Consider the following 230686-nt stretch of genomic DNA (forward strand, 5'->3'; position numbering starts at 1 on the left):
AAGCTTTGGCTGATATCACGGAGTGCGTGAAGACGAAGAAGGGCAATTTATTAGAGTTGGCTGTTAAGGCTGCCGGCTTGCGTGCGTCATTGGGAGAGATCTCCGATGCTTGCGAGGTGGTTGTAGGTCGTTATAAAGCAATCATTAGAACTATTTCAGGCGTGTATTCATCAGAAACTAAGAAAGACGCAGACTTCCAGAAAGCTTGCGAGCTTTGCGAGCAATTCGCTAAGAAAGAGGGCCGTCAGCCTCGTATCATGATCGCTAAGATGGGTCAGGACGGACATGACCGTGGCGCTAAGGTTGTTGCTACCGGTTATGCTGACTGTGGGTTCGACGTAGATATGGGACCGTTGTTCCAGACTCCGGCCGAGGCTGCCCGTCAAGCTGTAGAGAACGATGTTCACGTAATGGGCGTTTCTTCTTTGGCCGCTGGTCATAAGACGTTGGTTCCGCAGGTTATCGAGGAGTTGAAGAAATTAGGTCGTGAGGATATCATCGTTATCGCTGGTGGTGTAATCCCGGCTCAAGACTATGACTTCTTGTATAAGGCTGGCGTTGCCGCTATCTTTGGCCCGGGTACTTCCGTATCGAAGGCAGCTTGCCAGATCCTAGAGATCTTGTTAGGCGAATAAATAGCATTTAAACCTTACGGTTTTTTAATAAAGAGAGGCTGGACAATTGATTTTGTCCGGCCTTTTTTAGTATTGTATACGGGTTTATGTACTTTTGTAGCGATTATTCAATTAAAAAGGGAAAGAATCATGGGAATCGTTATAGGTATAGACGTGGGAGGTAGCACGACCAAGATCGTCGGTGTGGAGGATAAGAAGATCAAGAACCCGATGTTCGTGAAAGCTACCGATCCGGTAACCTCTTTATTCGGGGCCTTCGGTAAATATATTTATGATAATAACATCTCACTCTCGAATATAGAGAAAGTGATCTTGACGGGTGTAGGTAGCGCCTATATCGATCAACCTTTATATGGCTTACCAACCGCGAAGACGGATGAGTTCCTCGCAAATGGGCTAGGGGCGCAGTATAATACGGGACTGGATAGCCTGTTGGTGGTCAGCATGGGAACGGGTACCTCTTTTGTCAAGGTACAAGGCTCCACGGTCGAGCATATCGGGGGATTGGGTATCGGTGGCGGAACCATCCTCGGCTTGTCTAAGCTATTATTGAAAACGCATGACTTTCACCAAATAGCGTCTTTGGCTGAGCATGGTTCCCTGAATGATATCGACTTGCATATCCGGGATATTACGCCGCATCCGCTACCCGGCCTGCCGCTAGACGTGACAGCCTCTATTTTTGGAAAAGCGGATGCGAACGCTAAGGTTGAGGATATCGCTCTCGGTATCGTTCATATGGTCTTGCAGACTATCGGGCAAGGAGCTGTTTTCGCCTCGTTAAATGGCGATATCAAGAATATCGTGTTGATCGGTAACCTGACTCGCTTGCCGCAATGCCCGGATATTTTCCCCCGTCTGGAGGAGATGTGCGATGTCCATTTCAAGATACCGGAGTATGCCGAGTATCGCACGGCTATCGGGGCGGCTTTATGTTATATCAGGAACCGGGAATATAGGGATATTTTTTGTGGAAAGTGTTAGGCTACATCAAAACTTTATGTATCTTTGCTACATGCTTTGTTCCCTTTCGGCAATCGCCGGATAGGGATTAAAAGGGAATCGGGTGAGAATCCCGGACAGTCCCGCTGCTGTAAGCTTCATAAACGGGTTGAGCAATACTGTTGCCACTGTTCATTCAAGTGAATGGGAAGGCGCTTAAGACCGGAAGTAAGTCAGAAGACCTGCAAGGCGTGTATATTTTCGACGGCTTCGAGGAAAGGCCGGAAGAGAACGCAAGAACCGTATCCGGTTTTTACTATTCTTTATCCAAGGTTTTCTTATCAAGTCGTCTCATGGTTTCGGATAATTATTTTGCCATAATAATTAGGGAAAGAAGCATGAATCTGACCGACGGGATGAGCTCCGTATGTAAGATGCATGCTTTCTTTGAGTTTAAAGGACTGGGGTATTCCGTGAACACTCTATAGAGAATATTTGTTTATTATTAGAAAAGTGCGTTTATTTGCAACGAGTAATTAACAAAAGAAGTATGAATATGAAGAAAATCGTGGGATTTCTTATGGTTGCCTTGTTAGCGTTGATGGCGCTTCCGGCGAACGCTCAGCTTAAATTCGGTATCAAGGGAGGTGTGAATATATCGTCTGTCCATTTCAACTCGGACGTGTTGAAAGCGGATAACGTAACCGGCTTCCAAGTGGGGCCGATGATCGAGACGACTTTGCCGTTGGTGGGTGTCGGGATCGATGCGGCCGTGTTGTATTCGCAAAAAGGTTTGGAGACGACTTCGGTTGGCGGGGTTAAGACTTCGATGAAGACGGATTATATCGATGTTCCGGTCAACTTGAAATGGAAATTCGGCTTACCGATCGTCAAAGCGTATCTGGCAGCCGGTCCGTATATCGGTTTCCGTGTAGGCGGTGATAAATTTTGGGATATCCCGGGTTCCGTAGCGGATCAGGTGAAGGCGAAGAATTTCAGCGCAGGCCTTAACTTCGGTGCCGGCGTGGAGTTGATCAGCCACTTGCAGGTGGGTTTCAATTATGGTCTGGGACTGACTGATAACTATAGCATTGAGAAGGTGAACCTCTCCGACGGTGCCGGAAAGAATCGTGGATGGTCTATCACGGCAGCGATCTTGTTCTAAATAGGTGAAAATAAAATGAGAGAGGCTGGGCTTTAGAAGTCCGGCCTTTTTTGTTATTTTTGGGCTCGTAATGAAACACCTGTTTGAATGAAATATGCGGACGTCATACTTCCCCTTCCTTTGGAGAATAGCTATACCTATCGGATACCCGAAGATCTGGAAAGAGCCGTGACTCCCGGTTGCCGGGTGATCGTGCATTTCGGGAAGAAACGATATTATACGGCCATCGTCATGGAGGTACACGACCGGGAACCGGTATCCGATTTTGAGACGAAGGAGATCTACGCTTTGCTGGATGCCACTCCGGTGCTCCGCCGTCCGCAACTCCGTTTCTGGAAATGGATATCTTCTTATTATATATGTAAGCTGGGCGACGTGTATAAGGCGGCCTTGCCTTCCGGCTTAAAGTTGGAAAGCGAGACGGCGGTTACTTATAATGAGGATTTCGAGGCTACCGCCCCCTTGCGCCCGAACGAGCAAGCGGTACTGGATGCCTTTAGCGGGGTTTTGAAATTGACGATCTCGGAGTTGGAGAAGAAGACCGGTCTCCGAAATGTTGTCCCGATCGTCTCTTCCTTGATGGTGAAAGGGGCGGTCGAGGTGAGCGAGGAGCTAAAGCGAGGATTCGTTCCCAAGACACAGGCGTTTATCCGTTTGGCCGAAGCTTACTGGGATGAGACGAAATTGCAGGCGGTGTTCGAAGAATTGAAAAGGGCGAAGAAGCAAGAGCTTCTGTTGGTCAGCTTCTTGGATTTAAGCCATACCTTGAATCCCGCTTTATCGAAGGAGCTTTCCAAGAAAGAGCTATTGGAACGCAGTGGTTATACCTCTGCGGTATTGGAGGGTCTGCTGAAACGGGGTATCTTGGAGAGTTACGAGAAAGAGGTGGGTCGTTTACAAGTATCCGTCTGCCGCTTGCAAGAGCCGAATCCGCTCAGTCCGGCGCAAGAGAAAGCCTACGGAGAGATCCATGAGGCTTTCAAGACGAAGGAGGTTTGCTTGCTTCATGGCGTGACTTCCAGTGGTAAGACCGAGATATACGTCCGTTTGATCCATGAGGTCTTGCGGCTGGGGCGGCAGGTTTTATATATGTTGCCGGAGATCGCTATCACGACCCAGATCACGGAACGGCTGGCGAAATTATTCGGGGATAAGCTATTGGTCTACCACTCTAAGTTCTCGGACAACGAGCGGGTGGAGGTCTGGAACAAGCTGCTGCATAGCGACGAGCCTATGCTGGTATTGGGGGTCCGTTCTTCCCTCTTCCTTCCGTTTAAGGACTTGGGCTTGATTATCGTGGACGAGGAGCATGAGAATACGTATAAGCAGCAAGACCCGGCACCCCGTTACCATGCCCGTAACGCTGCCATCGTCTTGGCGGGTATGCACGGCGGTAAGACCTTATTGGGTTCCGCCACCCCTTCCATCGACTCTTATTTCAACGCTACGGCGGGGAAATACGGTCTGGTCGAGCTATCCACCCGCTACGGTGATTGCTTGATGCCGGAGATTATTACGGTGGACGTGAAGGAGCTAAAGCGCAAGAAGATTATGAAAGATACCCTTTTCTCCCCCCTGTTGGTGGAGAAGGTGCGGGAGGCTTTATCCCGGGGTGAGCAAGCGATCTTGTTCCAGAACCGCCGGGGATTCGCCCCGATGATCGAGTGTCGGGGGTGCGGGTGGGTGCCTCATTGCGTGAATTGCGACGTTAGCCTTACTTACCACAAGGCGCATAATCAGCTGGTTTGCCATTATTGCGGTTATACTTACCGCTTGCCGCAGGTATGTCCCGAGTGTAAGGGGACGGAGTTCAAGATGCAAGGTTTCGGTACAGAGAAGGTAGAGGAGGAGATCGCTGGGCAATTCCCTGCGGCGAAGGTGGAGCGGCTGGATTTCGATACGGCCCGTACCCGCACGGCTTACGAGCGGATCATCTCGGATTTCGAGAAGGGGAAGACACAAATCTTGATTGGTACCCAGATGTTGTCGAAGGGATTGGATTTCGGGAATGTCAGCGTGGTCGGAATCTTGAGCGCCGATAGCCTGATGAATTTCCCAGACTTCCGGGCGCACGAGCGGGCTTATCAATTGATGGTACAGGTTAGCGGACGTGCCGGACGACGGGATAAGCGGGGTACGGTGATCTTGCAGACTACCCAGCCGGAGCATCCCTTGATCCGTATGGTGCAGCATTTTGCTTATAAGGAAATGGTGAGCTTGCAATTGAGCGAGCGTAGTATGTTCCGTTACCCGCCTTACTACCGTTTGATCGTCTTGATCCTTCGGAGTCGGAATGAGAAGGCTTTGCAGGAAATGTCTGCTTTATACGCCGAGAAACTTCGTGCTCGTTTAGGTGAGCGGGTGTTGGGGCCGGTTACGCCGCCTATCACCCGGGTACAGACGCTTCATATCAAGAAGATCGTCTTGAAGATCGAGATATCCGCCGGGATCGCTCCGCTTCGTGAGATATTGGAGGGGATTCATACGGAGATGCAGGGATATGTGCCGTTTAAGCAGTTGCTGGTTCATTATGATGTAGACCCGGCTTGAGAATTGAAAATGGAGAATTGAAAATTGAAAATTAATGGAAAGGAGCTTAGGGATGAGGGAGGAAAAGATACGGTTGTTGTTTGTGTGTTTGGGGAATATATGTCGCTCTCCGTCAGCGGAGGCGGTAATGAAGAAGTTGGTGAAGGATGCGGGATTGGGAGATCGGATCGAGATCGATTCCGCCGGGATCACCGGGTATCATGAGGGAGACCGGGCGGATTCACGGATGCGGGCGCATGCGGCCCGTAGGGGATATTCGTTGGATTCGATCTCCCGTCCGGTACGTCAGTGGGACTTTCATGACTTCGATTTGATTATCGGCATGGACGACCAAAATATAACGGACTTGAAACGGATGGCTCCCGATCTGGAATCCGTCGCTAAGATACATCAGATGACTGAGTTCTCCCGGAATAAGTTGTACGATCACGTCCCGGATCCTTATTATAGCGGTGCCGAAGGTTTCGAGTTGGTCTTGGATCTATTGGAAGATGCTTGCGCCGGGTTGTTGGAATATTGTAAAGACCATTTGTCTTAAGTTCGGGGCGAAGCCGGATCAGTAAAGAGGTTGTTACGGCTATCGTTCAACTTCTTTTACTAACCATTTGATTTCGTTATCGGTAATACTTTCACTCTCTTCCTTATCATAAATATAAATGAGGTTGATAATCCCTTCGGTATCATTAACGGTATAGGTATAGGTGATGACTCGTGCGCCATGACTTTTTCCTTTGTTTTTACTGCCTATAGCCATACGGATCTTACGGATGCCACAGCCTAAATCAATTCCTGCGGAAGGGTTGCTGCTTAGCTCATTTTGTAACGCTTGAAGGTCTTGTTTTAGCGAATGATATTTCTTTGCCAATCGCTTCAGCTCTTTCAGAAAGTGCTTTTGCGGTATGATTCTATAATTCATCTATGACCTCCTGCAATGTTTTTTGATATGTGCCGTTTTTACGAGACTCTTTTACGTCGATTAAGCCTTGCCGGATTCCGGCAAGCACCTCTTCCTTACTAATATATTCAGTCTCTTCAGTCTGTGCTTCCTTTTGCTGCGCAAGACGGCGGATGGCTTCTACGGCTTTACGCATCAAGGTCTCATCTTCGGCGATGATACTGAGTTGGCGGAATAATTCTGCGTTGAGTTCTAATGCTGTCATATTTTTATCCTTCTTTTGTCTCTGGTTTTCAATGGCAAATATACGAAATAGAATCAGTTAGACAATGCTTCGGTAGTTTATTCTTGTGACTGTCTTTATTCTATTCCCGTCCCGGATCCTTATTATAGCGGCGCCGAAGGCTTCGAGCTGGTCTTGGACTTATCTATCGTAAGGTTGCTAGAATGCCCATTGTAAGATGCTTATAACTGCGATTATAAGAACCTAACAATGGGCATTCTAATAACCTCTTTTTGTGAGAGCGGCGATGACAGCCGCTCTCACTCGTGAAACCTTGCCTATCGGATTATCACTTTCTTCGTTATCTCATTGGATAGGCGGACGATATAGATACCGCTAGCCAAGCCATCTACACGACTGTCTCCGGCGGGAAGCCGTACCGTGCGGACTACGTTTCCGGTGAGGGCGATCACCTGCGCTGTCACGGAGACTGGCGTACGGATCAGCAAGGCTCCGCTCTCGGCACGGATCAAGGTAGCGTTTTCCACTTGCTCGATACCGGTCGTGGTATTTCTCACGATACCGGTGATCGCTACGGTCAGGTTGGCGGAAATATCGGCGATCGTGTACTTGCCGCTTGCGTCGGGGGTGAGGGCGTTTCCGTTCACGGTCACTACGGGGACGGACTGGTCATAGTCTGCGTCCAAGGTGAGGGTGAAGGAGAAGCCGTCGCCTTCGGTTACCGTATGCGCTCCGGCTGCCGGGGTGGTGGAGGCTCCTACCAAGGCAGGGAGGGTTACGGTATAGGTAGCGGGCTGTGGCGTAGGAGGCGTTACGGGAGGAACATAAGGCGTTACGGCAACCGGGGGCGTGGTGAGCGTCGTGGTCGTGGTCGTGCCGCCGTCTCCGGTTACGGTGGCGGTAACTAGGCAACGATACTGGCCTACGGTTCTCGTCCTGTAGGTATTCGAGGCGTTACGCAGCTGCGAGTCGTCCGGGGCGGTAGACCATGTGCCGGCCTGTGCGTTGAAAGTCTCCCATTGATACGTCAAATTCATTTGGGTGCCTTCGGGGGCGGTTATGCCGGCCTTAAGCTCCGCGTAGCCGTCAGTGGATGGTATCGGGGTGCTTGCCGCCGGGTCTACCCGTTCGAGGGTGATGTTGCCGGGGAGTGTCACGGTGGGCACTCGTGCGGTAAGATCCGTGAAATGGCCGTTGTTGGTGACCGCGGTGTTGACAAGGTCGCCGGCATTCTCGCCGGGGGTGAGCGTCAATTCGTTGCCGGGCTCGATCGTGACCGCACCCAGACTGTTCGTGCCGCTCAAGGTGAGGTTGGTCTTCCCGGTACCGTTGATGAGGGTGGCCGCGGAGGTTACCTCGTTGAGCTTTATTGTCATATCGGTATCGGCGGGAGGGGTGAGGGTGAGTTTGTTTATGGTCTTGCCCTTCTCTCCGTTGATCTCTCCGTTGAAGTAGTTGTCGGTACCATCATCTTGTTGGAACTTGTTCTCGTCCGTTATCGTGATCTCGCCGTTGTCTGCCGGGGTGATAGGGGAGGCTTCGAGGTAGACCTGCGTGGTGCCGTTCATCACGTACCCATTGCCTTTCACGCCATCAGGCAGCGGTGTGGCTGTCCAGATGAAGGGGTTCTTCTTGCCGGGCGTGAGGTCGAGGGTAGCGCCGTCTTTCAGTTTCCACGAGATCGGACTATCTATCACGTCGCCTCTGTCGGTGGTGAAGGTGAGCTTGGGCCATGTGGCGGCAAGATCGGCCAGTATCTCATCGGCGGTCATGATGGTGGTGACGATCCGGGTCTCGGTCGGCTGTCCTACCGCCTCTGCCAGCTCGCTCTCTTTCCATTGGGCGGTGAGGGAGAGATCGCCGGTGGAGCCTTTCGCCACGGTCGCTACCGTATTCCCGTCGGTGTCTTTCCAGCCCTCGAAGGAGAGGTAGGTATTGGCGTGTGTCGGCGTGGGGAGGGTGAACTCGTCCGATACTACGGTATATTGGGTGGGGCTGCCTTGCGGGAGGGTGCCGCCATTCGGGTCGTAGGTGATCGTGTAGCGGATAAGCTCGGCCTCGGCGGTAACCGTCGTCGGCTGGGCGGGCATCGTGAAGCTACGCTGTGCGGTGTAGCCCTTGTCGTTCGGTGCCAGGGTCTCTGCGGTCGTAGCGTTGCCGTTGTAGGTGATGGAGCCTACCGTCAGTTGGTAGCCTTCCTGCGGGACGAAGAAGAGGTCTACCTTGGTCCCGTTGTAGACGGTCTGGCCGGAGGATACGGCGGTGTACGTGCCGGCGGCGTTCATGATCATTACGTCCAGCGTCGCTCCCTCGGCGGGTTGCTGGATGGTGAGGAGGTATGGGAAGACCGGGTCGGAAGGTTGCGCCTTCGTGCTCGTCTCCGGGGCTTGCGCCATCGCCGGCTGCGCTAGCAGGGCGAGCGTAGCGGCTAGCAAGGATAGGATATATCTGAATGTTCTCATATTTGTATCTGTTTTAGTGTATATAATATAATGTATGCTCTACAGGACGACCTTGATCGTTGTACCGCCTTGGTGGACGAGATAGATGCCGGAAGGAAGGGCGATCGTCGTCTCGCTGCGCAAGAGCGGCAGGTAGCACTTCAAGGTCCCGCTGACGTGGTATACGGCGACTTTCTCGGCATGGTCGGCGCTAAGGTGCAAACGTCCGTCGGCGGCCCAAGCGCGGAAGCTGTTGTCCGCCGGAGTCTCGGCCAGCTCCGTACCCGTGACGATACCGTCCAAGCGGAGGCTCTTCAGCAGGGCTTGGGTGGCGGCATTGGCCACGACATAGCTCTCGAAGGGCCGCAGGGTAACCCGGTCCTTCAGCTCGAAGCGGCTGCCGTCGTCGCTGAGGACGTATATGTTTCGCATCTCCACATTGTACGAGGCCCGATTGCCCTTGAAGAGGAACACGCCCGTGTTGAGCGGCTCGGCGGGGCTGGTAGGCTCGATGGGGGAGTCGGGGCTGTCCTTGAAAAGGTAGATATTGCCGTAATTGAGGCGCAGCGTGTTTGTCTCCGGGCCTTCGCCGGCGATCAGCACGGGGTTACCTGCGGCGAGTATATGCAGGTTGTCGGGATCCGCCGGCTGCCAAGTCTGGTCGGTGGCATCGGGATATCCGGTACGCACGTAGCAGGGGGTTCCCGCGTCGCTAGCCAATTTGTCGGCGGTATTGGATGCTAGCGTGGTAGCCCGCCATTGGTTGCGGTTGGGGAAGAGGTGGGTGAAGCGGGCCGCTACGAGTCCTAGCACACCGTCATCGGCGAACCGGATCTGCCCGCCGTCCTGCAGCTCGAGATCATTCACCAGTGGAAATACTCCATTTTCTCCTATCTTCCCTACCGTAAGGACACCCTTCTCGGTGACGCGCAGCCATTGGCCCGGCATGCTCGCGTCGAAGGCCGTCTCCTTGTCGATCACGATCCAGACGGGCGGGACTTCGCGCAATCCCGTGTAGCTTGTCAGCCCGTCGGGATGGGCGGCGGGGAAGGTGCTGAGGTAGGTTTGCCCCGGGTCGTCGGAGCGGTAGCCTTCCTGTTTCAAGCCCGTCGACTGATTCTCTAGGTAGAAGGAGAGCGGGTAGTTCGTGGCTATGCTCTTCATGCCTGTAAGATTGAAGGTCAGACCATTCGGATTCTCCGTCGGTTCCGCCGGTTTGAGGTAGATGTAGCCAGACGGAGATTCCGGCCATGTGAGTTGGACAAGGCCCTTCACGGTGCCGCCGCCTTCGGGGTGGATGGCCTGCTCGGCGGCTGTCAGCGCCAAGGTGTTATCCGGGTCGGCGGGCGTCGGGATGAGGCAGGTGGCTCCCGTCTCTACCCGGAGCGCGTGGGTTCCGGACAGGCGGGGGCTGTGGGTGTTGTTTTGGAGCCTCACCGTCCCGCTCGCTACCGTGAGGGCCGTGCCCGTCGGGGGCTGGAAATCTACCTTGTCCAGCGTAAGCGTAGCCTCGCCCTCGGCATGGATGGTGGCGGGGATGTTGATGTAGGATGAGCTGCCGTTTGTCGTCACCGTCCCGTCGAACATCTTCTCGTCGCAGTACCATCCGTCCGCGGGGTCGAAGAAGAGGTCGATGCCGGTGCGGGTGCTGCCGTAGCCGTAGTCCTTGGAAAGGTCGAGCGGCTGCGGGGTGGGGCGGGTGGCGGTGGCGCCGGAGTATCGGCAGTATGCCCCGTCTGTCCGGAAGAAGGGGTAGTCTCCGTCTTTATAGGAAGACCCGCTGTAACGCCTGCCGGCATATAGCCGCTCGCCGTCGAGGGAGGCGGTATACCGCGTATCGGCCGCGGCGAGGAAGGCGTAACCCCAGCAGGTCCCGTCGGTCGCGAAGGTGGCCGCCGGCTCGTCGTCGCCTGCCGGGGTGACGGACAGCGTCCGGCCATCGGTCGGGGCGGTATCGAAATCCAGTTCGATAAAGCCGCTTACATAGGTGCAGAGCGCGTTCGCTTGCAGGTGGATCCGTGCGTTATCCCCGAACGTGATCGCGTCCGGCGAGGTATTGTCGTTTTTAAAGGCTGAGCCACCTGTTTTACTGATGACATGTATCTCTCCGTCCAGATGCATCCGGGCATTCTGGAAGTTGGAGATGGCGCCGATGCTGAGCGGCGCTTGGGCATAGACCGTGAGCGTACCCGTGCCCGCGGGAGATCCGTTTAGGATACCTTGGCTTATCTCCTGCGCATCGGCTACGGTCAGGGTGAGCGTGCCTAAGTTATAGATGAGGTCGCTCATGATCTCGATCCGGTTCTCCCCCTCGATCCGGAGGGTCGGTTCCGCGCCGGCCTTGATATAGAAGAGCTGGTTGAAACTTGAGGTTATGACGGCGTCTTTCAGCGTCAGCGCCGGTGGGTTGCCGCTGTCGGGATCGGCGGAGGTGAGTACGCTGTCGGAATCGGTGGAGGGGTGTATGACGAACTGCCGGCCTACCTCGGGCATCGTGCCGGTGATGGTACCGTTGAAGGGGGTGCCGGTGGTCGGGGCCTGCGTGTCGGATGCCCCTACTTTGTACACCCACGTGCCGTTTAGGTACGCGAGGTTGATGTACCAGTTATTGTTCAGGGTGCCCGGCAGGGTGGCAAGGTCGAGTGCCCCGGGAGGTTCCGCTTGCGCGCGGGCCGCTGTCGGGAGGGTGGCGATCAGTGTCGCGACACTGATCAGCAAGGCGAATATTCGCCTTGCCGGTAGGTGGATGTCATGTAATGATGTTCTCATGTTCTATGTGTATAATAGGGTTTATAAATCGGTTGTTTTTTCCGGCAGGTCCGGTAGCCCCTGTCCGGCAGGCTTGGCAGCCGTTGTCCTCGATGCTTGGCAGCCGTTGTCCGGACATGCCGGACAACGTTGTCCTCAGATCTCGTCCGGACTCTCGCTGTCGCCCCCACCGCCTTCTCCTACGATAAGGATGATGGGGAAGGTGTAGGTGCGGGGCTCTTTTACGTTACGGCTTCCGCTGTATTGCGTGGTGAGGCTCACGGTGTACTGCCCGTCGGCCAGCGTCGGCATCTGCACGATCACCTGCGAGGGCGAGTTGGCGATCACCACGGGTGCCTTCATCGGCGCGGCCCCTTCGGTGGTGGGGGTGAGGTAGACACCGATGGAGGGATCATCACCCTGTATCTTCAGGTTCACGCCACCCAGCACGAGGGCTCCGCCGGAGCTGAGCTGCCCGTTGATGGCCTTGGAGGTGGAGTCGGTCACGGTATTGATCACCGGACCTACGGCCGCCACGCCGTTCACCACCACCTTCACCAGCTTGAGGGTCTCGCGCAAGAGCTTGCCCATGGTGTAGGTGATGCCGAGGGCGTGCTTCCCGGGTTCGAACTGCGCCTTCTCGCCCTCGAAGGCCCCCTGCACGTTGACGAGGTATTGGCCCACGCCGTCCACCACGCTCTTGCCCTCGGCGATGGCCTGCACCTTATGGCTGTCGGCCATGTCGAGGATGTTGAGGATCGTGCCGTGTTGGTACTCGGTACGCGCGGCCACGATGCGGGCGGCGATGTCCGTGTTATACAATGTCCCGGTGATGTGCGGCTTGGCGGTGTAGTCGCCCTTGCGCTCGGTGAGCAGGTTATCGTACAAGTCTGTGTTGAGAATGATTTGTTCTGCCATGGTATTCCTTTATTAAGTGATTACTGCCAGCAAAGAACGGGGTTCGGGGTAAGAATGAGAGGACAAATCCGGGAAAAAAGAGGACAGATCTCGGAAAAATGCTCATTATTGCGCCTGCCGCCGGTATTGGGCGGGGGTGACTCCCAGTATTTTCTGGAAGATACGCGAGAAGGTGCGGGAGCTGGTGAAGCCCGCGCCGACAGCGATCTCTTCCATGCTCCGGCTGTCGCCCGGCATCAACAGCTCGGTACGGGCGTGGTTCACCCGGTAGCGGTCGATGTATTCCTTGAGCGTGATGTTCAGCTTGTCCTTGATGGAGGTGGAGAGATACTTCTCGTTGGTACCGAGGGCACGTACTAGGTCTTGCCGGCTGAAATTCGGGTTGAGGAAGGGTGAGGAGCTGGCCATATAGTTTTGCGCTTGCTGGAACAACTCGTCCTCCTCGATTTCCAGCAACCCGCCGATAAGATCCTCTAGGTCCATCCGGTTGGGATCGGTATCGGCGTCGGCTTGCGGGGCGAGGTTGAGCCGTAGGTATAGTTGGTCGTACGTGTAATGGTAGTTGGCGTAGTGGATCGATACCGAGGCGTAGAAGAGGGCGAACACGAAGTTGACCGCCGTGTTATAGTAATTATTCGGGAAGAAACAGAGGCTCACGGCGGCGATGCCGATACCCAGCGCCCATAGGAAGGCACGGGTTACCCAGCGCAATTCCAGTCGCTCGGGTGATTGGGGTATCTGTTTCAGGTTACCTAGATAGATCGCCCGCTCCCGGAAGAAAAAATGCGTATAGCCCCCTAGCTGGACAAGGTATACGAGGCACGTGAGCGTACGTATCAGCAGGGGCGGGTTCCCAATATTATCCCACCATACGTCGAAACGATACGTATGGACATCCTCCCGGAAGAGACAAGCGATCGTGTAGGCTACGGTAAGCGCGATCGTAGGCATGGCGTGGAGGAGGATATTCCTCCGGGTCACGTTCTTTCCCCTGAATAAGAGGGTGAGCAGGAACGTGAACAGCAACGCTTGCGAGGCGCTGATTAGCAGGATGGGGAAGTAGAACAACTCCATGATGGTTCGCTCGTCCGTGCCGGAAGACAAGATGAAGATATGCCCTATGCCTACCAATGCCGAGGCCAAGGCGAGATACTTGCAGGCCGTCCGGTACTTGGGGATCGTGCTTTCCCGCAAGGTCTTCAGCGACAACAGCAGTCCGCTGACCAGAAGGCAGGTAAAGGCTACGATCCCTGTCGAGGCTAAGTAGAGTAGGTGGTCGTTCATGTTGGTTCGCTATTGTTTTTTCAAGTCCGGATAGCTGATTCGGGTATGGAACATGGTTTTCAGTTTGTCTACGAATACGCTCTTTATGGTCTCCACGTCCTTGAAGGTCAGGGGAGCGCTCTTTAGCAAGCCGTCGGCGATCTGCCCGTCGATGATCTTGTTCACCAAGGCGCTGATACTCTCTTCGGTATGTTCCTTCAAGCTGCGGGAGGCGGCTTCCACGGAATCGGCCATCATCAGTACGGCGGTCTCCTTCGAGAAGGGATTCGGGCCGGGGTAGGTGAATAGCTCGTCGTTAATCGGCTTGTCCGGGTATTGGTTCTTGAAAGAGTTGTAAAAATACTTCGCCTTGCCACGTCCGTGGTGCGTACGGATGAAGCTGATAACCGCCTTGGGTAACAGGGCCTTCTCGGCGATCTTCACGCCCTCGGTGACGTGGCTGATGATGATCTGCGCGCTTTGGTCGAACGATAACTGGTTATGCGGGTTCACGCTCGATTGGTTCTCGGTGAAGAAGACGGGGTTGCTCATCTTCCCGATGTCGTGATAAAGGGCGCCGGTACGTACCAGTTGGGCGTTGGCGCCGATCTTGGCGGCCGCCTCGGAAGCGAGGATGGATACCTGCAAGGAGTGCTGGAACGTGCCCGGGCAAGTCTCGCTAAGCTTCTTCAAGATCGGGTTGTTGATGTTGGACAGTTCCACCAGCGTGATGCTGGACACGTATCCGAACGTCTTCTCCAACATATATACCAATACGTAGGTGAACATCAGCAGGATGAAGTTGATACCGAAATAAAGCATCATCATCCAGTTGATCTTGTTTAAGTTCGCCTCTTGATACAACGTGAGACTGAGGTAGCAGGCGGCGTAGGAGATGAAGATGAAGACGGCGCAACGGATCAGTTGCGAACGTTCGCTCAACTCCTTCAAGCTGAACGTCACTACCATACCCGCCACGATTTGCAACAACAGGAACTCATGCGGGAAAGGTACCATCAACGAGCAGATCAGCACGATGATAAGGTGCGTGAAAAGCGCCGTCCGGGAATCGAAGAAGGTACGTACTACGATCGGTACGATGGCGAACGGCAATATATATACGTTGAATAATGCGTAGGTAACACATAGTTCCGTAAGGATGCAACTCACGAATATGCAGAGGATCAAGAATAGTACGTTCTTCCGGTTATGGAATATCTTCAAGCGGAAAGACCATAGGTAGAGCCAGAAACAGAACATTAGCCCGAAGACGAGCACGAATTGTCCGGCCAATATGATGCCTTGCGTCTGCGTGCCCCCCGTCTTGGCCTCGTGTATGGCCTTTAGGGAACGGAGCACGTTGTAGGTATGGTTGTCGATGATCTCGCCCCGGTCTACGATACGCTCTCCGGCTTGTACCATACCGTTAGCGATAGATACGCTCTGTAGCATATCCTCCTTGATCTTGTCGGACATGTCGGCGGCATAGGATATGTTCTCGGTGAGGTAGTTATTGATGTCACACGATTGCAGGATCGATTTGTCCAGCCGCGGCGGGCAGTTGTTGATAATGAACTCGTAGGCGGTGCGCACGGTGAAGAAGTCGCTCACGTAGCGAGGCTGTGCGACGGCGTTCTCCAAGAGGTTGACACGGGAGTATTCCTCTTTCCGTAGCTCGTCCAGATCCTGCGACGAGATGATACCGTTCTTGTATAAGTTGATCAGGCTGCTCTCTATATACTGCATGTAAGCGGGGGATACTTTGCTTCGCAAGTTATTGCCGTTATTGTAGTTGGCACGCAGTTTCTCGACCTCTTGCTTCTGGATGTCGGGGTTCATGCGGTAATAAGGCTCGAACTTACGGAGTACGCTGTCTTTCTCCGCTTTTACCTCGTCGTCGGTCTTGTAGATCGGGAAATCGCTCGGGGCGGTGAGTAATCCATATCTCCAAGGCTTGCCCTCATAGAACTGATAACGGAATTTTCCCTCCCGAGGGAAGAAGTAGGCGATAAGTAATGCGGTCACCACGAAGTAGACCACGGTCGGTATATTGTAATTCTTCTGTTTCATATAGATTCCTTTTTGCGTCCGAAATATACGTAAAAAACTTCACTAAGCGGAAAAAAAGGCGTACTTTTGCCGCATTATTATAGAATGTAAGTATTATGACTCAAAGAAAAGTAAGAGTACGCTTCGCACCTAGTCCTACGGGGGCGCTGCATATCGGAGGTGTCCGCACGGCTTTATACAACTATTTATTCGCTAAACAGAATGGCGGTGATATGATTCTCCGTATCGAGGATACGGATTCCCAACGCTTCGTTCCCGGGGCGGAAGACTATATCATCGAGGCCTTGACTTGGCTGGGTATCAAGTTCGACGAGGGCGTGAGCTTCGGCGGCAACTACGGTCCGTATCGCCAGAGCGAGCGTCGTGAGATCTACAAGAAGTATGTCGATCAATTGCTGAACGATGGCCATGCTTATATAGCGTTCGATACGCCTGCCGAGTTGGAGGAGAAACGGAAGGAGATCGCCAATTTCCAATACGACGCCTCTACCCGTTCGCAAATGCGCAACTCGTTGACGCTTTCTCAGGAAGAGGTTCAGAGCCTGATCGAGTCAGGTCATCAGTACGTAGTTCGTGCCAAGATCGAGCCGAATGAGGATATCCACGTGAACGACTTGATCCGTGGCGAGGTCGTTATCAACTCCTCTATCTTGGATGATAAGGTATTATATAAATCGGCCGACCAATTGCCTACTTACCACTTGGCGAATATCGTTGACGACCATTTGATGGAGGTTACCCATGTGATCCGTGGTGAGGAGTGGTTGCCGAGCGCACCGCTTCACGTATTATTATATCGTTTCTTCGGTTGGGAAGATACGATGCCTAGTTTCGCCCATCTGTCGTTGCTGTTGAAACCGGAAGGTAACGGTAAGTTGAGCAAGCGTGACGGCGATCGTCTGGGCTTCCCTGTATTCCCCTTGGAATGGCACGATCCGAAGACGGGTGATGTTTCATCGGGCTATCGTGAGAGTGGCTACTTCCCCGAGGCTGTCGTAAACTTCCTCGCTTTGCTGGGCTGGAACCCGGGTAACGATCAGGAGGTGATGAGCATGGATGATTTGATCCGTTTGTTCGACCTGTCTCGTTGCAGCAAGAGCGGCGCTAAGTTCGATTATGAGAAAGGCAGATGGTTTAACCACCACTATTTGCTGGAGAAGAGTAATGCGGAGATCGCCGACCTATTCTTGCCGATCGTGGAAAGCCATGGTATCCAGACTACCCATGCTTATGTAGAGAAAGTGGTCGGCATGATGAAAGGCCGTGTCAATTTCGTGAGTGAGTTATGGGATCTTTGCTCTTTCTTCTTTATCGCCCCGACGGAGTACGATGAGAAGACTCGCAAGAAACGCTGGAAGGAAGATTCGGCTGTTCAATTGGGTGAGTTTATCGAGCAATTGCGTGCCCGTGAGCCGTTCGACGTAGAAGGTACCGAGAACGAGTGCAAGGCTTGGATCGAGAGCAAGGGATATCATTTGGGGAATATCATGAACGCCGCCCGTCTGGCCTTGGTTGGCGAGGGCAAGGGCCCCGGCATCTTTGATATTACCGAGGCTTTAGGTAAAGAGGAGTCTATCCGCCGTATCCAACGGGCTATCGAGATATTAAAATAATCATGTACAGTTTAGCAATACATCTCTACGCTTTTGTAGTCGCTTTGATCTCGCCTTTCCATAAAAAGGCGAGACTGATGCGATTCGGGCAATGGAAAACAAATTCCATACTTCGTGAGAAAATCGACCGGAACGCTAAATACATCTGGTTCCATGCCTCCTCGCTGGGCGAGTTCGAGCAAGGGCGTCCTATGATCGAGAAGATCAAGGCGGAACATCCGGAGTATAAGGTGCTGCTGACTTTCTTTTCTCCATCTGGCTATGAGGTACGGAAGAATTACAAGGGAGCGGACGTGATCTGCTACCTTCCTTTTGATACGCCTTTCCGGGTGAAGAAGTTCCTGAATCTGGCGAATCCGGCGATCGCCATATTTATCAAGTACGAGTTTTGGGGGAACTATTTGCGTGAGTTGCGGAAGCGGGGAATACCGGTTTATATCATTTCCGCTATATTCCGCCCCGACCAGCTATTTTTCCAATGGTTCGGAAAGCCGTACCGGAAGATGCTATCTTATTTTAATCATCTTTTTGTTCAGGACGAGCGTTCGATGAAACTCTTGAACGAGTTCGGCATCACGAATGTGACGGTGACCGGCGATACCCGTTTTGATCGGGTGTTGGATGTCCGTAAGCAAGCTCGTGAGCTTCCGTTTATCGAACGTTTCTTGGAAAGCAAGGAAGGTAAGAGGCCGATCGTGATGGTGGCCGGCAGTTCATGGCCTCAAGACGAGGCGATCTTTATCCCTTATTTCCATGAGCATCCGGAGATGAAGTTGATTATCGCCCCGCATGAGATTCACCGGGAACATCTCCTTTCTATCGAGGCGATGCTAAAACGTCCGTCCGTCCGTCTATCGGAGGCGCATGAGGATGATCTGGCCGATAAGGATTGCTTGATCATCGACAGTTTCGGACTCTTATCTTCCATTTATCGCTATGGACAGATCGCTTATATCGGTGGTGGTTTCGGAGCGGGTATCCACAACACGTTGGAAGCCGCCGTTTATGGGATGCCGGTCTTATTCGGTCCGAGATACCATAAGTTTAAGGAGGCGAAGGATCTGATCGCCGTAGGTGGTGGTTTCTCCATCACAGACGATTCCTCTTTCCGAACGAAGATGGACGAGTTATTGACCGACCCGACAGCCTTGGAAACCTCCGGGCAAGCTGCCGGTGATTTTGTGAAAAACAGTGTAGGAGCGACGGATCAAATCTTGCGACAAATCCATATCCGTTAATAGATAAAGCCGGGTTTGCTATTCGAGTGATTGTATGCCCAGATTCTTTTGATATAGCAATGGAATACGGATGAGATAGATGTACGGATTGGTAATTGAACGATTTGCGTTGTCTATCTCATCCGTGTTTTATTTTAATCCTCTTCAGCGAACATCGGGTCCCAAGCGGGAAGGCGAGTCGGTGTTTGTTTCAAGATCTCTTTTACTTGATCCGTGATGTACTTCTTGTTGACTACCAGACGGAACATATACTCATTAAACCATTGGTCTGTCATGATGAGGTGGCCGGCGTTCGCTCCGGGGCCCCAACTATTCTCAACCATCCATTTCTTCGGCTTTCCATTCGCGTCGAGGTCAACAGCCATCAAGGTCATGGCGTGTGAGGAACCGCTGGCGAATGTCTGGATACGTTGTTTCTTATCCATGCCGAAAGTCGTACCCATCAGTGAACCGTAATCGTAGAAGTTTACATCCAGAATACCTCTGTCACGATCGAAGAACTTGCCCACGTCGCAAGAGAAATACATCATGGTGCTGTCCTTGATGGAAGCGATAGCCATTTGTTTGATATCCTCGATCGGAAGGTTTACGTAAGTCCAGTTCTTTCCATCGTAAGCGTGGCGGTCGTAATCGATCTCATACAACTTATAATAATCGCGGCTCGGATCGTTCATCAACATGACATAGTTGTTTTTCAAATCGTCCCCGATATATTCTTGGAAGAAGGACTGAGGCGTATATTCCTTCGTCTCTACCGGATTCCCTTTAGCGTCTTTGCGAGTCCACGTGAATTTCGTAGGCGGCTCTCCCAAGTTCAATACGAGCATACGGTAAATCGTACCTAGCATCTCGGTCTTCTTTTTCTCCAGATCCGCTACGGTCGTGCCTTTGGTCGTAGACAGGTCACGAAGTTGCAAGCCGTATTCTTTCAGCTTTAATCCGATCAGGTTGCTCATGCGTCCGGTACTGTTGCTACTGTTGGTCTCTACCATGACCTCGGCGGGAACCACGCCATACTTGGTCAAGATATCGGAGACACCCGTGAACTGCCCTCCGTCTCCGATCGGGTTCTTGAACAGCCATTCCACCATCTTGTCGTCCATCGGTTTCAGACGAGTATCGATGATGCCCTGTAAGAAAAGGTTCGCTTTCTCCAATTGATCCCAGAAGAAAGAATAATTCTGGGAGAATTGAAAGTCTCCCATGTCATATTTGGCGATGGCCTGCGCACGGAACACGTTCAATCCCGTGAAAAGCCAGCAACGGCCCGAGGAACGTTGGTTGGAGATCCCTTTGCTCTCTACCTTATTGGAGAAGTAAGTATCCAAATTGTTCTTGCTCTCCCCATTAACGGCAAGCTTGTTGATGTCGTTATTGGTGATCGCGTTACGGATCGCCTTATCGGTCGGCGTTCCTTGATAAGACTGTTTGATTTGCTGCAACATCGTGGGTGAGATGCCTCCACCACTTTGTTGTCCGTGAGCCGATAGCGTGATGCCTAAAGCCAAGGCCGCTATCCATAAATTCTTTTGCTTCATGATATTTTAGTTGATTAATAAATTGTGTTATTTCTTTTTAGGCCATACCAGACCGTCTTGCCGGATATTCCATACCGTACCGTCTGGTGCGGGTAGTGATATCTCATACATGGAAGGTGTCGTATGTATTTCCAGTTGATTGGCGATCTCTTGCGGGCATAGCTCGTTTGCCTTCAAGTCGTTGATGTTATCGGCATAATGTCCGAAGGTCGCGGCGAACTCATTCTGACGGTAATATAAATTACGCAAGATCCATTTCGTCTCCTCCGAAGGATGTTTTACGAAAGGAGTCTCACCTTCTCCCGCAATCTTATCCGATATTTGAACATAACCCCAGTATTCGGGCATATGGATATTGATTACCCCGGTAGGCGCCCATACCCAGTTGTACTCGCGAATCTTATCCTCTCCTTGGATAGGGACTTTCACGTATTTACCGTCTTTCAGGTCCGTTGTCCATTCCACACGAGAGAAGTTCACACGGATCTGCTCGCCGATTTCCGGCTTTTCTTTTCCTCTGTCCATTTGGAATACGGAAGTCCAAGGAATGAATACCTCTACGCTCCATGATTTATCCGTGTCTTTCGGGTTATTCAGCGTACCGTCCACATAAACAGCGGATTTCATTCCGGTAAACTCCCAGTTATTCAATACTTGCGGATTATCCCGATAGGGGCGGGTTAAGAACAAGTCCCATTCCGTACCCAAGGCGTTCACCTCGTACTCCAGATAATTATGGGTGTCGTTCGTAGGATTCAGGAAGATCTCGAAGTCGTTGTCGTGGAAGATCACGGCGTCGTGTTCCGTGATGGTCGCCCATACGTGCGGCTCCTCCATAAGGACGGCGAAGTACATTCCGTTATCATCGTAAGTCATCTTGGCCCGGGTCTGGAAGTGAGGGGCTGGGCGTTTGTCGCCTTCGATATCTACGAAGTCGCTGGTCCAAGGTATCGCGTCCCATTCCCCGGGAGAAAGCTTTCCGTCGATCTTGATAGGAGCGGGGGCCTTGTAGCAAACATACGTCGGCGGATTGAACGGTGGTTGCGGCATATACGTGATGTCTGGCTTTTGCGTACTGGGTTTCTGTGCGCAAGAAAGCAATAGGAGTGCCGCCAATGGCGCTGTCGTTAAAATCGTTTTTCTCATGTGCGTTTATTTTTAGATCGTTTGATAAATAGATTCTTATTGAAGTAAGTCCATCGCCGCGTCCAACCATGTATTTATATCGTCCGGATAATGTTGATCGGCGGTATAAGTATCGCTGCGTTTGTGCCCGAGTCTTACGATCACGGCGTTCTTTTCCGGGAGCGTGAAGACGTATTGCCCCAAGATTCCTCTCATATAAGGGATCTTCATCCCTTTGTAATCGAGAATCCAGTATTGGAATCCGTAACAATGGTTGGGTTTGCCGAGATCCTTATAGACAAGACGGGTATCGGGGCTTGTCGCTTCCGCCAGATAAGCGGGAGAGATCAATTGCCGGTCATCCCATTGACCGTTGTTGAGTAATAATTGTCCGAAGCGGGCGAAATCACGGGCGTTACTGTTGAAACAGCAATAGGCTTTTTCCATGCCGTCCTTCCGGTCGAGGCTCCAAAGGGCGCTTTCCTCGGCGTGCATCGGAGTCCATAGTTTGCGGGATACATAATCGCTGAGTTTCTCCCCGGTAGCCTTCTCCACGATAAAGCCCAGCAGTTGTGTCACGCCGCTTTGGTAGATAAAGTTTACGCCGGGCTCGTCGATCTCTTTCATCCCGAAGGCGATTTCCTGTAGGTCATCGCCATAATACAACTGGGTGGTAGGAGAGAAAGGAGAGCTGTAAGCCTCGTCGAAATCCACGCCGGCGCTCATGGTCAGCAAATGGCGAAGCGTTAGGGCCTTTCCGTCGTATCCCTTGAATTCCGGGAAAAAGTCGCTTACCGGTTGATCGACATTGCGGATAAATCCATCGTCGATAGCACAGCCGATCGCTAACGAGACGATGCTTTTCGCCATCGAGAAGGAATTGCTATGCGATTCCGGGGAATAATCTTCCCAATATTGCTCGAATAGCAGTCGATTGTCTTGGATGATTACATAGGCAACCGTACCCAGCTCCTCAAACCGGGGAAGATAACGCTCTGGAATACTTTTCGTATTGTAAGCTTCCGATAGTTCCCAAGGGCGGGGCGAACCTGCTTTTACGACCCGGTTCTCGAAAATCGGATATTGATCGATCTTGGGTAACAAATGGATAAGGGCCCTACGTAGATAATAATTGGAGGGTAACGCCAGATATCCGCCTATTCCCAGCATAAAAATAAACACTATCCATCCCACTCTTCGGGACAAATAGTGTTTATTGGCTGGAACCCTATTATTTGAATCATTTTTCATGTAACCCTTTGGTTGTTACTTTACAGATACAAATATATGGTTTATAATTCAAATAATCAAATACATGCTATTATTCTTTATACCAAGAAGAATACATATGATAGTTCTTGGCTATCTTTTGGTTGATCTCCTTCGCTTGCTCGGGATCTACCTTCTTGACGAACTTAGCGGGAACTCCGGCGTAGATGCTGCCCGGCTCGACGATCGTCTTGCTTAATACTACGGAACCTGCGGCGATGATCGCTCCCTCGCCTACTACGGCGTGATCCAATACCACGGAGCCCATTCCGATCAAGGCGCCATTGCAAATCTTCGCCCCGTGGATCGTTACGTTATGGCCGATGGATACATCATCGCCGATCTCGATCGTCGATTTCTCATATAAGGTGTGAAGGACGGAACCATCCTGTACGTTTACGCCGTTGCCGATGCGAATCGAGTTCACGTCGCCGCGAAGCACGGTGCCAAACCAGATACTGCAACCTTCACCGATCTCTACGTCACCTATAATCGTGGCGTTGTCTGCTAAAAAAGTGTCTTTACCGATCTTCGGGGTAAAGCCACGAACGGATTTAATTAATGCCATTTTTAGTTGTTTAAATTTCTGTTGTTTTCTCTTTCAGCCAAGCTTTCTCCTCCTCGTTCAAGAACGGGCTGATCTTGTCGTAGACCATTTGGTGGTACTTGTTCAGCCAAGCGTGCTCACGGACAGAGAGCATGGGGATGATAATCAAGCTCGTGTCGATGAAACAAAGCGTCAGCGTATCGAATCCTAGGAATTTCCCGAATTCCGTTTCGCTGTCCTCACGTACCAAGATCATGTTCTCCGTACGGATACCGTATTCGCCGGTACGATACATGGCCGGCTCGTCGCTGATCACCATTCCGGGCTTCAAGGTCACCGGGTTCTCCTCCATGCGGATGCTTTGGGGGCCTTCGTGTACGTTTAGGCAATGGCCGATACCGTGACCGGTTCCGTGCAAGTAATTAATGCCGGAATCCCATAGCGCCTTACGGGCAAGGATATCGATCTGAGAGCCTCGTGTTCCAGCGGGAAACTTGCTTTTCGCCAAGCTGATCGTACCTTTCAATACACGGGTGAAATCCTTTTTCATCTGCTCCGTCGGCTCTCCAAGGGCGATCGTGCGGGTGATATCCGTCGTACCGTCCAGATATTGCGCACCGGAATCGATCAAAAGCAATCCCTCCGGTTTCAAGGTCGCGTCCGTCTCCGGCGTAGCGGAATAATGAACGATCGCTCCATGCTCGGCGTAACCGCAGATCGTGCCGAAGCTATCCATGATGTATTGCGGTTGTTCCGCACGTAAGGCTGTCAGCTTCTCGGCGGCGCTGATCTCTGTAACTTGGGCTCCTTCCGCCATTTTTTTCTCCAGCCAGATATAGAATTTTGTCAAGGCGACGCCATCTTTTACCACGGCGTTTTGGAATCCCTTGATCTCGGTCTCGTTCTTGATGCTCTTCAAGTGATTGGCGGGGGAGATCCCTTCCACGATCGTACAGCTTCCCGGGATCGCATCGTATAAGGAGACGTTCGTCTTGTTCATATCCACGAATACCCGGCTGTTTTCCGGTAGGCGGGACAGATACCTCTGGATCATGGAGTATTCGGCCAGCGTAACCCCTTCTTTCTTCAAATGCTCGGTGATCTCGGCGGTCAGCTTCTCCGGCTTGATGAAAAGCACGCTCTCGTCCTCCGATACGAAGGCGTAGCTGACTACGACCGGGTTATAGGTCACGTCCGTACCCCGGATATTGAATGTCCACGCGATCTCGTCCAAGGCGGCGAGGATCAAGCAATCGGCGCCCTCGCTCCGCAACTGGTTATTGATTAGGTCTAGTTTCTCGTGCACGGAGGCTCCGCTTAATGCTTCCGGCATCTCGAATATCGGGTTTCCGGGAACGGCGGGACGGTCCTTCCAGATACCCTCGATCAGGTCGGCCGAGGTATCCAGCTTGATTTCTTTACGGCTTAGTTTATTTGCCAAGGCACTCGCTTCGGCGGCGCTATAGGTTTGCCCGTCCAGCCCTACGGCCTGTCCGGCGTGTAACTCATGCAAGAGGAATTCCGTGATAGACGGTGTCTCCGGAAGCGCCAACTTATAGAGTTCGATACCGGAACCTTCCAGTTGGCTGGCCGCTTGCAGGAAATACCGGGAATCGGTCCATAAGCCCGCCTTGTCCGCGGTGACCACGATCGTTCCCGCCGAGCCGGTGAAGCCGGATATCCATTCTCTCGATTTCCAGCGATCGGCCGGATACTCGCTTAGATGCGGGTCGGAACTGGGTATGATATAAGCGTCAACCTTCTGTTGTCTCATAGCCTCCCGTAGGGCGGCGATACGTTCAGGAATGTTTGTTTTCATCGCATTTTATTTTAGTCAACATTAATACTCGCAAAGTTAATGAATTATTTTGGATTTGTCTCGCCGGAAACCGGCTCTTCTACCTTATAATATAGATGGGAAGTACCTAGCTTTTCCCACCGCAGTTTCCTTTCCTCTACCAGCCGCCGCAAGTCGAGGGAAGCCTTACTTCTGGAGCATCCGCAGAGCGACATATACTTCTTCTGGTGGATAAAAGGGTTCGTCTCCAGATAACGGAATACCTCTTGCTCGCATTCCTTGGCGGAGGGATACGCAGGATCGCTAACCGTGTACTCGTCACGAAACACCGGCATGGTCTTCAGCCGGTCTCTTAGTTCCTTGGACGATCTGAACTTCACGTCCTTGAAATGGATGGATTCCGCCCGGATCTCATTCTTTTCCATCACGGGCCGGCTTTTCAGTGAGACGCTGAAAGTACCGATCCCCTCTAGCTCCACGTTATAACCGAACATGAGGAAGTCCACCATCATGTCTTGGAAAAGCTGCAAGATCCCTTTCATATCCGCGGGCGAGAAAGAAGACCGGGACTTCGCTCTATTGATGAACTCATCCGTATGTATCGTCCCGCAAGAGACCAAACGAGGATGTAGGGGTAATGACTTCCCGGATTCCTCTGGATTCGGGTTGGGGTTTCTGACTAGCTTGTAATTTGCTGACATCTGTGCTGTGTTTAAATGGTTATAGATCTTTTGTCTGATTCTTCTGGATCGCTTACCCGTTTCTATAGGCGAGCTTAGCGGTTTCTTCAAGAAGGATTCATCTTCCAACAGCCGTTGCATGATCATGCACCAACTGTTGGACGATCATCTACCATCTGTTGGATGATTGTCCAACGGATGGTAGATGATGAATACTTCAGCTTCAAAGGTACAACATATAAAGGAGAAAAGGGTTAGGATTTCAGATAAAAGAGCTAAAGGTTATGATAAACGTGTATGGGCTCACAACCTTGTGAACCGATCCCTTTAAATCAAGTTAAAGATAAGGCACCCAATAGATATCAAGGAATAATTTGCTAGCTTTGTAGAAACAAATAAGAAGTGCCATGAGGAATCTGCTTTATCTTTTTGTCTTTGCGGCTCTGCTTCTCGGCTTGAGCGCATGTTCTTCTTATTATTATTCGATGTTGAACTCGAATGACCCCGTCGGGGAGAAGAATGAGAGAGGTGATTTTGTGCAGGAAAACGATACGGTACGTATCTCTTATCGTTTCTGGGGAGAGAACGCCCCGGTTACTATTACCATTTATAATAAATTGAATGAACCCTTGTATGTGGATTGGGGGCGGTCGGCGCTGATTATCGATGACGTGGCTACCACCTACGACCCGAAAGTGGCCTCGGTGAGAGGCGAGAGCTCTAGCGTGGCATCCGGTAGCTCCTTTCATTGGAGCGATAGGAGCAGCAGCGGGTGGAGCTACTCGGAAGGTTCCTTCTCCGGTGATGTGAGTTTGCCAAAGGGCGTTGAGTTTATCCCGCCGCATTCCAAATTAGTCAATACGCCTTTGCAATTAGCCAACTTCCCGTTTAACGAGATCCCGAAAGAAGAGTATGTAAAGGAACAAATGACAACGAAAGCAAACACAACCGTAAATATCCGAGTGAAGGATTTTACAGAAGAAGATTCTCCGCTGAGATTCCGTAGCTACCTGACGTTGTTCGCCGGAGGGACTAATGGGAAGCCCTTGAAGCATTCCTCTTTTGAGCGGAACTTCTATCTGGCGAAATTGATCAAGGTCGGCGACGTGGCTCCCCAGTATTTCGATGAGGGACAGCAGCAATCCGGCGATTTCTTTTACGTGAAAGAGACTCATGGGGCTACGGCAGGCCTTGTCGTAGGAGCGATAGCGGTTACCGCCGCAGGGGTGGCGATAGAAGCTACGCTGGGTCCCGTGAACTATTAATATATTCATATCGAATGATACAAACTCTATCTGATTTAAAGACCGTGCGTTTCAACGAGCAAGCGGACGGTGTGATCATTTTGGACCAAACTCTGCTGCCGGGTAAGGAAGCGTATCTGACCCTTACCACTGCCGAGGAGATATGGGATGCCATCTATAAATTAAAGGTACGTGGAGCACCTGCTATCGGGATAGCGGCCGCTTATGGTATCTATGTCTGCGCCCGTCGGATCGATACGGCGGAGAAATCCGTTTTCGTGGATGAGTTTCGGAAGATCAAGGAGTATCTGGCCGGTTCCCGTCCGACGGCGGTGAATCTAGTGACGGCGCTGAACCGGATGGAGCGGGTATTGGTCGCTCATCCAACCTTGTCTGTCCCGGAATGGAAAGAGCTATTATATAAGGAAGCGATCGCGATCCGGGAGGAAGACGCCGCCGCTTGCCGGCAGATCGGCGAGAACTGTCTGGAGCTACTCCGTCCCGGGATGGGAATCCTTACGCATTGCAACGCCGGACATCTGGCGGTCTCGGAGTATGGCACCGCCTTGGCGCCGATTTATCTGGGGCAGGAGAGAGGCTATGGTTTCAAGGTCTTCGCCGACGAGACCCGTCCTTTGTTGCAAGGCGCCCGGCTCACGGCCTATGAGCTAAGCAGGGCCGGCGTGGACGTGACGCTGATTTGCGATAATATGGCCTCTATCGTCATGCGGAAAGGCTGGGTGCAAGCCGTGGTCGTAGGTTGCGACCGTGTAGCCGCCAATGGCGACGTGGCGAATAAGATCGGCACGTCCGGAGTGGCTATCTTGGCCCGGCATTACAAGATCCCCTTCTATGTATTAGGCCCGACATCCACCATCGATAGCTCGTGCCCGGACGGCGATTCCATTGTAATAGAGGAACGTAACCCCGATGAGGTCACCGAGATGTGGTATTCAAGGCGTATGGCCCCGAAAGACGTAAAAGTCTACAACCCCGCCTTCGACATTACTCCCCACGAGCTAATCACGGCTATAATTACGGAGAAAGGCATCTTTTATAAAAATAATCGCTGAAAGTTTTGCTAATCCCGAAACAATCAGTAATTTTGCCGCTCAATTTGAGGATATAAATAATTAAACAATATAACAATTTAAATTATGATCGTAGTTCCATTAAAAGAAGGCGAAAACATCGAGAAGGCGCTTAAGAAATTCAAGAGAAAGTTCGAGAAAACAGGTGTAGTCAAGGAATTGAGAGGCCGTCAGGCTTTCGAGAAACCGTCTGTTACGAAGAGAAAGCAGACTATGCGTGCTATCTACGTACAGCATTTGCAACAAGTAGAAGAATAATTATAGCTTCCGGGCTTGTTTTATTGAATTCTTATTCCTATTTTCGTTGCATGAATGTTGATGCAACGAAAATATGCTGATCGATGACTTTCTAAACTATCTCCGGTATGAGCGGAACTATTCCAATTATACGATTGGTGCCTATTCGAAAGATTTGGACCAATTCCAGAGGTATGTAAGAGAGCATCGAGAAGGTGTATTCAACCCCGGGGAAATCGACTCGGATTTCGTGAGAAGCTGGATCGTCAGTTTGATGGACGAGAAGCTTTCTCCCGTATCGGTAAACCGGAAATTAAGTTCTTTGAAATCTTTTTTTAAGTTTCTCATGAAACGGGGGATTGTCTCCGCGAATCCGTTGAGATTGGTGAGCGGTCCGAAAACGAAGAAACCCTTGCCTTATTTTATTAAGGATAGCGAGTTGGAGGCGTTGTTGGACGGGGACGGATTTGATGAGGATTTTGAAGGTGTGAGGAATCGGTTGGTCATTGAGATGCTATACGATACCGGGATGCGCCGCTCAGAGTTAATCGGCATACGAAACGTGGATGTGGATTATGAGGCGATGCAGGTCAAGGTAACCGGAAAGCGGAACAAGCAGCGGTTGATTCCTTTTGCGGAGGGTTTAAAAAACTTAATGCTTGCATACACGGAAGTCCGTGATCGTGAGGTTGAGGCAGCCGGTGAATGGTTTTTCGTTCGAAAGAACGGGAATCAGTTGTCGACGGGGATTGTTTATAATATAGTAAAAAAGCAATTGTCGGAGATACCCATGCTGGCGAAACGAAGTCCACACGTGTTACGACATTCATTTGCAACGAGTATGTTAAACAACGGAGCCGAGCTGAACACTGTGAAAGATTTATTAGGTCATAGCAGTTTAGCGTCTACCAGTGTTTACACGCATACAACCTTTGAGGAATTAAAAAAAGTGTATCATGCTCATCCAAGAGCAAAAAAAGAAGGAGGTTATTATGGACGTTAGAATTCAAGCAATTCATTTCGACGCAACTGCACAGTTGGAGGCGTTTATTCAGAAGAAAGTTTCTAAATTGGAGCAATACTTCGATGGTATTATATTGGCAGAGGTTACATTGAAGGTGGTTAAGCCTGAGACGGTGAAGAACAAGCAGGCCAGTATAATGTTGTCCGTGAAGAACGGGGAATGTTTCGCTGATAAAATAAACGATACTTTCGAAGGGGCGATAGACGATTGTGTTGAGGCTTTGGAGAAGCAACTGGTTAAATTCAAAGAAAAAATCAGAGCCAAATAAAAAAAACGGTAGATAAATTTGGTATGTAAGAAATAATATCTAAATTTGCAGCCGTTTCGCCGTGGTGACGAAACGGCTGCTTTTAGAAGTATCGCCTCTTTAGCTCAGTTGGCCAGAGCACGTGATTTGTAATCTCGGGGTCGTTGGTTCGAATCCGACAAGAGGCTCAAAAGAATGTATTGGAATGGGCAGTTACCAGAGTGGCCAAATGGGGCTGACTGTAACTCAGCTGGCTTTCGCCTTCGGTGGTTCGAATCCATCACTGCCCACACGAATGAAACAAAGGAGAGAATCGGTTGGTTCATTCGGTCTTGCGGAAGTAGCTCAGTTGATAGAGCATTAGCCTTCCAAGCTGAGGGTCGCGGGTTTGAGCCCCGTCTTCCGCTTTTATAAGTTGCCTGTGTAGCTCAGCGGTAGAGCACTTCCTTGGTAAGGAAGAGGTCCCGAGTTCAAGTCTCGGCACCGGCTCAATTGAAAATTGAACATGATCATTAATCAAATAAAGAACAATTAAGTTATGGCAAAAGAGAAATTTGACAGATCGAAACCACATGTGAACATTGGTACGATTGGTCACGTTGACCACGGTAAAACAACTTTGACAGCTGCTATCACAACAGTATTGGCAAAGAAAGGTCTTTCAGAGTTGCGTTCATTCGATTCTATCGACAACGCTCCTGAAGAAAAAGAGAGAGGTATCACAATCAACACTTCTCACGTAGAGTATCAGACTGCAAACCGTCACTATGCTCACGTAGACTGTCCGGGTCACGCCGACTACGTAAAGAACATGGTAACTGGTGCTGCTCAGATGGACGGTGCTATCATCGTAGTTGCTGCTACTGATGGTCCTATGCCTCAAACTCGCGAGCACATCCTTTTGGCTCGTCAGGTAAACGTTCCGAGATTGGTTGTATTCATGAACAAGTGTGACATGGTTGACGACGAGGAAATGTTGGAATTGGTTGAGATGGAGATGAGAGAGTTGCTTTCATTCTATCAATTCGACGGTGACAACACTCCGATCATCCGTGGTTCTGCTCTTGGTGCATTGAACGGTGATGCTCAATGGGAAGATAAAGTAATGGAGTTGATGGAAGCTTGTGATACTTGGATTCCTCTGCCTCCGCGCGAAATCGACAAGCCGTTCTTGATGCCGGTTGAGGACGTATTCTCAATCACGGGTCGTGGTACTGTTGCTACAGGTCGTATCGAGACAGGTATTGTTAAGGTTGGTGAGGAAGTTCAGATCATCGGTCTTGGCGCTGCTGGTAAGAAATCTGTTGTTACAGGTGTTGAGATGTTCCGTAAGTTATTGGATCAAGGTGAGGCTGGTGATAACGTTGGTTTGTTGCTTCGCGGTATCGATAAGAATGAGATCAAGCGTGGTATGGTAATCTGCCACCCGGGTCAGGTTAAAGAGCATTCTAAGTTCAAGGCTGAGGTTTATATCTTGAAGAAAGAGGAAGGTGGTCGTCACACTCCGTTCCACAACAAATATCGTCCTCAGTTCTATATCCGTACATTGGATGTAACTGGTGAGATCACTTTGCCGGAAGGAACTGAAATGGTAATGCCGGGTGATAACGTAACGATCGAGGTTGAGTTGATCTATCCGGTAGCATGTAGCGTAGGTCTTCGTTTCGCTATCCGCGAGGGTGGACGTACAGTAGGTGCAGGCCAGATCACAGAATTAGAGAACTAATTCAAGCATTAGATAATGTTATAGCCAGTCTTTTTAAGGGCTGGCTATTTCTACGGAAGTAGCTCAGTTGGTAGAGCACTGGTCTCCAAAACCAGGTGTCGGGAGTTCGAGCCTCTCCTTCCGTGCTAAAATCTATAGATTCGATGAAAAAGATAATTACTTATATTAAGGAATCTTATAACGAACTTGTTTATAAAGTTTCTTGGCCTACGAGAGCAGAGCTTTCCAATAGTGCGGTTGTTGTTATGTTTGCTTCCCTTATCATCGCCGCATTGATCTTTGTTGTTGACGGGGCCTTCGAGGCTGTTATGCGTTTCTTCTACAACCAAATTTTCTAATCAGTTAAGGTATGTCTGATATCCAAAAGAAATTTTATGTTCTGCGTGCCATCAGTGGCAAGGAGAACAAGGTACGGGAATATCTAGAGGCTGAGCTGAAGAATACGGATCTGGGAGAATATGTATCTCAAGTCTTGATTCCGACTGAGAAAACCTTTACGGTACGAAACGGTAAGAAGGTCATGAAAGAAAGGGCTTACTTGCCGGGTTATGTGCTGGTCGAGGCTGCTTTGGTCGGTGAGGTTGCTCATCGATTGCGGAACATTCCGAATGTGATTGGTTTCTTGGGTGGTTCTGATACCCCCGTGCCATTACGTCCTGCGGAAGTGAATCGTATCTTAGGTACGGTTGACGAGTTGCAGGAACAACAAGAGGATCTGGATATCCAGTTCTATGTTGGCGAGAGTGTGAAGATTACTTTTGGACCGTTCAGCGGTTTCACGGGTATAATCGAAGAGGTCAACGCCGAGAAAAAGAAACTTAAGGTGATGGTTAAGGTCTTCGGACGCAAGACTCCCCTTGAGTTGGGTTATATGCAAGTTGAGAAAGAATAGTACTCTGGTTACGAAAAGTGCTACCTTTCTGTTATTGATGTTATATATCTAAAAAATTTTAGAAACAATGGCTAAAGAAGTTGCTGGACAAATCAAATTGCAGATTAAAGGAGGAGCAGCAAACCCTTCTCCCCCAGTAGGACCTGCTTTGGGTTCTAAGGGTATTAACATTATGGAGTTTTGCAAGCAATTTAATGCCAAGACCCAAGACAAGGCTGGTAAGATATTACCTGTTGTAATTACTTACTATGCCGATAAGTCTTTCGACTTTGTCGTTAAAACTCCTCCTGTGGCAATCCAGTTGTTGGAAGCTACTAAGAAGAAGAGCGGTTCCGCTCAACCTAACCGTGCTAAGATCGCTGAGATCACATGGGAGCAGGTGAAAGCTATCGCTGAAGACAAATTAGTCGATCTAAACTGCTTTACTGTCGAGTCGGCCATGAGAATGGTTGCGGGAACAGCCAGAAGTATGGGTATCACTGTTAAAGGGACATTCCCGGGTAATAATTAATAAACTTCAATTGAGATGAGTAAACTTACAAAGAATCAAAAGTTGGCTTTGGGCAAGATTGAAGCTGGGAAAGCATATACATTGAAAGAAGCTTCAGCTTTAGTGAAGGAAATTACTACAACTAAGTTTGACGCATCCGTAGATGTTGATGTCCGTTTAGGTGTTGACCCCCGTAAGGCCAATCAAATGGTGAGAGGCGTGGTTTCATTGCCTCACGGAACTGGTAAGCAGGTTAGGGTTCTCGCATTATGTACTCCGGACAAGGAAGCTGAAGCTACTGCCGCTGGAGCTGACTATGTTGGATTGGATGAGTATATTAATAAGATTAAAGGCGGTTGGACTGAAATTGATGTTATCATCACTATGCCTTCTATCATGGGTAAGATCGGTGCTCTTGGTCGCGTATTAGGCCCTCGTGGTTTGATGCCTAACCCAAAGAGTGGTACGGTTACCAATGAGATCGGAAATGCGGTGAAGGAGGTTAAGCAAGGTAAGATCGACTTTAAGGTAGATAAGAGCGGTATCGTTCACACATCTGTTGGTAAGGTGTCTTTCACTCCGGAACAGATTCGTGACAATGCTAAGGAGTTTATTTCAACTTTGATCAAGTTGAAACCTACTGCGGCTAAAGGTGCGTATATAAAGAGTATTTATCTTTCTAGTACTATGAGTGCGGGTATTAAAATTGACCCCAAATCAGTTGAAGAAAACTAAAAAACAATTGAACAATGAGAAAGGAAGATAAAGGAACTGTTATAGGTCAATTAACTGAAACATTAAAGGAATATCCTAATTTCTATTTGACGGATATCGAGGCGTTGGACGCTGAGAAAACCAGCAAATTGAGAAGAGAGTGTTTCAAGCGTGAGGTTAAGTTAGTCGTTGTAAAGAATAACTTGCTTAAGAAAGCGTTGGAGAACATTGAAGGTGACTTCTCTGATCTTAACGTAGCTTTGAAAGGCAATACGGCTGTGATGTTCTCACAAGTCGCTAATGCTCCCGCTCGCCTGATTAAGGATTTTACTAAGGACGCTAAAAAAGGTGTAGTCGCTAAACCGGCTTTGAAGGCTGCTTACGTACAAGAAAGCTTCTATGTAGGTGCTGAGAATCTTGAGGCATTAGTAAATATCAAGAGCAAAAACGAACTTATTGCCGATGTTATCGCATTGTTGGAATCTCCGGCGAAGAACGTTATCTCTGCTCTTCAGTCATCAGGACAAACTATCCATGGTCTGTTGAAGACTTTGGAAGAAAGATAATTTTTCATTAAAACATTACACAGATAAATAATCATTTAAATCATACAAAAATGGCAGATTTGAAAGCTTTTGCAGAACAATTAGTAAACTTGACCGTTAAAGAAGTTAGCGAATTAGCTACTATCCTTAAAGAAGAGTACGGTATCGAACCTGCTGCTGCAGCTGTTGCTGTTGCTGGTCCTGCTGCTGGTGGTGCTGCTGCCGCTGCAGAAGAGAAGACTTCTTTCGATGTTGTATTGAAAGCAGCTGGTGCTAATAAATTAGCTATCGTTAAGTTAGTTAAAGAATTAACAGGTCTTGGCTTGAAAGAGGCTAAGGATATGGTAGATAGCGCTCCTAGTGCAATTAAGGAAGGTATCGCTAAAGCTGATGCTGAGGCATTGAAGAAACAGTTGGAAGAGGCTGGAGCTGAAGTTGAGCTTAAATAGTATTTATAACCTGGTTTCCAGGTGATTTGGTTAAGAGTCTCCGACTACGAAGACTCTTAACCTTTTTGTGTCTATAATTTCAATAAGTTCAATAAATTCCTTACTAGATGTCTTCAACAGCTGAAAACCAAAGAGTTAATTTTGCTTCGATAAAGAATCAGTTCCCGTATCCGGACTTTCTCGAAGTTCAATTGAAGTCGTTCCAAGACTTTCTTCAACTTGACACTCCTCCTGAAAAGAGAAAGAAGGAGGGATTGTATAAGGTATTTGCCGAGAATTTCCCGATTGCGGATACCCGTAACAATTTTGTGTTGGAGTTCTTAGATTACTATATAGATCCGCCTCGTTACTGTATCGATGAGTGTATCGCTCGCGGGTTAACCTATAGCGTGCCTTTAAAAGCGAAGTTAAAACTGTACTGTACGGACCCGGATCATGAGGACTTCGATACGGTGATCCAAGATGTATACTTAGGTCCGATCCCGTATATGACGGACAGAGGTACTTTCGTGATCAACGGCGCCGAGCGTGTTGTCGTGTCTCAGCTGCACCGTTCTCCGGGCGTATTCTTCGGACAAAGCACGCACGCAAACGGAACGAAGTTGTACTCCGCACGTATTATCCCGTTCAAGGGGTCATGGATCGAGTTCGCTACGGACATCAACAATGTGATGTACGCTTACATCGACCGTAAAAAGAAATTGCCTGTAACTACTCTTTTGAGAGCTATTGGTTTTGAAAGCGATAGAGATATTCTTGAAATCTTCAACCTTGCGGAAGAGGTGAAGGTAACGAAAGCAAACCTGAAGAAGTTTATCGGACGTAAGCTGGCCGCTCGTGTTTTGAAGACTTGGGTGGAGGATTTCGTAGATGAGGATACCGGTGAGGTGGTTTCTATTGAACGTAACGATGTAATCATCGACCGTGAGTCTGTATTGGATAGTGACAATATCGAGGCTATCTTGGATTCAGGCACGCAAAATATTTTGTTGCATCGTGAGGACCAGAATCTGTCCGACTATGCTATCATATATAATACGCTCCAGAAAGACCCGAGTAACTCCGAGAAGGAAGCTGTGTTGTATATCTACAGACAGTTGAGAAATGCGGAACCGGCTGATGAGGCTAGCGCACGCGAGGTTATCACGAACCTGTTCTTCTCAGAGAAACGTTATGATCTGGGTGAGGTGGGACGTTACAGGATCAACAAGAAGTTAGGCCTTACTACAAGCGCTGATGTTAAGGTCTTGACTAAAGAAGATATTATCGAGATCATCAAGTACCTGATCGAGTTGATCAACTCGAAGGCTATCGTGGATGATATCGACCACTTAAGCAACCGTCGTGTACGTACGGTTGGCGAGCAATTGTATAACCAGTTCGGTATTGGTTTGGCTCGTATGTCACGTACAGTTCGTGAACGTATGAACGTTCGCGATAATGAGGTGTTTACTCCGATTGATTTGATCAATGCGAAGACGATTTCTTCCGTGGTTAACTCTTTCTTCGGAACGAATGCCTTGTCTCAGTTCATGGACCAGACGAACCCGTTGGCGGAGATCACGCACAAGCGTCGTTTATCAGCCCTAGGTCCGGGAGGTTTGTCTAGAGAGCGTGCCGGATTCGAGGTTCGTGACGTTCACTATACGCACTATGGTCGTCTTTGTCCGATTGAGACCCCGGAAGGTCCGAACATTGGTTTGATCTCTTCTTTATGTGTATACGCTAAGATCAACGATCTTGGTTTCATCTCGACTCCGTACCGTAAGGTGGCAGATGGAAAGGTCGACTTCTCTGAGGAAGGCTTGCAATACTACACGGCGGAGGAAGAGGAAGAGTTGACAATCGCTCAAGGTAACGCTCCATTGGATGATAACGGTAAGTTTATCCGCGATAAGGTGAAGGCTCGTTTCGAGGCTGACTTCCCTGTTGTCCCTCCTTCTGAGATTGACTTGATGGACGTGGCTCCGCAGCAGATCGCTTCTATCGCGGCTTCACTGATCCCGTTCTTGGAACATGATGACGCTAACCGTGCGTTGATGGGATCTAACATGATGCGTCAGGCGGTTCCTTTGTTGCGTACGGACGCTCCGATCGTTGGTACCGGTATCGAGGCGCAGGTTGCTCGTGACTCTCGTACTCAGATTATGGCTGAGCGTGAGGGCGAGGTTGTGTTCGTTGATGCTACTTGTATCAAGATTAAATATGACCGCACGGAGGACGAGGAATTCGTTAGCTTCGAGGATGCGGTTAAGACATATAATATCCCGAAATGGCGTAAGACCAACCAAAGTACGACAGTCGATTTGAAACCGACCTGTCATCGCGGACAACGTGTGAAAGCCGGCGATATCCTTACCGAGGGTTACTCAACCCAGAAAGGCGAGCTTGCCTTGGGACGTAACGTGAAGGTGGCTTACATGCCTTGGAAGGGTTATAACTATGAGGATGCTATCGTGTTGAACGAGCGTATGGTTCGTGAGGACTTCTTTACGTCTGTCCACGTTGACGAATACATCCTTGAGGTACGTGAGACGAAGCGTGGTATGGAGGAATTGACTTCCGATATCCCTAACGTCAGCGAAGAGGCTACCAAGGATTTGGATGAGAGAGGTATCGTTCGTGTAGGTGCTCGCATCGAGCCGGGTGATATCTTGATCGGTAAGATCACTCCGAAAGGTGAGTCTGATCCATCTCCGGAGGAAAAGTTGTTGCGTGCTATCTTCGGTGATAAGGCGGGTGATGTGAAGGATGCTTCCTTGAAGGCTACTCCGTCTTTGCGCGGTGTGGTTATCGAGACCGCTTTGTTCTCGAAGGCTGTCAAGAAACGTAAATCCAGATTGACTGATAAGGCGATCTTGCCGAAGTTGGACGAGGAATACGAAGAAAAGATGGCTAGCTTGAAGACTTTGTTAGTTGATAAGTTGTTAGTGCTTACAAACGGCAAGGTTTCTCAAGGTGTTAAAGACTATATGAATACGGAGATTATCGCTAAGGGTGCTAAGTTTACCCGCAAATCTCTGGAAGAATTGGATTATAACTCCATCCAAGTAAGCAAGTGGACGGCAGACGCTCAGAAGAATGAGTTGATCAAGCAGGTTATCTTGAATTATTTGAAGAAGTACAAGGAGCTTGACGCTGAGTTGAGACGTAAGAAGTTCGACTTGACGATCGGTGATGAGCTGCCGACAGGTATCGTACAGATGGCTAAGGTTTATATCGCCAAGAAACGTAAGATTCAGGTAGGTGATAAGATGGCCGGTCGCCACGGTAACAAGGGTATCGTATCAAAGATCGTTCGTCAGGAGGATATGCCGTTCTTGGAAGACGGTACTCCGGTGGATATCTGCTTGAACCCGCTGGGTGTGCCTTCTCGTATGAACTTGGGACAGATTTTCGAGGCCGTGTTGGGTTGGGCCGGACGTGAGTTGGACGTTAAGTTCGCTACTCCGATCTTCGATGGTGCGACTTTGGATGATTTGAACGAATGGACAGACAAAGCTGGTATTCCTCGCTACGGTAAGTCTTACTTGTATGATGGTGGTACTGGTGAGCGTTTCGACCAACCTGCTACGGTGGGTGTGACTTACTTCTTGAAGTTGGGCCACATGGTTGACGATAAGATGCATGCCCGTTCAATCGGTCCGTACTCTTTGATTACGCAACAGCCGTTAGGTGGTAAGGCACAGTTCGGTGGTCAGCGTTTCGGAGAGATGGAGGTTTGGGCACTGGAAGCCTTCGGTGCCGCTCATGTTCTTCAGGAAATTCTTACGATTAAGTCTGATGACGTTGTAGGACGTTCGAAGGCTTATGAGGCGATCGTGAAGGGTGATCCGATGCCACAGCCGGGTATCCCTGAATCTCTGAATGTATTATTGCACGAGTTGAGAGGACTTGGTTTGAGTTTCACTCTGGATTAATTCAATAACAATAAAGAAGTAGGTGGGCTACGGCCCGTCTACTTTATCTATTGATAACTCTTTATAAATAAATAATATGGCCTTTAGAAAAGAAAACAAGATAAAGAGTAACTTTTCAAAAATAACCATCGGTCTGGCATCCCCTGAGGAGATCCTAGAGAACTCCAGCGGTGAGGTTTTGAAACCGGAAACAATTAACTATCGTACGTATAAGCCTGAGCGTGACGGTTTGTTCTGTGAGCGTATCTTTGGTCCGATCAAGGACTATGAGTGCCATTGCGGTAAGTACAAGCGTATCCGTTACAAAGGTATTGTCTGCGATCGTTGTGGAGTGGAAGTTACGGAAAAGAAAGTTCGTCGTGAACGTATGGGACACATCCATTTGGTGGTTCCTGTTGCCCATATTTGGTATTTCCGTTCTTTGCCTAATAAAATCGGTTACTTGCTAGGTCTTCCTACCAAGAAACTGGATTCCATCATCTATTACGAACGCTACGTCGTGATCCAGCCGGGTTGCGTAGACACGGTCGGTGAGTTAGACCTATTATCTGAGGAGGAATATCTGGATATTTTGGATAGCCTTCCAAGAGAAAATCAATTGCTAGAGGATACGGATCCGAATAAGTTCATCGCTAAGATCGGCGCTGAGGCTGTTTATGATCTGTTGGCTCGCTTGGACTTGGATTCTCTTTCTTATGAGTTGCGTCACCGTGCGAGCACGGACACATCTCAACAGAGAAAGAACGAGGCCTTGAAACGCCTTCAGGTAGTTGAGTCTTTTCGTGCGTCCAGAGGTCGTAACAAACCGGAATGGATGATCATGAAAGTGATCCCGGTGATCCCTCCCGAACTGCGTCCGTTGGTTCCGTTGGACGGTGGCCGTTTCGCTACTTCTGACTTGAATGATTTATATCGTCGTGTTATTATCCGTAATAACCGTTTGAAACGATTGATCGATATTAAGGCTCCGGAAGTGATCTTACGTAATGAGAAACGTATGCTTCAGGAGGCCGTGGACTCTTTGTTTGACAACTCTCGTAAATCGAGCGCTGTTAAGACAGACGCCAATCGTCCGTTGAAGTCCTTGTCCGACAGTTTGAAAGGTAAACAAGGTCGTTTCCGTCAGAACTTGTTGGGTAAGCGTGTTGACTACTCCGCTCGTTCGGTTATTGTCGTAGGTCCGGAATTAAAGATGCACGAGTGCGGTTTGCCGAAGAATATGGCTGCCGAGCTTTATAAGCCTTTCGTTATCCGTAAATTGATCGAACGCGGTATCGTGAAGACGGTGAAATCTGCCAAGAAGATCGTTGACCGTAAGGAACCGGTTGTTTGGGATATTTTGGAGTACGTAATGAAAGGTCACCCGGTATTATTGAACCGTGCCCCGACATTGCACCGTTTGGGTATCCAAGCGTTCCAGCCGAAATTGATCGAGGGTAAGGCTATCCAGTTGCACCCGTTGGCATGTACGGCATTCAACGCCGACTTCGACGGTGACCAGATGGCTGTTCACTTGCCGTTAGGTAATGAGGCTGTTTTGGAAGCTCAAATGTTGATGTTGGCTTCACACAATATCTTGAACCCTGCGAATGGTGCTCCTATTACCGTACCTTCTCAGGATATGGTGCTTGGTTTGTATTATATTACCAAGTTGCGCAAGGGTACACAAGGCGAAGGTTTGACTTTCTATGGTCCGGAAGAGGCTACGATCGCTTACAATGAGAAGAAGTTGGATATCCATGCTCCGATCCATGTTTACGTGGAGGATTTGGATGCGAACGGTAACTTGGTGAAGACGATGGTAGAGACTTCTGTAGGTCGTTTGATGGTAAATGAGTTTGTTCCGAAAGAGATTGGTTATGTAAACGAGGTGTTGGGCAAGAAGTCTCTTCGTGACATCATCGGTCGGGTAATCAAGGCTTGTGGTGTGGCTCGTACCGCTCAGTTCTTGGACGATATCAAGAACTTGGGTTACTATATGGCATTCAAGGGTGGTTTGTCCTTCAACTTAGCGGACGTTCTGATCCCGCCTGAAAAGGATGAGTTGGTTCAGAAGGGATACGATGAGGTTGAGCAGATCATGGCTAACTATAATATGGGTTTCATTACCAACAACGAGCGTTATAACCAGATTATCGATACTTGGACACACGTTAATAGTAACTTGTCTAATATCTTGATTAAGCAATTGACGGCGGATAACGATGGATTCAACTCAATCTATATGATGATGGATTCCGGTGCCCGTGGTTCTAAGGAGCAGATTCGTCAGTTGTCCGGTATGCGTGGTTTGATGGCGAAACCGCAGAAGAGTGGTGCAGAAGGTGGTCAGATTATCGAGAACCCGATCCTTTCTAACTTTAAGGAAGGTTTGTCCGTGTTGGAGTACTTTATCTCTACTCACGGTGCTCGTAAAGGTTTGGCCGATACCGCTTTGAAGACTGCCGACGCCGGCTACTTGACTCGTCGTTTGGTTGACGTCTCTCACGACGTGATCGTAAACGAGGAAGACTGTGGTACATTGCGTGGCTTGGTTTGTACGGAATTGAAGAATAACGAGGAGGTGATCGCTTCCTTGTATGAGAGAATCTTAGGTCGTGTATCTGTTCACGATGTGATCCATCCGATTACGGGCGAGGTTATCGTTCGTTCCGGTGAGGAAATCCGTGAGGATGCCGCTAAGGCAATCCAAGACTCTCCGATCGAGAGCGTCGAGATTCGTTCCGTATTGACTTGTGAGTCTAAGAAGGGTGTCTGCGCTAAGTGCTATGGACGTAACTTGGCTACGAACCGCATGGTTCAGAAGGGTGAGGTTGTCGGTGTAATCGCCGCGCAGTCTATCGGTGAGCCGGGTACACAGTTGACGTTGCGTACATTCCACGTCGGTGGTATCGCATCCAACATCGCTACAGAGAATAGTATTACATCTAAATATGATGGTATTTTAGAGATCGACGAGCTTCGTGCTGTTGAGGCGGTAGACGAGGTGAGCGGAAAGAAACATTTGGTAGTAGTAAGCCGTTTGGCTGAAATGCGCATTGTTGATCCGAACACGAAGATTGTGTTGTTGACTCATAATATACCTTATGGTTCTAAGTTGTTCTTCAACAACGGTGACTCAATTAAGAAGGGTGACGTGATCATCGAGTGGGACCCGTTCAATGCCGTAATCGTGTCAGAGGTTTCCGGTAAGATCGAGTTCGAGAGTTTGGTAGAGAACGTGACTTACAAGGTTGAGAGTGATGAGACTACCGGTTTGAAGGAGAAGATCATCATCGAGTCTAAGGATAAGACGAAGGCTCCGGCCGCTCATATCGTGGATGAGAATGGTAATTACTTGAAGAACTACTCTTTGCCGTTGGGCGCTCACGTCGTGAAAGACAATGGTGATGTAGTGAAAGCTGGTGAGGTTTTGGTTAAGATCCCTCGTGCCGTAGGTAAGGCCGGTGATATCACCGGTGGTCTTCCTCGTGTAACCGAGTTGTTCGAGGCTCGTAACCCGTCTAACCCTGCTGTCGTATCTGAGATCGACGGAGAGGTAGGATTCGGTAAGATCAAACGTGGTAACCGCGAGATCACCGTAACGTCTAAGTTGGGTGAGGTTAAGAAATATATGGTTCCTCTGTCTAAACAATTATTGGTTCAGGAGAACGACTATATCCGTGCGGGTATGCCGCTATCAGACGGTGCTACCACTCCTTCGGATATCTTGGCGATCAAAGGTCCGACGGCTGTACAGGAATATATCGTGAATGAGGTTCAGGATGTATACCGTCTACAGGGTGTGAAGATCAACGATAAGCACTTCGAGGTTATCGTTCGTCAGATGATGCGTAAGGTAGAGGTGGTTGATCCGGGAGATACTCGCTTCTTGGAGCAGCAGATTGTTGATAAGTTGGAGGTAATGGACGAGAACGATCGTATCTGGGGCAAGAAAGTTGTTACCGATCCGGGAGATTCTCAGACATTGCAGGCCGGACAGATCGTGACTGCACGTAAGTTGAGAGATGAGAATAGTATGTTGAAACGCCGTGATCTTAAGTTGGTCGAGGTACGTGACGCTATTCCGGCTACAGCCAACCAGATCCTTCAAGGTATCACACGTGCCGCTTTGCAGACGAACAGCTTTATGTCCGCCGCATCTTTCCAAGAGACGACGAAAGTATTGAACGAGGCTGCTATCAACGGGAAGGTAGATCGTTTGGAAGGTTTGAAAGAGAACGTTATCTGTGGTCACTTGATTCCTGCCGGTACCGGTCAGCGTGAGTTTGATAAGCTGATCGTAGGCGCAAAGGATGAGTTCGATCGTATCTTCGCTAATCGCAAGAACGTGGTTGATTTCAATGCCATGGACAAAGATGATGAAGAATAGGAACGTTTAATAAACTATAAAGAAAGGCCGGCAGAGCAATCTGTCGGCCTTTTTTGTTCTTCCTTATTTGCTTAATAAATGGATAAACTTTATTTTTGCGAGGTAACAAAGACCATAGATAAATACTGAGACATATAAGAAACATATAATAATCAATATCATGAAGAGAATTTTACTTTGTTTAATGGTGGCTTTATTTGCCACTGGTTGCTTATTCGCTAAAAACAACGATGAGAAAATGAATGTAATGTCTTATAACATCCGTTACGATAATTTGGGTGATAAGGATAATCAATGGAAATTCAGAAGAGATTTCGCTGCTGATTTAGTGAAATTCTATGAGGCGGATGTGTTCGGTGCGCAAGAGGTCTTGAATAATCAGCTGAATGATTTGCTTAATCGTTTACCGGAATACGCTTATGTGGGTGTTGGTCGTGAGGATGGCAAGACGAAAGGGGAGTACGCTCCGATTTTCTATCGTAAGGATCGTTTCTCCGTTGATAAAAGCGGTAATTTCTGGTTAGCCGAAGATATAAATGCCATTGGTAAGAAAGGTTGGGACGCCGCATGCGAGCGCGTAGCTACTTGGGCGATCTTGAAAGATAAGAATACGGGAAAGAAATTCTTCTTCTTGAATACGCACTTGGATCATATGGGGAAAGTGGCTCGTCATGAAGGAGCTTCTTTGGTGCTGGAGCAAGCGAAGAAATTATCCGAGAATTTACCTATAATCGTGACTGGCGATTTCAATGCCGTGCCTTCTGATGAGCCGATACAAGTATTGACTAATCCGAGTGATCCTCGTCATTTGACTCATTCCCGCACGATCGCAGGGTTTACTTACGGCCCGAAATGGACATTCCATGATTTTGGAAAGATCCCTTACGACAAGCGTGAATGGATCGATTATATCTTCGTGAAAGGGAATATCAAAGTATTGCGTCATGGTGTATTGACTGAAACGTTGAATAATCTGTTCCCATCCGACCATTGTCCGGTAATCAGTACGTTGATACTCGAATAAAAAAGCTTTGTGTGTATGGGGAAAGTAGACGTATTGAAGGAAACTACCCCGCTTTCATCAGAAGATTGCTTCTTGGTCATGCAACGCCCGAAATCGGGGTTTAATTTTCCGTTACATGTACACATGGAATTTGAGTTGAACTATCTGGAGAATACCGCTGGCGCTATCCGGATAGTTGGCGATTCGGTCGAGGAAATCGATGATCTGGATTTGGTGTTGATCGCGGGAGGAACGAAGCATGCTTACTCGAACCATAAGTGTCCGTGTAATGGGATCTTTGAGATAACGATACAATTTCATAAATCGTTATTTGATAGCTTGATCAATAGACGGCATTTCAAGACCATGAAGGATATGTTTGATAACGCTTCCAGTGGTCTTGTTTTCAGCCGGGAAATGATACTTGGCATTCAAGATAAATTAAGAATGTTGTCGAACGATAACAAGCCGGATTCTTTCAAGAACCTGTTGCGTTTGGTCGAGATTCTTAAGATTCTATCTTTGGATAAAGCAGCCCGTCGGTTGAATGCCGTGAACACGGTAAAGAACTATAATAATAACGATACCGATCGTTTAGATAGTATCATGTTATATTTACACGAAAATTATCAAAAACGTATCACCTTGTCGGAAGTGGCTAAGTTAACAAATATGAGCGATGCCTCATTGATGCGTTTCTTGAAGAAGTGGACGGGAAAGACATTTATCGATAACTTGAACGAGATCCGGGTAGCCGAGGCGGTATGCCGTTTGACCGATACAAGTGACAGTATTTCTGAAATATGTTACAGGTGCGGTTTTAATAATCTATCGAATTTCAACCGGGTATTCAAACGGCGTAGGGGGAGTACCCCTACAGAGTACAGGGAGAAATATTCCCGTTCGAGGTTTATAATTTGAAACATGATTTAAAGCATGTTTACATTGATTTGTGTCAAGTGTTGATGATATAGTATTATTTATTGCACATATAGTATTTGGTGGTCTTTGCTAAAGCCCTTACTTTTGTAAAGTTCAAGTGAAAGAGATTAGCACTTAGACAAAACAAACCTTAACTAAAACGCCAAAACCAATTATATCAAACACAAAAGGTATTTTTACATTGGTCTAAAGAATTGAGAATTAAAAACACAACTAGAAAACGACTGCCTGAGAAGGTAGTCGTTTTTGCATTTATAGTCTTCAACCACTTTGTAACCCGGAATAAATATGTATATTTGTCTTCGCAATTTTTAATCACCATAAATTTAAAAGAAGAAAGTATGGAAAACAACAAACCTGCCAATAACGAGATTCAGATCGAGTTATCTGAAGAAATGGCACAAGGGACTTACGCCAATTTGGCTATTATATCTCATTCAAGCTCTGAATTTATCCTAGATTTCATCCGGGTGGTTCCGGGAGCTCCTAAGGCACAAGTCAAAAGTCGCGTAATCTTAACTCCGGATAACGCTCAACGTTTGTTATTCGCTTTGCAAGACAATATCAAGAAATTTGGGGAGCAACTTCAAGCAGGAAATAATAATAACAAAACAGCTAATTTTGAGGACTTCGCAGGTCCGACAGGAGAGGCTTAATAGATTTGTTTTCAGCCATAGAAAGAGTACTTTTCTACAAGAGTAGGGGAGTACTCTTTTATTGTTGGGATGGCTCGTTTACATTGAAAAACCTTGATGCCTATTCTTAGATGCTTACAATGGGCATTCTAAGGTGTTAAGAATGCCTGTTATAAACACCTAAGAATGCCCATCGTAAAGAATACCCTATCTCTCTATCCTAAAGATTAGATAATCCCATCAATATTTTCTTCAATACGGTTTGCGCAGAGATCTCACGGTTCGCGGCCTCGGGGATTACGATACTTTGCGGACTCTCTATCACGTCATCGGTAACGATCATATTGCGGCGAACCGGCAAGCAATGCATGAAATAAGCGTTATTCGTAAGTGCCATTTTCTCTGCGTCTACGGTCCAGCTACGATCTGTGCTGATTACTTGTCCGTAATTCGGATCTTTATAAGCGGACCAGTTCTTTGCGTAAATGAAATCCGCTCCTTCAAAAGCCTTCTTCTGATCGTATTCCACTTTAGCGTTGCTTACGAATCTAGGATCAAGCTCATAACCTTCCGGATGAGTGATAACAAACTCATAATCTGTAGCGTTCATCCATTCGGCAAAGCTGTTTGGAACGGCTTGCGGCAATGATTTCGGATGAGGAGCCCAAGTCATGACTACCTTCGGACGAGCTGTTTTCTTATATTCCTCTATCGTGATCAAGTCGGCGAAACTTTGCAACGGATGGCGTGTCGCCGCTTCCATGCTAAATACCGGCCGGCCGGAATGCTCGATGAACTGACTCAATATCTTTTCGTTATAATCATCTTCTTTATTCTCAAAGCGTGCGAAAGAACGGACCCCGATCACATCGCAGTAACAGCCCATTACAGGAACAGCTTCCAGCAAATGCTCCGGTTTATCACCATCCATGATAACACCTCGCTCTGTTTCCAGCTTCCATGCACCTTGGTTAACGTCCAAAACGATCGTGTTCATACCTAAGTTCATGGCAGCCTTTTGGGTGCTTAAGCGGGTACGTAGGCTTGAGTTGAAAAATATCATCAACAACGTCTTGTTTTTTCCCAGTTCACTAAACTGGAAACGATCTTTCTTGATCTCGAAAGCTTCATTAAGCGCTTGTTTCAAGTCACCTAAATCCTGTACGCAAGTGAAATGTCTCATATCTGTTACAATAATATTTTGTTAAAGGCAAAGATAATGACTACTTGTCAATTATCCTTTAGAAAGACCAAGGAATTGTTTAAGAGATCGTATCCGGAGGTGTTATGGGTAGTTTGAAACTGAAGGTAGAACCTTTCCCTTCCTCCGAGTTCACCCAGATGGTACCTCCCATGGCGGTGACCAGACCTTTACAGATCGAAAGCCCTAACCCGGTGCCCGGCTGGAATTCGTTCAATTGCACGAATCGTTCGAAGATATGTCCCAGTTTGTCCTTCGGGATGCCGTTACCTGTATCGGACACGTAAAATTGCACGCTGACCGGATACAACGATTGGTATCCGAAATGAATTTCTCCTTTCTCCGTATATCGGAGGGCGTTAGAAAGTAGTTTTTTCAAGATAAGCATAAGCTTATGTTTATCCGTGTGAAGAGATACGTTTGGAGAATCATCCAAGATTAACCGTACGTTTTTGGATATGCGGGGAGAGGCGTATTCGTATACATCGTGCATGATAGCGAGCGGATTTACATCCTCATATGACCAATTGATCGTATTGGACTCGATTCTGGACATCTCGAGCGTGTCATTGATTAATTCGAGCAAAGCCGTGTTATTTTCTTTAATCATGGAAATATACTGTTCACGCATTTCCGGATCATCTTCCAGTCCTAACATATCGGAGAAGCCGACGATGGCATTTAGCGGAGTCCGGATCTCGTGCGTCATATTTGCCAGAAACGTAGATTTCAATAGGGAAAGATCCTTGGATTTCTGATGATCCGCGATAGCTAGCTCGTCGTTTTCCTTTTCGATAATGCTACCTATAATGACATGTGGGGTGCCGCTTTCATCAATATCCATGCTTTTACCCGATATTTCATACATCTTATAAGTCCCGTCTTGATTCCTCAGGTGGAAGGTGACGTTGTGAGACGATAATTTCTCGTCCCGGATTTTATTGAACAGATAGAAGAAATCCAAACTATCCTCTGGCTTACGTACGGATGATAAAGCCCTGCATATAAACCTGTTTTTATCTAATAGAGTATTGGTCGTGCCGTAGAATTGAAAACAGCGGTTACAATGCTTTTTGTCGCAAGTGGAGAAACGGTCGAAGCTGAATGAGTAAGCGGCTAATTTACCGTCTTCCAACGCTTGCCGCATCAATATCCGGCTCTCGTTCAATTGTCCCATCAATAGTTTATTTTCCCTGTCAGTTTCTTTTTCTCCCTGCTGCGTAAGCCAAAGCGTATACCCGCTAAGCCCCTGTTCATCGGTATAGATGGGTTCTACTTTAAACGTGACGGGCTCTTCGCATATAATTGCGTCACCTTTTCTTAAAGATGACTTCAAGGAATCGGTTAGTACGATGTTATTAAATAGATGTTCTATAATAAAGTCATGCTTATCCGCCAAGGAAAAATGAGCGAACATCGCCTTATTCAAGTCTATCAGATTTCCTTCCGTATCATAGATAGCCCCTCCTAAAGGACAGGAATAGAATGTATTTGAAACTAAAGTATTGAAAATATTTGAATCTATTACTGTTGACATTATTCGTTTAGATTTAAGTGTTGTTCTAGAAGAAAGAGACAGGCGAGTTCCTATATTCTCGTCTGCCCGTCTCCTTCTATGATGTATTTATAAGTCGTTAATTCAGGAAGCGCCATCGGTCCCCGGGCATGTAGCTTTTGGGTACTGATTCCGATCTCCGCCCCGAATCCGAATTGGGCCCCATCAGTAAAGGCGGTAGATACATTTGCGTATACGCAAGCGGCATCTACCAATTGCTGGAAGCGCCGGATAGTTTCCGGATCTTCGCTGATTATGCTTTCGCTATGTTTTGAACTGTACCGGGCGATATGTGATAGAGCCTCGTCTAAAGAGGATACGGTACGGATACTCATTTTGTAATCGAGGAACTCGGTACCGAAACTGTTTTCGTTAGCCTGTTGTAAAAGCGTCTCCGGATAATGTTCGGATAGAGCGGCATAAGCCGGTTCGTCCGCATAAATGATTACGTTGCTGTCCGGAAGCTTTCCACAGATATACGGAAGATCAGATAGACGTTCTCGGTGGATGATTAAGCAATCCAAGGCATTACATACGCTGACCCTCCGTGTCTTTGCGTTATTTACGATCTCACGTCCCTTGCCTTTATCTCCGGAGCGATCAAAATAGGTATGACAGATACCGGCACCCGTCTCGATCACCGGAACTTTCGCGTGTTCCCGGACGAAGTGAATCAAGGAACTGCTTCCACGAGGAATGATTAAGTCAACCAAGCCGACCGCTCCCAGTAATTCCGCCGTAGCCTCTCGATCCGGAGGTAGTAAAGTGCATACCGCCGGATTTATACCCTGACGCTCCAATACAGAATGGATGATGCGTACCAAGGCTCGGTTAGAGAAGTCCGCATCCGATCCACCCTTTAGCACGCAAACATTACCGCTTCGGAAACATAAGGAAAAAACATCGAAGGTAACATTCGGACGAGCCTCATAGATCACACCGATCACCCCGAAAGGCACGGTTACTTTTCGGATAACCATTCCGTTCGGGCGGGTAGTCTCGCTCAAGACCTTATTTAATGGAGAAGGTAATGTCGATACATTCTCCATATCGGCGGCGATACCTTGTAGCCTTTCCTCTGTCAATTTCAGCCGGTCGTATTTCGGGTTCGCGGGGTCCATACGTTCCAGATCTTGGCGATTCGCGGCGAGTACCTCCTCCGTATGAGTCCGTAGAACCTGCGCTGTCTCCTTTAAGATCCCGATAATCGTTTGATCCGATAGCGTTATCAATTGTTTAGCCGCATCCGATGCCTGTCGCAGCATATCTTTTACATTCATACTTTTTAATCCAGATATAGATAATCATAATGTATAAGCGGTTTTAAATCCCGTTGCCCTATTTGCTTACGTGCTTCCTCGCTGTCATAGGCGGTACAGCCTACGCCGATTTGCACGCCTTCCTCATTCATTATCTTTACGATATCATCTTTTTCGAAATCACCCTCGATGCGGGTTACTCCAACCAATAATACGCTAGTCGCTTTCGGGGCGGTCAATGCCTCCTCGGCTCCTTTATTGATATGTATTTCCCCTTTGGCGAAACCCTCGGAGTGGGCGATCCATTTCTTTACGCTGCTGACGGGTTTCGAGGCCGGAATGAAACGGGTGCAGACCGTGTCGCTATCCACCGCCAATAACATCGGAAGGATATTATCCTTTTTGCCGTTGGCGATGATAACCGCAATACCTTCGTCCGCCACTTTTTGGGCGATATGACATTTCGTCAACATACCTCCCCGTCCAAAGGATGATTTGCTAGTCTGTACATATTCCGACAAATCTGTTTTCCCACATTCGATTTCCCGGATCACGGAACTATCCGGGTCCGACGGATTTCCATTGTAAATCCCGTCTATATTACTGAGAATCACCAAGGCATCCATTCCCATCATCGTAGCGATCAAGCCGGATAACTCATCATTATCCGTGAACATCAGCTCGGTTACGGATATCGTATCATTCTCATTTACGATGGGGATCACCTTGTTTTCAAGCATTACCTCCATGCAATGCTTCTGGTTCAGGTAATGCGTACGACTCCCGAAATTCTCTTTTGTAGTAAGCACTTGCCCGCAAGTCATGCCATGCTCCCGGAATAACTCGTAATACCGGTTGATCAACTTGGCCTGTCCTACCGCCGAATACAGTTGCCGGGCTGATACGGGATCCAGCTTTTTGCCGGCCTTTATCTCGCTTCGTCCAGAAGCCACGGCACCGGAGGAGATCAAGACGATCTCCATACCTTGCCGGTGCAAGTCCGCTACTTGGTCAACCAACGCGGACATGCGGGTGATATCTAGCGTCCCATCCTTGCGGGTCAGGACATTGCTTCCTATTTTTACAGCGATCCTTTTCAAGAAAGTTATGATTTATTATTTATTATCTTTATCCCGGATCTCTACCCGTCGGATCTTTCCGCTGATTGTTTTCGGCAGTTCGTCCACGAATTCGACAACACGGGGATATTTGTAAGGAGCGGTGACACGTTTCACGTGATTTTGCAATTCTTTGACCAAGGCATCACACGCTTTATCCTTATAATCCTTCGCCAATACGATCGTGGCCTTTACTACCTGTCCGCGGATCTCGTCGGGGACACCGGTGATAGCACATTCCACTACCGCAGGGTGAGTCATCAAGGCACTTTCCACCTCGAACGGCCCGATACGATAGCCGGAACTCTTGATCACGTCGTCCGCGCGGCCAACGAACCATAAGTAACCATCCTCGTCACGCCAAGCCACGTCTCCCGTGTAATACAGGCCATCGTGCCAAGCTTCCCGGGTACGTTCTGCGTCCCGGTAATATTCCTTGAATAACCCGATAGGCTTGCCATTTGTTGTGTGGATCACGATCTGTCCTTGCTCGCCATCCTCCGCACGGCTTCCGTCCGGACGCAATAAATCGACATCGTACTGCGGGTTGGGAACACCCATAGAGCCCGGTTTCGGCTCCATCCACGGGAAAGTGGCGACTGTCAGCGTAGTCTCTGTCTGGCCGAAGCCTTCCATCAATTTAATGCCGGTCAACTTATAGAACGTGTCGAACACGGCGGGGTTCAAGGCCTCGCCGGCGATCGTACAATATTGTAAAGATGATAAATCGTATTTAGTCATATCCTCACGAATTAAGAAACGGAAGATCGTAGGAGGAGCGCAAAGCGAGGTGATCCGGTAATCCTGTATCATCTGCAACATATCAGCAGGCGTGAATTTCTCGTGGTCGTAAACAAATACGGTCGCTCCGGCGATCCATTGCCCATATAGCTTACCCCAAACTGCCTTGCCCCAGCCCGTATCCGCGATCGTCAGGTGAAGGCTGTCCTTATGCAAGTTGTGCCAGAAACTACCGGTCACGATATGCCCCAGCGGATACGTAAAGTCGTGGGCCACCATTTTCGGGTTTCCAGTCGTACCGGAGGTGAAATACATCAAAGAGATATCGTCATTGCTATTTGGGTGAGACGGGCGGACGAAAGGAGCGGCGTTTTGGATACCCTGTTGGAAATCCTCGAAACCTTCCGGTATTTCCGGCCCTACGGATACAACACTTTTTACGGTCGGTGAGTCCGGCAAAGCCTCTATGATATGTTTCGTTATCACTTCCTCTCCGGCGCAAACGATCATCTTGATATCGGCGGCATTCGCACGATAAACGATATCTTTCTTGGTCAGTAAGTGTGTAGCCGGTATCACGACAGCCCCTAATTTATGCAATGCGATGATAGAGAACCAGAACTCATAACGGCGTTTGAGTATCAGCATCACCATATCGCCATGTCCGATCCCCAAGGATTGGAAATAAGAAGCCGTCTGGTCCGTATACCGTTTCAAGTCGGCAAACGTAAAATCAATATGCTCTCCATGATCGTTTGTCCAACATAACGCTTTCTTATCAGGTTCTTCCTCCGCCCAAGCGTCTACCACATCATATCCGAAGTTGAAGTTCTCCGGAACCTTGATCTTGAAGTTTTTAATAAAATCTTCTTGCGACTCAAACGTCGTTTTATCTATAAATCTTTCTAACATGCTGTTGATCGTTTATAAAATGACGGCCAAGAAACTGACCTTTTCCCCATCCAGCGCTTTCATACCGTGAGGAAGCTCTGAGTTAAAATAAATACTATCACCTTCTTCTAAGATAAGATCTTTATTGTTGATCTGTAGTAACAGACGTCCTTTTAATACCATATTGTATTCTTGCCCCGGATGGGAATTGAGATACATCGGCTCATCCTCTGGTTTGGGATGTACGGTTACCAAGAAGGGGTCCGCTTTACGTCCGACGAAACCGGCGGCCAATGATTGGTACTTATAGGCTTTCGTACGCTCTACGGCAACACCTTTTCCGTTACGAGTAATAAAGTACGTACTCATTTTAGGCTCGTCGCCAAACATCAACGTGGTTAATTCTACGCCATAAGCCTGTGAGATCTGGTGCAATACGCTAACGGAAATATCAACCGTGCCGCTTTCCAGCAGCAAATATTGCTCAGTCGTGAGGTTGCAGACCTTTGCCATTTCTTCCGGCGTAATCTCCAGTGCGTCCCGTAATCCGGCCAGACGCTCTGCGATTTGTTGTATCTGTTCGTTCATTTTGCTGAAGTTATTGTATTATGTCGCTCCAAAGATAGGAATAAAAAGCAAAAAGAAGGTGAAAGCCCTTGTTTTCTTTTCTAATTAACAGGTATGGCTTGTTTTTAATACAAATGACGCAGATAATACGGATAAGAATAGCAAATCCGTGTCATCTGCGTCTGAAAGATAAGCATCTAATACTTATTCAGCATTTTTCTTTAGCCATTCTAACCGGCGCTGATCCGGGAGGTGTTTTACCTTGAAATGCTCGAATATCACATTAAATCCTTTCCCGTCGGGACAAGCGGCCATAAACCCGACTTGTACGGGGATATTGTCTTGTAGCCAAGCGTTACGCATAAGGGTTCCTTATCATCGAATGAGTAGAAGATCTCCACGGCGTCCAATCTCCGGACAGCTTTTATCCATACATAAGGGATCGCTTTGTCTAAGGTGATAACGCTCCAGTCGGAGGTCTTATGCGTAACGACCGCGCTTAGGTTGTATTTACCATCCACGAACTCTATACCGGCTTTTATATAATTTTCATGATTGATGCGAAGCATCAGGCCGGCTTGGTCAAAACGCTGCTTGTAATCGCCGGTTATCTTGACTTTCACTTCGAATTCACCCCCATAAGTCGCATAATAAAAAGGAGCGTCATCTACCGTAAACCCGTAATGGGAAATCCTCCAATAGTCACTTTGGGGAGTGACCTGCATGGAAAGTGACTTGTCTTTAATCTCCCATTGCTCCGGCTCGTTGAACCATTGCATCTTATCTAATGATTGCGCCCCGCAAAATTGCAAAGAGGCGACAATAACAAAACTCAGTAATACTAATTTTCTCATTTTACTTCTTATTTCTTATTTTGATTCTTTCTATTCCCGTAAGAAGTTAATGTTATTAACCTTACCTCCGCAAAGGTAACGTGTTATTATAGATCGCGCAATGATTCTGTGATTTTATCTAGGAAGGAAAAGTAAGGGTTAATGTGTTTTCGTCTATTCGTATTTGATAACCTCGACCGGGCAGCTTTCGGCAGCCTCTTTAATACCCGCCTCGAAATCATCGAAATTAACTCCTTCGTTTACACGTGAACGATCTGTAACAGTGAATACTTCCGGGCAAATGCCCTCGCATGTACCGCAAGCGATGCAATCCTCTTCAATCCAAACTCTTTTAATTGCCATAATTTTATTCCTTTAAGATGATTAATATGTTAATGTAACAAACAACTTTCGCGGATTGTTTTCGGGAGAGGTCTTTTAGATCATTGTATAGACCGTGAAATGAGCTTATCTTTGGTTGATATATATTAACGTTTACACGCCACTGTTTTAAAATAAATTTGCTACGTTTACAGCAGAAAGTTTCATTGAATAACCATTTAAAAAATCTGAAGTATTATGGATAATGCTATTTTTAGATTTCCTAAACCCATTAATGAGCCGGTAAAAGCGTATGCTCCCGGATCAAGTGAAAAAGCATCCTTAAAGAAAGCGTTGGCGCAGATAAGTTCCGAGGAATGGGATATACCTCTGGTAATTGGCGGAAAAGAGATCCGTACGGGTAATACCGGTAAGGTCGTTATGCCTCATGATCATCATCATGTATTGGCTACTTATCATAAGGCGGGCGAGAAAGAAGTACAAATGGCTATCGACGCCGCCATGAAAGCGCATAAGGAATGGTCAGAACTTCCATGGGTGGAACGTGCGTCTATTATGCTTCGTGTAGCTGAGTTGTTGGCTACGAAATATCGTTATATCCTGAACGCTTCGGTTATGTTGGGACAGAGCAAGAATCCGTTCCAAGCGGAGATCGACGCTCCCTGCGAATTGATCGATTTCTTGCGTTTCAGTACCTTCTACGCTAGTCAAGTATATGCCGATCAACCCTATTCCGAGACGGGTATATTGAATCGTATGGAATACCGAGCCTTGGAAGGTTTCGTGTTCTCGCTCACGCCGTTTAATTTTACGTCGATCGCTTCCAACCTGAATATGGCTCCGGCTATGATGGGTAACGTGGCGGTATGGAAACCGTCTACTACGGCGATCCATTCGAACTATTTCTTGATGAAGGTTTTCCAAGAGGCCGGCTTGCCCGATGGCGTAGTGAATTTCATCCCGGGACAGGGTAGCGTGATCGGTAAGGTGATTACGGGTAGCCGTGATTTGGCGGGATTCCATTTTACGGGCTCTACCTCTACGTTCAATACCTTGTGGCGTCAGATCGGAGAGAACTTGGGGCATTATAAATCTTATCCGAAGATCGTAGGCGAGACAGGTGGCAAGAACTTTATCTTCGCTCATCCTTCCGCTCCGGCGTTGGATGTGGCTACCGCTATCGTACGCGGCGCGTTCGAGTATCAGGGGCAGAAGTGCTCGGCGGGTTCCCGGGCCTATATCCCGGCTTCTCTCTGGAAAGAGGTGAAAGATTACGTGGGCGATATGCTGAAAGAGATCAAGATGGGTGACGTGCAGGATTTCACGAACTTTGTCAATGCCGTGATCGATGAGGCTTCGTTCGATAACATCATGAGTTATATCGATTATGCGAAACAGTCTCCGGACGCAGAGGTTCTTTTTGGTGGTAACGGGGACAAATCTGTAGGTTATTTCGTGGAGCCAACGGTTATCCAGACCACGGACCCGATGTTCAAGAGCATGGTAGAGGAAATCTTCGGGCCGGTGATTACGATCTACGTATATGACGACGCTAAATATGAGGAGACTTTGGAACTTTGTGATCGTACTTCTCCGTACGGATTGACGGGTTCTATTTTCGCCCGTGATCGCTATGCGATCGATAAGGCATTCAATACCTTGCGCTATTCGGCCGGTAATTTCTATATCAATGATAAACCGACCGGCGCCGTGATCGCCCAGCAACCGTTCGGCGGTTCCCGTGCGTCCGGAACGAATGACAAGGCCGGTGGCCCGCTGAACTTGATTCGTTGGACGAATCCTCGTTGTATCAAGGAATGTTTGGTTCCTCCGACGAGCTACGGGTATCCGTTCTTAGGTGAGAAATAATTGTCATAATTAAGAAATACCAACTGATTGTGGGGGAGACGGGGCGTGCCCCGTCTCTACGCTATGACGTTACCTTTATCTACATACAATATGTTAGACTTTAACAATACCGAGATCGCTTTCTCGTCGAAGTCGCGGGGAGAACTACAAAATGCTTACTGGCTTTTTAATACGATAAAATATCCTTGGTTGGTAAAATGCGCTAAAGTAGCCACGAGTATAGCCTTGAAAATACATTTCCCGCTGGCTTGGGCGGTGAAGCCTACCTTATATAAACAGTTCGTTGGGGGAGAAACTTTACAAGACTGTTCCGCAGCCATCAACCACTTGATGAAATACAACGTGAAATCGACGCTCGATTATTCGGCGGAGAGCGAGCAGACCCCGGAGGGCATACAGGCGACTTTCGAGGAAACCTTGCGCTCGATAGATTTTGCGAAAGGAAATACGAATCTGGCCTATGCCGTATTCAAACCATCCACGATCACGACCGATGAGTTACTGGCCAAAGCTTCCGAGAAACGGGAAGAGCTTACGATAGACGATGTCCGGCATTTCCGCGAGTTCCGCGAGCGTTTTATGGCGCTTTGCCAACGGGCTTACGATAACGACGTACGTATTTTAGTGGATGCGGAGGATTATTGTTTCCAAGATGCCATTGATGCGTTGACCGATGAGGCGATGCGTAAGTTCAACAAGAAACGTGCGATCGTATTCGCTACCTTGCAAATGTATCGTCATGACCGGATGCCTTATCTGCGTCGTATCTACGATGATGCCGTGGCGAAAGGTTATATTGCGGGCGTGAAATTCGTGCGCGGGGCTTATATGGAAGCGGAGCGTGCCCGTGCGGCGGCGTTGGATTATCCCGATCCGATTTGTAAAGATAAGCAGGCCACGGACGAGAATTATGATGCGGCGGTCCGTTTCACCATGGATCATTTAGATCGTTTTGAGATGTTTATGGGAACTCATAATGAGGAGAGTAATTATAAGTTGGCGAAATTGATGGACGAGAAGGGGATCGCCCGCGATGACTCCCGTGTTTTCTTTGCGCAGCTATTGGGAATGAGCGATAATATTTCCTTCAATTTAGCCCATGCGGGATATAACGTAACCAAATACGTACCGTACGCCTCGGTAAGGGATGTACTGCCGTATTTGATCCGGCGTGCGGAAGAGAATACTTCTGTCGCGGGGCAGACCAGCCGGGAACTCCGGATGTTGGAGATGGAAATGACTAGGCGGAAAGAACATAAACCTGCCGAGGGCAGGTAAAGTAGTTTGTCAGCATATTTCGGGGCGTATTGGTGCTGGCAAACTACTTTGTCTGCCTATTTTTATTTACTGGCCTTCAGTCCCCGGATCACGGAAGAGGTAAAACCGGAAAGTTCCATCTCATTTAGACCCTTGATCGTGATTCCGCCCGGAGTTGTTACCTTATCGATTTCCATCTCCGGGTTACTTTTGTTCTCGAGCAATAAATCAACGGCGCCTTTCACGGTATGCACCACGATCTCTTGCGCTTGTTTCGGATAGAAACCCAATTCCACGCCGCCTTCTATCGCCGCGCGGATATAACGCAAGGCGAAAGCGATGCCGCTGGAAGCCAATGCTGTTCCTGCGCCCATCAACCGTTCTTCTACCAACATGGCGTTGCCAAGCTCGTTGAAGATATGGATGATTAGATCCGTTTGCTCCTTGGAGGCGTTGCGGGCGGAAACGAAAGTCATGCTGCTCATCACCTCGATAGCCGTGTTGGGCATGATCCGGAAGATCGTGGGAGTAGCCAGACAATCGAAGTCTGTATTCTTGGTCAAATAAGTATTCAACAGGTCGAAAGTCACGCCAGCCGCTACGGATACGATGATTTGTTTCTCGAAGTCGAGCACCGACTTAATCTCATCTATAATCATTTCTACACGCCAAGGTTTAACGGCGATGATGATGATATCAGCGTTTCGTGCCGCTTCCACGTTATCATGGGTCAAGATAAAGTCCGGATCGATCTTTCTCATCTTCTCCAAGGTCTCGTCCGATTGGGCGGTACAAGTGATATCAGAGGCTTTGAACATGGTTCCTTTCGCTAAACCTCGGGCGATCGCTCCACCGATATTACCCGAACCGATAATAGATATTCTCATTTTGCAGATAATTAGTTATATATTATGTTTTCTGAAGAGGCAAACTTAGATAAAATATCTCAAATACGTACGACTTTGTAGAGTTAGCTACGGATAAAAAACTTACATTTGCGGTCGATACGGACTTAATACTAATATAAATATATAAAATTACATGAAAAAGACAATTCTAGTTTCAAGCATGCTATTCGCTCTGACTATGTCCGCTACGATCCAAGCGCAAGACACGGAGAAGAAGGTGAGTGAGGAGGGATTCGTGTTCACGACCGTGAAAGAGAACCCCATTACATCTGTTAAGAACCAAAATCGTGCGGGTACGTGCTGGTGCTACTCCTCGTACTCTTTCTTGGAGTCGGAGTTGCTTCGTATGGGAAAGGGCGAGTATGACTTATCCGAGATGTTTACGGTATATAACACCTATCTGGATCGTGCCGACGCTGCTGTGCGTACGCATGGGGATGTTTCGTTCTCGCAAGGTGGATCTTTCTATGATGCGCTTTATGGAATGGAAACATTCGGCTTGGTTCCGGAAGAGGAGATGCGCCCGGGCATGATGTATGCCGATACGTTGAGTAACCATACCGAGCTTTCCGCCTTGACGGACGCTATGGTGGCCGCTATCGCCAAGGGAAAGTTACGCAAATTGCAGTCTGATGAGAATAACGCCATGTTATGGAAGAAGGCGGTCGCTGCGGTACATCAGATCTACTTGGGGGTTCCTCCTGAGAAATTCACGTATAAAGGGAAGGAATATACACCGAAATCTTTCTTCGAGTCTACAGGTTTGAAGGCTTCGGATTATGTCTCATTGACTTCTTATACGCATCATCCGTTCTATACCCAGTTCCCGCTAGAGATTCAGGATAACTGGCGTCACGGTATGTCGTATAACTTGCCGCTGGATGAGTTTATGGAGGTCTTTGATAATGCGATTAATACGGGTTATACGATCGCTTGGGGTTCCGATGTGAGCGAATCTGGTTTTACTCGTGACGGAGTGGCCGTTATGCCTGATGATGAGAAGGTACAGGAGTTGAGCGGTTCCGATATGGCTCATTGGTTGAAATTGAAACCGGAGGAAAAGAAGCTGAACACAAAACCGCAACCTCAGAAATGGTGTACCCAAGCAGAGCGTCAGTTGGCTTACGATAATTACGAGACGACAGACGACCATGGTATGCAGATCTACGGTATCGCCAAGGATCAAGAGGGGAACGAGTATTATATGGTAAAGAACTCTTGGGGAACCAACAGCAAGTATAACGGTATTTGGTATGCTTCCAAGGCGTTTGTCCGTTATAAGACCATGAATATCGTGGTTCATAAAGATGCCTTGCCTAAAGCGATCAAAGCCAAGTTAGGTATCAAATAACCGATCTGCCAAGGAGGGTTCAAATAAAAACTAAACCCCGATAGCTTCCGGCGATCCGGTAAGTCTATCGGGGTGATCTATATATACAAAGATGTGCTGCCTATAAATTTATTGGACAAGTCTTAGCGTGTAGTTAAGATCTGCCGCCGCTTTTTGCAACGCGTCGTTCATCAAGGTCAAGTTATCCCCTTCTACTAGGAAATAGATGACGGGTTCGCCATCACTGGGAATCAACTCGTAGATTACTGCGCTAGCGTCATCGGGAGTTCCGTGCTTTACTTTTTGTTTACCGGTTGTAATGGCTTTCTGAGGAGCTTTCTTCGCCGCTCCGGTACTTGAGGCTACTGCTTCCGGTACGGTATAAAGAGCATCCAACTCGAATACGCCTTCCTCGTCTGCGTTATCTTGTTGATAATACAAGGTTAAGTCATAATCTACGTTCACGCTATCCGGAGAAGTCAGGGTTCCCTTATACTTTTTTTGGATAACCGGTCCCTTTTTAGGATCAGCCTTCAAGGAATCCCTCATATTCACGGGCTTTGCCGGTTGGGTCGCCTTAACAGAATGGATCAGTGGCAAAGACGGAGCGTCCGGAGCCGCCGACATTATGGCGAATTCTTCTTCCTCTACTTCTACGGGTACATCCTTTTGGGCTTGCTTCCCGCTACATGCGGCCAAAAATGCCATAGCCGCTACTGCGATAAAATACTTTTTCATTACCATTATTTATTTTATTAGTGACGTTTGGATATATAACATAAAATCCCCCACGATTTGTTTCGTGAGGGATCATTTTTAACTATTTACCGTGAAATATTTATTTCTTGGAAGGCTCTACCCTGTCATCCGGATAGGGAGCGGTCGGGATCGTGGAAGCGCTTCCGTCTCGTCCGGCGAAATAGTGCGGTGACATGATCTCTACGCCAGCCTCATTGAATACGTCCTGTATGTTTTGATGCAGGTCGGAATAGATATCTCCGAGTTTATCGGCGTCCTTTATATAAGCGTTGATTTGATAACAGGGATAGTAATCGCTTAGTTCGGTCTCCAATACGAAAGGCTTCGGCTCTGGCAATACCCCGGTGGTCTGGCGGGCGGCATTGATCAATAATTGATGAACTTGCCGCCAAGGTACGTCGTAGCCGATCGTAACCGTGCTGTGGATGATTAATCCGTATTGCCGTGCGGATACGCTATAATTTGTTGTATGGGAGGACATGATAAAGGAGTTCGGGATGGTCACTACCTCATTCTTAGGGGTACGTAAACGGGTTACAAACGGAGTCTTCTCGATCACGTTGCCAGTCGTCTCGTTTAGTTGGATACGGTCACCCAATTTAAAGGGCCTCATATAAGTAATGACCAGCCCTGCGATGATATTTCCGATCACCGTACTGGAACCCAACGATATGATCAAACCGACAAATACGGATATGCCTTGAAATACCCCCGAGTCCGATCCCGGCAGATAAGGATAGATCATGGCGATCATAAAGGCGTATAGCAGGAAACGGATGATATTAAACGTCGGTTGCGCCCAATCCGGGTAAAAACCTGATATTTTCAGGTTCTCGCTCTCTATCTCGTTGGCTATGTATTGGATTCCTTTTACGATGTATTTGATGCAGTAATAGATCACCAAGATGATAAACAAGTTCGGAATATAGGAGGCTACCGATTTAAAGATCATCTTTACCGGCTCCAACAAATAGGAGAATATCTTCAAGGCTAGATCTTCTGTTTGCGGGAAGATAGCGAAAAGGATCGGTACACTGATGGTTAATTGGATTAGTAACACGATCCATCGTATTACGTTGGTGAAAAACATCAATACACGTCCTTGGCGATGTGTGTTGAGAAATTCATAATCCCGGATGGTAATAGATCTGAGTCGGTTCTGCTTTAACCAGATAATTTTCCTGCGTAGCTTCTTAAACAGATAGTTGGTCAGCTTAAACAGGAAATATTGGATGATAATTACGAGGATGAACAATAATACCCGTTTCGCTATCTGCAAGATACTATGTTGCTCCCTTAACTCTTGTATCTTGTTTTGGATAATCGGTTGATATTGTTCAGCGAGGGCTATACGACTGAGATTTTGCCATAGGGCATCTTGATCGGTGATACTTAGGATAACCTTGTCTCCGTACATGATATCCGTTACGTATTCGCTGTCATAGATATAGATGGAATCCTTCTTCAAGGAATGCGAGGTCCCGATCTTTACCATGATATTGAGGATGTCCTCAGCCCGGTCAACCGGGGTGCGGCCTCCGCGCTTGGCGTAAAGGTGAAATAAGGTATCCCCCTCCACGACTACAGGTACGCCGGGAGTCAGTGCCCGAAGGGAATCGATACGGTTTCGTTGCTCGGACCTTTTTAGGGAGTCGGCGGTAGCGTTGCTGTTTTTCGTGCTTTCCAGCTCGTCTTTCAGTAAGATCTCGTTTAGTTTCATCTCTTGCAACTGGAGGGCTAGCTCCTGCATCTTGATGGAATCCTTCCGGTGCTGCTCATCGAGCGAAAGCGTATCGGTTGGGGTAACTGGTTCCTCCGGATCATTGCCTAATGTCGTAGACAATAGTTCTTCGGCCTTTTCCCTTAATTGGGCGTTGGACACCGTTGGCAGGAAACTGATTCCTGCCAAGATCACTAATCGCAATAAAAATTGTTTCATCGAATCGTGGATTAACTATTTACCACCGGCCGGAAGATGTTCCAGCCAGTATTTAGCCATTGTCTTACGTAGGTGAAGAGTTGTTCCTTCCCTTTCGTTGATGCTATGGCTACGCATCGGGTAACTGATTTGCGTAAACATCTTTCCGTTCTTGATCAACTTGTTCACCAGCATCTCGCAATTTTGGTAATGCACGTTATCATCTCCCGTACCATGAATAAGCAGCAGATTACCTTCCAGTCCCTCGGCATAGGTAATCGGGGAACCTTTGTGGTAGCCTTCCGGATTGTTCTGCGGAGTATTCATGTAACGTTCTTGGTAGATCGTGTCGTATAAACGTTGGTCGGCTACAAAAGCGATCGCTATACCAGTATGGAATATTTTCGGATAACGGAACATGCAGTTTAAGGTCTGGCTACCACCACCGCTCCATCCGGTAATACCGATCCTGTTGGCATCGATAAACGGATATTGACGGGTCATATCCAGAATACCCCTGCTCTGGTCTTCGGAAGCGAAAGTACCCACTTCCCCGTAAATACATTTCCGCCATTCACGTCCACGGGGAGTATTCGCACCCCGGTTCTCGATACTTACCACGATATAACCTTGGTTCGCCATATATTGTTGCCATAAATCTCCGTTACCCCATACATCTTGTACGGTGGCGCTCGCCGGCTCGCCGTATACCTCTATGATAACCGGGTATTTCTTGGATGCGTCGAAATCGACAGGTTTTATCATCCATGCGTCCAAGGTTAGATTGCCGGACTTGACCTTGATAAATTCTTTCGGGTTTAATCCTAAGGCGGCGTATTGGTCCTTGGCTTGGGCATTATCCTCAAGCATGCGTACGGATTGATGTTTCGGGAAAGAAACCATGTCGATAACGGATGGGGTAGAGGCGTTACTATACGTATGTATGGCCCATTTGCCGGTGGGTGACATATTGTAGCGGTGCTGTCCGGATTGTTCCATGGGGCTTACACGCTCCACTTCCCCATTGCCGAATGCTTTAGCCCGGTACAAGTAACGTTGGGTGAAATTGTCCGGGGAGGCGATGAAATAGACCCAGCCCTTTTGTAGATCGGTCCCGACCGGCGAGATATAATCAAAATCACCTTTGGTGATGGGTTGTATCTCTTTTCCGTCCCGGCTTATCCGGTATAAGTGTCGCCAGCCACTACGCTCGCTTTCCCATGTGAAATAGCGGTTGTCCTTTAACCATTGTATGTTATCATTCGTGTCCAGCCATGCGGCATCCGTATCAGTGAAGATATTATTCAGCGAGTTATCGGATATCTTGGCGATCCATACCTTATTTGTATTCTGCGGGCGGTTTAGTTGCTGTATGAACAACTCGTCGCTTTCGGGGATGAATTCCATACGGGGCAGGTAGTTGTTCCGGGGATCTCCGGGTATGGCGATCCAAGTGGTGTTCCCGCCGGTAGAGGAAACGTAGCCTACTTTTACGGCTGAATTGGTGGTTCCTGCCTTGGGGTATGGGAAATGGATTACCTTTGCGTAGATGGAGTCTACATTATTAATAATGTCGAACACTCCCGTTCCTTTCGTATCGCTTTGCCAATAGGCGATATGCTTTCCGTCCGGGCTCCAGCGGAAACCATCCCGGCAACTGAACTCCTCCTCATATACCCAATCGAAAGTTCCGTTGACAATCGTATCGCTTCCGTCTTTTGTTAGCTGCGTGATTTTCCCGGAGTCTATATCTTCTACATATATATTATTGTTGGAAACATAGGCCACACGTGTGCCATCCGGAGAGAATTTAGCGAACATCATGGAGGATTCCGGCATTCCTTTTCCCAATTGACGTAAAGCGCCGTCCTTTAGGTTTAATACCCAATAGTCACCCCGGGTATCATAACGCCATACCCGTTGGGTATTGTTATAAATCAAGACTTTCTCATTATCCGCACTCCAAGAGATACTACGTACGGGAATAGGCTTTCCTGTAGATTTGTCTGTCAATAGGGATGAGGGGATAATGACTTCACGGGAGTTATCTTTTGCTTGATAGGCGACGATATCCGTGCCTCCGGTTTGCTTATTATTTTCCAAGCGGCTATAACGTTCACCGTCTTTTAGCCAAGTCATGCTTCCGACGCCTTTTGTTTGTATGACGTTACCGGCAACGATATCCTCAAGATTCAACGCTTTTTGTGCCATGCTTATACCTCCCGACAGAAGGCTGATCGTGGCGATCGCTATTAATTTATTTAGTTTCATGTTGTATTAGTTGGTTACTACTATATTTATGCAAAGAACGGAAAGTTAGTTGATATAACAAAATGGATTTGTATATTCGCGCCTCGGAAATCAAGAATAATCATAATTTAATTTTATATAGAAATCGGAATGAAAGCACTTTCAATGTATGTATGGTCACTTTTAGTGATCATGATGATGGGATTTACTTCTTGTGGGGATGATGATGAGCTTCAATTCTCGGAAGAACAATTGGCTTATATCAACAAAAACAAGGAATACATCTGGGAAAAGAAAACAGAGAAAGATGAGAAGGGTGAATTAAGATATAAGCAAGTTGTTCTAGGGGGTGATACCGCCTTATACCGGATCATTCGGAAAGAAAATGAGTGGACAACAACACCCACGATGACTTCCGTGGTCTATTTGCTAGGTCTGGAAGGGAAGTTTATAGATGGACAGGTCTTTCAAAAGAAACTGGATAGATCAAGTTTTTCTATGAACGGCATTATCCCGGGCTTAAGCGGTGTCTTATTGAATATCCATCTGGATGAGACCGTGGAGGCGATTATCCCGGCTTCGCTAGGTTATGGATATGGAGATTATAGCGGTATCCCCGGAGGTTCTACTTTAATCTTTACTTTTACCTTGGATAAGGTCGAATGAATATTATCAGACTAAAGGCACATTTGGTTTGATCTGACTTTTATCTTTATAAGATTTGGCACGGTTACTTAATTCCGCCAACGGGTTAATAGTATAAGTAGGTGTGGTGTAATTGCTTTATTTTGAATATGTATACGATTTGTTCGTAAATATTCGATAGTTTCGTTGCTTATCTCCTTTTTTCTTTTTAATTTGGCGGATTATAAACATAATCTTGATATTATGAAGACTGCCATTGTTCCTTTCTTGTTGCTTCTGAATGTTCTTGTCGCTGTAAATGCACAGACTAAGGATTCTGTTATCTTGGTGAAAGATAGTATTACGGTAAAATTGCCGGATGTCTACGTTACTTCCGAGCGTCCTTTGGTTACGGTTACGGACGATGCCTTATCTTTCGACGTGCCTAACTTGATCATGGCCAAACCGGTGAATACTGCATTTGATATTTTAGGAGAGATTCCCGGATTGGTGAAAGAAGGGGACAACGTTAGTATCATCGGCGTCCCTACTACGAACATTATTATTAACGGACGTAGAAGCTCAATGTCATTGTCCCAGATTGTAGAGCTTCTGAAATCTACCTCGGCCAGCAAAGTAAAGAGTATAGAGCTTTTGTATAGCTCTCCTCCAAAATATGGCGTAAAAGGAGGTAGTATAAATATCATTATGGAGAAGAAAGTGAATGAGGATTTAAGTGCCGATATCTCTTTGACCGGAAAGCAAGCTTTCTACTTCTCGCCAACCGGATTAGTGAATTTATCCTACTCCAAAAAGAAATATAGTCTGGATCTATCTTATTCCGCTAATTATAACCATTCCCGTTCAACCGAGGATATGAACGCCTATCCTATCGTGAAGGATCGTCCTTATGAGATCCTGCAAGAAAATACGGCGGTAGGTCGTTCTATGAACCATACGATTGGGGCGAGTGCCAATTGGTTTATGGATAAGGGGCGTGAGGTGGATATTTCTTATTATGCCAAGATAACGGATTCTAATTCCAAACGATATTCGAACACTCTATTTGTGGGTATTGAGAATGCGGAAAGTAATAATAAGTTATCGGGCCCGAAGAATCTTCAAAATGTACGATTGAATTATGCACATTCCAAGAACTTGAGCGCAGGGGTGGATTATACCTATTATAAGGATCGCAGGGATCAATATATGATCTCGGATTATCCCGATACGAAACAAGAGGTGGAGGCTACCTCCCGGCAAAATATCCATTTGGCGAATGTATTCGTCAACTACGAACGGGTATTTGGAAAAGGATGGAAAATTAACGCGGGCACGAATGTGCAGTTATCCTTTACGGATAATAGCTCCTTTACCTACCAAGATAAACAGGAGGATCTGTCAGCTACGTTTGCCCAAAAAGAAAAAGAGTATACGGCGGGATTGTATGCCGGTTTCTCTAAGCGTTTTGGCAAGAAACTGGTGTTGAGCGCTTCTCTTTCGGCGGAGTATAATAAGGCGGTGATTGATTCGGCGGGCCGGAAGTGGACCTTATGGTCTGGGGTAAATCTCTATCCACAATTGAACTTGAGTTATACGATCGATCCATCGAATATGCTTCAAGTCAATTTTTCCAGCGATAAGAAGTATCCGGCGTATTGGGCCATGAGCTCGAATGTTTCTTATTTGAATGTGTATAGTCAGGTACGGGGAAATCCTTATTTGGAACCGGAACGTATTTATATGGCTAGGGCTAATTATATCTTGAAAAAGAAATATGTTTTTGGACTATTTGCCAATCATCATGTGAATTATATTCGCCAATTGTATTATCAAGATACGAAAGCGTTGAGAGCCTATTACCAATCGGTTAATTTCGATAAGCATAATACTTTCGGGGCGATGGCGGTTATCCCGTTTCGGATCGGTGGGGTGGTTAGCTCACGGTTCGTGGCATCGGGCTTCTTAATTCAAGATGAGGGAGTGTTTATCGATATTTCGTTTGATCGGAAAAAGTTATTCGGGCAGTTGATGTTGTTCAATACGTTTACTTTATCAAAGAAGAAGAACTTATCGCTGGAAGTGAATGCTCGCTATAGTGCGCCTTCGATACAAGGTATCTATGATGTGGATGGTATTTATAATGTATCGGCAGGGCTTGTCTGGAACCCGATACCGAAAAAATTAAGCGTAATGCTACGAGGTGAGGACTTATTAAAGGGCTTACGTGCGAAAACGCATATTGATTATCCCAGCCAGAAGAGTGATATGACGATCTATTCGGATACTCGTTCTGTATCGCTCACCTTAAAGTATACATTGGGCAAGATGAACCGGAAGAATAAGAAAGAGATCGATTCTTCACGGTTTGGTCAATAAAGTTCTTATGGAATCCATTCGATAACGCCTGTGACTGGATGTTGTTTTTTCCAGTCCTCTAATTCCGCATACGTACGCACGCCGTCTTGAATGACTGCTTGGTAATATTCCACGCCCATGATTTTCGCTGTATCCGGTGTCTCATATTTCAGTTTTAAGATGGCCTGCCGGGTCTCGTCAGTCAGTACGGCGGTTATACGTTCGGCCATTTTCTCGAAATAACCGTCATAACGGGAACCTTTTACGATATGGATCATATCAATTTGCCAGAGTTCGTTATCCGGGTCTTGGAACCATGCGTGCCACTCTACGCATTGTTCTTCCGTATCGAGCGAATTTCCGTATTCGATCCGTTTAATGAGCGGGTTCTCCGCTAGTCGGGCCATCGCTAGGAAGCTGTCGGATATACGGAAAGGAGAAGTGTAAATATGAAAGTCGATATCCTTATGTTTCATGAGTAGTCCCATATTCAAGGAGCCTACTAGGTTTATTTCCGCCCCGACGGATTTCCATATATTTATAATGTCGGTTTGCCGGATCACTTCCCAAGCTCTATCTTGGTTTCTTTTCGCTAATTCTAATAGATGTTTCATGATTTAAATAATTTGAGGTGTGAAGTTAAGACACGAAGCGGGATAAGGAAATAGCTATTTATAGCTAGGTTGGTTTTAATATATCATACGGGTACACTATTTCCGGTTGTAGGGACGGGGCACGCCCCGTCCCTATAAGTTGGACAATATATATTTATCTTTTGAATAACCGGAATAACTCACCGATCCATAAAACCAGAGAGGAAGATCCGATAATGATCGCCCAATCTTCCAAGGGCAAAGGTATTACGCTGAACATCTCGCCTCCAAAAGTGACGATTAAGTATTGACCAATCAAAATCAGTAAAGCGACCAGCAAGAAGCTTTTACTATCCTTTAAATTGGCAAAAGCGGAACGTCCTTCCATAAATGCCTTTGCGTTAAACATATTCCAGAACTGTAGCATCACGAAGAAGCTGAAGAACCACGATAAATCGTGCGGCGTTAAACCGTCTTGCGCATGGAAATAGAACAACAAGCCCATCAAGATTACGACAAAAGCGAATCCGACGCCGAAAATATTATAGGCCATCGGGCGGGTGATAATGAAATCTCCATCCTTACCGCTCCGGCGAGGTTTATCTTTCATCACTCGCTCATTCGGTGGGAGAGAGGCCAACGCCCCGGCAGCGAATGTATCCATGATCAAGTTTACCCATAACATCTGCGTGATAGTCAAAGGAGATTCCGTACCTAATAAAGAACCCAATAGCACGATCAAACAAGCGGCTACATTGATGGTCAATTGGAATAACAAGAATTTCTGGATATTCCGGTACAAGGAACGTCCCCACATCACCGCACGGGTAATGCTACTGAACGAGTTGTCGATAATCGTAATGTCGCTGGCTTCCTTGGCAACTGAAGTACCGTCACCCATGGAGAGGCCTACTTGTGCCGCTTTCAAGGCGGGGGCATCGTTTGTCCCGTCGCCGGTAACCGCTACCACGGCGCCTTTCTGCTGTAATAATTGTACCAAACGCTGTTTGTCCGTAGGACGGGCACGGCACATGATCTTCAAGTCTAAGACACGATCCAAGGCCTCTTGGTCGCTAAGCGCCTCGAATGCGGGACCCGTGATAATGTTCCGGTCGGTATCATTCGCTTTCCACGTACCGATCTGTCGTCCGATTTCTTTAGCCGTACCCGGTGTATCTCCGGTGACGATCTTCACGTCGATACCTGCGTCCAAGCAACTTTGAACAGCGGGGGGCACATCCGCACGTACCGGATCGGAGATAGCGACGATACCTAGGTACGTTAAATCCGTATCATGTAAACGACCCTCAACGAAGAAGGTCTCATCCATTCCATCCTCATTTATCTGGTAAGCGAAGCCAAGCGTACGCATCGCTTGGTTCTGGTAATCCAATAATTGTTTTTCGATGCCGGCTTTACATTCCGCCACCGGTTTGTAAGTTCCGTCTATCGCCACCCGGTTACTGTTGGCCAGTACGATTTCGGGAGCACCTTTCACGTAAAGTACCTTCTTGCCGAGTAACGGTGATTGTACGATTGTAGCCATATATTTCCGTTCCGTAGAGAAGGTCAATTGATCTAGGATCGTAGCGTTCTCTCTTAATTCCAGATAATTTTGGTGTTGTCCGTTCAACCAGAGTAAAAGGGCGGCCTCCGTCGGGTTTCCAAGGGTTTTTACCTTTTCTTCCGAGAAATCGAGGAATGCCGTGGAGTTCGTGGAGATACCTTCTTTGATCAGGTTACTTAACTCATCCTCCCCAAGCTTTTGGTCTTTCAGGTTGTAGAAATTCGTTTGGTAGACTTGCATTTGGTTCTGCGTCAACGTTCCGGTCTTGTCCGTACAAATTACGGTAGTCGCTCCCATGGTCTCACAGGCGTGCATTTTGCGGACAAGATTATTCGTCTTCAACATACGGTTCATGCTGAGGGCCAAACTTAACGTGACACTCATCGGTAATCCTTCCGGAACGGATACCACGATCAACGTAACCGCTACCATAAAGTAGTTGAGGATATGGGCGATGATGTCCATCGCCGGCATCCCGGGGAAACTATCCGATAAAAGGAATTTTACGGTCAAGGCGATGAACGTCACCCCGGCGATCGTATATCCGGCTTTACTGATCACGCTAGCCAAGCCTTTCAACTGTATTTGTAAAGGAGTCTCTACATCGCTCTCGATTTGCGAGCCTTCGTAGACCTTACCGTATCCGGTAGCGTCACCCACCTTTTCTACTTGCATTACGCCATGTCCGTCCACGACCGTCGTTCCTCGCATGACTACATTGGACGGATAAGTCGCTTCCGTATCGAAATCCGCCTCGTTTGTAGTCTTGCTGATAATCGGTTCACCGGTTAGTGTGGATTCGTTGATCTGTAGGGAGATGGCTTCAAGCAAATGTCCATCTGCGGGAATTTCCTCACCTGTCTCCAAAACAACGATATCGCCTACGACGACCTCTTTTTTCGGTATTTGGCAGATATTCCCGTCACGGATTACCTTCACTAAAATATCATCATTGACTGTATTCAAGATATCGAATGCCTTGTTCGCTTTCACCTCGAAGAAAAAGCCCACGCAACTGGCAAGCATGATTGCGAAGAAAATGCCGATCGGCTCCAAGAAGGCCGTAAAACCTTTCGCCTCAGGTCCCCAGCAATGTACGCCAGCGATTATCATGGACAAGAGCCATGCCACTAATAATATACGAATAATAGGATCTTCGAATTTCTCCAAGAATTGGCTCCATAACGAAGCTTTCTTGGGCGGGGTAAGTACATTCTCGCCGTGAAGGCGCCTGCTCTCTTCTACTTCTTGTTTGGTTAATCCTCGGTACTGATGTTTTTTCTCCATAAATTTATTAATCTGATTAAGAAAATAGGATAGCAAATTACGTAAAGTTATACGACATATACAAGGGTTTAACCTTTTTGCATATATTTGTGTTGTATAACAAATTAATTTTTAATTAAAAGATGAAGAAAGTACTATTCATGTTATTGGTTATGTTCGCTTTGAGCGCCTGCCAATCAAAGGATTCATATGTGAAGGAGTTTAGTGATTTTGTAGATAAGGTGGAAATGGAGGCCGCTGATTATACCGATAAGGACTGGAAGAAGGCGGATCTGAAATTCTCGGATCTATCCACGGATCTTTACGCCAAGTTCGAGGAAGAGTTAAACGCTGATGAGAAAGCGGAGATCATTAAATTGCAAGCGACATACGCTGGATTGAAAATGAAAGCGGGCGTGAAAGACGCTGCCAAAAAAGTGGATAAGTTCTTGGATGGTTTGAAGGAAGGAACAAAATAACCTCTAATACGAAAATAAGATGAACAGAAATTGGGTGTATTCGCTATTTGCTTTATGGATCGTCTGTTCGTTCGCCTGTACGCAGCCTAAACCTGTGGCGAATGTGGATGTTCAAAAAGAGAATTTCGTATTCTCTATAAAAGGGACAGATACATTGTCCTTGGACAAGTATGAGTTGCCTTCTATATCGCCCGCCTCAAAAAAGCCTGTGATGATTTTTGCTTTTGGCGGTGGGTTTAAAGGGGGAGATAAGGCGGATAAAGGATATATTCCCTATTTCGAGTTCCTCGCCCGAAACGGATTTGTGGTCGTTTCTACGGATTATCGTACCACCTTGAAGAATCTGGATCCTTCTAAAGTCTCTTCTCCGATGGACTTTATCGCAGCCTTGCAGCATGCGATCGATACGGCGGTAGAGGATTTTTATGATGCTACCGGTTTCGTGATTAACCAAAGCTCGGATTGGAACATCGATGTGGAGCAGATCGTAGCGAGCGGTTCAAGTGCCGGGGCGATTACGGTATTGCAGGCAGAGTATGATTTATGTAACGGACATGAGTTGGCGAAAAGGCTACCGACAGGTTTCAACTATGCCGGTGTGATCTCATATGCCGGTGCGGTCTCTGGTGTGCTTCCTCCACATTGGGAAAAGATGCCTTGTCCGATTATGCTATTCCATGGCGATGCGGATAAAACCGTTCCTTTTGAACAAGCCGCTATGGAGAACCTCGGCGGTTTATGGGGATCATCCGCTGTAGCGAAAAGTCTGGAAAATCTTCAAGCTTCCTATTATTTTTATAAGGTAGAGAATGCGGGGCATGAGATCTCTGGGCTTCCTATGTCCCGGAACCAATACGATATCATGAGCTTCTTGAGCCGTCAAGTCTTAGGCGATGAGAATTTAGCGATCACGACAGACGAACGTGTTCCCGGTGATACGATCGTACGGAAAGATTTTACCGTACAGGATTATATCTTGGATAATTTGCGTTAATATAATAATGAAATATAAACAGCCTTAATTTGACCTTTTTAGATTAAACTATTCACCCGAAGGATTGTCTTTACTATATAGAGTGATTAATAGTGTGTTTAGTTTATTAAGGTTATGAGATTAACAAGGTTAGTTGGATTTTTAGGGATTGTCCTTTTTTGTGCAGGGCAATCCCTTTTTGCTCAAAGTAAGCAAGAGCGGAAGGAGCAAAAAGAGAAAGTAGTGAGGGAGATCGTGGATAGCGGTTGTATTAAGATCGATGTGGATCGTGCCGTACCGATGGCCGGGAGATCCGTCAATCTTACTTCCCCCTACTCATTGGAAATACATGGTGACTCGATCCTGTCTTATCTTCCTTACTTTGGACGTGCTTACTCTGCTCCTTATGGTGGTGGAGAGGGCTTGACGTTTAAAGAAGTGGCGACAGAGAAGGAGCAAACCTCTGAAAAGAAAGGTAGTTCCGAAATCAAGTTCCGTGTAAAGACCAAAGAGGATGTATACATGTTTCGGGTGGAAGTCTATCCGAATGGCTCGGTGACAATCAATGTGACACCCGTGAATAAACAGGCTATTACCTTTTATGGTGATGTCGCCTTAGACTTGAAATAGTCGTCCTTGCCGTGTATCTCTTTCCTCGATCCGCTTATTTACCTTAGCGGTAAATTCGAAATTCTTTAAACCCCAATCCGGTGCGATCAGTAGCTCTTTGGGGGATTGTGATACGAACCTCTCTACTACGATAGAGGGGTTCAGTCGTTCAATGAAGTCAATCACTAATTCGATATATTCATCAGCCGTATATAAATGGAAATCAGAAGGATCTTCCTTGAACTCTTTCGCCATGCGGGTATTCTTGATTAGCTGCAATTGGTGCAGTTTAAGTGTCGTGATCGGGAGGCGTGATAAGACATCCGCATGGTGTAATATTTCATCCCTACTTTCTCCCGGTAGTCCGAGTATCAGGTGTGCCCCGGTGTAAATACCTTTTGCCGCCGTACGACGGATAGCGGATTCCGATTCTTCATGGGTATGCCCTCTGTTTATGCGGACTAAGGTCTTATCAAGCGTACTTTCCAATCCATATTCAATCATGACGAATTTTCGCTGGGAAAGCTCCGCAAAATAATCCAATAAACCTTCCGGCATACAGTCCGGACGAGTGCCGACAATCAATCCTTCCACTCCAGGATAGGCAAGCGCTTCCTCATATTTGCGAATAAGAGAGTCTAATCGGTCGTATGTATTTGTGTAGGCTTGGAAGTAGGCCAGATACCGCATATCCGGATATTTGCGGGAAAAAAAACGTACGCCTTCCTCTAATTGCTCGGTAACGCTTTTCTCCGTATGACAGTATTCTGGACTGAATGTTTGGTTATTACAATAGGTGCAACCGCCCCATCCTTTAGACCCGTCTCGGTTCGGGCAGGTGAAGCCTGCGTTTATGGAAATCTTCTGAACCTTGAATTTGAATAGATCCCGTAGAAAATCCCCAAATTCATAATATCGTTTAGTTTTTTTCATAAGACAAAGATACGATTTCTCGCAATTTGAATCACTTTTTTATGCTAACTTCGCGTTTCAATCTGAAATAAAGAGTATAAATGAAACGATTAGGTTTTAGTTTATTGCTTTCGTTGGCCGTATTCGGAAGTGTGGCCGCACAAACCGGAAGCAAGCATGTTGACTTAAAAGAAATAACCGATGGGAAATTTCGTCAAGTGACGGCTATCGGAGAGATGCGATCCTTGCCGGATGGAGAACACTACACAGCCATGAACGCCGATAAGAGTATGATCATTAAATATTCCTATCGTACGGGAAATCCTGTGGATACATTGTTTAATGCCCGTAAAGCTCGTGAATGTACCTTTACGGATTTTGATGGATATACAATCAGCAGTACCGGGCATCATATCTTGGTTTGGAGGGATACGGAGTCTATTTATCGTCGCTCTACTAAGGCGGTGGTTTATGATTATGACGTGCGTCGTAATTATGTGAAGCCTATTTCCGATGCCAAGGGTAAGCAAATGATCCCGACTTTCTCGCCGGATGGTCGTATGTGCGCTTATGTACGGGATAATAATATTTGGATACGTAAGTTTGATTTCGACACGGAGGTACAAGTCACCAAGGACGGTGAGTTGAATAAGATATTGAATGGCATCACGGATTGGGTGTATGAGGAAGAATTTGCGGTGACAAATCTAATGGCGTGGTCTCCCGATAGCGAGTATCTGGCCTTTGTCCGTTTTGACGAGTCCGAGGTGCCCGAATATTCTATGCAGATGTATGGTGAGGGACTTTATCCGGGGTATTACGAATATAAATATCCGAAGGCCGGGCAGAAGAATTCAAAGGTTTCCGTACATTCTTATAGCGTAGTCACCAAAGACACGAAGGAGATGAAGGTCCCGGTAGAAGGCGACTTCTATATTCCCCGCATTACTTTCACGCAGAATCCGGATCAGTTGGCTATCATGACATTGAACCGCCAGCAGAATGTATTCAATATGTATTATGCAAATCCGAAGAGCGGTGTGTTCCGTTTGATCTTGCGTGAGGAAAATAAATGCTACGTGGATTCTGATTGGTTGACTTCCATCCAGTTCTTGAACAATGGGTTTACCTATGTGAGTGAACAAGATGGCTATTCTCATATTTATTTGTATTCCCCGACAGGTGTTATGCAACGTCAGGTAACTCAAGGGAACTGGGATGTCACGAAGTTCTTGGGCGTGGATGAGAATACGAAGACTTTCTATTACGAGTCTGCCGAAGAAAGCCCGATCCGCCGTTCTATCTATAAGATCGACGCTAAAGGCGTGAAGACAAAACTCTCTACGGAAGAGGGTATGAATAAGGCGGTCTTTAGTGACAATTTCGCTTATTTCGTGAATACCTATTCCAATGCGAATACCCCGGCGAAGATTACGGTGAATGAGACGAAGACCAAAAAGGAACTACGTGTTCTGCAAGATAACGCCGCGTTGAAGAGTAAGCTGAAGGAATATGTTTTTGCTAAGAAGGAATTTATGAAGGTACATACGGCTTCGGATTATGAGTTCAACGCTTGGATCGTAAAACCCGCTGATTTTGACCCGTCGAAGAAATATCCGGTGATGATGACGCAATATAGTGGTCCTAACTCCCAGCAAGTATTGGATCAATACGGTTTCGATTGGGAGCAATATCTGGCCTCAAATGGTATTATCGTGGTATGTGTGGATGGTCGTGGAACCGGTGCCCGTGGTGAGGCATTCCGTAAATGTACTTATTTGAGAATGGGCGAGCTGGAATCCAGAGACCAAGTGGAGGCTGCGCAAGCGTTAGGCAAGTTACCTTATATCGATAAGGATCGTATCGCGATCTGGGGTTGGAGTTTCGGAGGTTATAACACGTTGATGGCCTTGAGTACCGGAAACGGAACGTTTAAGGTGGGTATCGCCGTGGCTCCTCCGACGGACTGGAAATATTATGACTCCGTTTATACGGAGCGTTTCATGCGTACCCCGCAAGAGAATTTCGAGGGCTATGCGGCTACCTCTCCGTTACGCCGGGTGAAAGACTTGCAAGGCAAGTTATTGCTGGTTCATGGAACCGCCGATGATAATGTTCATTTTATGCAAACAATGGAATATGCCGAGGCTTTGGTTCAAGCGGGTAAGCAGTTCGATATGCATGTTTATAAAGATCGGAATCATAGCATATACGGTGGTAATACCCGTTACCATTTGTATACGAAGATGGCTAATTATTTATTCAATAATTTGTAAGACATGGCGCAGCATTTAAGAAAGCCGGATTGGTTGAAGATCCGGCTTGGCGGAAATGAGCAATTCACGAAGACAAAAAGTATTGTTGAATCTCATTGCCTTCACACAATATGCACAAGTGGTAAATGCCCGAATATGGGTGAATGTTGGAGCCGGGGAACAGCTACATTCATGATCGGTGGTGAGATCTGTACTCGCTCTTGTCGTTTTTGTAATACGCTAACGGGTAAACCTCTTCCGTTGGACCCGAAAGAGCCTGCGAATGTAGCGGAGAGCATCCGTTTAATGAATCTCAAGCATGCGGTGATCACGTCCGTTGATCGTGATGACTTACCAGACTTAGGCGCTTCTCATTGGGTAAATACGATCCGTACGATCAAAGAGGTGAATCCTCAAACGACCGTGGAAGTCTTAATCCCGGATTTTCAAGGACGATTGGATCTGGTTGATCAGGTCGTGGATGCGGCGCCTGAGATTATCTCCCATAATATGGAGACTGTACGCCGTATCAGTCCGCAAGTGCGTAGCGCCGCTAAGTATGACGTGAGCTTATCCGTTTTGCGACGAATCGCTGAGCGGGGTGTGGTAGCCAAGACTGGTATCATGGTCGGACTGGGTGAGACCGAGGATGAGGTGCTTGAATTAATGGATGATGTTTTGCTGGCGGGTGTTTCTGTTTTAACAATCGGGCAGTATTTACAGCCTTCTCGCAAGAATATTCCCGTCTCTGAATATGTGACTCCTGAATGTTTTGAATATTATAGACAGCAAGCCGTTGGCAAAAGTTTTAAGAAAGTAGAGAGCGCTCCGCTGGTACGCTCGTCGTACCATGCGGAAAAGCATATATGATTCATGAACTTTTGACAATCTTTGTTGTTATTAATATAAAAGTGGACTAAAGGGGGGGAAGGAATGAACAGAGTAAAGAAAGGTCTAGATAATCAGGCGATAGGTTTATTGCCATTGTTGTTATTCATGTTTTTGGATAACTATTTTTCTTATTTATTATCTTTTATAATTGGGGTTACTTTCTGTTTTGTTTGTATTTTTTTGTTTCAGGTGTTGAGCAAGGATAAGGTATACCAATTTATGCTTCTACCATCGGCGGGCACATTGGTCTTATATTCCGTATTTCTTTGTCTCAAGCTTGAACCAGTGTTGTTTATATACTCTCCTCTTATCACGGAAGTATTACTGGTCGTGGCGTTAGCGATCGTGGGGTTCACGAGGAGAACGGTCATACAACGTATACGCGATTCGAAACGTCCCTCTTTTAAACGTACTTTGCTTCGTACTACCTTGAACGAATTTTATTTCCTCGCTCAGTTGGTACAGAACCTGTACACGTTGCATCTTTTCATCATCTTGTTATATAGTATCTTGCCGGAAACGATGCAGAATATGCGTACCGAACGTTTCTTATACCGGGAGTTGGGATTGGTAATCGGTGTTTTGGTCATTGTTTATGAGCAAATACGTTTGTCCTTGATGCAAGGTAGCTTGAAAAAGGAAATGTGGCTTCCCGTATTGAATGACAATGGGAAGGTGATCGGTTGTATCGCACGTTCGGTCAGCCGCTCTTTACCGAAGAAATACTATCATCCGATCGTGCGTATCGCAGTTGTTTATAATGGTATGTTATATCTGGTGAGACGAAGTAAGGATGAGTTTGTCTCTCCGGATACGATGGATTATCCGTTCCATAATTACGTGCTCTTCCGACATAGTATAGATAGCACGGTCAAAGAGACTCTCGGAAGTTTGGCGCAAGATAAATCAATTGCTCCACGCTTCCTGATCCGTTATACATTTGAGAACGAGAAGGTGAAACATTTGGTATCTCTCTATGTTATTTGTTTACGTACGGAAGAGCAATTAAATCAATGTAAGCGCCGTAGCGGAAAGCTTTGGACAGCGAAACAAATCGAGGAGAACTTGAGCTCCGGGGTGTTTAGCGAATATTTTGAGAAAGAGTTCGCTTATTTGCAAAATACGATTCTTTTTGCCGAGAGTTTCTGTTGCGGTAACTAATCATCTTATAATGCCCGATTCCCTAGCTCTATTACTTCCAAATCTTTGATATCCTTTCCCGCAATAACGAAACGTAATAAGGTACGTACTTGATGAAAGCCACTTTTTCCAGCCGCTCCCGGATTCATATGCAGACACTTCAAGCTTCGATCGAATACTACTTTCAGGATATGCGAATGTCCGGAAATGAATAGATTTGGCCGTGTATCGTATAATTCTTTGCGGATCTCGGGATTGTAGCGGCCCGGATAACCTCCGATATGAGTCATCATAACGTTCACGTCTTCTACCTTGAAATGAGCTACTTTAGGATATTGCAGGCGAATGGCTTGTCCGTCTATATTTCCGTATACGGCCCTGAAAGGTTTCAATGCCTCGAATTTCGCGGCCAAAAGATCGGAGCCTATATCGCCCGCATGCCAGATTTCATCGCAATCTTTAAAATATTCGGCGTACTTATCATCCCAGTACGCATGGGTGTCTGAAAGCAATCCAACTTTAATCATAACAATTTCTTTTATTGCTCGAAAGTATCTATATTTACACGCCTAAGATAAGAATATTATGGAGAATTCATATCAATATTTTAAACGGGACTTAAGCTGGTTGTCGTTTAACTACCGTGTCTTGCTGGAAGCGGAAGATGATACGCTGCCTATTTATGAGCGTATTAAGTTCCTTTCTATCTATTCCTCGAATCTGGAAGAATTTTATGAGATCCGGGTTGCGGAACACCGGGGGGTAATCATGAAAAAGAATTATTCGGAGGAGAGCGCAGCTGAGGCGGAAGAGACCTTGGCGGCTATCACCCGGGAGGTTAACCGCCAGCAACGGGACTATTACCGTATTTTCTCGGAGAAGATATTGCCGGAATTGAATCGCCAGAATGTTTACTTATACCAGAATGAGAAGCCGGAACCTTTCCATGAAGAGTTTGTCCATAATTTCTTTAATGAGGAGGTTTTCCCATTCCTGTCGCCGGTCATGATTCAAGCCGGTGATATACGTACGTTTATCCGGGATCGTCGGCTTTACTTTGTGATCCGTATGATTAAGCGGAGCAAGCGGATGAATGAGCCGGGCTTCGTACCCGAGTATCATTATGCGTTGATGAAGATTCCTTATGCGAAAGTTCCCCGTTTTATAGAGTTGCCTCAGCATGACGGGAAATATTATATCATGTTTATCGACGACATTATCCGTGCGAATTTACAGAATGTTTTTCCCGGTTATATTATTGATGGCTGTTACAGCATCAAGATTTCCCGGGATGCGGATATTTATTTGGATGATGAGAGCCGGGCGAATATCGTGGAGAATATCCGTAAGAAGGTAAAGAAACGCAAGATCGGAGCCTTGAGCCGTTTTATGTATGATCAAGCGATGCCGGATGATTTTCTGGCTTTTGTTTGCGATGCCTTTGGTATTACGTCGGAGGACTTGGTGTTAGGTGGACGATATAATAATTTGCAGGACTTGATGAAATTGCCGAATCCGGCGGGAAAGCATTTAGAGCAGCAGCCACCGGTGCCTATGCGTGTGCCTTTCCTTGATGAGATGGGGTCGGTATTCAAGGCCGTGAAGAAGCGGGATATCTTATTGCATTTCCCTTATGAGTCGTTTGATTATTTGATCCGCTTTTTGATGGAGGCGGCCTTTGATCCGAAGGTGGATGAGATCAAGATTACCCAGTATCGAGTGGCAGAGAATTCGGCCGTGATTAATACGCTGGTCAGCGCTGCCCAGAATGGTAAGAAAGTGACGGTATTCGTGGAATTGAAAGCCCGTTTCGACGAGGAGAATAATATGAGTACGGCAGAGCGTATGGAGCAGGCCGGTATTCGTATCATTTATAGTATTCCGGGCTTGAAAGTACATGCGAAGGTTGCGGTCATTCTTCGGAAGGATACGTCCGAGGGACTTAAACGGCGTGATTTCGCCTATTTGAGTACTGGTAATTTCAATGAGAAGACGGCCAAGATCTATTCGGATATGGCGTTATTGACTTCGAATACGGAGATTATTACGGATATCAATAAAGTATTCGCTGTTTTGGAAGGGCGTATGAAAGAACCTACTTTCCGCCATTTGTTGGTGGCCCGTTTCAATATGGTCTCGGAATTGACTGGTAGGATTCGGCGGGAGATCGAGCATGTGCGGGAAGGCCGAAAAGGACGGATCATATTAAAGATGAACGGACTGCATGACCAACATATGATCGAGGAACTCTATCATGCGAGTGAGGCGGGGGTAGAGATCGATCTGATTGTTCGGGGGATTTGTTGCCTGGTACCGAACCAACCTTATAGCGCTAACATCCGGGTTACTCGTATCGTGGATATGTTTTTGGAGCATTCACGGGTTTGGTATTTTCTGAATGATGGTCAGGAGGATCTTTTCCTTACCTCGGCTGATTGGATGCGTCGGAATTTGAACCGACGGATCGAGACGGCTTTCCCGATCCTTGATCCGGATCTGAAGAGGGAAATAATCGATATCTTGAATATCCAGCTAAGTGACAACGTGAAAGCTTGTTATTTGGATGGCGAGTTACGTAATAATTTTAAGTGTGATGATAATCCGGTAAAAGTGCGTTCGCAATTGGCTATCTATGATTATTTGAGAAATAAATCCATACGGTAACCGGGATGGGGGAGTTTTGGGGATTTGTTGATTGGGGGGCTGGTTGCTTAGCCTTGATCGTGGCGGTGGTATTTAGCTTTTTGTTGGGAGTACGTACGGGACGTATCCGGGAGAGAAATGAATCTGTCCGTTCTCGCATTCGGCAGAATAAAGCGAATATGTATCGCTATAAACAACAATTAGCCTCCTATCAAGAGCAAGTCGTACGCTTGGAGCGGGAACGGGATTCTCTGGTCATCCGCTCGGAGGCTTATGACCGGATCGAGACGGAGCTGACGGCCTATCGCCAGAAGATGGAGCAGTTGGAGAGAGAGATCCTTGTTCTTTCCGGCGATAATAACTTATTGGACAATGCTACCGGAAAAGTAGATGTGGATGTACCTAAGCTTTTATGTGCCCTTAAAGATGATCCTCTCCATGTGAATCCAAGTAAAGAGGAATGGGCTGAGATTATTGGTATGACCGATCTTCTGTTTAATAACTTCTTAACCGATCTGAGAAATAAATACAGTATTACCCGCCATGAGCAGGAAATATGTTGCTTGATCAAATGGAATTTCTCCCGAAAGGAGCAACTAGCCGTGTTTAATAATACTCCGGATGCGTTAACCAAATCGAAAGGCCGTTTAAAAAAACGTTTAGGCTTGGATGAAAAGACGGATTTGGATGCCTATGTCCGTTTATTATAAAGCTTAAAGTTATTTTGTTTGTCGTGATTGTCCGGCAATATTATCCGTTTATCTCCCATTGCGTGGTTTATATGTGTGATTATTAGTTGTTTGATGTTCGCTTGTTTTGTCCGGTACCATTTCTTTCCTCTTTACGATCCTTCCTGTACTTTTGCGGTGTGTGATTTAATTTTTAAGAACGAATAATCAGGAATACTATGAGAACACAAATTGTACTACTATGGATCAGCCTTAGCCTAATGGTGGGGCTTTCCGCTTGTGATTGGACTTCGTCCTCTCCGGTGGCCTCGCTACGGCGGGCTACCGGATGGCCTTTCGAGGTGGTGGTTGTAATGGATCGAGACGCATGGAATGGTGAGGTGGGGGAGTTGCTGCAAGAACAATTGCGAGCGCCGATACCTGCTTTGCCTCAAGCGGAAGCATCTATGCGTGTCACCTATTCGGAGCCATCGGGCTTTTCCGGTTTATTACGATACGTACGAAATATCTTGATCGTATCCGTAGATCCTAATCGGTATACGAAAGCTGGAACAAGAGAGAGTCCCGATGAATGGGCCAGCGGTCAGAATGTTGTGACTCTGTATGCTCCGACTACCGCTGCTTTAACCGAGTTCCTTTTATTAAATGAAGGACGGTTGGTCAACCATTTCAATCGAGTGGAAAGGGAACGTTGGATAGTTGGACTTTCTAAGAGCCATAGCAGTTGGATCAATGAGAAGTTGAAGTCCCGTTTCGGTGTCTCGCTGTTCGTGCCGGAAGATATGTCGGCCTATAAGGAAGAGACCGATTTCTTTTGGGGCTCGAATAACGCAAATCGGGGACGGACTGATATCTTGGTATATAGTTTTCCCTATACGGCTCAAGAGGCATTTACCGAAGATTATCTGGTCGCTATGCGTGATTCTGTAGTGAGGCGGAACGTACCGGGCTCTTTCCCGAATTCTTATATGAAGACTGAGAGGCGCTTCGAGCTTTCTTACGAGCCGATCACCTACCGTGGCGAATACCGCGGCGTATTGCGTGGTCTTTGGCGTATGGAAGGAGATAAGATGGGCGGCCCGTTTGTCAGCCATGCCCTGCTCGACAAGAAAAAAGGGCGGGTTATTGTAGCGGAAAGCTTTGTCTATGCCCCGGAATCAAAAAAGGCGAACTTGATCCGCCGGATGGAGGCCGCCTTGTTTACGTTGCGATTCGTGGATTAGGATTGATTCTCTCACGTATATAGGCGTAACCTCATGCGTATATACGCATCGGCCTACACGTACGTAAGTGTGGTCTTATACGTATATACGTGTGGCTTTATGCCTATATAGTGGTCTTATCGTCCTAAAAATAGTTTGATTTCCTCCGGAATATATCCCGTCCGTATACGCCACTCTTGCGGATACAGGTTATTGGCTCGGTTGCCAAGGTTCTTTACAAAACCTAGCGGAAGTCCTTGGTAGCGTACCAACACATATCCCTTATCTGTACCGGAGGGTAAGACGAGCGCCTCTTTCTTTAAGAATTTAATAGCGTCTTCCCATTCCAGTTCCACGGATGGAAATGCGTTGGGGGTTAAGGCAGTACTTAAAGCCAGCTCTTGAGATGGGATAAAGTCTTTCCCTTTCGCTTCTCCTAGGCAAATACCGGCGGAAAGTACCCGTAAAGGCTTGGCATTGATGAGTGAAAATAGATCCGAATGGGCTTTGGGATACGCTCGAAGGAAACTGTCGTTCCATTCGAGAGAAAATGAAGTTTCATCCGAAAGGAACTGACGGGCCTCCTGTGGGATGGACGGAGCGGCTTTTCCTCGCTCTTTTTTCCCTTTGGACTTGACACGAATCTCCTCAATCTCGCCTTCCGCTTTCCGGAGGGCGGCGAGGAAAAAGCCTTCGCCCCGTGTCTTATGCGGGAAGAAGCGGTAAACCGGATGTTCAAACCGGAGGGCGCCGGTGATCTGCCATTCCTCTTGGGTAGGGATAGGCAATGCCTCGGCTCCCAGCTCCTCTATTATATAATGTATGTTCTCCTCATCCTCTTCCGTATTATAGGTACATGTACTGTAGATCAAGATACCTCCGGGTTTCAAGGCGTTCCAGATATCATGGATGATGCGCCGCCCACGGGAGGCGCAAAGCCGTACGTTATCTACGCTCCATTCGCCTGTGCTATCCGTATCTTTCCGGAACATGCCTTCACCGGAACAAGGTACGTCGGTGACGATCACATCGAACAGATGAGGCAATGCCTCGCCGATCTCCTCCGGGTCATTATTGATAACGATCGTGTCCGGGCGGCCCCATTTAGCGATATTCTCGGCCAATACATAACTCCGGCTGCGGATCACCTCGTTACTGACTAACAGACTACCTTTCGGCAATAAGCTCGCCAGATGCGTGGACTTGCCACCCGGGGCAGCGCATAAATCCAAGCAACGTACCGGCTCTTTCACATATGCCTTGATCGCTTGTTCCAGAAACATGGAAGACGCTTCCTGCACGTAATAGGCCCCCGCATGGAATAGAGGATCGAAGGTGAAAGACAACCGTTCCGGCAAATAAAAACCGCTCTCGCACCAAGCGACCGGAGCACCTGCTTTGGGAGCGGGAGTCCCTTTGGAGTGGTTGATACGGATACTTACGGGAACATCAGCACTTAACGCTGCCTCTAAACGATCGAACTCCTCGCCAAGTAAAGCCCGTGTACGGGTAATAAAATCAATAGGAAGTGCCATGATTATTCTGTTAGTTTGCGGCAAAAATACTACTTTTGCGGAAAACAAACAGTATGCAAGCATCTCTTTTCCTTATACCAGTTACCTTGGGCGATACGGAACATCGCCGTGTTTTACCAGAATATAACCGTGACGTGATCTTATCCATCCGGCATTTTATCGTGGAAAACGTGCGTACGGCACGCCGTTTCTTAAAAAAGGTGGAGCCGGGGATCGTGATCGATGACTTGACATTTTATGAGCTGAATAAACATACCTCACCGGAACAAGTAGCTGGTTATCTAGCTCCTTTGGCGAAAGGCGAGAGCGTAGGCGTGATCTCGGAGGCGGGTTGTCCGGCGATCGCTGATCCGGGTGCTGACGTAGTGGCCATTGCCCAACGGAAGGATTATCCGGTGGTACCGTTGGTAGGGCCTTCGTCTATCTTGATGTCGGTGATGGGATCGGGCTTTAACGGACAGAGTTTCGCTTTTCACGGTTATCTGCCGATCGATGCTTCCGAACGAACGAACACGATCAAGAAATTGGAGGGAAGGATCTATTCCGAGCATCAGACGCAATTGTTTATCGAGACTCCTTACCGGAATAATAAACTGGCCGAGGAGTTGATCCGTACGTGCCGTCCGTCTACGAAACTGTGTATCGCCTCGAATATAACGTGTGAGGATGAGTATATCCATACTCGTCCGGTCAAGGAATGGGCGGGGAAAGTTCCCGATCTGAGTAAGAAGCCCACTATTTTCTTAATCTACAAATAAGAGGATTGATATGAGTTATCAAGCGCACGAGACAGCGGTAATCGATACCGGTTGTGAGATCGGGGAAGGAACCCGTATCTGGCATTTTTCCCATATCATGACGGGATGCGTGATTGGCCGGGCGTGTAATATCGGCCAGAATGTAGTCGTATCGCCGGGCGTGGTCTTAGGGAATAACGTGAAGGTGCAGAACAATGTGTCTATTTATACGGGGGTGATTTGCGAGGATGATGTGTTCTTGGGGCCTAGTTGCGTGTTTACAAATGTAACCAATCCGCGCAGCGCTATCTCTAGGAAAGATCAGTATAAGGAGACGGTGATTGGCAAGGGGGCCTCGATCGGAGCTAACGCTACGATTATTTGTGGACATACGATCGGTCAATATGCCATGATCGGTGCCGGGGCGGTGGTAACGAAGGATGTTCCGGCTTATGCGCTGGTCGTAGGGAATCCATCCCGCCAGATCGGTTGGGTAAGCGAGTACGGCCATCGCCTTGTATTCGACTCCGAAGGATTCGCCACCTGTCCGGAAAGCGGCCAACGTTACAGCCTACACAATCACCAAGTTGTAGAGACGGGGCGTGCCCCGTCTCTACAATACAGACAATATTAATATTCTATACAAACATGAAAACATCTTTTTTCAAGCAAGGGTTTTTAGCGATAGGGATAGCCTGTTGCATGCAGCTTTCCGCCGTGGAGAATCCTGTAGACTACGTGAATACGTTAGTCGGTACCCAATCCAAGTACGAATTATCTACCGGAAATACCTATCCGGCCACGGCCATGCCTTGGGGTATGAACTTCTGGACTCCCCAGACCGGCGAGATGGGGAATGGCTGGACCTATCGTTACGATGCGGATAAGATCCGGGGATTCAAGCAAACCCATCAACCGAGCCCGTGGATGAACGATTACGGGCAGTTCTCCATTATGCCTACTACCGAAGGCTTGGTCTTTGACGAGGAGAAACGGGCTAGCTGGTTCTCTCACAAAGGGGAAGTGGCTACACCTTATTACTATAAGGTCTATCTAGCCGATCATAACGTGACTACCGAGTTGGTCCCGACGGAACGTGCGGCTAAGTTCCGCTTTACATTCCCGGAAACCAAGAAAGCGTATATCGTGATCGACGCTTTCGATAAAGGCTCTTATGTAAAGGTATTGCCAGCGGAACGTAAGATCATCGGTTATTCCACGAAGAACACGGGCGGTGTTCCTCGTAACTTCAAGAATTATTTCGTGATCCAGTTCGATAAGCCATTCACGTTCTCCTCTACGGTCAAGAACGGAGCGATCCAGTTGGATGAGTCGGAGGTGAAGACAAACCATGCCGGCGCTATCATCGGTTTTGAGACAAAGGCCGGCGAGGTGGTGCATGCCAACGTGGCTTCTTCTTTCATCAGCACCGAGCAGGCCGAGCTAAACTTGCGTGAGGTGGGAGATACTAGTTTCGATCAGCTAGTGACCAAAGGTAAGGAAATCTGGAACCGGGAATTAGGTAAGATCGAGGTAGAGGATACGAACATCGATAACTTGCGTACGTTCTATTCTTGCTTGTATCGTTCCTTGCTTTTCCCTCGTAGCTTCTATGAGATCGATGCCAAGGGCCAAGTCGTGCATTATAGCCCTTATAATGGTGAGGTCTTGCCGGGCTATATGTTTACCGATACCGGTTTCTGGGATACGTTCCGTTGTCTTTTCCCCTTCTTGAACCTGATGTATCCGGAGATGAACCAAAAGATGCAGGAAGGTTTGGTGAACGCTTATAAAGAGAGCGGCTTCTTGCCGGAATGGGCAAGCCCGGGCCATCGGGATTGCATGGTCGGCAATAACTCCGCTTCCGTGGTAGCTGACGCTTATATCAAAGGCTTGAGAGGATACGATATCGAGACGCTTTGGGAAGCCTTGAAGCATGACGCGAATAGCCAACTGCCGAGAACGGCTTCCGGTCGTGTCGCTTACGAGGAGTATAATAAACTGGGTTATGTACCGAATAATATCGGTATCGGACAAAACGTGGCTCGTACCTTGGAATATGCTTATAATGACTGGACAATTTATGCGTTAGGAAAGAAACTAGGCAAGCCGGCAAGCGAGATCGATATCTTCAAGCAACGGGCTAACAACTATAAGAATGTGTACGACCCAAAATATAAGTTGATGGTCGGACGCTCTGATAAGGGCGAGTTCAACCCTTCTTTTAAAGGTACGGACTGGAGCCGTGATTTCTGCGAGGGTAATAGCTGGCATTGGAGTTTCTGTGTTTTCCACGACCCGCAAGGTCTTATCGACTTAATGGGAGGAAAGAAGGAATTCAATCATATGATGGATTCCGTCTTCAAGATGCCTAGTCGTTTGGGCATGGATAGCCGCGGTATGATCCATGAGATGCGTGAGATGCAAGTAATGAATATGGGACAATACGCCCACGGAAACCAACCCATCCAGCATATGGTATATCTATACAACTATTCCGGCGAGCCTTGGAAAGCCCAATACTGGGTGCGCGAGATCATGCACAAACTTTATACCGCTGAGGCGGATGGCTATTGCGGCGATGAGGATAACGGGCAGACTTCCGCATGGTATGTATTCTCTGCCTTAGGCTTCTATACCGTATGTCCGGGCACCGACCAATATGTATTAGGTACTCCTCTGTTCAAATCCGTAAAACTCCATCTGGATAACGGAAAGCAGGTTTTGATCCAAGCGGACAAGGCTGATCGAGAGAACCGTTACATCAAGGGTATGAAAGTAAACGGCAAGACATACACCCGCAATTTCTTGACACACGAGCAGTTGCTAGGTGGCGCGAAAATTCAATACCAAATGAGCGATACCCCTAATAAACAGCGAGGTACGCAGGATAGTGATCGCCCCTATTCATTCTCTTTGGAATAAGAAAACCTTGATGCCCATTGTAAGCATGTTACAATGCCTATTCTAAACACCTTACGATGCCCATTGTAAAGATCTTACGATGGGCATCGTTGTTTCTTGTAAATTACCGCTTAAAATAATAGCGGACGGGAATTGTTTTTTATTATTGATTGATTACCTTTGTGGTGACTTATCCGTCTTTCTTAAATCCTTTTATTTATTAGATGTATGGCAAACTCAAAAGAGATGACGGGGGGAGCTGTATTCCCTCTTCTATTCAGTTTCACGATGCCATTATTGCTCGGGAACTTACTTCAGCAGACTTATTCTTTGATTGATGCCGCTATCGTAGGTAAATTTCTTGGTATCAATTCGCTGGCTGCCGTGGGGGCCAGTACCTCGGTGATTTTCTTGATTCTGGGATTCTGTAACGGATGTTGCGCCGGTTTTGGCATCCCGGTAGCTCAGAAGTTCGGGGCGAGGGATTATGCGACGATGCGCCGTTACGTGGCGGTGGGGTTGCAATTGGCTACGGTAATGTCCGTGGTGATCGCCGCTGTCTCCGGTTTCTATTGCCGGGATATCTTGCGGGGGATGCAGACACCCGGGAATATCTTCGATGGGGCCTATGATTATTTGTTTGTTACTTTTATCGGTATTCCTTGTACATTCTTCTATAATTTGTTGGCAAGTATCATGCGGGCTTTGGGAGATAGCAAGACTCCGTTCTGGTTCTTGCTGTTCTCTACGGTCTTGAATGTTTTCTTGGATTTATTCTGCATCTTGGTACTAGGATGGGGCGTGATGGGAGCGGCTATCGCTACGGTTTTCTCGCAAGGGCTTTCCGCCATTTTATGTTATTTATATATGCTTCGGAAATTTCCGATCTTACGGGCTACTTCTTCCGAGGATCGAAGGTTTCATGCCGGGCTGGCCCGTACCTTATTGGCGATGGGGGTTCCGATGGGATTACAATTTTCTATTACCGCTATTGGCAGTATCATGTTGCAGAGCGCCAATAACGCCTTGGGCACGGCCTGTGTCGCTGCCTTTACTTCCGCCGCCCGTATCAAGATGTTCTTCATTTGCGCTTTTGAGAGTTTGGGTATCGCCATGGCTACGTATTGTGGACAGAATTATGGGGCGGGAAAGCCGGAGCGTATTTTGCAGGGAATTAAGGTAAGTGCGTTGATGATGCTTACGTATGCCGCTGCTACATGGATGATCTTGATGCTGGGGTCTCGTTGGCTGGCCTTGTTGTTTGTGGCTCCATCTGAGGTCGAAATACTGGACTATACGGAGCAGTTTTTGCATATTTCTTGCTGGTTCTTCCCGGCTGTCGGGCTACTGTGTATCTTGCGTTACGCGATACAAGGGGTAGGTTTTAGCAACCTTGCGATGCTCTCGGGTGTTTCAGAGATGATCGCACGTATCTTGGTGAGCTTGTATGCGGTTCCCGCTTTTGGGTTCTTAGGCGTTTGTTTCGGTGATCCGTTGGCTTGGGTTGCCGCTGACTTATTCTTGATACCTGCGTTTTTGTATGTTTATAAAAAGATAAAGAAAAGATTAGATGATGAGAAAGTATCGGTGTCCGCAGTGTGATATCCCTTCTATGTATGTAAAGAATGCGGCTGGGGAACGTCTTTTAGTGTATGTTTACGAGAATGGGGAGGTCGTTCCCAAAGACCCTGCCGCGGATCTGTCCGGATTTGACTTGACAGAGGTATTTTGCCTAGGATGCTCATGGCATGGAGCACCTAGGAAATGCCGGTGATTTTTGTATCTCTATCCTCTCGGAAGTGATAGGATGCGTGAATGCTAGATATTCAGCGTGCAGATAGAGCCGTTCCGCCTTTCGTCCGTAAAGCTCGTCGCCAAGGATGGGGCAATGAAGACCTAGGGGATGGGCGGCGTGTACCCGTAGCTGGTGGGTACGTCCGGTTTGGGGATAAAAGGCGATAAGGGTTTTTCCGGAAGTCCGTTCCAATACCCGGTAGCGTGTAAAGGCAGGTTTCCCGAATTCTTCGCTTACGATTTGCCGGGGTCTGTCCAAAGGATCGGGACATAGCGGAAGACGGATCTCACCCTCATCTTGGGGAACTTCACCCTCTAATAAGGCGATATACCTTTTCTGGATGGTTCGGTTCTTGAATTGGGCTTGCAGGTTCTGATGCGCTTCTTTGGTCTTGGCGGCGAGTAGCAAGCCGGATGTCGCCATATCCAAGCGATGTACGATAATTGGGCCGGTGGCATCCGGATAAAGGATACGCAGCCTGTGATAGACGGAGTCTGCGTCTCCCTTGCCGGGGACGGAGAGCATACCCGCCGGTTTATTGACGATCAACAAATAGTCGTCCTCATAAAGGATATCCAGCTTCGTCTCCCGGTGAGAGTCCGCCAATAACGGATTCTCATCTACCTGTAATCCCTGTAGCATATGGTTGAGGATCGGCTCGCATTTTCCTTTGCAAGCCGGATAATAATATCCATGGTGCCGGATCTCCGTCTTGGGAGAATCGCCCCACCAGAACTCTGCCATGGCGATCGGCTCCAACTGATGCTGGTAGGCGTATTGCAAGAGTTTAGGGGCGGCGCACTCACCCGCTCCGGCAGGCGGCGCACCTTGGTAGGTAGGGGCGAACAGTTCGCATAAGTCCTTCACTTCGCTCCGGGCGTTCAGGATTCGGAATTGTTCGAACAACTTGCGTTGCAAGGCCGCCGACCGTCGCTTGCGTTCTTGCTTCAGTTGCTCGATCTCCTGCTCAAGCCGATCCACCTTGGCTTGATCCTCCTCCAGTATAGACCGCAATGATTTCTTGGTTAGCTTGTGAGCGGCTTTCATGTGTTGGCTCTCTTTAATAAGAAGTGCGGTCTCTTCTTCCGTGAGAGGGAACTGCCGAAGTCGGTCGCGCTCCTCTTTCCTCTTTTTCATCAAGTCTTTTGCGGCCTGTAATACGAAATCGCAGTATTCGATCGTGCTTTGTAACCTCGACCGTGCGTCTTCGAGAGCTGGAGAGGCTTGCAGGGTTCGGATACGGGCATTGACCTCATTGATCCGCTCCTCCTCTTGCCGGAAGAAACCATCCGGTTGTAATAGGTCATAGATCGGGGGGACGAAGAATGGATGTACATTCTTCCCTGCTAGGTTACCGGAGAACGCGGCCAGATAGCCGGCCTCTCCGGCGGGAGTACGAACCACCAATACGCCGAACATTTTTCCGGCTTGTAACTCTTCCCGCCATTCGGTTCGTTCTTTCAGGTATGCCTGTGTTTCCTCAGCCGCTATTACGCATAGAGGATGCGGTGTATAGTGAAAAGGATACGTGAATCGTTCCGGTAAGGGGATCGATTGTATCGGTTGGGCAAACGTGTGAAACTTAGATTCCATCATTCATTTTTTAATAGACAATAAGCGTAAACGGCCGGTGCCGTAGGATCTCCCTCTTGATACAATCCCGGACGGGAGATACGATCCCATTGGATCAACGACCGGGTCTCTTTCGCGGAGAGAGCTTCGCTGACGATCTCGTTCCATGCTTGTCCGTCCTTACTCCAGTAGAACGTGCTATGCGTACCGTCGGTCACTTTCATCCGTAGATATAAAGGCGAGGCGGGAAGAGGAAGATCGGCCAATGGATGTTCTTTCCCCTCTAGGATATATTTCAATATCAAACGGTCTCCAGCGCATCCGCAGGTGATTAGGTTATTTGCGTCTCCGTACATCGTGATTCCTTTCCAACTGTCATTCCGGTTTACGATCGCTGTTTCCAACGTGTAATCCGGGGAGGTTGGGCGTAAACAAAGTGCCGCTCCGGTCTTTACGCCGGGTTTCGGTGTTCCGGATAGAGATAGTTTACCGTTCTTGATCTCGGTCTTGACATCCGTGTAAGGATAGTTCCAACTCCATTCGGGACGCAAGGTAGCACCGGTGAAATCATCCGAGAAATCGAATACCGGCACTTGTGCGGACTCGGCAAATGGCATGGGTTGCGTGCGGCTCGCGTATTCCTCGGTTACGAAGTGAGGCCAATGATCCTCACCCATTCTCACCTCTTGCAGGTAAGGTTGGCGACCTTGGTAGAAGCCGCTTCCCGGCTGGTAAGCGTGGCATAGGTAATACATGCGTCCGTCCGGTGTAGTCGTAATCGTTCCGTGACCGATGGAGAGAACCTCCTTGCTTCCGTGCAAGATCGGGTTCCCTTGGTATTTCTCGTAAGGACCTTCCAGCTTTTTCGAGCGAGCCACGGATACGGCGTAATCGCTCTGCGGGCCGCAACAGCCTCTCACGGAGTAGATGATATAGTAATATCCGTCTTTCTTGAACCAATGCTGACCTTCCATACCTTGACGCTCATCGTCACGCAGCAGGCTGAAAGGCTTTCCGTCTAGGCGAAGCCCATCGTCCGTCAACTTACAGGCCAATAACTCTATGGGTTGGTTATCCAATCCATAAGCCTTCCAACTGATGTAAAGTTTGCCTTTGTCCTCCAAGATAAATGCGTCTATCGCTTCCTTCCCAAACTCTACCACCGGGCCGTAATCCTTGAACTTGCCCGTAGGTGAATCCGCCACGGCGACACCGATGCACGAGATGTTATCCGATTGCTTCCGGGCCGTATAATAGACATATACCTTCCCTTTATGCTGATACCATTCCGGAGCCCAGAATGAGGATTTAGTCCATTCCGGCTTCTCGTCGAATACATGTCCGGTTTGCTGCCAGTTCACCAAATCGGTAGAGGTGAAAACCGGATAATAAGGGGCCCATTCCGAGGAGGTGCCAGTGATATAGTAAGTCTGGTCGATCCGGATAATGGAAGGATCGGCTACGTCACCGTGGATCACGGGATTGGTAAAATAGGATTCTTGTTGCGCTAGTCCTGTGGCCAAGGAGGCGGCACAGAAGAATAGTGTGAAAATCTTTCTCATGTTTTATCGTATTTTTTTTAAGATATTCTTACGTACGGTTCGCAAAGAGATTTGTAGTAAATCGGGTTCCGCCAGATCAAGTAGTGTCTTATACTCCTGTAATAGCTCTGGAATGGGACGGCATAACTCATATCCCAGTTTCATGCAAAGCGTTTGCACACCGGGTAATTCCTTCGCTGAAAGCATCCGGTCTAGGCAGAAGTTCAGGAAATCCACCCGTGGGGGATTCGCTTGAGGCTGTCGTAAAAGCAAATTCAATAGAAGACGTCGTTTACCGGGATGCTTGCAGACCAGAATCTCGTTTATCAATTCATCTTGTTTATCGTATAGCCATTTATTCTTATCTGCGGAAAAATGGCTACAGGCCCATAACGCTTGATAACCGATGGTCTCGTCCGGATCGAAGATCAAACCGTATAGTTCCGATTTCCGTTTCTGGCTTCCTTGCACATATCGCAATATCTCATGGATATCCTCTATGTGGATGCGGTCAGATAATCTCTCTCTTAAATCCATTTACAATATTGAATCTTATATCTTTCGATCTTTTATGCCGTAAAGTTATAGTCTTTTTAGCAAACTTTCTCTAATTCTCTTACTTTTGTTCCCATTCGTTTCATCGGCGTATACTTCATCCCATGCGTCACTTGTTCCTCACAGACAGGCTCGAATCCGAGCTTTCTGTAGATGGGGATTGCGTAAGAAGAGGAGTTAACCGTCATTTCTGATACGGGCTGATTTAAGATCGCGGTCTTGAACAATTGTTTACCGATTCCTCTTCTATGATAAGACGGTTTGATAAAGAATAAGGAGATATGTTTTCCCTCGTTTTTTGTCGCGATTACGCCAATTAAAGACTCTCCATCGAAGGCTCCGTAGAAGGTTAATTCATTTACTAGTTGCTTATTATAAATGAAATTCTTGAAAGTTTCCAGCCCCTCTTCATCGAAATCCTTTCTTCCGCATTCGATGAAAACGTCCAGAGATAAGTCTAATGCCTTATCGTATTCATTTGCCGGTAATTGTCGAATTTCCATAGATATGTTATTCTTTTTGATTCTCTTCTAGTTTCTTATCTGCTACCAATTCAAAATGATGCGCATCAATGAATTGTCCGTTTTTGTAACAAGCCTTTCTGAAAATGCCGGTCTTCCTGAATCCAGCTTTTTCTAATACTCGCATGGAGGCCGGATTATATTCGTAGACCGTGGCGAATATACGAATAACCTCCGTATGCGCGAAATAATACTGGATGGCCTCGGTTAACGCATCCGAAACAATTCCTTGATTCCAGTATTTCTCACTAATCCAATAACCCACTTCCGCATTGAAACGCTCTACGTCCGTACCTCTCACAAAACCAATGTTACCAATAGCCTCGCCACCAACCGTAATACAAAAATCCGATATATCTGTTTTCTCCTGCGCTTGTTTGATGAAGAAGCGGGCATTCCCTTTTGTATAAGGATAAGGTAATCCATCCCGGCAGTTATCCCAGATTTTCTTATTGTTCAAATGGAAGGCTAGGGATTCGGTGTCTTGATCTTCCCAGCTCTTGAGCGTATATAAATCCTTTATTACTACAATCATAAGATGTTGTTTTTACGGGATAAGGACGGATTCTCAAGATAATAGCACAGGTGGTCATATATTTGCCCATTATACATTAACTCTGCTTGATGAAGCCGTCCTTCGTATATGAATCCATTCTTCTCTAATACACGTTGTGAGCGTTGATTGTGAGGATAACAATTCGCCGTGATCAAATGTAAATTCATTTGAATGAACCCATAATTCAATACGGATTGCACTGCTTCTGTCATGAAGCCTTGTCCCCAACACTCTTCTTTTAGCCAATAACCCAGCATGCGAGCATGTGGGTTTTCTCTTTTGGAATCAGGAATGATGCCAATGGAGCCAATGACTTGTTTTGTCTCTTTTGATACGATAGCCCAAACCCCTTCTTTCCCGATAAAAATGGCATTTAGAACATCGATTGTCTCCTCGATCGTTTCATGAGGTTTCCATCCGGCGTTATTGCCTAGGTTTGGATTCTTACAGCTCTCAAAAACATCAGGAGCATCGCTTTCGCTGAAAGGACGGAGCACAAGACGGTTGGTTTCTATGTTCGATGTTTGTGTCATATACGGATGTTTATTTAGTCGAGATAGATCATTTTCTTGGTCATCCCACCGTCAATCGTAATATTCTCGCCATTAATGAAATCGTTTTCCTCTTGACAGAGAAATAAGCACATACGGGCGATATCCTCCGGCTTTCCCACCCTTCCGGACGGATGTTGAGCATGATCCTCCGGACGAAGCTGGTCGTAATTGTTATTCTGTATCCAACCGGGAGCGATAGAGTTTACCGTGATATGCCATTCCGAGAGCGATAAGGCCAACGCATGTGTCAAAGAATAGATACCTCCTTTAGAGGCGGCGTAACCCTCGCTACCGGGTTCACTCATCAAGTAACGGGTAGAGCAGATGTTGATAATCCTGCCGTATGGATTGGGGGTATCGAGAGATTGCCGATGGAGCGCTAATTGGCGGGAGGTGATAAACGCCGGGCGTAAGTTTATGGATAGTATCTTGTCGAAATCCTCTACGCTTGTTTCCGTGATGGGAGAGAACTGACTGACACCTGCGTTGTTGATAATGATATCAATATCTCCCCACTCCTCGATGATCTTTCGCAGGCAATCTTCTAGTGCGGTTTTATCACTAACGTCCACGAGATGGAATTGTGTCCCGGTTTGTAGGGCAGTCTCTTTTCCTAAGGTCTCGTTCTTGTCGCAGAAGGCCACACGATGTCCGGCTCCTCTGAAAGCCCTTACAATCGCTTTCCCGATCCCCTCGGCTCCACCGGTGATGAAGACTCTTCTTGTTTTATGAAGTGTCTTCGTTGTATGCCCCGTTCTAGTGCCGGAAGTCTTCCGGGCTTGGTATTCTGCGTACTTATTTTCCAGATAATTGTCTGCCATGATTCAGTCACTATTAAATGAGGACAAATATAGTTGTTTTCTGTCGAACCGATTTCTTTTAGTCGATATTCTGTTTGGGATACTAAAATAGAACCGGAAATTGCCATCTAAATTGCTTGTGGATTTGTTTTAATAGAAAAGTATTGATTATGAGAATAGCGATCAGCGGGGCAAGCGGATATATCGGTCAGCATCTTTCATCTTTTTTGGAGGGAAAAGGATATGATGTTATCCCTTTAGGGCGGGATTTGTTTAAGGAAGATTGTTTTGATGAATTATGCCGATGCGTGGAATCCTGTGAAGTCGTCATTAATTTGGCGGGCGCTTCCATTAATAAACGTTGGACGGAGGCTTACAAACAAGAGTTGTATGATAGCCGTATTTGCGTGACCAGACAGTTGGTGCATGCCATAAACACGAGAAGCGTGAAACTTGAGTTGTTTATTTCGGCCTCCGCCGTAGGTTATTATCCGGCTTTCGGGGAATATGACGAGTATCATGATTGCCGGGGAATGGATTTTTTGGCCCGGTTGTGTGGGGCGTGGGAGGAGGAAGCGTCCGCATGCTCATCGGATGTGAGGCTTGTCATTACCCGTTTTGGTGTCGTATTGTCTGAGGATGGAGGGGCCTTGAAAGAGATGCTTCGTTTGCAACGCTTCTCACGGGTAAGTGTCGTGATCGGTAACGGGCAACAGCGTTTTCCATGGATCAGCCTGTTTGATCTATGCCGCTCTTTTGGGTATATCATACGGAATAGGCAGATGAGGGGTGTGGTAAATTTGGTTTCTCCAGACCTTATCACCCAAAAGCAGTTGGCTCATACGTTAGCGAGAGCGGATAAGATCCGTAGGATCATCCCTTTGCCTGAGTTCTTTTTTCGGCTGAAGTTTGGCGAGGGAGCGTCGTTCGTGACAAAAGGGCAAACCGTCCATCCCTCTAAATTACAGGAATCTGGGTTTACATACATTTATCCAACAATAGAGAAACTTATGAATATAACAGATCATCATACCGTACCGGAACTGGATGTTAAACGGTATATGGGGCGATGGTATGAAATCGCCCGTTATGAGAATCATTTTGAGAGAGGCATGACGGATGTGACGGCCACGTATACGTTGCTTCCGGACGGAAAGATCCGTGTGGAGAACGAAGGATATAAAGGCGGCGTTCACAAGAAAGCCACCGGTCGTGCGAAACAACCGGACCCTAAAAATAATCCCGGAAAATTGAAAGTGGCTTTCTTCTTATGGTTCTATGCGGATTATTATATCTTAGAACTTGATGCGGATTATCAATATGCGGTGATAGGAAGCAGCACGGATAAATACCTCTGGATCTTGAGCCGTGAGAGGAACTTACCGGAGGCGGTTCGGGAAGATTTACTGGGGAAGATAACGGAACGTGGGTATGATATCTCTAAATTGATTTCATGAGCTGATGTATAAAGGGGTAAAGCCGTAGTGATTACGCCTTTGCCCCTTTTATTACTCATATTGGAAAACAATCTTAACAGAGGCGATCTGAGAGAGTTCCTTTTGCTCACATGATAGGCTTTACGATTTCAATTTTAAGGCCAAGCGCATCAATAATACGGAAAAATAAACCAACTCCCGGTTCTATGATTCCTTTTTCAATTCTTGATATATAGGTCTTATTAGTTCCTACTTTTTCGGCCAACTCGGATTGTGTCATTTTCTCTTGCTTCCGTGCGTCACTAATAATTTGCCCCACACAATAAGAGTATGCTTCTTTGCGAAACTCCTCTCTTTCTGGTGAGCCAACCTTGCCGTATAATTTATCTAATACAGCGTCCATACTCCCGATCTTAGGATTTGCTTGCATAATATTCATTTTTTTTCCATAGTGCAAATATAAATTAAGTTTACATATATAACAACTTTAGATAGACTTTTCTTTTATGTTTTCAGTTGCTTCCCATCGGAAAAGGCATTTCCTACCTTTTCGCCCACTCTCAAATAGTCGTTGTTGAATGGATCAAAGATGATGGGAGCGGCTTTAGCTACATTCACCTTGCCGTTCTCATCAAGTACACGCTCGTCAACACTGACATTTACGATCTCGCCACGGAGTATGCAAGTATCCGGATCGTAATCTTTCAATTTACATTCGATAGCCACGGCCAATTCGTCGATCAACGGAGCATCTACGAAGTCCGATTTTGTAGCGTGAAATCCTGCTTTGGCAAACTTGTCGGTAACTTTATTGCCCGACACGATACCTACATAATCACAAGCTACGACATGATCGGCATCTGCCATGCTTACCGTGAAAGCTCTACGCTTCAGGATATTCTTAACTGTCTTGTGACCGGCGCTAAGACACATGCTGATCTCATTCATCTCACTGATACCGCCCCAAGCGGCGTTCATCGCATCGGGAGTTCCATCTTCTCCATACGTGGCGATAATAAATACGGGTTGCGGATAGCTCAAAGGCTTCGCTCCAAAATTCTTTCTCATAATCATTTATTTTTTAGTCCAATTCTTGATATCTTCTTCTGTCACTCCGTTCATCAACTTCCCTTTTTGCCAGTTCACATCCGGATAGGCTTTCCGCAATTCGCTCTCTGCGTTCGAGATACTGCTGCTGCCTGATGTGGCGAATGGGATAACGGTTTTACCCGAGAGATTGTATTTTTCCAAAAAGGTGTTGATGAGTCTTGGGGCTTGATTCCACCAGATGGGAAATCCTAGGTAAACGGTGTCATACTCCGCTAGGTTCTTCAAATCATCGATAATGGCCGGTCGTGATGTAGGATCGTCCATCTCTACGCTGCTGCGTGAGGATTTATCCCGCCAGTTCAGATCGGCGGAGGTATAGCTTTTCTCAGGTTGGATCTTGTGAAGATCACCGCTGACAATAGATGCGACTTGTTGGGCCGCTTTTTCAGTATTTCCCGTTGCCGAGAAGTAAGCCACTAAAACTTTTGTCCCTTCGGCAGCCTTTTGCGCATAAGAGGCGATACATACCATTGAGACCATGACCATGAATAATACGATTCGTTTCATACTTCTTGAATTTTTGTTGTTTTTATATTCATTACGAGAATGCTATGTATTTATGGCGATAAAGATAGGAGAGAAAAATGAAACAGTTTGTACCCAAATTACTGATATATCTGATATTTTTGGCGATACGATCCTTATCTTTGTAAGGCGATTAACTAAAAGAAGAAAATATCATGCTTGCGTACACTTATATTGAACAAGGGAAATTTGAATTGCGGGAGAAACCGATACCGGAAATACAGGATTCATGGGACGCTATCGTACGTGTGACTTTGGGTAGTATCTGTTCTAGCGATCTTCATATCAAACACGGTAGCGTACCACGTGCGGTACCCGGAATAACCGTTGGGCATGAGATGGTTGGTGTGGTGGAAAAGGTGGGTGCCGATGTTACTGCAGTCAAGCCGGGTGACAGGGTGACCGTGAATGTCGAGACCTTTTGCGGAGAGTGTTTCTTCTGCCGGCGTGGATATGTCAATAATTGTACCGATCCCAATGGCGGTTGGGCGTTGGGCTGTCGTATCGATGGGGGGCAGGCGGAGTATGTCCGGGTTCCTTATGCGGATCGAGGCTTGAATCGTATCCCAGATACGGTTAGCGATGAGCAGGCTTTGCTGGTCGGTGATGTGTTAGCGACAGGTTTTTGGGCTGCCCGCATCTCGGAGATCTCAGAGGAGGATACGGTTTTCATTATTGGCGCTGGTCCTACGGGGATCTGTACTTTGTTGTGCGTGTTGTTGAAGAAGCCACGACGTATTATTGTTTGCGAGAAGTCTCCGGAAAGGGCCCGGTTCGTTCGCCAGCGTTATCCGGAAGTCTTGGTGACAGATCCCGAAAACTGTAAGGAATTTGTTCTTCGTAACAGCGATCATGGCGGTGCGGATGTCGTATTGGAGGTCGCGGGGAGTGAGGATACCTTCCGCTTGGCATGGGATTGTGCCCGTCCGAACGCCATTGTCACCATCGTAGCCCTCTATGATAAACCTCAGCTTCTTCCTTTGCCAGACATGTATGGCAAGAACTTGACTTTCAAGACTGGTGGGGTGGATGGCTGCGATTGCGCCGAGATTCTTAACCTAATAGAAGAAGGTAAGATAGACACGACGCCTCTTATTACCCATAAGTTTCCATTGAGCGAGATTGAGGAGGCTTACCGTATCTTCGAAAACAGGTTGGATGGGGTTATAAAGGTGGCGATTGAGGGGAATCTCATCAAACCTGTCTTTGTTTTGCCGCATACACCTTGATTCTCTCCTCGCAACATTGTCGCGTGATATCCCGGAGCCGTTCTACTTTGGGTATAAGCGCCTCGATATCTTCTTTAGTGACGCGGAAGTGTAAATTATAACGAGCTTGAACGTATGCGTCCTGCAGCAAGTCGAAAAGTCGTTTCTCCTCTTCCGTATCCCGGGGAAAGGCTTCGGATGACTCTAGGGAATGCGTTTTGGCTCTGCCGGATAACGTTATTAGGCTATGCTCTTTGGGACTATACAATGTAAAAGTCAAGATTATGCTGTTGTAATAATTCTCACAAGCTTGATGAAGGTGGAACGATGCTATTTTGTAATCCTGATCCTTGTATGAATATCGGGCACTACGTAAGAAACTATTCGCACGTTCAAACCTGTCGTTGTAATACTCCTCCGCCAACTCTTTTATTTCGCGATAGTTCAGTTTACGACGGCGGGCCAGCTTATAACGACCGCTGTTGTAAAGCATGATACCCTCTCGCTTGATATCAGTATAGAAATATCGGTTTTTATCGATGGCTTTATTCAGATCGTCGATGCTCTCGTCTATAAACTGTACGGTGGTGGATACGTATCTGTTCTTCCCTTTGTAGTAATTATCGGTGGCCTTACTCAAGATGTGATTGATAATATATCTTTGGAAACGGGTACTGGTAACTACCAAAATATCATAATCGCTCATAAAACAGGTGCGGATACCGTATTCGATGCGTTGGTCGTAGTCAACGTATGTATTCCGGGCATAACTTCCGTAGAGAATGATCATCTCACAATCGGGAAGTACTTCCAGTACGCACTCTACAATTCTTCTGAGGTCATCCCGTTTCTGTTCGGGAAGGTAATTGATGGATGTTTTCATTCTTCGTTTATCTATGCAAATTGTTTGTAATCACTTTTTACTTTCAATGAACATTGTTCTGTCCCGATAGCCTTTACGATAGCTAAAAGCGGTGCGCTGAACTGTTCGGTTAGCTTGTTCGGTACTTGTTCGGTCGACTTGTTCGGTTGGCTGTTGTGGGGTCATGATTTTCTCCCATCATTAAGTTTCTGAAAAATGCGATCAAGAAACTCATATCCGGTTCAACGTCTTTTCGCACATTTCTATAATTCGTACGAACCAGCGCATTGCGGAAGTACCAAGAGTTGTCGGCAAACAGATCATTGTTCACGTCAAAACCGATGCTACGTAAATGCTTTATAGCAAAGACCGCCGTAGTACGAGTGTTATCCTCACTACTACGGATGTATGATGTGAAATCTATGTCCATATGTATCCAATCATGATTATAAACAGGCAATAAAGATATAAAATATCCTGCTATGTGATAGTGAAAAGATGAAGAAGTTGTATTGGCTCGGTCTTTTACGTATTATGAGTTTCCTGTAACATTGAATTTATAAAAATATCTACAATATCTACCACTCTATTATATACTTTTTGTAAATGAGAGTATTATCTGTTGGTTGTAGATGTCCAAACATCTACAATTATTATTCAATATCTACCATTTATTATTGATTTTTATACAATTTTCTTTTCGTGTGAAGGAAAAAAGTGTTATATTTGAAGAATACTGAAAATCTAAAAGATATGATAGAAAAACTCGATTACGCTATGGTGCCGACAGGCTTTGTACATTGTTTTAATGAAAATTGTAAGAACGCCAACCGCTGCTTGCGGCATCAAATCGTCCGTTTTATCCCCGATACGCTTTGGGCGGTGAGCATCGTGAATCCCGCACGTACCAGTCCTACCGGAAAGTGTGCGGCTTTCATGGCGGATACTCCCGTGCAATACGCTGTTGGCATGGATCACCTATTAGACCAGATACCTTATCTGGAGGCGAAACGCATCAAGCAACGTCTGTTGATGACATACGGTAAGAATAAGTTTTATCAGTTTAAGCGCAAGGAAAGAACCTTCTCGCCCGAAGACCAACAGTATATCCGTCAGGTCTTTCGGGCGTACGGAGTAGAGGATGAACCAGTCTTTGATGCTTGGCAGAGTGGCTACCGATGGACGAAGGGATAAGAGCTGATAAGAGTTTCCCTTAGGAGAACAAAGAGTTTCTCTTAGGGAAAACAAAAGTTTCTCCTAGAGGAAACAAAAGTTTCTTTAGGAAGAAACAAAAGTTTTCCCCTAATAAAACTTTAGTTTTTCTATAGGAAAAACTGTAAGCATAAGTTATTCAACTTCTTAAATAATATATTAGACATGAAAATAACCAAGCAAACAGCCTATCGACATACCGTCGCACAACGGGCGATGCGTATGGAGGAGATCGTGGCATGGGTAAAGGATGAGCGGACGAGGGATAAGCTTGCGCTCTTTCGAGAGAAATTAAGGCGGGCTTATCCCGACAAACGGTATCCGTTTACCCGGAAATTACCTCTGTTGCTCTTTGCCGGAACTTTTCGAAAAGGCGAGTTGAAGGAGTATAATGGCTGGATTTTGCTGGAGATCAATCGATTGAAGAGCATAGAAGAGGCTTTGTCCTTGAAACAAAAAATAGTGGAATATCCGCAGACACTGTTCGCTATGATCGGCTCTAGCGGACGGAGCGTGAAGTTCGTGGTGGCTTATACCTATCCCGACGGGTCGCTTCCCCGTTCGCGTACGGATGCCGAGGTTTTTCATGCGCACGCTTACCGACATGCGCTCAAGACGTATGAGCCTCGCCTTTCTTATCCCATCGAGCTGAAACGTCCGGTGCTGGAGATGGGCTGCCGCCTCAGTTATGATGCCGATGTGTATTACAATCCGGACGCCCTTTCCATTCATCTGGAGCAGCCTGTGGCTATGCCCGACGAAAGCGCCTACCAGGAACGGTTCGAAAAACGGGTACCGGTACTGGTAGAGAGTGCCGGGCAGACGCTTTATGACCAATACCGTTACGTTGCCATCCAATATGAATTCGCTTTGCAGCGGGCTTTGGAGGAACATGGAAGTTTGAGCATAAAGGTGGATTTCAAACCTTTGTTGGTCACTCTTGGAAGACTTTGTTTCGCGGCTGGGGTAGAAGAGGAGGATTGTGTGAAGTGGACGATGCTTTATTTGGGGAATCTGATCTCGGAAGTGGAGATCCGGGAGACCTTGAGGCAGTCGTATCGGTTAGCCTCCGATTCGGACTTTGGTTGTACGTCCCTTTACAAGCCGGAGCAACTACAGAGCTTGAAAATGGAGGAGTTTATGAACCGCCGTTACGATTTCCGGTACAATCTGATGTCTGGCGGACCGGAATATCGGGAGAAAAACACCTTCTGTTTTGACTATCGCCCCGTGACGGATCGTGTGCTGAACAGTATCGCCTTGAATGCCCAGAAAGAAGGATTGCAGCTATGGGACAGGGATGTACGGCGTTTTGTCTTTTCAGATCGCATCCCGGACTATGCGCCTATCGAGGACTATTTGACCCGCTTGCCCGTGTGGGATGGCAAGGATCGCATCCGTCCGCTGGCCGCACGCATCCCTTGCGACAACGTACGGTGGGAACAGTTGTTTTACACTTGGTTCCTGTCGATGGTAGCGCACTGGCAGGGGCGTGACAAACAGCATGGCAACAGCCTTTCCCCGCTCTTGGTGGGCGGGCAGGGATGCGGGAAGTCCACGTTCTGCTTCAACCTGTTGCCACCGGACTTGAATAAGTATTACACGGACAGCATCGATTTCAGCAAGAAGCGGGATGCCGAGCTGTATCTTACTCGTTTCGGATTGATTAATATTGATGAGTTCGACCAAGTGAGCGCGAGGCATCAAGGCTTCTTGAAGCATCTGTTGCAGAAGCCGGTCGTAAATGTGCGCAAGCCTCATGCTACGCAGGTGGAATCGGTGAAACGTTACGCTTCCTTTATCGCTACGAGCAACCATACGGATTTGCTGGGCGATCCTTCCGGCAGCCGCCGTTTCATTTGTATCGAGGTGAAAGGGATGATAGACAATGCCCAGCCTATCGATTATCTCCAGCTCTATGCGCAAGCGGTTGCCGCCTTGAATAATAACGAGCGTTATTGGCTGACGCATGAGGAAGAGGTCTCGCAGATGCAAGCGAACGAGGCGTTTCAACAACGTCCTTTGTTCGAGGATCTGTTTTTTCAATATTATCGTCCCGCTTCGCACAAGGAGGAAGGTTTGAAGATCTCTGCCGGAGAGATCTACCTATCGCTGCAAAAAAAGAGCGGCGTAAAACTTCCGATGAGCAATGTCTCCGTCTTTGGTCGCTTCTTGAAAAAGATAGGGCTAATGACACAGTTGGCGAGTAGGGGACGGTTGTATTTAGTGGTTGAAAAGTAGTAAATGGTGGTAGATGTAAGTTGTTGGTGGTAGATGTTTTATTATCTACCACCATTAGATAAGTGATTTATCCCACTTCTGGATCTTCCCAAACACCTGTTTTGTTCATTCGATAGCTTCTCTCTATCTTTTGGGAAGAGTCTGCCTCCAGCGCATAGAGTATTTCACGACAGAACTCCAGAGTTGCAAATCCGTTGGCGGTAATAATGTTTCCGGCTCTGACAGCCGGTTCATCCATATAAAGATTTTCACCTGTATAATTAACCCCCGCAAATTGTTTGAGGTAATCCAATCCGTTGCTGGTATGATTTACATGGTTCAAGAAACCGTGTATACCAAGAAAAACGGAGGCGTTACAAATACCGGCCACCAGCCTCTTCTTCTCGATGGCCTCTTTTACCAGAGGAACAATGGCTTCGGCTTCCGGGGTGAACCAGCTCATGCCACCTATTAATACGATCCCTGCATAATCGGCCGGAATGTCATGGATCTCATAGTCGGGCAGCACCTTGAACCCTCCGATCGATACAACCGGCTCTTTCCTGATAGATACGGTTTTAACTATATATTTGCTTTCACTTCCGGGCTCAACACCTAAATTGAGGTTGGGAGCGATATAAGCCCCTTCCCAATCGGCAAAGTCTTTTAACAAGACGAATAGAATTTCTTTTTTCATTATTTATTGTATTTATCGAAGTTATACTTCTTTCTAATCTCGTTTTGCTCGTCAGGCGAAAGAGATTTGAAATATCCTTTCCAACCTGGGCAGAAGTTTATGTGCCAACGCCAAAAGCGTCCCATTAATGACTGAGGACTTTTATCGTATTTTTTCCTTAGGGGGCAGTTGTTGCAGTTACTTTTTTGCATGGATGTTACAGAATGCTTGTTGTTTACAAAGGTAGTGCTTTTATTGGAATTGCTTTATTTCAATCTTTGTTTATTATGATAATATACCCCATCTGATATAATTGCCAATATTTATCGTAATTTTGTATCCGAAATGGTATACGAAGTGCATCTATCAGCCACGGTCAAAATGTTGCTGTTAAGAGAACGGATTGGCAGGTTTTCATCGAAATAACAAATATAGAATACTGATTATATATTCGTGTAGGTAAGGAACCCCCTTGCAGGCTTCGTGAAGTGATGAATGTTTGGAGCTTTGCTTAGAAAAGTTCGAAAGAATACAGCAACTAGACAGGTCATTCAAAAAAGTTAGCGAATAGTTAATTGGTTCTCAATAAAATTCAGTATTTTTGCACTCACAATTGAATAAAAGCAATTAGCAAATTACAATGCTGCAGAATAGAGTGAACATATTAGTAAACACATTATGTCGAAGCACAGTATGCTTTGAGAGTATGTCGTATGTTCATACTTTAGGCATTGAGTCATTCGGTAAATTCAAAAACACTTTCCAGCGAACGTTTTATAGACAGGTAGGAGTACATTAGGTGCAGGTATTCCTATTAAAAAGATAAATTGAAGCCGTTGAAAAGTCCTTACTAAATTTTTCAACGGCTTTGTTTTTGCCCATTGGTGACGTTCGCATTATGCGCTCTACTCCGTCATTTCCGTCCATGGGCATTGAAAACTTCAGTTTTATTAACCAGCGCAGTGATGTGCATAAAAAAAGAAGATTATGGATTACAAATTCAACGGAAGCGGGGTATTCTTTACATCTGATACCCACTTCAATCATACCAATATCATCAGGTTCTGTAGCAGGCCATTCAAGGATGTAGAACACATGAATGAAACACTTATTGCCAACTGGAACCGTGTGGTCGGTCCGGATAATATCGTATTTCATCTTGGCGACTTCTGTCTTGGTGGCTCTGCTGAATGGACAAAGATACTCAAAAGGTTGAATGGGAAAATCTATCTCATAGCCGGTAATCATGACATGAAGAACTTGAGGCAGAATTATACAAAATATTTCGAACTGATCACGATGCAGATGTACATCGAGGTGGATAAACAGAAGATTTATCTGAATCATTGCCCGTTCCTTTGCTATAGCGGCTCATACGATGATACCTGGCAGCTTTTCGGCCATGTGCATACAAGCAGGAATAACACTGGAAAAGATAAGCCTCGCCTTCAAATGCTTTTTTCTACACAATATGATGTGGGAGTTGACAATAACGACTTCACTCCGGTTTCATTCGCACGGGTAAAGGCTATCATAGAGAAACAGGTTGAACTATCAAAGAAATGAGAATACGATACATGAGTGATCTGCACCTATGCCCACTTTTCAGGTATTTGCGCCTTGTCATAAAGATTCGGTGCTGAACAGTGCCTTTGCGAGTAACTATGGAGACTTGATAAGCAACAACCGGATTGATGCCTGGATATACGGTCATTCACATACGAATATTGATGCAGAGATTGGTGGAACCAAAGTATTATCCAATCAGATGGGATATGTTTTCCAGAACGAGCATCTTATGAATGGGTTTGATTCGGGAAAGTATGAAAATAAAGAAGATTTTTTTCGGGATTGGCATTCATTCAACCCGATGGAAACACGCTGGTTTCATGTCGCTTCTTCCATATACATGGAGGGAAGGGCAATCCGGTTTACAGACCGGAAATATACCCGTTTCGTTGTTTCAAATTATTCTTCGTATGTTTCGGATAATAATGAATACTATAACGATGAATGGCGCAGGGAAACTATTACCCGTATTTTTGCCTATCTGCGCAGACTGGTGGATGCCGTTATTGCCGATGCTGATGGCTTCAATGAATATGTAGCCGGCAATCTTCCATATCAGCAACGGACAGGAAAGATAGCACGGAAGGATTTTAACAGGATAGAGCCGCGATTCAGGATTGAGTCGAAAGACAGGGAAACTTCCATAAAAGCTTTGGAAGATTCCGTGAACGGACGTTCTGTGCCTCCATTAGAGACTATGAAGGTAGACTAATGTCATATTTCATGTGTTAACGCACATCTGGCAATCCGTTTGGTTAGTCAGTAACATGCAAATTATCGGCACTGATTCGAAATAGTGCCGATAATTTGCATAATTCTGATATTTCAAATATGACTTAATCAAATTCTAACTAACAGGCATTGTTCGATGCAATAGAATTCCCTACGATAGATGAAAGAATAAGAAATCTTTCTAATATGATGGATTGGATGAGATATCTTCCATCAGTTTCATTAGGTGGAGATCAAGAATCGTATTCAATAACGAAATAATAAGTTATAGAGTAATGGTGTAAGATTCTATTAGCATATCGAGGATAATTTCAATAAACTTGGAGTTCGTTGATAATAACTTCTAGAGTTGCTGAAATAATTAACGAGGATATTTTTCTAACATTCTAAACGGAATATCATTTGTAGTAACTTCAGCTATAGATATTTTGTTTATATTTAGCTGTATATCATTATTATAATATTTGTATGTATTCGCAAATAAGAGATCCAAACAGCTTAATGAAATGATAATTGTCGATGAGCATGTTTACATCACTGATTATCAGTGACAATTCAATTTAATCGGTACAACCTTTGTTTTGACAAATACACAGAACGTGGGGACAAATGCAGACCGTTGTATTTCACTGTTTTGCATATACGTGTTGTACCGTCTTTTTTCAGCCCTTTTGTGGAATGTCCTTTGTCAGATACAAGGTATTGAGTGATAAGGTATTTCCGCAGGTATGTTACAGAACGTTGTTGAATACAGAGGTAGTGGTTTTCTTTGGATTTCTGTGGTTTGTGGTATAGTTTTTATTTTCCAAAAGGTGTTGGATAGTAGAAAATTGGTCATAGAACCAGAAAACTTTTGTAGAATTTACATTTGATTCGCTTAAAAAAGTGTAGGGAAATGGGTGATATTCGTTTGGGAAAGTGTAAAAACATATGCGTTGTACTTGTCTTGGCCTTAATATAAACGACTCAAGCTTTCTTAAATTATACCCTGTCTAATATAATTGTGCTGTCGAAATAATAAATTATACCCATGCTGATATAATATCGAATATTTGTGCTATCTTTGTACCCGAAAAGGTATAAAGTATGATGCCATGAATAATCTTTCAACTACGGTCAAAATGTTGCGAAAGCAATATAAGCTGACGCAAGAGGAACTCTCGTTGAAGTCGGGTGTTGGGTTGCGCTTTGTGCGAGACCTCGAACAAGGAAAGGAAACGTTGCGCCTTGACAAAGTGAATCAGCTCCTTGACTTTTTCAATTATGAAATGGTTGCCACACAAAAAAATAATAATCAATGAGACAAGCCCATATATTTTACAAAGACCAATTGGCTGGTATTCTGACAGAAAACGATGCCGGGTATGAGTTCCGCTATTTACCGGAATATATCTCTCATGAAAAGGCAAAGGCGGTTAGCATGACATTGCCTTTGCAAGACAAAGCATATACAAGTCCTGTGCTGTTTCCATTTTTCGACGGTTTGATTCCTGAAGGATGGCTGTTGGATGTTGCATTGCGGAGTACAGACATCAGTATTCTTGACCGGATGTCGCTCTTGCTGACATGCTGCAAGGATTGTATCGGAGCCGTAAGCGTTATTCCTTTGGAAGAAAAGGAGGGAAGCCATGTGTAATTGCTTATATTGTTATCGTCCGCTCTTAAAAGGGGAAAAGGATATGCACACAGCTTGCATAAAGAAGTTCTTCGGAACAGCAACACTGCCTGTTCTTGATTATACGACAGAACAACTTGATCAGCTTGCTCTGCAAATCATTCAAGACCAAACCTCTTTGACCGGTGTTCAACCGAAATTATCCTTGCATTTGAAGGAACATGAGGGCAGCAAACGATTGACTATTGTCGGGCTATGGGGCGGTTATATTTGTAAGCCACAGACCTCGCAATATGAAATGATGCCTGAGGCCGAGGATTTAACCATGCACCTTGCAGAGGTGGCACGTATTGAGGTAGTTCCTCATACGCTGATGCGGATGGCAGATGATACGCTATGCTATCTTACCCGCCGGATTGACAGAACTTCTACCGGAGAGAAGATTGCGATGGAAGATATGTGCCAACTGACAGAAAGGCAAACAGAGCATAAATACAAAAGTAGTTATGAACGTATCGGTAAGGCTGTTTTGAAATACTCGTCTTTACCTAAAATGGATGTTACTAATTTCTTAGAGTTGGTGCTTTTTTCTTGGTTGACAGGGAATAACGATATGCACTTGAAAAACTTCTCTTTGTATGAGGTGGCGGATATGATACGTTTGACTCCTGCTTACGATTTGCTAAATGCTACTATCATCAATCCCAATGATGATGAAGAGTTGGCATTAACCTTGAATGGTCGGAAGAAAAAGCTTCAAAGAGAGGATTTTATTAGGTCGGCAGCCACGCTGGGTATAGAGAATGTGATTGTAGAACGACTGATAAATAAGTATATTAAACTATTGCCCAAGTTTGAGACTGTCATTCAAAACTCTTTCCTAAGTGCTGAATTAAAGAAAAAATATGGCAATTTGTTGAAGGAACGGCTTGCGAGGCTTTCGCAGAGGCTATAAAACGGTAAAAATACACAATGCTATGGATATATTAAATCTCATCCAAATAACATCATTGTTCATCCTAACTTTAATAGAAAGAGACGATGGACAAAAGAAACAAATTGTGGAGACGCCAACAAATGGCTCGTGTGTTTAAGGCTCGTATGATTCTGTATCCCGCTTATGGTCATTGCATCATTCGTGAGGATGGAAGCTATTATGAACATCCTCATTGGTTTGAGTTGGAAAAAGACAAATGGGCGCAAGTCTACAAAACTACAGGAACTCCGTGTGGTTGCTGGATGTGCAGAGGATTTGAATATGACCGCAAGGAGTATAAGAAAGAAACTTTGCGTATTATTCGGGAATCAATGGAGTAGTTTAAAGGGATAGGAACTAAATCTGTGCATTATGTGCACAGGTTCAGTTCCTTGCTTTTCATGTAGGATTAAGAACCACTACCGATATTCAGAATAAATATCTTGCAATGTATCATAAAATCCCCATCCACAATTCGATATGCTATCAATAAGCTTTTCAATCCGTTCGTAATAATTGGCTAACAATAGCATAAAAAGAAAAGCCACTGGTTTTTAGCGGCTTTCTTCTAATTGGCTATGGTTGTTTATGGCTGCTTACAAGCCATCATTTTCCGATGCAAAGATGTTAGTAATCTGTATGTCAGTTAGTTGGGTTGTATTGGAATGGTATTTGAGCCATGATTTTATTGTTGGAAATAGGAGTTTAAGTAGTTGTAAATCAGTTTATTATGTACTATATAAATGTTGCTTTCTTTTGTTTTCACAAGTTACTTACCAATACACATTTGTTATATGGTTGATTGTCAGATAATTAATGGCTATTTGGCTCGTATTTGAGCCATTACTTCCACTTACTTGTGAAAATGATTTATATAATTGATTATCAGTGTTTTGCATTATATACCAGCAATCTGAATGCGTAATTGCTGGTTGAGTCTTCATCATTCAGCTATTTACCCACACAGTTATATAAACAGTCTGATGCTCAATTTGATACAGCTAATTGAATCATATTTGAGCCATTAAATTTTACGTTTCTATCCATTTGGAAATATGAACGGTTCTGATTTTCTTATAAGTTTCAATTTTTTCATCACTTTCCTGATTTAGATGTGATTTTATTAGAGTTTAATATTTAATAACACAGATGCGAATGAATTTATCTCTAATATGCATCTATATTTTGCAAAATTAGGTAATTATCAATTATTTCGCATAATATGTATCGAAAATATTTCTCAATATCTCATCTGTGTTTATTTAGTCGCCAATTATTTCAGCAAGGAGAAAAAGGTATTCACATATATACAGGTTTTCAGATTCTCAGAAAGATGTACGTTATGTTGATCCTGCATATGGTAGAAATTTATGCTACATGATTTTTTAGCAAAGGAATAAAGAACTTACTTTCTGCTTAGGGATGAAGTTTATAAATAAGTTTATCAATTCATATATACATATATGAGTTCTATTAAACTTGTAAACTCAATGGCTTATCCTGTTGTATGGCTGAATCAGTCAAGTAAGTTTAGTTTAAGATACATGTATATATACATGGGTAAATCTAAACTTTAAACTTGTAGAAAGCCCTCCATCAGTCAGAATGCTGTTCTGGTTGATGGAGGGCTATATTGGTCTTTTTCTCCTTGCTGAAATTGTATTTCTGTTTATAGTTACAACTGTTGTAATAGATGGCTGGTCTTTGCCCAATAGTAATAGGCTTCAGGAGAAGTCCTTTTCAGCTTATTCAGTCGCGAAGGAAGTGTGGGTGCTATATCCAGGGAGCCTATGGTGGCAGGATTACCGTCGTATTTTTCTATTATTGTGTTGCCCGTCTCTATCATTGTGGCGATATAGGCTGCGCGTGCTGCGTCTCTAATCGCATCGTCAATGAAATAACCGCCATTGAACATGAAGGATTTGATCCTTTGTATACCACGTTGTAGTGCATCAAATTGTCCGTTTCCTTCACTTCCCCTTGTTGCCAGACACAGCGAAGTCTGTCTGATATCATCGAAAATGAGTTTTGGATTGTTTGGCAAATGCCTGTATGAGAGTTCAACTTCTGCAATTTGTACAAACGATTTTGTCGTTGTTTCAAGGACCTCTGTCTTCTCGAACAGTCTGGCTATATCATATAGCTGTTTGATGATCTCCATGCTGGCATCCTTACCATTTTTGATATATGGAATACCTGTTGTATTGGGTGCATACGCCGTAAGCTTGTCTCCGAGAATATCTCCAATGGATGGTACTTTTACATAATTCAGTTCACCTTCTGTCTTTATAAAACGGCTTTCTACAGGTAAAGTCACGACTTCGTTGTAGTGACAGTCTTCATTTAGAACGTCCAGCAGGATGGTTTCTTTTCGGTCTATGCCATCAAGGAAAGCCACTTGATAAAAGAATTTGGAATGCGATTTTGGTATGTCTGTTCCACGCTGAATTCTTTCTATCGGCTTATAGTCAATAAAGCCATAGTCTTTGTATGATTGCAGATACTCTTCTATTTCAGTACCTGGAGGACATATTATATCAATATCTATAGACAGCCTGTGTCTTTGTTCTTTTAAAAGAAGCATCAGACTGCTTCCACCTTTGAAATGAAATGGGCAACCTGAAGCCGCCAACATGTCCAGCAATGAAAAGGCATGGATGACCTTTTCAATGATATTTTTGTCCGGATAGTTTAGCTCCTTGGATTTTTCTTCAATCCATCTTGCTGTAAAGCATTCTTTATTTATCATATTTTTGTGATTGTTCTATTAATGAATAAGTACTATCGTATGCTCCTCTACGTTTTGCATATCGGAGCATTTTGGGAGTATTGACTGTGTACAAATCAAAGGCGGTCTGATACATATAAGTGATTTCCGTGCCCTGCATATAATCAAAGTCTTCGTCTTTCTGTATATCTACGAGTAGCTTTTCGATGGTAGGAGTAACCATCCCATCAACCTTATTTACTGGAGATTCAGTGACAAATATCTTTACAATGATGCATGGTTCATGCATGTTTACGTAGTCGTACATGAACTTTGCTGTCGGTTGCTTATAAACGGGCATGTCTGAATCCTTCAACAGAGAAAAAACAGAATCTACAGCATCCCGGTTGGTCTCGACATAAATAGCATGGTTCACAGAGACGTGATGTTGTAGTGTGGTGAAGATGCTGCCATCGTAGATGCAGAAATCGGTGAATGGCAATTTCTCTTTCAATCCGACATATAGTTTTCTCAGTGTTTCTGTTGGAGCAAATGAGAACACCTGTTTATCTGTAAGCATGTATTCACCATTTCCTGTACGGGCTATCTTGTTCTCTTTGGTTAAGGTACAGAGATACTGGCGGGCGGTATTGGTCTTTATCCCCAATACTGATACTAATTGAGGCACTTCAATCCGTCCGTAAGTACGAGCATAATTCAATATGCTCTGTTTAATACTATATTTCTCGTCAATACTCATTGCAGTGCAAATATAATATAAAGTCGGCAACAAACCAACTTTATTGCCGACTTTATATATAAGTTCTGAGCAATTAATCATTCTTTAGTGTGTTTTTCTATATTAAGTAACACCATTATGAATTCATCATATTATGTAATATATGAGGTATTTTTCTTGTGTTGTAAAAGCATAGTATTAAAAGTATCCCGCAAATGACTAAGAAATTAAGTAGAATCTCTTATTAACGAAACTACACCTATCTGCTTGACTGTTTCCTAATATGAAGAGGTAAATATTTCTCGATCAACAATCTGAAATCACACCATAAAACATTGTCTTACCATTTACGTTTACTCTTTGTAAAATGATTCCATTGTTCTGCTAGGATAATATAAAGTTGGCAATAAAACCGATTTATTGCCGACTTTATATTATCAAATTCTTTTATCCGGGCTGTTAACTACTTTATGAGAATATTTACATGGTTGTGCATTGTCTGTCGGTGCTTCAGTAAGGAGAAAATGTAGTTCCCATTTTCTTTCTCATATGATATTTCTATTCGCAATGAATTGTTCGTCAGTCTTTTTATAAACCTGTTCAGGTTTGTAACCAAAGTTTAAAATACATGTATATATACATGGGTAAATCTAAACTTTAAACTTGCAGTAAGCCAGAGTAGGACAGAAGTCCGCTCTTTGACTGATAGGCATTGCCTTTCTTTTTCTCCTTGCTGATTTTGCACCTTTTCATCACTCACATGAGTGGCATCAGCCTTGTTGTGCTTCACCTCTGGCTTCCATCCTCTTGAATAGCTTCCGTGTTCAGACCTTTTTATGCAGAGTGCGGAGTTTCGTATTTCTCTTGCTATGCTATGCCGGGTTCATGGTGAAGTTTGGGAGTTATCGCTTTCACTATGTCCGGATTGCTTGCCATGGATCTGTGAAACCTGTCGAGTCTGACTATGAGAACAGCATTCTTTACCATGACCAGACACAAGAATATCAGGCCATTCCCTTCACATCTCATTTTGGACGAAGCCGTGACACTTACTTTTTCCTGTTGCGAAGTTAGTGCAAGCCGCATACTGCAAGTACCAGAACCTTATTCCCTGAATTTTTTCAAAAACTTTTCCAGCTGCAGCTTTTCGGAAAACTTTTCCTGCCTGACGGTGAAATAATTCGGTAATTACTTGCCTGATTGCTATCCTTGCCAACTTTGATGGCAACGTAAAAAATAAATGTTTCACTTCTAAAATTTCAATGTTATGAAGAAAATGGAAAATTCTTTCGTAGTTTCTGGTTTTGTAGGTAAGGATGCAAGCATCCATCAGTTCTCAACCGCAAGCGTTGCACGTTTCCCTTTGGCAATCAGCCGCACTGAGAAATCAGGCGAGGAAACAACCCGCACTTCCGCTTTCATAAACGTCGAGACATGGCGCAAGAATGAGAATACTACATCCTTTGACCGCCTTGTCAAAGGAGCACTCCTCACGGTTGAAGGCTATTTCAAGCCGGAGGAGTGGCAGGATGCCGACGGTGTCAAGCGCAACAGAGTGGCATTTGTAGCCACCAGGTTCTATGAAGCTGTTGAAAAGGAGGAAACTCCAGCAGCTCAGGAGAAGAACTCCAAGAAGGGCAAGTAAATCCTTTCTTCTCTCCAATAGAGCGGCCTTCGGGTCGCTTTTTTTATGCTTATACTTCTCTTTGCCGAGATTCGTTCCTCATACACCGACTTCGGGGAACTGGCATAAATTCCGTTGCGAAGGTAATTGTCCGGTCTTGTCATCAGCAAGGTCAGGGCTTCGCTTTGCCGCAAAATCTCCACACCTGCGGGTAGTATTTTGGAGCAAAACCTTGCAGAGACAGCCCCGACACCTTCTTGGTGCAACAAAATTTATATGTGTTCCCGAAGTAGTTGATCTACGAGAGGGAAGAAAAAAAACAGATGATATTATGACGACAATCCAATCAATCCTGAGCCGACTGACCAAGGCTGTTGGCGGTACTGAAAAGATGCTCTACATAGAGCCGGAGTTGAACAAGTTTGCAGAGTTCTACCTTGACAAGTGGGACGAGAACACCAGTGAGGATGTCATAGCCGAGTCTTTCACTGACTTCTGGTGGGACACAGACAGGGCTTGCAGAAGATGTTCAGAGTGTGGCAGACTGATGCGTGCCGGGTATTGTGCTGACATGGGAGTAGCCTACTATTGCAGTGATGAATGTCTGCACAGTGACTTCACCGATGAAGAATGGGCTGAGGAATGCGAGAACAACGACCAGAGTTATTATACGGAGTGGTAATCTTTTAAAATTCAATGATATGGCAAATTTAGCAACAACGACCTATAAGGTCACTGGGACACGTGAAGCAGTAAATAACCTGTGGACTACCTTTCAGGACATGGAAGTGGATAGTAAGGATATAAGGCTGTTCAAGCTTGCCGAGCATTACGGCATTGACTATGAGAAAAAGCAAATCAGTGTTAGAGGACATATCTATTGGGCTGAATATGAAGAAGACGAAGAGAATGATTATTTCCTTCTTTCATTTGAGACAGAAACCGCATGGGATGCCTGTAACGAACTCTTCTTTGAAATAAACCGGATATTGAATGATGAACTGAGTATTTCATACAGATGTTGCGAAAGTGGATGTGATTTGTTCTATACCCATGACGAGGGGGATTTCTTTCCCGAAGAATGTTGTGTGAGTTCATACGGCGAACCTTTCGAGGATGCATGTGAGGATGTTTTTGACACCATTGAGGATGCCATAGCTGAATGGACATCAAAGACCGGTATTGGACAGGGAGACCGCAGTGAAAAAGAAATGGTGGATTTTATCAATAGCTATGAATACGAAAGCGAAGAGACCTATTTCTACATCCACCCTTTTACATTCGAATAACATACCCGCAAGGACATGAGGCAAGTCTCGTGTCCTTGCATAAAAACAAGATAATATGGACAGGTACAGCGCAGAACTGATTGGAGCATCTTGCGAACTTATAACCCCATGCAGGGGCTGTAGCCATGGAATAATTGTGGCAGTGTATAACGAACAACTTCTTGTACGGTTAATCAGCGGAGCACAACGATTAGTGAGCAAAGATGAAGTCATATTATTATGACCCTGATACTTTCCCTGACTGTTTTCAACTGTTAGGAGACATTGGTAGGTGTTTGTATATCATACATTTACCTTTGTATACATTGATACATGTGGACAAGTACACGTGTAAACAGGAATACAAGAACACATTGAAACATATAAACATAAAAACAAATAGTATGGCACAGAAAATCATCACTTTCGCCAACCATAAAGGTGGCGTATCAAAGACAACTTCAACCGCCTCTATCGGGGCTTGTATGGCAATGAAAGGCAAGAAAGTCCTGCTTATAGACCTTGACGGACAGGCAAACCTGACACTGTATTTCATACCTAATGAGGATGAAATTGAGACGAGCATTTTTGATTCATTGGTAAACGGTGTTCCTTTGCCTGTAAAACATATCCGGGAGAATCTTGACCTTGTCCCTTCTTCCCTTGAAATGGCAAGTGCGGAAATAGCTCTGACCAATCTGTTGGCAAGAGAGCAACTGCTCAGCCGTCTGCTTGAACCGCTCAGGAAAGACTATGACTATATCCTGATTGACTGTCCGCCTTCTCTTGGTATTGTCACTACCAATGCCTTTATCGCGGCTGATGAGATCATCGTACCGATGACACCGGAGCTGCTTCCTTTGAAAGGCATGAGGATGCTTGACGCATTTGTCACCACCTTGCAACGTGTCAAACCGTCGCTTCGCCTGGGAGGTGTGTTCATCGCCAGATTCAATCATCGTAAACTGAACAAGGTAGTGGAACAGGCTGTAAAGGAGCGTTACGAAAGTATCACCATGAATACCCGCATCCGTGAGAATATCGCCTTGGCTGAATCAGCCGGTAGTGGCAAAAGTATATTCGAGTATGATTTAAATTCCAACGGTGCAAAGGATTATCTTGCACTTACGGAGGAAATTCTTTCACGTAACCAATAACAACTATGGCAAAAAACAATATGGACATTCTGCTTGGCAATATTTTGGGCAGTGCTGCTATCAGCCCTGACAATAAAACAGTAGAACAAACACCCGAGACCAAGCCAATTCCGAAACAGGAAAAACGGTCAGTCAAGGCAGAACGTAAAGAGCAACTGGACAATTCCTGGCGGCATTTCTCCTTTATCTGCTCCAGGGAACTTGTAGATAAGGTACAGGCAATAGCTTACAAGGAGGGTTTCACTATACGTGCCTTTATGGAGTATGTGATGAAACAGGGCATCGAGGCATACGAGGCGAAGCATGGCAAGGCTCGGAAAGTCAAGTCCAAAAGCATCAATGATGTAATGTAAACGTGTATACACGTAGCCATGTGTACGTATAGGTATGTGTACGTGTAGCAATATATACATGTTTACACGTACACGTGAATACACAGATATATTCAAGTCAATAACAATCAAAATATTATGAATATGAATAAATACTTCTCATTTGCCATTGTAGTATTCCTAATGGCAGTACCATTGGTATTAACTTCTTGTGGCAAAGACAACATTTTGGATGATGTTGAAGAGCTTCAGCCGGAGTTGAAAGTATGGACGGAGCCTTATCATGTTGAAAGTTCAACCATAGACGAGGTCAAGAACTATATGGAGTTTTCAATGAAGCGATATGGTCTTGTATCGGAGGCAACAATAGCTGGTTCTATTCAACTCACTTACAAAACCGGCAACGGTAATGAGGGTATCCTATATAGCTTTTATGCTTCAAATGGGGAATTGTATTCGGTAATAGATACAGAGCTGATAGCTAATAGCCGTCTGGTTATCGACTATTTGAAGGAACATTATTCTCTGATTGTTCCGGCGAACGAGGCAACACTTGAATACTGTTTCACGAACTCAGACAGGTCAATGGTCATTACGACTGCAAAGGTTTCTGACACCTATTTCAACGTAAATTACGCCTACGTCAATTGATATTGTCTTATATAGCTTTGAGCCATCATCAAGTCTTATGATTTGGTGGTGGCTTTTTGTATACATGTATTCATATGGACGTGAATACATGGTTATATGTAAACATGTATATAAGTCCACTTGTATAGGTGTATATATGTAAACGTGTGGACATGAATACATGTGGACATTGGATGAATGAAAGATAATTCTCTAAATCATTGATAGACAAATGAAATAAACCCTTTATAGTTGAATCTAAATTCGCCTTCTTGTAATTGATTAAAGCATATTTCATAAGCTTTTTGTATGCTGACAATTCACGGCTTGTCAGATTTTCACCGCAAAATTACTGTGAATGTCCGAACGCCAAGTACCGATTCTCTAATGTGTCTCAGATTGGTATGGCAACCTTCCGCAAATCAGAGATTTGGGTATTCCATACAAATCTACAGCCATTTACTTGTCTTATCTTCCATGTCTCACAGTATCGGGAGCGTGAAAATTTGAAGCCCTTTGAAATTGTCATGATTTCACAAAAGGGAAATGATTAATTTTAATACTTATAGATATGGAAGTACAAAAGATTCATCCGGCAGAAGAGTATCTTCGCAACGAAAAGAACCCCACATCATTGTATGTCAGAATTAGTGGAGAACGTAGAAAGTTGTTCATTAACCGCAGTGACGGAGAGGGAGTGATTGGCATTATTGCAAAAGGTAAACGCAAACGAGGTTATGTTTTCAATGCCTGGTCAAGCATTGAGAAAGTCTATTATCCGACCACTGAAAATGAAGAAGAGGCAGAAAAGAAGATGATTCTCAAATACCAGAAACTTGCCAGACTTGCCACACATACAAATGATTGGTTGCGCAGGATTGCAGGTGCGGATTTGACAAAATCCCTTTACGAGAACCATATAACCACAGGAACAGGTATTGACGGAAAATGTATCAGATTGAGCACCATCGAGAAGTATTGCGGCTACATGGTGATGGCATGCTTCAGGGAAGCCTTCAAAAAGAAAGAGAAGTATTCAAGCTATAGGTTTGACTTTTGCGGTTATGACGGGACACTTTGGTGTGAACCGAAAGAGAATGGTGATATGATAGCCGGATTCAGCAAGGAATACCGAAATTGTGGTAACGGTTATTATTATCTGCTTATCAATGATGATTGTGTGATAGGTTATGACATAGACTGATATAGTTATAATTCAAACAGACCATATCGGGAAGCCCCGATGTGGACTGTTTGAAGATCGAGTATGCTGACGGTTGATTACCTCTTTTAATACTTACATTCCAGGTTGGAAAGTAGTGAATATATTCCTTGAAAAGTCGTTGGTTGTTATTCCATAGCCAAAATTCCTGTTTATAAGACGTAGTCAGTTCTGATATATGTTTGAATCTGTAACGTTATTTGTAGAACTTTTTTTACTCTTCGCCCACGCCAATGTCCGCATTCGCAAACAGTTTGCCATAGAGATATTCTGTCCATGGTCGAGTGGATCGACTATAGCCAGAACATCCCTCTGTCAAAAGTACGGCAGGAGCATTCCGCTATCAAAGATAGTGGAGAGCTCCTTAATGCCGTACTTGCTGTTGGCGTTGCAGGACATTTCCCACCCGACAGTTGTAATGCTATGCTCTTACTTCTTTATAAGCTGACGCTTCCCTTGACTTTTATAATCTTAGAGTTTTCTTTTTCTTGTAATCTTCGCCCACACCAATGTCCGCATTCGCTAACAGTTTGCCATAGAGGTATTCTGTCCATGGTCGAGTGAATCGACTATATCCAGAACACCCCTCTGTCAAAGGTACGGTAAGAGCATTCCGCTATCAAAGATAGTGGAGAGCTCCTTGATGCCGTACTTGCTGTTGGCGATGCGAGACATTTCCCACCCGACAGTTATAATGCTATACTCTTACTTCTTTATCAGCTGACGCCTCCATTGGTTTTTGTAATCATAGAGTTTTCATTTCTGTAATCTTCGCCCACACCAATGTCCGCATCCTCTAACAGTTTGCCATAGAAGTATTCTGTCCATGGTCGAGTGAATCGACTATATCCAGAACACCCCTCTGTCAAAGGTACGTCAGGAGCATTCCGCTATCAAAGATAGTGGAGAGCTCCTTGATGCCGTACTTGCTGTTGGCGGTGCAGGACATTTCCCACCCGACAGTTATAATGATTGTATTCAGTTATAAAGTTCCTATATACTAGTATTTTAACCATTGTGTCTTCATTCCTACTTGTGATTCAGCGAACTTTTTTCTGCAAAGTTGTTGCATCCATCACCAAATTGGCAAGTCGTTCTTAGTAAACAATCTTCCTTTTCCTTGAAAAGAGTATTGTCCACTGAAGACTTGCTGTATTGGTTTGTCTGCACTTTGTAAAACAGAAAAAACTTCCCGATCACAGTCCGAAAGGACTTAACAAAAGGGAAACAAAATCAGAGTGCAGTATGAACACAGTGAATGTTTACATCAAAGGTCAGGAAGACAAGGAACTGATTAGTTTCTTGCGATATTTTCCTTCACGCATCAAGAACATAGGAATGGACGCAGTTTTTGACCGTCAGATTGTCTATGACTACAAGGATGGCCGCAACCACCTGGAGGTGGCCAAATGCGTGGCAAAGTTCCTTGTAAAGAAGTTTGGCCGTAAGATATGCAATGTGGTATTCTCGTGCATCCCTGCAAGTAGTCCGGAACGTAACGAAATGAGAAACAGACATTTTTCCGAGCTTGTATGCAAGTTTTCCGGAGCCATTGACGGGTTCTCTCATGTGAGTGTCATCGGTGAACGTACTGCAGTCCATGGAACAAAGATAAAAAAGGAAGAGCGTGCCAAACGGATAAATGAGCAGAACAACATTGAGATTGATGCTGATTTCTTCAAGAACAAGGAGGTCTGCATTTGGGATGATGTAGTCACAACGGGTGCATCCTTTAATGCCTATGTCTCCCAATTAGAACAGGCCGGAGCTCATGTGACCAACGGCATCTTCCTTGCCAAAACAAGCTATAAATACGTACTAAAATGACAATTATGAATGATTTGAAATTTGACAGGACAGTCTCAGCTGCTTTTACAGGACATCGGTTCTATGACTTTTCCCAAAGGGAATTTATTCAGGAACGCCTTACCTCAGCAATATCCGAAGCCTATGACCATGGCATCAGGAATTTCATTTCCGGATTTGCTTTGGGAATAGACCTGATGGCAGCACAGTTGGTACAATCGCTGAAATGTAATTTGCCCGGAATATCTCTGACTGCAGCCATACCGTTTGAAGGCCAGGCAGAGAGATATAATATCTATGATAAAAGAGTTTATAGACGGTTGCTTGAACTGGCTGATAAGGTAATTGTGCTCAGTGACTGCTATTATCCGAGGTGCTTCCTTGACCGGGACGAGTTTATGGTTGAGAATGCTTCATATCTCATTGCCTATTATGATGGCCGTGGGAAAGGTGGAACATACTACACCGTTAAAAAGGCACGGGCGAGGAGCATCCCGATTATTAATGTGTATTGATTTTAAATGGAACGAGTATGAATGAAATTTTTGATACTGTTATTGTCTTTTTCGTCTTCCGTCTTTTCTTCTACATCGTGGAAGTATGGTGGAATGGAGATGAACGGAACGATTTCAGAAGAGACAGATAGCAATCTTGATATATAAGTCAAGTACAGGTGAGTAGGAGTGGTCTTGCCATCAGCTTCTACAGGACAATCACGCTTTCATTGCAGGGATAAGTTTTTATCCTTGCTGGGTCTTTGCGTATTTTGGTGAACGAAACTTCGGTATAACTCGTTATAACTCCGGAGTACCATGTCTTCTGATAGACAGAATATTATCAATCAGAAGCACTTTCCCGTCCGATAACGTGATTGTTCTTGTCATCTCGTCGTATTTCTTGACTGTACCTGTTATTGACACGTATTTGCCTCCCTCTTTTTGAGCATCAGGTACGTAATGCACGAAAGTGTATTCTTCCTGTCCCGGCACCTGTTCAATGACGCAGGTGAGTTTTCTTGTAAGACTTGCCATCTCATCATCAGAAAGGAGTTTCTTGGGGGTAGTCAGCCTTGCTGTTTCTGCTATCGCTTCGTCATGACCGGTGAGAGCTGCAAACGGGGCAAACTGGGCGGCACGGTTCTCCATGGACATGGGTGTCCTGTTCTTCGATACGTGGTGTGGCAGGTTGATTATGTCGTCATATTTACTCATGGTGTCCTCCAATCTGTTGGTTACGTTCTTTCTGGGTAGCTCCATCTGCATAGTTGATGCCTTTCAGGATGGCATTCTTACCAAACTTCTTCTTTATACTCAGGATGGCTTCCTGACGTCTGCGTTCCTTCTCAGCTTTTTCCAAGTCAGCATTCCGCTGTCTTTCTGACTCTTCGTAATCAGTAAAAAGATCGAGTTGGACGATTTTAGGTTGCTTTTTATACTGCTCCTCATGTACGAGGTGATTCACCGACAGGTTAAGACGGCGCACGAGTAGGACAGGATTCACTATGCGGCCGTACAGTTCAGCCACTTTTTCGGAGATGATACTGCCTGCAGAAGTCGGCTCCTCAATATTGATGGTGCCATGAGCATTGACCGGCACCTGTCTGCCGTAATGGTCGGTTGTAATCTTACCATGGTACTTCTCCCTTATTGAAGGGTTGGTCAATGATTCAATGTCGTATCCGACGGTAAGCACCAACTGGTCAGTGAGCAGCCTCTTGTCCACAAGGTCGAGCGACACACTGTCGGCCATTTCAAGTATCACATTACGGGCCATATCCGTAGTGTAAGCCGACTGGAGAACCTGTCCGGAACTCAATGATTTGCTTTCAGGCTTATAGGCTTTCACATATTCCATGGTAACTGGTTCCCATCCCCAGGCATGGTCAATAAGCAGTTCAGCATTGACTCCAAACATCTGGTACAGGAATCCTTCATGTTCTATAGAGCATCTGGCTACATCACCCATCGTCAGGATATTGTACTGGGCAAGCCGGTTGGCAATACCTTTGCCTACACGCCAGAAATCTGTGAGAGGAGTGTGTTCCCAAAGCAATTTGCGATAAGTCATTTCGTCAAGTTCGGCAATGCGTACACCGTTTTCATCGGGTGGCATCTTCTTGGCCACAATATCCATGGCTACCTTGCACAGATACATGTTGGTACCGATTCCTGCCGTAGCTGTAATGCCTGTATCCGAAAGGACATGACGGATCATCTTCATTGCCAGCTCATGAGCAGTCATCCTGTAAGTCGCGAGATAGGTGGTAGCATCGATGAAGACCTCGTCGATGGAATACACGTGGATGTCATCCGGACTTATATATTTCAGGTAGATGTCGTAGATTCTTGTACTGTATTCTATGTAGTGAGCCATGTGGGGAGGAGCCACCACATAGTCTATGGCCAGACTTTTATTGCTGTCCAGCTCCTTCTTCGAGTAGGATTTTCCACTGTTACCTCGCTGCCTGTTTGCCACACGTACTTTCTCAATCACCTCGAATAAGCGAGGACGACCTCCGGTACCATACTTCTTTAATGCCGGCGAAACAGCCAGGCAGATGGTCTTTTCCGTTCGTGAAGCATCAGCCACGACAAGGCATGTGTCGAGTGGATCCAATCCCCGTTCAACACATTCTACTGAAGCATAGAATGATTTCAGATCTATGGCTATATATTGTCGTAATGGCTCTGTACTCATTATATTTCCGGAAAACGATACAAAGATAACGAGAATCCTCCAAAAATTCCTTAATATTGTTATTGCTTATCAGTTATATACAGCCCATATCTCACTCTTACATGCAGTCCCGGAGTGATTTTCACCTGTTATATGTCTGCCTTTAAGCACATCCGCTGTCGTGTCAGAGGAAAATTTTTCAGCGAAGTTATCTTGGATCTGTCAAACTGCAAGACGTGTCTTGTGAACAATCTTCCTTTAAGTGACAGGCACTTAAAGAGTATTCTTCATGCCATTCTTGCCTTATTTGCCTTCTCCAAACTTCTGATGCAGAAAAATCTTCCCGACACACAGCTGAAAGGCTGTAACAAAAGGGAAATAAATAATTCAGATATTATGACAGTAACAAAATTCAACAATCGTCTGGTAACTCCAGAACTGAGAGAGGCTCTGAGTGATTATCCCCTGTATTCACAGGACGCAAAAGGAAAGGATGCGCTTTGCATCGCAGTGTTTCACCTTGGCAATATCCGTTGGTATATTATGGAAGGACAGCCCGAAGGAGATGACTTCACCCTATATGGTATAGTGGTCGGTCTACATGAAACAGAGTACGGCTACATGTCAGCATCTGAAATGGCCGATGTCACTTATGATGCGAGTAAGTACGGACTCGGCTTATTGAAGATAGAACAGGATAGGAGTTTCAAATCTTGTGCCCTCAGAGAGGTAAAGGATAAAGAACTTCAGTCTTTCTTGTCAAGACTTTATGATGAAAACTAATGTATAACTTAAAAATTGGACAGCTATGAAGATTATTGTTGTGGATTGCGCAAATGTCCGCATCGATGTTTTGAACGTTCCGGAGAATATGGTTGGAGAGGACGTTGAACTTTTCCTTGTAGAGCACGACTACTTCTTGAATAACATTTCATGGATGGCAGTTCCTGCAGATTATGTTCCGGTGCAGTTTCATGAATTTGGCATAGATGAAGAGAATGGCAAGGAGGTACATGAACAAAGGGATACCAGGTTGAAGAATTTTTCAATCTATGATAGCGTGCAGGAGGTAAAGCATCGCGAACAGGAAGAGCTCGTTTCTGCAATTCGCCAATATGGTGAGAAGGTTGCCGATGGCTATGAATGGCACTTTGAGGGTGATTGCCCGATAGTGGCAGCGTATGACTATGATGAGCCTTGTGATGTGGTAATCCTTGCAGTGAGGGTTAGCAATGATGGAAGAATAACCATCATAGGAGATGAGAAAAACGACCGGGGCAATGAACATGAGATTGATGCCGATGATATATTTGCCGGTCACATTGATTTCATTACGTCGGAAATTGAGTGATAAGAACAAAGGAACAGGAGCCACAGGGATGGTCTTCTGTTCCTTTACTCGTTGCAGTCGTACGGTTATAGCTGCTATGCGGATAAACCTTAAACACTCAGATGTCTATTTCCGTAAACCTTGAAAAGCGTCTTCCGTCCCTTTCTATAGTCTCGAAAAACATCTTTTCCGGTCTGACCCAATAAGATTTCTCTCCATAGAGAGCCTGATATACAACCATCCGCTCCTGAGTTTCACTGTCAAAAGCGGAATGGATATATTTATAGGTACCACCCTTGAAATGACGGAAATATCTTTCTTCTTTTTTAGGAAACTCCATCAGCATCTTCATGGCCAAGGGCGCATACCAGGTCTTCACTTCCTGTTCTGTGGGAGTATGCGCACCCGGGAAATGATGGGAATTGTTGTAATGCTCCAGGAACATGGGCTCATAGTGAGCCAGTCTGTCCTGTTCGCCGAATAGTCCCCAGACACGGTCTCTGTAATACGGATTACAGCAGTCAAACTGAATCTTTTCGAGTTTGGCAAACTCTTCGATTAAAGCTTCATCTATGATAAACGTCTGATTGCCGTCCTTGCGTGGGGCTTTGTACTGATGCTCACCGATTCTTTCTTTCAAGAATTTCGTCATCTCAAAGTGCGGATTGCCAAGCAATGCCGGGATGCCGACTATCGGGGCGAGCATCTGCGCAAGAAAAGATCCGCAGCTGTTACCCAGCAGCAGGTCGGGCGATTCCTGTTCAATGATTGAGCGTACCTGTTTTAATGCCTCCTTGGGATGAAGCGGAAGGTCTGGCGTTAAGACGGAGGCATGATTTTCAAATGCTTCTTTCAGAGCAACTGCCATCGGACAACTTCCTGTGGCAAAGAATCCGTGAAGGAAAAGTATCTTTTTCATTATAGTCAGCTTTTATCCATATCTTTCGATGTATCCTCTTCATTTTTCTTTTTGATAGGTCCGGAATGGTTTCCTCTATTGAGTTTGATGCCATGCTTGTTCAGAATACGGAACACAGAACTTCTGCTTTTGAAGCCGCTTGCTCTCCATATCTCATCTATAGGATGACCGGCTGCATACAGATTGATAACTGTCTTTTCTCTGTCGAGCTTTTGTAATTTTGTGGAAGAAACCTTCGGTAATGATGCAATCATCTTCGCCTGCAGGTTCACCATATGCTCGGCAGTCTTTCTCAAAGCAAGTACTTCTTCAGGTAAGGCACCCATCATTTCCAGCACATCCGATGGCTTGGTTTCAGGGAAAAGCTGGTTCTTGGAATCAATCCGGTCGTGTATGCTTATGACGCGAATAGCTTTTACCCGGCAAAATTCCAGGAAAGTAGCCAGTTCCCGACTGCCACGGATGGCATTTGAAAATTTGGGGATAACAAGTTCATCCCCCCTTTGCAGGGCAACCATGAGTTGCTTCCAAAGCGGCCTGTTGCGTTCGTTCTCATCGCACTCCTCTACAATGCGTATACATCCGAAGTTATTCATCCACTCCCTGTCTTCTTCCAGTTTGTCATACTGGGATATTGCCATAATGTAACCTATCTTTGCCATATTATAAAGGTTTTGACTGATAATCAAATAGATGTCTTATCTTGTCTTGAAAAATATATAGTATGATAATTCTCCAAGAGTATAATGAACACGACTCTGATGCAAAGGTATAAATTATATTCATATTGGTAATCATACTGATATGACAGATTTTATAATCGACTTCTTTTTTAACAACTTCTTATTATCAATAGATATGTATTATAAATCATACTATTATGAGTATGAAATATAAATTAGTATAAACTGAATATTTTATACTGACAATGTGGAATTTTATCTATACATTTGCCACATAACAAACAAAATTATGCCAATGATATATAGAAATTTAATCGGTAAGAATCACTGTAGTAGCGGTTTGATTGGTATGTCTGACGCAGGTTCAGGAAAACAAGTGAAAGAAAGTAAATCAAGTGAAAGAAAAAATACTCAAATGAGTTTAATCTTTCACTTGATTTTTTTATGCTCTGTACTCTTGTTTTACTCATGCAACAATCATGAGAAATATGATTTTGAGTCCTCTGATGAAGCTCTGAATGAATACGATAATCTTTATAAGACTGTCAGATCACAGGAAACGTGCAATGCCGAGCAACTTGCCTCATTTATCAATCTGTGGTATGAATGCTCAGACACAGTCTACAAATTTATTCAGAAAGACCCTTCGTTTACGGCTCATGCCGGTCTGACCATGAGGTTTGACAGTATAACGGATTCCATTCGCACGAGGTTGATGGAGCTTGCGGACAACTTTACTCTAAGCGATGTGGCATATGTCAAACTTCATACTTCTATCTATGGTCAGGATAAGGAACTTGACTCATTAAAGCGACATGCAACAGTATTCTTTTCCTCATTGGATAGCATTCCTGTATATACCGGGAATATTAGAGACTTACTTGCCGATTACTCAGAGTTTCTGCTTTCATATAAATTACATGGGGTACACTCAGAAGATGCGCTTCTTCGATTTATCCGTATGGAAGACTTCTTCTTCCGAAGCTTTCTTGCTTCCATTGACGAGTGCTCAGCTTTGGGTATGGCGGATATTACTGATATGACGGCCAATATTTGTGACAGCATTTATAAGGAAGCATCAAATGGTAAAATCAAGGCTGATGAAACTATTACCTATATGTCCATGAGGACAGGCCGCCGTCTGCTTCTGAATGCCAAAGTCTGTCATGAGAAACTGAAACGTGGTATAGTAAAGGATTCGCAATATGCCAATGCTTACTTGTGGATGATGTTACAACCTTATCTCTCGATAGATGCCCTTGCCATAACAATGCTGACACCGGAACAGATTCGGCTTATGACGGATATGGCAAAGGATTATCCGGCTATCATTTCCAGATTAGACAGCAAACACTTAATCGATCGGGATGTGACCACAAAAATACCGAATCAGCTAATTCGATTATACATATCAACCATCTAATCATATAAATATCATGTTACAGGAAGCTATTTTAAAATTCAGATCATCCGGTCCCATATTGTTGCCAGCCATTATTGATAATTACTGGCTTGGGGAAATCAAGACTTACGAAGATTATGCCGTACTTCCTTATGAAGTACACGAACCTCAGCCTCTCGAAAAGGTTTTGGACATGTTTGAGATGAATGCGGATCTTGCCATTCTTTACCACATAGTGCCATCATCCGCTACCGCATACGGACATGAATGCTGCGCCTACTGTTATCCGGTGACGGAACGTATGTTCAAGATAAACTGCAAGACACATACGGACGGTCTTATCCATGAGTTATATGTTACCATCTACAATTCCATTGAGGTTATGTCTGCTGACATTTTTGAAGATTTGCGACTACATGAACGTCGTGGAAAATTCATAGAAAAGCGAGAGCATGTCCAGATAATGAATGACTTCAACTGCGGACTTTGAATGAACAGGAAAACGTATTACCTCATTGCAGACATCATACAGAAAAACAGGACATGGATAAAGGTTATCGGTACAGAAAAACTGGTAGAGATGCGAATACTTCAGGATGGAATGCTGAAGCCGCTGCTGTTTAAAGCTATCACTTTGAAAAGCTACAGGGAACATTACTGTTTCAAGAGGTCCTGTACCTGGAACATCAATGAATACGATTTGAACATGGGTCTGTTGGCTCTCTGCAAAAAAGACCCTTCAGCCTCTGAACGGATTAAGCATGATGCGCTCACTTTGCGTGATGTCGAATACATTATAGAGAAAGCTTCTTTCGGTATAATAAAACTTGAACTTGACGATTATGAATACTAACAGGAAAATTTATGTTTTTTATTTTACAGTCATCCTGCTGGCTGTACTGGCGATGATGGTATTTGACCTGAATATAATAATCAAGGCTATACTGTGTTTCCTCATATTCTCTTGCCTGATGGTTATGAGAAGCATTAAAAGGGCCTATGACCTGGCCGATGATATTGACCCTGATACGTTGGACAAGATGACTTCATTGACTGATGATTATGCCATAGGAGATGAGAAAAGGAATCACGATTCCAATTTGGATTCTTATCTGAATCTTCTCATCGAAACGGATGAAGAACTTTCAAAAGACCCCACTATTGACCAGAAATCGTTCAGCTATAATGTCCGGTTGAACAGGCGCATAGCTGAACGGTTGGAGTCAATCCAGAGAAAAGAGCAGGAACACGTTGAGAATACAAATAACTAAATGAATTCACTATGATACATACATTAACCATCATCCGTTTTTTGTTCCCGTTCCTGCTACTTCTGGCATTTTTTTGCTTATATAAAAAACCGTACCGCTGCATGCAAAGCTTCATGTGGAGGATGGTAGTATTTGACAGTGCAAGAAAATTTTATTTAAGTATTATGATGCTTACACTCATCTTCATCAACTGGTGCTGTTGTATGACAGAGCCCAATCTGGCAGTTGGACTGTCAAGCATCCTGACGCTGGCACTTTTGAACAGAAGGATTGCCGATAGTACCCTTCATATTCTGCATGAAAGGAAACGGTTTTGGCTTATCACACTCCTGATAGCAGTGGTATGTTATGCCACCCCTTATATGAACAGTGTGTTTCAGCTTTTTTTCCTGCTAAGTGTGGCAGCTGTCTTTTATCCGTCTGAAAGAGTCCTTCAGCAGAAAAGCGTACTTGAAGACTGCGACAGTTTTAAAAGCCAGATGGACTGGATAATGAAGAACTACTATTAATGCCACTTACATGTGGAATATATATTCCTTGCTTGCTTTTTTCCCACTTTTTAAATGTAATCTAAAAATGACGCAAATGACTAACAATAAAAACAATTCTTCTCCTGAATTGAATGACCCACAGGGCATAGACCGCTCCCTGTTGGAGTATCTGAAGCCTAAATCAGAGGACCGTTACAGCAAACTGGAAGCCTATTGTGATCTGCTCACCAGAGCGACATCAGGAACATATTCCACATCCGTTGTAGTAGGAAATCTGAAATTACTTCCCGGCCAGTTTATTGCCACCATATCTGAACTTGCAAGGAAGTGGCAATGGCAACGTGCTACAGTCCGTCAGTTCCTGACCGGTCTTGCCAACCTGGGCCATCTAACCATGGAGCAATTCTCAAAAAGCTATGTGTTTTCCGTAAGCCAGGAACAACGCCTTTCTCTCTTTGTTGAGACACCGTCTGATATATTGGACTTCAACGCACTTCAGTTTGTACGGTTCATTAAAGGACGCAACACTGCCGGTCAGGTGGCCCAATCATATAATTGTTATTTCAACAAGGTTATGGAATTGGCGGTAACGGAGAACGACGGAGGCAGACCTGCCCGACATGTTCTCAAACAGCAGGGTCAAGTATTTGACTCGCTGGCAAAGTCCATATTTCAGGTCTTGAAAATGGAGAAGGAAATGCCTGAAGAACTGTCGGATTCCATCGGCCTTCTCTTTGGAAAAGACCATGTATGGGACTGGCAGAAAGTAATAGAAATCCTTGGCATTCTGGCTGTGGCCATACGTGAAAACAGAAAGCCGGGTTATATGGCAGAACCCGTATCCCGTTATACGAAAGCAGAAGTTATTCTCCTTGACTGCATATTTGAATACTACGTATCTGACCCGGGAACATTTTATTATGATGACCCTCCTCGACCTGATTTAAGCCCCGTAGAGGACAGAACGGATGATAAGCCTGGGGGCACTTCCTCTATTGAAAACGGAACGGATTAAACGCCTTATTAACGATGCACGGCATGTCATACGCTTTTATACACTTCGTCTTTGTCCCGCTAACGGATAGATGCAACGACAGGCAGCGTGCTTGCACGTGCCACTTTTTTACAGTCTCGGGAAGCCTAATACCCCGACCGCTATGAAGCGGCGGGAGGGCTGACCAGATAAACAGCAAGCTGGGTCAGTTTTCTAAGTGTGCGTATGACCGCAAAGGAGACTGAAAAAAGGCTCAGAATAACGCAAAAAATAAAATTGTCATTATGGGTACTACATCAAAACAAGTCATGGATATAAAGACTTCCAAAGGGCTCTCACAGACGAGCAATGAGGAGTTACGTGCCTGGACGGATAAAGGATGGGAGCAGGCTATGCGTGAGGGTAACTATGACCGTAGCCGTGAACATCTTAATTTCGAGGTACAAAAAGGTGGCATAGTCACACCGATAGATAAGAAGCGTCCGCTGACAAAACGCATGGCAGAAAACCTTGCGTCACGTGGCATCAAGGATCCGAATGAAGGACTAGCCGAGCCACGTTTCCGGACAGTGGTCAACTTCATATTCGGAGGCTCAACCGACCGTATGCGTGAGCTGGCCTTCGGCAATCAGGTAGTTGACTTTGAGAGCAAAGGAGGTAACGAACATGTAAGGCGTATGCCGGAAATAGAAGAATGGGCACGTGACATTTATCGCTTCGTGGCAGATAAATATGGAGAGGAAAACATCATTTCCTTTATAGTTCACTGTGACGAGAAGAACCCGCATGTTCACTGTGCTCTACTACCGATAGACCAGAACGGCAAGTTTGCTTTCAAGCAGATTTTCCATGGACAGAACCGTCTGGAGTTTAAGAATTATATGCTTGCCCTGCACGACGAGCTTGCGAAGGTCAATGAAAAATGGGGCCTTACAAGAGGGGTGTCGGTTGTAGAATCTGGTGCGAGGCATCGCTCTACTGAGGAATACCGACGATGGCTGGCCAATGCCTGTGTGACACTTGAAGCCCAGTTGGAGAACAACAGGAAGTTGCTTAAGTCTCTGAACGAGGAACTGGCAATAGCCCAGAAGAAACAGAAGTCATTTACGACCATGATTGATAATCTGAAGACGGAGAAAGACCGTCTTGAAGATGAACTTCGTCCTCTTCGGGAAATGCAGGCCAACAGCGAGAGTATCAGTGCAGAGATTGCACGCAAGATTCAAAGTCTCGAATACCAGAAGGCTCAGGTTGAAGCTAAACTGGCAGACAAGGAAAAGAAACTTGATGAGACTAACCGGTTGCTTGAAGCTCTTCGTGAAGATAAGGCTGACATCGAGCAGCAAGCCAGGGAACTGGAAGACAAGGCCAATCAGTCTGAACTTTCATGGGCTCATAACATGAGCTATCACTTGAACGGTGCAATGCTTGACACAATGTCACAGGAGTTCACATCCCGCTATCACCATCTGCCGGAGGAAACAAAATCCTTGTTTAACGATACACTGATCTGCCAACTGGCAGAACAGGGAAATCATGTTGTCATGGTTGCCTTGAACCTTGTGTGCGGTTATGTGGACGATGCTACGACCATTGCCCAGACTCACGGAGGTGGCGGTGGCCCCTCCACTGGTTGGGGAAGGCGGCCGGAAGATGATGACCGTGAGTGGGCACGTAGGTGTCTGGCAATGGCACGCAAGATGTGTGCGCCATCTGTCAAACGGAAGAAGAGAATGTAATGGTAAGCCTGTTGGCTTATGACAGTATCAACGACTATTAAAGTATAAACTATATGAGAAAGAATATTCTTATGCTTTTAACTGGATGTCTTGCTGCAATGACAGTCTCTGCAAGTAACATCCATCACAATACTGACAGCATTTATAAGCAAAATACTTTCAGTCAGGAGCAGATGCTCTTGCCTATGAATCCTACATATCTGAAGAATGTAAGCGAAGCAGCCAACTGGGGTAGAAATTGGTTTATAGAAATTAAGGGCGGGGCTTCAGCTTTTCTCGGATCACCCATTGGTTGCGGTGATGTGTTCGACCGGATAACACCTGCCTTGAAGGTAGGTGTTGGAAAGTGGTTCACACCCGCAATCGGTGGACGTGTAGGTTTCCAGGGACTGACGTTCAAGAACGCTGAGTTCAAATCCATGAAGTATCAGTTCTGTCATGCAGACCTGATGTACAATCTGACTTCAGGACTCCGTCAGAATGAGTACGGACTCTCTCTTTGGGATATTGTTCCTTATGTGGGAGTGGGTATGATTCATAATGCGGACTGGTCTGATCCTTGCTCATGTGGCAGTGGTTCAGATGGCAGCCGTCCGTTCGCCTTTACCTATGGACTGGAGATAGGTTACAGAATTGGCAACAGGGTAAAACTTGTTGCTGGTGTCAGTGGACTGACTACAGCCCAGAATTTTGATAATATGGGTAGCTCTATAAAATTCAAGGATAATATGCTTACGGTCTCAGCCGGTCTCTCCATCACATTAGGAAAGGCTGGATGGAAGCGTGTAGTTGATGCTACACCTTATATCGAGCAGAATGCTTATCTCAAAGATTACATCTCCTATATGAAGGATGAGAATATACGATTGCAGAAAAAAATGTCTAGAGAGAAAGAGGTGCTGACAGTCTATCCCAAGAATAACTATAGTGGGCTTAACTCACTAAGAGCACGGTTGTCCGGGAAAAAGTCTGGCTCACCAGAAAGCAAATCAGGTATTGACGGTATAGCTGAAAATTTGGATGATGATGCAAAAGTCGGTCTTGTAGATACGCATGTACGGACTGGGAACTGCCAGTCAGACTCACTTTTGTCTGCCGGTCAAAATGTATCTGATAATCTTATGTCTGTAAATAATAATGCATTGGACTCAATAGTAAATTCAGGTAATTCAAAGATAACAGTGGGTGTTCCGGTGTACTTCTTCTTCCAGCTAAATTCTGACAGGCTTGTAGATGAATCCCAGATTGTGAACCTTGATGACATCGCTGAAATATCCAAGGCGCATAATTTAAGAGTGACCATATCCGGAGCAGCAGACAGTGCCACTGGTACACAGTCCATCAATCAGGAGCTTGGCCAGCGTCGTGCCAGATATGTAGCTCAAAAGCTTATTGATAGAGGGGTACCTGAAGGTTTAATTCATCTGCACAGTTTTGGTGGAATAGATAAGTTTAAGGCCAATGACTCTAACCGTTTTACGGTGGTCATGCTTACTGAATGATAATAGATAATGCGAAACTTTTGCTAAAAAGTCGTGAGACTTTGATTTGTATTTTATCCATCAAATTATGGTTTACATAGAGAAGGTATGCTCGGATTTTCCTTGCATACCTTTTATATTACCTATTATATTTTTTTCTAAACAACTTCCATGCTCATCCGGTTTAGTTCAATTTGTGTTGATGACAAGGTAATCTGCTGAAAATTGTAAAGCCTTTTATTGTATATTTTGCTACACACATATTAAGTAGCTTGGCATCCTTATCTGATTTAGATCCTAACAGTCGAAAACATAATATTTCTTCGATACTTAAGTTGTAAATCGATTTTTAAAATAAAACTCCTCTGTATAATGATAGGGCATTGTCATTGCCTATGATACAGTTCAATTCCAATTCGCCACAAGATGCCATATAACTGTCATTTACTTAATATGCCAGATTTTAAAGTTATTGGATTCGTGTAAAGTGGAATATGTGAATTTTGTTTTCATATAAATCTGAACATTCGGAATGTAAACACTACCCTAAGCAAAACGAAAGCCGGAATGGTGAAAATATTTCTATTTTTTATAATAGGAACTGATATCACTCAAAATCTTCGTTAGTATGTTCTTAAGATTATATTTTGAGTAAAGGACTTGGCTTTTCAAACGGCCATTATCATTTTTCTTAAACAGTTCACTATATTCTGGAATAATAGATGAGAACAGCGATTCGTTTTGGGTGAAGCACTTATCGGCAAATAATTTTCTTTCTTCATCATTTATGGCATCATAGTGAGTCGGACGGATAAACAGGTCGAATGCATAGCAATCTTCACTATTCCTGTTACCATTGTCATCATAAAAATAGACATCAATGGCAATAGTTCTATTCTCTTCTCCGGGGATTTTGAAATCGAAATACATACACGATTTTTCTTTTGGCCATATAGAAACGCTCCATCCTTGTTGATTTATGGAATCCTTTTTCTCTTTATAATCCAAAAACAAAGATATTGTGCGCAGTTCCATCCTGTTACTGTTATTTCCATTTGCCGATTTTAGCACGATGTCATAATTATTATCGTTCCAAACACACCGTTTTGTATCCATGAACGCCCAAATAGCAGGATACTTGATAAAATAATACCGATGGGAATCTTTATCTTTCTTACGTATATCCTCTTCGAAGTTTGAAGAAATATCAGTAATATATTCTGATAAGACGTTTACTAAATCTTTGCCGGACTTGAATTCAGGGATAAGTAATTTTTTCATCAGCTGTTGTAGGGAGCTTATATCATAATCTTCTTGGGTTATGTATTCTCTCCACTCAGTTAGACCATTGTTGAAAGACCAGCATGAGCTTACTTCTTTCCCAAAGTAATATGGAGGGAAAGACATTAATGCTCTGCGTAAAAGGTAATCCTTTTCGAATTTTGTGGAAAGTCCATTATCATTACCGTCGAATAATTCAAGCAGAACGGATGAATAGCTTTTCACGTTTTCTTTCGACATACAGTCATATCCTTCTTGCTCTTTTAGCATACGGAACAAGATACCTATTCTACCTCTGAAGAATCTTCCGTTCTCCATGTTAATCATTTCATCTTTAAATTCGGGCATAGAAGCCTTTCTGGTTTCTTCCTTCACTTGACTTTTGTTGAATTTATCCAATACATTCTTCACATCATCCGATTGTAATACCGTATATATATTGCTATTCTTACACAGTGTGCTGAAAGCGTCGATGTCTTTAATTATTGAAGGTAAATCCTCACTGCCTATAACAGTATTGAGAATGAGATTCCGCATTGTCCTCATCCAATCAAACAGCTCGGTTTCGCCTTCCTGGTATGCCAACAAAGCATATAATAATGGGAGTGTTCTGCCGAAAGAGCCTTCGCACATACATAGTTGGTAGGTCCTGGATGTTTTTTCGGAATCGGATTCTCCAATGTAAAGCTGCATCTCATTAAATTTTTTACAATATGATGTCAGCGTGTTAAGCTTATTATAAGCAAATTTAAAGAAGCCGGGTGATAGCAAGTTAAGACGCTCAAACCAGGTGAGCGGGAAATTGCCTGCTTTCTGCAGTCTTTCTATAACAGACTTTATCACATCCTTGACTTCGGTCTTTTCATTCTTTCCGAAGAATGAGGTCAACTCCTCGTATAGAAGCGTTTCTTCATCCTTTATTCTGATTATCGTATCAAGGAGCTCGTCATTCTGGATATGATAGAGTATGAGGAGATTGTATAAACAGTACAGCTGTTCATCGTCAATCTCTTCAGGATGTTCCTGCTGGCGGTTCCGGTTATCCCAAAACATATCCGCCCACTTATTGTCCATTTTCATTTTCCAATCCTCAGCAAAAAACAATCCAGCCACATTTTCATCCATAAACGACTTTAAATTTTCGAAAGCAGACAGCTTTCTTCCTCTACCGTTCATCTTGATGTATATGTCATCGTCTAAACCGTTTCTTTCATCCATTTGTAGAAATGCAAAGGTAATACCTGGAGTTGCCGATACGACCAAACGATTCCATATTGAATCAAAATTCTCTTCGTTTATCTTCCTATGAATGAATTTAAGTGTTGCCAGCATATTCCTTACACTTGTGTTGCTGAGCCAGGATTGGATGAACCAGTTTTGATTGACGATCACTTTATCCAATGAATCGGCATCGTTCTCTTTGACCAGTTTCTCCAAATGAAGGGACAGCCTTTCGCAAAAGTCTTCGGCATATTCTCTTGAGGCAAATCTGATATTTATATTAAATTTATTTTTACATTGTTTTCTTGAATACAGATATAGGTAAAGAAGCCAAAGTGTAGTAAGACGCTGTTGTCCGTCTACCGGTACAAAACATCCGTCTTCCTCATATCCGTATATGTAGTTCAGGTCCTGATTGGTTTTGAGAAGAGAATCTAAGAATGGCACTATCACATCTTCTCTGCCTCCCTGTACATAGTCACGCTGTAGTAGGGGTATCAGTATGGTTTTACTGTTGAATGACTCGATGAAATTCATAGCTTTTATATTTTTTCGTTGTTGAAATAATATCCGAGCTTCTGCTCCATGTCTTTTACATAAAAATCGGCATCCTCCTGCGTCCAGGCATTAAGCGATAGTTTGTTGGTCTTGTTATATGCTTTGGTGAAGACCTGTCGTGTGCATGGAGGGATATAGCGAGGTGTGAGTGAGCTCTCGAATTTGTCGCTTTTATCGGAAATGCCATCGGCAACAATTATATATCTCCGTTTGCGAGGAAATAAGGCATTATGATAACTGCGGTTAGTGCTGCTGTCTAGAAGAGTAAGATTCCCAATCTGCATTTTGTCTTTCCCGTCAGGAGCGTTGTCTTTTATAGAGTCCGTTTTATCATCGTATTGTCGCATTATGGCTGTATACAAACGGTTAAAGTCTTCACGTTTTTCACTTGTACTGTATATCATTTCCAGCTCTTTTATTTTACTGTTTTCATCTTTGGTGTATTCATTGCCTAAATCTTGCTTTATGCTTTCTAGCCAGGCTTTTCTGTCTGCAGAATTTCTGAAGTCGGAATCTGTATTCGATGAAATGTGTTCTATGTCCCATGACTGCCTGTGAAGAAGCTCGAACGGGAACTTTTCATACTCATTTTCGAGACTTAACCGTTCGTCTTCATGCAGCTGTTCAAATCGCTGGAGTATTGTTTCGATGTTATGCATCAGGAATAGAAGACGTAAATCTTTTTTATCGCTATAGTAACTGTATTCTGTAATGGCTTTATGTTTTCTGGTAAGTATAGTCTTGATTTCGCTTCTTAGTCTGTTGATAAATTCAGAATGAGTAAGTTCCCTGTTAAGTGCAAGCCATCTTGTTATATTGTTGATAGGATTCCTGTTTGAATTATACGTGAGGCCCCCAATGTAATGGTAGCTGTAGATGTTATCATACATGTCTTTCAATCTTAGAAAAGTATGTCGTACAGCTTTCCATTTCTGCGATAAATTTTCCTTCTTAGAGTCATTGAAGTAATTTCTGAACGACCATCTTGAATCAATGTCATAGTCGCTTTGTTTGCATCCAGCCACAAGGTTGAACAAGAAATCCATCCTTGTTTGTCCTTCCCGCAGTTCATTGCCGTTAATCATATACCAGAAATGGTCGTTCTGCAAGTCACGTTCCATTCTTTCGAATATGGCAGCAGCCTCCATCCGTTCAACTTGAGGCAGTCCTGAAACACGGTTGAGCAACAGAGCCTTGATAAGGTCTGTATTTGTCAGATGTATCTTGCCGCTATTCAGATTTCTGAAAGTTTCATATTGTCTGGCTCTTTCTACCTCATACCATATTACTTGCAATGACTTCTGATCCTTGGGGCGTTCAAGCAAGTCCCTGAAGGATTGCTTAAGTTTGTCATCCAAAAAAAAATCAGAAATATAATGATATGCTGTATAGATATAAAAGAAGTCGATATTCTTATCCGCTGTCTTTTCGTTTTCCGAAGCAATATTTTTCAGGTATTCACTTCTTGACGGAATGTTACTGTCGTCACGATCATATTCAAATGTGTAAGGTTCATTACCGTACAGGTACATGTGTAGAAGATATAGGGTTGTAAGTCTTTGTTGTCCATCAATGACACTGTACCTTTCATCGCCCAATGGTACAATGGCCAATGGTTGCAGACAGTACACTCTTTTTGATTCCTTATTGCATGATATAAATTCACGCAAATCGTTCAGAAGTTCTTCTACATTTGATTTAGTCCATTTATATCCACGCTGTTGATATGGTATATGGAAAATCTTTCCTTTTAACTCCGAAAAGGCTTTTAAATGTATTTCTTTTTTATTTATATCACTCATAATGATATGATTTAAAGGTAAAAGTTTTTTTTGATTTATAAAATCTCCCTCGCAATCCAGGCACACGCTTCGGCATCGGCAAGGGCATGATGATGGTTCTTCAGCTGATATCCGCAAGCTTCGGCTACAGTGTGGAGCTGGTGATTGGGCAAACAGGGTAGAGCCCTGCGTGAAGCACTGAGTGTATCATAAAACTCATAGCAGGGATAATCCATCTGATATACCCGGAACACTGCTTTCAGGCATCCTTCATCAAAAGGACGGTTGTGGGCTACCAATGGCAGGCCTTCTATGAGAGGTTCTATCTGCCGCCACACCTCAGGGAAGACAGGGGCATTATCAGTGTCTTTACGTGTAAGTCCATGTACCTGTGAACACCAGTAATTATAATAATTTGGTTCCGGGTTTATCAGTGAGTAAAAAGTGTCTGTTATTTCTCCGTCCCTTACTATCACTATGCCAACGGAACACACTGATGAGCGTTGGTTGTTGGCTGTCTCAAAATCTATTGCTGCAAAATCTTTCATTCGCTGATATTATATTTGTTATACATTCTTTTAATCTTTTCCGCCAGTTCTTTACGTAGCCATGTCGGAGCAAGGACTTCCAGATCTTCACCATTCCAAAGCAACTCCTGCTGAAAATCAAAAGTCGGACGGAGGTAGTAAGTGAATATACTGTATTCTTCATTACATTCGGTTTCCTCTTGTGACTCATGAAGTTTCAGGTCGCGCAGATAGTTTGCCTGTCCTGCGCTGACCTTTAATTTTACGTGTTCTTTTGGAATGTTATTGTCGGCTATGATTCCAAAGCAGCCGTCGAAGAACTCTTCGGCTGACCAACCTTCAGGCATTTTAAATGTTTCCTCTCTCTTTTGCAGATACGTAATACGGTCGAGGCAATAGATTCTTGGTCCCTGTTTGTGATAATAGGTATAGGTACTGCGTGCCACCAGATACCATCGCTGACGAAAAAGCTTTACACAAAAAGGTTCCACATCAAAATTATTTTCTTCGTCTTTCCAATAACTGTGGTATGTTATATTGAGAATCTGATTTGATTTCATCGCTTCAATAATCTTCTGAAGATATTCCTGGCCAGAAGGGACGTATTCCAGCAAGATTCGGTCTTTTATGCTTTGGCTCTCGTCCAGCGCGTTGCTCACACAGAAGGTGTTGTAAATCCATGAACGGAGACCATTCTTGCTGATGTCCTCTTTATTCATAATATAGTAGCGGTATTTGCCCTTGCCTTCGTTCTCAATAAATAGTCCGAACATATCCTGGATGGCATATCTCCAGTTGTCGAACGTGCGTTTGGGAATTTCCACTCCCTCACTAATCTCACTGTCAAGCCATAGGCTGTTAAGTTCCTTAAAAGATATTCTGTCGGCCTTATAAATGGTATCTATAATCCAAACGTATTTACTTAATAAGCTTTGTGCCATACTATTCTGGGTTTTATTTATGGCAAAGTTACTTAAAACCTACGCCAAAATATTGCGTAGGTATCTTTTTTTGATAGAAAATAGAAGGTTATGCTATAAATCGGCGTAGCTTTTAATCAATTTTGTAGCGTAAACTTCAAAACCTTTCAGAAATGAATTTTTCTTCAAGAGATTTCGTAGATACAGTTCGCAATGAATCGGATATCTATAAATTGCAGGGTATGTTGCGGAGTGTGGAAAGTGCTGTCAAGTTGCATGTTGGCACTGATCCTATGGACTTCTATCTGCGTCACGTTGGCGGGCAGGAAATGAGGACTGTTGAGAGTCTTGTCATGAGTAGAAAACTCGTTTTGGACAAAATGTTTCAGGCCACTCAACGTGAGATGGAGATTTTTGTAAAGCAGAACAATCGACTTCTGGATTTGACTAACCAGATGTATCATCGTACTGCTCAGATGTATCGCATGTCGTTGGCCAATATGAACATGTATCTTGATGGTGACGATTGTGATGTGGAAGGCAAGTTGGTATATTCATACAATGACTGCGACTCGGTATTGAAATATGAGGAGGATAGGATTTACCAGTCTGATTTTGACTATATGATAGAATTGGTCAGTCTTTTGATGGAGAAAAGCAGACATCGGGTGGCAGAGATAGAAAGTGCAATTGTATCGTACAGACCTGGATGTAACCCTTCGATGACAGATGAGGAACTGGACTGTGTAAATACTTTAGACGACGGAGAAACATGGGCAGAAGGATGTCTGATGAGGCCAGAACTGGATTCAATCTGTATTTGCCATGCAGTGCACGACATTTGTACCCATAAGGATTATTCCATACCGGATTTGCTGCGTATGGATGATTTCTTTGTAGATGTATGTATTACCAACAGTGCTCGTAATAAAACTGAATATGATGGAGAATAATGGACAATCAATGGCAGAAATAATGAAAGACCTGTATCGTAAAAGTTATAGGGAGGCTGCCAAAGTAATAGTGGCAGGTGGACGTGACTTCACCGATTATGAGTTTATGAAGGAAAGCCTGGGACATTTGTTCGCTCAAGAGGATTTCTGTGGTGATTCTGATATAAAAATCATTTCGGGAATGGCTGATGGAGCAGATACGCTTGCCATCCGCTTTGCCGATGAATTTGAACTGACAAAGATTCTTTTCCCAGCTAATTGGAAGCTGCACCATCGTATGGCAGGCTTTCTCAGAAACGAAGACATGATGGAAATAGCCACACATCTGGTGGCTTTCTGGGATGGTAAGTCCAAAGGAACTCAGCATATTATTGAGCTGGCTAAGAACAAGGGCATTCCTTATAGGATTTTTATCTATAATCAAAAATAATAATATCACAATGGATGGAGCGAAGAAATTAACGGGATTAGAATTAGACAATTATCAGTACCCCTTGGCTGATGTTTCACATCTGTCTGAGGAAGAGAAGAAGGAACTTTTTAAACGTGGAATGTGTATTCCTAAGCAACTTAAGTCTGACGATGAATTTGAACAGTGGGTTTCACTCTATGCCTTAAGGGAGGCTCAGGATCCTTATGCCTTTTCTTCTGAAGGGGAACAAGTATGCTTAGATGAAAATGAGAAGGAACATCTCATGGTGGATACAGCATCGTATCATCGTGCCATGTGGTATCATAAGAAACGTTTCAGCGCTTGGGCCAAGGAGGAATTACAGCCGTTGATTGATGAGTTGGTTGAAGCCGCAAAAACTGCCCCTCAATATGACTGGCGCTTTCTTTACGAGTTGGAATATTATAAGTTGCGTTGTATGAGGGCGTATTTCTCTCATTCATTGATTGTTGACGGAAATGGAAATTTCGGTTTTAATAAATGGATTGACCTCTGTATTCTTCTGTTGCAGCACATTAAAGAGAATGGGATTCATATCACTGAAAACCAGCTTCAGCATATGAATATTCGCAATGTAAAGGATATAGTGAGACCATCTTTGATGAGCAATTATATGGATGTACACTCATCAGTTAGCAACAGATTTCAAAAAGATCAAAGAGCAATTTATGAACGTGACATTTATATACGAAAGATGGAAAGACTTTATTATAAAATACGACTGAATAAGCTGAGGGAATGGTGGGAGTAATAGCTACTCCCGGTAAAAGCCTTCAATTGAGGATGAGATGCAAAACGGCTTTTATCCTCATATTTGAACTATCTGTTATAGCCATTCCAAAGAGCATATTATCGTAACCCAGTAATTCCCTTATTTTTATTCTGAAGTTTTCCAGTTCCTCATCGGCCAATGGATAACGGGAGGGAACCGAAAGATAGAATATGGCATTATTGTATTTCTTTAGTTCAATCTGTTGGTATTTTATAATGGATGTGAGAATATAGTCCAAACGGCCCTCTACATTGGATGTTACTGACCTGTATTCATATCTGGTGTCATGTTGAACACCCAATAAAAAGGCAACATCCTTTTCCCTGAAGCTGCTGCCGTTTACTGTCAGCTCTGCTATCGTCTTTTCTCGCTGAATCATCTTCTCCTGATATTCCTGTCTCTTTTCCTACCTGTAAGCGCGTTTGCGCTTTGAACGGTTATGCTTTACGTTAACGGACAAAGGATGTTTTTCTGTTATGATTCTGCACCTCTTCCCCGACGGAGGCAGGTAAGCAATTTTAGGCTGCCTCATTCATCAAATTAATGGTGAAGTGACAGCCTACTAATCGTCTATAGAATTACCTCCCTCTATGAAAGTAGTGCGTCTCTTCTTGTGCGACAGTTTCCATTTTCTGTTCCTGTTTTCCAGTAATGGACTTGACATCAGCAGTGGCGTTATCAGGCAATCCGTAACGGGTGATGTTCTGTCTGACTTCTTCAGCAGTGACTTTACGCATCACATCATAGGTTCCTCCAACAGACGGGTTATATACCACGGCATAGTGTTCGTTCTCCACCAACAGGTCATCTCCACGGTATTTTGTAGGAGACAGGTAAGTGTTGGACAGGTCTATGGCATCACCGGCATCGTACTCAATGGCTTCCTTCAATAGTGCCTCATAATCGCCCTTTTCTTGTAGCTTGTCAAGTCTGTCTGTGTCTTCACCCATTTGAAGGTAGGCTACAGAAGCATAGTACACAGGCTCTTGGCTATTACTTTGGACTACTTCTATGTTTTGTTCCTGGTCAATTTTCTGTTGCATGGCATCAATACATTTTGTAATCATACTTGATGCCTTTTTCACATCTGTCAGTGTAGTTTTGATGAATTCCGGAGATTCATTCAAGCTGTCAAGCCAGCTTTTGAGGTAACTGGCACTGTCTTCTTTCAGATGCTTGGTCATACCATAGCGTTGTGCAACGAGGGCTGCACTTAGCTCGGCCACAAGCTCTTCCCGGGCATACTCCTTACTACCAAAGGACGTTGGCTGTAGTCTTCCCAACTGATTCTCTGCTCCTGTGGAATGGGCCATCTCATGCCCCAGGTTGGTATAGAATGACTCACCATCCTTGAACTGCTTTTTCTCAGGAACGACAATCTCATTCTTTGAAATGCTGTAGTAGGCATTGTCTCCGTAGGTAGGCTTGATGGGGCATATCCATTCGTTATCCTTTATCATCCGGTCGATAGGAGCAAAGGAAAAATCCTCACCTTCAGATTGTGGACGTATCTGTTTTCCTTCATCAGCAAGTTTCTTATATAAATCAGGACGAGCTTCCTGAAGATTGGTCTGGGCCACATTGAACACGTTATATACCTGAAGCTTTGGATAGACGTTGTAGCCTTTCTTTTCTTCTTCACTCAACAGTTTATAGTCATCGTATTTAATTTTTTCTTTTGTCTCTTTATCGACAACAGTGAATGTCGTGATGAACACCGGGAAACTCTTTTCTCCTTTCAGAATGGAAACCTTTGGCAATTCCTGCCCATTGTTATCCTTTATTTGCTGACGGACTCCCTGCTTGTCTTTGGTATAGTTCAGACCGGCTACACGGTCAAAAGTACAAAATACAGGCAGTTTATATCCCTGTTTCTCACAGTGCATCATGAGTAAGAGTGCATTCATTCCATTGTATTCGCGGCCAGAAAGATTTCTTGGCCAAGAGATGGATTTATCTGTAAACCAAGGCTTCTTCCAGTCATTCTGCAAAGTCTTGATTTTCTCAATCATCATCTCTGCGAATTTGTCCAAGGCCTTATCTTCACTGCTACGGCCATCTGAATTATAAATCTTTTTACCTGTCATAGTCATTAGTGTTGGTAAGAGTTAGAGCTTTTCTCCCAAAGAGAGCATTCGCTTATGCGGCATGTAAGGTCAAGTCTGTTATTGTACACACCTAATTCCAAATCCCCCTTGGCATTGATTCCGGCTTTTGGTTGCATCCATGCTTCTTTTCTTTTGTCGAATTGCATAAAGCGTACCCAGGTATAGGTGTAATTATCTCCATCCTTTTCGCTACTATAAGCTGAAAACACCGTAAAGGACTTACCATTTTTAGTTGTCTTGTCCTCAATTTGTTTGCCTAAAGTACCTCTGAACTCCATTGTACCGTTAATGCCGTCGTTATTGCCTGCATTGAATGTGTTAATACCAGTTGCAGACAGGTTAAGGTATAATGCTTCTCCCTTTTTGTGGAACATTAGAATACCGGCTACTTCAATGCGAGTCCCAACTTGAATTGGTGGTAACTCAGATAGGTTGTTACAGGTCTTGGCCACACTGATTTCAACTGTCTTGTTAATTCCTGATTTTGCCGGAATAACGATATTGATACCGAATGATGCGAACTGCGTACCTTCTTTGTTAGCACGCATTTGTGCCTGGCGGGAAACGGTGCCACACACGGTTACATTACATTTAATCATAATAAAACGAATTGATTGTTATACTTAAAAAGCAAATTATTTCAACTGTACAGACTCCTGTCTGCCTTGTTGGATCTCCAGATTGTTCTGATAGTTTTGTGACATCTGCAGCGTGACCACGGCAGAGTTAATAACAGAGGCGATGCTACGTCGTTTCTCATCATCGTTCATCATGGTACTGCCAAGCGTCTGTTGGATCTTGTTTATTTCTGCATTACTCAGTTCTCTGTTGAGTTGTACAACTCCATTGTCTGCATACAGATTGGGTTTACCATCCTGCAGGCTTATGGTGCAGGTCTTATAGGATGGGAGGATAGGAGTAAGGTCTATGCTTTTACTGACAGCTGCAGCAGTAGCCTTCTGCATCTTTTCCTCCTCACTTGAATTATCTATCTGGAGGGCAAGAGCCATGAGTGAAGTGAACATAGTCATGGCCATCTCTATTACAGGATCAGCTATAGGCATATTCACCCCACTGTCTTCAGAGGACAGAATTTTCTTCATCCACTCATCCGGACTCATGGCTGTATCTGGCTGCACATTGGCATCGGATTGACTTGCACTCTTGTATTGCGCAGTCAGATCTTTTCCGTTACTGAGAACCTGTAATGAGATGTTCCCTTTTTGTGAAATCTCAGCAAGATATGCAGCCGGGTCAATATCTCTTTTTGTTCCATCTGTGGATATGGATATAACTCCAAAATGAAGATGTTCACCAGTAGTCCGATACCCAGTGTTTCCTGAAATGCCAAGCTTCTGTCCGGCAGCAACTTCATCACCGATCTTGACGGATATACTGTCCAGGTGCATGTAGGTACATTGATATTTGCTGCCATCGTTCCTATTGTACTCAACTGTAACAGACCGTCCTCCGTTTGTATTGGCATTGCTGTTCACGTTGACAACTTTTCCTTTATCTTCTGTTGCAAGGACTGCCTCATGATTTGTCTGGATGTCAATCCCTTTATGCAACTGGGACTTACTTGCGTCCAAAGGATCCTTTCTTGTACCAAAGGGAGAAGTAACCAGCATAAACTCCTCTCTCTTTAAAGGGAAGGAATATTTCTTTTCTTCAGTATCCTGCACGGAAACATCATCGGATGTGGCTTGACAGGGATTGTCAGCAGTTCCAAAGGATTTACCCAGTGCCTTCATTTCCTGCATTACCATCTGGTCATATTTTTGCAATCCGTTCTTCTCGATAATATTCTGAAGGGTTGCTGCATATTGTTTGCTTGACGCATATCCTGCATCCTGTAATCCGTTTGTCCATCCTTTATAGTCATCAGGTGAGAGTTGGAATAGTCCGGCATATCTTCCGTTCCTTTTCAGAAACTGAGAATGATGCTCATAGGAATCTCCCACATTTGCATACTGGCAAAACTTTTCATTTGGACGGTCATCGGTATATACAAGATATTTGCCTCCGTTCTCAATCCAGCTGGATGTGGCCTTGATACCAAAATGGTTGTTTCCCTTACGGGACAGTTCACTCTGGCCACTGGCACTTTCACAGATACCTTGTGCAAGCGTGACAGATGCAGGTATGCCATATCTGCGCATCTGCTCCATGGCATACTCTGCATATTGTTGGATATATTCTTGATTCTTTGACATTGCAGTTACATGTTATCTGTGCATTCTTGAAGCCTTGCTCTCTTCCTGATTGGCGGGTTCACTTTTCTGTCTTTCACTAATGTCTTTCCCTTGCCGGGTAGTTTCCAACTGATCACAAATGGCAATTCTCTCACCGGCACGGATCATCTTTGGAAGATAAACATCGAGTGCATGGTATGGAAAACCGGCCATAAGGAGAGGCTTCCCTTCAGCATCTTTGGTGTGATTGCTCTTACTGAGAGTGATGCCGAGTATTTTGGCGGTCTTTTCCGCATCCTGGCAGTAAGTCTCATAAAAGTCTCCACATCTGAAGAGCATAATTGCATCTGGATGTTTTGACTTTAACTCATAGTATTGTTTCAGCATCGGAGAGAGTTCTGCGGTTGCCTTTGATTCAGTCTTGGAACTTTCATCCTTGCCCTTATTCCCTTTGGATTCGAATGAGCCAAGTGATTCGTTCTGTCTGGTGTTCTCTTCCGTCTGCTCCTCATGTACTTCCGTTTGCTGACTGGGGCTCTTTGACTGGGCCTCCTGTTCTGATTTGTCAGTACCTACCGCAACAGCATCTGTACGATCCTTACGGAGCACATCTGCAAAAAGGCTTACCGCAAGATGTTTTTTATAATCTTGCATGTCTTCTGCCAGCCACATACGTTGCCATTGCTGTGGACTCACTTCACGGGCTGTCAATTTCTCACCGTTGATTGTAGGCATACACAATATCACACTGGGTTGGTTCTCCGAGCCCTTGGTCTTAAAGATGTTCACACGGTCTATCCTTGCGAGTTCTTCTGCTGTCGCATCGCTTTTGAAAAGGTCAACCTTAATATCCGGATTGTTCTGGGCAGCCATATAGTATTTCTGGGCCATATCCTGACGTACTTTTTCTGAAGCTTCTTCGTCACCTTGTTTTATTGTGGTGAAGAAAAGGTTCAGATCTGCCTTCTCGGGGTAAACGCTGAAGCTCTTTTCATTTTCGGGCTTCAGATAAAGTGCCCATTTCCCTTCGTCATTACGCAACATGAGTATCTTTTCAAAGTCTATGGCACCGGAGCGTTTGACGGCATCAGATACATCGAGCAGTGTAAGTGTTTCCATGTTCCACTTGTTCATGCGGTTTACGGATATCTCCTTGCCGTCAAAAAAACTGTCATCGGGACGATACCCCATAGAACCGTCTATGTTGTAGAAAGTGACCGTTTCATAGCCCTCTTTTTGAAGCGCATGTTCGATGCGTCCTTTGTTCATTCCTGGAATCTCATTCTCGACTCCTAATGAAGCACCAGAAGGGAGAACCACATCAGCCATCTTCTGTTCAGGTTCTTTTACAACCACGAACTCTTTTGTATCTATGTTGGGCAATGTCTTGATTTCATCAGCTACATAATAGTGTTTGGGAAGAATGTGCTTAATATCCGCTATCTGATTCTGTAGGACTCTGTTGTTGAGCTCTACCTCCTCACCACGTTCAGCCTTGTGAACCATATCTATAGCATTGTTTACATCCCTTTCCAGTATATCCGGCAGATGCGGGTCTTCTTTAAGTTCCCTGAGCCAGTAATCGGTCATCTTCAGGCTGTCAGGAGAGAGTTTGGCAGAGATACCCAACTCCTGCAGCTTAACTGCTGAAGCAACTTCAATTACCAGTCTTTCCTGTTTCATGGCATCCTCTGAAACCTTTCCGTTCTTGACAACCATGCCTTCACGTGCCAGTCTCTGTTGATGTCCTGTTGCAGACATAAGCATGGATACAGCATCACGGGCATAGTCATCATAATGTTCATAGGATGAAGCAGGTGGCAGGAAGACAATATCTTTCTTACTGTCGTAATGCGCTACACCTGTAGTATCAGTGCGTATATCAACCAGATTCTTTCGTGACTGCTCCAGAAGATTTTCGACACCCTGACGGATTTCATTCGAAGCTGACTCTATATCTGTACGGTCTTTCAGAGGACCGGTCTCTTTTACTACTGTATCAAATGTAGTTTTATCAACCATAGGGAGTGTGGTCTGCTCAATATTGAAAAGTGTGCGTACTTCACGGTTTCTGATTCCTTTGTAATCCTCCTGCTTATCAGACGACAGTGCTTGATAGTCTGAGCGGCTGATTTTCTCGTCAGGATTGTGCTTGTTTACATACTCATTCCAATTATACCAAAGGAAAGGCACTCCCTTTTCTTTGGTCTGGACGGACTCACCGCGTTTTTTTGCTTCTGAAAAAAGTGTATATTGGTTGGTCTTGTAACCGTTCTGGTCACTGTGCATACCCAATATGATGGCATTGAAGGCAGAAATCTGCAAAGGCTTCAGATATAGCCTCGGAGCTTTACGACCATCATTTTCAAGCCATATTCCACCATTTTCTTTGGCTTTATTGAAAGCATTCTCAAACAGTTCAACTTGACGTGCTACTGCCATTTTCTCTTGTTGGTTTTTCTCTTCCATAAGTCTGATTATTATATTGTTATCCTTTTATCTTTGAGCAAGCGGTCGTGCAACTGTTTGCCGTTCACCTGCTTCATAGTTTTCAGAAGCGATTTGACGCATCTGGTCATTCTTGGCCAGTATTGCATTTGCAAGTGTGTTCAGTGGTAAAGCTCCCTGCTGGTAGGCATTCACAACTTTGTCCGGCAAAGTGATGGTGCAAGGAACCTTGTCTATTATAGCAATCAGACAGTTAGACTTAATCTGAGGATTGACAATTCGGGGATCGAGCGGTTCATCAGGATAAATCCGATAATTCACAGGACCGGTTCCTGTTTCAGGGTGCTGCTGTGCTTTGAAATCATCCAAAGTCTCATGTCCTGCCTTGTTCAGCAGATTGAGTCCTCCCATACCGATAAGTATCATTTTCAGGATTGGATTCTTGACGAACATACCTGTAACGATACTGGCAATGGGCATCATATTGTCCTTCAGATTGATTGACTTCGTTTTTCCCGTGAAGAGTCCTACAAGCATGTCAGGCAGCATGGCCAGTACATATCCGATATTGTGTCCAATGTCGCTGATTCCATTAAGCCCGAAAGAGGTTAGCAACCCTTGCCATCCGTCCATATTGGTCTGTTCCGGTTTTGGGGAGGTCTGTTCTTCTGTTGGTTGTTCCTCTTCGACTGGTTCTTCCTGTTCCGGTGTAGTCTCTACAGAAGAAGCACTTGTCTGTGGCTTTTCTTCTTCCTGTTTCTTCATTTTCTCCTGGTCTTGTCTGTACTGTTCCTCGCATCCCGGTCGCACTATTGAAGGTATGTCTGAACGGTCTTCCTGTTTATCAGAGAATTTAGATAACAGGAAGTCACCGCCGACCCATGTGGCCGCTGTTTTCCAACCGCCACCGGCTCCACCCATACATGCTAGATCGGTTACGGATCCGAGAATTATACCTGTGTTCTTTTCCCATTCAGATGGGTTGTATCTCTTTTCGGCTTCAGCATCCATATGATGTTCTAATGGTGATTTTGCAACTTCCTGAGGGAGATAGAAGATGGTGTTAGTTGCTGCCTTTTTTAAGATGTATTCAATGGATGAGCGTGGAATCTTATCCTGAATCATCTTGTCTATCATCTTTTTCTCCATAGCAGAATCAACGATGATGTGCTGGAGTTGAAGTTCTTTCTTGACCATTTCAATATAATCTTCAGCCGTTTTCGAGTTCCATTCACCAGTGTAACGTAAAGAATGCATCTGTGCCTGTCTGGCAGACATTCCACCATCAGGACCAATGGCACTGGCCATCAATCCTGCAAATGATGAGGTGTGCTCTTTAAGCTCATCTGCCATCTTATCTTGCAGTTCATTCCGAACCTTGTTCATGATTGGAATAACCTTTGTCCTGAATATTCTATCTTGTTCTGACTCTGCCATGAGTTGCTGTTTTATATGATTGATAATTTATATGCCCTTTATAGATTTATCTGGTTGAGTAATTGCTCGCGTGTCTGTTCTATGGCATTGTGATATACTTCCATCTGTTTCGGGAAATATTCTTCCAGCCATTCATCCTTTTCAATGTTTTCATTGATAAACTTGATTGCCAGCTCACGTTCAATCTCTATTGCAGCTTCTCCTTTCTCACTACCATTGAACCATGCTTTTGTCCACCATCTGATACCGGACTTATCCGGAAACACGCTCACCATACGGGGAATATCAAAGCTTTGAACATCAATATCGAGTTCTGCCAACGGATCAATAAGGCCACTGTTTGCTATGGCCTGTTCTTGTGCTTTTTTTTTTCGTGATCACTTAAACTGGAAAGAAATATCTGATGACGCAGTGCAAGATAGTTCAGGAAATCACCGATAAGCAGATTCTGTACCCGTGCTGCAATCGGTATACTTCGTACGCCCATACCCAATGGATTAGCCATACTGGGGATGGTTTCATAGAAGTAATTTTTTGTAGCCGACAGTGAGAGAATATTTCTCAAAGTGAACTGTGTATGTTCCGGCAACGTGTAGGCTCCAAGACTGATGTCTTTCATGTAGTCCGGAAAAAAACGCATCATCAGATTCTCTATCTCCTTGCTGTCCTTGTCATACATGGTTCTGACATCCATATCCAGTGTCACAAATTGTGGTACTGCACCAGGTTGTCCATTTTGTTCCATGACTTTCAAATTACTGTATATCATGGTCAGAAACTCCAGAGGATTGAGTTCTTCTCCTTTATACTTGACCTCCATGTGAAGTATTTCCCCACTTACGGAAATAACCTGACCGGCCTTGACTTCACTTCCGTAGTTGGCCAAAACGTTCGAGAGGTGTGCGTATTTTACCTCGTAGTCTCCATAGCGTGTCACCTGATAGATACCATGTACGGCATCATTCCCAAGTCCTGTGATCTTCCCTGTTGCAACTGCTGAAAGAAGATAATGGTTGGCTTTGAAATCCACACCATGATGAAAAAAAGGTTCTCCTGTATGCGGATGTTTCTGTTTACCGTAGCCAAGACTCATCTGTACGTCACGGCCTTTTTCTTCGTAGGGCATACAGTATCCACTGTCCGAACGAAGAATCATTTCCTGTGTATATTGCATATTATATCTGTTTATAAAATTTACTATTATCTTCGTCTGCCGCCACCAGTGCCTTGTGCAATCTCCGACTGTTGAATTTCGTCTTGACTTTGTGCAGCAGGTCGTTTCTTCTCACTGGCAAGTGCCTCGTTCATATTTACATTGTTTCCTATCATCATCATGGCAAGCACAGCTCCAGCTATCTTGCCCATCCATCCGAATCTTCCAAAAACAAGTAGTGCAGCCACTACAAGTCCGATGAGACTCAGACCGGAGACATTCCCTTTGCCTATATTGCTGAAAAAGTTCCCCATCATGTTTCCACCGTTCCCGGAGCAAATACCTTGCAGGAATTTGCTCATGCCGTTCCATTTGCTGTCTGCACTGGTGATGGCATCATTGACATTTTCAGTGAGACCAGTTACAGAGTCTTTCACCTCTTTCATTCCTTCACCGATATTTGAGACTGTGTCTCCAATCTTTTGTGTCGTTTCTTCGCCAATGACAGCATCGCTGACAATACCCACTACGCTTTTGTCTGTAGTCAGTTTCTCCCAACCGATGTAGCCCAGGCTTCCACCTATGGCCGCAGACTTGGTGGCACTTCCTAATCCTTTTAGCGTTTGCTGAGGATGTACGACTGCACCCCCTGCCGATTTAGCTACAGCTTTTATAGCTCTTCCTCCTAAGCTGACTGCTGCTTTCAATAATGCTCCCCAACCCATGTTTAAAGTTTGATTGTTAAATTGTTATCCTGAATTATCTTTTTACCTGAATATTTACTTTGGCTTTACGTTTCTCTTCCATCTTTCCTTGCATTTCTGTACAATATTGGGCTTGTCAACCTCACTTCTGCCATTGTAGTCTATCTCCGCCCATATGTCAGAGAGTGAAGTATATTTAATAGCTCTCGTAAGCCTTTTGAGCTTTTGATTCATGAGTTTAAGTTTCGGGCGGATGGAAAAGAGAACTTCTAGTCGTTCCTTCTCTGTCATCTTGGTGTCGGAGAGGCACAGTTGCCGGATGTCATTGACTATATCAACACTATTCATGATAAGTTCTCTATAGATTTTATTCCTGTTTGAAGACAATGCTACTGCCAGGGCATTTCCTGTCTGGTGCTGGAGCTGGTCATTAAAAGTTCCCAGGTGTTTCACGAGTCGGTCTATTTCATGATAGAATCCATATATCTGTGCCGCATAACTGATTATGCTATGAAAGTTGTCCAAATAAGTGTTGAACTCCTTTTGCAGGTCAGTTACTCCTTGTACCTCTTCCTTTATCCACAGATGACCCGTAGATTCCAGAAGCATCATTTGTTCCTGCTGCTTCAGTTCTTTTTCTGCCTTATTTGTGTATGCCAGAATCATTCCAGCCAAAACAGGGTCGTTGCCCTGAGCCTGGAGAAAACTCCCACCCAGCCTTTCAAAAGGGAGGGTGAGAGAAATAAGCATGGCAAAAAACAGCAATAAGCGTTTCATTGTGTTATCCTGATAATCTTTTATGGTGTTACTATTCGTGCGCATCTATGCCATCTGTCTAAAGCTTGACCGGCAATCTCAGCGGTATTCCTGTCTATCATTCCTGCAGTGGCTCTGTTCCATACATCGGCCATTGTGTAATAGCGGATGCTGATGGAGAGCTGTGAAAGTCTTTTGTTGAATTGTGCCAGACGGTCATTCAACTCCCAAAGAATCTTACTGCGTTCCGCACCTGTAAGCATATTGCTTGCTCCACCTTTGGCTACTGCATCTTTCAGTATGCTGTATACAGTGATGAGTTCGGTCGCTGTTTCGATGTAAAGATTATTCATACTCATTGTAGCCACTATTCCATGCGGGTTTTGTGATATGGCTTTCTTCAAATCACAAAGATTAATGAATATCCTTACACCGTCATCATAGAGATGACTACAGGCTTTGAGGGTAGAAGCGTAGCCAGACACGGTTTTCAGGTAGCTGTTGTACTTTCTCTCCCATTGCCTTATCTGAGTAAACTCTGCTGCAATGGTATTTTGTAGTAGTGCCGTCTTCTGCTGATCTTCAATCTGATTCTTGATTTGACTGTTGATAAGCTCATTACCTTCGGCTAAGGCCACATATTCCATCGGATTGCTGGAAACCAATTGGGCACGACCTTCAAGACAGAATAGAAACAAGGTCAGAACAATGACCGAGATAATCATCCATCTGCTGTCGTAAGCAATACCTTTGGAAGTCTTGGCTTCTGACGATATATTATCTGTTCGTGATTTCATAGATACCTTTCCTTTGTTTGTTATACTCAACCCGTTTACGGATAATTCCTACAACATCAATCCGCTCGTTGATTCCAAATATGTCCAGTTTGGGATTGGAACGGTCTCCGCTGAAAATCGAGACAGTCTTCAATCCGAACAGCTGTTCCACTATACCACGGTTTTCACTGAAGTCAACCACCCTGTAGAGTTCAATGTAGTCGCTCTTCCTGATGAGTACACCATGTTGGATAATCAGTTGTTCGGACGTGATGATATAGCTCAGTTTGTGTATATATAGACAACCGTAGAGCATGATGCACGTCATGATTGAACCCAGTACCACAAAGGGCATCTTATAGGTGATGCTATCGTGACCTGCTGCCAAGAACAGGGCACAACTGATAAGAAATGCCATGCCTTGTGAGATAATGTATTGCCCCCAATGAGGATGCAATGTGATTATGCTGAACCGTCTGTTTGTGTCTGTCATACTGTTTATCGTTTTAGTCCGCTCTTCTTGGTTTCTTCATTTTCTTCTTCTATCTCTTCGGTGAGAGAAACACTATTTTCGTCAAAGGCTGTCTCAACGACATCGGTCATTGAGTATTGCTTCTTCTCCAACAGCTCATCATTAAAATCCTTATAACCTTCAGACGGCAGTTCACGTACTATTCCTATAGGATTCAGGTCTTGTCCGTCCTGTACATGGAGTTTTTGAAACAGGACCTGCTTAAACTCCTGATAGGCTTTGTTCATTCTTTCAGCCGCTTCCTGCTTGTCTTCCTTACACAAAAAGGGAGAATAATGGTATTCCCATGCCTCATTTCTTGCTGTGTCATAAGCGAGGTAAAGCTTCTGTAGTACTTCAGGCAGCTCCGCATATCTGTCATCGTCAATGTCAAGCAGCTCTTTGGTGGATGTGATACCTTCCTTGAAACTTTCAATGAAGCCTTTCATGTCCGATGAGACTGATTCAGGATGCAACGGATTCATCTTTTGTACGATGGATTCAAAGTTGAAGACGAACTGTTTTCCCGCCAGGTCGTTGTCAAAGCCAAGATGGAAAGTAGCACCGGGAGCAGCCTTGACCAATCCCTGTATCTGTCCGTAGCTGGGATTTCCTCCGGTAGAGACAAATACGGCAGACTTCAGATTCTGTCTTGCATTGTAATCAAGTCCGGAGTCTTTCTGCATTCTCAACTGGTAGAATGCCATGGCATCGTATGCACTCTCAAACACATATACATCTTTTGCATCTTTCAGTTCCGTGTCTTTGGGACTTGCCATCCATAGGCCTTCACTTGCATTTGTCCCGGCTGCCATGCCTTTTCGTGCAGAGCCGTCCTTACGTGGATAGCCTCTTTCTTCCAAACCGACACATTTCTCAGGATGCCCCGGTATATACATGGGAAAAGAGAGGTTCTTATAACTTGCCCCATTGTCTGCGGCCTTGGAAGCAAGAAAGAAGTTACGGTGAAAAGCACAACGTGTAGCAAAATCGATTCCTCTTGACTTGAAGAAAGCATAAAAAGGTTTCTGAGAGTCAGCTTCATCAGGATGAAATCGCTCAATCTTATAATCTTTGATATTGAAAGGCTTTGCATCACGGGTAGGAGCAAGCACATTCTGGTTACGTTGCTCCACAGGAATATTCAAAAGCCGCTGACAGACTTTGTGAACAAGAGCAGACTCTTTCATTCCTTGATTGTATTCAGGAAAGAGATTCGGGTGTTCCCAAATGAAGGATGTGACAGAATACAGCTTTATCGTTGGAGGTTGGAAACAACAGTTTTTATTGGGCATGACAATGAATTTGTCACCCCTGATTCTGCGTCCATCATTATCCAGACGCACATAGGCAGGATAGCGCAAGCCGTCCCGCTTGTGAAGCGTATAACCTGCATCCGTCAACACGTCTCTGATATTAAGACGGTTGCGATAGTCTTCAAATTTCTGCTCTTCGTTCATTGTGTTCTATGATGATTGTTAAGTTTTATCTCCCATGTCCTAAGCCGACTCCATGCTCAGCTGCATTAAGTCCGGCATCAAATGCTCTTGATGCAAGATCCTGTGGTGAATCCACACCTCCTTTGAAATAGACGTGCGGACCAGGTGCATGATGGTGCTCAACGAACACAGCCGGAGCATAACGGTCTCTTCCGAGTTCTCGCATAACGGTAAGGCCGGCAAGTAGAGCACCTCCAATCATGGCACCTATATTTTTCCCATGACCCGGCGCATTCTTCATGTCCACTTCATCAAAGATGTGAGAGAAGAGTTTCATACGATGATAGTCATCTACGGCCATGAACTTGTCATACTGTTTTTGGGTTATCTCGTGACTGATGCTCTCGCCATTGATGACAGCGGTCATACGGAACATGGCATTGCCTTTCTCGTCTTTCTGAATTTCACCTTGTTCGTTGCGTACAGGCTCAACTCTGATGTCGTCCACCTGTACCTCACGTCCGTTTCTTCCTTCCCGGAACCATCCTTTATCTTGGTTTATATCATAAAGGCTGTTACCATCCACATGAGCGACGCTTCGGTCTTCATGCTCTGCAATGATATATTCATTTCCCTGAGTAAGAGGAAGCGCGTGTTCTGCCACAACTTCTTGTCTGGCATTCAGTTCCGCTTCTACTTCGGGAGTAAGTTTTAGGGGTATCTGCTCTTTGGAATTGAGCATGTCCATCGTCAATTTATCTGAGAAATCATTTATGATAACGTTGTTGATGATGTCCAGACGGTTCTGTACAGGCACATTCTTGATGGAATTGTCTGTAAGCCGGGTAACTTCTTCATCCGTTAGGTCGTAAACAAGATCATGTTGTGTAGCGGTCGACTGAATGGTCAGGGTTTTGCTGTTGGCATCAATAATGACTCCATGAGAAGAGAGACATTCCTGCCACTTTTCGTTGCTAAAGTATACGTCTGAGGTGATAAGTTCCTTGTATGGTTTTGCCGGTTCCTGGGGACGGGTACGTATTTCTACAGGTGGAATCACTGTTTCCAAATCAGCGAGTACATCCTGTGAAGGCTGCTGTACCATGTTCTGCTGTCCTCCTTTATAATAGAAGCCATAGCCTCCATTGAGTAATTCACCTGGTTTGATTCTTCCATCGGGACGTTCCGGAACCATAGGGGTTCCTTGCATGAACATGGCTCCACCGACACGGCGCATGTGGAAGCCTTCCTGATTGCGTGGTGTCCATCCCAAAAAACGTCCATGAAACGGATCCATCATCATAAAGGCACGGCGTTTGTCCCACGGCAGTCTGCCGTATTCGCCAACACCAATCCGGTAGCCGTGAAGTCCCATAGCCACACGACCGTTGGCATTACGGGCATGGACAAAGTCTCTCGGTATATAGAAGTCTTTCTTCACTAAATCAGCAAAGGTGTTATAGGCTTTTTTGTTAGCCGAGTTTGTACCCCAATCTGCCAAGTCTCTCATCTGTCTGGCACTGATATGATAGGTTAGGAGAGGTGAGTCATGCCCTTGAACCGACAGAAGATAGTTTTCACCTTGTCGAATAATATGTGCTTGCATACCATTGCGACGGAGAATATCCTGCAGCTCTGGCGACAAATCTCTACCTACTGATAGTGCATTTGATCTGATTGACATACTGTGATTGATTTTAAATGTTTATTATTCGCCTGTTTCAACAAGTTCGCCTTTCCATTCGATAAAATCTTCGGCTGATTCTTCGTTAACTACAAGGTTCCTTTCATTACAGAATTCGGTGTATTCTTCCTGCCATTCCGGTGAGTGGTGATTGATGTAATCGAGCCAACCGTATTCTCCACTCTGTACTTTCTGCACAAGCTCGTCTTCTGGATAGTATTTGATATTCGCCATATTGAATTTGTTATTGATGGTTGTTACTTTGGTTTATCGCTGCATCATACGCATACCTTGTTTCTTCTGCTCATTCCAGATTTCTTCAGAGTAGTCCTCCTCATGGATATAGTCAAGATTACCATTTTCGTCCATGGTCCAACAACCGAAAATTCCGAAGTTGTATTTGTCCCATTCCCGTTTAGCTTCTCTGCGCCAAACTTGTTCATTACCTGCGGAGAGACGGATACCCGTATTTGAATTAAGATCGATACCGATGGAAATCTCATCATCGTCTTCAATGATAGAGAGAATTTCTCCGTTTTGTAGTTTCTGCATCTCAGTACTCGTAAGATGATATCGGTCGGTAAGGTATTGAATGTTCCTACCTATGACTGGTGTCGGCACGCTCAGTACCTGTTTGCTATCCTGGTCAAGCTGGAAGAAACATTTGGTGCCAAGCTCGTGCCCCGTTTCGTTACTTTCCAAATGTCCGATGATGGGTTTGCCTGCAAGAAGGTTTTGCTTCTGCTGCTCATTGAATACTTTTAAATCATACTCGTCAAGTTTCGGAAAGAAGAGAACATCTACATTGCTTTCTGGCGTTCTTACAAGGCAGAATCGTGTTCTTGCCTTTACTTCTTCACCATCATCAGCAATGATGTGTACAGGTAAGACTGGAGAATGCCGGCCATTGAGAATATTTTGCAAAATGTCTGTCGGCAGATCCTCAATCATCTCCTGTGTCAGTCCAAAACGTTCGAGAATGCCGTAAGGCATTTCATTCTCATCAAAGTTGTAAATCATTTGTTACTTTTTTTAATACGTTATTATTTTGGCCATAACAGTATTTCATTTTCTTATGAAGTACTTTATTAATAGCTAATTCAGAAACAAAAATAAAAGGTGTGGTTGGAGAAACGGAAGAATAGACATATTATACCAATAGTTTTATATTTCCTTATGAAAGAAGTATGATTTATCGCCGAGAATCATACTATTAGCCTAAATAAAGTTAGAAAAATCACTTGGAGTATGTGAGGTTTATCCCATGGTAATAGAGATATGTAATTTTGTTTCATGGAAATTAGAAACATACTCATGATGGTACTTCTCTCGTTTATGCCAAGTACCACAATAAAAGCGCAGTTTAATACGGTTGGGCGTTTATATAATCAACAAGTCCACAAAACAAAAAATCCACAAGAGACAAATACTTCTCTTGTGGACAATTTGATGTTAAAAGATTCTTTGAACCATGCTTCATCACATTTAAATATGGTGGAATCATGCCGGGATAATGTAGGACCCTCTTCACAAACATCTGGTGATATTCTTCAATTTTTGAATATGGCTTTTCCATTAAAGAATATTCAGATAAACTCAGAGTTTGGAATGCGTTATTACCCTGTTACACATAAATATTGCATGCATAATGGAGTAGATCTTCAGGCACACTACGAACCTGTGTTTTCCATGCTTCCAGGGAAAGTAGTGAAGTCTGCTCATGATAAGCGTTCTGGCAGATACATCACAATTCAAACCGACACCTACACGGTCAGCTATTGTCATTTGTCATCATCTAAGGTTACAATCGGACAATATGTTAAGGCCGGTGAGATAATCGGGGTGTCTGGTAATACAGGTATGTCAACAGGCCCCCATCTGCACCTGACAACAAAAAAGGATGGTAAGGTTATTGACCCTATCATCCTCTTAAACTGTGTGAATAAAGTTATGTACATAAAGTAACGTCAATTTTATGAATGTTTTTACCATCATAAAAACCATAATAGTTGCTTCTTAGTCCAACAATTATCAAAAAAACTCCATTAATAGGAAGTTTTGACGTAGAATATATATTTTTGATGGAAGCGACATCTATATTTGAAGGTTGAGGATTATCCTCAGGATGGGTATGCCATTCCCCTAAATAATATCTGGAGCGGTTTGATACTTTATAATCCTCTTCTATAAAAAGATTTGCTAATCTCGCATCTCTTGTGCAGTTGTATTTAGTAGATCCATTAAATATTGTACATGGATCGGAAACTTTTGCTATACGAAATTTAGATTCTTCTAATTCAGACCCTGTAAACACACCACCAATCTCAAATCCTTCTTTCTGCTGAAAAGTTTGAAGTTTCTTTAATGCAGATTCCTTTATTTCAACCTTTATTTTTTTATAATCTATAGAGGTATTTTCGTGATACTTCCGGAAATGTGTTCCCCTTCTATTAATTTTATTTTTTTCTCTATTGCAATATTTAGATTTCCTACCCATCGATAGCACATTGAATTAAAAGGTTCTTTTATTAGGTTATTGATAATTGGATATATAGCCGACAAAAAAAGTATAACATCATTTCCTGAATAATGTGCATAAGCCCCATTGCATCCAGCATCTCTACTAATAAATTCTGTTTCACCTCTACTGATGTATTCAGAGGAAGGTATTATATTATGCTTATATAACATTGTATCTTTTTCTAAAATGTTATCCAAATTAGGACTATTGGCAGGATTTATGTATACTAGATGTCCAGCTATTGCAAAAGGCTCAAGCCATAGAATAAATATTGGAGTGCGTAAAATGCCTTTTTTTACCAATGACAATACATATTGTTCTGACATACAATCTCCTACGCACATGAATAATGCAGAACATCTATTGAACTCATTTAGATCTTTTTCTATAACGTTCTCTATTGAATTACCATAACTTTTTATTAATGAATCAGGCCTTTTCTCTCGCAGAAACTCTTCAACGGAATGAACTTTACTTTGTTGAATATATTTCATACCATGTAAATGCCTTCCAATATTTTCTGGTTGCATAATATCATTATCAACAAGTATATATTCCGTATTAGACCATCCACTTAAAAAATAACATAAGTTACTTCCGATGCTTCCAAGTCCTATAACAGCAAATTTCCTTGTTCCCAACTTCCTTCCTGAAGTACGTTGGTCTATTCTATCAGAGGAATATATTTTGCCAATGAGCCGTTGAAGGCACCTGTTTTTTTTCTCAAAAAGTGTAAGTTCTTCAAATGCAGTAAGATTTCGATGGCCTTTTCTAAAGGCTGGTTGCAATGGTATATAGCATCCACCAAGATATTTTGTATGAAGTAGTGGAAACGTAACAATTACTTTTTTCTTCTTGTTGAGAACTTTTTTGAACAATTTTTTATCATCAGGATCTTTAATCCATTCTAAAAACGTTAAAGGGCTTATTGAATATGGAGGCGTATAAGGAATCTCAACACTTCTGAGGAATAATGTTTCATTTTCAGAGAAGTAAGGTTTACGCTTTAGATAATGTTCAAAATCAATATCAATATCATCGTTCTGTATAATTAAATTATGAGAAGCTCCTTTTTCCGTATATAGAGTTTCTTTATATGACCAAACCTTAAGGATTTGTGATGTGGTAGGTATATCACCATAAATCAACCAATCATCATTAATAGTTTGTTCGTTTGGATATGTTCCTATCCAATAACTATATATTTCTTTGATAAAATCATCTTCATTTTCACGTTTTGCCCCTTTCTCTATCAAGCGTTTAGCTTGCCTAATGCATTCACGTAATACTGAAATAGGTTGATCTGGAGAATAAGTTATTCCTTCTTCAAGATAACAGAGTCTTCGATAAGTATAATCTATATGAGGGAAGTAGTCATACTTCGTATCAAAATAGAAAATATCTGGACATTCATATGGAAATGAATTTGGGAATCCTATATATAGTTCTATTTTTTCAGCAACAGGAGCTACTGAAATATAGGTACTCAATTTCCAACACTCTATGTATGAATGCTGTGAAGTTGTTGGAATCTGACCAACAAGTTCTACATCGTCTTCCTTACTTATTTCAGCAAAGCAAGTTTTAAGTAATTCTTTATTATGCAAAGCGACTATTTGTTTTTAATGTTCCTGATAGATTCTTTTTCTGAGCATCTTCATCTTCGTCTTTTGCTGTTGAGCAAGAGAAACGTTCACCTAAGTGATTTTGCCATTTTAAACAACCATCTTTTTGATTAGATGAATTTACAGCTTTATCAGCGTCAGACGCAAAAGAGTTCAATTCTTTAAGGAAAAAATCTTTGCGGCTTGTTTTGTAATGCTCAAATAAATCTTCTCCTACTGGGAATGTAGGGCGATAACAATGAAAACCATCTTTAGCGCTGAGACTATTATTCATTTTTACGAGAACATCCCTTAATGCTATGTCATCTCTATCATTTGAAGTGAAATTCTTTTCAACAAGAATGGTAAGTATACATCCCGTTGGCATTTTCCCTTTTCCCTGATTGTTCACATAGTCAGCCCATGCTTTTACATATCGTACAATTCTCCTCAGTTGTGGATGTTCTGATTTTCCATTAAACCAATTGGTCGTTTCTCTTGGATCTGAATCCATCCATGGATTTTTTTTGTGAGCCATTTTGGGATGCTCATCTCCATCTACCATAAAATATGCTGGCAAATCAATATGATGGTTATCTGCAAAATATACAGTTACGCATGGGTTATTGTCTTTTGCACCCTGTGTTGTGTGGTCCTTTACTGCTTCATAAATTTGGTTATGATACCATTGTACAGTTTCACGTTCATCTTCAGACGAACCAATAAAATATATTCCATCATCCAAATCATATGCACCAAGTCCATCTTCATCCTTAATCGGATTCAGCAAAGTATACATAGAGTATGAACCTTGCCAATGAAATTGGGGCTGAATTTTATCCGGCCAATTATTCTTGAAGTAATTACGAATTTTCTTTCTAATAGATTCACGATTTTTTTTAAGTGTATCTCTTCTTGATTTTGATGCTTTAATTGTGTCATTAAAAGCAATAAATTGTTCGTGATTATTTGCCATATTTTTAGAAATATAATGTTTTACCTGTCGTGAAAAATCTCTCTACTTTCGGATCCATTTTAGCTTTTATTGCAGTAGCATTGCCAATGGACTGAAGTATTTTTAATGAACGGTCTGAAGCATTATCCATAGATATATTTCTCATATGCTCGGCTGACAGAGGTTCATTAGTGATTCTAACGTAATTCATCGGGAATTTTAATTTCCCATCTAAGAACTCAAAGAGTTTTGTCATATTTTTAGCTTGCCCTATTGAAAATAATTCAATAAGATTCTCGTTCCAGTCAATAAATGAGTTATAGTTTCGTTTTGGGGCATTTCCCTGGGCCACCTCAAGACTACTAATAGACAATATATCAACACCATTAAATCTCTCATCATTGGCAAATTGATATAAAAATTCCATAAGTCCGACCAAACTTGGATTGTTGGCCCATACTCCTCCATCTACATATTGACTTGATTCAAGATTATGTATAGGTAAGTATGTTGGCGCAGCAGATGTTGCAAGAGCAACATCTACATATGTCTTTTTATTATCTTCTGTAAATTTTTTATAGTCCCTTTTGAAAACTCTTGGCGTAGCCGTAATTATGTCAAAAGCAGGAATACAAAGGAGATTAGAACTTTCGTATATTTTTTTGTCTTTAAAGACTTCAGCTAAAGCTTTTCTTAATTCTTCATTACTATATTTACCTTTATAGCATATTTGCTTTATTTTAAGCCATAACTTTCCCAAATTTTTTTTCCTCTTTTGAGCGAAGATTTTTGGCCCTTTTTCTTTGTAAAAGTTTACAACATCAGACATTGAGATATTAGCAGATGCAGCCAAGGCAATAATTCCTCCAGTTGATGTTCCACATATTAAGTCAAATTGTTCTGAAATTTTCGTGTCGTAAACTTCTTCGAATTTAGCGAGAATTTGTGCTGAAAATAGCCCCTTTATTCCCCCTCCATCAATACATAAAATCTTAAAAGGATGTTTTCCCATATAACATTATTTATAAATAAATAATACAAATACCATGCCAACTCGAATAATCTTGTTAATAAATATTTTAGTCAATAAATATCTATTTTATATGCCAGAATGTCAGCTTTTTAGCTGTTTATTTATATGCCATTTTTGCACTGTTTTCACATGTTGTACTCTTTTTTATTCTATAAAAAATCAGCTATTCAAATTCACCATCAGCCACTGTTTTAAGAATAAAATCATTATCAAATTCAAGCCTTATTTTTGCTCTGGATGCATCGCCAACATATGACGTATAGAATGAAAATGATTTCATCCCGTATGGACGTATTTCGTCGTATGTAACGTAGCCGTCATCCTGAGTTACTTCAGTACCATTTCCTTTCAAATACGTAACCACGTATTTTACATTTGGTATGGTATATTGGGTATTATTTTTTACAACCCCTCTTCCACTTGCAGAATAACTATAATCACTTGTTTCCCAATTCCAGTTTGCTATAGTTACATTCTCAGTAAGATAAGTATAAAACTTTAATGATAGCGAAATAATTGCAGTTGATGCCTCAGAATATTTCTTTGAAATCTGTTGGTCTGTAAGAGTATCTCCTTGTATATAGCCTTTTCTCTTTGCGAACATATATATAGGATCATCAGAAAGATTGCATAGTCCTTTTGAGTCATAAATTACATAGCCGTCACTTGGTTTCTTATCGTCTTTAGGCTTTGTATATATGATAATGTCTGACTCTGTATTTTTACCGAATCCGTTAGTGAACTTGTTTGTTAATGCAACACTGTATTTCTTGTCTTCGAGTTCTTTTACTTCTTTCACGATTATTGTGTCTGATTTATAATAGTTTTGAAGGTTTCCAACTTCAGGATATAGTTCAACCATTTTTTCTTCCTTATTGTTTTTGATAGCGGAGAAAAAATCTTGTGTAACTTCTTTAGCCTCTTTCTTGTAACCACAAGAAACAAGGAAGTTTGCTGATAGTACCAAGCATACAATAGTAGATGGTTTCATGATAAATTGTTGTTTATATGTTTTATTCGCAAACATATATAATTGTTATGCAGTCTATCTGCACAATAATAAAAATATAAAAAGAGGCTAAGTATTTTAATATTATACATGCCCCTTTTGCTGTAATGAAATTATAATTTAGTGTAAATTACGACCATTCATCATCTATATCATCTGAATGTAAAGGTGTTGAAGTGTAATTGGTGATATTTCCCATTATTGTGTTTAGAGCATCAATCAATCTATCGGCTTTATTTTCTATAAAAATATTTTCTTGAACATCCACAAATCTGATTAAAGTCTGTAAATCAGCATTGTCTCCTAAAGCTATAGCAAACTTATCTGCATCATTAAATGTCTGTAAATTACGCAATTCCATTATTCCCTCATCATAGTCATCGGTTGGACAGCCATCACTAAGAAGTACTATGGCAGTATTTTCATTATTAGCTGGATATGTACTTATGTTTTTTGCTAACTCACAGCACGCTTTACCTAAAGAGGTCATTCCACTTGCGGTTAATGGCTTCCAATTAAAGTCTAAAATATTAATGGGCTTATCATGCATCCAAGTAACATCCCTTGCAAAGGATAAGACAACAATATCAATGTTTTTGCCGTTAAACGCCTTTTCCTGCAAATCAATAATAATATTTTCCATTGAATCATTCAACGCACTGATTTTTGAGCCATCCATGCTGCCAGATGTATCAAGTAAAATATAAAGTCTCATTATTTTATAAATGCAATAAAGTTTAATAGTAAAGATATGATGATTGCTATAAAGCAGAATGTAAGTAACCTCTTAGAACTGGTAACTTCTCCTTTTAGGGCGTTTATTGTATTATAAAGATCTTTTTCTTTAGAATCAAATTGTGTCTTTAATTCTGATATTGAAGATGACAACGTCCTAAGTGTTGTATCAACAGTATTAAATCGTTCCGACAAATTATCAGCAGCTTTAATATGCCCTTCACTGAGAGATTTTAATTTACTGACAATTTCATCATGTTGATTCTTTTGATTTGTACCAACAACTTCTATTTTTGATTTTAAAATAGTTGTTTCGGATTTTATTATACTTTCTATATTGTCTACTTTACTTACAACGGTTTTGCTTTTCTCTTCATAACCATCAATAATACTTTTAAGCTCATCTTTTAATGAAGTAAAAGATAAAATATGCTGTTCTACAGACGCTTTGAAATCATCTGCAATATTTTTAAGCATAACCTTTAAGTCGGACGTAAAAGCAGTATTAGAATTTCGGAAACTGTCCTGAATTTCTTTCGTACACGATTTTAAGTTTGAAAGGGTAGAAGATATGCCATCTAGTTCAAGTTTGACCTTTTCATTAAACTTGGATATGGATTGATCAACTTCATTGTTAAGTTTTCCTATGCTATTATGTACTGAATTCTCAATAGTATTGACGGAATTGTTACATGACTTTTCAAATGAAGACTGAATTTTTTCCGCAACTGCATCAAGTGTATCCACTTTTTTACTTATGCTCTTAAATACAGAATCAATCTTTATTTTAAGTGTTTCATCAATAGAGTCAACATTCTCTTTTATAGCATTATAAACTTTGTTTAATTCAGAAGAAACCTCTTTAAACTCCACAGTTAATGCGTGAAGTTGTGCTTTTGTACCTTCATATGCATTTACAGTATTAGTAACTTGTTGTCTTGCAGATTCAACATTCTGAAGACTTTGCTCTAAGTTGGTGAGCATTTTAAGAATATCTTGTGCTTCCATATTGGGAATTTATTTTATATACTTATTTGTGAATATATCCATCCATGAATTGTGATAACCTAACTCTGCTATAATCTCTAAATCATCAAGATGTTTTATATCTTCGTCGATTGCTAAATTTCGATTGTGAATATTAAGATTTGTCTTAAACCGAGAAATACAACTGGCGAAGTCATCGTGATTTTTTATCTCATTTTTCAATTCTTGATAACCTTCAATATAGCTTTTATCAAGCTCATTCATTAGATTCTTATTATTACCGACTTTTAAAGCAAGCAGGCAGAATACGTTAAGCAAACTGAGAGTTGCATTAGAGTCTGTAGTTCCTCTACGGATAAGTCTGACCGCACCTTGAAGATGTTTTATGTTATCTTTTGGCGAGCCGGAGGCTCCTATCACATCAGAATCAACCACACGCATGTATTTAAATAATATTTCTGCGGAGGATTTTTTTCCACGGTCTGTGTCATCCAAAAGTGAAAAACTCTCGTTATTGTCTGTCATATATCCTTCACGTGCATATTTAGAGTTGAAATAATAGTATATTTCATCTTTCAAATCTTCGTTGATTTCCTTCCAGTCCTTTGACGTATCAATTCCAATGTTGCAGAAATTACGAATATCATCTATAGCACGTTTCCTTTTGAGGGCAACTTTATCATATATGAATTCTGTCAGATAACCTAGGCATTTATGAATCTCATTAAGTCCTTTTCTGACGCTGGCCTTTTCGACTTCGTTTTCAGCTCTTTCTTCAGAGTAATATCTCATCAGAAATTCTTTTAAACGTAGATAGTAGGATCCGTTCTTCTTTCTTGTTGAAAGAATTCTGAATGAGTGTTTACTATAATCTTGAGTAAAATCGTCTATTAGGCCAATTATACACATACGGTAAATAGCCTTTGCTATATCAGCATAACTATCATCTTGATATGAAATAATGGAAACTACTTCTGTTCCAATTTCAGAATTTAGAACCGTTTCAAGAAAACCATTTGCATGGATATGTTCCGTTGGCTTGTCTTTTTTGTCGTTTCCGATGAAATATTCAAGATCCACCTGACTCAACAGATAGTACATCTTTTTCTTCTCTTCGAATTCACCTTTAAAGTTATTGTCAAAGAAATACATGACTGTATTATAGTCTGCTCCTTGATATTCAATATTCTCTTTTGGTATTCTTATTTGCTCAGTTCTAAGATAGTCTCTAAGATCTTGATGAAATTGCCATCCTCTCATACTTTTATCAACATGACGCAATTGGCAGTTTTTGTACTTTGAGCATTTATCCGAACAGCGCCATGTCTGCTTGATTTCTGTCCCATCTTCTTTAACAACGACATTATCTGTATTGCACTTTAATTTTACTATATCAGACAGCGGAGTACAATAATCTATATATCTCGGTTCAATGCTAATACCAAAATCTTCAAGAATATGATGAAGATCTTCTTCCTTAAACCATCTCCCTTTGATTATGTCAAGTGGAAAACTCCAATTCGGATATTTGGGGTTGATTCGAGCAAGATTATAATCAGATAAAAGTATGACAGAAAGAGCCATTTTCCGATCACGACCAGCACGGCCAGCTTCTTGAACATAGCTTTCTAAAGAACTGGAGTAATTCATGTTCACAGTAAATCTTACATTTGGCTTATCGATCCCCATGCCAAAAGCTTTCGTGGCAACCATTATTGGCAGCTTATTTTCTCTGAATCTTTTCATATTCTCCATTGAATCATTCCCTTGTGTTACACCATCTTGTGCAGAACCAGAGAATGTTCCTACTTCACATATTTCAGAGAGATTTTTTGAATTGACAGAAACACTTATCCCACTGCTATTTACATGAGGACAGAAGATAATGCCTGCTTGCTCGTAATCACTTTTTTGTGAGTAGAAATCGTCTGGCATATCAACGAGTAAATGCTGACCATCAACTTCTTCAAGGTCCTCTCTCTCGTGAAATCTTTCTAAGATTCTGTCAATTGAGTCTTTAGTTTGAAGTTGACGAATATAATCAGGAATACGATATATGTATGTTGACAAGAATTTTGCTTTTTGCTCATTTGTACTCCAGACATCTCCAATATTGACTGCACTTGGATAATTACTCAATCGTCCTTCTTTATCATAGAACTGATCTTTTTTATACTCAACCTCAATCTTTTCAACTTTATATTGCAGTTCAAGGCGGTTACTATTCTCATAACGAACAATTGTATCAGGATCTAATGTAAATGAATTATTTCCCGAAAGTTCACGCTCTACGTCAGAAAGGACATCAAAAGAGGCGGTTGCTGTTAAACCGAACAAAGAGATTGTTCCATTTTTTGCTTTTACATAATTGTAAAGATTGCGTCCAAGATGAAGGTACGAAAAACGGAAATCCTGTCCCCACTCTGAAACGCAGTGGACTTCATCTATAACACCGTAGGAGAAATAAACGTGAAGGTCTTCCATGTTCTTTAGTCTTTCTCTAAATTCAAATATGCATAATCTTTCTGGTGACATAAATGTAAATATCACCTGAGAAGATTCCATCATAAGTTCATGAGAAGCCCGTTCTTCTGTAGAGAGTTCGCTATTAATATATGTACAGCAATCAATTCCAGTACCTAGCAAGCCATCATATTGGTCTTGCATTAACGATTTCAATGGATCGATAACAACAGTAACTCCTGGTTGTAACATTGCTGCAAGTTGGTATGTAAGTGATTTTCCTCCACCTGTAGGTAAGAGTCCTATTACCCCTTTTATCTGGAGAGCTTTATTGAGAATAGGTAACTGCCCCGGTCTAAATTCCCTTTTTCGGAACATTAGTTGCAAGAAATATTCCAAATGCTCGGCAGTCTCTTTTATTACTGTATGCCCACCATTTACATTAATGGTCGTTACAGGTTGGTAAAGAATTCGGTCTGTGGTGTAAATTTCACGAGAGGTATAGATTGTATTTGACGAACGTACGTTGAAATAGCAATCATTATTAGCCTTGAATTCCGAAAATTGAACATTTACAGCATCAACTTTCTCATGTATGGCAATATCGATAACCATATCATAGGTTTTTTCTCTATTAGCCTGCTTATTATATGAATAGACAGTACTTCCAAGATGGAGCGGTGAAGATGTGTATGACTCTGAGATAACATATAAATTTATCTTCGGAAATGTCCTGTCTGTAAAGTCCGATGAAAGAGCTGTAAGATGATTATACATTTCTGCTAAATCAGCAAAAGCAATGGCAGAACATGGAACGTCATTTTCCTTAACAATAACATCCCATGTTTCTTTATCTAGTGATATGCGGCCAGTAAGGACTGCCTCTATTATAACCTTTTCAATTCTGGCAACTGCAATTGGGATTTCACGTAGTAATTGTTCGTTGGCAAGCTTAGTGCCAGCTTTTTTAACGTATCTTATTGTACCATATTTTTCTGTTTCCTCTGAAAAATCTAAAGCATTATTAAGCTTCTTCTCAATGAAAGGTGAACACTTAGTTGGTAATCCTCGTGAAATTATATTACTTAGAACCGCTAAAACGGGATCTATGTCTTCATATATATTTGCTCCAATATCAAAGGGTGCTAGAACTTCAAAAGCTGAATACTCATTCCAATATTTCTGTGCATCCGAATTATTCCTGTCAATATCCTCAATGGTATCAAGTCTGAAAGCACAATGGAATTGTTTTGGTGGATAAAACGAAAGGGAAACAAGAAATGGTTTGCCTTCTTCACGAATAACTTGGAATCCTTTTGCAATACATCCATACCATTTACCATTAGAAAGTTGCTTATACTGACCTGATTTAAAATCAATGAAGTAAGCATCATTTGGGATATTGAAATATCGTGGGAAGGCAGAAAGTCTTTCATTTCCAAAGTTTACCGGACCAACACATACAAAATAGTGACGATAGCCTGATGAACTCACAAGATATGCAAGCTCTTTTAAGTCAATCTGCGGAATATCAAGAATATTGGAAAAGAGATGTATACAAATAGGCTCTTCAATATGTATGCCTCCAATTGCATTGGCTTTAAGTGATTCGACAGTTGATGGCAGATAGTAGTTTAGGGTTTCAATGTAAACAGAATCTCCTACAGCCTGCCGTAGGTGTAATTCGGCACGGGAAAGTGCAGCATATGATGGTTCAATCAAAGTTACCTTTTGGAGCTTTTCTAAGAGATTGTACTGTCTTAAATTGTCAATAAAGTAAATACTTGCCAAACCTTGTCCACATCCCCAATCTATTATTTCAATATTTTTGTCCATATTGAGATATGGAAACTTTGTGAAAGCACAAGCAAGTTTACCTTGGTGCATTTCACCATAAGAAGCAAGATAACAGCATAACTGCTCTTCATCCTGAAGAATAGCAGTTCCATGAGCAAGTCCGGGATAATTCCATGGAGTTTGTCGATATTGAGCAGGTACGTGTTGTTTGGCTGTCTTTATTATATCATCTAAAGACAGTGGAGTTATTGACTTTATGGTATCAATGTAATTCATTCTATTCCTTTTCCTAAGATGTTTTCATTAAATGGGTCTAACTTATGTTTGTTCCAGTTCCTTACAGCGGTAGCCTTACTGGAATTAGCATAACAATATTCGCATAAATGTGGACAAGTATTGTATTGTCCAATATCTTTACTGACAATGCAACCGCAAAATTGCCGCTGTCCTTTGTCTTTATTATCTTTCTTCTTACATAGATACATTGTATCTGTGATTTCAAGAGCTCCATCTGGAATAATAGCTCCGAATTCTTTTCCAAAGTGTGAAACAACCTCATAACCAAGAAACTTCATGAGTGCGGAATCATTATATGCTATTTTGGCAATCAGAGTATCATCAATGCAACGATTGTGCTGAATACCAAATTGTTCTAATGGTATTTTTTCACTACATGTAGCAAGCTCATATCCCCATTTTTTGTTTAGTTCAGCAAGTCCTGATGCAATTTCATACATTGTTGACTCGTTAAACTCCTCGTAATGAATATTGTTTGTCTCCAGATTCCTTTTTACTTTTTTATATTCAGCGATGTCAGCAAAACTGAATACAAGCTTTTCTGTATAACCTTTAAGTTGATCCCCAATGTATTCTATTTTATGAAGTAGGTCAGTGACTTTGATAGAGTCAGTCAGGATAAGTGGGTCAAACCGCCAAATAACGTGACCCTTTCCTAGAATGTTTACAAGTTCTCTGAATGTATTGATTCTCTCGCTTAATTCAGGCACTCCTTTTTCAAGTCCCTCTCTTTCATAATCGTTCAAAGTAAACTGAATATAGCAACCAATATGTTTATCCTTCAGAAATTGAAGATATGGAATTAAAGGACGTGGATTTTTAGACCAAAATACAATAAACCTGGTTTTCTCATAACTAACATATAATGGTACACCGTTAAAAGGATTCGTCCATGCAGAATATCCTATCTCCAAACGCTTGAAGAACCAATCCGCATAGAATGCTGGTATATCAGTACTTCTGCTTGCTGACACGATAATAGGAGCTTGTGCTTCAACAATTTCTCCGTTATCTCTTTTTATATTAACTTTATCCCAGGCCATATTTTTTATATATTTGCTATTTGTGAAATGACATTCATTAAAAACCAACTATCGAAACCTTGAAAGGTAAGACGTTTTGCATTGGCACCATCACGGTGTATTTCAATACCATCACTATAAGGAGTGACACCTATCATCTTTGAATAAGGAACCTTCTGAGCTGAAGTTGGACTTTGGAAAATAATATGTTTATTGGTTATATAGAGTGTACCTGTTCCCTTATTATCCATATAACTGTGCTCTATTGGTCTTATTTTGGTACCACCAATATGATATGTTAAACCTTTCATTACACGAATTGACCAACCGCTTCTTCTTCCTCCATATTCTTTTACAGTCTTTTCTTGATACATAGTAACACCATTATATGTCCAGATAATAGTTTCACCTCTTCCTAACATGATAGGAGCAGGTGTATTACTAGAAGGAAGAATACCATTTTGAAGTTTACTAAGTATGCTCATCTGGCCAAGTTTGCTAATCTCACTGTTTTGATACTGAATAGGAAGATTATTGACTGGCAGGTGGAGGTAATTGATATAATCATCTATCTTTTGTTGTTCAGCATTAGAAAGCGAGCCATTTTTCATAAAATTAATAGCTGCTTTATTAAGAACATATAGATAGGCATCTTCTATGTTTGACTGTACCATAGGAAATTTACTAAGCATTTTTTCACAACGCTGATGTGCTACAGGTAGTGTTAGTTTATCAGTAAAATATTCTACCATAAAACCTCGCATTATTTTCTTGGTAAATTCATCAACAGCTCCATTCTTATTGACCTGACTATAACTTACCCCAATAGCAATTAAAAACTCATCTAGTAGTTTTACCGATGATGGAGAATAAGGACGATGGAGACTTGCAGTATAGCGTCTGATTTCTGCATCTGCTACATTGCATATGTCATCATCAGAAAGATATGCGTCTTTCTTAAGACGTAGTCTTGATTGTTGAACATTTCCGGCCGTTGTACGCAATGTAAAGTATGAGCTTACAATGGTGCAAAAATCATTCACACCCTGTTCATGTTTCTCCTTACATTCCTTATGTGAATGAGAAAACCAACCGGCATCATTACCGCAATATTTACAAGTTCCCATAGCCTATTTTTTTATTTTTTTTAATTTTGCTAATGTCCTGCTATTCTTAACTCTTGTTTTTGTAGATTGTTTTGGAGGATGGTTTTTGTTATTGAATGCATACTCTTCATTTTCGAGTTCTTTAAGTTTTGCCTTAACCCTTTTTATTTTCTTGTCAACTTTGTCGCAGTCATTCTTAGCATACTGTAAATCTATCCTCTCTTTATTATTCAGAGTCTCTTCTAATCCAAAACTGTTAATTTTTTCGTCAAGTTTTTGATTTTCATCTAATAGAAGAGTCATTTTATCTGCCAATATTTCCCGTTGATAGGCGGTAACTAAATAAAAGTTTTCATTAATATTTAAGTCATCATATACACAAGCCACAGACATGTCATCTTTACTGGCTATCTTACTGATTTTAGGTAATGCGCGTTTTAAAACGTTTTGAGCTTCTTTTCTACCAGATTTAGCAATCTGTTTATAAAGATTTGCATAGAAGTTATATAGTTGATTACCATCACCATAAGAGTCATCTAATCCGTCGGATCCAAGAAATACAGCGATTGGAAATGAATCAGCTCCTTGATAACAATATCTGAACTCTTCAAGTGCATTAGAATCACATATTGATGTCGTTTTGTTTAAAAAACATCTGTTGTCCCAAGGAACAGGTTGATCAAATTCAATCTTGTTGTTAACTATGCTCATGCGTACAAGTTTCCCATCACCTATATGAAATGCAAACCAAAAAGTCTGAGTTTGCACGTATGCCATGAGTGTACATCCGTATGTTTTCTCGAATGTAGCTTCTGGGTTATTGCGCATATCGAGAAACTCATCTTTATATTTTTGGTCAACATTGGAAAGTTCCCATTCTGTCAAATCATTCTCTCGTGCATGTTTTGCTACAGCAACGTTCCACTGGCTTATAATTGATGAAAATAACCAGGTAAGCATCTTGTGGGAAATAGAGTTTATCTGGCTGTCTGTGGCTGACTCTTTTGTATATTGCGTAAATGGTTCGCCATGAAATACAGATTGTCTTTCTTTAGTTACTGTCTCAACAAAAGAGCGGATAGCTTCTTTTGCTATATTGACGATGAACTTGGAACCTATATCGCTTCTAAAATAGCGTTCCCCTCCATGGCCATCTGAAACAATAGCCATGGAAAGGCCCTCTGAACTATCTGCATACGCATAGTCCTGACAAGGTTTATTGCAGAGTCTATGACTCTCTCCTTCGCAGAATGAATATATACTGTCCATCAATATAACATAGAATTTATTAGTCCCATTCGTCATAACTATCAGTACCAGCAGGGGCAGGTGACGCTGCAGTCTCAGCACCAGCTACATCTGCTGCTGCCTCATTAACCTTGTCAATTACCTGCTGCTGTTTTGTCGAATCTATAGCTGATGAACTTTGACTTCCTATCTGAGAAGATGTAACAGCAATAATTCGAATCATCTTTTTGAGCGCTTCAATATTATGAACGGTGATGACTGCTTCAGAAGAGCCTGTAAATTGTTTTAAAACTTCTTTGTCAGCATCGTCACCTATGGCAATAGCAATCTTGATAGCATGCTTAAACCAACTATTACCCTGAAGCGTTTTCAATCCACCTTCAAAGTTATCTGTCGGTCCACCATCTGAAAGAAGAATGATAGCTGGGGAGAAATATCCGCTTCCGCTTGATGTCGGCATAAAGCCTCCAGAACGAGATAGCTTTTTGTTCAATTCTTCACAAGCCTCACCAAGAGATGTTAGGCCGTTCGCTTCTACTTTTTGCCAAATAAAATCCTTTGCCTCTTTAGGTTCATCATAAAGCCAGCGGGTACCTGTTGAGAACTCAAGTGCTGCAACATTAATTTCTGCATCAGGATTTTCATCAGAAATTTCACCAATCATTGGCAATACATTTTCGATGGCATCATTTACACTTCCAATCTTTTTACCAATCATACTACCAGAAGTGTCGATTACAAAAAATAGAATCATCTTTCTTCTTGGAATGCTTTCGTTGTCTAAAAGTCCCATAACTTAAAAAATATTTATATGTTAAACATTAAATTATTATATGATTTCACCCTTGATAGCACCTGTGAGGCTAACCTTTAACCCTACTTTTACAGGCATAGCTTTATTGGGCTCAATTGGTTTTATTTTGCCTGAAGGAGTTTCTACAACCCAATTATTTGTAGTGATATTTTTCAATTGGACTGGATAACGGTCTCCTGGTATTGATATTACTTGAATATCAGGCTTGTTGTCCATATCAATATATACTTTTTTTTCAGGAGTTAGGAGTATTTTACGGTCGTTTATCTTCATAATTCCTGATATTGTAAATGGCTTACCGCAACACATGCATTGAGCAGCGTTAGGGTTCTCTACGAAGGTTTCTTCTTTACATCTAGGACATACTACAAGCATATCACGAAGTTGCTGGATAATATTTTGCCACTGTCTTTCGAGTTTCCTTTTGTTTTGATCATGCAAACAAACAGAGCTAAACTCCTGTATAAAAGTATCTCTAAGTAAAGCAGGAAAAGCATTCCATCTGCGCAATACATTATTGTGTACACCACGAACAGGTCTGTTCTCTGAATTATTTTTATCGTAAATAAAGATAGGCTCACTGCCGTAGAATTTCTTTTCATATGTCTCAGTCATACATGGGCAAGCAAGAACACGTGCTCCTTCTAATGGATGGTTGGCATAGAAAAGCAAAAATAGCACGACGGAAAGTGAGTATCTGTCTGTATATTTATTAGGCATAGTTTTTCCGGTCACCACTTCCGGAGCCATGTACCTGGCCTTGCCAAGAATTCCAGAGGTTACTCCTTCAGGTGCTACATTATCATTATCACAAATCAAGACATCACCAGTTTCAGGATGTATGAAAAAATTTCCATCATTTAAATCCTGATAACTAAGTCCAGATAAATGAAGCGCTTTGAAACCCTCACAAATTTTCATGGCCGCATTAACCATAGCCTCGAAACTCTTGAATTTTGCTCTTGCCAGCAAGTATTGTCCGAATTCATAATAATCTTTTGGCCTTAATTTCATCACGTAACCATAAGTTCCTTTTTGTTTCGTTGTTAGGTACTCTGGCCATAGGAATGCTTCCGAAGGTGCACCCTTGGAGATATTCTCCTCCAGATTGCTGTAAAACCAATTTCCCATATTGTTGAAGTACCATTTTAAAGCCATCTTTTGTCCTCCGACTTCAACAAGGTAAACGATTCCTTGTCCACCACGGCCGAGTTCTTTAACAACTTTGGCCTGAGAACCGTTAGTCAAACTGACACTTTCACCGTTTTTTAATTCAATCATATCTGTTTGTTTTTTAAAAATCACTACCTGATAAATTTACATTTTCTGCTGCTTGTAAGCTGCTCGAAGAACCACAGTTTGGGCATGTCACAACTTCTTGATCATGATAGCATACAACTTTCCCACACCTGTTACAAATATAGAATTTTTTAGAGCCACAATAGGGACAACCATTGAAATCTTTATCATACATTACTTTACCAGTCACATGAGTTTGCTCATATCCTTCTTTTTTTGCTTGTTCTTTCTTTATTTTAAAAGCCCAAGTAAAAGCATAACACCCATTACGAGGGTCAACAGTAATACCAAAATGTTCCTTTGTCTTCTCACACACAGCCATAATGGCAAAGGCTTTATTGCTCAGTTTAGACATATCTTATGCATTTTTTGTTTTCATAAATGTTACAGTAAATTCCTTACACTTACGCATATCCTGTCTTGACGAAGCGATTGAAAAGGTGTTGTATTTCTCAAACATATCCAGCCCACGTCCAAGCGAGATCGTCCAGCCTGTATCTGTTTTGATGCATCTGTCATGAAAATCTCTGAATTTGTATTCAAAGTCTATGCCGTATGTAGCGAGGTCATCCTTAATGTCATCAAGCCTGTCTATAAGTTCAGGAAGCTTATCGTCCTCCTCGTTAGTAATAAGATTGAGCTTTAAGTCATCAACTGGACGCGTATTAATGAGCATCAGCGCAAACTCCATAAAATTTTTAATTTGCCATGGAGCACGTATATATGGATCCTCCACAGTTATTTCATTTGCGTTTGCCATATATGAAGCGAACAATTTCTCATAGCTAACTCCCGTTTGTCCCATTCTGAACGTCATACTTTTTTCTTGTAGTATATGAATACGGGGGCGCTTTGCAGTTTGACCGGCAGTGGTTCCTTCCTCCACGGAGCATTTTCCTGAGATTTCTTCATTCAAAGGCTGAGCATCTGCATCGGTTAACTCCCCAGTAGCTGTACCTGTCATTGAGTTTATTGGGATTATAAGAGGATTGCTAACTTTTTCCAATGTCTCGACATTCATTTCAATACCCGTTCTTAAATTGATATATTTGAAATGTGCAGGCTCAGCTTTAAATGTTTCATCAATGACATATAGTTGGTCTTTTACTCGCTTTCTACTTTCTGCGGCAAAATCAACCAATTCGTATGCTTCCTGGTCTGTCATTTTTCCATCTGGGTAGAGAAGTTTCATCATTCCGGAGAAAGTCTTACGGATTGCTAAATGATCACGTTCAGATAGTGATCCGTCAAACTTGGCATAGTCTTTCAATACCGCGGTGCGATCATCGTTGCGCATGGCATGTAGTACCGCAGCTATATAATCCGTAATAAGTCCATAGCCCTTGGAGAAACTGTCTTTCTTCAGCATCTTGATTTCCCAGCCTGGGTTATACAGATGGATTCTGTCAAGAAAAGCACCTTTGATAAAGGATGTCGGTATAGATTCAAAAAGGTGCGTGTTCTTCAACATGAAGGGAACAGTATGTTTGGTATTTCCAACAAAAACCATGGAGGCACTTGCCTCATGTGTTCCTTTGCCTCGGTTGAAGGATTTATTAGCCAGATAATTCTGCATGGTATCAATGAGCACGGCATCAACTGCACGTCCTTTCTGTTGTTCAAACTCATCCCATGCAACCACATCCCAATATCCAACAAGACCAAGTTCTTCTCTTTTCCCAGACATCCTTACGAATAGTCGTGCACTGGTCACATCTCCACCTGATACAAGTACTCCGTAAGGTGACAATTCTTGGAATACGTGAGACTTTCCGGTTCCTTTAGGACCAAGTTCCATAAAGTTGAAGTTATTTTCGACATGAGGAAGCAGACGGGCAAGTGTGATAAACTTTTCCCGTCGGTTCATCGTATCTGGATTTAAGCCCACTGTATGCATGAGCAGATCGATCCATTCTTCTGTAGTAAAGTTTTTACGTTGTTCAATATACTCTTGCAAATCGATATTCGAAATCTGTATAGGCTTTAATGTCTGGATTTCCCATCTCACTTTTACATCTTCTCCACTGATGTAGCCAATGGTGACGATGCACCATACACCGTTTCCGCTCAGAAGCTTCGGGTTCTTACGTACATAGTCAGTTCCTATTGGTACACCGGAGAGTCCGAGATTGGTAAAAGTTGCCTGATATTCATCATTCTTTTCATTAAGTACAACAGTTACTTTATCTATGATTCGATGTTTACCATGCTCACGGATAAGTCCTTTTACCGACTCAGCTTCAGCTCTGTGTACATAGTTATTCTTGATGACATCTTTTACTTTCTCTAGTCCCTCGTTAATGATTTCTTCATCATCACTGGCACAATATTGGCCAAGCAGGTATTCCAATACGTAAGTCGGTACAGGAAGTCCACCCTTAACCAAAAACGCCAGGTCTTTTCTTACTACTTTGCCAATGAAGGCATTTAATACTTTCTGCTGTGAATCCATATAGTAGGCTCCTAAAAATCTTGTTCTATCATTGTATTATTTTTAACTGTCTCACGGATAAGTGGATTTAACCGGTCGTCTGTAGCATAAATACGAAGCTGTAGCATACTCGCACTGATTGATTTATTCAGATTAAGCGTCACCTCATACACTCGGTTATTCAGGTTTGTAGCATCTGTACTGTTTAAAGTAAGTTCCTTTTCCTGCGTAACAGGTTCGTCACCGTTGTAAATGCAGCATACGATTTTTCGTTCCATCATCGTCATGCTTACTGCTTCTGATTGAATTAGCTGGAACTTGAGTCGGCTGCTTACCATATTCAGGTTGTGGTTCATAAGAGTAACGCCTACCTTTTCCGTCTTATTTGTTCTCTTCTGCTGACTGCGAATCACAGGAATAATCATCTCCTGAAGGGATGCACCACCGTGTGCAAAATTATACCCCCCAGAGGCTGCCAATCTGTTGGTACCGACAGATACACCTACCCAAAGAGGTGTCTGGCTTTTTATGGCAGAAACCTTTTCGAGTGGGAATTTGACGATACCCTCGACTTTAGCTGTGCTGTCAGTGAGATAGTATCTTGTTTTCTTCTCTACTGAAATATCGGTGATACTATGCTTATCCTTATCTTCAAATTTCATGTCATTATATAGGAATCCATGGTCCGCTGTAAGCAAGACATTAGTCACATTCCATGAAGCATGTAAACGTTTGATTAACACTGCAAGTTGGTCTATGGCCTTACGACAGGCACTGATAACTTCAAACGGGCTTTGAGAATGACTCGCTTCATCAATTGTTTCATGAAAGATATATACCAAAGGCCGTTTAAACAGCTCTCGTGTTGAAGTCTGGTCACCGTTCATCACATCTTCATAGCGAACACAAATTCCTCCGTCTCGGTATTTATTCAGATGAGCAGTTCGTTGTTCTGTTGTAGTTAATACAACTCCATCTACGGCCATATCTGTGCCGAACAGTTCAAGGGAGTGATGTGGAAGAAGTGATGGCTTGCAGAACTTGGTTTCCGTAGGTAACATGGCTTGATAAGCTTCAATAGTAGCCATATGCTTTTCCTTGGCCAGTCTCTGCATCAATTCCATAGCCACTTCGTATCTCAGAGCGTCACTGATAATGACTACCTGTTTCACATTTGGATCAGACTCGTTAGCATAGAAGTCTTCCTGATGCTTCAACCCCGTTTCTGTAAACCAGGTGCCTTTTTCTTCCACACAAGTCAACCATTCGAGGTTAAGCAGGTTGGCTATCTTGGCATACTCCAAATCCAATTGTCTTTTGGCAGCATTCAATACCAATTCGATAGGATTCTCTTTCGTGAGTAGCTCATGATAGGCTTCGAGTGTTCTACGATAGAACATATCTACCTGATAGAACTCCGTAATATATTTATTTACGTATTCTTTTGTACTGTTTAATTTCAGTGTGCCAAGGCCACGTATCTGCATATAGAACAGAGCTGACTGTCCGATGAAGCGAATGACAATCTGGATGTAACTGTCAACAGGTAATTTCAGAGCCAATTCTCGCATACGATCGTTTACGTCCTCTGGATCAGCCATGAGTTTCTTTTCTAAAATCTCCTTCAGAATCGGCCAGCAAAGTGCTTCAGTAAAATAGAAGTAGTTTGCATCAATACCATAGATGTTGATGATTTCCTCTTCTTTAATATCTGAAGACAATATTCTCATTGACTGGATAAATTTCTCGCTCAGCATACGGTCGTGGGTGCCCCACTCATAAATCTTGTTTACCTGGTCAAGGATTACCGAATTGCTGATTTTATATTGCTTGTACGAATCCCCTGGCATAGCATCAAGTAATTGCGTGATGCAATTGTACTTCATGCATTCTGCAACGCACTTCATCTTTTGTGGCAAATTCAGATTATAACTTACTCCAAAAAGTTTTGTCAATTTATCATTGATTGCTTTGCTGGCATCTACGTTCTTTGAAAGTTTATGCCAAAAATCAGCATGTTTTTTCCCTTCCGAAGTAACGTCAAGAACAACCATCTTTACAATGATTGTTTCCCAATCCAACAACTTTTTCTCGCCGAGATAATTGGAGATGAAAGCACGGCAAACCAAATCCTCACTAAAGGTACTTGAATCAATATGCCCATTAAGAATATTATGGATTTTAGAAGACATGATTTCCGCAATATTTTTCTTGATAAAACTACGGAACCGTTCTGGCAGATTATACTGCTGCATAAAAGAGGCATAATCATCTTCCTTATATTCCATGTTGGCTTTCAGCATATCAAGCAATGGAAATTGTAGTTGCTGTTCCTCTGAATGAGGATAGGTTTCCACAGGAAAAAGCAGAACAATGCGTTTGTCTTTCCAAGTATTTTCAATAGCATATTTTGTATTGAACCAGGCTCCATCGAATACTTTATATATATATCCGTCAGCCCATTCCTTCACCTCTCCAAGCTCTGTCTGGATAATATCCATCCGGTCGAAGATAAAGAGCACATGAAGCTGTGGGTTTCGTTCAAAGTAGTTATATATTCTTTCTTGTACCATATTCTAATATACTTAAATTCCAAATAATATTTGTCCGAACTCTTCTTGCTTTACCTCTATTCTCTCTGAAGGGAAGATTGTAGAAGTTGCCAGTGAGGTTTTTCTTGATAGCAAATCGTCCAATATCTCATCGAATGTTTTAATGTCAGATGTAACTGCCATAGGATAATATACATACACATCCTTTGTTTGTCCGATACGATAAGCACGGTCTGTAGCCTGGCTTTCCTTAGCTGGATTCCACTGCCTACTGTAGTGGATAACATGATTTGCGGCAGTCACATTCAGTCCCATTCCTGCAGCAACGGGTGACATTATAATTACGTTAAATCCATCAACAGCTTGAAACTCATTTATGCTCGCTTGTCGAGTTTGCCTGTCAAATGAGTGTCTTTTAATAATAGACGGAGTATCCCCATTAATGATTTTACATATTATGCCATATCTTTCATTGGAAAGCTTTTGAAGCATTTTCTGAGTCTCCTTACGTTCAACAAATATGATGACTTTTTCTTCCTTTTCTTTGATTGAATCGAGAAATTTGATAGTAGCCTGTAATCTTGCACTTGTACTAACCAGCTCGTTTATGTCATGAGTCGTTAATGCCGAGTCGTAGAGGTAAGGATGTTCTGAAACCTCCCGCAAGTTCATTATTGTAACAAGCATATTGGGTTGAATACCATTCATATAGGCATTAATGACTGATGTATATGTCTTTTTTTGTACACTTGGCATGGCAATTTTCTCTTTGAGTTCATGTTTTAAAGGAAGATCTTTTGCAGCATCTTTCTTTAATCTGCGCATAAAATATATTCCAAGCTTTTCATGAATTTCATTACCAAGAGCGACAATGTCAGTGTCATCTTTTTTTAACGGTGATTGATATTGAGCAGCAAATGCTTTCGCATTACCTAATAAACCAGGAACACAGAAATCCATGATACACCATAAATCAAGAAGTGTATTCTCAACAGGTGTACCAGTCATAGCAATTCTGAAATTGCATTTCAATGCCTTGGCTGCGTTGGTAACAAGCGTACCGGGAGACTTAATCTTTTGTGCTTCATCTAATGCCACGATGTCAAACTCCACCGCGCAGAAATTTAACTGTGATATACGAAGAGATTCATAGTTAGTTAAGACTATGTCCATCTTTTGTATTCTATTTACAATATCTTTGTCAAACTTTCTTGGCACATCCTTAGAGGTAAGCATATTAATAGTCATTCTTGGTTGCTTGAAGAATCTTTCATATTCATTTTTCCAATTTTCTAACAGTGAAACAGGAGCTACTATAAGATACGGTTTGTGATCAGCATATTTCCTTGAATGCCAATCAATAAAATAAAGTATCTGTAAAGTTTTTCCAAGTCCCATGTCGTCTGCCATTAGACACCCACTTGCTTTACTTTTATATAAATGCTGTAGCCATGCAACACCTTCTTTTTGATGTTCTTTTAGTGAATAGCATTCTTGAAGATATGGATTGGTGAAAAGGGTATATTTTTCGCCTCTTTCGATAACTCTTTCTTTTACAGCAAAACCAAGTTCTTCTGCATTTTCTTCTATAATAAGCACTTTTTTGTTATCAACAGATTCTGCATTAAATGGCTTAGATGGTGCCTTTAACTGCTGTGCCGCACAATCTGCAAGAAACAAAGCATCTTCCATGTCTATTTGGGCATTTTTATACTCAATAATAGATTTGCCATTCTCTTTTGCTTTATTAATTTCTTTTCTGAGATTTTCCAATTCTGTCTCACTTGAAATTGTCACTTGGCTTGTTCCATTTTGAGGACTTTCAATTGTAGCACCAGCAATCCAGCATGATTTGTAGGGACAAATAAATGGATAGAATTTGGGCTTATAAACACCAATCTCAATTACGCGGTCACTATATAGTTCCGATAAATCAAAAGCATCAGGGTCAAAAAACTCAGTAGGTTCTTCTATAATTTTTTGAATTTCTTCGCGCGTTTTGTGTCTTCCGCCTTGACTTTTAAGATGTCGTAGATTTTCCTTTTGCTCTTCATTGAGTACAACGCGAACACGTTCGCCATTTTCTCTTTGAATAGGGTACTGTCCCTGTACTTTTCTCATTCGATCAAAATACTGCTGAAATTTTTTATTTTCATCAATGTCAATGGCAGGATCAATGGTAAACCCATCTTCATCACGACCAACTTCAATTTTTATGCGTTCTGGAACGTAAACATTCTCGTTTGCTAAATAACTGTCTAATTCGCATCCGGCTTGTTCTGCTAATGCTTTTATCTCTCCAAAATTACGCAGGTTAAAGTCTGTAGTTTTTTCTTCCTCTGGAGAAGAATTAAACTCATGAATACGATTTATCAATTCATATTGCGCTTCCGATAATAAATATTTCTTTTTGTTGACTATAAGTATATTTCCGCATTGTTCATATGATAATAATTCTCCATCTGGCACGTGGCTAAGAAATTCAACCTTGTATTCAAAATCAGATGCATTTAACATGCTTGTTCCAATGAGACGCATGGCCATATTATAGGGTTGGGGGACACCTAGAAGTAACTTATCCTCCTCATCTAACAGATAGATATTTTCATAAGGGACAAGACAACCATCTTTTGAAGCATAGGCATACCCATTGTCAACCAAAGTTGAAAGAGGCATATAATATATACTATCGTCTGTCGCTTTCCATTCTTGGAAATGAAGATCATGTCCATTGAAATTTACAATGAATAGTATTCCTATTTTATTTACTACCTGAGTTAACATATGCTTCTTTAAATTTTAATAGTCATATAATCTGTTTGTTCTGATCTCTGCTTATATAAAACAGTTCCATTTGTTTCCTTCAAATATCCAACACTTATTTCTCGTCCTGAGTTTGAGTGTACAACCTCTTGCCATCCATTGTCATTTCTTGCCTTTCTTATCCATACACTACCAGTTGGGGTTGCTCCGCTAATTAGTGGACGTAGATGAACAAATTGATTTCCAGCGGAGAAGTTAAGGTAGAAACCTTTATATCCACAAACAATCCGGCATTTACCATTTGATATCCATTTACTTGATAAAGAGAAACGAATATTGGCTTCATACACGGTCTTGATTGGCCTATTAGACGAAGTCCTCGGGACTGAATTGGATGATGGTTTAAACTCTTCTTTTTGAATTGGGGTTGCCTTAAAAAGATTATTGTCTTCAGCATCCTGAAAAGATATGCCAATGTTATTTGATGAAATGACTTTTTGTTGCAACCAACCGCTTAAACGTCCTTGCCAATTTCCCCTATGGGTCATTCTTCCTTCCTCGTAATATGTATTGTAGTACCAATCACTTATATCAATCAGACTTCCCATAGATGTAATCTTCAGATCTGCAGTGCTTGGAATATACCGTTTTTTCCCTGTCACCATCTTAACTTTTTCATGGTCCTGGTTGTAAACGTACAAAGCACCGGTATCAGAGAACTCAACAATCATCTTATTCTTAATGAACAATACAAGAGCTGATGTCTGTGATGCGAACGAATCTGTCTCAATGAAATGTGGCAGGAAAATACCGCTGACTCGGTTATCTCCTTGTAAGATTCTTTTCGTTGTAGTAGATCCAACAATTTTGAAACTGCTTACATATTCCACATATTTTAGCCAGAAGTCCTTTCTATCCCTGTCTTGTACACAAACTTCAAAAAATGTCTCAATTATCTTTTGACTAAACCATAGATTTACATGTTGTTTTGCCTTTTTGAGCTGTTGGGCTTGTTTTTCAGTTGCGCCTGCAAATGGAGCCCATGTTGCGCCAAGCGTAATATCGCCTAAGATTCGATTGGCATACTTGCATAGTTGAGTACGTTTTACATCATCACCTGTTTCATTTACGCGTAAAACTAAATCTGCAAAAATAAGTTTTTTGGTTCTATCATATTTGTGAGCATTTAAAACAGATTCAATATAGTCAAAGTCTATGATTTTATTGCTACTGATAAAATTAACAATCACATCAGAGTAATATGATTGGCTTATTGTTGACAGTTTGTTACTAAAATATGCAGGGGCATTCTTTACATCCTGTTTCTTTTGAGATAATAGAGCGCATAGTCTTAGGGGACCAGCTTCATCAAATAGATTTGCATGGTTCTTCATTACCATGTATTTCTTGTTTGAACCATTGTATTGTTTTAGCTGCTTGCTGAGCAGATCACAAGTCAATGAGCGAAGCTCCGGGTCAATCATGTTCCATGAGTCAAGACAATAAAATGATAATCCGTTAAAGAACATGTCCCTCCAGTTAGTCTCTAGAATATGAAGCGCATACATGTATGCCTGTTCATTCCCTTGAAGTTTTATTAAATAATAAGAAACAATACGAAGTTCATGAATGCTCCAAATACTTGTTTCTTTATTTTCTGTTTTAGCATTCTCTATGACTTTCTGCATAATTTCATCAATAGTCTGTTGAGAAGCAATAACAGTTCTGTCGGTCATCATGCGTACCTCTATTTCCTGCAAGGTACGCATATTGCGACTGATGGCCAACTCAGTCTGATGGTCAACAGTACGTTCTGCAAGCAAGTGGAAATCTTGCAGAAGATCTTTGTTAATATTTAGAAGTGCATAGATGTCTTCCATTATTGTTTATGTATAAAACGTTTATTTGCTATATCCTCCAATTGCTTTTCAGCATTGGTTCTTACTCTGAACTCTACACGTCGTGATAAATCCTTATCTTCCTCGCCGTTCATTTTCAGTATCAGGTGGCTTGAAGAAAGTCCGTTTGCTGTTACAAGGCCTTTAAGCCACTCTTCCAAGTCGTCAGACATAAGACTAAAGCAATATTGTAACACGGCTCTTGTTCTATCCTGAGAAAGTTCCATGTTTGAATAATAGCCTCCGTTGCTGTTGGTGTGGCCTTCAATACGAATTTCTTCAATATTATCTCGGTATTCATCACGACTAAGTACGGCTATATATCTTGGGAAAAAGTCATCAAGAATATTCTTAAACTTAGGTTTCAGCAAGGACTGTCCTTCATCAAAAAGCATTGACGGTTCTTGGAAACGAATGCATAAAGTCGAGTCTATTGTAGCCCTCCAAACTGCAAGATCATCTTTGAACTCCTGCTGCAGATCGATGTAAAGTTGTGTTTTGATTTGGTCGTATCTTTTCACAATTTCCTCGTCTTGTTCTGCCTTTTCTTGCACTTGAAGGAGCGCTCCCATCAGCAGCAGTATAAAGATGAACAGAAGACTGGCCATTAAGTCACCTGTGGAGAGTGCAAAGGCATTCTCATCTTTACTTTCGTATTCTGTACGTTTCTTCTTCATTATCGTTTATTACGTGTAATTGTATCGGTCAACATTTCTGTAACTTCATTCTGTCGTTCAATAGCTGAAGCAAGCGCACCTGTAGTTTGGGTTAGGCTCGTAGTGTACTGAGCAAGGTATTTGTCAGTACTTTCTTTTATTGTTCGGCTGTATTCAGATAACCCGTTCTGTAACTGAGTAAAGATAGTTCCAAGTCCTTGTTTGATAATCTCAAACTTTTGGACATAATCCTCTGATAACTGACCTGAGTCTCTTAACATTTCAGTTACCTGATCAATACCCCTTTGGCTCATGGTTTGAAGTTCTGCAAGCCTTGTAGCATAGTCGTTCTGTCCTTTGTTGAACAGTTCTGTCGCTAATTTCATGTCACCAGATATTGTACGTAGATTACTTGTGCTTATCGTTATTTCTCCCTGAGCCTGTCTGAAGCCATTCATAGTTCCTGAAATGTACTCGTTCATCTTCTCCAAACGTTCCAATCCAATATTGAAACTGTCAAGCAGTCTTTTTGTCTGGGATGTAGTATCTTCCTGAAGTGCGATTAGGTTGGCTTGTTTACTATTTACATCATCAGTGATTGACTTGACGGATTCTGTTACAGAAGATGATAATGTACTGATAGTTCCAGTAAGGAATGTGCCCATCTTGTCCGCAGCATCTGCCAGTTTGCTTACCATCTGGTTACTTTGCTCTTGGGATGATTGTGAAATACCAGACATAACTTCTTTAACTTCATTAATGGCATTACTGATAGCACCAGTAGCAAATGTAATTTGTTCTTGCATTTGTCTCATTGCCATAGAATTAGTATTGGCAGAGGTATTGGATATTTCCGAAATGGAATGCTTAACTTCTTCAATTGTAACTTGTAATGTTGCTGAAATATTTTCCATGTTTTTCGGAAAATCGGCCATAGCTTGGGTTGCAGAGCCTAACTGATGAGCCAAATTTTCTAATTCTGTTGTAGCCGATCCGGAAAGTCCTGAACTAAACTCATTCATAAGTAATTTCATGCTTTGCTTCAGTTCATCCACAACTCTCTGCATCATGTCGCTTGCCGGAGAAGATACAGTTTTCGCCATTTGATCAATATGTTCAACAACGGTTTTAGTGGTTGCATCGACACTTTCCATTAACGGAAGAATTTTTTGTTGCATCTGTCGTGAGAGAGTCTCATCAAATCCTTGATTAAGTTCTATAGCCAGGTCAGTAGAGAATGATTTTAGAGCTTTTGTTTGCTGGGCGTTCTCAGAAAGAATTTCTCGTACAGCGTTGGCCACAGGTATGATAACTCCAGATTCGTTTGTGTATGATAGTTTTCCACTAAGCTCATTAAAGGAGTCTTTTATGGTATTGGTTTGTACCTGAAAATCGGACTTTAGTGCATTGTAAAGTCGGTCAATTATATTCTGCTGATTAAGATTGGCCAATGCTATGTCATCAATATAATAAAGGGCATCTAGCTTTTCTGTCAGTCCATTTACGTTTTTATACAATCTATGTCTTAATGATTTATCTATAAATGTAAATACAATAGACAGAAACATACCAAGAAGAGATGTCAGGAACGCTGTGCCCATACCATTCAATAATCCCTGAATACTTTCATTGATTTTATCTGTGTTACTACTGTCAAATCCTTGAATACCCAAAGTTAAGCCAAGGAAAGTGCCAAGAAGTCCTAAACCGACAAGCGTACCTGATGCTGTATCAAGCATACGTAAATTTACCTTGTTGCATTTACACACGCTGTTGTCATATATAAATTCAGATGCAGGTATATTTGACTTTTTCCCGTCTTTTGTATTTACGATAATAGTTTTTTCATATTTTTCCCCAAGCGAAGCTATCTTGGAATTGTTTAATGAATCCAAGATATTCTCACTATTAACAAGTTTTACTAAAATTTCCTTGATGCTATAAAGTTTTCTTTCTTCAAAACAAAAGAGTAAGAAAACCAATATAATTACTGCACCAGATGCTAATGTTATAATATCAGACATGTTATTTTTTATTTGCAGATTCTATTGTTATTATTTTATTAATGTTTATTCTATCAGATTTTTATTATATAAAGTAAATATCCGTTCTTGGCAATTCGAGAACTATTATGATATTCGTTTAATCAAACACTATGACATCGTCAAGCATTATTTTCCGAGTATCATCACCAACTACATAGGTTAGCTCGGTGTTGTCATCATACTTTTTGGGAAGCATAATCATACAATTCCAGTATGACGTGTTCGAGATGAGAAAGCCCGGATCTATGCAAAACAATTTAGTTGGAGTATCTTCGAACTCATCGGATTCTTCCACACCAATGCAGACAATGGCGTGTCCGAAATTCTGATTATTAAAAGAAATCCCTAAAATTGCAGGACTATTCTGATGAATATTGTCGTAAATGCGGTCAATATAATCTTTCCGAATAGCTGTGGCTTTTATATTGAAGTCGGATGTATTACTAATTTCCTGTGCCATAGTTTTAAGATTCCACCCGGACATATTCATACCGCGTTGTTCTAGAAGTTTGCTAAGAAATTTTCCTTTCGGACTACGCTTGTCCACATTTCCGGAGTATGAATTTACATCCTCAATGTTGATTTGCTGAAGGCACATCAAAGAGATGATTGTACTATAAACAGCGCATGCACCGTCAAGACTTCCTTGGTGCAGGGCTATACTTTTTATGCTGCCATCAGCTTGTGTCGTTTTTACTCCTGTTCTATAAAGTCTCACAGAAGGAATGATTGTTATTGTTGCCATATATATTCTCCTTTCGTATTGTTATTTTATCAGAATAGGCCTACATTATCTCTCAACCAACGTAATTCCTTTTCAATGCTTGGATTATTTAAACCTAAACTTTGCGCTTTTTTAAGGCTTTGAAAAGCCTCTCTATACCGTCTTACAGACGAGAGTGCCATACCCATATTTGAATAAATCTGAGCGTCTGTAAATGGCGTATTGGGAATGTATGGTTCATTCAAAGCTTTTTGGAATGCATCTATTGATTCTGTATATAACTTTTGCCTGTAGTAGTGAACTGCTTGGTTAAAATACACAGTTCTGTTACCTGAAAGTTGTTTATACCATTTCAATCGCATTCCTACTTCCATATGTTCAATATCGATAATTCCGGTTCTATCATTTGGTTTTGTAAAACCACATTTTTCAGCAACTCTCTGAGAAGGCTCATTATCCATACTAATATCCAAGATTACTTGTTGGAATGAAAAGTTTTGTAGGAGGAAATTCGTTAGTCCATTCAATGCTGATGAAGCATAACCGTGGTGTCGATGAGAGGGATGAACTGCATACCCTACATTCCACACAGGCATATTAGTTGTTCGGTTCATGACAGGTTCTGCTGAGATAAAACCAACCTCTTCACCATTATTATTGAAAATGATAAAGTTTAATGACTCTCTTTGGATATTTGCATTAACAATATATCTGCAAAAGGCCTTTATGTTTTCAGCATGATCTTTACGTAAAACATAGTATTTCTTTACGTCTTCGTAGCGGAATAGTTCTTCTATAAACCAAACATTATTTGAGTTCACGGGTAACAGAGAACAAATTCCACATTCTATTATATTTGGTATTGCCATATTAAATATCTTATAATTAGGTGTTTATTAAGGTTATTTGATTTTCTGTAAAACGTCTCCGAACTTAGCATAATTCACTGTGACACCATCGTCAAGATTGAAGCTGATGGCCTGCTCTGCTACAACCTGCAAACGTTCGTGATATTCACGACATTCATCCAATTGCTTCTGAAGCGTTTGGAGCTGTTTGCTTTCTTTAGTCGTAAGTTCTGCCCGACGCAAGTCAAGTTTGTTGATTTCCTGTTCCAGATGTTCAATGAAGGGGAGGAGATATTTTGCTCGGATGCGCTCAACTGTATAGGCATTCATACGGTGCATGTAAGCTATTACTTGGAAGGAACCTTTCTTTGATGCAAATAGCCAATAGATTGGACGGTTCTGATACATCTTTTTATGGTCTTTCCAAAAGTCCTTTACGAAATATTGCTCTATGGTCTTACCTAAACATTGCTCCACGTAGTTAAGATTCTCCACATGAAGTTCTTCACCCAGTACCACACGTAGGAAATCAGCGAAACGATATGATGCGTTGTCACTGAATCCGCAATCATTTGCCATCAGCGGCATAATGCCGTCGTCATCAATTTCCCAAGACTGTCCGTTAAATGTGTAAGAAGCAGTTTCCTCATCAGTAGGATTGGGGTGAGCGATATGCAATCCTGGCTTATCAAGACGATAGCGTCCCAACATACAACCTACAGCAAAGCTAATAAGTTGCTTCATCAATACTTCGTCGTTCCAACTGAGACTGTCATCTGCAATATTGATTTCTCCTTGTTGCAGAATGGTTATCTCAGAGAGTGTAACATCTGGTGTAAGCTCATCTTGCAGACCGTATATGTCAATGAACTGACGGTTGAGCTCTTCTTCGTTCTCGTGAAGCTGCATGAAGAGGTGTTCCCACTTTGTCTTGTATTGCTCCATACGCCATTTCAGACTGCCAAGTTGCGGTGCGGCAGGATTGATACAGATGTGTTTGTCTGTTTCTTTTTCGTGCAGCTTTTCCTCGTGGCGGATATTGTCGATATAGGTGTTCTCGTTTACAGCTAATAGGGGATTAGTTTCGAAGTCCCATGAGGTTTCATGATTGTCCCAATCTTGTTTGGAAATGTTGATGTTTTGTTGAACACAATGATTTATATAATCATTATTTTTTCCTATATATGGTACTTTGAAAGAATCTCCAATTTGAAAAGATAGAGTTGGACATAATATAAATAGCAATTGCTGCATAACCTTTGAGTTTAGGAAGCCCAAAATATACTCCTTCTTTTCTTGTGGGAAGCAAGAAGGGCCATTACAGTCAAAGATAAATCCAGGTTGTAATATCCTTGCATAAAATAGATTTGAACCAATTCTTGGAAAAGTTATTCCATCTGTGAAATAATATCCGGGATTTCTTATAACAGCAGGTTTAAATGATTTTAATATTTCTCCATCGTTATACCAATCAATGATGTTTTCACTGAGGCTCAAACCGTACCAACGTCTAACATCTCCACCTTTATTATATGGGAACCATTTTAATCTGGATCGAGCCGCTGACGCGGCATTTTCGAAGCCGAAGCCTATACGGCTTCGGCTGACCTCGAACCAGCTGCGGAGAAATCTCGCATTGTCAGCAGTTTGCAGCCCAACACAGGGGCTGGCAACTGCTGACAATGCGAGATTTGATGTAAATATTTTTAAGATATTGGGTGAAACCCAATAACCAATCGGACATCCCGGGATTTTCTCAAAGTTAGATTGAGGGACATTTGGGTAATACACCTTGGCTGTATGTTCCTGCAATGCCTGGAGGAACATATCTTTCTTCTCTGCGCAATTCTTACCATCTACCAGTCGGAAATACACACCACCTTCATCAGACTTATTTTTAGCTACAACAAAGGAAGTGTTTTGCACCACCTCACCACTCAGCTCATCGAAAGTTCGAGGGCCCAAGTGAAGCATGTTTTCAATATGATAGTTCTTGAGTAAAGACGTGCGTAGTTTTTCGAATGAAGAAAGGAACATCCAGCTCTGCATGTTAATCATGCTATATTTGCCGTTGTCTGCAAGTCTGTCAATAGCCAACAACATAAAGGTGGAGAATAAATCTCCTTTGCCTTCTTCATAATTTGCCTTCACATACTTACTCAGCACCTCATTCATGTTGCCACCACCCATATACGGCGGATTCATTACCAAAGCGTCATACTTCTCCGTCAAAGCCAAAATTAGCTCAAAAGCTGGAAGTTGCAAGCGCACGGCATCGGGCATAATCTCTTGATTGCACCAGTAATCAGTAGTCTGTTTAACCAGTAATCTTGTGCTGTCGCTAATGTCGAATTTCATGATAGAACCCAGCGAGTCTGCATTATGCATCAGTTCAAAGCAAGCGGCAAGTTCTTCATTTTGTGAAGAAGTGTTCTCTCCCTGGAAATAAAGAGAAAGGAAATCATTTAAGTTTTCATCCGTTTCTTCATTCCATGGTTTCGGCATGGTCAGTATATTCGGCAAGCAATGCGCATCAGCAAAAGATGAATCCTTTTGGCATGCTTTCAACAAAAGGGCAAAAGTTGCTAATTGTTTTGCACGATTATCCAAGTCAATACCTGTAAGGTTATGACGGAAAATGTTTTCAATGGCTTCACCACGGCCATAGCCTTCAGCAATATAAAGGTCATAAAACAAGTCGAAGCACTCGTTTAGAATGTGTCCAGAACCGCAGGCCAAATCGGCAACCTTCAGGTCGGTAAGCTCGTTGTATTTCAGTAAATTTTCTGGAGTCGGTTTTTCTGTCTGGTTCACTAAGTATCGCCACTTCTTTTGAAGTGTTGTTTCATAGGGATTATTATCCAGATAGATGCGACCCACTGTGTTCTGCACCATATATTTCACTATCCAATTGGGTGTGAATATCTGTGTAGCTGCCGGTATTTCGTCAGCCTCGAATTTTCCTTTCTTTGCAAAAACTTCGTCTTTACGCTCTGATATATAGAACTGATAGAGCCAACCAATTAGTTCCGGAGACTGAAACTCTTCATCGGTAATAAATTCAGTATGGTTCAGCATATCCATGAATTTACCTTTAGCCAGAATATCGTTCGGAAGAAGTAGCTCGGTATAGTCGGCCATAGAACCGAAACACTGATTGAGGATGGGATTATCGTGACACCAAGCAGTAATAAGCAAGGCAAACTGTTCTGTTACCTTTGTATCGTCATCCAGTAGTTCTACAATGCGCTGGCGAATGTCTTCTTTCATCTGAGGAAGATGTCCTTGGCGCGCTTCGTCCACAATAATCGGGGTACGTGCAGCATCAGCATACTGAAGTACAGGAGAACAGAGATTATTCTTCTGCAGAATACGAATGGCACACAGACGGTTGAACCACGTATAGGCTGCCTCCTCATACACTTCGTTGATGCCTTTTTGCTGAATACGATTATAGAGGGACATCCACTGATGGTAGAATCCCTCTGTATAAAATTGTCCGTTCCAAAGAGTACCTCCTTGCATCAGTTGTGGACGGTGCTCTTCAGCTACATTACCTTTCTTGTTGAAGCCAAGTGTAGTTATCTTAGCTGCAATGCCGGCTTTTAATATATTGCGAGCTTCGGTAGCGAAGCGTTTTATTCTATTGGTGTCCATATAATCTATTGGTAATCTTTATTTAATAATCATCACTCCGTCATGGTCGACAAGCAGACGTTCAATCTGTTGACGCAAACCTTCAAGATAACGGTCTATGTCTTCTTCGTTCGTAATAGGCAACTTTGTCCTTGTTTGCAATGATGCCTGGCGAATTCTCTTTTCTCGTACAGGAGGTGTTGGAGGATCAACTTCATCATTGTCCTTTTTAGTAGGCTTAGGAGGAATATACGACATAATCTTGTTCACCTGCTCCTGATAGAATACATCGGTAAGGATATTGTTTCTCAGTACCAGGATATTTGTTGGAGCAGTTTTAAGCTGTATGGTTGCTTCACGGTCGGAAAGTACACTTGCCGGGACATTCTGCTTCTCGGCCACTTGTAACAGATAGTCAAAAATATCGTTATAAGCCGCTTTAATTTTATCGCGAAGTTGATTTCGCACATCGTCCAAACTGCCGGAAAGCTGATTCCTCAATTTTATATAGCCACGGAATGTGTTACCCATTGGCCAAGGGTCATCCTTCACTTTTAGGAACTCATCAACAGCTCCTATCATCTCTTCCGGAACAAATGAGAAGTTATATGTATTCTCATCAGCGAACTGTATGAGCTGTTTATAGGTAGAGAGTTGATCATGGGTAAATTGTACCACCTCTTTGCATTTGTCGGTAAGCATCCTGGCTTCATCCTTTGATGAGATGATGAGATTGAAGAATTTCAACGGATCACGTTCATCAAGCCATGATTCGAAGAGATCTATGGCCTTACGGATTGGTTCCACAAAAGGATAAGCTATAATCTGTTGTTCTATGTCCTTATAGCCTTTTATCAATTTGGACAGGCTACGCTCACTCTCTATGTCACGACACATGCGGAATAGTTGGGTGCTGTCTGTAGTTGTCGGAGCGGAAGAAATACCGAATATTTCCTTCCAGGCAGCTATGAATTTCTGAATTACCTGCGGTGAAATGACCTGTGCCTGACGGAGTGTAAACTTATTACTCTCTGTCACAATACGGTTGGCCACTGTAGACGTTTCTACATTGGGATTATTGGCGTAAGCGTAGTCACGGTTGTGACGACGTACCAGTTCATTAATCACATAAAGGGTACAGATATTGTCCCATCCATATGGAGCTTTTGAGAATTTGGTAAGCACATCAGTCACATTTACCTCTGCAAACTGTTTATTAAGATAGATTTCCACTTCGTGTTCAGCATCTGTAAGAATCGCCCCCATACCTTCGTAATCGCCGGGATTCACATTACGCAGTATAGCTTTCTTCAATTGTTCTGTAGTGCGTGGAATACTTGGAGAATCAACGAGATTTGCTTTAGGGTAGATTCCTGCCAAATGCTTCTCGATGGCAACACGATAACGGTCATTACCTCGTTTCTGTCCAAGCTCTGCTTCGTCAATCACATATAGTCCGGAAACAATAGGACAGGTATCAAGAATCTTTTCAAACTCTTTTTTAATAAGTCCTTCGTAAAGTTCCTCGGCTCGCTTGGCAAATTCTTTACGAGTATTGGCATTATCCTCGTTTGGGACGGGAGTGGACATATAACGTTCTGCCTGACAGTACCAGTAAAAGGCGTTGTACAAACGTCTGTTCTCACGATATTGAGGACCTACATAATATACCATTCGGTTAGTATTGCTGTTCTGCAATGCAAGCTGCTCAGCAGTATCATAGTCGGGGTCCATCATAAACTCTACCATTACATCAGGGTTATTACTCAGGAAGGTACGCTGCTTTATGGTCAGCCCAACGGAGAAACTGCGTGTTTTATATTGCTCTTTATTCCTGAGAGCTGTAATATATTTATTAAAAATATCTTTCAGCTGTTCTGCCTGGGTATTGTTGTCCACCACCTGGCTTTGGATGAGCTGCGCCACTTTCATTTCCTCCTCACTATAGAAAGTGAATGTGTCAGGAGCTCCCTGTTTACCCTGTTCACGGCGAATAATATTATTATCGCAAAGGAACTCTAAAATTTTCTCCACCTCATTCTTGATGGTCATACGAGGAGTATCCATATTATTTACAAGAAGAGAGGTCACATTATCCACAGTTGCAGGGAACAGCAACTGGTCGGTTTGGGAAATGTTGCAGATCATGAAAAGCACATTAACTACACGAACCGCCAGACGAGTCTTTTCCGGTTTATCTGTCTGGTAGGAGCGTGCCATACGGAGGGCATTGTCCACAGCTTTCTGTCCACGAGCCTGCAAACCTTCCTCAAACATATTGTTATAGAGTTCATCGAATGAAATGAATTTACCCAATTCAGCATCGGCATTAGCCTTGGCGGTAGAGTGGATTACCTTGATGATGCTTCGCTCATTACCTTTTACTTCTTTTGCCACATAGCCTAAGTTCAGGAACGAATTGAACACCTGCATGATGAGTTTGAACTGGTAGGGGACAAAAGGGTAATAGTCTATGAAATCATCCTGCGAGTCGTAACTGCTGTATGAGTTTGGAAGTTTGAACTGCAAGTCGAATCCGGCCTTGTATTTGTTATAAAGTGAGGCCAACGTATCTTTTACTTCTTCTTTCTTGTCGAGAATACGTTTCTGAGTAATCACTTCCGGTTGTGTTCCTTTGAGGGATACCTTCACTTCAAAGCGTCCCTTAATTTTACCTTCTTTATCTTTCTCCTCGGCTATATGACAGTCGTCCATAATCTCGGAGAGGTCTTGCTGTGCTGTACAAGCCACCCAGACCTTGTTATCACAAGCTTCAGACAGTTTCGTAATGATTTCCTGAAGGTTAAGATAACGGTCACGCTCCTTGTTGATGAACTGTGAAACTTCATCGGCAAGGAAAATCAGGCGGTAATCATCGCCCTTGTCTTTAAGATATGATGCCAGTTCCAAACCAAAACGGTCTATACTCATGTTCGTATCACGCTTGATGATACGTTCACGAATACTATCTACGGAAAGTGTTGGTGCCAGTTCTTTGGCAATGTCAAGAACCCAATCGAGTTCGTTGTCAATCAAATCGGCAGCCATACCAGGGTCATTCCAATCACCACCTTCCTCTGCGATGCGTTGTTTGAATGCCTCAAACACTCCTTTTTCTTCCAATGGTTTTTCAAGATTCTGTGCAAGTGTGATATTGAACTTATTGAAGCCACGCTTGCCATTAAACTCATTCCAGAAGACATGCAGAAAAGCTTTCTTCTTGTCGGTAGAGTTGTCATAGCTTGTTTCCAGATTGAAGATACATGTATCTATCGTGGCCCGTTCCAACCAATTGGCGATAGAAACCATCTGCTCGTAGTCGAAGCTCAGATAATGTTTGTCATCAAGCGGGTCGATAGCCTTTATTGCTTCGAGCAGACGTGATAAAGCATCTTCACGAGTAGAAGGTGTGATACAGTAATCCAGATATTTCAGAAAATGTGATTTTCCTGAGCCATAATAACCGTCAATCCATATACCCACGTGATCGTATGGTTGGTTATTCTTGATAGCATCTAAAATACGGAAAAGACCGTTCATAATCTCGTCCGTAAACACGTATTCCTGTATTTCTATACGTTCTGTTTCCGGGTCAAACTTGGTAGCGCTGACAGCAGGATTCACTGCACGGTCAATAGGCTTATTATATAATTCTTTCAGTTTCATTAGCTTATTCGTTTATTAAAAGAGTGGCACGATATGTATGATTGTCCGGAAGTGTATCAAATAGCCGGAATGAGTTCTGATCACGATGACCCGGATAAAAGACAATGATTTTATATTTGTCCGTTTCGTTGTAATCTTCATAAAGAGCCAAGAATTCATTGACCCTCAGATAAGGATACATACTGCCTATACCATACATAAAAACGTAGGGACGACGATATTGGTCTTTGATTGTGATATGATCGATGATACGTTGATGTATAAATTGAACGAATTCTGGTGAATGGGCATTGCGGGCAAGCGTATCCTGTGTGCTCTTTGCCTTTGACGGGTCACTCTGTTCTTTTTCCATCAGATATTTCAACATAGAAGGATGACGCAGAAATTTCTTCTGGTCGAGGAAGCTGCAAAACTCATCAAACAGATTCAGTGTAAGCACATCCACATAGTTTGTGGGACGGATCAGATTCGCTTTAAACTCCTGTATCTGCTTACGAATGTCATACTCTTTCTCTGCCGGATACTGGTAGATGAAAAAGTTATAAAACAAGTCGCCATTTTCCGTATCTTGGAATCCCGGACTATTCAATTTATCATCAAGCTCTTTTATGGTCATATCATTGTTTTCTTTATGTTCTCTATTTCATAAGGTTGCAAAAGACAGGCTTCCAAAAACCATGGTTGCCCTTTTCCCAAATAGTAAGAGAAATTGCTACAGGAAATCGCATTAAGATGGTTGCTATTGTCAAGCATACCCACTTTACGAAGTATTGTAAGATATGCAGAAGCCACTTTATCTTTGGTATTATCGCTCCATGAGTCAACAAACTCATCTTTTGATGCTATTTCGTTGAACTCCATCATAATGTCATTTTTATCGATGCTTTTGGATATGCTGTTCCATTTTTTTATTGCAACATTTACATGAAAATCGAAACAGATCTTATAAGTCCTCAAAATAACATAGAAGATAGCTACTATCTTGTCTGTATCGCTCATTTCAAGAAAGTCATCCCAAAAAGAAGATGGCATAGACTCATATCTTCGTTTGATTTCCAGAATAGCTTTCTTACGAGAACTTTCTGCATTAATGTGAAGCAACCGATTATTCACCTTCTCATCATGAAGCAACTCCTCACTATTGGTTGCACGGAGTAGAGGTAATAGGATATTGGTCTCCTCAAAAAGGAAACCTCCACCCGTGATGGCTGCTGTATATGGACTATTTTTTTTATTCATTGCTTTGTTTCTTACAAAATTGTTCTTGACTGGTGCAGTCTATCTGCATTATATCATAATTCTGCAAATTCCTACGTATATTTGTTATTATTTCTTGTTTGTATGTCTCAGGTTCAAGCACCTTGACATCATAGCCGAACGACAGAATCAGTTGAGTAAATTCGTAAGTAGGCCGTAGCTCTACGGACAAGATACATTCTTCATCATCAATGATTTTCTGTGTATGATGTATCGGCTTAGAAACGATATAGGGATACTGTCTTTTAGAAAATTGAAGAACAACACTTATCTTTTCCACGTCATCGGGCGGAATAGTAACTCCAAATACGTCATCAAAATAATGCTCAAAATCTATCTGATCATTTGAGATAAAGTCAACATCCTCCTCGATACCTATTTCCTGGATACGGTCAAGAGCAAAATTGGAGATACGATTTGCTTCCGCATCGTAAGCCATAAGAAACCAGCGGTTATTATACTGCTTTATGTACCAAGGATGAACAATGACATTGCGCTCGTTATCATAATTCTTGTAATTACGATATATGATTCTTATGGCCTGATGATTAATGGCCGCATCTATAATGTCAGATAAGAAGTTCAGACCTTTCAAATAAGGATTTTGTTCGAAACCAAGAATGTTTTCGTTTTTTTCCCTAAGGCCGAATCGCCATTCAAGATTGGAAATAACTTCTTCAACCCATTCGTTGCTGGGCAGTCCTTTAAAACGGTTAAGCGTGATGATAACGGAACGTAGTTGAGTGGCTTCCTCTTCAGTCAATGGTTGAGCATTAATAGTGAAGTTTGGGTCACTGTAACGATAGTAAACCCTTCTGCCATCCTGCTTTCTTTCAAGAGGCACACTCCATCCTGTTTCACTCTCCATAAACTTAATGTCTTCAAATATCTGGCGACGGCTTACACCTCCAATCCCATTATAATAGTAAATGGCTTCATCACATTTATCAATGAGATCCTCGATGTAATACTTATGCCGTCGATCCCGAAAGCATTTATCGAGAGTCTGGTAACGTATCGCAGCATTTTTATTTGTTGGCATATTGGGCTTAATCTAATATTAACGAATTAAATCATTTACTGTAACTTCAAGGCATTTGGCTATTTCAACTAAATTCTCTAAGTTGGGTTGGGCACTGTTGGTGCACCATTTAGATATTGTTGCCGGATCTTTACCTAATTGTTCGGCAAGCCATTTGTTTGTCTTCTTTTTTTCAGCAAGAACCACTTTTAGGCGATTTAAATCTTTACCCATATTTCATTTTTTTTGGTTACACTTATAGATACAAAAGTAATGTAATTATCCGAAATAATATTCTAATAATAGAATAAATGAGTGATATAACTCAAAAAAATGATTATAACGACAATTCCTGAGTTGATTTTCTTATCTTTGCTATTGATTTAATGGTTGCAAATTATGGAGATTTCCGTTTAAAATGCAGATAGGCTGCATAGATTGGTTCAATCTTTGCATATGAATAGCTTTAAAAGTACAATAATATGAACGTTGGACAATTTAACAACATTCTATCTTGCGGTTGCGCATCTTGGAATGCTCATAGGCTTGTAAATGAATATGTGAAAATTGCTTGGATGGTAAACGATACTGTCCCATTCAAAAACTTGCCATGGGATAATCAAGTAAGGATTCTTCGGGTAACTTCTGTTATTCGTGCTTATTTGGGTCTGGAATCCTGCATGTTTGAACCATTTGATATAATAGGAAGCGTTTTTCTTAATTCTGAAAATAAAGATGTCTTGTCTCATTCTGAATTTAGTAATGCTGATCTTACTCTTTTGAAACAAAAGCTATGTCAGACAACTGAAGAAAAATGGAAGATGGAGCATTTGTTGAAACATTTCCAGACTGATTCAGATAGGGAGCAACTTTTGACGATACTACTTCGCTACAGAATAGCAATAGAAGACTTTGAGAATATGCTTTCTGTTAAGTTGGATAAACGAACAGGAACATATATTGGAATTAATGTCGTCCAAAACTTATATCATCCTGAAATCAACAACTGTAACAATATAATGGACGATATGATTGTTCTATTGTTAGGTAACACATTCAAAAGAGCCTTCACTGAGAGGGAATTGATTGAACGGTTTGATTATCCGATAATAACGGATAGAGAATTGTTTGAATGGAGAATAAATAATTAAATATAATGCCATGAATAATAACCAGAAGCTTATAGATGCTGTAAATTGCAAGTTTCCTCAAAATAATCTGACAGAAATTTATTATAACATTGGTAGAATTCTACCATTCACAGCACAAAGATTTCCAGATGGTAGAGTATCAGACTGGTATAGAAATCAATATGTTCAAGTTGTTAAAGTTGAGCCACATGGGAGATTCGGAAAATACGGAAAAGTCTATGGTTACTATTTTCGTAATGGAGAAAGGGCTGATAGTTCTGATTCACCGGAAAATTCATGGTGTAAAAAAGACGATACAGAGCCAAAAGAGATTCCATGTTGCGGTTGCGGTTCCTGGTTCCTTTTAGATATACAAGGTGAACCTATAGAGGGGAATGAGGTTAAAGTGCTTGGACTGGATGATATATTCACTTTTGGTAAATATAAGGATAAGACCATTAAAGAAGTTATCGACACTGACTGGAATTATGTGAAATGGGCAATTATTGATTCTCAACGTTTAATTGCCGATATAGATGCTATTGTAGAGTATCATAAAGGGAAAATAAAGATTCTACAGCCAGATGATGTAATCTCCTTTGGTAAGTACAAAGGGAAAACACTGCAAAGTGTATTCTTGGCAGATTCCCAGTATTTAAAGTGGATGGAAAGCCAGAATCCTGATTTCAAGGTAGACTGGGATAAGTTGTCTGATTTTTCACAAGAGTAAGATTTCAAAGCATTATGAAAATAAACCAAGAGGATATTGAAATAGCTCAGATTCTTTATGAAAAGATGAAGACTTTGCCAATAGAAACCTAGATAAGCGTTTCATAGCTTGGTAGAATGACCTTAGAAGAAGGCTTATTGCAAAGTCCTTTGCCTGTCTTTGAAGCTTGATGGCCTGTCATGGAGGCTTTTCGTTGCATAATGAAGGCAGACCAGGAAGCTTCGTATGGATTTTACTAAGCACGAGTTTATGTGTTAGGGACTTCCTTTCAATATTAATTTTGTTCTACTTAGATGGTGTAGCTCGGTTTTCCACCACTGAAGAGAGTGTAGAAATATGTAAATTGACAAAATAATATTAGCTAATGATAGGAGCAATAATTGGGGACATAGCCGCGTGGACGTATGAACATGATAGAGAAGCGTTCTGGAATCAGCTCATATCTTACGATGACAAAGTAAGTTTGTCTGAGTTTGGCCGTGCTTATATGCAGGCGGCAAGTTGGAATCTGTCTGCTTTATCAAATCGTGAGACTTATACTCTTGATATTACAGATTATTCTCCAACCGATTTACTTTCTGTAACCGGGCAGTGGCTTATGTGGCAACTCATGTCTGCATGGAATGATAATTTGGACTATCCTAAAGGGCTAAACTATGCTCCATATACAGATAAAGAGGAATTTTACGCCCGCTTGTTTGTCGTGGACATTATTAGAGGGCTGAGACAAGGGAAAACTAAGAGTGAAGTGTTTCATTCTGTTGAATCTTTTGAGAGTATTATTAAATCTTGGAAATGTAAATGGAAGCCTCTTGATGGAATTTCTACCAATAAAGCATTTAATGGTCTTCTCATATATGTATTTCGTGCATGGGATTCCTTTTATAGGGGATTTGATTTTACTTCATCCATTCATAACGCTATGAAATGGGATGGCGACAGGCATTTGATTGCTATGTTGACGGCTTCATTTGCAAGTGCGATGTATGGATGTCAGTTTAATATAATTAAGAAGAAGTTTGTAAAAGGCAATGAAATATTACACGGTTTTAATATATTAGACCTTATCAAACGCTTAAAATACGACTCTTCTGTCTTTTGGGCAATGTATGACCGTGATAATAAGTTCCGTTCATTTTATCCGAAAAACAATGCCTTAACTAATGTAGAATGGCATCATTGGCAGAGTGTTCTGAATTTATTTGATAGAATAAGTTTTACGAAGGAGGAACATCGACTCATTTTGAGATGTTCTCCCACCGGTTGGGATAACAGATATGGCCTATACTTAGATGATGGTTGGATGTATGTTTACAGAAGTAAATGCTTGATTGGTCGATTCAAATTGAAACATGAAGGAGAAAATTGGATGATAACTGATACACAGTTATCTGGTGAACGATCGTGGAAAGATTTCTGCCAGGCTTTATCGTGTGCACTAACTGAAAGTTGCGGATTACGTAAAATAAAAGGCATATATGAAGCGGATAGCTACGCCTCTTTATGTAAATATTACCAAGGAGAAGATAAGTGTCCCGATCAATGGAAGGATGATGTTAAGGGTAGGTTTTGGTATGGAGAGATGATGTTCTGTAAGGAGCACATTGATATTGAATACTGGAGACAATATGCGGAAAAGATCATGAAGTCATTAAGTAAGGATAAAAAAGAACTTGCCCAAAAACTTTCAACATATCAGTTTGGTATGGTACTTTATATCGAGACGCTCTTCTGTAAATGGCGTCCTTATGATGATATGAAGTGGATATTAGGGTATTAATACAGGAAATAATAAATGATGATGATAACAACAAAATTCAAAGAGCTAATGTCTCTGAATGGTGAAATGAATGCAGCAGAGATAGAGTCACGATTTACTCAAATAGCCAAATTGCTGTTTGAAAATTTTGCAATACAAAAGGGAGAAAAAATCTATCTTTTTAAAGAGATTGAGTTTTACTTCTACAATAAGCATCATCGTGACATTATCACTCATCCCCGTTTCTCCGATTCTTTATACTGGTACGTGAATGACTTTGGAGGTATTGATTTGAATTTCCCAAGTGAGATTTGTAAAAAGGATGGGATTGACAGCACTGGGAAAAAAGTAGATAAGTATATATTGGATGATAGCTCTTACTTTGGAGGCATTCTGATCCGTCAGTTAGTCAGCGAGGATAAAAGCGATATTTTAGAAGGCCCCTGGGCTTGTGCAGAGCTGTTCAGACTTCATCATGCCTTAGAACAGGACAATAATTTCCCTTTTCTTGTAGAGCGAAATAACGGTATGATTGGATATATCTGTAAACCCAGATTGAATCTTCTAACCGGTAAGCAGACTATTGAAAGTAAAGTGGATTATATACTTGGAGAATATCTATCACATCCAGACCGAACAGAGTTACACGAAGCGTTTTCCTCTTTTAAGGATAAGCGATACAGATATGTGCGGTGTGACCAGTTGCTACATGACAGTGAAACAAATGAAGTCTATTTGTCACCCTGGCTGAAGGATAAGAAGGATGGACATCCGGAATTTTACCAGCGTCTGACTAATCTTCTGAAGAATTGCGACATAGAACCCAAAGAGTTGAAATGTACCAGAGATTATTGGGCACGCGACTACATGCCTATTCAGTTGAATGAGAATGAGTTCTTGAAGTACCAATATTATCCGGACTATCTAATGAAGAGCAACAATCCAGAGGATGCTGAAACAAGAACCGAATGTACTAATGTACTACGTGGAATGGGGATAAACTGTCGTTCAACAAAGCTAATAATTGACGGCGGAAATATGGTCCCATGTGGCCCTTATATTGTGATGACGGATAAGGTGTTTACAGAGAATGGTAAAGAAAAAGAGGATACAGTGTTCAAAGCTGAGTTGGAGTCAGAACTTGGACATCCCGTGATTATAATTCCATGGAAAATGCACGGTGACTTTAATGCTCGTGATACAGACAAGTACGGTCATTCGGATGGGTTTGTCAAATGGTGTGGTGGCAACAGTATCCTGATGGGTAATCATGGAGATCAATACCCGGAAGAAGCTGCTGCTATCCGACACATTCTTGAAAAATATGGCTTTGAAGTCACAGAGATGCGATTTGCGAACAAGGTTGGTTCGCCACGGACAGACTTAAATTGGGCTTACATCAATTTCCTGCAAGTCGGTAACAAGATTATCATGCCAATATTCAATATTAATGAGGATGCTATTGCTTGGCAATATTTACATGAAGCATTCCCTGATTGCGAGATTCATCAAATTGAAATGGCTGAAGTAGCAGAGGAAGGTGGTGCTTTACATTGTATAAGCTGGAACATTCGGAGATAATGGAATTTAGCTTAGAGAGGAAAAACTGCATTTATATTGACTTATGTAATTCATTTAAGCTAATTCTTTGTAAATTTGTAGATTATATTAAGGAATAAATATGAGTAGATATTTAATTATAGTGGTATTGGCAATGTTTGTGGCCATCCCTCGAATTTGTGCTCAGTCACAGGTTCGTATGGCTTTGCCTAAGACGCAGACGATGGTTCACAATTCTCTATCCAAAAGCAGGGCAAACAAAAGCAAAAGGGGAAATGCTCAATTTACTATCTCCAAAGACTTGCTTGCTAAGATGTTTGGATTTTGTGGAATTTCAGTATCAAATGACACTACCGGTTTGGCTTTATCCGTTGATACTTGTGCAACTAAAAGAGATGTGAAGAAGTCGTTGTCAGAGGCTACTAATAATGAGTTTACTGCTTTAGATGTCTTAAATATGTTAGTACCTGGTGCATTCTCTGATAAGGAAAAAGAACAATGGAAGTCTTTACCAAAGGAAACCAGAAAGGCAATTATGGATATGGTGTTAACTCCTGGGGCAACACAATGGGATGCCCTTAATGAGGCTCAGAAGGCTGTTGTACATGAATATAGTAATGGGAAATAAACCTGACTGTCATGTGTACTAAATATAAATTCCACTGGTAAGACACCGAGGCATTTTACCAGTGGAATTACATATTCATGAATCGAATAACAGCATAAATTCAGCATATCGTCGTTGCTCGATGGAAGCAATCTTTTTGCCACGCCAGTGGCAATACTTCACATAGTCATTTTTTATATTTCTGTCTCCTGAATCGAGTTTTTTCAGGATTATACTCTTTGGGTATTTACCTTTTAATCCTAAAAGCTTGAAAGCTCCAATATTATAAGCTAATGCTGCGAGCAATAGTGAGTCTTTACCGTAGGGACGAAACAAGGAACAGAGCTCTTTAAGGTCTTTACGGAGAAGTGACTCTGATTCTGTGGCAGTCATCTCGGATGAATACCTTTCTCCGGGTCGCAGTCGATGTCCATATCCAACGTAAGGATAATCTTTTTTTCGATGTAGTCCCTCATAGTACTTGATACAACAGACGGCCCTTTCAAAAGGTGGAAGCTCAAAAATAGTTAGGGCTTTAGAGAGTGGCTCAGACGGCATTACCGTCTGGGCGTTAACTCTCATACCAAATAAGAATATGACAAAAGCTGCTATTATCCTGAAACTCATTTTACTTTAAATTTTGTTATCTCGTCAATCATGTTCTTGACATCAAGATTGACACTCACGAAGTTCTGGTATAGAATACGTTCCTTGGCATCCTTTGAAGGGAAGGTGTAGAATTTCGGAATCTGATAATTCTTGTAGTTTGCTTCCTCTTCGGCAATCTTCTTCATGTCGAAATCAGTCTTGCAATAGAACTTGGAGGTCTGGAACTCGGCAGACTCCTGAATGTTCATGCTATCACCACGTCCTGTCTTGGTCTTGATAAAATCACGAGCAGACTGGCCACAAATCCATCCGGTGGGCATATCCGAAATTTTACTTGCCGGAACAAGGCTGTCCATATTCTCATTGAGATTGATGGAGGTCTTGTCACGGTCAATGGTTACACCTTTTTTTAGCTGGACAATCTTACCGAAGATGTCGTTAGAAAGCCACTCTAAAGTCTCTTTTGCTCTTGCTGAGCCACTGACTACGTTGCCCACTGTTGTGATAACTTTCTGCATACCCACTTTCCCATAATCGGATTCGAGCTGTGGCAGTTCCTGAAAGCCCAGTGTGACACTCACTTTGTTACTTCGGGCGGTACCAATCAGTCGGTCTATCTTGTGAAAATAGAGAGTAGGCAACTCATCCACTATGATGCTCACAGGAATATTCTTACCTTGACCGGTATTCACACGGGTTACGAGACGGTTCAGAATCAGTGCATTCAATGCACCGATAATGCTTTCCATCTCCGGGTCATTGGCTATTAACAGATAGCTCGGATTCTTCGGATCAGACACCTTCAAGTCAAAGTCATCTCCATCCTTATGAAATATCCAATAGGACTCCTTGGTGGCCAGGCGGGATGTATAGACACGCAGCGTACCAATCATACCTTCCAACTGTTCCATCGCCTTGTTCTTCATGGCTGTTTGGAACGGCCCCAATAGGGGAGCTACTTCAGGGTCTGTCTCCATACCTCAAAGATGGTCTGATAGTCTTGATTCAGAAAGGATAGGATATGAGGCATGTCGCTGTATTTTCCCAACCAATATTCAGGTTCCACTTCCTTGCCTGTCTGGTCAAATACTCGGCCTGTAGGCTTGGGTCGGTACGTCTTCGGTTCTGTGGTCATCTCTGCAACGAGGGCATGGCCGTCTTTGTCGTAAGGCACTTTTTTATAGTTGACAAAGAAGTAGATGCAGGCAGCGAGGAAGTTCACAGCAGAAGTCTGGAAGAACTGGTCGCTACCGCCACCGCCTTCTTTCTTACCTTTCTGCAGTGATTCCAACAGAGTTTCAGCAGTTTCGCTGGCAGCAGCAAGGTTTCCGATGTACTTCTGTTGGATAGGATTGACACGTCTGGAATACTCTACATCTACAAAGTTGATGATATTGAACTTACAGTCCTTAGGAACTTTCCCGGCCTTCTGATTAATCTTATAATGATAGTATAATTTCTGGGCAAGTGTCGGAAATTTATAATCGTACACGACCATGGCAAAGCCCTTTGCGCTGTGCTGACGGATAAATGGTTCGATAATGGAGAAAGTCTTACCTGAACCCGGTGTACCGACAACCCACGTGCCACGGAAGGGATTGACAATGTTCACCCATCCTTTACGGAATTTTCCCTTATAATAATAGCGCATAGGGATGTTGACACTGTACTTGTTTTCCTGCAACTCCTGGCATTGTTCAAAAGACTCATTCTCGAAATTAAAACGGTCTTTAAGAAGCCCTTCCTTTAAGAACTTGGATATATTGTCAAGGGCTACATGTATACATATGGTGCCAATGATTGACGCAACCATATACAACCAGTAGTTCAAACTGATCGTATAGAATTTCATACCCATACTCTGGCCGTAAAGCCAAATAGACAATATTATTATAACGAGTCCACCAAAAAGCGGATAGAATACCTGATGACGAGCATCAAATTCCAGATGCTTCTTATTACGTGTTCCTATACAGGTGATGCAGATAAGTATAAAGGTGGCTATTTTACTCCATATAAGGTTGCCGTCCTGATAAATATACCACCGTTTTATACGGCCATGAATATCGCACAGAATGCCACCCCAATAATCCAGTAGTTCAGGATTAATGGCATATTCGAAAAATTCCACTATCAGTGACAGATAAATCAAGTAGCGGAATATTTTATACGTGGTCTGTAGTTCTTTAGTTTCTTCCATTCAAGCGGTTCTTTAATCAATTGTATAATGTGATGATTGGTCTGATTTTATGTGCTTGTTTTTTCGGCGTTTCCTGAATGGCTCCAGAGGCAAGTGAGAACAACCATGCTTTATCGGTTTCCTGCTCCTTTACTTCTGTTGATGTCCAGTACCAGCATTCATCAGGATTGTCCTGTATCTCATCTCCACCACATTTACGGATATATTCATTAATCTTATTTCTTACTTCATACAACAGGTATAACTGAGCAACGGAAGGGATGTAGGCGCTCTGTCCATATTGCCACATGTCAAAAACAGCTTCGGCTGCAGGCGAAGTATAGGTAGAATACATGGCATGGGTATTGCTGTTCCCATCGAAGGCTGCCAGGTCTGCGGAAGTATCATGCTTTATTCCAATACTATCAGAGTAGGCGCAAGGCTCTATATCTTTCAGATAGACTGCATATCCAGTACCTTCAATATCCTCTTTTTGATTGACATAGAAAACCACGGCTATGGGTGTCTTTTCCTGTGCTTTCATTTTTTCATATCTGACGACTTTTCCATCGGTACACAGGATGTCTCCAATCTTCATTGAGGTATCCGGAAAGTCCTGATGTGCATCACATGATGCTATGGTTGCCGCCATGAAAGCGGCACAAATGGTGTGAAATATCTTCATCTTCTTTATCTTTTTGATGTGGGTATTTTAAATCCTATTACTATACCAGTTCGGAACAAATCCTTACGGTCAGGGACGATAAGGTCGCATTTGGCCTGAATATACAGTCCCCAGCCATGACGGAGTGATAAATTATGCTCGTAACCGGCATGAATACCGGCAATGAATTTATCTGTGTCACTGCCTCCAGAAGCTCCTATGCGCAGATTCCCGTAATGGTTACGTCCTCTGACTAAACAAGGTTTGTATGCGACTCCAATTCCCCATGTCCGATAGTTGTTCCAAAATGAATCAGGACAGATATGACCACATGAAGCACATTCGTCCCATTTAATATAGCCGTTGATGAAATACTCCCAAGCGTTATGGTGACGTGTTTCATGTTCCCATGCGATGGTAGCATCCAGCCCACGTTCATAAAGTGCACCAACTCCCAAGGATAAACGGTCACTGTGACTTTGTGCAAATGAAGAAATGGTACAACTGAGTACCATTATCAATGATAAGATGATTTTCTTCATGGCTTATTCCTCCATCATTAGACATGAGTTGAAAGAGTCCGCATACAGCACATCTTCATAATCGATGTCAAGGCTGATGGTTCGGCCACTGATTTGTTTCTCAGAAAGTTCAATAGTCAGGACTTTGTCATTGGGGAAGGTCATCTTCTTCAGAACTATGACATTTCTGTATCCATGCTTGAAACTTTGGGCCTTTTCGAGTGCCAAGACCGGAGTCAGCTCTATCATCTGTGCGTTGGTTGCCTTGGATATTTTCTTGTCGTTTAGCTTGATGCGCAACTCATCGATGTCAAACCGTATGTTGGTGCGGTTCTCTATGCTGAAATCCAAAAAGAAATATTCACCAACTGAGTAGATGTTATTCAACCGCATAGTCATACGATGCTGTCTGGTACTCACATTACGTATTCTCGCAGGGGAGTTCCATATCGTTCTGGCATATCTGGTCATCTCTTCTGTACTCATTGAGACTGCCGGGTTGTGGTATGGAATTTTCTCTTCCGGCTGGATTTGTTTGTCAGACACTGCCTCCTGCATACGTGTGGTATAGATGAGCGCATATTGTGTACGATAGCGTTCTGTTACAATCGTCACAATGGCAAGAATATCTCCATCGGCATGTATGTCAGCTCCTTCTTTAGGTTTAAGACGGATGGTATTGTTGATGGGCTGGTCTCCAACAACGGCATCAGTGGAGATGTCGACAAAGCGTACTGGTTCTGTGGCTGTGATAACAGTTGTCACATTCTCATTAACGGTGAGCTGTTCGATTTCCTGATACGTCTGCTGAGCCATAGAGGGGAGGGGTGCCAAAACACATACCGCCAATGCGCCGATTCTTTTAAAAGTCTTCAGTTTCATAATATCTACGTGCTTAAATTATTTTTCTTTGTTGTTTGAATGAGAATTAATTAGGTAAACAAAAGTGCCATATTTGAGCTTGGCTTTATTTTTTTTGATTGCCTTGCTGACGGCATTACTGCTTTTCTGGACTGCATTGGAAATAGCTTGCGCTCCCCATGATGCCAGACTGTTTCCAGATGTGGTTGTATTGGTGAGTGTAGATGTATTGCTTAGCGCACCGCTACCCACGTCTTTTGTCGTTTCACGGAACTGGCTGCTTGGAACATACAGTCCTTCTAATCCGTCTGTATCATAGAGGGCAAGGTTTACTTTGATAATCTCACCATCTACCATGATGCTTGTAACATTGCCTTTAACACGCTGTGAGCCAAAACCGCTCATAGTTGCATAAAGGTATGATCCTTTGGGAACAACAACTTCATTGATTTTCACATCATCTATTAATCGGAGACGGACTCTTGAGCCGTCAACTGCCTTGATGTTTTCATCTATGATGGCTTTAATTAACTTCTGCTCTTTTTCATTCTCACAGATAGTATTGAAATAGTCGGACGTTACTCTGACTTTCTTGACCACTTCCAGGGGTTCATCGTTATTTTCTTTTTCATCAGACACTTCCAGATTCTTTTCATTCCTCTTTGTAAGTGTATCCGTATCAGTCGGCAAATTTGTAGCTTGCAGACCTTGTAATCTGGCTTGGGCAATAGCCCGGTTCAGCTCCTCCATGGCTTCTTGCTCACGTTGTTTACTGAGGGCTAAGCGGTCTTCTTCAGAAGTACCGTCGCCTTGTGCGACTTCCTGACCTTTCTGTGCGCTCTCCTGTAGTTGTCTTTGCATCTCAGCGAGTTTCTCGGCTTCCTGTTTCTGAGATTCCAATTGTTTAAGCTCTTCTTCTGAATATTTTGAATCATACTCTTCTTTGTTGTCTTCTTCATTACGGTCAATGTTTCCTAAAGCAGTATAGTCATCTATTTTCCCATATGATTTAAGCATATTGTCATACTTATTGCCAATTCCATCGCCTTTCATGTTGGCATCAGGCAATTCTGGGTTCAGATAATCAGTCGTAGTGAGTCCGTTAGGAGTCTCTGCCTTCTCCGTATGAAACAGATCTATGACAAAGTAACCGACAAACAACAGGGGAAAGTAGATGATTATTGGAATCATATACTTTGGCTGCTTCCAGTTAATTTTCTTCAGTGCGTCCATCGTTCTTTATGTTTACGTTGTTATTATTAGATTCGTCATAGGCGGTAGAAGGTACTTCGTGAACACGGTTGGATGTTTCATTGCCCTTGTTATAATGTTTACGCCATATCAACTCCTGCCTTTCTGTGGCACTTTGGACGGATTGCTGCCTGTTAAACACAAATGCCATTCTGTAGATATTCAGACATAGACAGAGTATAATAAGTCCGAAAACAATGACAAGAAACAGTTTCCTGTGGTTGTTGGCAAAGTTCTGAACCATTCCGGCAAGCACATCAAGTTTCATCATACGTGCGAACTTGCGACCGGCATTGACTTCACTTTCGTATCTTTGCTTATATTTCGGATCATTCTTATCTGGCATCTTCTCTCCGACAAATAATTTTTTCCATCCCATATTAGTAGTTCATTTTGTTCTTTTGTTCAATATCCTTATTCATAAGTGTCCTCCAGTTTGTGATGAGCAATCCGTGAGGGTTATTGTCAGTCCTCGGTACACGTTTGAGCTGACCTGTAGTGACCAGTTCTCTGGTAAGAATGCTTGTCCGTCGTTCTATACGCTGTTTGCCATAATACATGAACTCCATCTTTTCCTTATCGAATTTTATACTGTCGCAGAATATGCTGAACACAGCACTCGTACCCATAATATTCGAGTAGAATCCTTTTTCTTTCAATGTATTATACTGGGCAAGACCTGTCTCGTCCACTAAATACATCGCTTTATCCATTGTGTACTTGATATATTTGTCATCTGGAGCCAGAGTGAAAAACAGATGATGGAACATCTCGATGTGAGACTTAGCTTCTACGTCAAGCGTTTCGTCCATTGTGCTCCGATGAACAAGAATAGGCACATTGCCGTCCAAAACATAGACTTTCTTATGGGCATCCGAGACCATTGTCCTAGCTGTCCAAATGCTGGAGATGCAGATGATGATGCAGCCTGCAAGGAAAAGGGAACATATAATCAGCACCAGTTTGATTTTGTTTTCAAGATTCTTAATTACCATAATATTCCATATTGATTTATTGCTTACATTACTTTGCTAATCATGCCTTGGGTTGATACTTTGGCTTGTTGTGCGACTCCTTCACCAAAGTTTCGAGTTGAGAATGCTGTATCACCTTCCGGTATCATCCATGCGGCCAAATCAGGTACAAGGTTGAGACATTTCAATGCCACAATACTTGCGGCCATGAGATAGCCGGCTGAGAAGAACGAGTTCTGCAGATAGGCAGCCATAGTCTGTTCACTTTCGGTAATGGCAGTCAGATTCTCCACCTGTATGCATAAGACAATGTCAAATAGGAGCAGTACATAGAATCCTACGAAGTACAGCATAGCTCCGTAGAAGTGTACGGTCAGATAACGTATGAGCCACTTTGCCCAGGCGCCTTCCCATTTGGGCAGAAGACTGAATGCCCACTGTATTGGTCCGAAGATGGTCAGCATTCCCAACAGGATTTGCTGGCAGTAGATAGTAGCCCACCAACCGATGCGATAAACTATCAGAGCGATGAGCATAATGATTTTATCTAGTCCGACCACTGCACCAGCTGTGAGTGAAGTAAACCATAGTCTGGATGCGTCCTTTTCCATGTTGGTCACTTCTTCAACACCAGTCTGTTCCATCGTGGACTCAATAAGATTCGGATCGGACGTTCCTGAATGTGCTACGTCAGCCTGAGCTTGCAAGGATGTATAGAGAGTGTCCCTGACATAAATGAGTTCCTGAACTTCCTCAAACTTATCTTCTATCTGTAAAGATTCTGCCTGATAAAGGTCATGAGTATATGAACCGATACAGTTAGGAATGTAAGAAAGAAAGTCAAGGAAACACCAGCTACTTCCACTGTTGGTTATTCCCGTATCTGCAGGTGGATACCACCAACACAGAATAACGGATATTGCCAATGGCCGGAACAGTTTCATCACGTCCAGAGGCTCGTGCTTCACCATCATCTTATAAGCTATATTTCCAGCCACTACAATAGAGAACAGAGCAGCGAGAGCCATGCACATTTGGAGAATCCACCAGAACGGTCCTTGTGAACCTGTGAATGTGGCATCTGTAAGGAACTCGTTTGTCTGGAAAATCACGTCATCAATCTCTTCTTCAAGAATATTGATACCGAAATCTGAGAGTATATTTGAATCTGCCATGATTTTAGTTTCCTTTTTATGTTATAATTCTCTGTTAATTGTGCCCTCCTGAATTTAGTTGCCCGGCGTCTCGCCAACGGCTAAATGCTTCGGTTGCATGAGAAGCAACATCAGTCCGTCTATTCAAGCGGGCAGACAATAGGGAAGCAGTTTTGCTCCTGTTGCTTAATTGAATCAGATACGCTATAAGAATTTCGTTCTGATGCTCTATATCAGCGTATATCGCAAGGTATTGCCTTTTCCTTTGGGCATTGGGCATATAAGCATCCTGGGTTGCTTTAATGGCTGTCTGAAAAATCTTGTAGTATTCGTTCCATCGTGTTTTATCATTTGCCGTACCTCCAGTACTGATGATGCGGTTGATATTCTTTTCAAAGTCTGATAGCTTTTTATTCACTTTGCTGCCTTCTGCAAGCCAGGCAATGTCAATCTGTCTATCGGCAATATTGAGAGCTTCAATTTCAGCCCGCTGAGTCAGTGACGCTTGAATGCTGTCAGCTAAATCTACCTGTTGGTATGATTCTACACCAGCCAGTGTTCTAAAGCTCAGCTTGTTTTTACTTGCTGCCGATTTTTGGTAGCTGTTATGAAAGAGGGTGTAGTAGAAAGCAGGGGTTAGTCCGCCAACACCTATTTCCTGAACTGTAATCTGATTCATTTTTGTTGCATCGTGATTGTATGTCACATAAGATTGGGCAACTGCTTTGAAACAAAGCAGCATTGCACATAAACATAATGTTGTCCGATAACTGATAGAATGTACCATATCTGTTGAGTTTTAAATTGTTATTTAATAGCCTAAATAGCCCGCAACTTTCCACCGGCCAAAAGCATCATTAATAATCTCTTCCTTGGTCTTTGCACGATAAACCTGTCTTTTCCAATATCCAATGCGTACCTGAATGTATCTCCAGGTTTCAAAGTATGCCCTGTTCAGATGCGTCCTGATATTGTCGAGTGAGTTGTTTATGTTCATTAGAATGAGATAGAGATCCGCAGTTGAACAGGCTGCCGCACCGGTTGCATACAGGATTAAATCACTGACCGAACGATACAGATTGTCTCCTTCTTCGGCAATCTTTGCCAAAGCACCGACATTGACTGTGATTATCAAGGTATCAGTGCTTACAATGTTTCCTCTGTCCAGACACTTCCTTCTGAAGTCTTCAAGCATGTTTTTATAATCACCCATACGGTCACTGATGTTTTCGTAGGTGTTGTAGATATTGAGACTAGTCCTAAGAGACTGATACAGAATGTCAATAACGTCAAACGCACGCGTGTATCTGTCAAGTTCCTTATTGATGTCCCTGAAGCCGATATTGGCATCACTGCTGTACTCATGCAGAAGTTTATTGCTCGCTTCCAGTGTGGATCGAACAAGCAGCAGACTTCGTTGTTGTTTATGGTCGTTGATATAGGCTTCTATGGAAGCTACATCAAAACCATATTGAGCCTTGGCAGTGAACGGGAACAATACCAAAAGGCAAACAATAATCGGCATTATGTTATTCCTGGTCGCTTTCATCTTCATCGTATTTACCATTATATGTATCTGAGTGGGCACTGGAGGCTGCCTGACGCAACCAGCGTTTTCTACATTGTTCAATGAGGGTCAATCTTCTGCCACTGTCATCGTTGATATATGGGACCACGCTTTTCAGCATATCTATGATGGAATGTTTGTAGTGCATCATCTTTTCCAATGATACAAGGTCGGCATAGATATTGGTGAGTCTCGTGTCAATCTGACGGGCTATTTCAAGTCTGTCGCTTGACCAGAGCAGATGATAGGTATCACCGGTATCATCGACTTCCACAGGACTGCTTTTGGCATATTCCACAGAAGGAGTGCAATCCGGAAATTCTCTGGCCACTTCTGATAATTTTGAATTGACCTCGTTGGCTTTTTCTGCATCCGATTTGGACGGATCGAGATTGACTACTTCAACAACCTGCGTGTCACTATATTCTGTAGTAAGCGTCCATGAAATCTGTACGATAGCACGGTGTATCTTAATCCAAAGGAAATATTTTGGTTTCCTGGCTATGGAGATGGTTGCCTTAAAGGTTATGGTACCGTTGATGTTGGGCATGGAGGCAGTACGAACGAATGTATTGCCTTCCCATGCACCTGAACCGTTCCACGACAGATTATAGGCTGTTTTACAATCCTGCATGATAGCCGGTATGCGGTAGTAGTCATCCGTGGCAGCATTCTCACCGTCGATAGCTTCCTGCTTTGCCTGTTCATACTGTGACAGTTCTGTCTCATACGAGCTCATCTCAGCTTTTAGTCTTGATATTCTGTCTTTGTTCTCATTGTAGGACTGTCTGTATATTGCAGCATCCTCGACGCTTGCTGTCTGGATTTTTTTCAGGAGCTCTGCGTTTTCTGCCTCCAGTGCTGTTATTTCTGATTGTACTGAGACAATATTTCCTTTCAACTCCGTTATCTTGGAGTCTATTTCAGATGTATTGATACTTCCTTCGGAAACACTTGTTGCCATAGAACATTGCTTGGTATGGTTGTTTACACTGCTTCCACAATCAGAACATTTGTATTGTGTTGAACCTTCTCCTAATTTGGCACCGTCATGACAGGTTACGCTGATGGTTGCTGTCTCACATCCTGAAATCTTCTGGGCATTGGTAGTCTGGTAGTATTTCTTTGGGTCACTTCCCAGATAATAGGTATAGCCCTCTTCATTATCGTTTAGTTCAGATAGACGTGCGTTCATACCCGCCTTAAATGTATTCAGGTCCATAGTGTATGAATCAAATATGTCTTCATAGACTACTTCCTTACGATTCCAGCTTTTGGTAGCATGAATCTCGTAAGCGTATGCTTTTGCATACAATCCATTCTTTGAAGAATTAATCTTGTATGCGAGCATATAATATGAGATGCTATAGGTATAGCCATCATTGGCTTTATCCAGATTGGCTATCTGTGAACGACTGTATCCTGCATGATTCTCGGAGTTCTGGAGTGCAGCTTCACGCTGTGCGGAGGATGGATAAAAGTTTTCATCTGTAGTGCTGATTCTGTACCAGTGATTACCGTTGATAATTGAGTTGTTGTCTTCAGGAGGATAATAGTCGCAAAGTTTAATGGAACCAGCATCTACACGATATATATACCACCTTTGTGTGTAGTACTGGCCGAATGCTTCATTGGCATAGTCTGTAATCCATGCCGTTGTGTTGTAATTCGACAAAGAGAAGAGATTGGCGATGCCTTCCTCTCCACCAATAAACTGCAACAAGGTATTTCCGGCATTCTTGGAAAGATTGCCGTATAAGTCGTACACATTCTCGGCTATCTCAATGACACTGCTTGTCTTGTCCATAATGGTTCCGTTAAAGGAACTGTTCCCAAGAATGGAACTGACAGCATTGCCAGCTCCAGCCGAAGCAAGGCTAACGCCCATCGCATAGAGGTTGTCTATGTCTTGCTTTAGGTTTCCCTTTGTGAAGTTTGTACCAATATTTGAGACGCTTTCAAGCAGAACATTCCAATCCACATTGCCCAGTTCTGACAATTTCAGAATTGCTGCAAGTTCCTGGTTGATTTCAAGAAATACGATGTCCTTGAATGACAAAGTACTATTGGTAACAATAGACTCAAACTGATAACACAAAGTCTTTACCTCATCACAGATCTTATAGAGATAGCTACCCCAATAGAGGGCATTATGAGGACTTTTAAGCATCATGCCGGCAACTGTCCATATTTTGGGCATAATTTTGGCAGACACCATGTTGTATATACGGCGGTAATAGTAGTTCTCTGTTGCACTGGTCCAAAGTCCCAGATTTGTGAGAGCTCTGCGGTCGAGGAACTTGGAACTGAAGATTCCAGCAGCAGCCACTTCTGCTGCCTGATAATGTTCCCTGATCTTGGCTATCTGTTGAGCATAATACGCCTCTGTAGCAGCTTCTGTACCGAAAGCCGCCGACATTTCCGCTACAGTGCGAGTATCATAATTTACGCTGTAGTACTGTGCCATAGCAGGTGCTATAGTACAGAGAAATAGAAGTTGTATTATCAGATAGTGTTTCATTTTCAAATCTTACATTTCTGTTTTTGTTTTGAGATTAAGTACATGTTGAGCCTGGTTCACCTTTTGTGCAAAGGCTAGAGACTTGGTTATTCCTGAAAGATTCCAATCCCTGCAATAGGCTTCTATGGCATGCTGATGGTCACATTTCAACTCTCTTTTATAGAGTTTCAAGGCTTCCTTCTCAGCTCGCTCTGTAGTGTAGGTCATGTAGCATTCACGTGGCTCTTCAACTCCAAATACGGCCCCGACACTTCCACGTCGGATAAAGACCTCACGGAAGAAACTTCGTCCTTCCTTATTCTCCAGGCGGTTGATAGTGAAAATTTTCTTACAATCAACGTCCGTCAAACCGAGTGTGGCCTTAATCTCATCAAATCGCTCACGGAATTTGCTCTGGTCGAGCAGCATTACCACGTCTGAGTTATTGATGATAGCTTCCTTGACAATAGGACTTCCTACAATATCCTGTATTTCCTGCGTTACCACACCAACAGAAGCCCAGAACTTACGGGCTGTCTTGTAGAGATACTTTATGTATTCGGCCATCATCGGAGAAGCGATAGCCTTCCATGCCTCTTCGATAACCAGTACCTTACGGTTCTTCTTGATTCTCATCTTCTGGATAAACACATCCATGATGATAAGCGTAACAAGAGGGAATAGAAGAGGGTCATCCTTGATGGAGTCGATTTCAAACACGATGAAGGTTTCATCAAACAGTTTGGTGTCCAGGTTCTCATTCAGCGTCACCTCATGACTGCCTCCCTTGTAGAAGTCCTTCAACAGATAGTTGTAGGCCGCCAAGTCAATGCCGGAAAGTTTATTTTCTTCAATGATTTGCGGTATGCGGACAATACTGTACTCGTAGAAGGTATTGAACGAGAGATTCACAATACGACGGTTCACAAAATACTCGTCAAAGTACTCTTTGATGACCTGCTCAATAAGACGGTCTTCCGTCTTGGTAACTATTCCCTGGGTGCCTTTCCAGATAAGCATAATCAGATTCTTCAAGAAACCTATTTTCTCGATGTTCAGCTCTTCACGTTTGATAGCAAAAGGGTTCATTGTGATAGGATGCTCTTCGGTGTAACTGATATACTTGCCACCTACATACTCGCAAAGTCCCTCGTAAGAATTACCAGTATCGACCATAACCACATCGGTATTCTGTTCCCACATCTGACGTACCACGCTGTTCATGTGGAAACTTTTACCACTGCCCGAAGGACCAAGACAGAAGAAGTTAGAGTTATCTGTAATCTTGTTCTTGCCTTCCTTTCCACTGATGTCTATTGCAACAGGGACTCCCTGTCTGTCGGTATAGTATATTTTCAGAGGTGTTTCTTCGCTATGCTGAATCCTTTCCTTGTACATAAGACATGCAGCTGCATCACTAAGGGTCAGAAAACGGTCGTATTCAGGATTGGTGGAATAACAATTTCCAGGGAATGAATTGACAAAAAGCTCCAACTGATTGTACGACTGTTTGCTGATGTGGATTCCCAACTTGCTGAAGAGATTCTCCAGATGATTGGTACATCGCTGAATATCCGTATCGATAGGTACTCCAACGATAAGATTGAAATGGGTATATACCAACTGTTTGTTTTCTCTTGCGATAACATCCTGTACATTTTTAATGTCCTCCACGGCAATCTGGTTGCTTGGATTTGGCATACTTGCATGGCGGTTCTTCTTCTTTTCAAGCAGAGAAAGTTCTTTTTTCTGGTTGGGGATGAAAAGCATCTGATTATACACTACTACCTCAGCTGACGGTATGCTGTCTAACAATGATACCATGTCTACTGGCATGGAAACATTGTTCACCTCAATGCTCGTAAACGGACGTACCAAAGAGGGGACGTTAATGCAGTCCACATCCACGAGACTATATACCTTGCATCTTTTATCACCCATAGTAATAGACTCGTCATCTATCTTGAAGTTGTTCATCGACAAATGTTTGTCGGTAAAGTTCATAGAGAAATAGCGGTCTACGTAATCACGGGCTTTATTGCCATCAAGAAATTGGGCATCCACACCGGAGTCTTTCAACTGGTCTTTAACCTTACGTATCTTAACCATGAAATCACGCCATTTCTTGCTGTCAAATGAAAAGAGATTGCTCTTCTTGTTTTCCTGAGTGATAATCAGGTAGCTCTGACAGTCGGTATAGGAACGACCTGTGAAATAGTTGAAATATGATTCCGACAGAAATTCATGGTTATCATTGCTCTCGTCATGAAACTTCTTGCGGATAAATACATCTTGTTTGTGGATGGCATATCCATCACCTAAAGTCTGTGCAAGGGCAGTGAAGAGATGATTGAACTCGTAGTAACTGTCAATGTCAGCCGAATATTTCTGTACCGGATTTTCCATCTTCAGAATGGCTGAGTATTCACCGGTCTTGGTGTAAAGTACCCCGATACCGTTGACCTCTTCCACAGAGAAGTAGATATTCTGGAAGATTTTCTTGCGTTTCCCTCCAGTACCGAAAGCCATGACTGAGATTGCCATACCAATAAGGATTGCCACAAATGTTAAGATGACGTATAGAATCATTGTTCTTTGAATTTATTATTCGATTACTTATCAGTTACGTTCACAATCTGAGAGTTGTCGTATAAACTATGTTAGGCTCATCCTAACGGGAGGGTGAGCCTAACCACACACTATTCAAAATCCAACTCTCTTGCTCATTTATCATGTTGACCGATTACATCTTATGTGCATTAGCATAGATGAATACGCCATGTTCCTCTTTCTTGGTGTGCAATCCTTTCCTTTGTTTGAAAAAGATAAGTGCAGCACCAGTGCATAGAGTGACAGCAAGGATGGTGAGTCCGGCAACAAATCCGAGGATGCAATACACTATGATAAAACTGAGAATACCTCCACCTACAGTTGCCGCAGCCCAGGTGATATACCTGCCTTGGAATCCCATAAATTCAAGGGGTTTCTGAAGCCCCTTGAACATGGGATAGCTGACGTATTGATGATTGATCGATTCCTTTGTCATGACGAATCCATACAGCTTGGTTAATGGTTAGACACCGAAGAACAAAGGCAGAGCCTGTGCAGCGGCTACAAGGAAGATACATGCTCCAACGACCATCATGATTTTCTTCTTGACATCCTGTTCTTCATTGTTCATTGCAATGTAAACGCTGATGGCACCGACAACGGCAACGACACCGGCTATGGCATAACAAAGCTTCACAACGTATGGAACATACTTTGCAATTTCTTCCGTAACTGTTGTCAGTGCATTTGTTCCGGCTGTGTAGTCTCCTGCAGCATTCTGAGCATAAGTGGCAGCTACTCCGCAAAAGAGCAACATGGCCAATGTTCCAACACGTTTAGCATTGAAAATCCTTTTGGTTAAATTCTTGATTTTCTTCATTTTTTGTTGTTTTACAGTTAAAAATTAGACACGTTATCCTTACTTGCTTGGTTGTTTATTTTTTTTATACAATATTATAGCCAAAGAAAGCTGGGAAAATGATAGTTGCTCCAATCATAAACAGGCAAGCTCCAACCAGCATCATTATTGATTTGGTCACATCTCCTTCACCGGTATTCATTTTGATATAGATTTGTAAAGCTCCTATAATTGCTACTATGGATGCAATAGCATACAGAAGATATACTACATAGAGCATCATTGTGACCGCAAAATCATGGGCGTTGCTCAATGCGTCAGCACCCCAGCTGTAGTCCACACCACCACATTTAGCAAATGCCGACTGAGGCTGGAGAAGTATGAAGCCGAAACAGGCAATAAAAAACAATTGATTGATTTTACAGTTTATCGATAGCATTCCTTTTCTCAATTTTTCTTTTGTTGTGTTTGTCGTTGAGATTTTGCATGAACTCATCAGGATAAAAACAGTATTGAGGAGCAACCTCTATCTCTTCCATGTTTTCTTCGTTTTCCTTATTGAGATCTACACTTGTAGTAGTCTGTCGTGTGAGCTGAGACTCTTCCTCTTCAGGGGGGGAACTGTTGGTCTGCTTATTGCCTGTTGGAATGACTACCCGAAGGCCGTCATCTGTTACTTGCTCTGTGTATGTCATGTCACTACCTTCAGGACCATTATTATGTTCTTCCACGGAAACTGGCACTTCTTCATTATCCATACTGCTGACATCAAAGGTCTCTTCATCCGTTTTCTTTTCGTCTTTCTTACTATGAAGGTCAAGGGTAATCATTACTGAAAAGTAAACCACATAAGCAAAGGTGAGGACCAATACGAATATTACAAATCCTGGCATTCTCAATCTGATTTTAATGTGTTATTATAAAAATATTTTATACTCAGAAGATAAAATTGAAAACCAATTTGCTCCTGTAACATGACAAAGGAAATGAGTTTTATGGTATTACGATAAAAATATGCCGATTTGCATTTCAGTATTAACATACATTTGTTTAGAAGTATGATATTCTGATAAAAATCATACTATTAGAATAAAAACATCACAAAAAAGGAGGCTCTCCTGTGGGGAACCTCCTTAAACTAATAGAACAGACTTATTATTTTTGTTACTCCTTTACTATTCCATTGATGACATCGTTCAGATCTTTGAAATTTGGGTATCTGACAGATTCATCAATTACCTTGTCTGAATATTCGTCTTTGATTCTTTTTGTTGTAGCTATACCGGCAGCATCGTTGTCAAGATAACAGTGTACTACATCATATACCTGGAGATATGGAAATGCAGTTTTAATATTGCTGATTGAATTAAGAACAATATAATCACAGTCGTTTTCAACACAAAGTTGTATATCCATCATCCATTTTCTGATACTTACATACGTGAGCATATCAAAGAAACCTTCAAATATGCAGCATTCTGAATGTGATTTACCGTTGGGCTTTATTACGGATATTGTTTTTTTTGCGATACTGCGTTTACAGTATTTGTTTCTGATTTCCATACCACCATCTACATTTTCAAAGGCTATGGCATAATAATGTTTATCATTGATATGATAATGTATTTCCTTACAGAACTCCTGAGCAACCTCGAAGTCAACACGTCTTTGTAAAATATATCTTTTCAAATTGGGATGACTGAGCTTGCTAATACGATCAATGAAAGTAATACTTTTTCTTTCATTACCCTTTTCTGCTATATGGCTCTCATTCCACGCATTTCTTCTTTGTTGTTCTTTGGTCATCGCTTCATAATCTTCAGCATATTTGAGATTATGGTTCTTAATCTGTTGTTCAAGATAAGTAAGTACTTGATGATTATTCCATGAAGGGTGCATCTTCTGAACAAGATTTATAATGTTTCCTCCTGAGCTGGCCCCAAAGTCATTCCAAAGATTTTTTGTAGGACTGACATTGAAAGATGGAGACGATTCTGCTCTAAAAGGAGATAGATACCAGTAATTACCTCGATGGATATAGGCATACTGATAACCTTCCGTTTCAAGGAACTGTACAATACTGACTGATTTTATTTCATCTATGGTCATGGCATATCAATAATGTCTAATTGGGCTTATATAAGTTTAGTATATATATACCCTGTTAAACTTAAACTCATAAACTTACTTTAACGGCAGGAGTGCAGGATGATAATGATAACCGTCTTTGTCTTTGGTAATCAGTTTGCGCTCACAGAAGATTTTAAGCATATCCTTAACTGCATTGTCCCCACGCTTGTAGCCTTCTTGTGCGTAAGCCTGACTGATTGCTTTCACCAGTTCAAGATACCTCTGTGGACTCTCACCTTCAAAAACAGTGCGAAGTACTTTGGCATGTAAGTCATCTGGCAGAGATGTCAAGGGCTTATCTTTGGGTTTGACTACTGTAATATGATAGCCGTCATCCAAGACGGGGAGAGAATTGTCGTCAATGTGAAATGCCCATGAAGAAAACTCCTTGTCTCGCATGTGCATAGGCCTGACTTCACTGATGTTGGAATCCTGTTTGTTCTTGCTGATTATCAGAACTGTTTCAGCCTTGTTTTCAAGTTCGGTACCAATATGACCTCTGGTGTTATTGTCATTCTTGTTAAGATGCAGCACGCAATGGATGTGAAGATTGTACTTGCTTGTCCAGGCCATGAGCATAGTCATCACATCGGTTGATTCTTTGGCATTGTTAATGTCATACATGAGATCTCGTAAGCCGTCGATAATGACCAATCCTACACCCTCAAATGTTCTTAGGGCATAATCTATGAGGGCAATACGGAGAGTAGGAGTGAACTCCCTTAGCCCATAGAACTTGATGCGTTTATCTTCCTTTGTCAGACTCAATCCTGCAAGGCGGTAGATGCGTTCTATCACATTGTGGCAGTGAAACCTACTTTGTTCTGTATCGAAATAGAGGATTTTGCGTTTACCATCAGGAAGACTGGCCCGGTATTTAAGAACCGTTGAATTGTTTACCGCTGCTGCAACCATTGCTGTAATATTAAAAGTTTTCTTGCTCTTTGCTTTACCGGTGGATGCGCTGAAATTACCAAAGGTTGCTATGGTACAATCTCCAACCCATAAAATCTGTGGTGGAACAGGAGGCTTTTCACATGCCTTTATTTCTCCTTGTCTCAGGTAGTTGTCTAATTCCTGGTCGTTGAATGTACTCTTGCTTAGCATTCCGACTTCAAGAGAGCTTTCCACTGAACATTCCTTATCATTACTGTTTTTCCTTCTTATCATGACATAGTTCTTTTTTATTATCATTTTTTGAGGAACTTATGACAACTTCTGACTTTTTCAGTAAAGCAGTCAGTTGAGCATCTGTATAAACCTCCTTTTTATTATGTTTCTTCTTTTTCATTGTAATATTCTATTTATCATTTTTTTTGTTTTGCTGACACTACATGATTCTTACGCATCCATCTCAGGAGTTCTTGTCTATTGAAATAGATGGTTTTCCCTTTGGGCTTAAAATGTGGAATCTGCATATTCATAGTGAGTTTATATATCTGGGATTGTGATATTCCCAAATACTTTGAAGCTTCTTCAGTGGTCAACATTTCTTTAACCACATATAATCTTTCCTCAATCTTTGCAAGACGTTCATTGAGTATTTCTGGATTAATACTATTAAGTTCTCCAATTTTCATTTCCAAGAGTTCTAATCTCTTTTTTAAGATGCTGATTTCAATGTTACTGGTTCCCATTTTCTAATGATTTAATGTTATACAATAGGGAGTACCCCAAAAGCTGAATCGATTCTGGGGTAAATATACTCCTATTGTTATTTTCGCAATTTGAATGTCTCCTGTCAGTTTAAAATGTCAGGGAGAGTGTCAGGGATTTTTCTTTCAATTGCTTTACATTGTTTCACTTCAATACATTTCTTTCAGTTGTTTTACTATATTCACATATTCTTCTTCAGGAAATGTAGCAGTAGTATTCTTTAGTTCTGTAAGACGTGAACTGATTGCTCCACGAGTTGATGGTATCATACTTTTCTGTGGGGCTAACATTTTATTTCTTACTACAAGTGATACCCAATTATATGGAATCATTTTTTGTTGGGAAAGAGAATATAACAGCTGAAGTATATAGCGCAAGTTTGTGGCTATAAGAGTCTTTTTTAATGTACAGTTAAAGAACTTTTCAATAGTATTCTCGTCAACAGGGGTAGTGAAGAAATTCTTTCTATTGGCAAAATCTGTGATAAGTTTAATTTGCTTTCTGTTAAAGGATGCAAGTCCATTGGAGTCCTTTAATATAACTTCCACATGGTTAAACTCATTAAGCATTTTAGAGAAGTCTGTCTTTTCGAATGTAGATTTAGTGAAGTACTTCTCAACAAGATCTTTTCTGTCGGTCAGTAATTCATAAACACAGAAAAGATTTTGGAAATGTTTTCGTATTGCTTCCTCATCAGATGTGAAAACAGGAAGATGATAACTGATTAAGTCATTTACATAGCGATTGTAAATTTTTCTATCATTAATTACTTCAGTTTGATAATGCTTGTAACTGACTTTAAATAAGTCCCAAAGCTCATCTTTGGACAGCTCAATCTCTTGGTTTGTGAAATGATTGTTACATTGTAAATACAAAAAGAGAGAGCAAAGAGTGTTGATTCTTTTTACTCATAAATTAATTTTTTTTGTGTATAAATATTTAATTCTATTTCTATGATCATTTGTTTATATACTATATTGTAATTATCACTGATCACTTTGCTAAGTGCTTTTAAGTGATATATGCAAAAAAAATAGCCTACATTAGATAATCCTTAATGCGGGCTATTTATGAATTCGCATTTCTCTACTATTTCCTTCGACTTGATCTTTTGCTGAGTATTTGATTGATTTCTGCTGTACTGATTGGCTTTTCAGTTTTACAACCAGACTCAACCCATTTGATGAGATCATCCCTGAAAAATGTGTATTTCTTACCTTTCTTGTTGACTGGAATTTGTCCGTTCTGTATATAACAGTACATTGTCGATTTTTTTATTTTGAGAAATTCACAGGCTTCTTTTACATCCATTGGAATGTGTTCAGATGGAGACTTTTGATTAGATTGACGAATCTCTTCATGAAGTATTTCTATGGACTGTTCAAGTAGATCACATTTTTTAAGTATATCTGACATAACTCTTGGTATGTCATTAAAGGTTATCGGATTATCTTCTACGTATTCTTGCATATATAATTCTTTTAATAATGAAACTCGTAACTATCTTTATCAGGAATGTCAATTTCTATTTTACATTTCCCTTTTTGTCTGAGTGTACGCCTGATGCTTTCAATTTCAACGTCATTAAGTTCTTTAGGAAAACAGAGCTTGATGAAGGTAGCTCTGGTTTGTCCACTCCAACCAAGCCGTTCTCCTATATTCCAGGCATAATGTCTGATGTCGAGTGTGTTTAACTGACCATTTGTTAATACAGAATTGATACACGATTCTGGAATCTCGTAAAGTTTAATGTTCTGGCATAGGGTTTCCAGACAATCATCTGTCATGTATGGTGAAAAAACAGTATATGTATACTCCTTGATTGCCTCATATCTGTTAACCTCCAAATGGTCCTGTTTATTTTTATAAATCTCACGCATAATCTCTGCTTTATTCTTTTCTGAAGTAGCAGGTTGTAGAGAAGTGATGCTATTATTAATGATTATGCGCTTCTCAGTATGTAACCTGTACAGGACAGTTATTATACAAACTAATAAAGATAATAAAATGAGGTATAACAAAATCGGCAATGGGGATAACATTAGGTTATTATTTTCTGTTGCATTAGTGCTTGTGACTACCCTGATAATATATGGAGCGGTCACAAACAGAATAATGGTAATAATGTTTGAAATGAGAAGTATCAGTAAATTCTCTCTTATCTTTTTTGTCATTGCAATTGGTTTTTATCGTATTACTTTATTGCAAATTTATAGATAAACTTACTAATTGATACTAGTTGTTACTAATAAAATCTCTCTAGAAAACATTATTTATGTTTCAGTGTTTCAATGATTTACGCTACTATTTATTGTCACTTTTTTGATTTTCCTTTCTCTTTCTTTCTCTTGGTTTCTGCATTAACATTTATGTTTTCATTTTCTTGCATTTCCATTTTTACATTTGTTAACCTAATTCTATCAGCTGCTTCTCGTGTTTTCGGATCAGCATGTGAAGCATAGATTTGAGTGGTACTTACATTCTTGTGATTAAGGAGATGTTGTACTGTGTAAATATCAGTTCCAAGTTCAAGCTGTAAGGATGCGTAAGTATGTCTGAAACAGTGAAAGGTAATATGTTTTTTTATTCCACATTCCTTAATCCAATCTTGCATGACTCTATATGTCATAGTACGATTAAATCCTGAAAAAATATATTTATCTGTTGTTTGTGGCTGAATTAGTTCATAAGCATCATCACCGATTGGAACCTGTGTCTGACGCTGAGTCTTTACACATTTAAAATCAAGATAATGTCCGCCATCTGCATATGTTTGGATATTTTCCCATTTTAAATTGAGTATATCACTTATACGTAATCCACTCAAACAGGAAAATATAGCGGCTTTTCTTACTACTGGAACTGAACATTCTGAGTTGTATAGTTTTCTGACTTCCTCCAGTGAAAGGCTTTGCTTGACTGGTATTGTGCATGGAATATTATCCAAAAGGGATGCTATGTTATCTACAAGTCTTCTTTCCCTATAGGCTTTAGTTAAAACTTGTTTGAAGATATTCCAATATGCTGAAGCTGTATTTCGTGATATAGGCTTGTTAACCATGACTTTGCCTCTTGCTGATACTTTCGTGTCTAAGAGATATTCTTTATACTTGTTACAGAATACGGTATCAAGCATTTCAAATGTACATTTGTTGTGGCAGAACCTGCTGAAATGTTTATAGGCTGCATCACACTTCGCAAAGTTTCTGTTGACAATATTCTTGAAGTATGCAAGAAAGTCCTCCTTTAGACGGTCCTGGTTAAAGAAGTCATATTTCTCATTAATTACCTCTATGAATACCTTACACCGAATAGCTTCAGCTTTTGCCAGAATAGCTTCATTATACTTTTTCTGTTGTGTAGAAATGGGGTTGGCATATATATACATGCCAAGCGAACGACGACGAATCAGTTCCATTGTTTCAGGATTTCTATAGCCTGGCCAAAAGTCCAGAAATAATGATTTAGTACCATTTCGTCTATCTCGCATACGGAGAGTTACTGATTTACAATACTGCATATTATTTGTTTTTATAGTTTTATGTCTCAAAATTCTCGAATGATATATTGCTGACATCGGTAAATTGAAAGTAAATATCACTATATATCAATATTTGCTATAAAATCATCTTCTGAGAACCGTTTTTCCATTAACCGGTCAAATTCTTCTTTTCTAAAAAAGATGAATTTCTGCTTCTTTACTCTGGTGAGCTTATAGTGATTGACGTAATAGAAGACAAGTGAATTTGTAAGATTATATTTCTTTGTAGCTTCTTCTACGGAATAATACCTGTCTCTACCAACAAAATATCCATTCTTTATTTCCTCTATGTGTTGTTTGGAATAATAGGTACTACCATACTCAACCTTTGCTGGAATCTTATGTCTATGAATAAAAGAGCGTACACCATCTGCTGTCATTTTAAATGTTGTACGCATTTCCTCTGGCGTTATCCAGTCTGTGATTTCTGCATACTTATTCTTTTTGTTGTATAACAGGTCAATGGATCCCTTCTCATAGAAATTAAATCCTTTCAGTGCTATCTTAGGTATGTTGTTCTCTCTTGTTATAACTCCAGCATGCTTTATTGATATTTTAAACATCTCTGCTACCTCATCAGTAGAATAGTATCCTTCAGGAGTTGCTGGACAGATTTTTTCCTGTTGCTTTGCCGTGAAAACAACCTTTTCTTCACCATTTGACTTTATTAGTGGAGTTGAATTTTGAAGACGTTGATGCATGATATTATCAAAATCCGTCCGATAAATCATGGTGAATTTTCCACGCTTTTCAGTCTTAATGCTATAGGTCTTTAGAGTATAACTTACCTGATCTTTAGTTATGCCATACTTTTGCATAGCTTCTTCATAAGAGTACCAGTCAGGATCAATTTCATCGGTCTTGTGTTTTATACAATCTATATGAACCTTAGAATAATAAGACCTGCCATTTCTCTTTACCCTGGGAACCGCATGGTATTTTACAAAACAAAGAGCCGCACCCTGAGTCATATTGTACATTTCCATGATTTGACTCAATGTGTAATAGTTATCAATGTCTATGACATCAAGAAGCTCAGAGAAATTTGCGTCAATAAGCTTTTTACTGTAGAAAGTATTACGCCCTTCGTAAACTTTAGGGATGCCTAATCTGTCACAACGTCCCCATACAGCTTTACGTCCAATTTTATACTTATCCATAATCTCTTGTAGGGTATAGTATTCTTGTTCTTGCTTACGCTTGTAACTTCTTTTTCTATAAGGTCCTGCATCCTCAAAGTATTTGTCAAGATCCTCACGACGGACAAGGGTTTTTCTACGTATTCTCACTGCCTTGATGATTCCGGAATAGAAACATCTATACACAGTGCTAACACTCATATCAAGTAATAAGGCAACATCTGAGGGTGTCAAAAATGGTCGTGAAGCAACTGCATCTCTTTCTTTATCAAGAGCTGCTTCTTTTTCACTTTCCCGGACACTTTTTTTACGTTTTGCTTCACGTTTGCGAGATGCGTCACGTTCGCACTCTCTACAGCAGTATTTATTTGACATCTTGGATGCAATAAACTCTGCTCCACATGTTAAACATTTCTTTAATATCTTCATCTTTTTGGCATGTTAAAATCGTCCATTTCCTTTGCAGCAATTTTCAGGTATTTGCAGGAATTTTCACGAGGTGTCCAACATGTCAACGGGCGCACATTTATCACTTTTGCAGTTTTTGCATAAGGTGCCATATATGTCATTTTCCCATTGCCATTTGGTCGCAAAATTTAGGGATAGGAACGATATTTGAGCCAAATTTACCCTTAAAAACTGGTTGTAACAAGTTTCAAATGGAAAGTGTTAAAATGAAAAAAGCCACCAAAACGGTGGCTTTCAGACAGTTAGCGATATATTGTAATATTGTTGATAATCAGCTACTTACCGATGCAAAAATACCGAAATATATTCTGCAACACCTGATCC

General features: G+C 43.0%; 202 protein-coding genes, 5 tRNA genes, 3 pseudogenes and 1 riboswitch (2 of these 211 cut by a window edge). Of the genes and pseudogenes, 86 read left to right on the plus strand and 124 right to left on the minus strand.

What is annotated here, in order from left to right; all coding sequences use genetic code 11:
* The 5 genes from scpA to HMPREF0999_RS07595 form a co-directional block, all read left to right on the plus strand.
* Window positions 1-635, plus strand: partial view of a methylmalonyl-CoA mutase gene (gene scpA, locus HMPREF0999_RS07570; RefSeq protein ID WP_005854126.1) — the 3' end only. The gene continues 1513 nt to the left of window position 1, outside the view; the window shows 635 of its 2148 coding nt (coding positions 1514-2148); its start codon lies beyond the left edge, outside the window; it ends in the stop codon at window positions 633-635.
* 129 nt (window positions 636-764) lie between these two features.
* Window positions 765-1619 carry a type II pantothenate kinase gene (gene coaW, locus HMPREF0999_RS07575; protein WP_005854128.1) on the plus strand — a complete coding sequence of 285 codons (855 nt, stop codon included), beginning with the start codon at window positions 765-767 and terminating at the stop codon, window positions 1617-1619.
* 19 nt (window positions 1620-1638) lie between these two features.
* Window positions 1639-1842: riboswitch (cobalamin riboswitch) on the plus strand.
* A gap of 291 nt (window positions 1843-2133) precedes the next feature.
* Entirely contained in the window at window positions 2134-2742 is a 609-nt protein-coding gene (locus HMPREF0999_RS07585; protein ID WP_005854130.1) for a porin family protein, read from the plus strand.
* A gap of 87 nt (window positions 2743-2829) precedes the next feature.
* The gene (priA, locus tag HMPREF0999_RS07590) at window positions 2830-5292 is read left to right on the plus strand and encodes a primosomal protein N' (RefSeq protein ID WP_009275595.1); all 2463 of its coding nucleotides are present in this window, start codon (window positions 2830-2832) and stop codon (window positions 5290-5292) included.
* 34 nt (window positions 5293-5326) lie between these two features.
* Window positions 5327-5830 carry a low molecular weight protein-tyrosine-phosphatase gene (locus HMPREF0999_RS07595; protein ID WP_370453748.1) on the plus strand — a complete coding sequence of 168 codons (504 nt, stop codon included), beginning with the start codon at window positions 5327-5329 and terminating at the stop codon, window positions 5828-5830.
* Window positions 5831-5869: 39 nt separating this feature from the next.
* Here the strand turns inward: HMPREF0999_RS07595 and HMPREF0999_RS07600 are convergent, their stop codons facing one another.
* From HMPREF0999_RS07600 to HMPREF0999_RS07630, 7 genes are all read right to left on the minus strand, one after another.
* Complete coding sequence (locus HMPREF0999_RS07600; protein WP_009275597.1) at window positions 5870-6208, minus strand: type II toxin-antitoxin system RelE/ParE family toxin; 339 nt, start codon at window positions 6206-6208, stop codon at window positions 5870-5872.
* Window positions 6198-6452: a hypothetical protein gene (locus tag HMPREF0999_RS07605; protein ID WP_009275598.1), complete on the minus strand. Its 255-nt coding sequence runs from the start codon at window positions 6450-6452 to the stop codon at window positions 6198-6200. Before HMPREF0999_RS07605 ends, HMPREF0999_RS07600 begins: the two co-directional genes overlap by 11 nt.
* A gap of 296 nt (window positions 6453-6748) precedes the next feature.
* Window positions 6749-8893, minus strand: a complete 2145-nt coding sequence (locus tag HMPREF0999_RS07610; protein WP_009275599.1) for an InlB B-repeat-containing protein — start codon at window positions 8891-8893, stop codon at window positions 6749-6751.
* Window positions 8894-8932: 39 nt separating this feature from the next.
* Entirely contained in the window at window positions 8933-11641 is a 2709-nt protein-coding gene (locus HMPREF0999_RS07615; RefSeq protein ID WP_009275600.1) for a hypothetical protein, read from the minus strand.
* Window positions 11642-11776: 135 nt separating this feature from the next.
* A complete protein-coding gene (locus HMPREF0999_RS07620) occupies window positions 11777-12538 on the minus strand; it encodes a DUF4469 domain-containing protein (protein ID WP_005854146.1) in 762 nt (253 codons plus the stop codon).
* A 105-nt stretch (window positions 12539-12643) separates the two neighbouring features.
* Window positions 12644-13822, minus strand: coding sequence for an AraC family transcriptional regulator (locus HMPREF0999_RS07625; protein ID WP_005854148.1), 1179 nt, complete (start codon window positions 13820-13822; stop codon window positions 12644-12646).
* Window positions 13823-13831: 9 nt separating this feature from the next.
* Entirely contained in the window at window positions 13832-15871 is a 2040-nt protein-coding gene (locus HMPREF0999_RS07630) for an HD family phosphohydrolase (RefSeq protein WP_009018013.1), read from the minus strand.
* Between the two features lie 95 nt (window positions 15872-15966).
* Here HMPREF0999_RS07630 and gltX point away from each other — a divergent pair, with 95 nt between their 5' ends.
* Both gltX and HMPREF0999_RS07640 read left to right on the plus strand, forming a co-directional pair.
* Window positions 15967-17484 (plus strand): glutamate--tRNA ligase, encoded by a 1518-nt coding sequence (gltX, locus tag HMPREF0999_RS07635; protein ID WP_008779982.1) that lies wholly within the window; start codon window positions 15967-15969, stop codon window positions 17482-17484.
* A 2-nt stretch (window positions 17485-17486) separates the two neighbouring features.
* Window positions 17487-18722, plus strand: coding sequence for a 3-deoxy-D-manno-octulosonic acid transferase (locus HMPREF0999_RS07640; protein ID WP_008773682.1), 1236 nt, complete (start codon window positions 17487-17489; stop codon window positions 18720-18722).
* A 134-nt stretch (window positions 18723-18856) separates the two neighbouring features.
* Here HMPREF0999_RS07640 and HMPREF0999_RS07645 read toward each other — a convergent pair whose 3' ends face one another.
* From HMPREF0999_RS07645 to HMPREF0999_RS07670, 6 genes are all read right to left on the minus strand, one after another.
* Complete coding sequence (locus HMPREF0999_RS07645; protein ID WP_005854156.1) at window positions 18857-20260, minus strand: C1 family peptidase; 1404 nt, start codon at window positions 20258-20260, stop codon at window positions 18857-18859.
* 27 nt (window positions 20261-20287) lie between these two features.
* Window positions 20288-21406: a carbohydrate-binding family 9-like protein gene (locus tag HMPREF0999_RS07650; protein WP_009275601.1), complete on the minus strand. Its 1119-nt coding sequence runs from the start codon at window positions 21404-21406 to the stop codon at window positions 20288-20290.
* Window positions 21407-21442: 36 nt separating this feature from the next.
* The gene (locus tag HMPREF0999_RS07655; RefSeq protein WP_010184078.1) at window positions 21443-22555 is read right to left on the minus strand and encodes a serine hydrolase domain-containing protein; all 1113 of its coding nucleotides are present in this window, start codon (window positions 22553-22555) and stop codon (window positions 21443-21445) included.
* Window positions 22556-22706: 151 nt separating this feature from the next.
* The gene (locus HMPREF0999_RS07660) at window positions 22707-23222 is read right to left on the minus strand and encodes a gamma carbonic anhydrase family protein (protein WP_005854163.1); all 516 of its coding nucleotides are present in this window, start codon (window positions 23220-23222) and stop codon (window positions 22707-22709) included.
* Window positions 23223-23232: 10 nt separating this feature from the next.
* Window positions 23233-25020, minus strand: coding sequence for an aminopeptidase P family protein (locus HMPREF0999_RS07665; RefSeq protein ID WP_009275603.1), 1788 nt, complete (start codon window positions 25018-25020; stop codon window positions 23233-23235).
* Between the two features lie 44 nt (window positions 25021-25064).
* On the minus strand, window positions 25065-25700 hold the full coding sequence (locus HMPREF0999_RS07670) for an HU family DNA-binding protein (RefSeq protein ID WP_009275604.1): 636 nt from the start codon (window positions 25698-25700) through the stop codon (window positions 25065-25067).
* A gap of 386 nt (window positions 25701-26086) precedes the next feature.
* On the opposite strand from HMPREF0999_RS07670, the gene HMPREF0999_RS07675 reads away from it, so the two are divergent.
* The 22 genes from HMPREF0999_RS07675 (at window position 26087) to HMPREF0999_RS07780 (ending at window position 45231) form a co-directional block, all read left to right on the plus strand.
* Complete coding sequence (locus tag HMPREF0999_RS07675; RefSeq protein ID WP_009275605.1) at window positions 26087-26944, plus strand: hypothetical protein; 858 nt, start codon at window positions 26087-26089, stop codon at window positions 26942-26944.
* Window positions 26945-26958: 14 nt separating this feature from the next.
* Entirely contained in the window at window positions 26959-27996 is a 1038-nt protein-coding gene (gene mtnA / locus HMPREF0999_RS07680; protein WP_009275606.1) for an S-methyl-5-thioribose-1-phosphate isomerase, read from the plus strand.
* A gap of 84 nt (window positions 27997-28080) precedes the next feature.
* The gene (rpsU, locus tag HMPREF0999_RS07685; protein WP_005854174.1) at window positions 28081-28272 is read left to right on the plus strand and encodes a 30S ribosomal protein S21; all 192 of its coding nucleotides are present in this window, start codon (window positions 28081-28083) and stop codon (window positions 28270-28272) included.
* A 73-nt stretch (window positions 28273-28345) separates the two neighbouring features.
* The gene (locus HMPREF0999_RS07690; protein ID WP_009275607.1) at window positions 28346-29254 is read left to right on the plus strand and encodes a tyrosine-type recombinase/integrase; all 909 of its coding nucleotides are present in this window, start codon (window positions 28346-28348) and stop codon (window positions 29252-29254) included.
* The gene (gene hpf, locus HMPREF0999_RS07695) at window positions 29244-29543 is read left to right on the plus strand and encodes a ribosome hibernation-promoting factor, HPF/YfiA family (protein WP_008778704.1); all 300 of its coding nucleotides are present in this window, start codon (window positions 29244-29246) and stop codon (window positions 29541-29543) included. Before HMPREF0999_RS07690 ends, hpf begins: the two co-directional genes overlap by 11 nt.
* A 93-nt stretch (window positions 29544-29636) precedes the next feature.
* Window positions 29637-29710, plus strand: a tRNA-Thr gene (locus HMPREF0999_RS07700).
* A gap of 19 nt (window positions 29711-29729) precedes the next feature.
* Window positions 29730-29812: transfer RNA gene (locus HMPREF0999_RS07705), tRNA-Tyr, on the plus strand.
* A gap of 44 nt (window positions 29813-29856) precedes the next feature.
* Window positions 29857-29929, plus strand: a tRNA-Gly gene (locus HMPREF0999_RS07710).
* Window positions 29930-29939: 10 nt separating this feature from the next.
* Window positions 29940-30011, plus strand: a tRNA-Thr gene (locus tag HMPREF0999_RS07715).
* Between the two features lie 49 nt (window positions 30012-30060).
* Window positions 30061-31248: an elongation factor Tu gene (tuf, locus tag HMPREF0999_RS07720; RefSeq protein WP_005854209.1), complete on the plus strand. Its 1188-nt coding sequence runs from the start codon at window positions 30061-30063 to the stop codon at window positions 31246-31248.
* Between the two features lie 52 nt (window positions 31249-31300).
* A tRNA-Trp gene (locus HMPREF0999_RS07725) sits at window positions 31301-31373 on the plus strand.
* A gap of 18 nt (window positions 31374-31391) precedes the next feature.
* Window positions 31392-31586 (plus strand): preprotein translocase subunit SecE, encoded by a 195-nt coding sequence (gene secE, locus HMPREF0999_RS07730; protein WP_005854211.1) that lies wholly within the window; start codon window positions 31392-31394, stop codon window positions 31584-31586.
* An 11-nt stretch (window positions 31587-31597) separates the two neighbouring features.
* Window positions 31598-32140, plus strand: coding sequence for a transcription termination/antitermination protein NusG (gene nusG, locus HMPREF0999_RS07735; protein WP_005854213.1), 543 nt, complete (start codon window positions 31598-31600; stop codon window positions 32138-32140).
* A gap of 67 nt (window positions 32141-32207) precedes the next feature.
* Window positions 32208-32651 carry a 50S ribosomal protein L11 gene (rplK, locus tag HMPREF0999_RS07740; protein WP_005867244.1) on the plus strand — a complete coding sequence of 148 codons (444 nt, stop codon included), beginning with the start codon at window positions 32208-32210 and terminating at the stop codon, window positions 32649-32651.
* Between the two features lie 15 nt (window positions 32652-32666).
* On the plus strand, window positions 32667-33365 hold the full coding sequence (gene rplA / locus HMPREF0999_RS07745; RefSeq protein WP_009275608.1) for a 50S ribosomal protein L1: 699 nt from the start codon (window positions 32667-32669) through the stop codon (window positions 33363-33365).
* 14 nt (window positions 33366-33379) lie between these two features.
* The gene (rplJ, locus tag HMPREF0999_RS07750; RefSeq protein ID WP_005854219.1) at window positions 33380-33910 is read left to right on the plus strand and encodes a 50S ribosomal protein L10; all 531 of its coding nucleotides are present in this window, start codon (window positions 33380-33382) and stop codon (window positions 33908-33910) included.
* A gap of 50 nt (window positions 33911-33960) precedes the next feature.
* A complete protein-coding gene (rplL, locus tag HMPREF0999_RS07755) occupies window positions 33961-34338 on the plus strand; it encodes a 50S ribosomal protein L7/L12 (RefSeq protein WP_005854220.1) in 378 nt (125 codons plus the stop codon).
* Between the two features lie 107 nt (window positions 34339-34445).
* Window positions 34446-38258: a DNA-directed RNA polymerase subunit beta gene (gene rpoB / locus HMPREF0999_RS07760; RefSeq protein ID WP_005854221.1), complete on the plus strand. Its 3813-nt coding sequence runs from the start codon at window positions 34446-34448 to the stop codon at window positions 38256-38258.
* Window positions 38259-38334: 76 nt separating this feature from the next.
* On the plus strand, window positions 38335-42630 hold the full coding sequence (gene rpoC / locus HMPREF0999_RS07765) for a DNA-directed RNA polymerase subunit beta' (protein ID WP_009018020.1): 4296 nt from the start codon (window positions 38335-38337) through the stop codon (window positions 42628-42630).
* A 160-nt stretch (window positions 42631-42790) separates the two neighbouring features.
* Window positions 42791-43654 (plus strand): endonuclease/exonuclease/phosphatase family protein, encoded by an 864-nt coding sequence (locus HMPREF0999_RS07770; RefSeq protein ID WP_009275609.1) that lies wholly within the window; start codon window positions 42791-42793, stop codon window positions 43652-43654.
* A gap of 15 nt (window positions 43655-43669) precedes the next feature.
* Window positions 43670-44554, plus strand: coding sequence for an AraC family transcriptional regulator (locus HMPREF0999_RS07775; protein WP_009275610.1), 885 nt, complete (start codon window positions 43670-43672; stop codon window positions 44552-44554).
* 362 nt (window positions 44555-44916) lie between these two features.
* Window positions 44917-45231 (plus strand): DUF3467 domain-containing protein, encoded by a 315-nt coding sequence (locus tag HMPREF0999_RS07780; RefSeq protein WP_005854225.1) that lies wholly within the window; start codon window positions 44917-44919, stop codon window positions 45229-45231.
* 199 nt (window positions 45232-45430) lie between these two features.
* On the opposite strand, the gene HMPREF0999_RS07785 is transcribed toward HMPREF0999_RS07780, so the two are convergent.
* The 8 genes and pseudogenes from HMPREF0999_RS07785 to HMPREF0999_RS07820 form a co-directional block, all read right to left on the minus strand.
* Complete coding sequence (locus HMPREF0999_RS07785) at window positions 45431-46393, minus strand: N-acetylornithine carbamoyltransferase (RefSeq protein ID WP_008773673.1); 963 nt, start codon at window positions 46391-46393, stop codon at window positions 45431-45433.
* 79 nt (window positions 46394-46472) lie between these two features.
* Window positions 46473-47948 (minus strand): sensor histidine kinase, encoded by a 1476-nt coding sequence (locus HMPREF0999_RS07790; protein WP_009275611.1) that lies wholly within the window; start codon window positions 47946-47948, stop codon window positions 46473-46475.
* Window positions 47949-47998: 50 nt separating this feature from the next.
* Window positions 47999-49246 (minus strand): glutamate-5-semialdehyde dehydrogenase, encoded by a 1248-nt coding sequence (locus HMPREF0999_RS07795; RefSeq protein WP_005867252.1) that lies wholly within the window; start codon window positions 49244-49246, stop codon window positions 47999-48001.
* A gap of 5 nt (window positions 49247-49251) precedes the next feature.
* Complete coding sequence (gene proB, locus HMPREF0999_RS07800; RefSeq protein WP_005854230.1) at window positions 49252-50325, minus strand: glutamate 5-kinase; 1074 nt, start codon at window positions 50323-50325, stop codon at window positions 49252-49254.
* A gap of 15 nt (window positions 50326-50340) precedes the next feature.
* Entirely contained in the window at window positions 50341-51996 is a 1656-nt protein-coding gene (locus HMPREF0999_RS07805; protein WP_009275612.1) for an AMP-binding protein, read from the minus strand.
* Window positions 51997-52008: 12 nt separating this feature from the next.
* On the minus strand, window positions 52009-52563 hold the full coding sequence (locus HMPREF0999_RS07810) for a helix-turn-helix domain-containing protein (RefSeq protein ID WP_005854235.1): 555 nt from the start codon (window positions 52561-52563) through the stop codon (window positions 52009-52011).
* Between the two features lie 183 nt (window positions 52564-52746).
* A pseudogene (locus HMPREF0999_RS07815) lies at window positions 52747-53396 on the minus strand (DUF1349 domain-containing protein).
* Window positions 53397-53549: 153 nt separating this feature from the next.
* Window positions 53550-53738, minus strand: coding sequence for a ferredoxin (locus tag HMPREF0999_RS07820; protein WP_005854237.1), 189 nt, complete (start codon window positions 53736-53738; stop codon window positions 53550-53552).
* A 216-nt stretch (window positions 53739-53954) separates the two neighbouring features.
* Here HMPREF0999_RS07820 and pruA point away from each other — a divergent pair, with 216 nt between their 5' ends.
* Entirely contained in the window at window positions 53955-55586 is a 1632-nt protein-coding gene (pruA, locus tag HMPREF0999_RS07825) for an L-glutamate gamma-semialdehyde dehydrogenase (RefSeq protein WP_005854238.1), read from the plus strand.
* 90 nt (window positions 55587-55676) lie between these two features.
* Entirely contained in the window at window positions 55677-56864 is a 1188-nt protein-coding gene (locus tag HMPREF0999_RS07830) for a proline dehydrogenase family protein (protein WP_008779995.1), read from the plus strand.
* Window positions 56865-56926: 62 nt separating this feature from the next.
* Here HMPREF0999_RS07830 and proC read toward each other — a convergent pair whose 3' ends face one another.
* Window positions 56927-57730 (minus strand): pyrroline-5-carboxylate reductase, encoded by an 804-nt coding sequence (gene proC / locus HMPREF0999_RS07835; RefSeq protein WP_005854240.1) that lies wholly within the window; start codon window positions 57728-57730, stop codon window positions 56927-56929.
* Between the two features lie 154 nt (window positions 57731-57884).
* Between proC and HMPREF0999_RS07840 the strand changes: the two genes are divergently transcribed.
* A complete protein-coding gene (locus tag HMPREF0999_RS07840) occupies window positions 57885-59102 on the plus strand; it encodes an aminopeptidase C (RefSeq protein WP_005854242.1) in 1218 nt (405 codons plus the stop codon).
* A 108-nt stretch (window positions 59103-59210) separates the two neighbouring features.
* Here the strand turns inward: HMPREF0999_RS07840 and HMPREF0999_RS07845 are convergent, their stop codons facing one another.
* From HMPREF0999_RS07845 to HMPREF0999_RS07855, 3 genes are all read right to left on the minus strand, one after another.
* A complete protein-coding gene (locus tag HMPREF0999_RS07845; RefSeq protein ID WP_005854244.1) occupies window positions 59211-59819 on the minus strand; it encodes a hypothetical protein in 609 nt (202 codons plus the stop codon).
* 100 nt (window positions 59820-59919) lie between these two features.
* On the minus strand, window positions 59920-61779 hold the full coding sequence (locus tag HMPREF0999_RS07850) for a mechanosensitive ion channel family protein (protein ID WP_009275615.1): 1860 nt from the start codon (window positions 61777-61779) through the stop codon (window positions 59920-59922).
* Between the two features lie 15 nt (window positions 61780-61794).
* Entirely contained in the window at window positions 61795-64029 is a 2235-nt protein-coding gene (locus HMPREF0999_RS07855) for a S9 family peptidase (protein ID WP_009275616.1), read from the minus strand.
* A gap of 129 nt (window positions 64030-64158) precedes the next feature.
* Here HMPREF0999_RS07855 and HMPREF0999_RS07860 point away from each other — a divergent pair, with 129 nt between their 5' ends.
* Window positions 64159-64674: an FKBP-type peptidyl-prolyl cis-trans isomerase gene (locus HMPREF0999_RS07860; protein ID WP_009275617.1), complete on the plus strand. Its 516-nt coding sequence runs from the start codon at window positions 64159-64161 to the stop codon at window positions 64672-64674.
* A gap of 222 nt (window positions 64675-64896) precedes the next feature.
* Window positions 64897-67011 (plus strand): outer membrane beta-barrel family protein, encoded by a 2115-nt coding sequence (locus HMPREF0999_RS07865; protein ID WP_009275618.1) that lies wholly within the window; start codon window positions 64897-64899, stop codon window positions 67009-67011.
* A 5-nt stretch (window positions 67012-67016) separates the two neighbouring features.
* On the opposite strand, the gene HMPREF0999_RS07870 is transcribed toward HMPREF0999_RS07865, so the two are convergent.
* Entirely contained in the window at window positions 67017-67604 is a 588-nt protein-coding gene (locus HMPREF0999_RS07870; RefSeq protein WP_009275619.1) for a hypothetical protein, read from the minus strand.
* 154 nt (window positions 67605-67758) lie between these two features.
* On the minus strand, window positions 67759-70437 hold the full coding sequence (locus HMPREF0999_RS07875) for a calcium-translocating P-type ATPase, PMCA-type (RefSeq protein WP_009275620.1): 2679 nt from the start codon (window positions 70435-70437) through the stop codon (window positions 67759-67761).
* Window positions 70438-70559: 122 nt separating this feature from the next.
* Here HMPREF0999_RS07875 and HMPREF0999_RS07880 point away from each other — a divergent pair, with 122 nt between their 5' ends.
* From HMPREF0999_RS07880 to HMPREF0999_RS07890, 3 genes are all read left to right on the plus strand, one after another.
* On the plus strand, window positions 70560-70895 hold the full coding sequence (locus tag HMPREF0999_RS07880; RefSeq protein ID WP_008773659.1) for a DUF6565 domain-containing protein: 336 nt from the start codon (window positions 70560-70562) through the stop codon (window positions 70893-70895).
* Between the two features lie 19 nt (window positions 70896-70914).
* On the plus strand, window positions 70915-71889 hold the full coding sequence (locus tag HMPREF0999_RS07885) for an alpha/beta hydrolase family protein (protein ID WP_009275621.1): 975 nt from the start codon (window positions 70915-70917) through the stop codon (window positions 71887-71889).
* 114 nt (window positions 71890-72003) lie between these two features.
* Window positions 72004-72498: a DUF4251 domain-containing protein gene (locus HMPREF0999_RS07890; RefSeq protein ID WP_009275622.1), complete on the plus strand. Its 495-nt coding sequence runs from the start codon at window positions 72004-72006 to the stop codon at window positions 72496-72498.
* On the opposite strand, the gene HMPREF0999_RS07895 is transcribed toward HMPREF0999_RS07890, so the two are convergent.
* On the minus strand, window positions 72484-73410 hold the full coding sequence (locus tag HMPREF0999_RS07895) for a TIGR01212 family radical SAM protein (protein ID WP_009275623.1): 927 nt from the start codon (window positions 73408-73410) through the stop codon (window positions 72484-72486). The genes HMPREF0999_RS07890 and HMPREF0999_RS07895 overlap by 15 nt on opposite strands.
* A gap of 80 nt (window positions 73411-73490) precedes the next feature.
* Here HMPREF0999_RS07895 and HMPREF0999_RS07900 point away from each other — a divergent pair, with 80 nt between their 5' ends.
* The 3 genes from HMPREF0999_RS07900 (at window position 73491) to HMPREF0999_RS07910 (ending at window position 77696) form a co-directional block, all read left to right on the plus strand.
* Window positions 73491-75665 carry a S9 family peptidase gene (locus HMPREF0999_RS07900; protein ID WP_009275624.1) on the plus strand — a complete coding sequence of 725 codons (2175 nt, stop codon included), beginning with the start codon at window positions 73491-73493 and terminating at the stop codon, window positions 75663-75665.
* Between the two features lie 3 nt (window positions 75666-75668).
* Window positions 75669-76514, plus strand: coding sequence for a lipoyl synthase (lipA, locus tag HMPREF0999_RS07905; RefSeq protein ID WP_009275625.1), 846 nt, complete (start codon window positions 75669-75671; stop codon window positions 76512-76514).
* A 63-nt stretch (window positions 76515-76577) separates the two neighbouring features.
* Window positions 76578-77696, plus strand: coding sequence for a hypothetical protein (locus HMPREF0999_RS07910; RefSeq protein WP_005864231.1), 1119 nt, complete (start codon window positions 76578-76580; stop codon window positions 77694-77696).
* 5 nt (window positions 77697-77701) lie between these two features.
* Here the strand turns inward: HMPREF0999_RS07910 and HMPREF0999_RS07915 are convergent, their stop codons facing one another.
* Window positions 77702-78202 carry a metallophosphoesterase family protein gene (locus HMPREF0999_RS07915; protein WP_005864233.1) on the minus strand — a complete coding sequence of 167 codons (501 nt, stop codon included), beginning with the start codon at window positions 78200-78202 and terminating at the stop codon, window positions 77702-77704.
* Window positions 78203-78260: 58 nt separating this feature from the next.
* On the opposite strand from HMPREF0999_RS07915, the gene HMPREF0999_RS07920 reads away from it, so the two are divergent.
* The 3 genes from HMPREF0999_RS07920 to HMPREF0999_RS07930 all read left to right on the plus strand — a co-directional run bounded on the left by HMPREF0999_RS07920 (window position 78261) and on the right by HMPREF0999_RS07930 (window position 82230).
* Entirely contained in the window at window positions 78261-80339 is a 2079-nt protein-coding gene (locus HMPREF0999_RS07920) for an RNA degradosome polyphosphate kinase (RefSeq protein ID WP_009275626.1), read from the plus strand.
* Between the two features lie 5 nt (window positions 80340-80344).
* Window positions 80345-81028: a hypothetical protein gene (locus HMPREF0999_RS07925; protein ID WP_005864237.1), complete on the plus strand. Its 684-nt coding sequence runs from the start codon at window positions 80345-80347 to the stop codon at window positions 81026-81028.
* A 197-nt stretch (window positions 81029-81225) separates the two neighbouring features.
* On the plus strand, window positions 81226-82230 hold the full coding sequence (locus HMPREF0999_RS07930) for a DUF4837 family protein (protein ID WP_009275627.1): 1005 nt from the start codon (window positions 81226-81228) through the stop codon (window positions 82228-82230).
* Between the two features lie 116 nt (window positions 82231-82346).
* Here the strand turns inward: HMPREF0999_RS07930 and HMPREF0999_RS07935 are convergent, their stop codons facing one another.
* Window positions 82347-83744 carry a methyltransferase RsmF C-terminal domain-like protein gene (locus HMPREF0999_RS07935; protein ID WP_009275628.1) on the minus strand — a complete coding sequence of 466 codons (1398 nt, stop codon included), beginning with the start codon at window positions 83742-83744 and terminating at the stop codon, window positions 82347-82349.
* 53 nt (window positions 83745-83797) lie between these two features.
* Here HMPREF0999_RS07935 and HMPREF0999_RS07940 point away from each other — a divergent pair, with 53 nt between their 5' ends.
* The 5 genes from HMPREF0999_RS07940 to HMPREF0999_RS21810 all read left to right on the plus strand — a co-directional run bounded on the left by HMPREF0999_RS07940 (window position 83798) and on the right by HMPREF0999_RS21810 (window position 89159).
* On the plus strand, window positions 83798-84502 hold the full coding sequence (locus HMPREF0999_RS07940) for an SAM-dependent methyltransferase (protein ID WP_009275629.1): 705 nt from the start codon (window positions 83798-83800) through the stop codon (window positions 84500-84502).
* Between the two features lie 10 nt (window positions 84503-84512).
* Entirely contained in the window at window positions 84513-85115 is a 603-nt protein-coding gene (locus tag HMPREF0999_RS07945; protein ID WP_009275630.1) for an acyltransferase, read from the plus strand.
* Window positions 85116-85129: 14 nt separating this feature from the next.
* Window positions 85130-87406 (plus strand): GH92 family glycosyl hydrolase, encoded by a 2277-nt coding sequence (locus tag HMPREF0999_RS07950; protein WP_009275631.1) that lies wholly within the window; start codon window positions 85130-85132, stop codon window positions 87404-87406.
* A 207-nt stretch (window positions 87407-87613) separates the two neighbouring features.
* Window positions 87614-88987, plus strand: coding sequence for an MATE family efflux transporter (locus HMPREF0999_RS07955; RefSeq protein WP_029257212.1), 1374 nt, complete (start codon window positions 87614-87616; stop codon window positions 88985-88987).
* Window positions 88956-89159: a hypothetical protein gene (locus HMPREF0999_RS21810; RefSeq protein WP_009018039.1), complete on the plus strand. Its 204-nt coding sequence runs from the start codon at window positions 88956-88958 to the stop codon at window positions 89157-89159. The genes HMPREF0999_RS07955 and HMPREF0999_RS21810 overlap by 32 nt, the downstream gene beginning before the upstream one ends.
* Here the strand turns inward: HMPREF0999_RS21810 and HMPREF0999_RS07960 are convergent.
* Genes HMPREF0999_RS07960 through HMPREF0999_RS07990 form a run of 7 tightly spaced genes read right to left on the minus strand, consistent with a single transcriptional unit; the run spans window position 89127 to window position 95300 of the window.
* Entirely contained in the window at window positions 89127-90773 is a 1647-nt protein-coding gene (locus HMPREF0999_RS07960; protein ID WP_009275633.1) for an RluA family pseudouridine synthase, read from the minus strand. The genes HMPREF0999_RS21810 and HMPREF0999_RS07960 overlap by 33 nt on opposite strands.
* Window positions 90773-92314 (minus strand): family 43 glycosylhydrolase, encoded by a 1542-nt coding sequence (locus HMPREF0999_RS07965; RefSeq protein WP_009275634.1) that lies wholly within the window; start codon window positions 92312-92314, stop codon window positions 90773-90775. Before HMPREF0999_RS07965 ends, HMPREF0999_RS07960 begins: the two co-directional genes overlap by 1 nt.
* A 3-nt stretch (window positions 92315-92317) precedes the next feature.
* A complete protein-coding gene (locus HMPREF0999_RS07970; protein WP_009275635.1) occupies window positions 92318-92830 on the minus strand; it encodes a hypothetical protein in 513 nt (170 codons plus the stop codon).
* A gap of 56 nt (window positions 92831-92886) precedes the next feature.
* On the minus strand, window positions 92887-93351 hold the full coding sequence (locus HMPREF0999_RS07975) for a GNAT family N-acetyltransferase (protein WP_005854297.1): 465 nt from the start codon (window positions 93349-93351) through the stop codon (window positions 92887-92889).
* Window positions 93352-93358: 7 nt separating this feature from the next.
* Window positions 93359-93904 carry a GNAT family N-acetyltransferase gene (locus tag HMPREF0999_RS07980; RefSeq protein ID WP_005854299.1) on the minus strand — a complete coding sequence of 182 codons (546 nt, stop codon included), beginning with the start codon at window positions 93902-93904 and terminating at the stop codon, window positions 93359-93361.
* Window positions 93901-94458 (minus strand): GNAT family N-acetyltransferase, encoded by a 558-nt coding sequence (locus HMPREF0999_RS07985; protein ID WP_009275636.1) that lies wholly within the window; start codon window positions 94456-94458, stop codon window positions 93901-93903. Before HMPREF0999_RS07985 ends, HMPREF0999_RS07980 begins: the two co-directional genes overlap by 4 nt.
* 14 nt (window positions 94459-94472) lie before the next feature.
* The gene (locus HMPREF0999_RS07990) at window positions 94473-95300 is read right to left on the minus strand and encodes an SDR family NAD(P)-dependent oxidoreductase (protein WP_009275637.1); all 828 of its coding nucleotides are present in this window, start codon (window positions 95298-95300) and stop codon (window positions 94473-94475) included.
* 149 nt (window positions 95301-95449) lie between these two features.
* Between HMPREF0999_RS07990 and HMPREF0999_RS07995 the strand changes: the two genes are divergently transcribed.
* Window positions 95450-96736 carry a TIGR01777 family oxidoreductase gene (locus HMPREF0999_RS07995; RefSeq protein WP_008773638.1) on the plus strand — a complete coding sequence of 429 codons (1287 nt, stop codon included), beginning with the start codon at window positions 95450-95452 and terminating at the stop codon, window positions 96734-96736.
* A 106-nt stretch (window positions 96737-96842) separates the two neighbouring features.
* On the opposite strand, the gene HMPREF0999_RS08000 is transcribed toward HMPREF0999_RS07995, so the two are convergent.
* The 3 genes from HMPREF0999_RS08000 to HMPREF0999_RS08010 all read right to left on the minus strand — a co-directional run bounded on the left by HMPREF0999_RS08000 (window position 96843) and on the right by HMPREF0999_RS08010 (window position 98332).
* Window positions 96843-97145 carry a helix-turn-helix domain-containing protein gene (locus HMPREF0999_RS08000; RefSeq protein WP_005864275.1) on the minus strand — a complete coding sequence of 101 codons (303 nt, stop codon included), beginning with the start codon at window positions 97143-97145 and terminating at the stop codon, window positions 96843-96845.
* A 74-nt stretch (window positions 97146-97219) separates the two neighbouring features.
* The gene (locus HMPREF0999_RS08005) at window positions 97220-97783 is read right to left on the minus strand and encodes a flavin reductase family protein (RefSeq protein WP_005864280.1); all 564 of its coding nucleotides are present in this window, start codon (window positions 97781-97783) and stop codon (window positions 97220-97222) included.
* Window positions 97784-97789: 6 nt separating this feature from the next.
* Window positions 97790-98332, minus strand: a complete 543-nt coding sequence (locus HMPREF0999_RS08010; protein WP_009018049.1) for a flavodoxin — start codon at window positions 98330-98332, stop codon at window positions 97790-97792.
* Between the two features lie 173 nt (window positions 98333-98505).
* Between HMPREF0999_RS08010 and HMPREF0999_RS08015 the strand changes: the two genes are divergently transcribed.
* Window positions 98506-99579, plus strand: coding sequence for an alcohol dehydrogenase (locus tag HMPREF0999_RS08015; RefSeq protein WP_009018050.1), 1074 nt, complete (start codon window positions 98506-98508; stop codon window positions 99577-99579).
* Here HMPREF0999_RS08015 and HMPREF0999_RS08020 read toward each other — a convergent pair.
* Together HMPREF0999_RS08020 and HMPREF0999_RS21820 are read right to left on the minus strand one after the other, a co-directional pair.
* Complete coding sequence (locus tag HMPREF0999_RS08020) at window positions 99545-100441, minus strand: HEPN domain-containing protein (RefSeq protein ID WP_008773635.1); 897 nt, start codon at window positions 100439-100441, stop codon at window positions 99545-99547. The two genes, HMPREF0999_RS08015 and HMPREF0999_RS08020, sit on opposite strands and share 35 nt — an antisense overlap.
* A 109-nt stretch (window positions 100442-100550) precedes the next feature.
* Entirely contained in the window at window positions 100551-100850 is a 300-nt protein-coding gene (locus HMPREF0999_RS21820) for a hypothetical protein (RefSeq protein WP_009275639.1), read from the minus strand.
* Between the two features lie 323 nt (window positions 100851-101173).
* Here HMPREF0999_RS21820 and HMPREF0999_RS08025 point away from each other — a divergent pair, with 323 nt between their 5' ends.
* Both HMPREF0999_RS08025 and HMPREF0999_RS08030 read left to right on the plus strand, forming a co-directional pair.
* Window positions 101174-101614: a DUF6078 family protein gene (locus tag HMPREF0999_RS08025; protein ID WP_008773634.1), complete on the plus strand. Its 441-nt coding sequence runs from the start codon at window positions 101174-101176 to the stop codon at window positions 101612-101614.
* 183 nt (window positions 101615-101797) lie between these two features.
* Entirely contained in the window at window positions 101798-103873 is a 2076-nt protein-coding gene (locus HMPREF0999_RS08030; protein WP_009275640.1) for a BT4734/BF3469 family protein, read from the plus strand.
* Window positions 103874-103940: 67 nt separating this feature from the next.
* On the opposite strand, the gene HMPREF0999_RS08035 is transcribed toward HMPREF0999_RS08030, so the two are convergent.
* Window positions 103941-104549: a type 1 glutamine amidotransferase family protein gene (locus HMPREF0999_RS08035; RefSeq protein WP_009275641.1), complete on the minus strand. Its 609-nt coding sequence runs from the start codon at window positions 104547-104549 to the stop codon at window positions 103941-103943.
* Window positions 104550-105515: 966 nt separating this feature from the next.
* Here HMPREF0999_RS08035 and HMPREF0999_RS08045 point away from each other — a divergent pair.
* From HMPREF0999_RS08045 to HMPREF0999_RS08070, 6 genes and pseudogenes are all read left to right on the plus strand, one after another.
* Window positions 105516-106094, plus strand: coding sequence for a metallophosphoesterase (locus HMPREF0999_RS08045; protein WP_008773628.1), 579 nt, complete (start codon window positions 105516-105518; stop codon window positions 106092-106094).
* Between the two features lie 28 nt (window positions 106095-106122).
* Window positions 106123-106353 (plus strand): annotated as a pseudogene (locus tag HMPREF0999_RS23220) (hypothetical protein); the annotation flags it as partial.
* Window positions 106354-107923: 1570 nt separating this feature from the next.
* Window positions 107924-108130, plus strand: a complete 207-nt coding sequence (locus HMPREF0999_RS08055; RefSeq protein ID WP_009275643.1) for a helix-turn-helix transcriptional regulator — start codon at window positions 107924-107926, stop codon at window positions 108128-108130.
* Window positions 108127-108465 (plus strand): HipA N-terminal domain-containing protein, encoded by a 339-nt coding sequence (locus HMPREF0999_RS08060; protein ID WP_009275644.1) that lies wholly within the window; start codon window positions 108127-108129, stop codon window positions 108463-108465. Before HMPREF0999_RS08055 ends, HMPREF0999_RS08060 begins: the two co-directional genes overlap by 4 nt.
* Complete coding sequence (locus tag HMPREF0999_RS08065) at window positions 108458-109399, plus strand: HipA domain-containing protein (RefSeq protein ID WP_010183987.1); 942 nt, start codon at window positions 108458-108460, stop codon at window positions 109397-109399. Before HMPREF0999_RS08060 ends, HMPREF0999_RS08065 begins: the two co-directional genes overlap by 8 nt.
* Window positions 109400-109485: 86 nt before the next feature.
* A complete protein-coding gene (locus HMPREF0999_RS08070; RefSeq protein ID WP_009275647.1) occupies window positions 109486-109761 on the plus strand; it encodes a hypothetical protein in 276 nt (91 codons plus the stop codon).
* Between the two features lie 1334 nt (window positions 109762-111095).
* Here HMPREF0999_RS08070 and HMPREF0999_RS08075 read toward each other — a convergent pair.
* Window positions 111096-112169 (minus strand): nucleotidyl transferase AbiEii/AbiGii toxin family protein, encoded by a 1074-nt coding sequence (locus HMPREF0999_RS08075; RefSeq protein ID WP_005826901.1) that lies wholly within the window; start codon window positions 112167-112169, stop codon window positions 111096-111098.
* Window positions 112159-112887 (minus strand): DUF6577 family protein, encoded by a 729-nt coding sequence (locus HMPREF0999_RS08080; protein WP_008781782.1) that lies wholly within the window; start codon window positions 112885-112887, stop codon window positions 112159-112161. The genes HMPREF0999_RS08075 and HMPREF0999_RS08080 overlap by 11 nt, the downstream gene beginning before the upstream one ends.
* 1246 nt (window positions 112888-114133) lie before the next feature.
* Between HMPREF0999_RS08080 and HMPREF0999_RS08090 the strand changes: the two genes are divergently transcribed.
* The 9 genes from HMPREF0999_RS08090 to HMPREF0999_RS08135 all read left to right on the plus strand — a co-directional run bounded on the left by HMPREF0999_RS08090 (window position 114134) and on the right by HMPREF0999_RS08135 (window position 121420).
* Window positions 114134-114511, plus strand: coding sequence for a single-stranded DNA-binding protein (locus HMPREF0999_RS08090; protein WP_004309321.1), 378 nt, complete (start codon window positions 114134-114136; stop codon window positions 114509-114511).
* A 310-nt stretch (window positions 114512-114821) separates the two neighbouring features.
* Window positions 114822-115172 (plus strand): hypothetical protein, encoded by a 351-nt coding sequence (locus HMPREF0999_RS08095; RefSeq protein WP_009275648.1) that lies wholly within the window; start codon window positions 114822-114824, stop codon window positions 115170-115172.
* Window positions 115173-115191: 19 nt separating this feature from the next.
* A complete protein-coding gene (locus tag HMPREF0999_RS08100; protein ID WP_005826889.1) occupies window positions 115192-115779 on the plus strand; it encodes a hypothetical protein in 588 nt (195 codons plus the stop codon).
* A 383-nt stretch (window positions 115780-116162) separates the two neighbouring features.
* Entirely contained in the window at window positions 116163-116915 is a 753-nt protein-coding gene (locus tag HMPREF0999_RS08105) for a ParA family protein (protein ID WP_004309323.1), read from the plus strand.
* A gap of 5 nt (window positions 116916-116920) precedes the next feature.
* Window positions 116921-117268: a hypothetical protein gene (locus tag HMPREF0999_RS08110; RefSeq protein ID WP_004309324.1), complete on the plus strand. Its 348-nt coding sequence runs from the start codon at window positions 116921-116923 to the stop codon at window positions 117266-117268.
* Window positions 117269-117385: 117 nt separating this feature from the next.
* The gene (locus tag HMPREF0999_RS08115) at window positions 117386-117898 is read left to right on the plus strand and encodes a hypothetical protein (RefSeq protein ID WP_004309325.1); all 513 of its coding nucleotides are present in this window, start codon (window positions 117386-117388) and stop codon (window positions 117896-117898) included.
* A 550-nt stretch (window positions 117899-118448) separates the two neighbouring features.
* Window positions 118449-119081 carry a hypothetical protein gene (locus HMPREF0999_RS08120; protein ID WP_004309326.1) on the plus strand — a complete coding sequence of 211 codons (633 nt, stop codon included), beginning with the start codon at window positions 118449-118451 and terminating at the stop codon, window positions 119079-119081.
* A gap of 1263 nt (window positions 119082-120344) precedes the next feature.
* Entirely contained in the window at window positions 120345-120926 is a 582-nt protein-coding gene (locus HMPREF0999_RS08130; RefSeq protein WP_004312124.1) for a hypothetical protein, read from the plus strand.
* A gap of 5 nt (window positions 120927-120931) precedes the next feature.
* Window positions 120932-121420, plus strand: a complete 489-nt coding sequence (locus HMPREF0999_RS08135) for an SLOG family protein (RefSeq protein WP_227195320.1) — start codon at window positions 120932-120934, stop codon at window positions 121418-121420.
* A 279-nt stretch (window positions 121421-121699) separates the two neighbouring features.
* Here HMPREF0999_RS08135 and HMPREF0999_RS08140 read toward each other — a convergent pair whose 3' ends face one another.
* Together HMPREF0999_RS08140 and HMPREF0999_RS08145 are read right to left on the minus strand one after the other, a co-directional pair.
* Complete coding sequence (locus HMPREF0999_RS08140) at window positions 121700-122116, minus strand: hypothetical protein (RefSeq protein WP_010183964.1); 417 nt, start codon at window positions 122114-122116, stop codon at window positions 121700-121702.
* The gene (locus tag HMPREF0999_RS08145; RefSeq protein ID WP_009275653.1) at window positions 122109-123602 is read right to left on the minus strand and encodes a DNA methylase; all 1494 of its coding nucleotides are present in this window, start codon (window positions 123600-123602) and stop codon (window positions 122109-122111) included. The genes HMPREF0999_RS08140 and HMPREF0999_RS08145 overlap by 8 nt, the downstream gene beginning before the upstream one ends.
* A gap of 222 nt (window positions 123603-123824) precedes the next feature.
* On the opposite strand from HMPREF0999_RS08145, the gene HMPREF0999_RS08150 reads away from it, so the two are divergent.
* Window positions 123825-124364: a DUF2958 domain-containing protein gene (locus tag HMPREF0999_RS08150; RefSeq protein WP_010183962.1), complete on the plus strand. Its 540-nt coding sequence runs from the start codon at window positions 123825-123827 to the stop codon at window positions 124362-124364.
* A gap of 25 nt (window positions 124365-124389) precedes the next feature.
* Complete coding sequence (locus HMPREF0999_RS08155) at window positions 124390-124932, plus strand: hypothetical protein (RefSeq protein ID WP_009275654.1); 543 nt, start codon at window positions 124390-124392, stop codon at window positions 124930-124932.
* A gap of 97 nt (window positions 124933-125029) precedes the next feature.
* Here HMPREF0999_RS08155 and HMPREF0999_RS08160 read toward each other — a convergent pair whose 3' ends face one another.
* Both HMPREF0999_RS08160 and HMPREF0999_RS08165 read right to left on the minus strand, forming a co-directional pair.
* On the minus strand, window positions 125030-125830 hold the full coding sequence (locus HMPREF0999_RS08160) for a YqiA/YcfP family alpha/beta fold hydrolase (protein WP_004312129.1): 801 nt from the start codon (window positions 125828-125830) through the stop codon (window positions 125030-125032).
* 5 nt (window positions 125831-125835) lie between these two features.
* Window positions 125836-126492 carry a recombinase family protein gene (locus HMPREF0999_RS08165; RefSeq protein WP_004312130.1) on the minus strand — a complete coding sequence of 219 codons (657 nt, stop codon included), beginning with the start codon at window positions 126490-126492 and terminating at the stop codon, window positions 125836-125838.
* A 310-nt stretch (window positions 126493-126802) separates the two neighbouring features.
* On the opposite strand from HMPREF0999_RS08165, the gene HMPREF0999_RS08170 reads away from it, so the two are divergent.
* From HMPREF0999_RS08170 to HMPREF0999_RS08205, 8 genes are all read left to right on the plus strand, one after another.
* On the plus strand, window positions 126803-127936 hold the full coding sequence (locus HMPREF0999_RS08170) for a hypothetical protein (protein WP_009275655.1): 1134 nt from the start codon (window positions 126803-126805) through the stop codon (window positions 127934-127936).
* Between the two features lie 172 nt (window positions 127937-128108).
* Window positions 128109-128405 (plus strand): hypothetical protein, encoded by a 297-nt coding sequence (locus tag HMPREF0999_RS08175; RefSeq protein WP_232306303.1) that lies wholly within the window; start codon window positions 128109-128111, stop codon window positions 128403-128405.
* Window positions 128406-128768: a hypothetical protein gene (locus tag HMPREF0999_RS08180; RefSeq protein ID WP_005939535.1), complete on the plus strand. Its 363-nt coding sequence runs from the start codon at window positions 128406-128408 to the stop codon at window positions 128766-128768.
* Window positions 128758-129186, plus strand: a complete 429-nt coding sequence (locus tag HMPREF0999_RS08185) for a hypothetical protein (protein WP_009275656.1) — start codon at window positions 128758-128760, stop codon at window positions 129184-129186. Before HMPREF0999_RS08180 ends, HMPREF0999_RS08185 begins: the two co-directional genes overlap by 11 nt.
* 11 nt (window positions 129187-129197) lie before the next feature.
* Window positions 129198-129695 (plus strand): hypothetical protein, encoded by a 498-nt coding sequence (locus HMPREF0999_RS08190; RefSeq protein ID WP_005939539.1) that lies wholly within the window; start codon window positions 129198-129200, stop codon window positions 129693-129695.
* A 76-nt stretch (window positions 129696-129771) separates the two neighbouring features.
* Window positions 129772-130692: a hypothetical protein gene (locus HMPREF0999_RS08195; protein ID WP_004312135.1), complete on the plus strand. Its 921-nt coding sequence runs from the start codon at window positions 129772-129774 to the stop codon at window positions 130690-130692.
* Between the two features lie 263 nt (window positions 130693-130955).
* Window positions 130956-132410, plus strand: coding sequence for a MobV family relaxase (mobV, locus tag HMPREF0999_RS08200; RefSeq protein ID WP_009275657.1), 1455 nt, complete (start codon window positions 130956-130958; stop codon window positions 132408-132410).
* A 53-nt stretch (window positions 132411-132463) separates the two neighbouring features.
* A complete protein-coding gene (locus tag HMPREF0999_RS08205) occupies window positions 132464-133912 on the plus strand; it encodes an OmpA family protein (protein WP_009275658.1) in 1449 nt (482 codons plus the stop codon).
* 561 nt (window positions 133913-134473) lie between these two features.
* Here the strand turns inward: HMPREF0999_RS08205 and HMPREF0999_RS08210 are convergent.
* The 4 genes from HMPREF0999_RS08210 to HMPREF0999_RS08225 are packed head-to-tail and all read right to left on the minus strand — an operon-like array spanning window position 134474 to window position 140200.
* Window positions 134474-136930, minus strand: a complete 2457-nt coding sequence (locus HMPREF0999_RS08210) for a DUF262 domain-containing protein (RefSeq protein WP_009275659.1) — start codon at window positions 136928-136930, stop codon at window positions 134474-134476.
* Between the two features lie 5 nt (window positions 136931-136935).
* Window positions 136936-138753: a DUF262 domain-containing protein gene (locus HMPREF0999_RS08215; RefSeq protein ID WP_009275660.1), complete on the minus strand. Its 1818-nt coding sequence runs from the start codon at window positions 138751-138753 to the stop codon at window positions 136936-136938.
* A gap of 35 nt (window positions 138754-138788) precedes the next feature.
* Entirely contained in the window at window positions 138789-139280 is a 492-nt protein-coding gene (locus HMPREF0999_RS08220) for a 3'-5' exonuclease (protein ID WP_004312141.1), read from the minus strand.
* Window positions 139277-140200, minus strand: coding sequence for a WYL domain-containing protein (locus HMPREF0999_RS08225; RefSeq protein WP_004312142.1), 924 nt, complete (start codon window positions 140198-140200; stop codon window positions 139277-139279). Before HMPREF0999_RS08225 ends, HMPREF0999_RS08220 begins: the two co-directional genes overlap by 4 nt.
* 152 nt (window positions 140201-140352) lie before the next feature.
* Here HMPREF0999_RS08225 and HMPREF0999_RS08230 point away from each other — a divergent pair, with 152 nt between their 5' ends.
* The 3 genes from HMPREF0999_RS08230 to HMPREF0999_RS08240 are packed head-to-tail and all read left to right on the plus strand — an operon-like array spanning window position 140353 to window position 142334.
* A complete protein-coding gene (locus HMPREF0999_RS08230; protein ID WP_009275661.1) occupies window positions 140353-141132 on the plus strand; it encodes a hypothetical protein in 780 nt (259 codons plus the stop codon).
* Window positions 141119-141562 (plus strand): DUF2493 domain-containing protein, encoded by a 444-nt coding sequence (locus HMPREF0999_RS08235; protein WP_010183953.1) that lies wholly within the window; start codon window positions 141119-141121, stop codon window positions 141560-141562. The genes HMPREF0999_RS08230 and HMPREF0999_RS08235 overlap by 14 nt, the downstream gene beginning before the upstream one ends.
* Window positions 141563-141572: 10 nt before the next feature.
* On the plus strand, window positions 141573-142334 hold the full coding sequence (locus HMPREF0999_RS08240) for a hypothetical protein (RefSeq protein ID WP_009275662.1): 762 nt from the start codon (window positions 141573-141575) through the stop codon (window positions 142332-142334).
* 22 nt (window positions 142335-142356) lie between these two features.
* On the opposite strand, the gene HMPREF0999_RS08245 is transcribed toward HMPREF0999_RS08240, so the two are convergent.
* From HMPREF0999_RS08245 to HMPREF0999_RS08320, 16 genes are all read right to left on the minus strand, one after another.
* Window positions 142357-142734 carry a hypothetical protein gene (locus tag HMPREF0999_RS08245; protein ID WP_009275663.1) on the minus strand — a complete coding sequence of 126 codons (378 nt, stop codon included), beginning with the start codon at window positions 142732-142734 and terminating at the stop codon, window positions 142357-142359.
* A 199-nt stretch (window positions 142735-142933) separates the two neighbouring features.
* Window positions 142934-144442 carry an ArdC family protein gene (locus HMPREF0999_RS08250; protein ID WP_004312146.1) on the minus strand — a complete coding sequence of 503 codons (1509 nt, stop codon included), beginning with the start codon at window positions 144440-144442 and terminating at the stop codon, window positions 142934-142936.
* Between the two features lie 5 nt (window positions 144443-144447).
* Entirely contained in the window at window positions 144448-145062 is a 615-nt protein-coding gene (locus tag HMPREF0999_RS08255) for a hypothetical protein (protein ID WP_004312147.1), read from the minus strand.
* Window positions 145063-145098: 36 nt separating this feature from the next.
* The gene (locus HMPREF0999_RS08260) at window positions 145099-146679 is read right to left on the minus strand and encodes a glucosaminidase domain-containing protein (protein WP_009275665.1); all 1581 of its coding nucleotides are present in this window, start codon (window positions 146677-146679) and stop codon (window positions 145099-145101) included.
* Window positions 146680-146691: 12 nt separating this feature from the next.
* The gene (locus HMPREF0999_RS08265) at window positions 146692-149127 is read right to left on the minus strand and encodes a zincin-like metallopeptidase domain-containing protein (RefSeq protein ID WP_009275666.1); all 2436 of its coding nucleotides are present in this window, start codon (window positions 149125-149127) and stop codon (window positions 146692-146694) included.
* 27 nt (window positions 149128-149154) lie between these two features.
* The gene (locus HMPREF0999_RS08270; protein ID WP_009275667.1) at window positions 149155-150543 is read right to left on the minus strand and encodes a hypothetical protein; all 1389 of its coding nucleotides are present in this window, start codon (window positions 150541-150543) and stop codon (window positions 149155-149157) included.
* 38 nt (window positions 150544-150581) lie between these two features.
* Window positions 150582-150863 carry a hypothetical protein gene (locus HMPREF0999_RS08275; RefSeq protein ID WP_004312151.1) on the minus strand — a complete coding sequence of 94 codons (282 nt, stop codon included), beginning with the start codon at window positions 150861-150863 and terminating at the stop codon, window positions 150582-150584.
* Window positions 150864-150886: 23 nt separating this feature from the next.
* The gene (locus HMPREF0999_RS08280) at window positions 150887-151717 is read right to left on the minus strand and encodes a M23 family metallopeptidase (protein ID WP_009275669.1); all 831 of its coding nucleotides are present in this window, start codon (window positions 151715-151717) and stop codon (window positions 150887-150889) included.
* Window positions 151718-151743: 26 nt separating this feature from the next.
* Window positions 151744-152421, minus strand: a complete 678-nt coding sequence (locus HMPREF0999_RS08285) for a hypothetical protein (protein WP_004312153.1) — start codon at window positions 152419-152421, stop codon at window positions 151744-151746.
* A gap of 54 nt (window positions 152422-152475) precedes the next feature.
* A complete protein-coding gene (locus tag HMPREF0999_RS08290) occupies window positions 152476-153177 on the minus strand; it encodes a hypothetical protein (protein WP_009275670.1) in 702 nt (233 codons plus the stop codon).
* Window positions 153178-153197: 20 nt separating this feature from the next.
* Entirely contained in the window at window positions 153198-153953 is a 756-nt protein-coding gene (locus tag HMPREF0999_RS08295) for a hypothetical protein (protein WP_009275671.1), read from the minus strand.
* Entirely contained in the window at window positions 153934-154425 is a 492-nt protein-coding gene (locus HMPREF0999_RS08300) for a PH domain-containing protein (protein WP_009275672.1), read from the minus strand. Before HMPREF0999_RS08300 ends, HMPREF0999_RS08295 begins: the two co-directional genes overlap by 20 nt.
* 5 nt (window positions 154426-154430) lie before the next feature.
* Window positions 154431-155903 (minus strand): toprim domain-containing protein, encoded by a 1473-nt coding sequence (locus HMPREF0999_RS08305; RefSeq protein WP_009275673.1) that lies wholly within the window; start codon window positions 155901-155903, stop codon window positions 154431-154433.
* Between the two features lie 25 nt (window positions 155904-155928).
* Window positions 155929-157566 carry a hypothetical protein gene (locus HMPREF0999_RS08310; protein WP_009275674.1) on the minus strand — a complete coding sequence of 546 codons (1638 nt, stop codon included), beginning with the start codon at window positions 157564-157566 and terminating at the stop codon, window positions 155929-155931.
* 24 nt (window positions 157567-157590) lie between these two features.
* The gene (locus tag HMPREF0999_RS08315) at window positions 157591-157800 is read right to left on the minus strand and encodes a hypothetical protein (protein ID WP_004312159.1); all 210 of its coding nucleotides are present in this window, start codon (window positions 157798-157800) and stop codon (window positions 157591-157593) included.
* A 33-nt stretch (window positions 157801-157833) separates the two neighbouring features.
* Entirely contained in the window at window positions 157834-158586 is a 753-nt protein-coding gene (locus HMPREF0999_RS08320) for a DUF4099 domain-containing protein (protein ID WP_009275675.1), read from the minus strand.
* A gap of 273 nt (window positions 158587-158859) precedes the next feature.
* On the opposite strand from HMPREF0999_RS08320, the gene HMPREF0999_RS23225 reads away from it, so the two are divergent.
* Window positions 158860-159531: a M23 family metallopeptidase gene (locus tag HMPREF0999_RS23225; protein ID WP_010183944.1), complete on the plus strand. Its 672-nt coding sequence runs from the start codon at window positions 158860-158862 to the stop codon at window positions 159529-159531.
* Here HMPREF0999_RS23225 and HMPREF0999_RS21840 read toward each other — a convergent pair.
* The 28 genes from HMPREF0999_RS21840 to HMPREF0999_RS08460 form a co-directional block, all read right to left on the minus strand.
* Window positions 159515-160063, minus strand: coding sequence for a Mov34/MPN/PAD-1 family protein (locus HMPREF0999_RS21840; protein WP_029257210.1), 549 nt, complete (start codon window positions 160061-160063; stop codon window positions 159515-159517). The genes HMPREF0999_RS23225 and HMPREF0999_RS21840 overlap by 17 nt on opposite strands.
* Complete coding sequence (locus tag HMPREF0999_RS08330; RefSeq protein WP_004312162.1) at window positions 159970-161694, minus strand: ThiF family adenylyltransferase; 1725 nt, start codon at window positions 161692-161694, stop codon at window positions 159970-159972. The genes HMPREF0999_RS21840 and HMPREF0999_RS08330 overlap by 94 nt, the downstream gene beginning before the upstream one ends.
* The gene (locus HMPREF0999_RS08335) at window positions 161687-162667 is read right to left on the minus strand and encodes a CBASS cGAMP synthase (RefSeq protein WP_004312163.1); all 981 of its coding nucleotides are present in this window, start codon (window positions 162665-162667) and stop codon (window positions 161687-161689) included. The genes HMPREF0999_RS08330 and HMPREF0999_RS08335 overlap by 8 nt, the downstream gene beginning before the upstream one ends.
* Before the next feature lie 4 nt (window positions 162668-162671).
* The gene (locus HMPREF0999_RS08340) at window positions 162672-163658 is read right to left on the minus strand and encodes a CBASS cGAMP-activated phospholipase (protein WP_004312164.1); all 987 of its coding nucleotides are present in this window, start codon (window positions 163656-163658) and stop codon (window positions 162672-162674) included.
* Window positions 163659-163842: 184 nt separating this feature from the next.
* Window positions 163843-164670 carry a hypothetical protein gene (locus HMPREF0999_RS08345; RefSeq protein ID WP_009275678.1) on the minus strand — a complete coding sequence of 276 codons (828 nt, stop codon included), beginning with the start codon at window positions 164668-164670 and terminating at the stop codon, window positions 163843-163845.
* Between the two features lie 148 nt (window positions 164671-164818).
* Window positions 164819-165403 (minus strand): vWA domain-containing protein, encoded by a 585-nt coding sequence (locus HMPREF0999_RS08350; RefSeq protein ID WP_004312166.1) that lies wholly within the window; start codon window positions 165401-165403, stop codon window positions 164819-164821.
* On the minus strand, window positions 165403-166431 hold the full coding sequence (locus HMPREF0999_RS08355) for a DUF842 domain-containing protein (RefSeq protein ID WP_004312167.1): 1029 nt from the start codon (window positions 166429-166431) through the stop codon (window positions 165403-165405). The genes HMPREF0999_RS08350 and HMPREF0999_RS08355 overlap by 1 nt, the downstream gene beginning before the upstream one ends.
* Window positions 166432-166440: 9 nt before the next feature.
* Window positions 166441-170946, minus strand: coding sequence for a DEAD/DEAH box helicase (locus HMPREF0999_RS08360; RefSeq protein ID WP_009275679.1), 4506 nt, complete (start codon window positions 170944-170946; stop codon window positions 166441-166443).
* The gene (locus tag HMPREF0999_RS08365; protein WP_009275680.1) at window positions 170943-172010 is read right to left on the minus strand and encodes a DUF1848 domain-containing protein; all 1068 of its coding nucleotides are present in this window, start codon (window positions 172008-172010) and stop codon (window positions 170943-170945) included. Before HMPREF0999_RS08365 ends, HMPREF0999_RS08360 begins: the two co-directional genes overlap by 4 nt.
* A 5-nt stretch (window positions 172011-172015) precedes the next feature.
* Window positions 172016-173116 (minus strand): hypothetical protein, encoded by a 1101-nt coding sequence (locus HMPREF0999_RS08370; RefSeq protein WP_009275681.1) that lies wholly within the window; start codon window positions 173114-173116, stop codon window positions 172016-172018.
* A 3-nt stretch (window positions 173117-173119) separates the two neighbouring features.
* Window positions 173120-174400: a protein phosphatase 2C domain-containing protein gene (locus HMPREF0999_RS08375; RefSeq protein WP_010183936.1), complete on the minus strand. Its 1281-nt coding sequence runs from the start codon at window positions 174398-174400 to the stop codon at window positions 173120-173122.
* Window positions 174384-175136, minus strand: coding sequence for a vWA domain-containing protein (locus HMPREF0999_RS08380; protein WP_009275683.1), 753 nt, complete (start codon window positions 175134-175136; stop codon window positions 174384-174386). The genes HMPREF0999_RS08375 and HMPREF0999_RS08380 overlap by 17 nt, the downstream gene beginning before the upstream one ends.
* 36 nt (window positions 175137-175172) lie before the next feature.
* Complete coding sequence (locus HMPREF0999_RS08385; protein ID WP_009275684.1) at window positions 175173-176438, minus strand: serine/threonine protein kinase; 1266 nt, start codon at window positions 176436-176438, stop codon at window positions 175173-175175.
* Between the two features lie 13 nt (window positions 176439-176451).
* Window positions 176452-176811 carry a TerY-C metal binding domain-containing protein gene (locus HMPREF0999_RS08390; RefSeq protein ID WP_009275685.1) on the minus strand — a complete coding sequence of 120 codons (360 nt, stop codon included), beginning with the start codon at window positions 176809-176811 and terminating at the stop codon, window positions 176452-176454.
* A 3-nt stretch (window positions 176812-176814) separates the two neighbouring features.
* Entirely contained in the window at window positions 176815-178908 is a 2094-nt protein-coding gene (brxL, locus tag HMPREF0999_RS08395; protein ID WP_009275686.1) for a BREX system Lon protease-like protein BrxL, read from the minus strand.
* Between the two features lie 11 nt (window positions 178909-178919).
* A complete protein-coding gene (pglZ, locus tag HMPREF0999_RS08400) occupies window positions 178920-181460 on the minus strand; it encodes a BREX-1 system phosphatase PglZ type A (protein WP_009275687.1) in 2541 nt (846 codons plus the stop codon).
* Window positions 181461-181472: 12 nt separating this feature from the next.
* On the minus strand, window positions 181473-184223 hold the full coding sequence (locus HMPREF0999_RS08405; protein ID WP_009275688.1) for a DEAD/DEAH box helicase: 2751 nt from the start codon (window positions 184221-184223) through the stop codon (window positions 181473-181475).
* Between the two features lie 8 nt (window positions 184224-184231).
* The gene (locus tag HMPREF0999_RS08410) at window positions 184232-186082 is read right to left on the minus strand and encodes an EH signature domain-containing protein (RefSeq protein WP_004312181.1); all 1851 of its coding nucleotides are present in this window, start codon (window positions 186080-186082) and stop codon (window positions 184232-184234) included.
* Window positions 186082-186777 (minus strand): OmpA family protein, encoded by a 696-nt coding sequence (locus HMPREF0999_RS08415; RefSeq protein ID WP_004312182.1) that lies wholly within the window; start codon window positions 186775-186777, stop codon window positions 186082-186084. The genes HMPREF0999_RS08410 and HMPREF0999_RS08415 overlap by 1 nt, the downstream gene beginning before the upstream one ends.
* Window positions 186777-188780: a MotA/TolQ/ExbB proton channel family protein gene (locus tag HMPREF0999_RS08420; protein WP_004312183.1), complete on the minus strand. Its 2004-nt coding sequence runs from the start codon at window positions 188778-188780 to the stop codon at window positions 186777-186779. Before HMPREF0999_RS08420 ends, HMPREF0999_RS08415 begins: the two co-directional genes overlap by 1 nt.
* A 118-nt stretch (window positions 188781-188898) precedes the next feature.
* On the minus strand, window positions 188899-189546 hold the full coding sequence (locus HMPREF0999_RS08425; RefSeq protein ID WP_004312184.1) for a C39 family peptidase: 648 nt from the start codon (window positions 189544-189546) through the stop codon (window positions 188899-188901).
* A gap of 29 nt (window positions 189547-189575) precedes the next feature.
* A complete protein-coding gene (locus HMPREF0999_RS08430; protein WP_009275689.1) occupies window positions 189576-190394 on the minus strand; it encodes a GNAT family N-acetyltransferase in 819 nt (272 codons plus the stop codon).
* Window positions 190395-190427: 33 nt separating this feature from the next.
* Entirely contained in the window at window positions 190428-194030 is a 3603-nt protein-coding gene (gene pglX, locus HMPREF0999_RS08435) for a BREX-1 system adenine-specific DNA-methyltransferase PglX (protein ID WP_009275690.1), read from the minus strand.
* An 18-nt stretch (window positions 194031-194048) separates the two neighbouring features.
* Entirely contained in the window at window positions 194049-197675 is a 3627-nt protein-coding gene (gene brxC, locus HMPREF0999_RS08440) for a BREX system P-loop protein BrxC (RefSeq protein ID WP_009275691.1), read from the minus strand.
* 4 nt (window positions 197676-197679) lie between these two features.
* Window positions 197680-198291 (minus strand): DUF1788 domain-containing protein, encoded by a 612-nt coding sequence (locus tag HMPREF0999_RS08445; protein ID WP_009275692.1) that lies wholly within the window; start codon window positions 198289-198291, stop codon window positions 197680-197682.
* Window positions 198288-198914, minus strand: coding sequence for a BrxA family protein (locus HMPREF0999_RS08450; RefSeq protein WP_009275693.1), 627 nt, complete (start codon window positions 198912-198914; stop codon window positions 198288-198290). The genes HMPREF0999_RS08445 and HMPREF0999_RS08450 overlap by 4 nt, the downstream gene beginning before the upstream one ends.
* Complete coding sequence (locus tag HMPREF0999_RS08455; protein WP_009275694.1) at window positions 198907-199974, minus strand: helix-turn-helix transcriptional regulator; 1068 nt, start codon at window positions 199972-199974, stop codon at window positions 198907-198909. Before HMPREF0999_RS08455 ends, HMPREF0999_RS08450 begins: the two co-directional genes overlap by 8 nt.
* 18 nt (window positions 199975-199992) lie before the next feature.
* Window positions 199993-200187: a helix-turn-helix transcriptional regulator gene (locus HMPREF0999_RS08460; RefSeq protein ID WP_004312191.1), complete on the minus strand. Its 195-nt coding sequence runs from the start codon at window positions 200185-200187 to the stop codon at window positions 199993-199995.
* Window positions 200188-200435: 248 nt separating this feature from the next.
* Between HMPREF0999_RS08460 and HMPREF0999_RS08465 the strand changes: the two genes are divergently transcribed.
* From HMPREF0999_RS08465 to HMPREF0999_RS08485, 5 genes are all read left to right on the plus strand, one after another.
* Entirely contained in the window at window positions 200436-201104 is a 669-nt protein-coding gene (locus HMPREF0999_RS08465; protein ID WP_009275695.1) for a hypothetical protein, read from the plus strand.
* Between the two features lie 10 nt (window positions 201105-201114).
* Window positions 201115-201813: a hypothetical protein gene (locus tag HMPREF0999_RS08470; protein ID WP_009275696.1), complete on the plus strand. Its 699-nt coding sequence runs from the start codon at window positions 201115-201117 to the stop codon at window positions 201811-201813.
* A 364-nt stretch (window positions 201814-202177) separates the two neighbouring features.
* Complete coding sequence (locus HMPREF0999_RS08475; RefSeq protein WP_009275697.1) at window positions 202178-203593, plus strand: hypothetical protein; 1416 nt, start codon at window positions 202178-202180, stop codon at window positions 203591-203593.
* Between the two features lie 18 nt (window positions 203594-203611).
* Window positions 203612-205153: an agmatine deiminase family protein gene (locus tag HMPREF0999_RS08480; protein WP_009275698.1), complete on the plus strand. Its 1542-nt coding sequence runs from the start codon at window positions 203612-203614 to the stop codon at window positions 205151-205153.
* A gap of 100 nt (window positions 205154-205253) precedes the next feature.
* Window positions 205254-205760, plus strand: coding sequence for a hypothetical protein (locus HMPREF0999_RS08485; protein ID WP_009275699.1), 507 nt, complete (start codon window positions 205254-205256; stop codon window positions 205758-205760).
* Window positions 205761-205835: 75 nt separating this feature from the next.
* On the opposite strand, the gene HMPREF0999_RS08490 is transcribed toward HMPREF0999_RS08485, so the two are convergent.
* From HMPREF0999_RS08490 to mnmE, 27 genes and pseudogenes are all read right to left on the minus strand, one after another.
* Window positions 205836-206366 (minus strand): glycoside hydrolase family protein, encoded by a 531-nt coding sequence (locus tag HMPREF0999_RS08490; RefSeq protein ID WP_009275700.1) that lies wholly within the window; start codon window positions 206364-206366, stop codon window positions 205836-205838.
* A pseudogene (locus HMPREF0999_RS08495) lies at window positions 206363-208548 on the minus strand (type IV secretory system conjugative DNA transfer family protein). Before HMPREF0999_RS08495 ends, HMPREF0999_RS08490 begins: the two are co-directional and overlap by 4 nt.
* A gap of 16 nt (window positions 208549-208564) precedes the next feature.
* Window positions 208565-209212: a hypothetical protein gene (locus tag HMPREF0999_RS08500; RefSeq protein ID WP_009275703.1), complete on the minus strand. Its 648-nt coding sequence runs from the start codon at window positions 209210-209212 to the stop codon at window positions 208565-208567.
* Between the two features lie 5 nt (window positions 209213-209217).
* Complete coding sequence (locus HMPREF0999_RS08505) at window positions 209218-209733, minus strand: hypothetical protein (RefSeq protein ID WP_009275704.1); 516 nt, start codon at window positions 209731-209733, stop codon at window positions 209218-209220.
* A gap of 3 nt (window positions 209734-209736) precedes the next feature.
* Window positions 209737-210594: a conjugative transposon protein TraN gene (gene traN / locus HMPREF0999_RS08510; RefSeq protein WP_009275705.1), complete on the minus strand. Its 858-nt coding sequence runs from the start codon at window positions 210592-210594 to the stop codon at window positions 209737-209739.
* Window positions 210595-210612: 18 nt separating this feature from the next.
* The gene (gene traM / locus HMPREF0999_RS08515; protein ID WP_009275706.1) at window positions 210613-211806 is read right to left on the minus strand and encodes a conjugative transposon protein TraM; all 1194 of its coding nucleotides are present in this window, start codon (window positions 211804-211806) and stop codon (window positions 210613-210615) included.
* Window positions 211784-212203, minus strand: a complete 420-nt coding sequence (locus HMPREF0999_RS08520) for a hypothetical protein (RefSeq protein ID WP_009275707.1) — start codon at window positions 212201-212203, stop codon at window positions 211784-211786. Before HMPREF0999_RS08520 ends, traM begins: the two co-directional genes overlap by 23 nt.
* A 1-nt stretch (window position 212204) precedes the next feature.
* Window positions 212205-212819, minus strand: coding sequence for a conjugative transposon protein TraK (gene traK, locus HMPREF0999_RS08525; protein ID WP_009275708.1), 615 nt, complete (start codon window positions 212817-212819; stop codon window positions 212205-212207).
* Between the two features lie 23 nt (window positions 212820-212842).
* Complete coding sequence (locus HMPREF0999_RS08530; protein WP_009275709.1) at window positions 212843-213973, minus strand: membrane protein; 1131 nt, start codon at window positions 213971-213973, stop codon at window positions 212843-212845.
* 34 nt (window positions 213974-214007) lie between these two features.
* Window positions 214008-214739 (minus strand): DUF5045 domain-containing protein, encoded by a 732-nt coding sequence (locus HMPREF0999_RS08535; RefSeq protein WP_009275710.1) that lies wholly within the window; start codon window positions 214737-214739, stop codon window positions 214008-214010.
* Window positions 214740-214763: 24 nt separating this feature from the next.
* On the minus strand, window positions 214764-215507 hold the full coding sequence (locus HMPREF0999_RS08540; RefSeq protein ID WP_009275711.1) for a hypothetical protein: 744 nt from the start codon (window positions 215505-215507) through the stop codon (window positions 214764-214766).
* Entirely contained in the window at window positions 215482-218040 is a 2559-nt protein-coding gene (locus HMPREF0999_RS08545; protein ID WP_009275712.1) for a hypothetical protein, read from the minus strand. Before HMPREF0999_RS08545 ends, HMPREF0999_RS08540 begins: the two co-directional genes overlap by 26 nt.
* A 9-nt stretch (window positions 218041-218049) precedes the next feature.
* On the minus strand, window positions 218050-220608 hold the full coding sequence (locus HMPREF0999_RS08550; RefSeq protein ID WP_009275713.1) for a TraG family conjugative transposon ATPase: 2559 nt from the start codon (window positions 220606-220608) through the stop codon (window positions 218050-218052).
* A 154-nt stretch (window positions 220609-220762) separates the two neighbouring features.
* Window positions 220763-221065 (minus strand): DUF4133 domain-containing protein, encoded by a 303-nt coding sequence (locus HMPREF0999_RS08555; protein ID WP_008781810.1) that lies wholly within the window; start codon window positions 221063-221065, stop codon window positions 220763-220765.
* Window positions 221066-221092: 27 nt separating this feature from the next.
* On the minus strand, window positions 221093-221449 hold the full coding sequence (locus HMPREF0999_RS08560) for a DUF4134 domain-containing protein (protein WP_004311828.1): 357 nt from the start codon (window positions 221447-221449) through the stop codon (window positions 221093-221095).
* Between the two features lie 64 nt (window positions 221450-221513).
* The gene (locus HMPREF0999_RS08565; RefSeq protein ID WP_009275715.1) at window positions 221514-221867 is read right to left on the minus strand and encodes a DUF4134 domain-containing protein; all 354 of its coding nucleotides are present in this window, start codon (window positions 221865-221867) and stop codon (window positions 221514-221516) included.
* On the minus strand, window positions 221848-222321 hold the full coding sequence (locus tag HMPREF0999_RS08570) for a hypothetical protein (RefSeq protein ID WP_008781813.1): 474 nt from the start codon (window positions 222319-222321) through the stop codon (window positions 221848-221850). Before HMPREF0999_RS08570 ends, HMPREF0999_RS08565 begins: the two co-directional genes overlap by 20 nt.
* 271 nt (window positions 222322-222592) lie before the next feature.
* Window positions 222593-223537 (minus strand): toprim domain-containing protein, encoded by a 945-nt coding sequence (locus HMPREF0999_RS08575; RefSeq protein ID WP_010183926.1) that lies wholly within the window; start codon window positions 223535-223537, stop codon window positions 222593-222595.
* Window positions 223538-223612: 75 nt separating this feature from the next.
* Window positions 223613-224728, minus strand: a complete 1116-nt coding sequence (locus HMPREF0999_RS08580) for an AAA family ATPase (RefSeq protein WP_009275718.1) — start codon at window positions 224726-224728, stop codon at window positions 223613-223615.
* A complete protein-coding gene (locus HMPREF0999_RS22660) occupies window positions 224706-224849 on the minus strand; it encodes a hypothetical protein (RefSeq protein ID WP_009275719.1) in 144 nt (47 codons plus the stop codon). Before HMPREF0999_RS22660 ends, HMPREF0999_RS08580 begins: the two co-directional genes overlap by 23 nt.
* A 16-nt stretch (window positions 224850-224865) precedes the next feature.
* Entirely contained in the window at window positions 224866-225195 is a 330-nt protein-coding gene (locus HMPREF0999_RS08585) for a helix-turn-helix domain-containing protein (protein WP_009275720.1), read from the minus strand.
* A gap of 168 nt (window positions 225196-225363) precedes the next feature.
* The gene (locus HMPREF0999_RS08590; protein ID WP_004309761.1) at window positions 225364-226089 is read right to left on the minus strand and encodes a hypothetical protein; all 726 of its coding nucleotides are present in this window, start codon (window positions 226087-226089) and stop codon (window positions 225364-225366) included.
* A gap of 214 nt (window positions 226090-226303) precedes the next feature.
* On the minus strand, window positions 226304-226684 hold the full coding sequence (locus tag HMPREF0999_RS08595) for a helix-turn-helix domain-containing protein (RefSeq protein WP_008781816.1): 381 nt from the start codon (window positions 226682-226684) through the stop codon (window positions 226304-226306).
* A gap of 11 nt (window positions 226685-226695) precedes the next feature.
* Window positions 226696-227388, minus strand: coding sequence for a hypothetical protein (locus HMPREF0999_RS08600; protein ID WP_004309762.1), 693 nt, complete (start codon window positions 227386-227388; stop codon window positions 226696-226698).
* 140 nt (window positions 227389-227528) lie between these two features.
* The gene (locus HMPREF0999_RS08605; protein ID WP_004309763.1) at window positions 227529-228734 is read right to left on the minus strand and encodes a site-specific integrase; all 1206 of its coding nucleotides are present in this window, start codon (window positions 228732-228734) and stop codon (window positions 227529-227531) included.
* An 80-nt stretch (window positions 228735-228814) separates the two neighbouring features.
* Window positions 228815-230323 (minus strand): helix-turn-helix domain-containing protein, encoded by a 1509-nt coding sequence (locus tag HMPREF0999_RS08610; RefSeq protein ID WP_004309764.1) that lies wholly within the window; start codon window positions 230321-230323, stop codon window positions 228815-228817.
* 314 nt (window positions 230324-230637) lie between these two features.
* Window positions 230638-230686, minus strand: the 3' portion of a protein-coding gene (gene mnmE / locus HMPREF0999_RS08615; protein WP_009275722.1) for a tRNA uridine-5-carboxymethylaminomethyl(34) synthesis GTPase MnmE. It continues 1337 nt past the right edge of the window; only the last 49 of its 1386 coding nucleotides appear in the window; the start codon falls outside the window, past its right edge; it ends in the stop codon at window positions 230638-230640.

Origin of the sequence: Parabacteroides sp. D25 (genome assembly GCF_000307475.1) — a bacterium.
Lineage (GTDB): Bacteria > Bacteroidota > Bacteroidia > Bacteroidales > Tannerellaceae > Parabacteroides > Parabacteroides distasonis.

What these genes read in the sequence shown, in the direction of transcription:
- coaW (WP_005854128.1), top strand. Translation starts at nt 765, where the DNA reads ATGGGAATCGTTATAGGTATAGACGTGGGAGGTAGCACGACCAAGATC.
- HMPREF0999_RS07585 (WP_005854130.1), top strand. Translation starts at nt 2,134, where the DNA reads ATGAAGAAAATCGTGGGATTTCTTATGGTTGCCTTGTTAGCGTTGATG.
- priA (WP_009275595.1), top strand. Translation starts at nt 2,830, where the DNA reads ATGAAATATGCGGACGTCATACTTCCCCTTCCTTTGGAGAATAGCTAT.
- HMPREF0999_RS07595 (WP_370453748.1), top strand. Translation starts at nt 5,327, where the DNA reads ATGGAAAGGAGCTTAGGGATGAGGGAGGAAAAGATACGGTTGTTGTTT.
- HMPREF0999_RS07600 (WP_009275597.1), bottom strand. Translation starts at nt 6,208, where the DNA reads ATGAATTATAGAATCATACCGCAAAAGCACTTTCTGAAAGAGCTGAAG.
- HMPREF0999_RS07605 (WP_009275598.1), bottom strand. Translation starts at nt 6,452, where the DNA reads ATGACAGCATTAGAACTCAACGCAGAATTATTCCGCCAACTCAGTATC.
- HMPREF0999_RS07610 (WP_009275599.1), bottom strand. Translation starts at nt 8,893, where the DNA reads ATGAGAACATTCAGATATATCCTATCCTTGCTAGCCGCTACGCTCGCC.
- HMPREF0999_RS07615 (WP_009275600.1), bottom strand. Translation starts at nt 11,641, where the DNA reads ATGAGAACATCATTACATGACATCCACCTACCGGCAAGGCGAATATTC.
- HMPREF0999_RS07620 (WP_005854146.1), bottom strand. Translation starts at nt 12,538, where the DNA reads ATGGCAGAACAAATCATTCTCAACACAGACTTGTACGATAACCTGCTC.
- HMPREF0999_RS07625 (WP_005854148.1), bottom strand. Translation starts at nt 13,822, where the DNA reads ATGAACGACCACCTACTCTACTTAGCCTCGACAGGGATCGTAGCCTTT.
- HMPREF0999_RS07630 (WP_009018013.1), bottom strand. Translation starts at nt 15,871, where the DNA reads ATGAAACAGAAGAATTACAATATACCGACCGTGGTCTACTTCGTGGTG.
- gltX (WP_008779982.1), top strand. Translation starts at nt 15,967, where the DNA reads ATGACTCAAAGAAAAGTAAGAGTACGCTTCGCACCTAGTCCTACGGGG.
- HMPREF0999_RS07640 (WP_008773682.1), top strand. Translation starts at nt 17,487, where the DNA reads ATGTACAGTTTAGCAATACATCTCTACGCTTTTGTAGTCGCTTTGATC.
- HMPREF0999_RS07645 (WP_005854156.1), bottom strand. Translation starts at nt 20,260, where the DNA reads ATGAAGCAAAAGAATTTATGGATAGCGGCCTTGGCTTTAGGCATCACG.
- HMPREF0999_RS07650 (WP_009275601.1), bottom strand. Translation starts at nt 21,406, where the DNA reads ATGAGAAAAACGATTTTAACGACAGCGCCATTGGCGGCACTCCTATTG.
- HMPREF0999_RS07655 (WP_010184078.1), bottom strand. Translation starts at nt 22,555, where the DNA reads ATGCTGGGAATAGGCGGATATCTGGCGTTACCCTCCAATTATTATCTA.
- HMPREF0999_RS07660 (WP_005854163.1), bottom strand. Translation starts at nt 23,222, where the DNA reads ATGGCATTAATTAAATCCGTTCGTGGCTTTACCCCGAAGATCGGTAAA.
- HMPREF0999_RS07665 (WP_009275603.1), bottom strand. Translation starts at nt 25,020, where the DNA reads ATGAAAACAAACATTCCTGAACGTATCGCCGCCCTACGGGAGGCTATG.
- HMPREF0999_RS07670 (WP_009275604.1), bottom strand. Translation starts at nt 25,700, where the DNA reads ATGTCAGCAAATTACAAGCTAGTCAGAAACCCCAACCCGAATCCAGAG.
- HMPREF0999_RS07675 (WP_009275605.1), top strand. Translation starts at nt 26,087, where the DNA reads ATGAGGAATCTGCTTTATCTTTTTGTCTTTGCGGCTCTGCTTCTCGGC.
- mtnA (WP_009275606.1), top strand. Translation starts at nt 26,959, where the DNA reads ATGATACAAACTCTATCTGATTTAAAGACCGTGCGTTTCAACGAGCAA.
- rpsU (WP_005854174.1), top strand. Translation starts at nt 28,081, where the DNA reads ATGATCGTAGTTCCATTAAAAGAAGGCGAAAACATCGAGAAGGCGCTT.
- HMPREF0999_RS07690 (WP_009275607.1), top strand. Translation starts at nt 28,346, where the DNA reads ATGCTGATCGATGACTTTCTAAACTATCTCCGGTATGAGCGGAACTAT.
- hpf (WP_008778704.1), top strand. Translation starts at nt 29,244, where the DNA reads ATGGACGTTAGAATTCAAGCAATTCATTTCGACGCAACTGCACAGTTG.
- tuf (WP_005854209.1), top strand. Translation starts at nt 30,061, where the DNA reads ATGGCAAAAGAGAAATTTGACAGATCGAAACCACATGTGAACATTGGT.
- secE (WP_005854211.1), top strand. Translation starts at nt 31,392, where the DNA reads ATGAAAAAGATAATTACTTATATTAAGGAATCTTATAACGAACTTGTT.
- nusG (WP_005854213.1), top strand. Translation starts at nt 31,598, where the DNA reads ATGTCTGATATCCAAAAGAAATTTTATGTTCTGCGTGCCATCAGTGGC.
- rplK (WP_005867244.1), top strand. Translation starts at nt 32,208, where the DNA reads ATGGCTAAAGAAGTTGCTGGACAAATCAAATTGCAGATTAAAGGAGGA.
- rplA (WP_009275608.1), top strand. Translation starts at nt 32,667, where the DNA reads ATGAGTAAACTTACAAAGAATCAAAAGTTGGCTTTGGGCAAGATTGAA.
- rplJ (WP_005854219.1), top strand. Translation starts at nt 33,380, where the DNA reads ATGAGAAAGGAAGATAAAGGAACTGTTATAGGTCAATTAACTGAAACA.
- rplL (WP_005854220.1), top strand. Translation starts at nt 33,961, where the DNA reads ATGGCAGATTTGAAAGCTTTTGCAGAACAATTAGTAAACTTGACCGTT.
- rpoB (WP_005854221.1), top strand. Translation starts at nt 34,446, where the DNA reads ATGTCTTCAACAGCTGAAAACCAAAGAGTTAATTTTGCTTCGATAAAG.
- rpoC (WP_009018020.1), top strand. Translation starts at nt 38,335, where the DNA reads ATGGCCTTTAGAAAAGAAAACAAGATAAAGAGTAACTTTTCAAAAATA.
- HMPREF0999_RS07770 (WP_009275609.1), top strand. Translation starts at nt 42,791, where the DNA reads ATGAAGAGAATTTTACTTTGTTTAATGGTGGCTTTATTTGCCACTGGT.
- HMPREF0999_RS07775 (WP_009275610.1), top strand. Translation starts at nt 43,670, where the DNA reads ATGGGGAAAGTAGACGTATTGAAGGAAACTACCCCGCTTTCATCAGAA.
- HMPREF0999_RS07780 (WP_005854225.1), top strand. Translation starts at nt 44,917, where the DNA reads ATGGAAAACAACAAACCTGCCAATAACGAGATTCAGATCGAGTTATCT.
- HMPREF0999_RS07785 (WP_008773673.1), bottom strand. Translation starts at nt 46,393, where the DNA reads ATGAGACATTTCACTTGCGTACAGGATTTAGGTGACTTGAAACAAGCG.
- HMPREF0999_RS07790 (WP_009275611.1), bottom strand. Translation starts at nt 47,948, where the DNA reads ATGTCAACAGTAATAGATTCAAATATTTTCAATACTTTAGTTTCAAAT.
- HMPREF0999_RS07795 (WP_005867252.1), bottom strand. Translation starts at nt 49,246, where the DNA reads ATGAATGTAAAAGATATGCTGCGACAGGCATCGGATGCGGCTAAACAA.
- HMPREF0999_RS07805 (WP_009275612.1), bottom strand. Translation starts at nt 51,996, where the DNA reads ATGTTAGAAAGATTTATAGATAAAACGACGTTTGAGTCGCAAGAAGAT.
- HMPREF0999_RS07810 (WP_005854235.1), bottom strand. Translation starts at nt 52,563, where the DNA reads ATGAACGAACAGATACAACAAATCGCAGAGCGTCTGGCCGGATTACGG.
- HMPREF0999_RS07820 (WP_005854237.1), bottom strand. Translation starts at nt 53,738, where the DNA reads ATGGCAATTAAAAGAGTTTGGATTGAAGAGGATTGCATCGCTTGCGGT.
- pruA (WP_005854238.1), top strand. Translation starts at nt 53,955, where the DNA reads ATGGATAATGCTATTTTTAGATTTCCTAAACCCATTAATGAGCCGGTA.
- HMPREF0999_RS07830 (WP_008779995.1), top strand. Translation starts at nt 55,677, where the DNA reads ATGTTAGACTTTAACAATACCGAGATCGCTTTCTCGTCGAAGTCGCGG.
- proC (WP_005854240.1), bottom strand. Translation starts at nt 57,730, where the DNA reads ATGAGAATATCTATTATCGGTTCGGGTAATATCGGTGGAGCGATCGCC.
- HMPREF0999_RS07840 (WP_005854242.1), top strand. Translation starts at nt 57,885, where the DNA reads ATGAAAAAGACAATTCTAGTTTCAAGCATGCTATTCGCTCTGACTATG.
- HMPREF0999_RS07845 (WP_005854244.1), bottom strand. Translation starts at nt 59,819, where the DNA reads ATGAAAAAGTATTTTATCGCAGTAGCGGCTATGGCATTTTTGGCCGCA.
- HMPREF0999_RS07850 (WP_009275615.1), bottom strand. Translation starts at nt 61,779, where the DNA reads ATGAAACAATTTTTATTGCGATTAGTGATCTTGGCAGGAATCAGTTTC.
- HMPREF0999_RS07855 (WP_009275616.1), bottom strand. Translation starts at nt 64,029, where the DNA reads ATGAAACTAAATAAATTAATAGCGATCGCCACGATCAGCCTTCTGTCG.
- HMPREF0999_RS07860 (WP_009275617.1), top strand. Translation starts at nt 64,159, where the DNA reads ATGAAAGCACTTTCAATGTATGTATGGTCACTTTTAGTGATCATGATG.
- HMPREF0999_RS07865 (WP_009275618.1), top strand. Translation starts at nt 64,897, where the DNA reads ATGAAGACTGCCATTGTTCCTTTCTTGTTGCTTCTGAATGTTCTTGTC.
- HMPREF0999_RS07870 (WP_009275619.1), bottom strand. Translation starts at nt 67,604, where the DNA reads ATGAAACATCTATTAGAATTAGCGAAAAGAAACCAAGATAGAGCTTGG.
- HMPREF0999_RS07875 (WP_009275620.1), bottom strand. Translation starts at nt 70,437, where the DNA reads ATGGAGAAAAAACATCAGTACCGAGGATTAACCAAACAAGAAGTAGAA.
- HMPREF0999_RS07880 (WP_008773659.1), top strand. Translation starts at nt 70,560, where the DNA reads ATGAAGAAAGTACTATTCATGTTATTGGTTATGTTCGCTTTGAGCGCC.
- HMPREF0999_RS07885 (WP_009275621.1), top strand. Translation starts at nt 70,915, where the DNA reads ATGAACAGAAATTGGGTGTATTCGCTATTTGCTTTATGGATCGTCTGT.
- HMPREF0999_RS07890 (WP_009275622.1), top strand. Translation starts at nt 72,004, where the DNA reads ATGAGATTAACAAGGTTAGTTGGATTTTTAGGGATTGTCCTTTTTTGT.
- HMPREF0999_RS07895 (WP_009275623.1), bottom strand. Translation starts at nt 73,410, where the DNA reads ATGAAAAAAACTAAACGATATTATGAATTTGGGGATTTTCTACGGGAT.
- HMPREF0999_RS07900 (WP_009275624.1), top strand. Translation starts at nt 73,491, where the DNA reads ATGAAACGATTAGGTTTTAGTTTATTGCTTTCGTTGGCCGTATTCGGA.
- lipA (WP_009275625.1), top strand. Translation starts at nt 75,669, where the DNA reads ATGGCGCAGCATTTAAGAAAGCCGGATTGGTTGAAGATCCGGCTTGGC.
- HMPREF0999_RS07910 (WP_005864231.1), top strand. Translation starts at nt 76,578, where the DNA reads ATGAACAGAGTAAAGAAAGGTCTAGATAATCAGGCGATAGGTTTATTG.
- HMPREF0999_RS07915 (WP_005864233.1), bottom strand. Translation starts at nt 78,202, where the DNA reads ATGATTAAAGTTGGATTGCTTTCAGACACCCATGCGTACTGGGATGAT.
- HMPREF0999_RS07920 (WP_009275626.1), top strand. Translation starts at nt 78,261, where the DNA reads ATGGAGAATTCATATCAATATTTTAAACGGGACTTAAGCTGGTTGTCG.
- HMPREF0999_RS07925 (WP_005864237.1), top strand. Translation starts at nt 80,345, where the DNA reads ATGGGGGAGTTTTGGGGATTTGTTGATTGGGGGGCTGGTTGCTTAGCC.
- HMPREF0999_RS07930 (WP_009275627.1), top strand. Translation starts at nt 81,226, where the DNA reads ATGAGAACACAAATTGTACTACTATGGATCAGCCTTAGCCTAATGGTG.
- HMPREF0999_RS07935 (WP_009275628.1), bottom strand. Translation starts at nt 83,744, where the DNA reads ATGGCACTTCCTATTGATTTTATTACCCGTACACGGGCTTTACTTGGC.
- HMPREF0999_RS07940 (WP_009275629.1), top strand. Translation starts at nt 83,798, where the DNA reads ATGCAAGCATCTCTTTTCCTTATACCAGTTACCTTGGGCGATACGGAA.
- HMPREF0999_RS07945 (WP_009275630.1), top strand. Translation starts at nt 84,513, where the DNA reads ATGAGTTATCAAGCGCACGAGACAGCGGTAATCGATACCGGTTGTGAG.
- HMPREF0999_RS07950 (WP_009275631.1), top strand. Translation starts at nt 85,130, where the DNA reads ATGAAAACATCTTTTTTCAAGCAAGGGTTTTTAGCGATAGGGATAGCC.
- HMPREF0999_RS07955 (WP_029257212.1), top strand. Translation starts at nt 87,614, where the DNA reads ATGGCAAACTCAAAAGAGATGACGGGGGGAGCTGTATTCCCTCTTCTA.
- HMPREF0999_RS21810 (WP_009018039.1), top strand. Translation starts at nt 88,956, where the DNA reads ATGATGAGAAAGTATCGGTGTCCGCAGTGTGATATCCCTTCTATGTAT.
- HMPREF0999_RS07960 (WP_009275633.1), bottom strand. Translation starts at nt 90,773, where the DNA reads ATGGAATCTAAGTTTCACACGTTTGCCCAACCGATACAATCGATCCCC.
- HMPREF0999_RS07965 (WP_009275634.1), bottom strand. Translation starts at nt 92,314, where the DNA reads ATGAGAAAGATTTTCACACTATTCTTCTGTGCCGCCTCCTTGGCCACA.
- HMPREF0999_RS07970 (WP_009275635.1), bottom strand. Translation starts at nt 92,830, where the DNA reads ATGGATTTAAGAGAGAGATTATCTGACCGCATCCACATAGAGGATATC.
- HMPREF0999_RS07975 (WP_005854297.1), bottom strand. Translation starts at nt 93,351, where the DNA reads ATGGAAATTCGACAATTACCGGCAAATGAATACGATAAGGCATTAGAC.
- HMPREF0999_RS07980 (WP_005854299.1), bottom strand. Translation starts at nt 93,904, where the DNA reads ATGATTGTAGTAATAAAGGATTTATATACGCTCAAGAGCTGGGAAGAT.
- HMPREF0999_RS07985 (WP_009275636.1), bottom strand. Translation starts at nt 94,458, where the DNA reads ATGACACAAACATCGAACATAGAAACCAACCGTCTTGTGCTCCGTCCT.
- HMPREF0999_RS07990 (WP_009275637.1), bottom strand. Translation starts at nt 95,300, where the DNA reads ATGGCAGACAATTATCTGGAAAATAAGTACGCAGAATACCAAGCCCGG.
- HMPREF0999_RS07995 (WP_008773638.1), top strand. Translation starts at nt 95,450, where the DNA reads ATGAGAATAGCGATCAGCGGGGCAAGCGGATATATCGGTCAGCATCTT.
- HMPREF0999_RS08000 (WP_005864275.1), bottom strand. Translation starts at nt 97,145, where the DNA reads ATGCAAGCAAATCCTAAGATCGGGAGTATGGACGCTGTATTAGATAAA.
- HMPREF0999_RS08005 (WP_005864280.1), bottom strand. Translation starts at nt 97,783, where the DNA reads ATGAGAAAGAATTTTGGAGCGAAGCCTTTGAGCTATCCGCAACCCGTA.
- HMPREF0999_RS08010 (WP_009018049.1), bottom strand. Translation starts at nt 98,332, where the DNA reads ATGAAACGAATCGTATTATTCATGGTCATGGTCTCAATGGTATGTATC.
- HMPREF0999_RS08015 (WP_009018050.1), top strand. Translation starts at nt 98,506, where the DNA reads ATGCTTGCGTACACTTATATTGAACAAGGGAAATTTGAATTGCGGGAG.
- HMPREF0999_RS08020 (WP_008773635.1), bottom strand. Translation starts at nt 100,441, where the DNA reads ATGAAAACATCCATCAATTACCTTCCCGAACAGAAACGGGATGACCTC.
- HMPREF0999_RS21820 (WP_009275639.1), bottom strand. Translation starts at nt 100,850, where the DNA reads ATGGACATAGATTTCACATCATACATCCGTAGTAGTGAGGATAACACT.
- HMPREF0999_RS08025 (WP_008773634.1), top strand. Translation starts at nt 101,174, where the DNA reads ATGATAGAAAAACTCGATTACGCTATGGTGCCGACAGGCTTTGTACAT.
- HMPREF0999_RS08030 (WP_009275640.1), top strand. Translation starts at nt 101,798, where the DNA reads ATGAAAATAACCAAGCAAACAGCCTATCGACATACCGTCGCACAACGG.
- HMPREF0999_RS08035 (WP_009275641.1), bottom strand. Translation starts at nt 104,549, where the DNA reads ATGAAAAAAGAAATTCTATTCGTCTTGTTAAAAGACTTTGCCGATTGG.
- HMPREF0999_RS08045 (WP_008773628.1), top strand. Translation starts at nt 105,516, where the DNA reads ATGGATTACAAATTCAACGGAAGCGGGGTATTCTTTACATCTGATACC.
- HMPREF0999_RS08055 (WP_009275643.1), top strand. Translation starts at nt 107,924, where the DNA reads ATGAATAATCTTTCAACTACGGTCAAAATGTTGCGAAAGCAATATAAG.
- HMPREF0999_RS08060 (WP_009275644.1), top strand. Translation starts at nt 108,127, where the DNA reads ATGAGACAAGCCCATATATTTTACAAAGACCAATTGGCTGGTATTCTG.
- HMPREF0999_RS08065 (WP_010183987.1), top strand. Translation starts at nt 108,458, where the DNA reads ATGTGTAATTGCTTATATTGTTATCGTCCGCTCTTAAAAGGGGAAAAG.
- HMPREF0999_RS08070 (WP_009275647.1), top strand. Translation starts at nt 109,486, where the DNA reads ATGGACAAAAGAAACAAATTGTGGAGACGCCAACAAATGGCTCGTGTG.
- HMPREF0999_RS08075 (WP_005826901.1), bottom strand. Translation starts at nt 112,169, where the DNA reads ATGATAAATAAAGAATGCTTTACAGCAAGATGGATTGAAGAAAAATCC.
- HMPREF0999_RS08080 (WP_008781782.1), bottom strand. Translation starts at nt 112,887, where the DNA reads ATGAGTATTGACGAGAAATATAGTATTAAACAGAGCATATTGAATTAT.
- HMPREF0999_RS08090 (WP_004309321.1), top strand. Translation starts at nt 114,134, where the DNA reads ATGAAGAAAATGGAAAATTCTTTCGTAGTTTCTGGTTTTGTAGGTAAG.
- HMPREF0999_RS08095 (WP_009275648.1), top strand. Translation starts at nt 114,822, where the DNA reads ATGACGACAATCCAATCAATCCTGAGCCGACTGACCAAGGCTGTTGGC.
- HMPREF0999_RS08100 (WP_005826889.1), top strand. Translation starts at nt 115,192, where the DNA reads ATGGCAAATTTAGCAACAACGACCTATAAGGTCACTGGGACACGTGAA.
- HMPREF0999_RS08105 (WP_004309323.1), top strand. Translation starts at nt 116,163, where the DNA reads ATGGCACAGAAAATCATCACTTTCGCCAACCATAAAGGTGGCGTATCA.
- HMPREF0999_RS08110 (WP_004309324.1), top strand. Translation starts at nt 116,921, where the DNA reads ATGGCAAAAAACAATATGGACATTCTGCTTGGCAATATTTTGGGCAGT.
- HMPREF0999_RS08115 (WP_004309325.1), top strand. Translation starts at nt 117,386, where the DNA reads ATGAATATGAATAAATACTTCTCATTTGCCATTGTAGTATTCCTAATG.
- HMPREF0999_RS08120 (WP_004309326.1), top strand. Translation starts at nt 118,449, where the DNA reads ATGGAAGTACAAAAGATTCATCCGGCAGAAGAGTATCTTCGCAACGAA.
- HMPREF0999_RS08130 (WP_004312124.1), top strand. Translation starts at nt 120,345, where the DNA reads ATGAACACAGTGAATGTTTACATCAAAGGTCAGGAAGACAAGGAACTG.
- HMPREF0999_RS08135 (WP_227195320.1), top strand. Translation starts at nt 120,932, where the DNA reads ATGAATGATTTGAAATTTGACAGGACAGTCTCAGCTGCTTTTACAGGA.
- HMPREF0999_RS08140 (WP_010183964.1), bottom strand. Translation starts at nt 122,116, where the DNA reads ATGAGTAAATATGACGACATAATCAACCTGCCACACCACGTATCGAAG.
- HMPREF0999_RS08145 (WP_009275653.1), bottom strand. Translation starts at nt 123,602, where the DNA reads ATGAGTACAGAGCCATTACGACAATATATAGCCATAGATCTGAAATCA.
- HMPREF0999_RS08155 (WP_009275654.1), top strand. Translation starts at nt 124,390, where the DNA reads ATGAAGATTATTGTTGTGGATTGCGCAAATGTCCGCATCGATGTTTTG.
- HMPREF0999_RS08160 (WP_004312129.1), bottom strand. Translation starts at nt 125,830, where the DNA reads ATGAAAAAGATACTTTTCCTTCACGGATTCTTTGCCACAGGAAGTTGT.
- HMPREF0999_RS08165 (WP_004312130.1), bottom strand. Translation starts at nt 126,492, where the DNA reads ATGGCAAAGATAGGTTACATTATGGCAATATCCCAGTATGACAAACTG.
- HMPREF0999_RS08170 (WP_009275655.1), top strand. Translation starts at nt 126,803, where the DNA reads ATGCCAATGATATATAGAAATTTAATCGGTAAGAATCACTGTAGTAGC.
- HMPREF0999_RS08175 (WP_232306303.1), top strand. Translation starts at nt 128,109, where the DNA reads ATGTTTGAGATGAATGCGGATCTTGCCATTCTTTACCACATAGTGCCA.
- HMPREF0999_RS08180 (WP_005939535.1), top strand. Translation starts at nt 128,406, where the DNA reads ATGAACAGGAAAACGTATTACCTCATTGCAGACATCATACAGAAAAAC.
- HMPREF0999_RS08185 (WP_009275656.1), top strand. Translation starts at nt 128,758, where the DNA reads ATGAATACTAACAGGAAAATTTATGTTTTTTATTTTACAGTCATCCTG.
- HMPREF0999_RS08190 (WP_005939539.1), top strand. Translation starts at nt 129,198, where the DNA reads ATGATACATACATTAACCATCATCCGTTTTTTGTTCCCGTTCCTGCTA.
- HMPREF0999_RS08195 (WP_004312135.1), top strand. Translation starts at nt 129,772, where the DNA reads ATGACTAACAATAAAAACAATTCTTCTCCTGAATTGAATGACCCACAG.
- mobV (WP_009275657.1), top strand. Translation starts at nt 130,956, where the DNA reads ATGGGTACTACATCAAAACAAGTCATGGATATAAAGACTTCCAAAGGG.
- HMPREF0999_RS08205 (WP_009275658.1), top strand. Translation starts at nt 132,464, where the DNA reads ATGAGAAAGAATATTCTTATGCTTTTAACTGGATGTCTTGCTGCAATG.
- HMPREF0999_RS08210 (WP_009275659.1), bottom strand. Translation starts at nt 136,930, where the DNA reads ATGAATTTCATCGAGTCATTCAACAGTAAAACCATACTGATACCCCTA.
- HMPREF0999_RS08215 (WP_009275660.1), bottom strand. Translation starts at nt 138,753, where the DNA reads ATGAGTGATATAAATAAAAAAGAAATACATTTAAAAGCCTTTTCGGAG.
- HMPREF0999_RS08220 (WP_004312141.1), bottom strand. Translation starts at nt 139,280, where the DNA reads ATGAAAGATTTTGCAGCAATAGATTTTGAGACAGCCAACAACCAACGC.
- HMPREF0999_RS08225 (WP_004312142.1), bottom strand. Translation starts at nt 140,200, where the DNA reads ATGGCACAAAGCTTATTAAGTAAATACGTTTGGATTATAGATACCATT.
- HMPREF0999_RS08230 (WP_009275661.1), top strand. Translation starts at nt 140,353, where the DNA reads ATGAATTTTTCTTCAAGAGATTTCGTAGATACAGTTCGCAATGAATCG.
- HMPREF0999_RS08235 (WP_010183953.1), top strand. Translation starts at nt 141,119, where the DNA reads ATGATGGAGAATAATGGACAATCAATGGCAGAAATAATGAAAGACCTG.
- HMPREF0999_RS08240 (WP_009275662.1), top strand. Translation starts at nt 141,573, where the DNA reads ATGGATGGAGCGAAGAAATTAACGGGATTAGAATTAGACAATTATCAG.
- HMPREF0999_RS08245 (WP_009275663.1), bottom strand. Translation starts at nt 142,734, where the DNA reads ATGATTCAGCGAGAAAAGACGATAGCAGAGCTGACAGTAAACGGCAGC.
- HMPREF0999_RS08250 (WP_004312146.1), bottom strand. Translation starts at nt 144,442, where the DNA reads ATGACAGGTAAAAAGATTTATAATTCAGATGGCCGTAGCAGTGAAGAT.
- HMPREF0999_RS08255 (WP_004312147.1), bottom strand. Translation starts at nt 145,062, where the DNA reads ATGATTAAATGTAATGTAACCGTGTGTGGCACCGTTTCCCGCCAGGCA.
- HMPREF0999_RS08260 (WP_009275665.1), bottom strand. Translation starts at nt 146,679, where the DNA reads ATGTCAAAGAATCAAGAATATATCCAACAATATGCAGAGTATGCCATG.
- HMPREF0999_RS08265 (WP_009275666.1), bottom strand. Translation starts at nt 149,127, where the DNA reads ATGGAAGAGAAAAACCAACAAGAGAAAATGGCAGTAGCACGTCAAGTT.
- HMPREF0999_RS08270 (WP_009275667.1), bottom strand. Translation starts at nt 150,543, where the DNA reads ATGGCAGAGTCAGAACAAGATAGAATATTCAGGACAAAGGTTATTCCA.
- HMPREF0999_RS08280 (WP_009275669.1), bottom strand. Translation starts at nt 151,717, where the DNA reads ATGCAATATACACAGGAAATGATTCTTCGTTCGGACAGTGGATACTGT.
- HMPREF0999_RS08285 (WP_004312153.1), bottom strand. Translation starts at nt 152,421, where the DNA reads ATGGGTTGGGGAGCATTATTGAAAGCAGCAGTCAGCTTAGGAGGAAGA.
- HMPREF0999_RS08290 (WP_009275670.1), bottom strand. Translation starts at nt 153,177, where the DNA reads ATGAAACGCTTATTGCTGTTTTTTGCCATGCTTATTTCTCTCACCCTC.
- HMPREF0999_RS08295 (WP_009275671.1), bottom strand. Translation starts at nt 153,953, where the DNA reads ATGAAATCACGAACAGATAATATATCGTCAGAAGCCAAGACTTCCAAA.
- HMPREF0999_RS08300 (WP_009275672.1), bottom strand. Translation starts at nt 154,425, where the DNA reads ATGACAGACACAAACAGACGGTTCAGCATAATCACATTGCATCCTCAT.
- HMPREF0999_RS08305 (WP_009275673.1), bottom strand. Translation starts at nt 155,903, where the DNA reads ATGAACGAAGAGCAGAAATTTGAAGACTATCGCAACCGTCTTAATATC.
- HMPREF0999_RS08310 (WP_009275674.1), bottom strand. Translation starts at nt 157,566, where the DNA reads ATGTCAATCAGATCAAATGCACTATCAGTAGGTAGAGATTTGTCGCCA.
- HMPREF0999_RS08315 (WP_004312159.1), bottom strand. Translation starts at nt 157,800, where the DNA reads ATGGCGAATATCAAATACTATCCAGAAGACGAGCTTGTGCAGAAAGTA.
- HMPREF0999_RS08320 (WP_009275675.1), bottom strand. Translation starts at nt 158,586, where the DNA reads ATGATTTACAACTTTGATGAGAATGAAATGCCTTACGGCATTCTCGAA.
- HMPREF0999_RS23225 (WP_010183944.1), top strand. Translation starts at nt 158,860, where the DNA reads ATGGAAATTAGAAACATACTCATGATGGTACTTCTCTCGTTTATGCCA.
- HMPREF0999_RS21840 (WP_029257210.1), bottom strand. Translation starts at nt 160,063, where the DNA reads ATGGGTAGGAAATCTAAATATTGCAATAGAGAAAAAAATAAAATTAAT.
- HMPREF0999_RS08335 (WP_004312163.1), bottom strand. Translation starts at nt 162,667, where the DNA reads ATGGCAAATAATCACGAACAATTTATTGCTTTTAATGACACAATTAAA.
- HMPREF0999_RS08340 (WP_004312164.1), bottom strand. Translation starts at nt 163,658, where the DNA reads ATGGGAAAACATCCTTTTAAGATTTTATGTATTGATGGAGGGGGAATA.
- HMPREF0999_RS08345 (WP_009275678.1), bottom strand. Translation starts at nt 164,670, where the DNA reads ATGAAACCATCTACTATTGTATGCTTGGTACTATCAGCAAACTTCCTT.
- HMPREF0999_RS08350 (WP_004312166.1), bottom strand. Translation starts at nt 165,403, where the DNA reads ATGAGACTTTATATTTTACTTGATACATCTGGCAGCATGGATGGCTCA.
- HMPREF0999_RS08355 (WP_004312167.1), bottom strand. Translation starts at nt 166,431, where the DNA reads ATGGAAGCACAAGATATTCTTAAAATGCTCACCAACTTAGAGCAAAGT.
- HMPREF0999_RS08360 (WP_009275679.1), bottom strand. Translation starts at nt 170,946, where the DNA reads ATGAATTACATTGATACCATAAAGTCAATAACTCCACTGTCTTTAGAT.
- HMPREF0999_RS08365 (WP_009275680.1), bottom strand. Translation starts at nt 172,010, where the DNA reads ATGGCCTGGGATAAAGTTAATATAAAAAGAGATAACGGAGAAATTGTT.
- HMPREF0999_RS08370 (WP_009275681.1), bottom strand. Translation starts at nt 173,116, where the DNA reads ATGGGAACTTGTAAATATTGCGGTAATGATGCCGGTTGGTTTTCTCAT.
- HMPREF0999_RS08375 (WP_010183936.1), bottom strand. Translation starts at nt 174,400, where the DNA reads ATGACGAATGGGACTAATAAATTCTATGTTATATTGATGGACAGTATA.
- HMPREF0999_RS08380 (WP_009275683.1), bottom strand. Translation starts at nt 175,136, where the DNA reads ATGGGACTTTTAGACAACGAAAGCATTCCAAGAAGAAAGATGATTCTA.
- HMPREF0999_RS08385 (WP_009275684.1), bottom strand. Translation starts at nt 176,438, where the DNA reads ATGATTGAATTAAAAAACGGTGAAAGTGTCAGTTTGACTAACGGTTCT.
- HMPREF0999_RS08390 (WP_009275685.1), bottom strand. Translation starts at nt 176,811, where the DNA reads ATGTCTAAACTGAGCAATAAAGCCTTTGCCATTATGGCTGTGTGTGAG.
- brxL (WP_009275686.1), bottom strand. Translation starts at nt 178,908, where the DNA reads ATGGATTCACAGCAGAAAGTATTAAATGCCTTCATTGGCAAAGTAGTA.
- pglZ (WP_009275687.1), bottom strand. Translation starts at nt 181,460, where the DNA reads ATGGTACAAGAAAGAATATATAACTACTTTGAACGAAACCCACAGCTT.
- HMPREF0999_RS08405 (WP_009275688.1), bottom strand. Translation starts at nt 184,223, where the DNA reads ATGTTAACTCAGGTAGTAAATAAAATAGGAATACTATTCATTGTAAAT.
- HMPREF0999_RS08410 (WP_004312181.1), bottom strand. Translation starts at nt 186,082, where the DNA reads ATGGAAGACATCTATGCACTTCTAAATATTAACAAAGATCTTCTGCAA.
- HMPREF0999_RS08415 (WP_004312182.1), bottom strand. Translation starts at nt 186,777, where the DNA reads ATGAAGAAGAAACGTACAGAATACGAAAGTAAAGATGAGAATGCCTTT.
- HMPREF0999_RS08420 (WP_004312183.1), bottom strand. Translation starts at nt 188,780, where the DNA reads ATGTCTGATATTATAACATTAGCATCTGGTGCAGTAATTATATTGGTT.
- HMPREF0999_RS08425 (WP_004312184.1), bottom strand. Translation starts at nt 189,546, where the DNA reads ATGGCAACAATAACAATCATTCCTTCTGTGAGACTTTATAGAACAGGA.
- HMPREF0999_RS08430 (WP_009275689.1), bottom strand. Translation starts at nt 190,394, where the DNA reads ATGGCAATACCAAATATAATAGAATGTGGAATTTGTTCTCTGTTACCC.
- pglX (WP_009275690.1), bottom strand. Translation starts at nt 194,030, where the DNA reads ATGGACACCAATAGAATAAAACGCTTCGCTACCGAAGCTCGCAATATA.
- brxC (WP_009275691.1), bottom strand. Translation starts at nt 197,675, where the DNA reads ATGAAACTGAAAGAATTATATAATAAGCCTATTGACCGTGCAGTGAAT.
- HMPREF0999_RS08445 (WP_009275692.1), bottom strand. Translation starts at nt 198,291, where the DNA reads ATGACCATAAAAGAGCTTGATGATAAATTGAATAGTCCGGGATTCCAA.
- HMPREF0999_RS08450 (WP_009275693.1), bottom strand. Translation starts at nt 198,914, where the DNA reads ATGAATAAAAAAAATAGTCCATATACAGCAGCCATCACGGGTGGAGGT.
- HMPREF0999_RS08455 (WP_009275694.1), bottom strand. Translation starts at nt 199,974, where the DNA reads ATGCCAACAAATAAAAATGCTGCGATACGTTACCAGACTCTCGATAAA.
- HMPREF0999_RS08460 (WP_004312191.1), bottom strand. Translation starts at nt 200,187, where the DNA reads ATGGGTAAAGATTTAAATCGCCTAAAAGTGGTTCTTGCTGAAAAAAAG.
- HMPREF0999_RS08465 (WP_009275695.1), top strand. Translation starts at nt 200,436, where the DNA reads ATGAACGTTGGACAATTTAACAACATTCTATCTTGCGGTTGCGCATCT.
- HMPREF0999_RS08470 (WP_009275696.1), top strand. Translation starts at nt 201,115, where the DNA reads ATGAATAATAACCAGAAGCTTATAGATGCTGTAAATTGCAAGTTTCCT.
- HMPREF0999_RS08475 (WP_009275697.1), top strand. Translation starts at nt 202,178, where the DNA reads ATGATAGGAGCAATAATTGGGGACATAGCCGCGTGGACGTATGAACAT.
- HMPREF0999_RS08480 (WP_009275698.1), top strand. Translation starts at nt 203,612, where the DNA reads ATGATGATAACAACAAAATTCAAAGAGCTAATGTCTCTGAATGGTGAA.
- HMPREF0999_RS08485 (WP_009275699.1), top strand. Translation starts at nt 205,254, where the DNA reads ATGAGTAGATATTTAATTATAGTGGTATTGGCAATGTTTGTGGCCATC.
- HMPREF0999_RS08490 (WP_009275700.1), bottom strand. Translation starts at nt 206,366, where the DNA reads ATGAGTTTCAGGATAATAGCAGCTTTTGTCATATTCTTATTTGGTATG.
- HMPREF0999_RS08500 (WP_009275703.1), bottom strand. Translation starts at nt 209,212, where the DNA reads ATGAAGATATTTCACACCATTTGTGCCGCTTTCATGGCGGCAACCATA.
- HMPREF0999_RS08505 (WP_009275704.1), bottom strand. Translation starts at nt 209,733, where the DNA reads ATGAAGAAAATCATCTTATCATTGATAATGGTACTCAGTTGTACCATT.
- traN (WP_009275705.1), bottom strand. Translation starts at nt 210,594, where the DNA reads ATGAAACTGAAGACTTTTAAAAGAATCGGCGCATTGGCGGTATGTGTT.
- traM (WP_009275706.1), bottom strand. Translation starts at nt 211,806, where the DNA reads ATGGACGCACTGAAGAAAATTAACTGGAAGCAGCCAAAGTATATGATT.
- HMPREF0999_RS08520 (WP_009275707.1), bottom strand. Translation starts at nt 212,203, where the DNA reads ATGGGATGGAAAAAATTATTTGTCGGAGAGAAGATGCCAGATAAGAAT.
- traK (WP_009275708.1), bottom strand. Translation starts at nt 212,819, where the DNA reads ATGGTAATTAAGAATCTTGAAAACAAAATCAAACTGGTGCTGATTATA.
- HMPREF0999_RS08530 (WP_009275709.1), bottom strand. Translation starts at nt 213,973, where the DNA reads ATGGCAGATTCAAATATACTCTCAGATTTCGGTATCAATATTCTTGAA.
- HMPREF0999_RS08535 (WP_009275710.1), bottom strand. Translation starts at nt 214,739, where the DNA reads ATGGTACATTCTATCAGTTATCGGACAACATTATGTTTATGTGCAATG.
- HMPREF0999_RS08540 (WP_009275711.1), bottom strand. Translation starts at nt 215,507, where the DNA reads ATGAAGATGAAAGCGACCAGGAATAACATAATGCCGATTATTGTTTGC.
- HMPREF0999_RS08545 (WP_009275712.1), bottom strand. Translation starts at nt 218,040, where the DNA reads ATGAAACACTATCTGATAATACAACTTCTATTTCTCTGTACTATAGCA.
- HMPREF0999_RS08550 (WP_009275713.1), bottom strand. Translation starts at nt 220,608, where the DNA reads ATGATTCTATACGTCATCTTAACATTTGTGGCAATCCTTATTGGTATG.
- HMPREF0999_RS08555 (WP_008781810.1), bottom strand. Translation starts at nt 221,065, where the DNA reads ATGACAAAGGAATCGATCAATCATCAATACGTCAGCTATCCCATGTTC.
- HMPREF0999_RS08560 (WP_004311828.1), bottom strand. Translation starts at nt 221,449, where the DNA reads ATGAAGAAAATCAAGAATTTAACCAAAAGGATTTTCAATGCTAAACGT.
- HMPREF0999_RS08565 (WP_009275715.1), bottom strand. Translation starts at nt 221,867, where the DNA reads ATGCTATCGATAAACTGTAAAATCAATCAATTGTTTTTTATTGCCTGT.
- HMPREF0999_RS08570 (WP_008781813.1), bottom strand. Translation starts at nt 222,321, where the DNA reads ATGCCAGGATTTGTAATATTCGTATTGGTCCTCACCTTTGCTTATGTG.
- HMPREF0999_RS08575 (WP_010183926.1), bottom strand. Translation starts at nt 223,537, where the DNA reads ATGACCATAGATGAAATAAAATCAGTCAGTATTGTACAGTTCCTTGAA.
- HMPREF0999_RS08580 (WP_009275718.1), bottom strand. Translation starts at nt 224,728, where the DNA reads ATGATAAGAAGGAAAAACAGTAATGATAAGGAATGTTCAGTGGAAAGC.
- HMPREF0999_RS22660 (WP_009275719.1), bottom strand. Translation starts at nt 224,849, where the DNA reads ATGAAAAAGAAGAAACATAATAAAAAGGAGGTTTATACAGATGCTCAA.
- HMPREF0999_RS08585 (WP_009275720.1), bottom strand. Translation starts at nt 225,195, where the DNA reads ATGGGAACCAGTAACATTGAAATCAGCATCTTAAAAAAGAGATTAGAA.
- HMPREF0999_RS08595 (WP_008781816.1), bottom strand. Translation starts at nt 226,684, where the DNA reads ATGCAAGAATACGTAGAAGATAATCCGATAACCTTTAATGACATACCA.
- HMPREF0999_RS08600 (WP_004309762.1), bottom strand. Translation starts at nt 227,388, where the DNA reads ATGACAAAAAAGATAAGAGAGAATTTACTGATACTTCTCATTTCAAAC.
- HMPREF0999_RS08605 (WP_004309763.1), bottom strand. Translation starts at nt 228,734, where the DNA reads ATGCAGTATTGTAAATCAGTAACTCTCCGTATGCGAGATAGACGAAAT.
- HMPREF0999_RS08610 (WP_004309764.1), bottom strand. Translation starts at nt 230,323, where the DNA reads ATGAAGATATTAAAGAAATGTTTAACATGTGGAGCAGAGTTTATTGCA.